Source organism: Mesorhizobium caraganae (assembly GCF_016836705.1).
Taxonomy (GTDB): domain Bacteria; phylum Pseudomonadota; class Alphaproteobacteria; order Rhizobiales; family Rhizobiaceae; genus Mesorhizobium; species Mesorhizobium caraganae.
This window is the reverse complement of record NZ_JAFCGY010000007.1, coordinates 1-201702: the sequence shown is the minus strand read 5'-3', so window position 1 is coordinate 201702 and position 201702 is coordinate 1. Positions and strand designations below refer to the sequence as shown.

Here is a 201702-nt window from a genome sequence, read left to right as displayed (position 1 = left end):
TGTGGACGTCTGCGACAGACGCTGGCACACCCCGAAACACAAATCCCCATAGCTCACCGCGCACGGACCGCGGGTTCCTGCATGAGAGGCTTTCGTACGCCTGACGGCACCCGAAACCCTTCAGCATCTCGGCCGTTGAGGTCGGCTTCGCAGCTTCCTGAAAGCGGACCTTGCCGGCGATTAGGCTGGAGGTCGCGGTTGCGCCAAAAACGGCCGATCAGCCGTCCTGCTGAAGCAGCCATTGCCTATGCCTACGGATCGCCGACTTGGCTTGAGATCGAGCAGGTGCTTTGCCACAGGCGCCCCATCGCTGGCCCACGCGACGAGTTGGGATCAGTGACCCCCTGATATGACGCGGGATCGCTTGTACGGCGCCCTACGGCGATTTGTGGAGGGCCGACGCCACCCATGGTGCGGTCTTTGCGATCTCGGTGCGTTCCCAACTCGCGATCGGTATGCGCCAACCTGACAGCGCTATTCCGGCAGCCCCGCCTTTCGCAAACCTTCTGCAAGCAGAGCCATATCGGCCGCACGCCTGATTGAAACGACGTCGGCGAGATTGGAAATTCGTTGGCCAGGATCGAGGGCGAGAATTCGGCTCACCACCTTTTGCGCATCCTCGGTTCGGCCAGCGTGAGCATAGCTTGCAGCCGCAAAGCGCAACGACGCCAAAAAGTCCGGCTTTTCCCGCAACGACCTTTCCGCCCAGGATGATGCCTCCTCAAATCGACCAGCTAAGAGATGAGCCACTGCAACCGCATTAAGCATATCGAACATGAACGGGTCGACCGGGCTCATGCGTATCGCAGTGGCCAGGTGCTGGAGGGCGGTTTCCGTATCGCCGAGGTCGGCTCTTACCCAGCCGCTGAATAGCCACGCAGTAGCCAGGTTCGGATTGAGCCCAAGCGCGCGATCAATGAACGCTGCCCCGCTATTGTAGTTGCCCACGACAAACGCGAGCGCTTCCCCGCCGAGTGAGAGCGCAACCGCGTCATCCCTGCCCAAATCCACGGCCTTCAGAGCCAGGCGTTCTGTCTCGACGGTTTCCTGCTCACGATCGGCCATCCAGCCGTTCGCCTTGCGCATGACGGCACACAACGCGGCCATGCCGTATGCCGAGGCGAATTCAGGGTCGAGTTCGATGGCTTTGTAAAACAACTGAAGGGCGTCTGCGTTGGATTCCCTGGTCAACAGGTGGAGGCTTGCTATCCCGCGCAGGTAGTAGTCGTAAGCCTCAAGGTGCTCGGTCGGCTTGCGCTTGGCCCGCTCGATCTCTGCCTGTTCCAGCTTCGGAGCGATCGCTCCGACGACGCTGCGGGTCACTTCCTCCTGCAGCTCAAAAACGTCCTCCAGCCCGCCGTCGAAACGCTCGGCCCATAGATGTGCACCCGTTGTCGCATCGATAAGCTGCCCGGTGATGCGCACCCTGCTCGCCGCCTTGCGCACGCTCCCTTCAAGCACGTAGCGCACACCAAGCTCGCGTCCAACCTGCTTAATGTCCACTGCCCGGCCCTTGTAGGTAAAGCTCGAGTTTCGCGCGATGACGAACAGCCAGCGCGTCCGGGACAGCGCGGTGATGATCTCCTCCACCATGCCGTCAGCGAAGTAGCCCTGCTCGGGGTCGCCACTTAGGTTGTCGAATGGCAAGACCGCGATGGACGGTTTTTCGGGAAGCGCCAGCGTATCCCTTGTCGAGAATGCCGAAGTGGATTTTGCTCGACTGACCTGATAGGCGCGCACCGCGTCCACGATGTTGTGGACCTGCTGGCTACCGAGGTCGGTGTAGGCATAATCCAGTTTGCCTTTGACCTGCTCGTAAACGTTGCTCGCGACGCAGACGCCGCCAGGTTCTGCAAGCTTCTCGAGCCGCGCGGCGATGTTCACGTCTGCCACGACGTGAACGGCAGCTTTGCGCCGGTGGGTTCAATAGGTCGCCGCAACACTCCTAATCTGAGAGGGTGAGGAGGTGTTGCATGGTGACGTCACGGATCTGGTTTACGTCAGCGCAGAAGGCCGAGCTTTGGGAGCGATGGAAGCAAGGTCAGAGCATTTCGTCGATCTCGCGGGCACTGGACCGCCGGAATAGCGGACATTACCGGCGGTCAGGCCGGAGGTCGCGGTTGCGACTGGCGCAAAGATCAGTCGAGGCTGATCCGCGTTCCCTTGGCGCCGTTGAGCAGCCGCTTGAGATGGAAGCTGGCAAGCTGGTCGTCCGGACATTTGCCGATCTGCGTGGCGAAAGCCGTAAGCGCGTTTGCATCGCCGGCCTCCAATCTGCCGAAGGCTTCGAGATAGCTCGCCGTCGAAGGATCGTCATACTGCTTTGACGACAAAGGCTCGAACGCGCGCAGCGCCTCGGCCCTGCCGCGCAGCATCAGATCGCCGACCGGCCGTCCGCGGAAGCCGTCGACCCTTGCAGCCGCGCTCCCGCTGACGCAGATCCGCGTGCCCAACTGCTTGTTGGCGCTTTCCAGCCGCGCCGCGATATTGATGGTGTCGCCATAGGCCGTGTAGTCGAAGAAGCGGCCTCCGCCGAAATTTCCGACCAGCGCCGGACCTGCATGGACGCCGATGCGGGTCGTACCGACCGCGACGCCCTTGTCGCGCCAGCAATCGCGGAACGATTGCGACAGCGCGTCGAGCTCGAACGCGCAGGCAACCGCGCGCGCCGCATGGTCCTGCTGCTCGCCAGGAGCGCCGAACAGCACATGCAGCGCATCGCCGACGATCTTGGCGACGGTGCCTTCGTGCGCGAACACGACGTCGGTCATGCCAGCCAAATAGTCGTTGAGGAGCGCGCCAAGCGTGGCAGGGTCGATCGTTTCCACTAGCGTGGTGAAGCTGGTAATGTCGGTGAACAGCGAGGCGACCTCGCGCCACTGCCCGGCTAGCGCCGACCCGTCTGCGTCGCCGGCCAGCCGTTCGGCCAGATTGGGCGAGAAGTAGCGCGACAGCGATGCATGCGCGCGCTCCGCGACCGCTTGCCGCCGATGCGCCTCGTGCAGCACCTCTCGATGCTTCAAGGTCTTGGCGATCGTGGTCTCCAGGTCGGCAAAGTCGATCGGTTTAGTGATGAAGTCGAAGGCGCCGCGGTTCATCGCAGTGCGGATGTTGGCCATGTCACCGTAAGCGGAGACGATGACCGTCGAAAGCTGCTGCCCCTCGGCCTGCTGCAGCTTCTCCAGCAGCGACAGGCCGTCCATACGGGGCATGTTGATGTCGCACAGCACCATGTCAATGTCGCTGTTGCCGTCGATGACGGACAGGGCGTCCACACCATCGCTGGCAAACAGGAAAATGACCGCGCCGTCGCGGATCTGACGCCGGAACTTCTGGACGATCAAGACCTCAAGATCGGGCTCGTCGTCGACCACAAGGATGCGCGCCGTCACGCCACCATTCCCAGCCGGGTTTCGATCTGTTGTCTGAGCGCCGAAAAGTCGATCGGCTTGGTCAGCAGCGCTTCGGCACCGTTCTCCAACGCCTTGCTCTTGGTTTCGGCGTCGCCATAGGCGGTGATCATGATGACCGGGACGTCCGGCCGCTGCACCTTGATCTTCGGCAGGAGCTCGAGCCCGCTCATGCCGGGCATGTTGATGTCGGACAGCACCAGGATCAGTGTCACCCCTTCGGCGTCGTCTATCTGCTGCAACGCATCCACCGCCGATTGCGCGAACTCCATTGTGAAGCGGCTGGCTCGGATGTCGCGGCGGAACTGCTGGCGAAACAGCGGCTCGACGTCGGGCTCGTCGTCGACGACCAGGATGAGGAGGCTCATTCTTCACCTCCCGATTTTGCGAGCGAGGCCGCAGCGCGCGGCAGCACAATCCGAAACTCGGTGAACTCGCCTGGCTGGCTGATGACGTCGATCGTGCCAGCATGCTGTTTGACGACGATGTCGTGGCTGAGCGACAGGCCGAGCCCGGTACCCTCGCCGGCTGGCTTGGTCGTGAAGAATGGATTGAACATCTTCTCCTTCACCTCCGGCGGAATGCCGGTGCCGTTGTCGCGGATCCTGATTTCGACACGGTCGCCGAGACTCATGGTGGTGGCGGAGAGCGTCGGCTCATAGTCCGCGCCATTCGCCGCGGTGCTGCGCTTGGCTGTTGCATAAAAGCCGTTGGAGATGAGGTTGAGAAGCACCCGCGTGATCTCCTGCGGGTAGAGATCGACATCCCCCGCCTGCGGGTCGAAATTCCGCGTCAGCGTGACGTTGAATCCCGGCTTTTCGGCGCGCGCCCCGTGATAGGCAAGGTTCAGGCTCTCCTCCACGATGGCATTGATGTCAATCGGACGATGCTCTCCTGAACCAGCGCGCGAATGCAGCAGCATGTTCCTGACAATGGAATCGGCCCGCTTGCCGTGCTGGACCACCTTGTCGAGATTGCTCTTGAGAAGGGCTATCAGCTCGCCGACCTCTTCGCGCACGGATGCCTCCAAAGGCGCTCCGGCCAGCACACTGTTCAAATCATCGATGAGTTCGCCGGAGAGCGCTGAGAAGTTGTTGACGAAGTTGAGCGGGTTCTTGATCTCGTGGGCGATACCGGCGGTCAACTGGCCGAGTGAGGCGAGCTTCTCCGTTTGCACGAGACGGTCCTGCGCGGTCCTCAGATCTTCGAGCGAGCGTGACAATTCGCGGGTACGCTCCTGCACCTCGTCGAACAGCCGGACGTTTTCGATCGCTATGCCGGACTGGTCGGCAAACGTCTCGACGAGCTCGATCTGCCTCGGCGTGAAGTCCCGCACCTGTGACCGCGTCAGCGCGAACACGCCGACCGGCGCGCCTTCGCGCAAGATCGGAACGCATAGAATGGTACGGTAGCCGCCGAGCTTCTGAAGCTGCGTAGCCCCGTAGTCCGGGTCGGCGAGCACGTCCGAAACGTGGACGGCGCGGGCTTCGAGGGCCACCCGTCCGGTGACGCTGTCGCGACTGGCGGAGAAGGGATTGGCTTTGGCGAAAACCGCGGCTTCAGGCAAATTGCCGTACTCGGCCGACCACCGGTAGAGATCGCCGTCGCGCTTGAAGATGACGCTCGTGTCCGCGTCGCACAGCTTGGCCGCTGATTCCACCAGCGTGTCGAGAACCGGCTGCAGGTCGAACGTGGAGCGGCTGATGGCCTTCAGCACATCGGCCGTCGCCGTCTGCTGCTGCAGCGACTCGCTCAATTCCGCCGTGCGGGCCTGTACCTCATCGAACAAGCGGACATTTTCGATGGCGATCACCGCTTGGTCGGCGAAAGTCTCGACCAGCTCGATCTGCTTTGGCGAGAACGGCCCGGGCGCCTTGCGCATGACCAGAAGCAACCCCATCAGTTCCGTGCCGCGCAGGAGCGGAACGCCGAGGATGCAGCGAACGCCGCGCTGCCGCGCCACGTCGGTGAAGGTGAACTCGGGATCGGCTTCGAAATCCGGTACGTGAACGGTTTTCTGTTCCAGCAGAACGCGCCCCGACACCGATCCGCGCCCCGGCTGGCGCATGATCTTGGTATGGGCAGGGGCCGCTTCCGGATCTCGGCTGAAGGTTGTGGTCCACTGAAATCCGTCGTCGACCAGACGATAGAAATCGGCAATGTCCGCGTCGCAGAGGTGCGCGGCGGACTCTGCCAGGGTGTCAAGGACGTTCTGCAGGTCGAAGGCCGACCGGCTGATGACCTTGAGCACGTCTGCTGTCGCTGTCTGCTGCTGAAGCGAGTCGCTTAGCTCCGCGGTCCGCGCCTTAACCTCATCAAACAGGCGGACATTTTCGATGGCGATCACCGCCTGGTCGGCGAAGGTCTTCAGAAGTTCGACTTGCTTAGCGGCAAGAAAGCCCGTCTCAGCACGCCCGACTGCTATGCAACCGATGGGCAGGCCGTCACGCAGCATCGGCACGGCGACAGCACTGCGCAGGCCCGAAAAAGCCGCCGCGGCGCGATGCGTGAATTCACTATCCAAGGTGAGGTCCGGGATCTGCGCCACGTCAAGATATAGAATTGCCCTTTCGGCAGCGCTGCCGCGAGTAGGTGCCACGGGAAAGGTGTTGCGCACGATCTCAACGCTTTCTTCGGTGATGCCGTGATGCGCGACGAAATGAAGAAGCTCGCCGTCAAATCTGTAGACAAAGCAGAACTGTGCTTCGCATAGACGGGCGGCGCTTTGCGCGATCATATCAAACACTGGCTGCCCATCGGTGGGCGAGCGGCTGATAACGCTAAGCACATCGCTGGTCGCCGTCTGGTACTCCAACGCCTCTGTGGCCTCCCGTGTCCGCTGCTGCACCTCCTCGAAAAGGCGGACGTTCTCGATCGCAATTACGGCCTGGTCGGCAAAGGTCTGGACAAGTTCGATCTGGCTATCGGTGAAGGCCCCGGGTTCAGGTCGCGTCATTGCGAAGACGCCAATTACCGATCCTTCGCGCATGAGCGGTACACAGAGCACAGCCGAATAACCTCCGAGTCGTGGAGCTTCGGGAAGGCCATGTTCGGTGTCCTTGGTAACATCCGGAATATGGACGACTGCCTTGTCGAGTGCTGTTCGGCCGACCCAGGATTGTCGGCTGATCGGACTCGGATTCGCCTCTTCATACGCGCGATACTCCGGGGTTTGGCCGTAGCCTGCCGCAAGCCGGAAGACATCGCCGTCCCGCATAAAGATGCCAGACGTTTTCGCACAGCAGAGCCTCACAGCAGAATCGATAAGTGTCTGCAGGACGCTCTGCAGGTCGAATGCGGAGCGGCTTATGACCTTGAGCACATCCGCGGTCGCAGTCTGCTGCTGTAATGCTTCGCCAAGCTCGGCGGTGCGCGCCTGCACCTCTTCGAAGAGCCGCACATTGCCGATTGCGATGACGGCCTGGTTGGCGAAAGTTTTGAGGAGGTCGATTTGATTGTTGCTAAAGGGCCGCGCCTCGATGCGCCGGATCATAAGCGCTCCGATTGCTTTTCCTTCCTGCAACAGCGGAGTGGCGAGAATCGCGCGAAAACCAAGCCGTTGAGCCATCATTCGGCCAGTTGCGAACTCCTCTCCAGCGATGGTCAAGTCATGAACGTGGACCGGCACCCGATCCAATACGGCGCGGCCGGTAACGATGTCGCGCGCGACCGGCAAGCCAGTGCCGTCAATCGGAATCGGTCCGTGATGTGCTCCCACAGCCAGCCTGTCGGAGCGCAGCAGATAGATCGTTGCGTCATAGGCGTCGCAGAGCCGAGCGGCACTTTCAGCGACTGCGTCCAGCACAGGCTGAATGTCCGTAGGAGACCCGGCGATCACTTGCAGTATCGCGCCGGTCGCCGTCTGCTTCTCTAGCGCGTCGGTCAGGTCACGGCCACGCGACTCGACCTCTTCGAACAGCCGCACGTTCTCGATCGCGATGACCGCCTGATCCGAAAATGTCTGCACCAGTTCGATTTCGCGCGTACTGAACGGAGAGACCGACGAGCGGGCGAGGACGAAGACGCCGGTCACGGCGCCGTCCCGCATCAGCGGAACGCCCAGCAGGGTACGGAAGCCGCCGAGCCGCTGGCCTTCGATGTTGGTATACTCCGGATCGTCGAGAACGTCGGCAATCTGCTCTACGGACCCGCTCTGGGCAACGCGGGCGGCGATGCTGCCCCGGCCCGGCGTGACCGGGAGCTTGTTCATGTGGTCCTGGAATTCTTGGCTCCATCCGATCTGTACCGTCGGCTGCAACACGTCGCCCTGGCGCAGATAGATGTAGCCCATCCCGGAATGACAGAGGTCGGACGCGGACTTCACAAGCGTATGCAGCACGGAATCGAGATCGAACACCGAACTGCTGATCGTCTTCAACACTTCGGCCGTCGCCGTCTGCTGATCCAGCGACTCGGCCAGTTCACGATTGTGCCCCTCGACTTTCTCGATCAGCCGGGCATTCTCGATCGCGATCACGGCCTGGTCGGCGAAGCTCTCGACCAGTTCGACTTGACGCGGTGAAAATAGCCCGATCGTCCGCCGCGCCAAGCCGAATACGCCTATGGTCTCCTGACCCCGCTTCAGCGGAACAGAAAGTACTCCGCGGAAAGTGCCCATGACTGCCACTTCCGGCCTTTCGTATTCCGGGTCTTCAAGCGCGTCCGCCACGTGGATCGTCAATCCCTCCAGCGCGGCGCGGCCCTGGAACGTCCCTCGTCCCACGACATGTGGGTTGGCTCGTTCGTATGCATGCAGCTCGGCAGCTTGCCCGCCGCCTGCCATGAACCGCAACGTGTCGCCAACGCGCAACGTGATTGCGCCCATGTCCGCCCCGGCCAAGCGTATTGCCGAGTCGACCAGCGTCTGCAGTACCGGTTGAAGATCGAAGGCCGACCGGCTGATTGCCTTGAGCACATCAGCGGTCGCGGTCTGCTGCTCCAGCGCCTCGGCGAGATCGCGCGTGCGCGCCTGCACCTCGTCGAACAGGCGGACATTTTCGATGGCGATTACGGCCTGGTCGGCGAAGGTCTTGAGTAGCTCGACTTGTTTTTCGCTGAACGGTCTGACCTCCGTTCGGCGAATGACGAGTGCTCCAATGGCCTCGTCCTCACGCAGCAAAGGGGTGGCGAGAATTGTCCGGTGTCCAAGCCGTAGCGCCATCGATCGGCCTGCAGGGAACTCGCCCGCCAGCGCCAGCAGATCATGCACATGCATCGGCCTGCGATCGATCACGGCGCGGCCGGTGACCCACTCCCGCGTGATGGGAAAAGTGGCGAAGTCGATGGGGATCGGCCCGTGGTGTGCGCCAATGGCCAGCGATTCGCCTTGCCGCAGAAAGATCGCCGCGTCATAGGCCTCGCAGAGTTGTGCGGCGCTTTCGGCGACCGCATTCAGGACCGGTTGGATATCGGTCGGCGATGCGGCGATCACCCTGAGGATCGCACTCGTCGCAGTCTGCTGTTCAAGGAGATTGGCAATCTCCGCGGTGCGTACCTGATTTTCTTCGCGCGCCGCTGTCAACTCGGTTCGGAGCGAGCTGATAGTCATCTCAGAGTCGGGCCCTCCCACTGAGGTGCTCCTGTCTTTCTCTGCTCAGTGTCGGCTTTGGCCAGCCTAGCGTCAAGTTTGGTGACCTGCAACGTCCGTTTGTGACGCAGCGCGGCCGCTTTGGTGATGCACCTGAGCGTCGGATTTCGGAGCTATTGCAGACAGGGAATACGTCCGAGATGGGATCGTAGGCCGAGTGCCCGCTTCTTCGCACCTTGACCTAAAACCAGTCGGTCAGCTTCCGGCCCAAACACGACCTTCGTAGTATGGGGTCGTGCGCTTGGAACCGGATGGGCAGGGGCTTTGATGCGGGGCAAGCCATTGTAGGCTGACGTCCTGGCAAACCCAGTCCGTTTTGTCTCTGGGCCACTGATGCCGCCATTGCCTCCCTCCTTCATTTCACAGAGGGCACCAACGACCTCTCGAACGGGCTGATCTGGCCGAAGGACGGCTGAAGCCTCGACCGCCTATGCCGCAATGGCGCGGCGCGCGTTTCTTCCCCTGGGCAAAGCCCATTCCTCGCGAAAACAAGAAACGCGCGCCTGCGCCATCCTCCGCTTTGCTGCGGTCGCAAGCGATGCGGCGGCGGTCGCCTCCGGCCCCACGATCGCCATCGAGGTCGCATGGCGCGGGCTCGGAAACGAAGAAACGGAGACTGAAAATGGCTACCATCGGCACTTTCAAGAAGACCAATGCGAACGAGTTCACCGGCGAGATCGTCACCCTCAGCGTCCAGGCCAAGGGCGTGCGCATCGTCCCCGATACAAGGGCCAGCGGCGAGAACGCTCCAAGCCACCGCGTGGTGGTCGGCAAGGCCGAAATCGGCGCCGCCTGGTCGAAGCGCTCCACCGAGGGTCGCGATTATCTCGGCCTTAAGCTGGACGATCCGAGCTTTACCGCTCCGATCTACGCCAACCTCTTCGCCGACGAGGAAGGCGAGGGCCACAGCCTCATCTGGTCCCGCCCCAGCCGCCGCAACGGCGAGTGAACTGGCAAGCGCCTCGCCCGGTACCGGGCGAGGCGTCCTCTCCCGCTGATCGCGGAAGCTTTCCGCGCCGCCGGGCGCCATGACCGGGCTTCCTTTCATCATGCGCTGCTTGATGCGCGATGGCGTGAAGATGGTCGAGCGCGGCTATCACAATTGCTGCGCGCCGGCGCCACTGCCTGAAGGCCTCTTGGCGGTGCGAAATAGTGGCCCTCAATTGCGCACCTGATCACCGTCCTCACGCTCCTCCATCCTGGCCATCGATCGCCGTTCAATCGCGACGGCCGCAAGGAGACATCCCATGAATGCCGACGCCGCGCCATTGCCGCCGCGCTACCTGCGCACTTCGGAAGCTGCGCATTTCCTCAGTCTTTCGGCGCGAACGCTGGAAAAACACCGCACATACGGCACCGGGCCTGCCTATCGCAAACTCGGCGGCCGCGTCGTCTACGCCGTCGACGACCTCCAGGCCTGGGTCCAGCGCGGCGCCATGACGTCGACATCCGATCCGCATGGGTCGGTGCTGCCCGCCAAGCCTCAAGCCGCCCGCCTGATCGCCTATGCCGGGCGCGAAAGGCGCTGACCCGGCTGATCTCCCCTATGTCTGGACGCACACAGCAACCGTCGGAACGCGGACAGCTTGATCTGTTCCACGCGCTGCCCGGTGTTGTCGCGCCACGCGATGCGCAGGATCTCATGGCCTATCCCTTCTTCTCCCTCGCCAAATCCAGGCGCATCGCGCCGATCGACTTTCGCGCCGGCGATGTGGCGATCCGTGTCGAAGCGATGCCCGACCACGGCATGGCGACGATCTGGGATGCCGATATCCTGATCTGGGCCGCGAGCCAGATCGTCAGCGCGCGGGATGCCGGATTGCGCACGTCGCGCCTGATGGCCGCGACGCCATACGAAATGCTTACCTTCGTCGGCCGCGGTGTCTCGAAGCGAGACTATTTGCGCCTCAAGGCGGGGCTCGACCGCCTGCAGTCGACAAGCGTCGTCACCTCCATTCGCCAGCCCGCCGAAGGCCGGCGCCATCGCTTCTCGTGGATCAACGAATGGCAGGAGCGCTTCGATCGAAACGGCCGCCCCCTCGGCGTCGAATTGATTTTGCCGGATTGGTTCTATCGCGCCGTTATGGTCGATGCGATGGGCCAGGTTCAAGCGACCGCGCCAGCGATCGCGGATTATAAGCCGACTGATCCTCAGATAGCGTGGCATCTCGCCCGCTTTGTCGAACAGGTGCGCTCCATCCCCGCCGATCCGATCATCCTGCGCCAGGACTGGCTGCGCGCCTATGATTGGACCACCGACCAGGGCGCTGCGGCGCTCAACGACTATGCCCGCGCCAACGACCCTTTCTCCAGGGTCGGCAAGCAGCAGGTCGCGGTGGATATTTCTTCGGTCATCAGGGCTTCACCCGGCTCCTTTCGTGTCGCCTGGATCGAGCACCACTACGAAAACGGCCAGCTTTCCGGCACCGAGCGCTGGACCGCGATCCTGACGATCGTGACACAGATGCCAAACGACGCCGAACGTCTTCGCGCCAATCCGCTCGGCATCTACGTCAACGCCATCAACTGGTCCCGGGAGATGAGCCAATGAACCTGCCATTGTGTGTCATCGCCACTCCGGCTTTGACAAGGTCGGCGTTTGCCTTGGTGTTGCTATCGGGCTCGATACTTGCCGGTTGCGCCACACCGCAGAAACCACCTCAGATCTCTTATGATGCCTACGTGCCGCCTTTGCCCGCCGCTCCGGTAGCCGCGCTCGATGAAAGGCCAAAGCCGCCGCACGTTCCACCAGGGTGGGTCCCGGCCCGCGGCGGTGTCGCCGGCAGCACGCCGGTGGCACGCGTCGAGAACGCCAACGCGGCGGCGCGAGTCCAGCCGCGTCGTGAGGGCTATTACAACGCCATTCAGATTTATCCTTGGAGTGAAGGAGCCCTTTATCAGGTCTATGCGGCTCCCGGACAGATAACGGACATCGCGCTTGAGCCTGGGGAAAGCCTGACTGGCGACGGTCCGATCGCGGCGGGCGATACCGCGCGCTGGATCATCGGCAACACCGAAAGCGGAGCGGGCCTCACCCGGCGTGTCCATGTGCTGGTAAAACCTTCGCGCGCGGACATCACCACCAATCTCGTCATCACCACCGACCGGCGCAGCTACATGATCGAGTTGCAATCGGGCGAGAAGCCGTACATGCCCGCCGTGGCATGGGCCTATCCCGCGCCGCCGGCCGGACAAGCGCGAACGATCCCCGCGACGCCGATCATACCAGACGTCACCGCACGCAACTACCGTTACGGTCTGACCGGCGACACGCCACCCTGGCGACCGATTGCCGTCTATGACGACGGCCGGCGAGTCTACGTCGAGTTTCCACGTGGGATCGTGCAAGGTGAGATGCCGCCTGTTTTCATCATCGGCCCGGACGGCGAGGCCGAGATCGCTAACAGCCGCGTTTACCAGAACACCCTGATCGTCGACCGTCTCTTCGGCGCTGCCGAATTGCGCCTTGGCAGTGGCAAGCGGCAACAGGCCGTCAGGATCGTTCGCGCCGATGCCACGAGGAGAGGTCCGTCGATGTCAGGCACCAACGCGGCGCCGAATGCAAGGAACGCGTTTCGTCAAAGGGGAGGGGAGCAATCATGAACGAGAACGAAATCCCGGCTGCCCCCATGCAGCTTCGCGCCGATCCGCCGCGCGTCACGCGCCTGTCCCGCAAGGTGCTCGCCGGCATTGGCTTAGGTGCATCGCTTGGCGTCGGCGGTGCGCTGATCTACGCGCTTCAAACGAATGAAACCGGCCGGCATGGCGACGAGCTGTTCTCGACGTCCAACAGGCAGCCCGCCGACGGACTGGCCAGCCTGCCACGCGACTACACCGGTCCCGTTCTTGGGCCGCCGCTGCCTGGCGATCTTGGCCGACCGATGCTTGACGCACAGCACAAGGGGCAGCCCGTCGTGCCGCCAACGATCGCGACACCCATGGTCAATGAGGCCGAACAACGCCGGCGGGCCGAAGAGGAGGCGGCCCGAATCTCGCGTGTCTTCTTCCAGACAGGGCACTCAACTGGGGTGATGGCCGAAACCCAGCCCGGAGGAACCTCCCCGCCGAACCTTGGCGGCCCCGACCTTGCCGGTCAGATCGGCCAGTCCACCACACTAGACCGTCAACTCGACTTTCTGAATGCGGCCGCTGATCGGCGCACCGTGGCGCCGGATCGCGTCATGCCGCCAGTATCGCCCTATGTGCTTCAGGCAGGGGCCGTCATTCCGGCGGCTCTCACCACCGGTATTCGTTCCGATCTGCCCGGTCAGATCACCGCCCAGGTGACCGAGAATGTCTATGACAGTCCGACGGGTCGCTCCCTGCTGATCCCGCAAGGCACGCGTGTCATTGGCCAATACGACAACGGCGTCGGCTTCGGCCAGCGGCGCGTGCTGCTTGTCTGGGGCAGGCTGGTCTTTCCCAACGGACGCTCCATTGTTCTTGAACGCCAGCCTGGCACTGACGTCCAAGGCTATGCCGGCCTTGAGGACGGCGTCGACTACCATTGGGCCGAGCTGTTCAAGGCAGCCGCACTCACCACCATCCTTAGCGTTGGCGCGGAGGCCGGCTCGTCCGGCCAGGAAAGTGACATCGTGCGCGCCTTGCGCGGCGGCGCCTCCGACAGCCTCAGCCAGGTGGGCCAGCAGATCGTCCAGCGCCAACTCAACATCGCACCGACGCTGACGATACGGCCGGGCGTCAATGTGCGTGTGGTCGTTACGCGCGATCTCGTGCTAGAACCCTACGGAGGCTGAAAATGGCCAAGCTGAAGCTCGGTCCGATTGCAGACGACAAGCCGGTCAAGGTCACAGTGGAACTGCCGGCGCCGCTGCATCGTGATCTGTCCAGATATGCTGAGATCCTTGGGCGAGAATCGGGTCAGCCATCCACTGATCCTCTTCGCCTTATTGTGCCCATGCTCGAGCGATTTATCGCGACGGATCGCGGCTTTGCCAGAGCCAAGCAGGAGCGGAAAGGTTGAGGAATCACCTCGCCGCAAGGCAAAATGAGCAATGCCAAAGGGCGCGATCGCGTAGATAAATAAGATATAAGCGATGCCTATAATGCCGACGCGTCAGCTGGCAGCCAGCGGTCCTGGCACCCAGGCATGTGATTTGGATCGAGCCAGCCGCTGCCGAGACTCCAGGTCGGCCCAGCCGTTCAAAAATGTCGTGCCAACTTGGCGACGGTCATCTTCAAGGTGCAGGTGGGGCAAGGCATCTTTCGCCGATGAGAGCTATGCCAGAGGACAGTCGCCTTCTGTCGTGTGGATGCCGCTTGGTGGCACAGACAGCATCAATTCTATCCGAGACGTCTGGCTGGGATCGAATCCAAAGCGTGCTGTCCTGCGTCTTATGACCGGTCTCGGCTAATCGCAGGCCGACCAACTCGGCGAGCTCCGGAATTTGCTCCACGCTAAGATCGCTTGTCGCCCTTCAATCACTTCCCCATACACCTATCAACATCTTGAGAAATCGCTCAGCCGCCGGCGACAAGGTGCCGCCGCGGCTGCGAACCACGCCGACGGTGCGCGATATCTCGGGATTGCGGATGGGGCGGGTGATCAGAAAACGGATGGTCTTCTCGAGGGGTTGCCATTCGTGGCGGCACCGAAATCCCGAGGCCTGCATCCACCAGCCCAAGCGAGGTGGAAAGATGCGTTACCTCGTAGAACCAGCGAATGGTCCATTAACCAGAAATCTCCAATCCCCATGATTTCCGGGCTTTGATGGCACGCGGGATTTTCCTGTTCGCCCCACGCACGAAGATCTGGTAACCGCTTTTGCTGCCGCCCTCTCATCCAGCCGTCGGACGCAACACACGGTTTGAATATCGGAGTACGCAGAGCGCAATTCTGCACCTCAAGGGGTAATCTAGGCTTGGCCTCGCGTGCGCAGCCATAAGCCCCCGCCTATCCTAGAACCGCCCTGCGATGAAGCTTTGCGCCTTAGGGCCGACACAATGAGGTAGAGCGCCTGTTGGACTTGGGTTAGGCGGCGGGCGCAGCGCCGATACGGTCGGGAGCTCGCAATAGCCCGCTAGGATGGGGCAGCCTCCTTCCATTGACGCCAGGCCCTTTCGCTGCAAGGATTACTTTAAGGTTTTGTTTACCACACCGTAGCCACGGCGTGAACAGGAGGTGTGATTGGAACCGTATCTGGGTGCGAACCGTCTTAATTGGGATGATCGAGCCGAAATCCATTCGACCGATTCTACCGGCAGCTATCAGATCGAAAATGTCCTGGCTGGCGGGTCCAACCTCTACGAACTGGAAACGGGCGAGGTTGGTGATATTGTCGGCAAGGACATTATCCATTTGCAGTGTCATATCGGGCTGGACACAATCAGCCTGAAGCATCTTGGTGCGGGCAGCGTTACCGGTCTCGACTTTTCGCCGACAGCGATCGCGGCTGCGCGGGATTTCGCTGCGAAGGCGGGCACGGATGTACGATTCGTGGAAGCGCCACTATACGAGGCTGTCGAAGCGCTAGGCAAGACATTTGATATCGCGTACGTTACCTGGGGCTCGGTAAATTGGCTGGACGACGTGTTCCGCTGGGCGCGGATTGTTAGTGCTCTTCTGCGACCGGGCGGACGGCTCTACATGGCCGAGGGCCATCCACTAATGTTCCAGTGTGATCGCAAGGCTGCAGCGCTGGAGTTGAAACACGACTGGCGAACGCCGATAGCTAGGCCGCTCGCCTGGAATGAGGATCTAACCTATACCGGCGACGACCGCATTCTGAAACATTCGCGCTATTATGAGTGGATCCACCCGATTAGTGACGTAGTGAATGCGCTAATTTCAGCTGGGCTGACGCTCGACTTTCTAAATGAACACGACAGAGTATCGTGGCAGCACTTTTCGTTCGCGGTGAGGGCAGGCGCCAATATGTACCGCTTGCCAGAGGACACTCCCAAGATCCCAATGGCCTACTCCATTGGCGCGACCAAGAGGAGCATCGGTATGGCTCTAGTTGCTCCGACGGTCTCCGAGGCCCACTAGCAAACCGGCGTAGGCGGCGGACTCACTGTGTAGAGAATATCCTTGATGCGGCCTTGCCGCCGCTTTCAAGGGACATCGTCGCACTCCACACATGCGGCAAGGCGCTCGGCGCGTCCGGCGCACTCGTCATCGGGCCGGGACTGCTGTGCGACTATCTCGTCAACCGCTGCCGGCCTTTCAGTGAGGTGAGAGCGCGGCAAGGGCGAGCGACACTGACCCTTAATAAGGCGTTCATCAGCGCGACTTCGCGCCGCGACTTCCGGCGCCCCGTCTTTGGCCTTGGCGTATGCGTTCGGGCTGGTGTCTGGGGTATAGATCAGGCCGACTTTGTTGCCCTCGCACTTCTTGCAGAGAAGCTTCGGCCGGATGTCCCACTCCATGGCCGGCGCATCCGAGCCTAAGCGGTCGCGGCGCTTCGCAAGGTCGAGTTCCTGGTTATGATGACAGGCCGGGTTGTGGCAGTGAGCCGTAACCTTCATCTTGTCATCGATCAGCGATTGGAACGTCCAGCCTTTGCTCATCCGGCGGATATAGCGCGGTCATGGCCATGCCGCCGTCGCGGTGGATGATCGCGTCCAGGATAGTTTCATAGACACTGCCGGTGTCTTCCTCGACACTGCCTATGCCGATCGCTTCGGAAAGCCCAGCTTCGGTGAGCACGACTATTTCACCGTGGATGATGGCGCTCTCGACACCGAGCCGTTTCGCCGCGCTGGCCAAGTCGCGATATTTCGCCGTCCAGTCATAACCGTTGCGCGGATGAAATGGCCAACCCTAAGCCGAAAACTAGCAGCGATCCGACATCTGACCTTTGCCCCTACGACCTTGCCTTCTTTATGGAAAAGCACGGGCTGTCGAAAGATGCGGCGGGAGTGATCCTGCACACCAACGGCCCGTCGCGACAACGATGCGACTATGCGGCGGAGGCGTTCCTGCGTTTCAAGCTTATGCGCGAGACGCGAGCGAAGCCGCCGGCTCCAAGCATCAAATGAAAACCCCGCCGACCGGAGTCAGCGGGGATTTCGAATGCTGATCGTAGACCGCAGATCGCGGCAACGAGGTCAAACTGGAACACCTACCCGAAGCCAATTGAGGCCCCCAACGATGATAAGCAGCATGGTGACAATGTTCAGCGCGTGCTTCTCCTGAAATTGAATGACGCAACCGAACGCCGCCTATCGGACAATGTCCCCTTGCACTTTTTGTAGGATTTCCGATCAATCTCGGCGTCGGCAAATCGGGCGCCATAAGATCGGGGGTTTCGGTCCTGACAGGTCCGGCTACTTCATGCGAACCTGTGCGACGCTGTCTTTGTAGTCCTCTTTCGGGTCGCCCATCCCGAGGAAAAGCTTTAGCCCGGCGACAATGCTGGATGCATCTTTCCAGATTTCGGCGTCCGCAGGATCGAACCTGAGTAAGCACAACTTCGGGTCTTCCTTGCCCTCCTCGAACCAGGCGGCGACGAAGCGGTTCCACAAGCGGTCGATGACTGCCCTATCATTGTCGATCCTTAGCGTGCCTTGAACGGTTGCGAAGAGGTCGTGTCCCTTGGCGGCATAGACCAGTGTCGCTTCCTTCCCAGCTGCAACGGCCTCGGCTAGGTCGGTATCCTTCGCTGTGAAGAAAAAGATGACGTTGCGATCACCGTCGAACTGCGCTGTCATCGGTCGAGGGTGGGCGCCTCCGACGCCAATCATCGCCGTCATGTCGGACCGGATAGAGTCCCAAAACTTGCTTCTGAATTCCTCATTGTTGTCAGTCACGGCATCTCTCTCCTGTGAGAAAGCCCAACGCCGGGTACGTGCCTTGGTTCCTCAGGCGAAGCTCGCTATTAAGGCGAACTTGCGTCTTCATATCGAGTTGGCCTTTCTCAACGGAGGAAAGTGCCATGCCAAAAAAACCCGTTTTGATAAAGACCCGCGGGCGCCACTTGTATTTCGTAAGCATCGGCGAGATAGTCCGAGCGGCTCGACACCATTGAGTCTGCAGGTTTCGATCAGCGACGCGATGACTGCCCAGTGTTCGGCACCGCCGTCGGAGCAGCCAAGAGCGCGTTATTGCGGCTGAGTGCGATGGGTCGGCTGGACCGCTCGACCGCGTTGCTGTCGATCTCGATCCGGCCGTCGTCGAGCAAGCGCGAGAGGCCTTCCCAGCGCGAATGCATAACGGATCGCCTCGGCGAGCTTCGCCTTCTGACTGATCAGGTCGAGCTTTTCGCGCAGCAGGGTTCGAGATCGGCGACAACTCAAGCGCTCTTTTCCTAGCGCATGGCGAGCCGTTCGTCAGCCGATCGGCCGCGGATGGCGTCCTCGATCTTGTATAGCTCGGCGATCCGGCTCAGCCTCGCTGGCAATCGGCGCGGGACCAGCGCCGGCGCACGTGCGCCCTGCGTCTGGAGAGGCTTAGGCTTGGCATGCGATAGTGTCGATGTCTATTATCCGCAAGCCGAGAGCATCAGGGTGGTACCGGACAATCTGGCGACCGACACGCCTACGCGAGCACCAGAACAGCTAGCTGGTTCCTAGGCTGAATGAGCCTTGCATTCTTGCATTGCAAGCGCTGTTCTCAAGGGCCACGGACTTGATTTCGGGCGCACAGATGTAGGCCCAGGGCAGCAGGTCGTCGATCTGGCTGTTTGGGTGGCAGTTGACGATCGTGGTGAGGACGGCCAACCAGAGAGGTAGAAACTGCAAAGTTTTGCAGATCAATGAAGGTCAAAATTAATTAATGAAAGCTAATGTTCGGCCGTCGGGTCCATCCAAGCACCTGAATTCCAGGGGAGTTTCACCCTATTGGCTCTTTTCGGTTTTCGGTTCGGCGATGTAAAGCGGGCCGTTTTTTCGTCGGCAAATATTCCGGCCGCAATGGCAATTTTGGTTATCGCCATCGGTGCGGCATATGCAGACCATCAGAACACGACGGTATCGGATCAAGCCGACCGTGCCGATGTCCTGGTTAAGGTCAATCTTGTCCGCGCCAAACTTGAAAGGAATATTAGCGGAAACCTTCAACTCGTGCGCGGGTTGGTCGCTGCGGTCGTAACTGAGCCGTATATGGGACAGCAACGCTTCGCTTCACTCGCCAGCAACCTGTTTGGCGAGGGATCGCAATTGCGTAACATTGCCGGCGCGCCCGATCTGGTCATTTCCCTGATGTACCCGATGAAGGGAAACGAAAGGGCGATGGGCCTCGATTACCGGCACGATGAACGGCAGCGCGAGGCGGCGCTACGGGCACGTGACGAACGCAAGCTGGTTCTTGCTGGCCCCGTTGACCTGAAGCAAGGAGGCAAAGCCTTAATCGGCCGATTTCCAGTTTTTGTGCCGAGTGCAGGTAATACTGAACGATTCTGGGGCATCATTTCCGCAGTTGTCGATCTACAGCGCCTTTACGAGGCGAGCGGACTATTTGACGATGATCTCGGGATTGACGTGGCCCTAACTGGTAAGGACGCTCTTGGTCCAAATGGAGTTCAGTTCTTCGGCGATCCTGACATACCTAAGGGGAATCCAGTGATAGCTGAGGTTCTCCTTCCGTCCGGTTCGTGGCAGATCGCGGCTATCCCTAAGAAGGGTTGGAGATCGACTCCAAGTAACGCCTGGTTCTTGCGAGCTGTCATGGCAGCAGCCGGAGCCCTGATTGTGAGTCCTTTTTGGGCAACAGGCCGTCTGCTTGTCGAAAGAGAACGCAATTATGCGGAATTACGGCGGCTGTCGCGGCGCCTCGAACTCGCACTGGAGGCATCGGCCATCGGGGTTTGGGAGCATGATCTCGCAACCAACGATCTCTCGTGGGACGCCCGGGTCAATGAAATATACGGCAAACCCTGCGATGGAGGGAGCCGCGGCTACACTGATTGGGCGGGCGCGATTCACCCTGTGGATTTGGCAGGCGCCCACGCGGACTTCGACAGTGCCGTCGCCAGCGGTGGAACCTATTCGTCGGAGTACCGAATTGTTCGTCCGGATGGCGAGATTCGTCATGTCCGATCCAAGGCGGTCATATACCAGGCCCCAAACGAGACACCCAAAATGATTGGTGCTGAATGGGACGTAACAGCAGACGTTCTGCTGAACAGCGATCTGGTTCGCGCAAAACAGCTGTCCGAGTCGAAAAACGCGGAACTCGAGACGGTCACGGCGCGCATAGAGCATATCGCGCTTCACGATTCGCTGACTGGTTTGCCCAACCGCCGTTACCTCGACCAGAGATTGGAGGAGTACGCGGCAAACGCAAGGCGCGATGGCGGCTCTGCGGCCCTGCTTCACATCGATCTTGATCGGTTCAAGCACATTAACGATACGCTTGGCCACGCCGCAGGTGACGCAATGTTGGTTCACGCCTCTGCCATTCTGCGATCCAAGGTCGATAATCGGGGGTTCGTCGCGCGGATCGGAGGTGACGAATTCGTTGTCCTGTGCTCGATAGGTAACGATATCAAACAACTGGCGCAGTTGGCAGAGGGGATAATTAGCCAGATGCGCGAACCCGTCTTCTACCAAGGCCATAGGTGTCGTTTTGGTGTTAGCGTAGGAATAGCAGTCGACAGCGCGAAACACATCGAAGCCAAGCAACTGTTGGTGAACGCGGATATCGCGCTTTACCGCGCAAAGAGGCGTGGGCGCAATCGATACGAATTCTTCACGGAGGCGATGCAAAGCGAAATTGTCGACACAAAGCGGATTGCCGACGAAGTTCTCGGCAGCCTCGAGCGCAACGAGTTCATAGCCTTCTACCAGCCTCAATTTGACGCAAAGACGCTCGAAATTGTAGGTGTCGAGGCGCTTGCGCGATGGAGGCACCCAAATAAGGGTATTCTAGCGCCGGATGTCTTCCTCAGGATTGCCGAGGAACTAAATGTCGTCTCGACGATCGATCGATCCATACTGAACCAAGCGCTTTCAGATTTTGAAGAATGGTCTGCTGCTGATCTTCAGATACCACGTGTATCGGTCAACGTTTCCGCACGGCGCCTCCAAGATGAAGGACTTATAGAGAGCTTAGAAGAACTCAAGATAAAGAACGGTACAGTTTCATTTGAGCTAATAGAATCCATTTTCCTTGATGGAGACGATGATCTGGTGAGTTGGAATGTCGATCGGATCAAGGAGCTTGGCATTGATATAGAAATAGATGATTTTGGCACCGGCTATGCCTCCATAGTCAGCCTGCTCAAACTGCAGCCTCGCCGGTTGAAGATAGATCGACAACTGGTCATCCCAATAGTGGCATCGCCGAAACGAAGGCAGGTCGTCTCGTCGATCATCGAAATCGGCAGGTCGTTGGGCATTGAGATCGTAGCGGAAGGCGTCGAGACGATGGACCACGCACGTGTACTCAAGGGCTTGGGCTGCGATAGACTGCAAGGCTATGCCTTCGCGCAGGCGATGGATTCCAACGATCTAAAGGCCTTTGTTCAATCTCGACGGCTACGCGCGGCCAGCCAACAACTAGGGGGCGCCATATCGAGCAACCTAGCCAGACGGATCAGATCATGATCCTGGAAGGTGGCTACTCCCCGATATGATGAGATACGGGCTCTGTTACGCCCACGTCTTGCAGATGAACTCGTAGGGCATGAGACCCTGAGGGTCTTGAGCCTGCGGGCGAAGTTGTAGGCGGCGACGAAGTCGGCGAGATGAGTGCGGAGTTGATCGTGGCTCTCGTAGTAGAAGCGCTTGACGGTGGCGTCCTCGATGCACGATTCGGGTCGAGCTTGGAATGGCGGCGGCCACCGCTGGCCTTTGGGCATCAGGCTCTCGGTCTTTTGATAGTTCCTCATCAGGATCACCACGAATGAAAGTGCCAACGGGCCCACCATTGCGGTTCTGAAGCTCCGTCGCTGCCATATCCTCCTCCACAACATCATCGCGTAAGCTCAACCCCTGAGGCGCAGCATAGCACCAACGGGTGGGCCTGTGATAAACACCTCGATCCGACCTGGGCACCCCTAGTCGCTGGCGACGCTGCCATCACACCCAGTTCGCCGGCTGCGCTCATTCCACGAATATCGGCCTTAGGGGGATGTCATCGATATCATGGCAAGCGCACTCCCCTGGACAGAGCCGAGGGCCCAAAGACGCGGTGCCGAAATGCAGACGATTGGCAGTTCCGATAGGCAGGCTTTCTGGACCCAGCCCGCCCCGGTTATCCAGAGCTCATCCATTCACAACCCTAACGTGCTGCTATCTCAAGCCCGCGCCTTCGCCATTCGGTGGGCGTCATCGACGTCTGCGCTACGAAAACCCGCCCGAAATGTGAGCTATCGTTAAAGCCGCAGGAAAAGGCGATCTCAGTCACCGACCGGTGTGCGGCATCCGGAGCGCCAAGCAACTTTGCGGCGCGGGCGATCCGCTCCGAAAAGACTCGCTTCATTACCGTCTCGGCACGTTCGGCGAATATCCGTTGCAGAAGCCGGCTGGAGATGCCGAGCTCGCGGGCCAATGGCACCGGAGCAAGATGGGGATTACTGCAACGAAGTTTAATCAGGCGGCACGCGCGGACAAAAATTGCCTCGCGCCAGGCCTCGGACGGCGTTGGCTGCTCGGCCCATGCTTCCTTCAATGCCTGGGCGAGAAGCTCAGTCGCATGGTCCTCGAAAAGCACGGCGGCCTCGGGCGAGATCTCATCCGCAACATCCAAGCCATTCAACAGGTAACTAGTCAGGAGACGTGCAAGCGGCCGATGGCGCTGGAGTAGGGAGCAGTGAACAAGGTCCGGGCGGGCCACACGCGCCGACAGAGCCTCCCTCGGAAGGCGCACGACCAGCGAGCACTTACCCGCATCGAGGGACGTGTCGAACGCCATCTTGAACTCGCGTAGGGGATCGCCCACGAAGCCCTCGCCGACCAAAAGTGTAGACTGCTGTTCGGCGCGCTCTAGCTGGCAATTTCCCCGGAGCTGAAGCTGCACGAAGAAGTAGGGCCCCTGCGATCTCGAGATTTCCGCGCGGGTGCGTGAATAGCTGGTCGCCACGGCACCATCATATTTCATGAGACCGATACCGCCGATCGCCGCTAGTCGGATTTCTCCATACGGCGCATGCTCAACTGGCTCCATGCGAAACTCAAGCGCGGTGTGGGCGATGCGGTCGCGCCAAAAGTCAAACCGCTCACCTGCCGGTACGCCCTGGGTCGTGATCACAACCATTGCGTTCCCTCTCAGTCGAAACGCCGGTCACTGCCAGTCGAGCCTTCGGGACATGGTTTGCGTAGGCTCTTCCAGCATTATGACGGAAGCGGCAGCCTTTTGCTAGCAAGTCTGCCTCCTGGTGATCCTCAGGAAGGAGGGAAGACATGAGCAGGGATTACGACGCCATTGTCGTTGGCGCTCGCTGTGCGGGTGCCTCGACGGCTATGCTGCTCGCGCGGGCAGGTCTCAGAGTTTTGCTGGTTGATAGATCCGCTTTTCCCAGTGAGATTGCGCACGGCCATTTCATCCACCGGCATGGTCCGGGTCGACTGAAGAAGTGGGGATTGCTCGACCGCCTCCTCGCCACCGGCTGCCCGCCGAGCACCACTTTTGCGCTCGACACAGGTGAAGTGCGGCTGGTTGGCAAGGATCTGGTTCATGATGGCGTCGCCTTCGGCTATGGCCCGCGCCGAAGCGCCCTCGACTGGACACTCGTCAAAGCGGCGATCGACGCAGGTGCCGACTTTCGGCCGAGTTTCGCCGTAACGGAGTATGTCTTTGACGATGATCGTGTAGTCGGTTTGCGGGGGACGGATCGCTCGGGGGGCAGGCTTCACAGCGAGCGGGCTTCGATCACGATTGGTGCGGATGGTCGGGGATCGCAATTGGCGCGCACTGTGCGTGCTGCCGAGTATGATGTGGTTCCCACTCTCACATGCTGGTTCTTTTCCTACTGGTCTGACGTGCCGGCCACCGGGCTCGAAGTTTATTCCCGACATGAAAGGGTGATCTTTGCGTTTCCAACGAACGATGGGTTGATTGCAATATTCGTCGCGTGGCCTATCTGTGAGCAATCTGCCGTCCAATCAGATATAGAGCGTCATTTCATGGCTGCGATTGACCTTGCTCCGGAACTTGCCGCGCGGGTGCGGGCGGGACGTCGCGCCGAGCGGTTTCGGGGCGCAGCACACCTGCCGAACTTCCTGCGCACCCCTGGTGGCCCTGGGTGGGCACTGGTCGGTGACGCGGGCTGTCACAAGGATCCGTATCTTGCTCTGGGCGTCTGCGACGCCTTTCGTGATGCAGAGCTGCTGGCTATTGCTGTCGAGGATGGCTTGTCAGGCAAACGGCCGCTTGCCTCGGGGCTTTTGGAATATGAGCGCCGCCGCAACGAGGCGACGAGCCCGGAGTATCAGCTCAACCTCCGCCGCGCGCGGTTCGAACCGCCGACAGAGGATGAGTTGAGCGCACAGCGGGGCCTCGTCGGTAATCAGGACGCCACCAACAGGTTCTTCATGGCTAGCGAAGGGATGATCCAACAGGAAGCTCCGATTCCTCTGCACGGCTGCCGCGAACATAATGCACCATCAAGTCTTCGATCAATTCGCGACCAATGGCGGCGCAGTTGGTCACTCGAGCTATGACCAACTGCGCGATTTCGTGGTGAACAGCGTCTGGGCGCCGCCCCGGCGGAGCGCGTTGCTCGGTCGGTTGAAGCAAAATCCACAGGTACCACAGCAGACCACTGGCGATCAGGCCTGCAGAATTGCCAGTTCGCTCGGAGCGCCGAGCAACCACGGTTGCGGGAGATCGCGCTCGTGGATATCTCCATTCGGCGCGGGCCGCCGCAGAACACATCTCTGCGTCGATACCATTGGTGCGTGTCTCTCGCGCCTTGAGCCCACCGGGTCGTCGAACTCGCCAAACGGATCTAAGATGTCTTGCGCTCCGAAATCGACTGGACGGATATTGGCCCCTGCATGCGCTGCCAGCATCGCATAGTCCGAGCCGGCTTACACAGTCGCCGCGGCCGATTCCTGGCTGCAGCCAATCGGGGGCAGATGTTTGAAGCAGTTCCAAAGGGAAGGCTTCAACGACAGATGCGGCTCTTGAAAATCGAAGACCTAAGGTTGTGCCGATGCGCCGCTGTGAGCTTGATAAAATAGCATCGTGGTACGATATATGTTCGAGTGATCATCTTGGTGAGGCCGCCAATGTCATACGAAGCATGGTTTTCAAAGCCGGTCTCGGTCGCGACCGGTCTGAGCGGGGACATCCGCACGCTTATAAGCGCTCAGCAAGCTATACAACTCCTGACGACCAACTGGCGCGACACCGGGAGCGAGAAACACATCGCTGCCCTACGGGTCTGCCGACAGGCCGTGCGGGGCGGAATTTCGCCCGACGTGGCGAGAACGACCTTTGTGGAGGCGGCTCGGGCGGCACATATGCTAGTTGAATAGCGCGCCAAGCTGCGGATTTTGTGTGCAACGGTGTCGTTCCCCGATTGTGGCTCCTCCTAAGGCTTGTTGAGATTCGGGATTCCCCCTGAGCCTGGATTGTGATTCAAGCTTTGGATGGAACGATTTGTGCTGACGGACGCCCAATGGGCGAAGATGGAACCGCATTGCCTGGGTAAACCGTAAGACCGTATGTCCGCCTCTGCCGGTGAGGTGGCTCGCCCTACACTGCGCGTCCGAGGGTTGCTCGGGCGGTCCGAGCCGATCCTCATCACAGGAGGACGAGCCGTGGCAGATTATAGGGAAGCATTTGTCGGAATTGATGTCGCGAAGCTGAGGAACGCCATCGCGATTGCGGACGCTGGCCGGGAGGGAGAGGTTCGCTTCTTCGGCGAGGTCGACGCATCGGATACGAGCATGCGCCGAGTTATCCAGCGGATCGCCACCAAGTTCGACCGGGTGTATTTCTGTTACGAGGCCGGCCCGACCGGATATGGTCTCTATCGGCTGATCCGTTCGCTCGGCTATGAATGCATGGTGGTCGCCCCGTCGCTGATCCCGAGGAAGCCTGGCGATCGGGTGAAGACGAACCGCCGGGATGCCCTTGGGTTGGCTCGACTGCTGCGCGCCGGCGAACTGACGGCAGTGTGGGTCCCAGATGAAGGTCACGAAGCCATGCGGGATCTCGTCCGCGCCCGGGCGGCCGCAGTCGAGACGCTTCGCGTCCACCGGCAGCATGTGAGCGCCTTCATGCTCAAGCACGGACGGATCTATCCTCGCAGGAAAGGCTGGTCGATGCGCTATCTGCGCTGGCTGCAGGAGCAACCGTTCGATCACCCGGCGCATCAGATCGCGCTTCAGGAAATGGTCGAAGCAGTCCGCGTCTCGAAAGAGCGAGTCGAGCGACTTGAAGGTGTGTCGAGGAGTTCGTTCCGACCTGGTCACTGGCGCCGATCGTGCGGGCGCTGCAGACCCTGAGGGGCGTAGACCTGATCGTTGCCGTGACATTCGCCACCGAGGTTGGTTACGTACAGCGGTTCGAGAGCCCGCGCCAGCTCATGGGTTATCTTGGCCTCGTTCCTGGCGAACGATCGACCGGCGAGACAGTCAGGCGGGGCGGCATCACCAAGGCAGGGAACGGTCGCGTTCGCCATATGCTGGTCGAGAGCGCATGGACCTATAGGCATCCGCCGAGGGTCGGCAAGGCGAAGCTGTACCGGCTGGAGCAAGCGCCACCCAGGCTGCGCGAGATCGCCTGGAAGGCGCAGACCCGGCTGACGACCCGATATCGGATGTTGAGCGGACGGGGCAAAAGGACAACGGTAGTCTGCACCGCGATCGCCCGCGAACTGGCCGGCTTCATGTGGGCCGTTGCCCGGGAGGCGCAAGCAACCTGATCTGGTCGCCGCAGCGACATACATCATTCGCGCATGGGCGGAGGCGGGGCCACGGCAGGGGAATGCCCGTCAGACGCTTTGTGGCCGGCAATGGTCGACGCCCGCAGTAAGATAGGAACAGCTCCGGACGCACAATCGGGAATGCGGTAGCCAACCCGCGCATCAGAGCTTGATCACCGACGTCCTTCAGTTCCGCCTCCACCCATGCGCGATCATCAGAATGAGCAGCCGTTCCTCGGATCGGGCGACCCCCTGTGTTCCAGACCTTGACAGCGGACATCAGAGCGGTGTTTCGGGACCACCTTTCGGGAGTGGTCGCGATCTGGGAGGTTGCCGGTTCTGCATTGGGATCGGAGATCGACTTGTGTCTGGTCTTGACTTTACGCTTGACCCGGAGCGGCAACCTCGACGTTTCGAGGTGATCAACGGTGCCGGCGGCCGGCGTCAGTGGTCGGTGGATGACAAAGCACGGATCATCGCAGAGACGCTGGAGCCGAACGCAATCATTTCCGAGGTCGCCCGCCGCTATGGCCTCAGGCCGCAGCAGGTCTTCGCCTGGCGCCGGGAAGCGCGCAAACAGGCTGCTTCGGTGCAGCAAGATTCTCCTGCCTTCGTGCCGGCGGTTGTGGCGGCGCCGGAACCTGTAGCTAGGCGTCCATCGAAGCAGCGGAAACGGAAAGCCACCCGAGACGCCGGCGTGATCGAGCTTGAGATCGACGGCATCGCCATGCGCGTTGGCCGGGGTGCGGATGCGAAGACCGTGACCGCGGTGATCCGCGCGCTGAAGGCGACGACGTGATTGGGCCGACGGGTGCGGTCAAGGTCATGGTGGCGACGAAGCCGGTGGACTTCCGCAAGGGCGCGGAGGGGCTGGCTGCGCTGGTGCGCGAGACGATGGGGGCCGATCCGTTCAGCGGGGCCGTCTACGTCTTCCGGGCGAAGCGGGCGGACCGGATCAAGCTGATCTTCTGGGACGGCACCGGAGTCTGCCTTTATGCCAAGCGTCTGGAGGACGGCGAGTTCCGCTGGCCGAAAGTGCATGACGGCATGAAGCGGCTGACGGCCGCGCAGTTGTCGGCGCTGCTCGAAGGTCTCGACTGGCGGCGGGTCCACGAGGCGCGCCGGACCCGCGTTCCGGTTCAGGCGGGCTGACCCGCGACGAAGTGAATCAGCCCGGATTCCGCTGTCGCGGGCTGTCGGCGAATATGGTCTGATCCGGTCATGGCGATGACGGCTGACCAGCTTCCCGACGATCCGGACGCGCTGAAGGCGATGGTCCTGGCGCGCGACGTCGAGAACGCCCGCCTGATCCAGATCATCAAGGAATTGCAGCGTCACCGCTTCGGCCGAAGAGCTGAGACGCTTCCCGAGGATCAGTTGCTGCTGGGGCTCGAAGAGGCCGAGCAGATCGAGGCCGCCGACGAGGAAGAGAACGAACAAGCATCTCCCGCAGAGCGTCTGGAGCGCGCCAGGAAGCGCCGGACGAACCGCGGCGCGTTGCCACCCCATCTACCGCGGGTGGAAATGGTCGTCGACATCGAAGATCATGCCTGTCCGGGCTGCCGCAATGGCCTGCATCGGATCGGTGAGGACGTGAGCGAGCGGCTCGACATCGTTCCGGCGCAGCTGCGTGTGGTCGTCGTGCACCGGCCCAAATATGCCTGTCGCGCCTGTGAGGAGCTCATTCAAGACGACCGGCACACCTTGTGTCGATGGGACCCGGCCATGAAGTATTCGTGCGCGCGAAGATATTCTCCTCTTCGGCTCCGGCGCGTCATCTCGCCTGGGCTGAGGTTGTCCCTTAGCGACGCCCAGGTTCTTCAACGAAATTGTCTCAGACTGACCGGACGGACTCGTTAGCCGCGACTGGCCCGCTTCTAGACCTTCCGACCTGACGGCATCAACAGGCCGAACAGGAGACTGCACCCGACCAATGTGCCAAAACGCCAAATTACCTCTTGCAATGCGGAGCCATCCACAGAGAACTCATAATCGGGCAACACGACGGAAATCCGGCCTGGCCAAAACCTGATCATCGTGACCGATACGGCCACCTTACCCATTTGTTGGCCGAACTACACGTTACTCGAAATCTGTTGTTGCTCATGGTGCTCATCAAGTAGTCGTCTGAGCATAGGCTCGATGCGCGAGAGCTCATCGAGATGCGCCGCCGACAGCTCGGCAAGACGATCTTCGGCGTGCTCGGTCAATCGCAAAAACACGCGGCGCTGGTCATCTTTGTCCTGATCTCTCGAGACCAATCCCGCCTCTCCAAGGCGATTGACCAGCTCGACGGCGCTGTGGTGGCGGATGCGCAGGCGTTCGGCCAGTTCGCCAATCGTGACCGGCCCGCCACCTGGAAAGCCTTTGATGGCAAGCAGCGCCTGATGTTGACGCGGGGTCAGGCCGGCTTCGTTGGCCTGGGTCTGGCTGAATTCGAGGAAGCGCCGGATCAGGTAACGGAATTCGGACAGGCGCTGGTAATCGGCCTGGGAGATGGCGGGGCGTTGCTTTTGCGGAACGGTCATTTCCGATCTCTATCGCCCTTTCCCGAAAAAGCTCAACGGCCAGCGCTACCGTCGTCCAAAATGACGCGGCGGAGTGGCGGATATCAGTCTTGAATAATTATATCGTATTACGATACACAGCGCCCGACAACAGGATGGCGCGCGGCGCCTCCAGAAAGCTGGGCTCGCCACATGAAATCCTCGGAAAATCACAACCTTCGCGACTTCACCACCGATACGCGCGTGCTGCTCATCGCGACGATCGCCGTAGCGGTTGCGACGGCCGGGCTGTTTGCCGGGATTGCACTGCTGAAGCTGATCCGGCTTGCCACCAACATTGCCTATTTCGGCCAGTTCTCGCTTGCCGAGCTGAAACTGCAGGACACGCCGCTTGGGGTTGCCGCGGTCATCGTTCCGGTGATCGGCGCTGATTATCGGCTTGATGGCCAGATACGGCAGTGAGAAGATCCGTGGCCACGGCATTCCCGAAGCCATCGAGGCCATCCTGCTCGGTCGCTCGCGGCTCGGCGCCAAGGTGGCGATCCTGAAGCCGCTGTCGTCGGCGATCTCGATCGGCAGCGGCGGTCCGTTCGGCGCCGAGGGCCCGATCATCATGACCGGCGGGGCCATCGGTTCGCTGATCGCGCAGATGCTGCCGGTCAGCGACAATGAGCGCAAGACGCTGCTGGTGGCGGGCGCAGCGGCAGGCATGACCACCGTCTTCGGAACGCCGATCGCCGCGATTATGCTGGCCGTGGAACTGCTGCTCTTCGAATGGACGCCGCGCAGTTTCATTCCGGTCGCCGTCGCGGCCATCATTGCCGAGGTCGAGCGCACCATGCTGCATTTGCCGGGGCCGATCTTCCCGTTCCAGGGCAGCATGGTGTCGTCGTTCACCGGCCTGGGCGGCTGGGTGCTGATCGGGATATGCGCCGGGATGCTGTCCGGTTTGCTGACGCAGATGGTTTATGCCTGTGAGGACGCTTTCCAGAAGCTGCCGATAGACTGGATGTGGTGGCCGATGATCGGCGGCCTTGTGGTCGGCATTGGCGGACTGATCGAGCCGCAGGCACTGGGCGTCGGTTATGACAACATCGCGGGCATGCTCGACGGCCGCCTGATCGCCACTGCCGCTCTTGTCCTGCTGGTGGTGAAGGCGATCCTCTGGTCGGTGGCGCTGGGCTCAGGAACATCGGGTGGCGTGCTGGCGCCGCTGTTGATCATGGGCGGCGCCATGGGCGCGGTTCTCGCCGGCATCCTGCCCGAGGCGACACCCGGCTTCTGGCCATTGCTGGCGATGGCGGCGACCATGGGCGGCACCATGCGCGCGCCGCTGACGGCGACTTTCTTTGCGGTCGAGCTGACCGGCAATACCCATGTGTTGGTGCCCTTGATCACCGCTTGCGCGGCCGCGCATGCCGTCACCGTGCTGTTGATGAAGCGATCGATCCTGACCGAAAAGATCGCCAGGCGAGGGCATCATCTGGTTCGCGAATATCGCGTCGATCCGTTTGCACTGACCAGGGTGCGCGAGGTCATGACCACGCAAGTGGAGAGCGTGCCGGCGACGATGACGCTGCATGGCGCGGCCGCCTTCCTGACCGCGCCGGAGACGCTGCATCCGAGCTTTCCCGTCGTCAATGAATACGGCCATGTGCTTGGCGTCATCGATCCACCGGCGATCCTGCGCTGGCGGCGCGCGGGCATGCACCGCACCATGACGCTCGGCGAATTGCTGGCCGGCGGCAAGCTCACGCTTGCCTATCCGGACGAGTATCTTGAGGGTCTTTCCGACAAACTGCTAATGGCCAACGTCTCGCATTTGCCTGTCGTCGCGCGTGAGGACGCGCGGCTGATCGGCTATGTCGGCTGGAAGGATCTGATGCGGGTCCGGTCGAAGAAGCAGGCCGAGGAACGCGATCGCTCGGCCCTCGTAGGCTTCGCGGCAAGAGGCAAATTTTAAGCCTTTTTCAAGAAATCGGGTTCGGCCTGAAAAGAATGTCGCCAATATGTTGGGATGAACCACGGAACGATACGGGAAGAATTCTGATTTCGGCCCACGAAAAACTCAATAAAATCAACGATTTCAATAACGCCTTCCGGGCGCGCCATTGTCGTTAATTATCAATGCTTTGTAGGGTGGTTCGCCACGAGGTTCGCCAATAGGTTCGCCAAGCATCGGCTTGCGCGTGACGAGACCCACAGGGCCGATGGCGTGATGAGGCTGCGCTGTGATCCGAGACTATACGGATAGCGATGACGTAGATTCCAACTTGCTGGAATGGATCAGACGGACTGGCACTATCTAGCTGCTGCGGCTGCCGTTCAAAGGATCTTGGCCGGCATTTGATATATAAGCGGAACCTTATATTTGCGGCTGGTTTCAGATGCAGCAGCCCCCGCTGCTGGCCGAGGGCCCTAACCCTTGGCCGGGCCCGCATCGCTCCAGCGGACGGTCCCACTCCAAAGTTACAGTGGTCTTCGCCTTGGTCTGCAGGGCCGTTTTGCCGCGATGCGAGCCGTTTCATGCCCGCGGCGCGAGCCAGCAGGTCGGCCTTTCTCTTGCCGCTTATGTCACTCGCCCGATGAGCTTCCTGCCTTCCCCTCCGCGAGCCGGAATGCGTAGTTGTTCCGGATGTGGTTGTTGAAATAGCTGCCCTTGGCAAACGCAGATTGAAACGCGGCAAAGGCCTCAACCGGTACGTCCAAGAACTCGTAGTGCTTCCCACTGGCTACAAACCAGACCGAGAGCACCCGCGTGTTTGGGTTATAGTCGAACTTGCTGATCGAGGTCGACGGCATGGTTGAGGGTCTTCGGCAACCGCCGCGCTCCTAGTGGCGTCGGAGGCCTTGAAACCCCCGACCTTTAGCTCCCATTTGCAACGGACGCTTCCACGGCCGCTAACGGGGCTTCCAAGCTCCAGATGACCCCACGCGGCCCGTACTCGAGATTTCCCTGCCCTCCAACCGCCGCGGGCGCCACCCGCTTCAGGACCACGGTTCCAAAGCCGACCTGTCCGATATTCTGGACTTCCGGCCCATCGGTTTCGGCCCAGGTGAGGTGAAACAGCTTCGAAGCATCGGAACCATTGATGCCCCACGTGACCGAAATCCGCCCCTCGTCGCCCGAGAGCACTCCGTATTTGGTCGAGTTGGTCGCCAGTTCATGGAAGGCGATCCCGAGATACTGCACCGCATTGGGACTAAGGACCAAGGATGGGCCTGACATCTCGATAACGTCACCCCGAGGAAAGGACTCGGCTTGCGCCGCCAACAGGTCACGGATTGTGGCGCCCTTCCACTCGGCCGACACCAGCAGGTCGTGGGATCGCGACAGTGCCATGATGCGCTCGCGCACCTGGGATTCAAACTGCTTGGGCGTCTCCGATCGCTTGTTGGTCTCCCGGATCATCGACAGGATGACCGAATACTGGTTTTTCACCCGGTGGTTGACCTCGCGCATCAGCATGCGGATGCGGTGCTCGTTTTCCCTCGCCGACGTGATGTCCCGCGCAATCTTCGAAGCGCCGACGATCTGCCCAGTTGCGTTACGCACGGGCGATATCGTCAGCGAAACCGGAACCAGGCTGCCATCCTTGCGCTGGCGGGTCGTTTCGAACGGTTCGACACGTTCGCCACGGCGAATGCGTTGGAGAATTCGGGGTTCTTCGTCCTGGTGGTTATCTGGAATCAGCATGGTCACCGACTGACCGATCGCTTCGTCGGCGGTGTAGCCGAACAGTCGTTCAGCGCCATGGTTCCAGCTCTTGATGATGGTGTTGAGATCCTTGCTGACGATCGCGTCGAACGAGGACTCCACGATCGCCGACAAGTGCTGCCTGGCTTCTTCCGCACGCTGGCGGTCCGTCAGGTCGAGCAGCATGTTGACCGCACCAATGAGGTTGCCTTGCTCGTCTTGCAAAGGTGTGGGGTAGGGTAGGAACGGAAAGAAGGATCCGTCCGGACGCTGCGCTACCGCCTCCTGATTGCGAACCGGCCGGTTTTCCTTGAGCGCGATAGCCATCGGACACTCGTCGTGCGGCAGTTCCTGGCCGTCGGCAGTGAACAGTTTGAACGTCACACACCATTTGTCTTTGCCCACGGTGGGCTCCCTGCCTGCCAGATCGGCAGCGGCGCGATTGTAGTAGGTAATGGTGCCGTCCTGGTCAGTCGTGTAGATCGCCACGGGGAGGCTTTCGAGAATCTGGCGGTAGGTACTGTCGTGCTGCCTGAGCTGCGTCCGTGTCCGCTCAAGGTCGGTTACATCGACCGTAAAGCATCTCGTGTTGACCAGCTTGCCGTCCCGGTAATGGCCGCTCGACGTGATTTCGACATGCTTGATCGATCCGTCGCGGGCTCTCAAACGCGCCGGATATCTCGCGATCCGCTCGCCCCTGCAGAGGCGATCCAGAATGTCCTCTATTACGTGGCGGTCGGGATAGAAGTCCGCGATGTGGCGGCCGAGATAGTCCTCTGCCGGATAGCCAAGCAGATCGAGCTCAGCCTTGTTGGCTTGCAGAATAATGCCGTCAGGGCCCACTAAGTGAAGCGCGACGGCGCCATTCTCGAAAAAATCCTGATAATCGAAATTCAGGCTGTCGTGACCGGAAATTTCCGGGTTCTTGAAGGCGACAACATTCGCCTGCCGCAGTTCGTCCATCCCGGTCCCCAATCTAGCTTAACCGCCAACAACGCGGCTCGTATAAACTTTGTTCCACGATCGGTACTTTTTTTGAGCCTTGCGCGGGCCATATTGCCATCCGGCCGCGATCGCAGTTAACTTTGATGGCCAAGTTCGGACGGCAACGACTCGTCCCATTATGCTAAATTTATGAACGTGCTGAGCATGGAAAGTCCTTTGGTCTTGGTCGCTGACGACGAAGCCTTGATCGCTTTGGACCTGGAGTGCGCGCTTTCCGAGGCAGGTTTCACGGTGGCGGTTGTTCCGAGGCAAATCTGTTTCTGAAGGAACACGCGCCTGCCGCCGCCGTTCTTGACGTCAGTCTGTCGGATGGCGAGTGCCATGAGGCGGCTAAGACGCTGGCAGACTTGGGCGTACCCTTTGTAGTCTACACTGGCCTTAGCGTTGAGGCCAGCCATGGAGCATTCTCACACGGAATTACAGTGTTGAAGCCCACCGAGTCGGCAGAAGTGGTCCGGCTTCTCAAAGGGATGACCGCCGCGCGGCAGCAAAAGATGACCGGATAGCTGTGCTCAGCCGGCCGTGTAGCTGGCTAACGCAGGCGTTGCCGGAGCAGCAGCCGCGCCTCACGTGTGGCCGGGAATGAAACACTGGCGGAGTCCATTGCCAGGGAGACCGGCTCACCGAGGATCAGGCGCGCGAGCTTATTCGCCTGATCGGCAACGACCGCAATTCCCTGCTCCGCTTACCGTTGTCCTTGTCGTCGCCCATGGTGAATCCGATTGAAGACAATGTCGGCGGCCTGACCGACTTCATGGCCGAGGCGGTAGAACTAAGCCGCAGAGAAAAATAGCGAATCCGGCTGGCGCGAGTGACGACCCGGTCGACGACGTGCGCGCGGCGGCCGCACGCCGAAGCAGATCGAAGGAGCCTGCCAAGCTTTTCTCGCCGCGAACAGGCTGGATTGGTCGTTCTGCCGAGCCCACGGTGGCGACCCGCTGCTTAGCTAGTATCCTGAAAAGCGCAACATTGTACCACAACCTTTGCCTGCCTGCTCAGACGCACATAATGAGGTTGACTGTGCTGTCGAGGAACAACTTAGAGGTTGGTCTCGCCTTGAAATTGGTCCGATATTCGAAGCCGTATGCAGGGGTTGCTCCAGGAACTCGACGTCCAAGAACGCGGGTTGACATTGCGGGCCGTCAAAGGATTAGCGGAACTTAATCTGCTGCGGCAACTTTATCTGGCATGAACGAACCGCCGAACCGTAAGACACTTGTACCCGACCCTCAGCCAAGGCGGGAGGTGAGCAAGGGGATATTGGTAGCGGCCGCGGCGCTGCTTCTAGTCTCTTTCGTTCTGTTCGCTTTTTGGTTCCTTCAATGAGCAAGCGCGGAATCGACTTCTTAGAAAAATGGATGGCGGAGCATCTGCCTTCGCCGACGATCCGACTGCAACTTGCCGATCAGGCTATTAAGGCGGCGGAAAAGAGGGCATCAGCCTGGAAGAGATGAGCGAAGAGGTCAGCAGCGTGTTCGACGTCGTCTTCGATGCGATGCAGAACCGCTTCAGATGATTTCGAAAGAACTCGCGGCCAATGTCGAGAGTGTAGCCAATATGAGCATCGCCAAAGGTGTGAAAGTTTCTGCAAGAAGGCTCACCTAGACGCGGATCCAAGGCTTGTCGGATCAACGATCCTTCATGCGCAGGGAGCCACGACTTTGTCACGCCGGCAAGCGCTGGCTCTCCACGATGCGCATCGGCAGTAGTCTTTGGGCAGCATTCAGCCTTTCGTCTTACGCTAATAAGACCGTGGTCCCATAAGGGAACCCAACGGACTTGGGCACGTTTGCTGAGGGTTGGAACGCCAACAATACTCCCGCAGGAAGCGCTGTGTTCTTGAGGTTAAATTCCCCATTATCCAGGAGATGGATCATGAACAGCATTATATGGTTGGTCGGAGCGGTTGTAATCGTGATCGCTATACTTAGTTTCTTTGGCCTACGATGAAAGGTCTATTTATCGAACGCTGGCCGAAATCGGAGGAGTGCACAATGAAAAATGCTGTAATCATATTGATGATGCTGGTTCCGCTGGCAGCCTGTTCGCGCACGGAACAAGGCGCGGCAGTTGGTGGCTTGGGGGGTGCTGCTATTGGTGCCGCGGTAGCTGGCGATCCGGTCAAAGGCGCCGTGGTGGGCGGAGCGGCCGGGGTCTTGGCCGGTGCCGTAATCGGTCATGCCAGCGAAGCTGGCCAATGCAGGTATCGCGATCGTCACGGCCGGGTCTACATTGCACAATGCCCAGAGGGATATTGATCGCAAAAGCGCCTGATTCGAAACGCTGGCCGATCGGGGTCCGCCGACAAGCTAGGCGCTAAACGATCATGAGACCAGAATGTCGAACGATTGTCGGAGGGACTTCCCGCGCAGGTGGGTCGGAGGCAGTGTCTTCGATAGCTCTTGATGCCCGGTTGCTGAAAGCCGACACGACATCAAGGGCATGGGGCACGAGGTCCTCCTAGCGATGCAAGGTCGCCCGATAGAGGAGCGCAATTCGTCGCCCTCCGGACACTTGGGGGCGACGAGCGCGGTTCCAGCGCTACGACCGACTGGAGCAGCCAGTTCGGGTAATACAGTCGCATATTGCCGGCGATGCCTCGTCCCGTCGTGCGGCCTATGCGGGCACTGATTTCCTGCACGACAGACATTAGGGGATAACTGAATAGCATCGTCCAGGAAAGGCCGAAGCCGAATTGGGCGCCCGCCTGGGAGTAGGTGGCAATGCCACTGGGATCGTCATCGGATGCGCCTGTAATGAGACCAGGCCCGAGCACCTGAATTAGCCTTGGCTTTGACGGCCCGACAACGGGATTCGCTGTTTTCGCGCTCAACTGATGGCCTCGAAACCGCCCTGAAATCAGATCGTTAACGCGGCGGCTGGACAAAAGCTCCAGAGCTAAAGCTTTTTATAGTAGCACTCGCACTATTCTCCGGGCCTGTCGGCTGGGCGCGGTATCGGGAGATGGTGAAAATGGCAGCAATGCCGCCCAGAGCCGTCTGACGTCCCACCGCTAGACGCTCCCACCTCGACGCCGGATCCCGATCTTCTTTCCGAAGAGCTGCCCGACCCCAGCCCGAGGGTGCGGGAAGTTGGGTGTGTTTCGGCAGGAACCGCGAACGGGAAGGCAAGCTCTTCCACCGATCCGTTCTCAAACAGGCGTAGCGATGCAACGACCTGCAGAAGGAATGTTCCATCAGCAGCGGAACCCCTTGGCGAGCGTCAAGAATCTTAGCAAGGCAATCATCAAGGAGCCGGAAAGCCCCGGCGCCGAGATCAAGCGCAAAGATTCGACCGACAAGGATGCCGGGCAAGCTCCCGTTGCACCCAGGACGTCTGGTGGGGTTATCGATCAATAAGACAGGAGGGATCGAAATGCCCGACGACGACAACCATCGCGAAACCGGAGCGACCAAATATCCGGCCAGGACTGGTCCGGATCCTTCCGAGGCGTTCTCCCAGGACGCAGCTGGCAACGAGAAGCCGAAGGGTGGGATGGGACTGACGCGTCCTGTAGACGACGTCAATGACAAGACCCACCAGTCGGACGGTCAGAATCCACCTCGCTCCACGACGAGACAGGAAAAGAAGACGCGGCCATGAGTGTCGTCAATCGTAGCCTGGACGCTTGAAGATGGCAGCGATTACCAATGCTTGTGAACCAGCCAAAGGCCTGATTTCCACGCTGTTTTCGATGATGCCGGTTTCGCCATCCGAAATATCCGGGCGCTGGTTGAGTAGTGAGCTGAACCCCAGGACGCCATCGGCAGCCTCGCCATCACCGATCGAGGCGACGCCTGCCACCTCCAACGCCCGATTTGCGAAGAGCTTGTCGAGAGTGGGGAGACCCTCCCCGTTTCGAAATCCCGGACCGTTCCTTCGCTGACATTCGACTTCGCACCCAGCCGGGTTCGTGGCCAGTCTCGCAGTCCCCTTGCTGGACGGCATTGCTCCCGCGCCAGTCTGATCACAGATAATACCTCGCTCGCTTTCAGCCCGCGCCGGTATGCGTTTTGGCGTGACGCGATTCTTGGCTGTCGAAAGCCCTTTCTGCCGAGGCTCTTCTTCAGCAACGCAGCCGCTGCCTTATGCTTTTCTCTGCCGTCGGCGCCACATTCTATTGTCGGTGGCGAGACCGCTGTCACTCTCAGGGTGGGCTAGCGATGGAGTGCCTTCGACAGTGAAGACAATTCCAGCGTCCTCAAACGCCTGGCGCATGGCCGCGATATTATTGGGACGCGGTTTCCTAACGCCATTCTCAAAATCGCTGATCGTCATTTCGCTAAGATTGGCCTTTGCGCCAAGTCGCACTCGCGACCAGTTCAGCAGGGATCGTGCTGCTCGTAATTGATCCGCTGAGAGTAGGTTTCGCCTGTCCATAAGCATTCAAACATTTAAGATGGCTAATATGTTCCTTGACCTTTGCGACGATCTGAGGCGTCCGCGCTGAGCAGGCACTGACAGTGGATCAGGCGAACCAAGCTCTCGGAGCAGCGTGCTACGACAGCAGGTCCAGGCCGGAACATTAGCGCCCTCTAAGGGTTAATTCGGCTGTGGTCTGAATAATTATTGGCTGTGGGCCGATGGCGGTACTGGCGTTCGATTTCGTCTATTTTTCTGGCCTAACCGCAGACGACGTTCTAGGCAGCGTCGTTTCGCTGCTGGCGACTGCTCTTCAAAGCTTTGGCTACGGACCACCCCAGCCGATAGGTCGGTTTCATGTTCTCGCGCCATCGACAGAATGGCGCCTCGACGCACTTCTAAGAGATTGCGATCGCGTGTGCAAAGCTAGTATGCCCCGGTCAGCCAGATCGCATCACGCCCGGCTCCTCGATAGGCGCATCGCTAATCCCATCTGAAGCGGCGTCCGGATTGACGGGCAAGAGATCGGAAAAATTGACCGTGGCAACCAGATACCCCGCTTCATCATAGACCCTGGTAATTGATCCCGATTGCTCGCTCCCAGGGTCCTCCACGATTGCTGCGCGTGCCTTTTCGATAGCTCTCGGACTGGCCATGTCCGCGCTGGCGAGTTCTTCCTCGAAAGCTGTGGTCTGGCCAGACGCGGTCGTCTCAAAACGAAATTTTGGCATAGGAACCTCCTGTTCCTAGGCAATGCCCATGCGCGGGTTGCGTTCCAAGGGAAACAGAATTGGTGGGGAATGCAGCTAAGATCGCCGCGATCGCAATAATCTTGTCGCCACGATGGTCAGCAAGCCAGTGATCACAATCCAGGCCTGTATCTCGCGTTGGGTAATTGTTCCGACATCTGATACCTGCTTCGGCAAAGCTTTCTGCGCAACTATCGGTCGAAGGTCGGACCGACTGCCGAGACGCACCGAATAGGCTCGCGTGAATTCGGCGCCGAGCAAGAAGATCTCCGACGAATAGTAAACCCAGAGCAGTACGACCAGTAGGGCGCCGGCCGCCCCGTAGGAGGATGCGGTTGCACTGGTTCCGATGTACCAGCCGATAAGGGACTTGCCGACGGTGAAGAGCAAAGCGGTCACCACCGCACCAATTCCGACATCGCGCCACTCGAGAGACCGGTCCGGCAGAATTTTGAAGATCGCGGCAAACAGAGCGGAAATCAGGACGAATGAAACAATGCCGTTTATCAAGGCGAGGATGAATGTGCCGAACGGCAGATGGTCATTGATAACAGCGCCAAGCGCGGAAATCGCAGTGCTCGCCGCCAATGAGACAAGCAGTAAAAACCCCAACGCTGCAACCAAGCCAAGGCTGGCGGCCCGCGCCCGGACCAGTCGCGACAACGACATGGCGGGAGGATCAATCTTCCAGATCTTGTTAAGCGAAAGCTGCATTTCGCCAAAAACACCTGAGGCTGTGACAAAGAGAGTGACGATGCCTACCAGCGTGGCAAGAGTGCCCGATGTTCTATGAGAAGCGCTTTCAATGGTGGTGCGCAGAAGATCTCCGGTTTGCGTACCCATCACGCCTGCAATTTCGGCTGACAAGGCGACTTGAGCTGCGTCATGCCCGAAGACAAGTCCGGCAATCGCAACAACGATCAACAAAATGGGGGCCAAGGATGTAACGGCATAGAACGCCATCGCCGCGCCGTGGCTAAGTGCATTATCGTTGATGAACCCGAGGATGCTATCCTTGCCAAGAGACCAGGCTTCGCGTGCCACTCGCATTGGGAACCCCCTTTTGCCTGAGAGGAACCTAGTGCTGTGGGTGGCGAAAACGAGCCCGCTGCCACGTGCTGGTAGTGCTTGACTCCAGCAGCGGAGTTGAACGGCTTCCCATCCACTGTAGATCGGACGCCAGGGATGATTCGTCGACGAAGCGCGAGGTGATGCTGGCTAACGAAAATCAGGGGCGCCGAAGCGCCCCTGCGAGAGTCTACCAACCTTGCCTCGAATACCAGTCGTCAACGTCTCGCCGGACCCGGTCCTTCTCGATGCCATATCTCTCCTGGATCTTGCCTTCGAGCTGATCGCGCTTGCCTGCAATGCGATCGAGATCGTCGTCGGTGAGTTTGCCCCGCAGGCGGAGCGAGCAACGCGGCCGGGTTTGCAACTCTACCAGCAGTTCGGCGGGCGGTCGCCACAGACATTTCTTTCGCAGCGCCACCTCACCGTGTTTGGCGCCGGCATGACTGGGCGTGTCTACGGCTGCTGTGTCGAAGACCAGCCATTGGTGGGTCGGGTCCATGGATCGCAACGAACCTCATTTTGGCGCTCCCAAATATCAGCGCCTTAAAATTCGTTGCGCCGAATGTTCCCAACTCTGTCGATAAAAGGGCGAGAGGACGACTGGCCACTACATAATTTCAAGACGCCGAGCGCCAGCGAAGGCTGGGCTGGAGGTGGCTCAGGCCGCATGGGCGCGCGCCCAAAAACGAAAATCGCAATGTCTGAGTGATCGGCGGGGCTACGGCCGCCGTCCGGTCTCTAGCGGTCACAAAGCGTCGTGTTTCCCGGAGCGAACCAGGTGCGACTTGAAATCTCCTTCCTTACGGAACTCGGCGCATTTTTCGAAGTTTCGGAATCGCTCATTGTGGGCGTTTTTGAACAAGGAGACTGCACATGGCCACGCCAAAAAAAGCCAATGGCAACAATAAGGACCTGGAGGACCTTCTCCTGGACGGACTAAAAGACATCTATTACGCCGAGAAGAAGATTCTGAAAGCTCTGCCAAAGATGGCCAAAGGAGCATATGACGAGCAAGTCTCAGCCGCCTTCCAGAAACATCTTGCAGAGACGGAGGGACAGGTTGAGCGCCTGGAGGAAGTCTTCGAACTTCTCGGCGTTCCCGCACGCGGCAAAACCTGCCCCGCCATTGATGGCATCCTTGAGGAAGGGTCCGAAATCCTTGAGGAATATAAGGGTTCGCCCTCGTTGGATGCTGGCCTGGTCGGGGCCGCGCAGGCGGTAGAGCACTACGAAATCGCCAGGTATGGAACTCTGATCGCTTGGGCGGCCGCCTTAGGTAAGGAGGATGTGATCGAGCTGCTCGATGCGACCCTCGAAGAGGAAAAGGCTACTGACGACGCCCTCACGGCGCTCGGCGAGGCGGGAGTGAACGAACGCGCAGCCAGCCAGGGGGCGGCTTGACCATTCTCCACTGGCCTGGGCAGTAGCTTCGAGGCCTTGCGCATTGTAGGGAGATTGCCATGCGTATCTACAAACAACTGCAAAGTCTTTTTCTTGAATTTTCTGCCGCTTTGGCTAGGCGGCGCGCCCTAGGTGACGCCTATCGAAATAGCGTGATGCAACCTGTTTTATCTCAAAAGCCGAAGTAGCCCCGCAGGGGAAACGTTCCGGTATATTCATGTCGAGGAAATGGGTGGCGATTTTCGGATCGCCACCCGCTTTTTTAGGTGCCTCCATAACCGTTCAGGGTCGTGTACGTGCTCGCGAGACGTTGAAATTTCCAACCGACGAGAGCGGTCCGCGAAAGCGATCTCAAGCGTTGGATATTCGTCTGTAGCCGGTTTGAGCTTGCCCAGCCGGCGGCAAGACTGCGACTCTGCCGGGTCGCGGATGGTTGTTTCGCCGCGACCATTAGGCCGCGCCTTGCAGATTGTGACGCCTGGCGCGGCAGCGAACCAGCTAATTTCTAGCTCGGCAACTCGGCGTCTTCCTGCGGGTCTTTTAACACCGGGGGAAGGACACGTGACCGCGGGAGCATTGCCACCCGGACTTTACTCAGGACCCTCTTACCGGAGCCGTCTGCCCAAAAGTCGCTTCGAATGCCCAACTGTCGTCTTGGTTCCTCGCGATCGCTGAGCTCCAGTAACGTCAGCCTGATCTGTGACTGAACTAACTCGGGATTGGGAACCTTTGCTGATCTAATGGGCGAGGCTCAACGTCCCAAGGTATGGCAGCCCCGGCGGGTTTGTCACGAGTAAGACAAGCACTTCATTGCGCAATCGACTCGGGCTCCGTTGGGGCAAGCGCAGCATTATGCGGGGTGCTTGCCGAGGGTAGTCGGGCCACGCACCGGTCAAAGCTGCGACCTCAGCCAACTGGCAAACCAGTCTGTAACCTTTTCGCTGAGGGGCCTAGCCTGCCATTCTTCTAGGCTGATCTGCCTGCACCGCTCAAGATCTTGATTGAACAAATCGATTTGCGTCCGAGCAAAATCCTTGCCGTAAACGTTCAGCGTGGCTTCGTCGTTAAGACGCAAGGAACGCTCGTCCAAATTGGCTGAACCAAAGCTCGCCCAGACGTCGTCAACGATCAAGAGTTTGGGATGGTACATCGTGGGCTGGAACTCGAAGATGTGAACACCTGCTCTAAGCAATGTGCCCCAGAAATACCGCGAACTCTTTCGGGTCAGTGGCACGTCGGTAATGGAACTGGGCACGATAACATCAACCGATACGCCTCGTTTCCTAGCGTCCAGGATCTGCTCGAGGGCGATGTCGTCCGGTACGAAATAGGCCATCCCGATACGCAAGTGATCTTCAGCAGCGGCGATCGCTGCCAACATCATCAGTTCCATGTCCGCCGAGCCATTCGGCTGCGAGGACAGGATCAGCTGGGCGCCCAGTGTTCCCGCTGGTTGGAGCGGAGGATAGAACTTCTCACCCTGCAACGTCTCCCCGGTTGTCTCCATCCAGTTTTCCGCGAACGCCGTCTGAAAAGCTGATACGGCCGGTCCTTCAATTCGGTAGTGGGTATCGCGCCACTCATCGGGGTTGCGAGCATTTCCTCTCCAATTGTCAGCGATGCCTACGCCACCGGTGAATGCGACCCGTCCGTCCACGATCAGCAACTTGCGGTGGGTGCGATTGTTTACGCGATCAAGCGTATACCAATGGATGGGCCGATAGCGCTCGAACTTTACGCCGGCACTTGCCATGATGCGGATGAGGTCTTCATCGAACGGAAGACTCCCGACCCAGTCGACCAGAACGCGGACCTCAACGCCCTCTTTTGCTTTCGTGGCAAGAGACGTCGCGAACTCATAGCCGACAGCCCCAGACCAGTAGATATAGGTCTCCATATCGACCGTCGAATGAGCGGCTCGGACTGCTTGGAGCATAGAAGGAAAAATCTCGTCCCCGTTGACGAGGGTCTGGACAGCGTTCGAACTGAAGATGTGCCCTTGCGAGAAGCTGCTCATCGTCTTGGCGAATTGTGGATCCGATGCGTAAAAACGGTGGGGCACGGGCGATTGCACAACGCGCTGGTCTGGAATTACATTTATGGTGACCACCGTCAGCAAGCTTGCGACCACAGCAACGGCGACGTACAGGAGCCCCTTCCGCAAACGTCCGGATTTGCCCGCTTTGACGTTTGTGGGTGAAGCCATGCGACCGAAAGGCGGCAGCTCAGTTGCCATCTCTCAAGAACTTACAAAGGGGCGCAGCTTGCCCGCGTTGCTTGAGAGCACTCCCCGACAAAGATAGCGTTCGCGTAGAACTCTTAGACAATCGTCTAGCCTTTGTTGAAGCGCGTACAAGCGCTGATTGACGAGACTGACAGACGAGTGTTTTCGCTGAGTTCCTTCAGTCTCATACGGAGATCCTCGTCCATTTTTGCGTTCTCCCCTGTTTAGCTTTTGGAGCAACGCGCATTATGACAACCCGTTCCACCGCAGCGAGACTGGACAATGGGGGACCAAGACCACATTTGGGTTTTTCGCCTGCTCTTCGCTTCTGCTGCAACGAGGAAGCGCTCGATTTCGTCCTGCGAAAGCTGCTTGGAAGGTTTGGTTCTGGCCGTTGGCGATCTCCCAAGAGCATCGTCGGTCCCCTCCTGGCGTACCACAGCGAGCACTACCAAGCGCTTCGTGAGGTCCACGGACCGCTGTTGAAGTCCATCGAGACCATCACCGGTAAGAGGGCGCCGTTCATCCAGCCGAACATGACAGGGCCGCAGCGTCCTAAGGCTGAGTAGGGCCGAAATGCTTAGTTGCGCAATCTAATATCTAATACGTTGTTCAGCGCGGGGAGGAGATCTAATGCGGCCTGCACCCCCCAACAACAGCCCTGGGCCGCACCGGTCGGCTATTCCCAATTGTTGGGGTAGCGGTCGCTTCGCGCGTCCGGTCTCTTTGTTTTTCTAGAAACCGCTGGGCTTGTTCGCCCCACTCGGAAGCCGCGATGTCGTGTTCCTGAGCGAACTTACGGAAAGCCTTGCGTAGAGCGTCAAGGTCAAGAGCCCAAAGATGTTCGTCTCTATCGTTGTTCAACGTCGCCACCAACTCCAATGAATTGATGTTTGACCCCCAAATGAAGTCTTCAGGATCCAATCTGTAGCGCAACGGAGGTCAGCGCTTATAGCCGGGTGATCTTATCTAGCCCCAAGCGAATCCGCTGGCCTTCCGCAAAGGCTAGTGCGAACGATTCAAGCTCGAATGATCGGGTAAGTTCTTGGTGTTCCTCGACCACTCGGACGAACCATTCCCCACAGGCTTCGGCCACTTCAACGCTAGGTCGGACGTTGTCATTCAGGTATACGCTGTCCATTGCAATTCTCCTCCAACAGCAATGGGAAATGTCCATTTTTATAAGTCCGCCGAAATCGGGAATTCAATAAAAAAAGATGGTACGAAACCGTTACGTCTCCTCGCGAAAATCCTGCAGCGAGGCGTTGCGCAATCTTCTTCGCCGTGCAAGCGGCGGCCACTACAATCTCATCGACCATATCACCACCAGCGCTACCACGATGCCGACGAGACAGTATGCGACCCAGACGCTGGTATTGCAGGGCATGGCTTTAATCAGCCAAGGCGGCGTTGTGATGCTCAATCGCATCGAGGATAGTTTCATAGACGCTTCCGGTTTCTTCCTCGATCTCGACACTACTTATGCCGATCGCTTTCGCTTCAGCAAAAAGCTTGTCGGCCAATTCGCTTACCGAAATGATATCGGGGCCGATGGTCTCGGGGACGTTGGCCGAAATCCACGTGTGGAGGAAGTTGGTGCCGCGGGCGCTCAATCAAAGCCCTCGGCTCGAGGCATAAAGCGCCTGAGAGGACATCGTTGTCCGGGAAGCCGATATGCCGGTCCGCCGACGCGGATTGTAGCGCGCTTTCAATATCAGCCCAAGCATTGGGCTGGGTCACCATCTTCAATAAAGATGGGTGCAAGCCAGGCCAATGATCACAAGACTGCTGCGGCAGTGATCGAGGATTTGCCCCGCCGCCAAATCCCGCTCGCAGCCTTCATCTTCTGGATCAATGAGTCTTGACCTAGCTGGGAAGGCGGCCACGGTCATGGCAGCCGCCTCGATTTTTAGACGTGGTGCGTCCTCAGCTTCCTGGCAGGCGCAGGCTCAATGCCGTCCTCCATGAGAATGTCCTTCTTGCGAGCGAACGCTATGAAGACGCCTCGTGCAGTCTCCGGGTCGACATCGCCAATCAGCGCGGCTTTGCAAGCGCGAATAGCAGCTTTCTGCTCCGGGCTGTTGCCACACCATTCCGCTGCGAATTGATAAGCGTCTGCGACCGTGTTGAGTTGGCGTGGAAAGCCTAATCCTACCCACACCCGGACTGGCTTTTCGAAAGGTTTCGATAGCATCATGACCTCCTATCAGGCCGTCACTCCTCCGCCTTGGCGACCCTTGCCTGTCATCCACGGCATTGTCATGGACACTTCCTCAAGGATTTTGGCTGCTTTGGCAAAACCGCTGAACGCGTCTCTGGCTGCGGACAGCGGATAGTCGCTATCGAAAGCCCGCTGGCAGGCGCGCAATGCAGTCTGGTGAATGGGGCCGCGCCTGTCCTTCGGCCATTCATAGAGAAATTCCAGAGCGTCCTCGAGACACGCGATTTCCTGAACAAGGTCCTTACCGCTTTTGACGAAGACGGCGTTTTGAAACATCCGATCGTTCATCTGTTCCTCCAAGTCGAACGAACATTGAGCTTTGTGTTAACGCGAGCCGACACCAGCTCCGCGCGAGGTCGATATGGGTTTCAGGATTTTTGCCTTCAAGAGGGCGCCGCCTATGGTCAACAAGCCGCTGATTTCAACTGCCGGCTCGACGATATCGCCGATTGCGTTAGGAGTTTGAAAATCCCTTCACCGCTCATTCACATGCGCTGGCTCGTTCCAGCTACTCCAGACCGATTGCTCGCTGCCCCATGACGGTGGCGGGCTTTTTCGTTGTGTTAGCGGAACAGCATATAAGGCCATCGGTTGATTACGCAGCAGCACTGCTGCTGGCCAGGGTCCGCAAGACTTGGCCGGGCCCGCGTCCTGCCTTTGGTCGCGGGCCCGCAAGGCTGCACACACAGGTGGCGCAAGCCGCCGCAAAGAAAGTATGACTTGCCCACGCGTGGGCAACCAACCCTTATCGGCTGAATTTCCTCAAGCACAGGCGAGTGCAGTCCAAATGCCCATTCTCTGACGAAATGCGTGACCTGTATTAAGTTCGAGTGTCCTTATTGCTTTATTCCAGTCGTCATAAGACTCCTGGCTTAAAGTGATCGCCGGTTTCGCTGGATGCGGCGAGTTCGGATCGGCTATTCAGACAAGCTCGTTTTCTTGAAAAGCAACGGCAGAGGCAAAAAGAAATCGCACGAGTAAGCCTACGCCCATCGTTGAAAGCACGTGTCGTAAACCGTTGATTCAACCATTGCTGGTATTTTGGATGGGTGTGGGAGCGGCTCCGACAGTGCGGCTTGGGTTGGGGCTGTCGGAGCCGCCTGCGCAGCCGGGTAGGATTTGACCGCGCCGTCCTATTTTGGGACAGCGCGGTCAATGATTCGTTAAAATGTTCCGGAACTAATTAAGCGCGTGCTAATTGAATCCGCCGGGCGTGGGTCAGTTCATGCGTTTGAAGTTTGTCGATCCATTGGATGCCGACCCTCGTGGAGAAACCACCAAAGGGGAGCGACTGGATTCACGAGGTCAAGTTCGACGGCTACCGATCGCAGATGGTGATCGACGAGGACGGCACGCGCATCTTTCCCGCCGAGGGCTGGACTGGACTTCGAAATATCGAGACCTTGCCGCCGCCAGCGCAGAGCTTGGCGCCGAAAGCGCGATCATCGACGGCGAGATCATCGTACTCAACGACAAAGGCCTGTCAGACTTTGCAACTTTGCGGAAGGTCATCACCCGCCGGCAGCACGACCTCTATTTCGTCGCCTTCGATCTCCTCCACCTCAATGGCCACGATCTGCGTGACATGGCCCTGGACGAACGGCGAGAGATCCTTGAAAGCATGATCCCCGCCGACATTCGAATCCAGTTCCGATATTCGAAGCCCTTATGCAGGGGTTGCGCTAGCAACTCGGTGGCAGGAACGGCAGCTAATAAATGTCTCGGCAGCCTAGCTGCTGATTTTGAAAATCCCGCCGGATGGGTCTTGTAAAAATCGACGTTTCCCGTTGCTTTCTAAAGAGCTTGCGATGGACGACGTCCAAGTCAACAAGCAGCGCCATGTTGAATTGATCGAAGCCGGCGGCGAATAGTTTGTCAGCGTGATCGACGGCGACGAAGAACTCACCCGTACTTTCGAGATTGAGTCTTTCGCTTGGGTACCCAAGACGGCTCGGCCTTGATCGCATCATCCGGATTTGACCGGCGCTCGGATATCGCGGGCATCTTCGATCCCGCCATCAGCCGTCCGGAAGTGGATTCGAATGGCAAGCTCGTTCATCAATTTTCCCGTAGAGACAAGGCCGAGTCTGCTTTTGAGAGTCAGGCATCGCGCAAGCCTTGTGAAATCGGACGAAATCAGCATTTCAAGGCTCGCCGCCCCCGGCCGCGAGTCTCATGGATGTCGGATTGGATTCGGGATCTCGTTGCTGGCCGTCCTGCAGGAACGAAGCAATGAGGTCATCGCCGTCAATCCGGCCGCTTATGTCCCCCATGATCGATGCAACTTTTTTGAAGGCCTTCATATCCGTCTCTGTTATGCGGTCGCGCATTGTCGCTTTGAGATCAGCCACGCGGGTTTGAGGGCTGGCGAAATCTCGACGTCATTCAACATTTCCATTGTCCTAGGTCGCGTGGTGAATTCGCAGCCCGCCGCCACAACTGGCGGCGGGCTACAGCAATTCGATCAGTCGTAGACCTTGATAATTTTGCGGGTGCCTGGGTCGACCAGAACCGTGCGATTGTCGACCACGACGTAGCGGTATTTGACGTCGGGAACCTCATGAAGTTCCACCGTGTCAGGAAGAGCGGTGCCAACATTCAGCTCCACGCCCGGAAGCTTAACCGACGCGAGCGGCTGCTTCTTCACGTATTCGCGAACGACCGTGTCCTGTTCCGGTGTGATGACGACATCCTGTGCTGCCACGGCGCCTACGCCGGCCAACAGCAAGAGCGCCGCAGCGGCGCTTGTGAAATGCATTCGCATCTATTTCTCCTCTGGTAACCTGGCGACGGCACCACGCCTGTTCGCCTGCCAAACGAACTCGAACTCAGATCGAATGTTCCTGCACCAGACTTCAGTCTGATGCCGGATCGGACCAAGTGCCGTCGCTGAAACTCGATGGTCGTACTCGGGGACTAGACGGATCGGCTTAAGCCTAGGGGCGTTGTTTCCCCAAATTCGGAGAAGACAGATGGATAAAAGCGTTGGCCAAGCACGCTGGTTGCTCTTTCCAATTTTCGCGACCGCCGTCACGTTTCTGGTGATGGCCATGACGCTTGGATGAAAGCCTAGCCAACATCAAAACCGCGGCCTACTACCAGTCCAGATATCGGCCGCTTGATGCGACATAGATGCGACATGTCGCCAAAAAGCTAAACGAAATCAATCGCCAGCAGCGGACTGAAAAGCCGCGGTGGTTCGAATCCGCCTCTGGGCACCATATTTTTCCGAAGCAAAAACAATAGCTTGGCAGGGGGAAAAGGTCGCGACTTGATCGATTTCATGTTGCGTTATGTTGCTACTGGCTACCATTGATTACAAACAATTCCCGCCTGCTATCGGCAAGGCCGTGCGACATGGTTGCGACATGCCGGCAAGAGAAATTCCACCATAGCCTTAGTCATCGACCAGACGCCAGCTATAGGTTCCTGCACCATTGATTTGCAGCTGTTCGCCAGCCACGCCATCGCGAACATAGCAACCCCAGGCAAATCCGTATGGCCACTTCTTGATCACCACGCGCTCAACCCGCATGAAGTGGGTGGGCGATTGGAGCCATGACTCCTTGAGCGCCTTAAACGGTACTGTACGCCCCTTGAATTCCCAAAGCTGAAAGATGTTGCGCGAACCGACCATTTCGGTGAGCGGAGGGCCAGGTTCAGGTTCTGCGTCGGCGCCTTCGCGGAGCTTTACCAGGCGCCGTCTAGAATCCTCAAGAACACTGTGGCAGAGCCGGCACAATGTCACCAAGGCGCTCTCAGGAACAAGCAATGGATTGCCGGTTTCGCTGTAGCCCCAATTGGTCACCCCTTCAGCATCCGTCGCCGAGGGTCTCCAATGATGGATGTTGAGCAGGTCAACCGACAAGCCATTCCGACACTTGCGGCCGTCGCGCTCAAGACCCTCTCCCGCAGCGCGAGCCAGTCCGGGTCGTGGTAGTCGAGAGGCCGTCGCGGCGTATCGCTTGTCATTGTCAACTTCTCGCAAGAATGACCTAAATCATCACGCTACTCTCAAGTCGACAAGCCTGATCGGCCGCTGAAGGAGCATGAAAAAGCCCGCCAGCGCGAGGCATCTGTGAATTTTGTCACAGACGCCATCGACGTATCGGCGTAGGCTACGTGCAGTTTCCTGCAGCGGTGAAGGGAGTGCTCCAATGCTTGTGAACCTTCCTATGCTTGTGAATCTTCCTCTTGTCGCAGTTGGTCCCCTTGCCTATTGGCTCCGTCATCGAGCCGAGCAGAAGGCGCTGTTGAAGGCAACGGACGAGTTGAGAGAGTCACCAGACGACATGCTCAGCGACATCGGGATTTCCCGTGACGACATCACGACGTTTGCGTTCCGCAGCTCGGCGTCGAGACGTAGGGGCTGAGCAATGAGAAGGCCCGCAACCGTGAGGCTGCGGGCGTTAGTTCGGGAGGAGTCTCAGGGGCGGCTCCCCTTCTTTGCCCCACTGACGACGGTACGCCTCACTTAGCTGGAAAAAAAAGCTCGCAGCGGTTGAAGCTCTGCATATTCGAGCTGCGTGACTTTTCTGCCACATAAGAAAAGCCCGCCACCGATGAGACAGCGAGCAGTCGGATATCGCGGAGGAAAAAGGCCCGGAAGCTGAAGCCGCCGGGCCCAAACACCAGGATGTCTCTCAATGAAGACAGCCGAGCATATCATTTAAGACGGTGCTAATAAACCCGGTCATGGCGGCAATTAGTCAAGGCGGCGCAGTGATCGCCGTCACGATTGCCCGGCAGATCGAAGTCTTGCGACTTTCACCGCCGAAGCTGTGCCTGGACGCCATGAACTTGTGCCGGAATTCGTCAGCAGTGCGAAGCCTATCCTTAAGGGTCGGCAATTCGCGACGCGTCTCGGCGATCTTGGCGAAGAGTTGGGCGACATCGCTTTGAAATCTGCTTAGGCTACTCATAGCGACACCAGCACTTCCTGCGACTGGTCAGTTTCCCAAGTGACGGGTTCGCAGTCGCATTGATCTGGCTCAGCGTCGTGGCCGTCCTCGTCGTCGCAGTTATCTAGCTCTAGATCATCGAGGCAGCCGAGTGATGGCTCGTCGTCGGCTGTGTCTTCCAGATCGCAATCCGCCTCCATGAGATCGAGTGCCGTTATCAGGCTCATGGCGCGGTCTAGGAGATCGTTGAGGCGCTTCTCGACAGACTGGCGCCAGACGCGCGGGTTCATGCCTTGGCGACGTCGCCCATGACGATAATGGGTCGGCGGGAGAATCTCCCGATGATATGGCCTCCCTCGGCAGCGGGCATAGCTTCGCCGGCCGCCGGAACTGGTGTGTTCGGCATGGTTTCGTCCTTTCAACGAAAAACGTTTACAGTTCTTGTAAACCGTTAAACAATCGCCGTGTCAACGGATTTCGTTTATGGTAGACGAATTTCGCGGAACGGGAGAGGTAGCAGTAATGTCGATGACGCCGTCCCAGTCGCGCGCAGCACGAGGCTTGCTTGACTGGTCGCAACAGAAGTTGGCGGACCAATCCAACCTTAGTGAAAGCTCGGTTCGCGACTTTGAGAAGGGGCGCCGGGTACCATCGGTCAACAACTTGGCCGCTATACGCTCTGCCCTCGAATCGGCCGGCGTCGAGTTCATCGCTGAGAATGGCGGCGGCCCCGGCGTGAGGCTGAGGAAGCCAGGGGCGTAGCGGAGTGTATCATTTTAATACAATCCACAATTGGTAGACTCCTACGATGCATCGGCAGCTAGTGTCTCCGTCAGCCAAAAAAGGGAGGGAGGCGCCTTGAACTGGGAGGAACGATGTTGTCTGTTCAAAATGAAGACTATCGAACGAATAGAGCCGATTATCAGATTGCCGCGATGAAAGGCCGAGCGACCGCGGATGACGATCACGATGAGATACTGGCAAGAAAAAAGAAGTCCATGTGGCTAAGAGATCGGCGATCCGCCAGATTGGCCGCAAATCAGTATGAAAGCCTGCCAGGACCGAGAGCCAGACCGCGCGGCTAGTAAGCGCGTCCGGAGTTCGCCACTTCCATCTGCTGAAATCGTCAAGCGCGCCCTTGCGGTGGCAAAGCTGCGCGCTTCCTTTGCACCATTCTTTGAGGGAAGGGAACAATGGACGAAACGGTCGACCAGTATGAAAAGCGAGTGGCAGAGGCGAGGCTGACGTTCAGCCGACGCGAAGAAGCAGCCCGAATGCACACTTCCCAAATTCAGACATTTGCTTCGGATGCAATGAAGGCGCCGGCCTTGGTTGCCGCCGGCGGCGTTGCTGCCGCACTTGGTTTTACAGCGCCAACTACGCTCGGCTCTCAAGCTTCGTTGGGCCGCTGTCCTGCTCATCGCGGGTTCGATCGGATGCTTAATGCGAAGCGGTTTTCTTTTTCTCAGCATCTTGCGTTGAAGTATCCAAGGAAGGGGGATTCACAGATTCGCGGTTTCGATCTACATTGCACCTTTCCGCTGCCCTCAGAGAAGCCCGCCAGGACGTTTGGCACCCTGTCCGCGCCTCTCCCTCGATCTGGTCGGCAAGCTCGCTCTCTAGGGATCGCTACAGGCCTAGGCGTTGGAATTGGAATGGCGATCGCGGGTTAGCTGTCCTTCGCTTTGCCATAACCGGTCGGACTGGTGTCGGGCGTATAGATCAGGCCGACGTCGATCCCGTTACATTTCTTGCAGCGAAGCTTCGGCCGTATGTCCCATTCCATGGCCGGCGCATCCGGGCCGAATCGGTCGCGGAGCTTCGTAAGGTTGAGTTCCTGTTTATGGTGACAAGCCGGTTTGTGGCAGTACGCCGTCACCGTCATCTTGTCATCGATCAGCGATTGGAACGTCCAGCCTTTTCCTATCTGGCCCATATCTCGCGGTGACGATCAGTCTGCCAAGCTGCCGTCGCGGTGTTGCATCGCGTCGAGGATGACCTCGAACACGCTGCTCACTTCCTCAGTGATCTCACCGACGCCGATGCCCGCACTGTCGGCGGCTCTCATAACTTCGTCGGCCAGATCGCTGATGGCGACAGGATCGTCGCTTATGGCGTCGGGCAGATGATCTGCCATCCATTTGTCGAGGAACTTGATGCCGCGGGTGCTCATCGAGTCATAAGCTCGACCCTGGTCTTAGGTTCCGTCATCGACAATGCCCTTTACCGATGCATGCCGCAGTTTTGCCTCGCCCCGCAGATGCTTGACCCTCGCCTTGATACCGGGCTTCAGCCACTCGACACCGGTCATCGCCTTCGGAACACCATCCAGTGCCTCTCGCGCGGCCTGCACCCTTTCCAAAGCCGTTCGCGGACATCGTTCGGCAACGTGATGAACGCCGACCCTGCATACTTGCCGCCTTGCCCCATCAAGGCCATGGCGGGCTTGCCCGGCTCACGCTTGACGCCAAGCAGGTCGAGTTCGCTGAATTCGTAACATTTGATTTTCAGCCAGGCGTCGGACTCGCCGCTCCTGTAGGGCGCACCGCGGCGCTTCGACACCATGCCTTCGAGGCGCAGCTTCTCAATGCCTTGGAAGAATGCAGCGCCGCCGCCGTCAACATGCTCGCTGAATTGGATGATACCGTCTGCCGGCTTGACCAGATCCCAAAGCATCGCCCGCCGCTCAACGATCGGCAGCGCCCTAGTCTTTACCGTCGAGGTGCAGGAGGTCAAAGGCTACGAATGCCAACCGTTCGGCATTCCAGGCCATCGCCGAGCGCAACGCATAGAAATCCGGGGCGCCGTTTGGTGTCGGTGCAATGACCTCGCCATCAATGATTGCCGACCGTGCACCGAGCGCCTCGGCGGCTGTCACGATCGGCCAATAGCGCAACGTCCAGCCAATCCCGGTCTTCGTGTATGCCCGCGCGCCGTCCCAGTCGATGATGACCTGCGTCCGGTACCCGTCGTACTTGATTTCGTGGATCCAATCATCGCTTTCGGGCGGCGTCTCGACCAGGCGCGGCAGTTGCGGCGGGACGAATTTCAGCCTTCCAGGGCTGGGACTTCTACGCATGCACACACACTCCAGCGACGGGATCCAATTAGCATGCGCTTAAATAGTTCCGGAACATTTGAGACGAGTTGCATGTTTCAATGGCTATGAAGATCGAAGCCGACGATTGCCGGGCAGCGCTGACGCTCATCCGGCGCACAATCGAGGATCACTGCCCGCCTGGCGTGCTGCCGAGCGAGGAAGCGGTGAATGGTCTCTATGGGCCGGGTCTGATGGACGAGGCCGAGGCATTGGCAGCTGCCATCGTCGCAACGATCGACCAAATGCAATTGCGCGTGATGATGAAACCGCCGACCAAATAGACCGACACAGGGAAGCCCGCCAGCGCGCGTTAGCCTTGCCCGCTGTCCTACACCGCCAATCTCGCGCGGCTAGATTGCGTCCTTCGTTTGTATGTTTCGCCCATGCCCGCTTTGGCGCGTTATAGATTCCAAGCCGGTTTTGAGGTCTATGCCCCGGCTAGGCCCGGCGCGTACTTGGCTCTCCTCGGCCAAAGGTGCCGGGCCGCACCGGATAAAGGTGTGCGTTCCGAAGGTCTGCAGCAAGGAAAATTGGAAGGCGATCCTTGCACGTTCGCCTCCAAAACCTAGCGCCTCTTCCCCTTCGGCGTGATCTCCTCAACCCGCACATTGTCGCCAATCTCCTTGGCCATATCGAACGCCTTCTGCTTGTCCTTGGTGGTAAGCACGGTTCGCTAGTGCGGCTTGTCAAAAACGCTGACAACGTAGGTCGTGGCCTCCGGTTTTTCGGCCATCTGGATCAGCCAGCCAAGCCGGCGGTGTGATGCACGATCGCGTCCAGGATAGTTTCATAGACACTGCCGGCGTCTTCCTCGATCTCGACGCTCTTGATCCCGAGCGCCTTAGCATCGGCGAACAGCTTGTGCGTCAGCTCGGCGACTGAGATAATGTCGGCGCTGACCGTTTCGGGGACGTTCCCGGAAATCCATTTGTGAAGGAAGTTTGTGCCGCGTGTGCTCATGAGTGAATAAAGCGCCTCCTTTTATTAAGTTCCACTCATATACATTCCGCTAGGGAAGAACGCTTGCCGGTAAGCGAAAGAGTGGCCCGCGCCGCTTATCGAAAGGGAAGCGCGGGCCGACCAAGATCCGCACCTTGGCCAGCGGCTTTAAGCCCGGGAGGCGCAGACGCTGCATCCACAACCACCCGTATATCGCAAAGTTCCGACACGCACGAAAAAGCCCGCCACTTAAGGCAGCGGGCTCCGATCGTCCATGGAGGTCCGATCTCCAGGGGACGAGAAAGCCGTTCAGTCCAGTGCATGAAGCCAACTAGACTTTGTGCCGCTCATCTTGACGCTGGCGTTGCCATGCCTAGCCCACCAAGTTAGCCGCGAAGGCGTACTCGAAAATGTGGCCGCGCTTCTCGTCGGTCACTCTGATCCACACCGCCTCGTTTGTGCGCAATGTGACGCTGCTTTCCGTTGCTTCCTGGGCTGCCCTTAGAGGCGTTGTCGCGTTGACAACGTGGGTAGCCGTGACGGCATCGCCGTTCATTTCCTCGACATGATACTTCGGCAACTCGGCCGCTCCTTAATTATCCAGCTCAAGCGGCTCATGATCGGGCTGCTCGTGCCACAACACTTGCCGAATGTCGCGCCGGTCGACGCGCTGACCGCATATTGGGCATTCGTGAAAATGGTCGTGGCCGTTGCCGGGCCTCTGAGGTTTGCCGGGGAAAGGTGGCGGTCCGAGATCTGCAATTCGTGTCATGACCGACCGAACCCGGCTGCGGCGTAAAGGTTCCCAAGTGGGAACCATTTCAGCACCTGCTAATTGAATGGGCGGGTGTGGGTGTGTTTATGAGTTCGTCGAGCCTTTGCTGCCGACCCTTATGGAGAAGCCTCCTGAAGGCGACGAATGGATTCACGAAGTCAAGTTCGAGGGCTATCGTTCCCAGATCATCATCGACGATGAGGGCGTCCGCATCTTCACCCGGCGCGTGCTGGACTGGACGTCGAAGTATCGTGGCCTCGCCAAGGCGGCCGGCGACCTAGAGGTAGAGAGCGCGATCATCGCCGGCGAGAAACCTGAATGAGGCCGGACTGTCCGACTTCGGTGAGTTGCGCAAGGCGATAACCCGCCGGGAGCATGATCTGTATTTCGTGGCGTTCGATCTTCTCCACCTAAACGGCCACGATCTGCGGGACAGGAACGTCGACCAACTGGTTGAAGGCGAAATGCCACGCGATCGGCGAGTTCGATCTGCTGGGCGTCGAGCGTGAACCAGGCAAGCATCCTTCGCGCTGCTGGCCGAGCGCGGCACTGGGCGCTATGTTGGCTCGGCTTTCATCACTCTGAACCGCGAGATGCGAGAAACGTCGGTGGAAGCGCGTTCAGGAGCATGCAGGACCGGCGCCAGCGGGCATGAAGCGACCGGCGACGCAATGGGTCAAGCCAGGGCTGATCGGCCGTGTGAAGCACTTGCGCGGCGAGGAGGACTTAGGCCACGCTTCCCTGCAAGATTTTCGGGAGGAGGAGGACTAGCTGTTTGATCCCGCACTTTGATGGTGCACCATTGTCGCACGAATCAAGGGAAGCGCTATGGGCCAGGTTCTGCACGGGAGCGCCACGACGACTGAGGCGATCCGTCGAGCGATACAACATAGTCAAGAGAGCCTGAGAGCTCTGGCCAGGCGCTACGGCATCAACCAGAAGACGGTGGCGAAGTGGAAGAACCGGACCTCGGTCACCGATGTGCCGACTGGCCCGAAAGAACCAAGGTCGACGGTGCTGTCGATCGAGGAGGAGGCGATCATCGTCGCGTTCCGCAAACACACGCTCCTGCCTCTGGATGATTGCTTCTACGCCTTGCAGCCGACCATTCCGCACCTGACACGCTCTTCATTGCATCGCTGCCTGCAGCGTCACGGGATTGGACGGTTGCCCGATGTCGAAGGCGACAAGTCGGCCAAGAAGAAGTTCAAGAGCGACCCGATCGGCTACTTCCACATTGATATCGCCGAGGTGCAGACCGCCGAAGGCAAGCTCTACCTCTGTGTCGCTGTCGATCGCACGAGCAAATTCACGTTCGTGCAGGTCGTCAGGAAGACGGGCCGGACCTCGGCAGCGGCCTTCCTCACGGCCCTGATTGAGGCGGTTCCCTACAAGATCCACACCGTGCTCACCGACAATGGCATCCAGTTCACCTTCCCGCAGCGATACCCCGATGGGCCGACGGCGCGTTATGTGACGCACATGTTCGACATGCGCTGCCAGGAGAACGGAATCGAGCACCGGCTTACCAAAGTGAAGCACCTTTGGACGAACGGGCAGGTCGAGAGGATGAACCGCACGATCAAGGAAGCCACGCTCCAGCGATATCACTACGACAGACACCGGCAGCTCGAAGCCCATCTCGCCGACTTTGTCAGTGCTTACAACTTCGGACGAAGGCTCAAGACCCTCAAAGGCCTCACACCATACGAGTTCATCTGCAAAATCTGGACAAAAGAGCCTGAGCGATTCAAGCTCGATCCGAGCCATCAAATGCCGGGACTGAACAACTAGATGCCGATCAGACGAAAAGCCGTGGATGCCGGCATTTTTGATCCTGACGAATTGGCCTTTCTGGGAGAGTTTTCGCGCAGATGAAAACCCATGACCAATCAGCCGGTTCTCAGAGCAGACTGGCCGCTCGGATAATAGCCAATTTTATGGCCGGCGTCGTTGACGAAGCGGAGCTGATTACTCTTTCAAGGCACCTCTGGGCCGCTAGAGCGGGGATCCCAGGCGCAGTCGCTCACTTTCTGCGAAATCCTTTGGCATCTTGTTCGAGTTCGAATTCACGCTTTTTGAGTCGACCTTGCTCAACGATTTGGACGATCCACTGACTGCCGAAAAAAATGACCGAAACGCGGGCAGGCCCATTACAGAGCTTGGCCATTGTTAGGACTACCCCTTATCGACAAGCGGCGTTTTCGTCTACGGTGACCGGGACGATCTCTTCGACAGGCTAGCGGTTCAAGGGTCAATAGAAAATCGGCGCCACATGGCTTTCGATCAGGCGCACGTGTTCGGCGTCGACAGTCACCAATGGCCGGAGGCTGACGGTCACCTTGTCGCCGTCGATGCGCGTGACCGGCCCGATTAATTCCATATGCTGGCCAATCACAGCCTTCGAAGTCGAATCGACAACAGAATGCGGGAAGTCGTAGGAGGGGATCGTCACGCTTTTCGAGATCTTGCGACCACGCGTTAGGGCTGAGCGCCGCGCTTTAGTTTACCCGTCGAACTTAGCGCTTAACGTCTCCCGATGATGAAGTGCCTGCCTGGGCTCCGGCTCACTGTCCTCGTCTTCGTCGGCGTCCTCTCCATCATAGGCAGGAGGCGCCTCGAGCAGATCGATTCGTTGCTGACCCCAACGCTCTGCCGGGCCGCTTGGAGTGTCACCGGCAGACGGGTTCATGCGTTGCCTTTTTTGTTCGAAAAGTGCGACCTTGGCCGGATAGCCAAGCCTGATCTTCGCGCCGCATTGGTCGCAGTTGAACTTCGATATCACCTTGAACCACGAGCCTTTCTTGACCATCACATGTGAACAGCTGGGGCACACAAATTCCAGGTACTCGTCATTCAACTCATTCGAAATTAAGCTCCTCCCCAATACAACGACGTGAACGACACTGCCAACGTGGCGCCTCCGCAAATGTTCCGCGATCCGACCTCAGCAAATCGCCCTCAGACCTAGGTCCTAAACTCAGACAAAAAAGTCCGAGAAATGGGACGGTAGGGAACACTTGTGCAACAGCTGAATTGAATGGCGACCGCCGATCACCGTCTCTTCATCGCCGGTCTTTGGTTCCGCCGCCTTCCTTCCCGAGGGCGGCGGATCATTTTTGCAATAGTTCCGCTTCGCGCCCAGGGAGGATTGAAAATGATGAATGACGTCGAAATTTCGCCAGCCCTCGATACTCGATTGGCCTCGCTCAGGGCTAGGATGCGCGATGCGTGCATCACAGAGGCAGACATCAAGACCTTTCAGAAGGTCGCAACCATCATGGGTGGAGAGAGCGGCCGCATTGACGGCGATGACCTAATTGCAGCTTCTTTCGTCCTCGACGACAAGGCCGATCACCCGTAAATTCTCCCATGCATCGACAGTGCGCGTGGGTGGACTCGCGGGGTTTAAGGTGAAGGTTTTCGATAGACTTGAAGCGCTACTCGATGCGGGCGAACCGCAGGCAGCGTTAGCAGAGGCACGCACCGTAGTGCTTGAAATCGAGCGCCGGTCAAACGTGGTCGCGGGCGCAGTCGACGATTTCTTGATCGACCTGATGACCTTGGCGTTCGTAGCCGAAGCGTATGGCAATCACCTTGCCGAGGCCGCTCACAAACTCGCTCGGCGAAGGCTCTCAAAAGTCAGGCTGCTGACTAAGACCTGATGGGCGGGCTTAATGTCTCATGGTTCGGCTCCGTAGCCCGACGACAGTATGCGGCCCGTGCGTCTCCTGGCGGCTCGGTGTGGCCTGCAGACAGCGTTTCTCAACCCGCTCCCGAAACAGATCGAGGTTGCGCTGCTTCTGGCGCTCTCGCTCGAGCCGATAGCGCTCCGGCAATGGTTGCCAGTCCTTAGGCGCGGCATGGCTATCGCCGGCTAGATCGCGTCCTTCGTTTGTATGTTTCGCCCATACCCGCTCGGGCGCGTTATAGATGCCAAGCCGGTTTTTGAGGTCCATGCCCCCCGGCCAGGCCGGCGCGTACTTGGCTTCCTCGGCTAAGGTGCCGGGCCGCCCTGGAGTCGGGCTTGGCGTCGGCATTGCCATGGCGATTGTTGCCGACCGTAGCGACCGCGTTGGTCATCGACAAAGCCAATCCTTGTTCAGCGCCTTTTCCCTGCTTAAGACGCGGCCGTTCCAGTTCCTCGACGACGTCTCCTACTCGCTGTATCTCTGGCACTGGCCGATAGCAGTGTTTTTCACACATTGGAGGCCGTTTCGAAACTCGCTCCGGAGAGCAAGGTGGTGGGGGTCTTCCAAGCCGGACTTCCCCAATCCGTCGACAAACAGGCGAAGCGATCGGCCTGTGGAGTGGCCTGGCTATTCTTGCCGCAAGTGTTGGTCTGGCTGCTGTTTCGAAGATTCATGTTGAGGATCGTTTCGGTTTCCGGCAAACGTCGACACCGTCACGTTTCAAGTTCGTCGGGTTGGCCGCTGTTATTGCTCCCGTCCCGCTAGGGCCACTGGTCGCCTTCTGCGCGGTCTCTATGGAGATTGCGCGACAGCAAGCACTGATCTCCAGCAATCCAGACGATTATCCAGGCGCCAGAAGCATTGTTCGCCAACGCACCCGTGCCGAAAGTGAAGGCCTATGCTCCGTCGTTGCCAACGATTAAGAGGGACCTGCCAACAAGGGAAGGCTGCCGACCGCCGTCCGACGGAGTGGAGCCTCTCGGTTGCCAGTTTGGCGACCCAACCGGGGGACTCAAGGTCTTTCTGGTTGGGGATTCGCATGCTGAACAGTGGGTGCCAGCCTTTGTCAGGACAGCATCGGATCGTGGCTGGAATGCGAAAAGCTTTGCCAAGCCTGGCTGCCGCTATTCCCGACCATGATCCTGTACGGGATACTGATCGTCCGTTTCCGGATTGCCTGAGTTGGGGGCAATACTTGATGCGAACTATTCAACAGCAAAAGCCTGACATCGTCATTCTGGGGCAGAGAGATAATCTTCGTGCCTATTCCGACGACGGCAAGCAGGTCCCTGTCAGCGGTACGCTGGTACAACTGTGGCGCAAAATCGAGGCGCTGGGCTCCAAGGTGGTCGTCATCGCCGACACCCCATATTGGGGAGTGAAGCCCGAGCTATGCCTCGGGACCGGCATTGCACCATTCCGTATAGGCCCGTCGCAGGGTCGGACCCTGTCGTCCTCGCGCAGCGCTCTATCCACATGTGGTACTCGTCGATTTCAATGACATCGTGTGCCCCAGCGGCGATTGTCCCGCGGTTATCGGCAATGTCTTTGTCTGGCGTGACACCGATCACCTAACCGCAACCTATTCACGCTCTATGGCCGACATTTTTGGCAGGCGCATCGAGGCAATAGCAGTGAATTAGCTCGGACGCAGAAGCCCAATGATGTTCATGAGCTTTGACCTTGGGCGATTGGCGGTAGATTGTTTACGCGGCAGCACCAATGCTGGCCAAGGTTCCACAAGACCGCCCCGAAATTGCTAAAGCCAGACTCCCACACCGGTGGTCGCAGTGTCCTCCGTCAAGGCACACACTGCCGTCGTTACAGCATGTTTGCCTTCAATGGGTTGACAATCACGCCGCAAGCTCCATGCTGCAGTGCAACATGGCTAGCTACGAAACCAGCATCATCAGGTCGTCGCGCATCGAATGCCTGGACGGGCTTCGTGCGCTTGCGGCGATCTGGGTGCTTGTCGGGCACTGCCTGCTTTTGACCGGCTGGCAAATTCCGGTCCTCGGCGAGCCGGATCTTGGCGTCGACCTGTTCATCATGCTGTCCGGCTTCCTGATGGTGTTCCACTATCAGCTGCGCCAGGACAAGGAACCCTGGCAAAGACCGCAAACCTGGCTGAAATTCTGGACGCGCCGCTATTTCCGCATCGCGCCGCTGTTCTACGTCATGCTTTTCGCGGCGCTGGCGCTTGGCCCCTATCTTTACGATTGCCGGATCATCATCGACGATTTCCTGTCGCGATCGCACCAGGCGCCCGAACGCTACCTCGACGGCGGCCTGAAGAACATCGTTGCCCATCTCACCTTCCTGTTTGGGCTGGTGCCGAACCTCGCCTATCGCACGCCGCTGCCCGACTGGAGCCTGGGGCTGGAGATGCAGTTTTACGCGGTGTTCCCGGCCGTCATGCTGCTGGTGCGCAGGCTGGACTGGATCAGGAGCGCCATCCTGGTCGCGGCCGTCGGCTGCGCCATTGTGTTTGCGATGCGGCTGCTGTCGATCCATTTTCCGATGCCGTCCTTCCTGCCGCTGAAGATGCAGATCTTCCTGTGCGGGATGCTGCTGGCCGGCATAGTGCATCAGAGCCAGCCGCGGCCGATCCTCTACCTGGCACTGGCGCTGCTGTTGGCGGCGCTGCCCTTTGGCGGCGACTACGGGCTGGGCAAGCTTCTGGTGCGCGAAGCGCTGGTGGCGGGCTTCTTTGCGCTGGTTCTCTACCGCATGCTGCCGGGAAAGGCGGGAACGCTGGCGCGGGCGATCGCCGTGACGCTCAGCAACCGGTTCTTCCATCTGATGGGCGAGCTTTCCTTCAGCATCTACCTGATCCATCTGCTTGTGCTGCAGCCCGTCGCGGCGTTTTTCATCAGCCAATACGGAAACGAACTGGCGGCGCCGTTGCGCTTCGCGATCGTCGTTGCCGTGGTGCTGCCGACGGTGACGCTGCTGTCCTGGATCACCTACAATCTGATCGAGGTCCCCGGCCAGAAGGCTGGCCGCTTCGTCGTCCAGCGCTTTGGCCGCAAGGGCAGCGCGGCGGCGCTGGAGAGGACGCCGGCGGAGTAGGGCGCGAAGTCAGCCGGGGTCTCCTCGAACTGAATTCACCCTAGAACTGGGTCACGCCCTCGCGTGCGCGGCGAAGTGAAAGCCAATACCGCAGCAGGGCCCGGATATTCTTGTCGTAGACATAATGCGCGAATGCCGAGACCGCGATGATCAGGGTGGATGTCGCCAGGATGAACGGCAGGCCGTGCTCGTTCCATGAGATATCGGTCACAGCTTCGACCGCGGCGTTCGAAAGGCGGATGAGCGGCGTGTGAAGGACATAGATGGCGTAGGAGATGTTGCCGGAGAAGAGCGCAATCCAGCGCCAGAAACCGGAAAGCCGCAAGCGCGAGGCCACGAGAACGAGCCAGGGCCAGATCAGGACAATAACCACCAGACTGTACAACTGGACATGTTCGGCCGGATCGAAGCACATCAGCGCTCCGCACAGCACCAGCAGGACCAGCATATAGAGATTGCCGTCCCGGCTGTCCGCGGTCGCATACCGGTTGAGAAAGACCCCGAGAAAGAACGAGAAGGTGATCCGGGCGGGAGCCGCGATCGTGTTGTCCCAGTAGGCGCCGCCGCCAAGCACGACACCATGCCAGGCCATCAGCACCAGGGCCAGCAAGCCGACGCCGATAATGACAGCCAGCGAACGCGCAACCAGCCTTGTGGCCAACGCGGCAAAAAAGGCATTGGCGACGAGTTCATAAAACAGCGACCATGCCGGACCATCAAGCGGGAAAAGCAGGTCGGGAGCCGTCGAGAGCGCCGGCGGCGTCGGTAGGAAAAGAACGGAAAACCCAAGGGTTGCAAGCAAATCCAGCCGCGAATACGCACCGATCCCTTGTGTCGCGATGATTGCACCGACGCCGATCATTGCTAGGCCGAGTGCGGCGAAGTAGAGCGGGTAGAGCCTGAGAAGACGGGTCTCCGCGAAGCCCCAGAATGACATGCCTTTTCGGAACTTGTCGTCGTAGGCGTGGGCGATCACGAAGCCGCTCAGCAGAAAAAACAGGTCCACGGCGAGGAACCCTGAAGGCGCCAGATCATATCGCCGGCCCGTGTACTCGCTGAAGTGGCCGAGCATTACCAAGACGGCAGCAATGCCCCTAAGTCCATGCAGCGCGTCGAAGTGGGCCGTCCTTGAATCCCGCGTCTCGGTCATCCCGTTTCCGTCAGTTTTACTTTGCCTATCTACGCACCGATTGCTGCGATGCACAAGAAAGTTTTGCGGCGCACACTCAACCGACTGGCCGCGGGGCTAGAAAGCCTGATCGTCCCGCAGTCGGGAAAATGGCATGCGCTGACCATCGCCAGGCCAGGAGGGCGAAATGATGCGGGCCGATCTCGCAACAACCGTCGGCTACTACCGCCGCCCGTCCTATGGGATGGCAGGGACAAGAACGCCCGACGGCTTCGCGCCGCACAGTGCCTTTAAGCAGTTGCGAGGGCCGAGGTGGTGCAGTGTATGATGGGATTTCTGACGCTCGCCGAGACGCAACTGGCGCTGCCGGAAGCGGCGCGGGCGGAGGAGTAGCTCTTTCCTTCTCCTCTTGTGGGAGAAGGTGGATCGGAGTGCGGCACCGAGACGGATGAGGGGTGTACCGGCAGAGTGGGGTCCCTCATTCGTCGCCCTCGCTAACACCTTCTCTCACGAGGAGAGAAGGTGTTAGCGAAGGCACTTCGCTCAATAATCGCCGTTGTAATACCGGTCGTCGCAGGGCGCGGTGTAAATCCGGCCGTAGCGATCCTGGTAGCGGCAGAGCTGTTCGCCGCGGCGCTGCGGCGTGGTGGCCTGGCCGATGACGGCGCCAAGCAGGGCGCCGCCGGCGGCGCCGATCACCGTGCTTTTGGTGTTGCCGCCCAGCGCCTGGCCGGCAAGCGCGCCGGCGCCGCCGCCGATCAGCGCGCCGGTGGTTGCCCTCTGCTGCTGTTCGGTCTGTGTCGCGCAGCCTGCCAGAGCGGCAGTCATGAGCACAGCGGCAATGGCTTGTCTGATGATCATCTTGGAACTCCTTTGAAGCCCCAAACGCGGACCGGGGCGAATGGTTGCCAGTTGCTGGCGCATTGCGGCTAAACGGCGGCGTGCCGGCACACGAAGTGTGTCACGGTTTCCCGGGCGTTGATGAAGTTGGTTTCCAAACGGAGAAGGGTAGCATTCGACACAAACTGGACGGGAGTTATCAACCAAAGGACAGGTCACCTCTTGTTAGCATGTAATCTCGGCAGGACAGCACAAGCGATGGACGAGGTTGCAGCGGCCCTAAAAGCCCCCTCAGGCAGGCGCATGATGCGTGCGGCCCAGTATCTGCGCATGTCGACAGACCACCAGACCTATTCGATCGACAACCAGCGAGATGCCATACGAGACTACGCCGAGATCATGGGCTACGACATTGTCGCAACCTACGAGGACGCCGGTCGTAGCGGTCTCAACCTCGGAGGCCGTCCCGGCCTTCAGCGGTTGCTGGCCGATGTCGAAGGTGGAAGAGCCGATTTCGAATCGGTGGTGGTGTACGATGTCAGCCGCTGGGGACGGTTCCAGAACATCGATGAGAGCGCCGTCTATGAGTATCGGTGCCAGATGGCCGGCGTCCGGATCGAATTTTGCGCCGAGCAATTCGCAAACGACGGCAGCATCGGCTCGGATGTACTCAAAGCAATCAAACGCAGCATGGCTGCCGAGCAGAGCAGAATGCTCTCGCAAAAAGTCTTCATCGGCCAGGCGAGGTTGGTCCGGCTGGGCTTCCGGCAAGGCGCGAAGGCCGGCTTTGGCCTGCGGCGCTTGCTTGTCAGTCAACACGGCCGCTCAAAGGGAATCCTTTCATCGTACGAATACAAGAGCCAGCAAACGGATCGAATAGTTCTGGTGCTCGGACCGCCTGACGAGATTGCGGCAGTGAGGTGGATCTTCAGTCACTTTGTCAGAACACGCAAGACAGAGCTGGAGATGGCAAGACTGCTCAACAAGCGCGGCGTGCTCAGCGATTTGGGGCGACCATGGACGCGAGAATCCGTGCACTCGGTGCTGACCAACGAAAATTACATTGGCAACAGCGTCTGGAACAAGCATTCGGCCCGGCTGAGAAGCCATCAAGTCCACAATCCCCCGGAACAGTGGGTGCGGGTGGAAAACGTCCTGGAGCCTATCGTCGACCGCAAACTGTTCGACAGGGCGCAGATCGTGCTCAAGACCATCTATCGTCACATGACCAATGACGAGATGCTGGCCGCCCTTAGGGCACTTTTGGCTCGCCGTGGCGCCTTGTCGTTAGCCATGATCGACGCCGATTCCGAATGCCCCCCGTCCCAACGCTACCAGTGGCGTTTTGGAACCATTGTCAAAGCCTATGAACTGATCGGATACGAGCCATCCAAAAACTACCGCTACATCGGCGTGAATCGGCGCCTGGAAACAATGAGGCTGCGGGTTATCGGGGATCTCGTGGGCGCGATGGAAAGGCAGGGTGGGGTCGCTGCCCATGACATGGCGACAGACCGCCTGCGGATAAACGAGGAGATCACCGTGGCAATCACGATTGGACGATGCAGGGTTTCCAGTTTCGGCTATCCACGCTGGTTTTCGAAGGCCGATCAACGGCCGCTACCGGATATTTTCGTCCTGATCCGTATGAATCCCGGCGACCTGACCATTCGGGACTATTTGATTGCTCCTGCGCATGCGAGCGCGGGCAAATCGGAACTGCACGCCATCAATGGGGCACTGCTGGACACCTATATTTTTCCCACGCTCAACCCAATTATCAGGCTGGCAGAGCGAGAGCCTGTCGGGGGGGGCGACTTGGTAGTCAAACGCTTAGCCAAGGACGCCGCCTACCGTGAGCTGGAAAATGGCGGCGACAGACATGCGAGGAATATTGCAGCTGGCGCAATAGGGTCCAAAAAGAGGCTTCGTTCGCACGAATTTTTGGCGACCTACAATACGGAATGCAAACGCATGCGCGATTTCGTCACCGAAGCGGCAAAGTCTGAACAGAGCCTGGACCGGATCGTCGCGGCGCTCCACCTGATGATGCGCGACAAGGAATTTTGTACCATGTTGGTGTCTGAGGGCTTCGGGACAATGCCAAGGCTACTGGCACATAGGTTGCGTGGCGCGACCCGCGAGCCGCAAATGTTCTGCCCTCCCGGGAAACCCGCTTCCGAGAACGGCGAGAACCGGAAACCCGTTAACGGAATTTGCCCTGATGTCATCGACCTGCTTCGGGACGCGCCGGTGAAAACAAAAATCTTCGGGTTTCTCCAGAAGGTGCTGCCAGTCAGGCAATTGGAGATTGCCCGGCTGATGGTGGCGATGAACCGGGTCAGGATCACCTACGCGAGGCTACTCGTCGCTCTGACACCACAAGCCCTGCTGGCCAAAGATTTTAATCTCTCAACGATCACCACACAGGCTGAAGACCAGCGCGGCGCGATGGTGTTCGAGGTCGGCACGCTGAGTCATGCGGTTCTAAGCGCCGTAGAAAATCATGGCCAAGTGGGCCTGGAGCTTGTCGCAGCCAACCGTTTTTTCGACCGGATGATGGATAATTCCAGAGTGGTGCGATATCTCGCCAGGAACTTTCCGGGTCATTTTGAAGAGTTCCACCGCTTGTCAATGCCATGCCTCGAACAAAGGGGCTAGACATGCCCCGCCCGGGTTTCGACCCTTCATGCCGTGTCGCCACTAGCCTTGTTGGGGCTGCTTCTATTCCATGTCCGGCACATCGCCGCTGACAAAGAGCGTGGTCGGCGGCCCATAATCTCCAAGAGCAGGATCTGCGTCGCGGCTCCAGGCCAAGACGCCGACATGGCTGGTTGAGAGGCCCTTGGCGGTGCGGATCGCCCGGTCTTCGCTCTGCTGGTCGGTCGGGCCATAGGCTGTGAAAAGCTCGCCGTCGTCGCCTCGATCAAACGCGACGACTACAATCAACTTCGGCTTGGCCTGAGTGGGCAGCACGTTGTCCGACATTCACATCTCCTACAGAAACCGTTCGCCTTCAGCGCGGTGCTCGAAACAGAACCAATGGGGTGTCTGCTTAGGCTTCGCGAAACCCCAGCCAGCATCCCTGCCGCATCCGTAGTGCTCGCAGAAATGATGTTGAATTCCCGGCGAGGTCACGTGCTCCTGCCTGGGCAGTCTGATTTCGTCGCTCATAGCAGTTTGATCGGTTCGATGAGCCCGGCGTAGTCGTTGGGCTGTTTGTTGATGGCCGCCGCATTGACCTCTCGGCCGACCCGATAGAACTGCAGGCTTCCATCAATGTCGTGACGCAAGATGTCCTTTAGGTCACCGGCCGGCGTCTGGGGATCCAGCCAGGCGTCGTAGTAGGCTGGATCGAGGATGAGCGGCTGGCGGTCATGGATCTGATTGACGGGCGCGGCGGACGGCTCAGTGATGATCGTGCAGCTGGTGACTTCAAGGTTTGAGTTGTATGCCCACAGGCCGGCGAAGGAGAACGGTGCGTGGCCGGGCTGGAAGATCAACCAAGGGTCTTTCTTGCCGTCCGCAGGCGATATCGTCCATTCGAAATAGCCATCAGCTGGGATGAGACAACGCTTTGACTTGAAGGCGTCGCGAAACGCCGCCGTCGTGTCGACGCCTTCGATCCGAGCGTTGAACATCGCGGCCTTCGGCATTTCCTTCGCCCAGAAGGGCACCAGCCACCAGCGGCCGGTCCGAAGCTTGTGATTGCCCTCATCGCCGGCGGTGATGAACGGTACCTCATCGGTAGGCGCTATGTTGTAGCGTGGAGCGTCATTGCGGCCGACCTCAGCCGGCGCCGTCAGCCGGTAGAGGCGGTGGATTTCCGACCACGATAGATATCGGGTGTAGCGACCGCACATGGCGTTGTCCTAATTTAACAGCCCGGCGCTAATTCACAGCCCCGCGCGCCAGGTTGGCATAGGCTGTCTTGAATTCGCGCTCGATCTGGCCTTGCACGATCCGGGACAATTCCTTTGCCTCTCCCTCATTGGGCATGAGGCTGACGATCAGATCGGTCATAATCCAGGCGGTCGCAAAGATGGCGCCGTCCGGCGAGAGCTTGTTCAAGATTTCGCAGGCCTTCTTGGCCGCCTTCTCGATTTCCGAACGGTCGCGCATGATAGTGGAAGTCAGTTCATCCTGCCGTCCTTCAGCGGTGTAAAGCACCTCAATCACAACGATTTCTCCCATTCACTGTGGCAAGCCAGCCATCGCTTCTTTGATGCCTCGGCCCGCCTCCTGTGGCTATCCTGGCAACAGTGAACAAAATAAGAACAAAATAGTCAACCCCGGCTTGACGAGATGCGAAAATGCTCCCATTTCCAGGCATGCCGGAGCAACCAGAAAAGTGGCCGAAGGGCGTCCCTTGGACGTTGTTGCATGCCCACGACGCCGGGCAGGTAGCACGCATCCGGTGCGGGCATTGCAACATCAAGCGGTTCTACAAACCGAAAGAGTTGTGCGAGGTGCTCGGCAACGTTTCGATTGATCAGGTGCGAGCAAAGGTTCGTTGCGAAAAATGCGGCCACAAGGAATCAATGAGCGCGGAACTGTTCCACCCGGTGGGGCAAGAGCATGTGACGATCAGGTACCGACGCCTGGTTGAGATTCGATGGCAGCGGCGGGTAATCTGGAAAGATGAATGAATCAACAGAAAGGGCGCCCATCGGGCGCCCTTTGAGATTACAGGTCCTTGAATAGAGATCCCGATCTACCAACCTTGCATCGAGTACCAGTCATCGATGTCTCTCCGGACCCGGTCCTTCTCGATGCCGTATCTCTCCTGAATCTTTCCTTCAAGCTGATCGCGCTTGCCGGCAATACGGTCCAAATCGTCGTCAGTCAGCTTGCCCCACTGTTCCTTGACCTTGCCCTTGACCTGCTTCCAGTTACCTTCAACGCGGTTCCAATCCATGGCCGTGGCCTCCTTGGTTGCACAGCAGTTGAAACGCCGGCAGCCCGGCTAGGTTCCGGTGGGAGACCGTGGCTTGACGGAACATTAGCCGCCGCAGATGGTTGAGGCCTGCGGAGGGTGGTGCCCTCCATCGCTCGCCGAAGATCGGGCCTCCGATCGGCCCGCGCCGTTCCCGAAGAGGCGCGGGCTTTCCAACTCGCCAAGGAGCCCGAATGACCGACAACACGACAGCATCAGGCCTTTACCGATGTCCAGGTAATTGCATGGCCGGAACGTCCCGTCACCAAGACTGTTGTGACTCACCTGGTACGTGCTCCCTCAGCGTTTGCCGGTGACCAAGATGAATCTATCATGGTCGGCCCGCGCCGCCTTGACCGAACGCGCGGGCCACTTGACCCTGAAAGTCCCCGTTCGAGCAAGGCAACGCCGAAGATCGAGGGCTAACAGGGGTGATTATGAAAAAGCGTGTTTATGAAAAGCCTGGACAAGAAGAGCAGGCTGACATCGGTGACGGCGTCACCGCAGGCTGCTCCGGCGGTGGCAGAGCCGACGCCCACCTAAGAGCTTAGGCTATTCCACTCAGAGCCCGCAGGCTCCTGCTGGCGGACCTTTCGATAGAGCCAGCAGGCGTCCTACGGGGGTGACGCTTCCTAGCTCCGCTTACCAAAAGAAAGACCCGCCGTCCAAAGTCAGCGGCCATCTCCCTCATACTGCGCTCCGATTCCAAGGATCGGCCCCGCCACAACCCCGGAGCCCGAGCGCTGACAAACAGCATAGGAGGTGCCGGGCGGCTGAGGGATCGCCGGCCTTCACCGCTTTGTAGATCGCGCGGTGCTGGGCCAGCAGCGCCTCGCGCGCGCCGGGCGAAGGCGGCGTGGGAGGCACCGCTGAGCGGACGTTCACCCTCGACCGAAGCTGCCTGCTACGGCTTGTCGGACTTTGCGAATGAAATCGATTTATACTCGAGGCCGTTCTTTGATCGGAGGGCCGTTGGAGAAAGCGGCCATTGTCCGGGTTGGTCAATGCTGCTGTACCGGGCAAAGTCATTCCTCCGCCACGTGGCTAGCCGGTGCCGGCAGCGTTCCAAGCACACTCAAACGCCGGCACCGAATGCGAAAATCCCTTCAGCCGCCGCCGTTTGGTTGGCACAAAAATACCGGGGCTGCTGTGCTCGTGGTGTATGTTCTCCGAAACCAGAATCTGGTCGGTAGAAGCTGCAGAGCATAGTCGAGCAGCAAGTTGGACGGTAGAGCCGAAGAGATCGTTGCTGTCCTCGACCGGCTCACCGCAATCCAACCCTATTCGGATATGGATCGGCTCTGCATTTCCGCGGTTGTATCGATCGAAACCCTGCTGAATTGCGATCGCGCAATCGACCGCCTCCGCAGTGGAGGCAAATGATGCCATAATGCCGTCGCCGGTGTGCTTCACCTCACGGCCGCGTGATACGTTCAAGCACCTGCGCACAATGGAATCATGCGCTCGAACCATTTCCGTTGCCACCCGGTCACCGAGACGCTCGGTCATTTTGGTCGAACCGACGATGTCGGTAAACATGATTGCTCGATGTCCTGAGTCTAAATCAGCGGACGAATGGCCGGAGGGCGGCTCCGGATCCTGAATCCGTCCGAGAAAGGCCTCCACTGCGGAAAGCGCCACCTCGACAACCTCACCGGCAACGTGACCATGGGCCTCGCGGTGCACGCACTGGGCGGTGTCTTTGTCAGGCGCATCGACGAGACAGAAAGTAGTCCCCCGGTTTTCGTCGAACCAGTAGGTCAGGAATTTTACGCCATACTGATCCTGGATTTCGAGGTCCTTGCGATGCGCCTCGGCTATTTCTGCAGCCGTCGTTCCTTTGAGATCGTGCCGGTCCATAAAGATCGCCATGGTCCATTCTCCTAAATGTTTCCCCTGATGTCGATCTCTAGTATTTTATCGACATCGTAAGTCAGCGCCTACGGACCCGACACGAAGACGCAGGGAAACAGGAAAGCTCGCTGTCCCCATCAGAGTGCACTATCCTGCACTCGCTAGAATTCTATACCGTACCCCGAAGTCAGGGCACCCTCCGAACCCTCGGGAGGTTGCTGGGTTGTGTGATGTCCGTTTCAGAGTTTTGAGACAGATGGCGGGCTGATTTAGTGGAGGCTCTGGCTCATCAGGGTTGTCATTTTAGGGGGCGGCTTTGCGATGATGCAAGCGCCGCAGTTCGATGGTCTTTCGCTTGATCCCTTCTCGTTGCAACAGGATGGTCTGGCCGCGTCCGAAGTAAACATCGGCCGGATTGAGATTGTCCGCCCGGCTGACCCGACAATGCCCAAAGACAGTGTGAAAGACAATCCTCAGCCGCGACGTCGACGGCCAGTTGCAGTTCAATCGGGTTGGCCGCGAGGTCAGGCGACAGTCATCAACGAGGTGCCCAACGACCATCCCGCGTTGGTCGGGCCGGTCAACTCGTTATGAGCGATGTGGTGACGAAGCGCGGGCCGATCGGAGGGAGCACCCGATCTCAAGCAGGCGATCGAAGTGTCATAACCTGCCGCAGCATCAACCTTTAGCTAGTGCGGTGGGCAAGCTCGCAACACATCTTCTCGCAATCGCCAGTCCGCCTTCGATGGTGTTGGCCGGGTTTCCTTGGCCAAGACGCGGGCGGCCTATTGTGCGGAACCGGAACGTCGTGTGAGAGCAGCCGGCAAGGGCTATCTTTGATTAGGCTGGGCACGCCTCGAGGATGGAAATAGGTCCCCGGGTCTGAATCACTCGTTCAAGGCGCAGCCCAGCGGCGTCGAACAAGCTTGCATATTGGGCCTGCGTCCTCTCCTGGCCGCCGGTGACGGCGAGCATGACCACGTCGATGTGCTTGATCTGGTTCGGTTCGTCACCTGACGGCACGAGGGTTTCGGCAACAAGCACCCTGCCGTTCGGCAGCATTGTCTTGCGGCAATTTCGCAGGATCTCCGCGGCACGCCGATCGTCCCAATCGTGAACGACCTTCTTGATGAGGTAGGCATCGCCGGCGGGAACGCTTTCAAAAAAATCGCCGACGACAAATTCGGTACGCGGCAGGTCGCCCCCGGCACCCTGGCGCGCGGCCGCGACGCCTGAAGACAGATCGAAAAGCACGCCGCTCAAATGAGGGTTGCGGGCCAGGATCGCCGAGAGAAGCTGACCATGCCCGCCGCCGACATCGACGATGCGCGTGAATGGCTTGAAATCGTAAGCTTCGGCAATGGCCTCGTTACTGCCTTGGCTCAAGGCGACCATGGCGCGCTGAAACAAGGCAGCTTGCTCCGGGTGTTCCGACAGCCAGTCAAACCTTGGGCTCCCGAACACCTTGTCGAAGGCCGGCTTTCCGGTGCGGACAGAGTGCAAGAGTTGCTCAAAGGCGAGATAGGCCTCGCTGTTGATCATACGGACGAAGTCACGAGGACCCGGTCTATCGGAGCGCAGCACCGCACCAACCTCCGTCAACTCAAAATGACGGGGCAGAACTTCCTTAAACACCCCTTCCGGCGCGAGAAGTCGCATTACACGATAAAGCGCGTCAGCATCTGACTGAGTGGCAGCCGCCAGTTCATCCACCGATTGCTCGTTGACAGCAAGGAGATCGGGGATGCCGAGTTCGACAATGACGCGCAGCGCCTGCGACACGGCGAATCCAAAGCCTAGCCTCATGATCTGTTGTGATGGATTGAGCATGACATCCCTCCGATACGCGCGGAAGTTTAGCAGGCTCTGAATGATGAGTCCTGCATGCCCTGCTTGGATACCGGGTAGCCCCTAAGGTCGCCCTGGGCGGACCCTTATCTGGCAACGGCGCAATTGAAACAAAATCCCTGACCCCGTTATTTCGGTGCCAGGATTTCTGGTACCGTCATCGTGGCAGATCCGCCGATAGCAACCTTTACTTTGCAGGCGGTGCCCGTCTGGTACCTGCAGTTCGCATCGCGTCGGGATAATCCAAAATCATTTTTTGAGACGAATTGTGCCGCAAAGCCGCGCGAGATTGTGCTTCGCACTGCGGAAGATTGGTGAGCCGACGCGGGAACATGGCGAATAGTTAATGGTGCGCATCGAGATCATCGCGAGCCCCCACGACGCCGAGCGTATACAACCCAAACTACGCAGCCGGGCCGCCCGTCTTTAAAACTAACCCACCAGGCGACCGGGGGAGACCGCACCCTTTGCCCGATACCGGGTGCGGGCCTCTCTAGGAACGCCTGCGGGGGGCTGGCGGCGCCTACCTGGCACTGCTTGAACTGCATCCTCTCGACCGAGCGGCGTCAAACGCGCATTCTTGTGAATGTTCATCCGGTTCCGTGGACATTGAAGCTTCCCAACTCATCATACTCGGTCCGAACAGTTGACGCGGCGTCCTGGATAATCGAGCAACCGCTTGTTTGGATCGAGCTGTGCAACAAAAATCCAAGTCGCGCAACCAAATCGACATGTGCTGTTCTCGCTGCGGAGCGCGCGACCATAATTATGAGCACTGCCCGCATCTGAACAATGGCAGCCTGTCCGAAGCGCCTACGCCTTCGAACAAGGCCGATGACCGGCGCAAGCAACAGCTTGCGGTTCGCAATCCAAACCAGGTTGTTAAACCGCACGGATTTGTTGAAACTGACTAAAGTCGTCTGCCTACAGCGCAAGCCAGACTGCGGCGCTGAGCACATTCTGCCAGGTCCCAATAATCGGGCGGTCAAAAGGGCCGGAAGCCCGTCGCTCGCTGTCTCCCGGCCGGCGGGCGTTTTTCGTCCCAAAAACCGCCGGAACAGGAAGGCCCTTGCGAGTCTATTAAGTTTGTTCTCGGGTGCATTTAAGGCGCACTAGCGACGCGCAACTGCATGGCCGCGCTTTCCCGGAGCCGCTCCTCGTTAATCCGCCTGGCACCGCGCCATTTGAGATCGGATGGGAACGAATGTGGCAGCGCCAGTTTGGATAGCGACGGGATACCATGGAGAATTGCAATGACACGCCGACCAAAGATTTTGGCCAGCACCGCACTCGGGTTGCTCGTCGCCTCGGCGCCGTTCGGGTCCCCGCTCAGCAGCGCAGCATTCGGCGCGGCACGGTTCATCACATCCGCATCGCCAATTTTTGTCAGGTTAAAGTGTATGGAGGGCGAATCCGAAGAAGTCTGCGCGCTGAGGCAGCAGGCACCGTCCGAAAACGCTGCTCCACTTCCAGCGACCGAACTACAGCCAACTCCAAAACCTCAGGAGCAGCCAAAAGAGGCAGCTCCCGTTCCAGAACCCACTCCACCGGCTGACCCGTCCGCGAAGCAACAGCCTGCTCCACCGGCCGAGGCCGCGCCGGCGTCGGAGGCTGTGCCAGCGCCCACCGACCAGCCGGCCCCCGACAAAGCTCCAGTCAAGCAGATCAGGCGCCTTTGCCCATCCCGGCTCCCCAGGCGCCTGCGACCACCGCTGAGCCTGCATTTGCCCAGGGCGAACAGCCGGCTGAACCTACGAGCAAGCCAGAAAAGAAACCAGCCGCCGAGGAGCCTGCCGCCGAGGCGCCTGCACCAAAGCAGTCGGTGACTGGAGAACAACCTTCAACCGATCAGCAACCTGCAACCTCCCAAAAGCCAGCCAATGGTGAGCCGGCGGCGCCCGCCCAAAGCGAAAAGCCAGTCCAGGGCGAGTCGCCAGCCGATCCGAACGCTGCACCAATCCTCGATAGCCAAAAGGATGTAAAACGTCCCGGCAAGGACGGCAAACCGCCTGCTCAGCAGAGCGATGACGGTCAGGCCACTGCACCTAAAGCTGCCCCTGCAGACGCTGGACCACCCCCTGCGGACGACAAGGCAGCGCAGCAGGAGATCAAGCCGGAGAAGATCGTTCCGGTGACGGAGGAAAAGGGTACCCGCCGTGACAAGGCGCCAGATAGCCAGGCTCTGGAGCGTCCAAAAGGCGCCGATGTCCTCACGGAAATTGGCGGCCGGGTCATCATCCAGTTCAACAGCCAGACGATAGTCGAGAGCAACGAAGCGCCGCGAATGAACCGTGGTGCCAAGGATGTGTACTACGAGGATTTGCCGGGCGGCCGCACCCGCGAGACGATCGTTCGCGACAACGGCAACCAAATCGTCACCATCCGCAACCGCTATGGCGACGTCATCCAGCGCTCCCGCATAACGCCCGACGGCCGCGAGTATGTGCTGAGCTATGTCGACGAGCGGTTTTACCAGGACGTGCAGGATTGGCGCGATCCTGGAGATGACTTGCCACCGATGCGGCTCAACATCCCGCGCAAGCAATACATCCTGGAGTCGGAATTGATAGAGGATCCCGGCGACTACTACACCTTCCTCGAGCAACCGCCGGTGGAAAAGGTCCAGCGCCTCTACTCGGTCGACGAGGTTAAACGCTCGGCGCGTGTGCGCGACATCGCCCGGCGGGTTGACCTCGACACGTTGAATTTCGGGTCCGGTTCAGCGATGATCTCGGACAGCGAAGTCAAAAAGCTGCAAGGCGTTGCGGACGCAATGGAGCGGCTGCTGAGGAAGAACCCGGCGGAAACCTTCTTGATCGAGGGCCATACCGATGCGGTCGGTAGCGACAATGCAAACCTGGCCTTGTCCGACCAGCGAGCCGAGGCAGTTGCCGAGGCCCTCACCAACGCCTTTGGCATCGCGCCAGAGAACCTGACGACCCAAGGCTACGGCGAGCGCTATCTTAAGGTGAACACGACAGGGCCCGAAAGACAGAACCGCCGCGTCGCTATTCGCCGCATCACCCCGCTTGTGGCGCCCGTCGCCAGCGCCAACTGACCAAGACAATCTCGCGATTCGGTAACGCTCGCCGAATCGCGAGACCCTTGAAGGCCAAGGAACCAATGGCCCGGCCACTCCGATGACCGAAGATGCTCGTCTTTCAAGCCCCGACGGGCTTTTAAATACTTTATTTACCGTGCGGTTTTAGCATCCCGCCTGCGGCTAAGTTCCAGTCCCGCATTTCAGGCAACACCGCCCGTCGCTCTCAGTCACCTAAGAGCGACGGGTACCTTCTCAGGCAACAAAGCCCGGCCCGCCGCTTATTAAAAAGGCCTGGACAAGGCTAGCTGCCCGCTTATCTGGGCCCCCCGTCTGGTTGCGTGCGGAGCTCGGATGTCCAGCGAATTCAACTACAAGCAGAAGAAGGTTCGCGGCGACCGGCAACACCCCGACCGTGAGCCCCTTCCCCTTCGCCACTGCGCCTTGGCCACACCGCTTGGCGAAACGGGCGGCGATGGGGGCGAGGGGGCCGCCTCCCGCATTAGCCTGATGTTGTCTGTTACCGTAGGGCGGAGCGCCTGCCGTCTTAGGAAAGGGCGGCGGTGACAGCAACGACATTGTCTCTACTCCGCGGATTCTGAGGTGATGGATTTGATTGTGAAACTGTACTGAAGGCGCCATGCAGGGCAAATGAGCGAACTCATCGCTGCGGGAAACGGCCGGGGAGCTTCGACGGATCGGCTGCCGCAAATAGGACATACAACGCACAAACAGCCTGACCCGACGGCCACCGTGCCGGACTACCGCGATGAGCGCGGTGCGCGCCGGGACGGAGCGCGGGCTGTCGTTGACGACAAGACGCCTCAAATGATCTGGGCCTGGACGACCGCCGTCCGGCCAGGATCGAAGTTAGCCAATCAAGTTCGGTAAGCAGGCATTCACTTCAAAGCGTCCCACCCCCCTCTAGTTGGGCGGATCGCCCCGGTATGTGGGCATCCATTCGAAGAAGCCGTTAGGCGCCTTTTTCAGCTGGCGGTCTGCTCGATCACGCACTCGGGTTGCTCTCTTTCATGATGATGAGGTCTTTGCTGTCGAGTTTGCATCTCGGTGCCGACGCTTCCCGAACAGGAAGCGGTTGCGGCCTTGAGTCGAGCGGCTGAAGCTAGCCAGAGTCATTGCGCGCCGGGGCCGACGGCGAGTTCATCGAGATCTTTGGCTCACAGTTCGCACCTCGTCTCGAGCCCGCGCTAGAGGCATTCGAAACGTGAACCGTGTCTCGACATTGGACGACTCTGCCGTCAACGTTCCGCCATGGGCTTTCGCGATTTCAGAGGCGATGTGCAGGCCTAGACCAAGTCCCTGACCGCTGGCGCCACCACGGACGAAGGGCTGAAACAGGCGTTTCATGGCAATTTGGGGAATGGGCTTTCCCTTGTTCCCGACCCAGAGCACGAATTCGTCCTGCTCTGTGATAGCCTGGAGCCTGATCGCCTGATTTCGATCACCATGCGTAAGCGCGTTGCCGAGAAGATTGGACGCCAACTGACCAACCCGGACATGATCGCATGGGACCGGCTTCGAGATCGCAAAATCTGCCTCGATGTTCGCGTCGGGGGAGGCTGCGCGCAGTTCACCGACAACCTGCTCCAGGACCGGCTGCAGCGGTTCGCTCTTGATATTCAGGCCGATGCCACCGCCAAGGCGTCCTCTCGCGAAATCGAGGACATTGTCGATAAGACCCGCCATTCGCAGGATGCTGCCCTGAAGCAGGTCGAGCAATCGCTCCCCCTGCGGGGTCAGGCGCTCCCTGCGCAACATGCGGAGTGCACCGCCGAACGAAGCAAGGGGATTGCGGAGATCGTGTCCAAGTATAGCGATGAACTGTTCCCTTAGTTCCGACATCTCGCGCTCGCGCATCAGGCTTTCCTCCATGCGGAAGCGTTCCTCGACAGCATGTTGGATTCGGGTTTCAAGGCTGGCGTTGAGGGCCTGGAGCTCGCGCTTGGCCGCCTCGGCCGCGGCCCGAGCGTCCACGAGCTCGCGTTCATAACGGCGGCGATCGGCCGCCTTGGAGATAGTAATCCGCGTAAACAGCAGACCCCCCTCATCGTCGCGACGCTCCATGGCGTTGGCCAAGACAGGAATTTTCGAGCCGTCATTCGTGACGAAATCGAGCGCGACCTCGTTGAAAAAACCTTGCATGCGCAGCAAGGGCGCAAAATGAGTTTCAAAAAAAATGCGGCCGGCGACGTTCAAAAGATCGTGCAACCGCTTCTCGCAGAGTTCATGCTGAGAGAAACCGATCCAAGCCGAGAATGTCGCGTTCGCCTTGACGATCCTTCCATCGGGCGCCAACGACAAGTAGCCGCACGGCGCATTCTCATAAAGATCCTCGAGATTCTCCACGGGTGTCATGGCCATCGCCAACTACACAAAACCGTCGATAGCCGAGATAACCTCCTTGGGTGCGCTAAGGTTCGGGCAATGCCCGGTTGCATTGAGGATGGTCATCTGGCTTTGTGGGAGACGATCGTGCACATAGCGACCCACCTGTTCCGATGCGATGACGTCATCGCGGCATTGGAGAATGAGCGACCGCGCCCCCACCTTCGGCAGGTCAGCGCGATTGTCGGACGTGAACGTGACACGCGCGAATTCCTTGGCGATGTCCGGGTCAGTCCGGCAAAAGCTGTTTGTCAGTTCTTCTGCCAACTCTGGCCGGTCAGGATTGCCCATGATCGCCGGCGCCATGGCAGCCGACCAGCCCATGTAGTTGTCCGCTAGCGAATCGAGCAATTCCTCGATCTCCGTCTCTGTAAACCCGCCGACGTAGTCCCCGTCATTGATATAGCAAGGGGAAGGGCCTACGAGGACCATGCTTTCGAATACATCCGGCGCTCGTATTGAGGCTAGGACGCCGATCATCGCGCTCACTGAATGCCCGACGAAGATTACGTCCCGCAGTTCCAACTCTCTGGCAATCTCGATTAGGTCCTCAGCATACCCCGATAGGGAGGCGTATTTGTCGGACCGGTAAGCCGTCAGATCCGAGCGACCAGCGCCCACGTGGTCGAAAAGCACAACCTTAAAGCGCGGCTCGAAGGCCGGATGAACAAGGCGCCACATGTTCTGATCGCAGCCAAAGCCATGGGCAAAGATGACTGGACGGTCGCCGGAGCCGGTTATGCGGACGTTGTTTCGATGAAGTACGGACAAGGTTCGGGCTCCTGGAAATTGGCTCGCTGCAAACGGCTGCAGAGGCAGACGCGCACAGCCTGACGGGATGGCGGCCTTTCCCACGCATATTGATAGGCTTTTGCAGCGCTTACAATCACTCGAGAAAATTACCACAGGACAGGAACGAAGCACCGACCTCAGCATTGTAGCAAGTTAAGGCGGAGTCAGGGATATTGCACCGGGGGGTAGGGTCCGATGTCGAACATTGAAGAGTGTCCCAAGCCCAGTCGACCGCAAGGCGAGTTGGATAGCCTGGTCGCTGCGGCTCCAGGTACGCTGGATGCCATACCTGGTGCTGTTTATGTTTGCGATCGCGATGGTTGGCTTGTACAACGCCGAAGCCGCAGAATTGTGGGGACAAGCGCCGGTGCTCGGACCGCACGGGGACCGCATCTGCGGCTCGCATCGTCTCTTTCGGACTGACGGCGCGCCACTGGCCCTGGACGATTGTCCAATGGCCATCGCGTTGGAAACCGGTGCCCCGACCCGCAATGGCGAGGTGATGGTCGAGCGGCCGGATGGCTCGCGGTTCGTTGCCCTCGTTAACACCCGCCCACTGAGAGACGACCGTGGAACGATCCAGGGGGCGATAAACTGCTTCCAGGATATTTCCGCACATCACGCGATAGCCGACGATGTCCGCCGCAAGAGTACCGAACTCGAGGATTTCTTCGACAACAGCGCCGTAGGTCTTCACATTGTCAGCGGCGAGGGCATCATTGTGCGAGCCAACAAGGCCGAGCTTTCACTCCTTGGATACACCGCGGAGGATTATGTTGGCCGCCACATTGCGGAGTTTCATCTGGATGCACCAGTTATCGGCGACATCCTTCACAAGCTCTCCTGCGGTGAAAGACTGGAAGCCTATCCGGCCCGGCTTCGCGCAAAGGATGGTTCAATCCGGCATGTTGCGATCACGTCCAACGGGCGGTTCGAGGATGGCAAGCTCGTCAACACCCGGTGCTTTACGATCGACATGACCGGCCTGCATGACGCCGAGGCGGCACGGCGCGAGAGCGAAGAGCGGCTTTCGGCAACCTATGAGGCGGCCACGGTTGGTCGCCGAAGCCGATGCCGAAGGCCGCCTGCTCCGGGTGAACGATGCCATCTGCAGCATGCTGGGGCGGTCCCGCGAGCAGCTTCTGAACCTCACCTTTTATGACTATACCCATGCGGACGACGTCGCGGAGGACGCATGCCTTTACGGGCGCCAGGTAAGGGGCGAACTCGATAAGTATGTGCTGCGCAAGAAAGCCTACAAGGGCGACGGCACGCTGGTCTACCTCGATATCCATAGCTCGACCGTTCGGGACTCGTCAGGCGCGTTCCGTTATGGGGTGCGTGTGATTCAGGATGTCACCGCCGCAAAGCATATGGAGGACCGGATTCGCGAGAGCGAGCAGCGCATGCGGGACCTTCTGGAAGCATTGCCGGCGGCCGTTGACACCACTGATTCAACCGGGTGCATCAAGTTCTATAATCGCGCTGCCGAGGAGATGGCGGGCCGGACGCCCGAAGTGGGGGACATGTGGTGCGTCACTTGGCGGCTCTTCAATCCCGATGGCAGCCCGCTTCCCCACGACGAATGCCCGATGGCGGTTGCCCTCAGGGAAGATCGGGCCGTGCGCGGCGCCGAGGCAATCGCCGAGCGACCCGATGGGACCCGGGTGCCGTTCATCCCTTATCCCACGCCTCTGGATGATGCGGAAGGAAAGCTGATAGGGGCGATCAATATGCTGGTGGACATCAGCGACCGCAAGCAGGCCGAGAACCGCCAGATGATCCTCATCGACGAGCTCAATCACAGGGTCAAGAACACTCTGGCCACCGTTCAGTCGCTGGCCAGTCAGACCGCGCGCCATGCCAAAAACGCGGATGACTTCTACACGCGCTTTGAATCAAGATTGCTGGCGCTGTCGCGTGCGCATGATCTGCTGACACGGCGGCATTGGGAAGATGCGCCGTTGGATGGACTGGCACGGGAAGTTCTCGAACCTGTGCTTGGCATGGTTGCCGACCACCGCATTTAGATTGTTGGTCCAGGCGTCAAGGTCGACACAAGGGTAGCGCTCAATCTCACGATGACGCTCAATGAATTGGCGATCAACGCTCTGAAACATGGATCACTGTCGTCGGAGACCGGCACTCTATCCTTCACCTGGGACGTTCAGAACCGACCGGATGGCACGTTCCTCGTCCTCGACTGGCGCAAGAGGGGCGGGCTGACGGTGAAGCCTCCGACCCGCCGTGGCGTCGGCACCCGGCTTATGGAGCGGTGCATCGAACGCGACTTGGGGGCGACTTCGACCTTGTCTTCAATCCCGAAGGCGTTTCGTGCCCAATTTCCTGCCAGATAGCAGCGAACAGGACATGAAGCAGTTTTCGGCGATCAGTCCTCATAGTCGAGGATGAAGGTTTCGTCGCTTTAATGATCGAAGACATGCTGGGTGAGCTCGGTGGTGAGGTCGTGGAGTCGGTGGCGGAACTTGCCGCGGCATGCGAGGCTGCATCAAGGTTGGACATTGATGTTGCCATGCTCGACGTCAACCTAGCCGGACAACTCGTTTTTCCAGCGGCCGCAATTCTTCAACGACGTCAAATTCCGGTAATATTCAGCACGGGATACGCGCCGACCAGCCTCCCTGCCGAATTTAGTGGCAATCAGGTACTGAACAAGCCTTTCGCACTAGCGGACCTTCAGAAGAAGCTGGCGTTGGCTCTCGGTCGGTGACAGCTGCAATCGTGAGGTCGGGATAGCTGTTCCAGTGGCGGCTGGAGCAGCATCCACAGCCAATTGGAACCGGATGGCAGACTCGTTAGTCTCCGCAGCGATAAGCCTAACGCCATCTCCCATGCCAATGCGGACTGTTGTGACGGAGCCTAACCTTTGCGCTCTTACCTTGTCGCCAGCCGTGGAGCTTTCTTGCCTTTCCAACTAATCTTGCTGGTAGTAAGGTCAGGTGTCTGCTGGCATTCAGAGGCGGAGATACCCGAGCGGCCGCAGCGCCCGGATAGGAGTTAGATCCGGAGGTAGCCATGCCGTCACTTGGCAAAATAGTTCCAGAAGACGTCCCACTCCAACTTTCGGAACTGGTAGACAACGACGCTCTGATCGATAGCCTGCCCGCTGGCGTGTACGTGTGTAACCTGAACGGGCAGATTATCCGGTTCAATCGCGCGGCTGCCGAACTCTGGGGCCGCGAGCCCCGGTTGGGAAATCCGGAAGAGCGACACTGTGGCTCTTGCCGACTTCTTGGCCTCGACGACCGACCGATCTCTCACGCAGAGAGCCCTATGGCAGTGGCGCTTGCCACTGGGCATGGATGCCGCGACGAGCGCGTCCGGATGGAGCGACCCGATGGAAGTCGAATCACGGCCCTTGTTAGCGTTGAACCGCTGAAGGACCACGGTGGACGCAGGGTTGGAGCGGTAGGTGTCCTGCGGGACATTTCGCCACCAGTGCACGCAGCGGAAACGCGAGGTGGCAGGGTCAAATGGCTCGAGCAGATCCTGCGCTCCTTGCCGGCCGCAATCTATACGACAGATGCCGCGGGCAGGATTACGTTCTACAACGATCCCGCGACCGAGATGTGGGGCGTGCGACCTGAAATTGGCCGGAACGAGTTTTGCGGCTCCTGGAAGCTCTATTGGCCCGATGGGAGACCTCTGCCACATAATGAATGCCCCATGGCGATCGCTCTGAAAGAGCGAAGGGCAATCCACGGTCAGGAGGCGGTGGCAGAGCGGCCCGACGGCACACGCGTTTCCTTTCTCGCCTATCCCACGCCCTTGTTTGACGAGGCAGGATACCTGGTTGGCGCCGTCAATATGCTGGCTGACATTAGGGGGCGCAAATTGGCCGAACTCACCAGTCAGCGACTGGCTGCGATCGTTGCGTCTTCCGATGATGCGATCCTCTCCAAGGACATTAACGGCGTCATCACAACCTGGAACCGTGGCGCCGAGCGTCTCTACGGCTATTCAGAAGACGAGGTCATCGGAAAGCCGGTCACCATCCTTATCCCGAGCGACCGGCAGGACGAGGAGCCGGAGCTTCTCGGCCGAATTCGGCGCGGCGAACAGATCGATCATTACGAAACCGTCCGGCGGAAAAAGGATGGCAGTTTCGTCGATGTCTCGCTTTCTGTCTCACCAATCGTGGATTCGACTGGTCAGATCGTCGGAGCTTCGAAAATCGCACGCGACATTTCCGATCGACGGCGCGCCGAAGCGCAGAAGGATCTGTTGCTCGGCGAGATGAATCACCGGGTCAAGAACCTGTTCGCTTTAGCCGGCGGTCTGCTCAATCTGAGCGCCCGGGACGCGGCCTCGGTTCCCGATCTGGTTTCGAATCTCCAGGGGAAGTTCCTGGCCCTCGCCCGGGCGCACGCGTTGACTCTGTCGACAGCCGTGGAACCTGACTCCCATGGCATTGCGACGTTGCATGCGCTCGCCCTGGAAGTAACGAGGCCCTATCTTGCCGGCGAGGGCGTAGATTGTCGGATCGTTGTAGCGGGACCCGACATTCCGCTGGGCCGGACAGCGGTCACGAACGTCGCTTTGCTCTTTCATGAGTTTGCGACGAACGCGCTCAAGTATGGCGCTCTGTCGAATCCCACTGGTCAGGTACGCGTTGAGTGCTCCCTCAGGGCTGACGATGTTAACATTACATGGCATGAAGCTGGGGGAACTCCGGGCCCGGAGGAACCGGAGCGTGAGGGGTTTGGCAGCCGCTTGACGCGAGCAACCGTCAGCGCCCTTGGTGGGAGCTTCTCGCGGCACTTTACGAGCACTGGGCTTGAGATTCGAATGACCTTGTCACAGGCAAAACTATGCGAGTGACCAACGGCAGGGATCGCAGCGGTGAGGGGTTGGCCCAGCGAGGCTCTCGGAGCTTCCATAGGCTTTGTCGATGGAGCCTCTCCTGGGCGACGCTCAGCTAAAAGCATCGCTGCCGATCATGCTATGCAGGTATTCAATTCGATAGACTCCCTGTTTGTTGATTGCCACTGAGAACTGACCCGGCAACACAAGATATTTCCACCGATGTGATTTTTCATGGAATGAGGACCCTGTTTGAGGGGTGATTTTCATCCAAACGGGACCCCTTAACGATGGGGTCATCAAGATGCCTCCAGTTGATCGGAGGCATTTGTGTTTTGGATGTTGGTTGTGGAGACGATTGCAAAGATACGCCGGCTGTCGCTGGTGCAGGGAAAGTCGATCAAGGCGATCTGCCGGGAGCTGAAGATCTCCTGGAAGGTGGTGCGCAGGGTTTTGCGTTCCGAGGCAACAGAGGTCCGCTACGAGCGCAAGCACAGCCTTATCCCCGGATGGGCGATGGCGTGACGAGTTGGATCGGCTGCTATCGGCGAATTCGGCCAAGTCTCTGCGGGAGCGGCTGACACTGATCCGCATCTTCGAGGAGCTTCGCGGCCTCGGCTATGACGGCAGCTACAGTTCGGTGTGGCGGCATGCTCAAGGTTGGGAGGCGGATCGCGGCAGCGCCGCGGCCGAAGCCTACATTCCGTTGAGCTTTGCGCCGGGCGAGGCCTACCAGTTCGACTGGAGCCACGAGATCGTTCTGCTCGACGGCGTGACGGTAACGGTGAAGGTGGCGCACATGCGGCTTTGCCACAGCCGTATGTCTTCGTCCGGGCCTATCCGCGCGAAACGCAGGAGATGGTGTTCGACGCCCACGACCGGGCGTTCGGCTTCTTCCGCGGCGCCTGCACGCGCGGCATCTACGACAACATGGAGACGGCGGTGGACGCGATCTCCATCGGCAGGGATCGCCGCTACAACCGCCGCTTTGCGCAGATGCGGGCATTGCCTTGTCGAGCCGGAGGCCTGCACACCAGCGGCCGGCTGGGAGAAGGGGCAAGTCGAGAACCGGGTCGGGCTGGTGCGCGAGCGCTTCTTCACACCGAGGCTGCGCTTCAAGACGCTGGAGGATCTCAACGGCTGGCTGGCTGGCTGACAAATGCGTTGCCTATGCCAAGGCACATCGGCATCCTGAACAGGGCGAGCGCACGGTCTGGGACGCCGGTCAACGAGAGCCTGATCCGCGCCCTCGCCGCCGGTGCCTTCGTCGCCGATCAGCGCAATGTCGTCCTGGTCGGCGGGACAGGCACCGGCAAGTCGCATCTGGCGATCGCCATTGCCCGTTCTCTCATCCGCAACGGCGCACACAGGCGCTTCTTCAACGTCGTCGACCTCGTCAACAGGCTCGAGACCGAGACCCGTGCCGGCCGGCAGGGCCGCATCGCCGATCATCTTACCCGGTTCGACTTCGTCGTCTTCGATGAACTCGGCTATCTTCCCTTCGCCCAGGCCAGCGGGCAGTTGCTCTTCCATCTGGTCTCGAAGCTTTACGAACGCACCAGCGTCATCATCACCACCAATCTCACCTTCGGGGAATGGCCGAGCGTCTTCGGCGACGCCAAGATGACAACCGCTCTGCTCGACCGCCTCACCCATCACTGCGAGATCGCCGAAACTGGCAACAAATCCTGGCGCTTCAAGAGCCGCTCTCAAAGCTGAAGTCCGAAAGCAAATCAGTCGCGCCCGATCAGGCTGTGCAACCCCGACTAGCTTCGCTTGATCGGGCGCTTACCGGCGTGCCCTCAACACCCCCAATACCGGGGTCCCTTTTGCGCGAAAAGCCAGGGTCCCGATTCCACGATCATTGACACTCGGGTCATCTGTTCGTCTTCCGCAGCAAGAATGCCTCGCTCCTGAAGATCCTTTTTTAGGACGAAACGGGTCTGTGCTGTTCACCAAGATTAGGGCCACGGGCAGTTCATGTCCGCGCCTGGCCTTGCTCCGCTAAACAATCAACGGATGGGAACCGATCCTTCCCGCCCATGTTGTCGGATCGAAGGGACATTGCCTTGTCATCAGGAGATGAAGGATGAAACGGCTTCTTATTGGTACTGCCATGATGGTTCTTTGCACCGGTCTCGCTCTCGCTGGGACGACGGGGACATCGTCGAGTGGCTCCTCCACCACGAGTGGCACCTCCACCACAACCACAACCATGCCGACGACAGATAACAGCATGGATTCGACCACAACGAAGTCGACCAACTCCAACTCAGCAAAGGATTGTGCGCCGGGCCAACAGAGTGGAAGTGCAAAGCAGGCGGCTCCTGGCCAGCAGGACACCAGCGCCAAGTCCGCAGCCCCAGGTCAGATCAAAACCACCACGGAAGGCTGTTAGCTGGAGGGGTGGCGGTCTACGATCAGCATTCGAAATCCCCGCTGACTCCGGTCGGCGGGGTTTTCATTTGATGCTTGGAGCCGGCGGCTTCGCTCGCGTCTCGCGCATAAGCTTGAAACGCAGGAACGCCTCCGCCGCATAGTCGCATCGTTGTCGCGACGGGCCGTTGGTGTGCAGGATCACTCCCGCCGCATCTTTCGACAGCCCGTGCTTTTCCATAAAGAAGGCAAGGTCGTAGGGGCAAAGGTCAGATGTCGGATCGCTGCTAGTTTTCGGCTTAGGGTTGGCCATTTCATCGATCCAATTCAAGGGGTTCGTGATCCGGTTGCGCGTGCCACAACACTTGCCGAATGTCGCGTTGGTCGACCTCTTGGCCGCAAACAGAGCAAACGTAGAAACGATCGTCACCGTTCGACTTTGGCCCATGGTGATTAGAGGGTCCAACGTCAAAGATTTTCGTCAAGATCTTCTCCTGGTAATTTAGCGCCAGTTCCAGCAACTCTTCACCGTTCTCATCGCGCAAGATGAGCTTAGCTAGTGAGATCCGCCAGCCGTTAAAATCTCTTTCATCAATTCCGCAAGGTCGACGACAGCTTCATCTTTTGCCGTTTCGAAATCCGGCGCATCGGTACCCTCATCGTCAGCGATCAGGTTTCCGTCTTCCCAGAAATCGAAAAAATAATGCGGCATGGGCGACGAACTTGGACGCGGACGAAAGGTTCCCGTCACTAGTCTGGCTAATCTTTCCGCGTCGGAATTCGATGACCTTTCCTTCGGGCTCGGGCTCAAGCGGCTCGTGCCCAGGGCCTTCATGATAACACCTGGCGAGCATCGCGCTGGTCGACCAACTGGGCCGCAGTGTGGGCAGTTGTAGAAAAAGCCGCCCTCATCGACTGGCGTAGTGCTTGCCAGGGCTTGGCGGGCTTAGATCTGACAGCTCCGTCACGTCTGTAAGTCTCCGCTAACGTCATCCAGCATTTTGAGTGCAGCACTCTTGGCAGCGGGCAGCAATAGACGCTGGTCGATAGCGGCGGCCTTGAACGCCGCGAAAGCGATAGCTGGGTTGCAACTGCCGTCTTTGGCAGCGGCGATTAGCCGGCACGCGTCCTTGTAAGGCGCCGCCGCCTTGTTTCGCCATTGACCTTGAAGTGCAACCTCGGCCGCGCAGATTGACGACACACTTATGGCTTTTCCGTCCACCAGCTTGATGGACAGCGGTAGAAAGTTGCCCACGGCCTGACCTCCCGATCGTTGTGAGCCCACAACGTCGCAAGGTAATTTTGGTTTCCAGACGGGAACCATTTTAGCTTAATCTATTGAATCGTCGGGTGTGGGCGTGTTCATGCGTCTTTGTCGAGACCCTTGTCGAGAAGCCCCCTGAAGGCGACGAATGGATTCACGAGGTCAAGTTCAACGGCTATCGCTCCCAGATCATTATCGATCACGACGTCCGCATTTTCACGCGCAACGGTCATGACTGGACGGCGAAATATCGCGACTTGGCCAGCGCGGCGAAACGGCTCGGTTTCGAGAGCGCCGCCAAGGCAATCTTTCATTTGATTGACGAAGCCGGCATCGAGGGCATGGTTTCGAAGCGGCGCGACAGCAAGTACCGGAGCGCGCCATCATCGACGTGAAATAGTCGTGCTCAACGAAGCTGGACTTTCCGACTATCAGGCGTTGCGCAAGGCGATCACCCGCCGCCAGCACGACCTCTATTGCGTCGCCTTCGATTTGCTCCACCTCAACGCTCTTGATCTGCGGGCTATGGACCTCGAAGACCGGCGCGAGATCCTGGAGGGTATTATCCTCTCTGATGACCGGATCCGGTTCAACCAGCCGCTGTCCGGAGACGGATAAATGTCATCCAGCTCGCACACTTGAACGATTTGATGCCCTTAAACCATGAACGAGTTTTCGATGGATGCTTCGCAAGTCGGGCATCTATAGGTCATTTTGGCAGACAAGAAACTGCGCGACGTGGCATATGTCCCTCCGAAAACGGTGAGAGCTTTAGGCTCGGTGCAACAACAATGCTTGACCGGTAAGGCGTCCAACCTCTGGAGCTGCCGGGGCACAGGTGAGCGGAAGTCATCGTAAGATTGGCGACGCGGTTTCGCCGCTCTCGGTATGCGTGGCGGAACCGCTGCTGCCGATTTCAATGCCTGTAGAAGGTGCGTGACCAGTTGCAACATCGATAAGCGCACGGAGTTCTTCGGCTGTGAACTCAAGCTCGTATTTATAGGGGGAGCCGTCGGGGTAAATGCCGCCTGTATCAATCGACAAGACGACACAAGCCTCCGCTTTCCCGGGCTTAACGTCTTCGGCAAATAGCGATCGATGGAAAATTGTGCGAGATGAGCCTTCTCGTTTCGCCGGCCTAACTCGGATTTGCATGCTAACCTCCCAGCTGACATCATTATTCAAAAAACATCCGATTTATTCAAAAAACATCCGATTTGCATTCTCGTTCCCCCGCATTGCCGTTTCGTCCGATTCCGTACTATGGATGACGCCGACCGGCAAAGTCGCACCCTGCATTTGAGTGACCGAAGCTGCGGTTCGTCCGCGTGGTTGAGGAACACCAGGGAATTAGCCGCTCATTTGACCGAGAATGGTATGCCCTTGTCTTTGCGGAAAGCCAGCGCATTCGCCTGCATCTCGATAAAGGTTGTGCGGCTTTAGGACTTCTTGAGTATACGCGCTTCGCGCAGAAGCGAGGGCCAATTGTGCGGCCCAAGGAAGCTGACAAGCTCGGCCGCCTGCGCTTCGGTGATACCGGTTTCTTTCGCCAAACGTCGGACGGCCAGGACGACCAGGTCCGACGACTTGCCGATTTCCTCAACCATTTTAGAAATCCCCTCCGAATGACCCAACGATAGCCGACAGGAAATGGTTCCGGAGGCGCTGCCCACGAGGCGCCAAAATGAAAAGCCCGTCGCAGCAGCTAATGAGCGTAAGCGCCGAGCCTCTTATTTCTGGCGGCTACACTCTCGAAGAGATCGCGGCGTCCGATCCGGGGGGCGTCTTATCAAGGGCAAACTTGGTCGGCCCGCGTCTTGTTGGAGCGCGGGCCAGATCCAAGCTCATTTCACCCGGATCGCTTGGCCGCCTTTGTGGCGAGAGACTTGGTCTTTGATAGCGGATTAGCTCCCTCATGTGCCAAGCGTGCTTCTCGCAACTTTGCTGTCTTCGCCTCCCGGGCGGTGCGTTCAACGTTGATCACCTCTTGAGCAACTCTTTTGGCGCGAGCGTCCCGGTCAGTGTCGATCCTGCGCGTCAACTCAACTGTCCGCCTTGAAATTTTTTGCTTCCTTTTTGCCCTTTGCCCTGCCGTGTTTCTCAACGAGGACCTTGGCTTGCCGTATTGAAACATCGGTGGTTTCCGCCAGATGCATCGCTTGCCTCTCCGAGAGGCGGTTGTCCTTCTTCCCTTGTTTGGTCGCCATGGTTGTATCTCCTGGTTGCTCGACCTTAACGGGCGCGGCGAGCGTCCTTGGAAAGCAACGCGGAGACGGACATTGCATGGGAACAGGAGGTGCCCCATGCCCAAATTCCGCTTCGAGACCACCGCGTTCGATCAAACCACGACAGTAGAGGAGGTGTTGGCCAGCAGCGACCTTGCCAGCTCAAAGGCAGCCGAACTAGCAAATGCCGCCCTCAAGGCGGCTGCGCCCACAGGTGGTGATGCATTCGGGTCAGTCACCAAGGTCTATGACTGGGTAATCTGTTAGCCACGGCAAGTTCCGCTGATGTCATTCGAAACAGTGCGCAGCTTGCCTCGCAGGACGCAGACGCCTCAATGGACGAGCCTGGTGTAATGCTGTCAGGCTAGACCAGCGCAAGGGCGCTCCGCCTCGGTCGGGCAAAGCGCGAAGGCGGCGCCGGACTTCGGCGTGAATACCACCGCGCTCAAAGCGGAAAAGAAAGCCTTCTTCACAGTTCCGGGGAACAAGTAGCCGCTCCGCAGGTTGCTGAGCAGCTTATTTCCAGAGCAAGCCCAAAGGAGAGCCGCATGGCGCGCAAGGCAGCCGATCCCAACGTCGCTACGATTCACGACCAGTCCCTTGTCCGGGGGGAGGGCGGAGAACTGCACCAGGTTGCGAACAGCAAAACCGACATTCTGACCACTGCCCAGGGCGGCCCAATCGCTGACGACCAGAATACCCTCAAGATCGGCGCGCGGGGCCCGACGCTCATTGAGGACTTCCACTTCCGCGAAAAGATTTTCCACTTCGACCACGAGCGCATTCCCGAGCGTGTCGTCCATGCACGCGGTTACGGCGCCCATGGCTTTTTCGAGACGTATGAATCGCTGTCGAAATATACGCGCGCCGACATCTTCCAACGCGCAGGTGAAAAGACGCCAGCCTTCGTGCGCTTCTCGACAGTTGCCGGCAGCAAGGGCTCATTCGATCTCGCGCGCGACGTGCGCGGGTTCGCGGTCAAGCTCTACACCCAGGAAGGCAACTGGGACATCGTGGGCAACAATATCCCGGTGTTCTTCATCCAGGATGCAATCAAATTTCCCGATGTCGTTCACTCCGTCAAACCTGAGCCCGATCGCGATTTTCCCCAGGCCCAGTCTGCGCACGATACGTTCTGGGATTTCATCAGCCTGACGCCCGAATCCATGCACATGATCATGTGGGTGATGTCGGACCGCGCGATCCCCCGTTCGTTCCGATTCATGCAGGGGTTCGGCGTGCACACCTTCCGGATGCTGAACGCCGCTGATGAATCTACATTCGTCAAGTTCATTTGGAAGCCGAAACTTGGCATGCAGTCGGTGGTCTGGAACGAGGCCGTTAAAATCAACGGAGCCGATCCGGACTTTCACCGCCGGGACCTCTGGAACGCAATCCAGTCGGGCGCTTTCCCGGAATGGGAGCTATGCCTGCAACTCTTCGACCAGGAGTTTGCCGACAGCTTCGATTTCGATGTGCTCGATCCGACCAAGCTGATCCCGGAAGAGCTTCTACCGCCCATCCCCGTCGGCCGGCTCGTCCTCGACCGTATGCCCGACAACTTCTTTGCCGAGACCGAACAGGTGGCGTTCATGACGCAAAATGTGCCGCCGGGCATCGACTTCAGCAACGATCCGCTTCTGCAGGGCCGGAATTTTTCATATCTCGACACTCAGCTGAAGCGCTTGGGCAGTCCCAATTTCAGCCATCTGCCTATCAATTCTCCGAAATGCCCATTCCATCATTTCCAGCAGGACGGGCATATGGCGATGCGCAGCCCAGCTGGTCGTGCCAACTATCAGCCGAATTCGTTCGGCGAGGGCCCACGGGAATCGCCGGATCGCGGCTTCCGTACGTTTGCCGACGCCGAGGGAGGTCAAAAAGTCAGGCTGCGCCCCGAGAGCTTCGCCGATCACTACAGTCAGGCAAGCCAGTTCTTTAACAGCCAGACGCCGACCGAGCAGCGCCATATTGCGATGGCATTGACCTTCGAGCTGAGCAAGGTTGAAACGCCGGTCATTCGCGAGCGAATGATTGCCCATCTCCTCAACATCGACGAAGGCTTGGCATCGACCGTGGCCGATAAACTCGGCATTGCCGATCTGCCAAAAGCAGCGGATGCAGCGATTGCGCCGCGAAAGGATCTGGAGCCGTCACCGGCGTTAAGCATCGTCGAAAATTGCCCCGACAGTTTCGAGGGCCGCAAGGTGGGCGTGTTGGTGAGCAACGGTATCGAGGCCGCCCTGTTCAAAGCGTTGCAGGCTACGATCGAAAAGGAAGGGGCCACGATGGAAGTCATTGCCCTGAAGGTTGGCGGGGTGCAGTGCGACGATGGCACCATGATTATCGCCAAGCATATGATCGACGGCGGCCCGTCCGTGCTGTTCGACGCGGTGGCGCTATTGCTCACCGAAGAAGGTGCCGAATTGCTAACCAGAGAATCGGCAGCCCGGGATTTCGTGGCGGATGCTTTCGCCCATTGCAAATTCATCGGGTTTTCAACCGGAGCGGTGCCACTCCTGGCGAAGGCAGGGGTCGAGCCAGCTGTAGATGAAGGACTCATTCCTTTGGCTGATGGGGATGCAGTGGAAATCTACATCGAGGCGTGCCGCAAACTGCGACTGTGGGCGCGGGAAGCGAGCGTCAAGCTTTAATGGGCAGCTTCCTCCCCATCCGGCAGCAAGCAGCCGGAGGGGGTTGTCTCAAGCTGAAGGAAGCAGTCGTGACTGACGAAGAAATCCCGACGCCAGGCATCAAACGCGAAGGCCAACGGCGCGCTCGCGTGCGAATGCGGTGTAACGGAGGAGCAGATACGACAGATAGTCTCCGTGGTCAGAATGGATCGCGGATCGATCCTGCGGGAGGCCCGGCTTCTTCTTAAACGCGGGGCGTAGCCAAGCTGCTTTTGCTTATGTCGCTTCAAGCACGTGTCGAAATCGCAGCGGAGGATGAAAAGTGGCCGAAGAGAAAGATGCACCCAGCAAGCAGGTGGAAAAGGACGCCCAAGGGCAATATTCGCGAGGCGACCATGGCCGGAAAAACGATGGCATGGCGAGCGCCAAACCGCGGGCGTTGCCGAACGAGCCATCGCACAACGCCGAGGCGGAAAGACACTGACGCCCGACGTCGGCGCGATTGACGCTCAAAAGGCCTTGATTCCCGTTGGTGCCGTTGCGTCCTATCGAACAGGGACCCCCGGCGAAAGATGGCGGCGCCCAAATCACAGTATTTGTGCCGTACTTCAGATCGGCTGTCCCGCCGAATGCCTGCGGGGCGACGCGTCTAAGCACGACACTGCCGAAGCCGTTTTTGCCGATCGTTTCGATCTCAGGTCCATCCTGCTCTGCCCACCTCAATCTAAGTGTTTTATGGCTGCTCCCTGACTATCTCCCATGAGACTGCGATGTTGCTTTCATGGCCGAACAACACCCATACTTGGCGGAGTCGTGCAAAGTTCGTGGAATGCAACGCCGATTTGTTGGACAGCATTAGGACTGAGAAGGACGGGGAGACCTGCCATTGCAATTGCGTCTTCCCGGCAGAAGGGGGACGGCCTGGGCCAGGAGCAGTTCGGAAATAGTGGCACCCTTCCAGTCAGTAGAGACCAACAAATCGTGCGATCTCGACAGTGCCATGATCCGCTCGCGCACCTGCTTCTCAAACATGCCGGGTTTGTCCCGACCGATTGCTGGTCTCCTACAACCTGATGGACCACAACACCACCAGTGCCACCAAGATGCCGACCAAAAAATATGCGACCAGACGCTGGTCATGGGTCTAGTGCAATGTTGGGCGCGCCAGGTTGCGTCGGACCATGATATCGACGAGACCTTGACGAATATCATCCCAGCTTTCGACTATTTCGCTTTCACTGATCCCAGCCGCCTTTGAGTCAAGGAACAGGCGCGTCGCGAGATCAAGGAGCGACACGTCGTCAACGGAACGTGCGTTGAGAACATCGTTTCTTTCCACCCACCGATGCAGGAATCGAACAGCTCGCTCACTCATTCGGACACTCCCGGGTCAAAGTGAACTATCGCGTCCACCAACGTTCGATAGAGGCTGGAAACTTCCTCATCGATCTCTTCGCGCTTGATCCCGAGCGCCTTCGCATCGGCGAAAAGCTTGTGGGTGAGTTCGCTCACGGAAACGGCGTCGGCCGTTGCCGTCTCTGGGATGTTGCTGGCGATCCAGCGATCCAGGAAGTTGATGCCGCGTGTGCTCATTTGACCCTTACGCGACGGGGTCAAATCCGTTCCCGCGATTTTCATTTATTGAAATAACTCGCAATCCTGTGTCCGGCTTGCAAGGCCGCGCTGACTGGCGATGTCGATGCCGAAACCGCTCAGGGTGTCCTTATGGACTTTGCTCGTAAGAAGGACCCCCTCGTTGAGGATACAATTCGGCCTTTCGAACATCGCCTTCGTACGTCAACCACGTCAAGTGGAGGTTCGGAAGAGGGGGCGAACGGCGGGCCCACACTCCCCGGTAGATGCGATTAAATGGTGCGATGGCGCATTTGTCCCCGGCCCTTGTTTACCTATTTGGCTCGACGAACGGCGATGCGCTCCAGCCGGTCGTCAAGATGAGCGACGCTTCAAACATCTGGGCTCCGTTGTCACTTCTGACCTTAACCGTGATTTTTACCAGGTCACGGTCAGGCATTTCATCGCGCGCAACATCGTGCAGGATGCGCAAGGCCTCTCCTCGAGCGCGATCGCGCGACTCGAAAAATTGGCCGTCTTCGTCGAGAACCAGACCGTCGCTGTTATAGACGTCGAAGAAATATCGGTTCATTGAGAAATCCCGGCACGTCATGTTCTAAATCTCCTCGATGAATCGTGGTTCCGTCGCTGCTGGCGTTTTGGTATAAATTACGTCAGATATGCTGGCCTCCCTGAGAAATGGCGGACTTGCAGCTCTTCTCGCTTGATCCGCCAAGGCGGTTGGCGCCTCATCTCCTATGCCTCGAGGCGCTGATGCTTGAATCTCTTTTTTGCGGCTTGAACAGCACGATGTTGTCTCAGATGCCGAACGGGCTTTATTAACCCAGACGATCTCAATCGGACGTGATTTCGCCATCGGCCAGGATCTGGTATCTGCGGGATCCGACCTATAGTACCCTGCTGGTCGAGGGACTGGCAGCGCGCTACAAAGTGCTGGAGGATGGCGGCCGACAATTCATGCGCTTCAGGTGCCGGGCGACTTTGTCGATCTCCACGCTCTCCTGCTCAAAACCATGGACCACGGGATTATCGCCCTGTCGACCTGTCGTGTGGTTTTTGCAGATCATAGTCTGCTGCGAAAGGTCACGGAGACGGCGCCACATCTCACGCGACTCTCTGGTTGGACACGCTGGTCGACGGAGCAATCCACCGGGAATGGATCGTCGCTATGGGGCGACGGTCGAAGATTTCCCATCTGGCCCATCTGATTTGCGAACTCTACGTTCGGTTGAAGGTGGTGATTCGGACAACCGGCGTATTTCCGTTTGCGGCTGACGCAGGCCGAACTCGCAGACGTGTTACGATTGTCGGTCGTTCATATGAACCGCATCGTGGGCGACCTTCGCAAGCTCGGCGCGATCACCTGGGCTGATCAGTCGTTGACGATCGTCGACTGGGCGCGCCTCCAGGCGATCGCCCAATTCGATCCGACCTTCCTGAGTATGGAACGAGGTCCGCGCTAGCTGGCGGCCGTTCCCCACGACCGAGGGCTTGGCGTCGTCGAGAGGTTATGACGCCGCTAGAACGATACCGGCTTGCGCCGAACGGCGTGTTTCAGCCCTAACGCGCCAGCGCCGTGGCATGTTCGGCGGAGCGATCGGCAAGCCGGTACTGGTTGTCGCGATCTGCCGCAACCAGTTCATGGTCGCCGGCAAGGCCGTCGATCACCAGGTCGAGGAATGCATTGCAGGCGGCAACCCAATCCATATCATCAGGTACTTCGAGTGAAAAAGTCGTGCCCTCGCCATAGCTAGCAAACAAGACAGGGCGAGAACCGCGTCCGTTCCAGCCCACGCTTAGCTCGGCCCACGAGTCTGCCAACCCTGCCCGCAGCGGCGCCGCTTTCGCTGGAAGTCTGCGGCGGCTACAACACTCTCCAAGGATCGACAGCTGCAGGTCAAATCCTCGCAGCTGGATCATGGGCGATCTCCCCAACCCTTTTCGCGGCGCACGCCACCAGCCGCTCTGTGCAAGCACGGGATGGCCGAACGATTGCGTGTCCACCAGAGCTGAAATGGCGTTGGCTAGAATTGTTCTGCGCGGAGAATCCGCTCTGATGTCAAACACGCCGCATTCATAGTATCCATCCTCGCGCATCATCATGGAATTCCAATCCACAGCACCGAACAGTGACCAGGCCGTGACGGCGCGCACGTCGATACCCTCAGCGGCGCATTCGCAGGCAGCCTGCCATCCCTCCATGAACCATCGCAGCTGTTCCTCACGGGTGCTGGCATTGTGCGCTTCTCCGATTACCATCGGCAGCGCGTAGCGGCGCCACACCTCGCGCAGGCGCGGGCCAAATCCAACTTCGGGGGCCGGTAGGCCGGCACGGAAAGCAGCAATATCGACATACGATTCGATGCCGTTGCCCCCTACAGCTTCCCGAAGATGTCGTTCGACGCGATGATCGAGGAACCGGTCGCTGGTGAGGTAGTAATCGAGGCCGATTAGGTCCGGAGGGCAGGGCCCGGCCTCCAGCTCTGCCAGATGGGCGGGATCGATATCAGCGCTAATAAGCCGTTCGTGGAACGGATGGCGCGGACCGACACGCCCACAAAGCAGATCCAGCGATAGCCATCGCCGGCCGTTCTCATAATCGGCCTGGTATGCAAGCTCCGGCGTCGCAAATATCTTTCCGAAATCCTCCGTCTGCATAAGGCGGGCTTCGGGGACAATCTTGCGGATGGCCGACATTGCCTTTGCGATCGCTCGGCATTGGGCGACCAGAAGCCGGAAACAACTTGGCTCGTCCGCGCGGTGCGGTTGCCAAAATCCATAAAGACCGCTGAGGCGAGCTGTCGTCATCGGTTCGTTAATCGGCGTGAAAGTCCTTATCCACGGGTACCGACGTGCGAGCCGACCTGCAAACGCCGCGAGACGATCGGCAAAATCGGGCGCGAGAATGGAGGTCCAGGTTGGCCCGCTTCCATGGTGGATAAGGGCCGCAATTGGACTGATGCCGAGTTGGCGCATCCGTTCGAACCGCTCCTCCAGCCATCCCCAGTCATCCTTGCCCTCAACAGCCTCGACGTGCTCCCACAACGCAGGGTATCGAAGCGTTTTGATGCCGAGGGAAGCGACCAGATTCAAATCCTCGATGCGTTTTGAGTGCCCGGTTTCGGCGAGCTGATCGCGCAGCGTATTGCCGACACGAACCACGCTGCATTCAACGCCGCCCCAGACCTCCACCATGACTACCCCGCCGCACCTCTGGCGAGGGACAGCCCCGGCGTACCCGTCTTCTGGATGCGATTGAAAGCGGTCAGCGCCTGACCAATCACTTGGTCCATATTGTAGTATCGATAGGTTGCCAGCCGACCAACAAAGACCGCGTCGGTTTGCTGAGCAGCGAGTGCCTCATATCGCTTATAAAGCACTTCATTCTCCGGCCGGGGCACCGGATAATAGGGATCGCCGTCATCCGTCGGATATTCGTACGTCAGACTGGTTTGTGGATGCCGCTGCCCCGTAATATGCTTGTACTCCGTGACCCTGGTGAAGGCCTCGGTCTGCGGGTAGTTGACGACCGCGACCGGTTGGAACCGTCGCCTGTCGAGCGTGACGTGCTCGAAGCGCAAAGACCGGTACGGCAATTTTCCCAGCCTGAAGTCAAAGAATTCATCGATTGGACCGGTATAGATGAGGCGCCGATACGGGATGACCTCTCGGACCTCGCGGTAGTCCGTTTGCAGCATCACCTTGATATTGCGATGGGACAGCATCCGTTGAAACATGCGTGTATAGCCACCGGCCGGCATGCTCTGGAACGCGTCGGCGAAATACCTGTCATCGCGATTGGTTCGAGTCGGCACGCGCGCCGTCACTGACTTGCTCAGCTGCGAGGGGTCGATCCCCCACTGTTTTCGCGTATAGCCTTGGAAGAACTTTTCGTAGAGTTCGCGTCCCACAGTTCCCACGACCACGTCCTCGGCGGTGCGGATTTCCTCCACGCTTTCCCTGCGTTCGGCCAGAAACTGCTCCATTTGCTCGGAGGTGAGGTCAAGGCCGTAGAGACGATTGATTGTGTTGAGGTTGATGGGGATTGGCACAAGCTGACCGTCTACCTTGGCAAGAACGCGGTGCTCATAAGGGCGCCATGCCGTGAATTGGGAGAGGTAGGCGACAATGGCTTCAGCATTGGTGTGAAAGATATGCGGCCCATAGCGATGCACCAGAATGCCGGCTTCATCGTACCAATCGAAAGCGTTGCCGCCGATGTGACTGCGACGGTCGACGACCAGCACGGTCTCTCCGCGCTGACTGGCAAGGCGCTCTGCCAAAACGCTTCCGGCGAAGCCCGCGCCGACGACAAGCCAATCAAACATGGTCGACCATCCGGCTAAATTTGGGAAGGCGCAAAACCTTCGCGGACTTGAGCAAATCCTGCATGGCGCTCCAGGTCGAGTCCCAGGACATTTCCGAGAGGAACGCGTCGACCCTGGCCGTTTCACTACAACCTTTGCATAGAGCGGTGCTGAGGGCGGCTGGCATTGAGCCTGTATCAGCAATCTCGACGAGTCCGCGACGACCGTAGGTTTGCACCACATCGACGATGGCAGTCGAGACGACGGGCAGTCCGCCGGCTAGGAACTCAGGCGTCTTCGTCGGACTGATATACCGAGTGGCATCGTTCAAGGCGAAAGGCATCCAGCCTACGTCCCAGCCGGCCATGTATCTGGGCAATTCGGCATACCGCTTAGCGCCCAACCAATGAATGTTTGGGCCGGCGGGTAGCGTGGCCGGGTCGATCTTGACCACTGGACCGATCGTGACGAACTGGACCGTAGGCATCGCTGCAACGGTTCGAGCCATCAGGTCGATGTCGAACCGCTCGTCGATGACTCCGAAGAAGCCTACGCGGGGATGGGCAATGGTCTGCTGGTCTGCGGGGTCTGCCTGAGGGCGGCGCGCTTGATGGAAGTGTGCCGTGTCAATGCTGCTTGGAAATGCATAGACGGAGTGATGCCGTGTGCGCTTGGACTCGTAAAGGCTCATGCCGCCCGTGAACACGACGTCGGCCTTGCTGAAGAGTTGCTCCTCCAGTCGCGTAAGTTCGGGAGGTGCGTTTTTGAAGGCAGAAAGTTCGTCCATGCAGTCGTAGACGCAGACATCCTCGTGCAGCGCCGTCGTGAACTTCAGGGCCATGGGCGTGTAGTACCATGTCACCAAGTGGTCGTGCTCGATGCCCGCCACGAGATTCTCAAGCAGAATGGCGATGGCTCTATCGACCTCAATTCCGGACACAAGGTGCGGGAGTATCGGCGTCGTAACTTCCAGGCCTGGCGCAACCGTCTTGCGACGGAGGAGAGGGCTCGGGACGGTCTCGAAGACGGGTTCTTCGAAGAACACCACGGTGTAGTCTGCCGCGGCGCGCGTCATCAAATGCTGCGGGCGTTGAAAAACAAAGTCCCACCGCAAATGGGAAAAACATATCAGAAGGGGGTTATCCAAAGGCACGAGCAGTGGGTTGGATACAGTATGATCCATTGCAACGATCCGCATTAGGGTTAGCTTATGGTGGATCAAGCTCCGTCCGCAGTTCGGGTTCCACGGCGACGCGGAATTTTGTCTTTCTTAACCAGACTTTTGAGGCACCACGATTTCTCGTTATGGCTGGAACGGGCACCGCCTCCGTAAGTTGTCGGCGAGGAGGCGCCAATGATTGTCGATGCACACCTTCATACGTCGGGCCGAGAAACGGCGGCAGATGTGCTGCAGACGCTTGACGATGCTGGCGTAGACATCGCCTTCCTGCTGGCACCGTTCCTGACACCGCCCTATTCGCTTGATGACCGGGAGTCGTTGCGCGCTGGCAACCGCTACCTTTCCGACCTTGTCAAAGGCCACTCGGATCGGCTCGTAGGGTTCGCGGTTGTCAATCCGCTCCATCCGCAATCAGCCGACGATCTTGAGGAGGCCGCCGCGCTTCCCGGTATTTGCGCGTTGAAGATGGTTCCGACCGGTTGGTATCCGTATGATGAGTGCGCTCATCGCGTGTACGCAGTCGCGGCAAAGCTCGATTTCCCCATCTTGTTCCACAGTGGAATCTTCGTTGATGGCCGCTCGGGACGGTTTTGCCGTCCCTCCTTCTACGAGGCGGTTCGTGATCATCCCGGCCTTCGCGTCACCTTGGCTCACCTTGGCTGGCCATGGTGTGACGAAGCCAACGCAGTCGGCGTTATCGATCGGATAAATGGCGTCGACCCGGCCGCGAGCCAGTTCCGCTTCGACCTGTCATTTGGGCCACCTCCCATCTACCGCGAGGAGGTCTTTCGCAAGGCAATTGACGTGATCGGCCCACGCTCGCTGCAATTCGGCAGCGACCGCTTTTTGCCGTGCAGTGGTGCTCATATTCGCGCGGCAATAGAAGAGGTTATGGCAATTCTCGATCAGCTCGACGTGGCAATCGAGGACCGAAATGCGATCATGTCAGAAACTGCAATGGACTGGCTGAAGCCAGGCCTGTCCCAAGGAGGAAAGTGATGACCCGGACACCGCGGGTACTGCCAGGCGGCCAGACTGATGAGCGCACGCATGTCCTAGAGGTCTTGGGAAACGCCATAGTCGGCGGCATGGAAAACTATGTGCGCAACCTGGCTGCAAACCTACCATCGAACGAGTTCAAAGTCTCTCTCCTGTGTCCATTCGAGAGCCCTTATACCGTGTTGCTACGGTCCGAAGGGCGAGACGTCTATATTGCGCCCCTCCGTGACGATCCGCCTTGGCGGACGGTCGAACTGATTTGCACACTGGTCCGCGAAACTGGCGTCGACTTGCTCCACGCTCACCTGATGAATGCGCATACCGTTGCGGCAATGGCCGGGCGCCTTTGCGGGACCCCGACCGTAGCCACGTTGCACGGCATGAGCCTTCATCCGCAGGAAATCAGTGTTGCGCGCACAACCGGGAGCCACACCATTGTGGTGTGCCGTGAAGCCTGGTCACAGGCACTTGCTGTCGGGTTGGCGCCTGAACGCGTAAGCCTTGTTCCCAACGGCGTCGACCTCGCAATGTATCATCCCATGTCCGCTGACCCCGCGGAGTTCCGCCGAACGATCGACGTAGGTCCCGCCGATTTGCTGATTGGTTTCGTTGGCAGGCTTGCCTGGGAAAAAGGCCCCGACAAATTCCTCAAGGCAGCCGAGTACATTCTGCAAAGGCGGCCCGAAGTACATTTCACAATGGTTGGGACCGGGTTAATGGAGAAGGATCTCGTCGCTACCGCACGACGCGCGGGGCTGGAGTCGCGCATTCATATGATTGGGCTTGCGCGCGAACCACATCGGATTTATCCGGCACTTGATTTGCTTATGCATACTTCGCGCGCAGATGCGATGCCGCTCACCATCCTGGAGGCCATGGCGTCGGGTGTGCCGGTGGTGGCGATCGGCGTCGGCGGCGTACCGGAAATTGTCGCCACAGGCGAGACCGGAATTCTTGTGGGCACCACCGAATGGCCCGGTATCGTTTCGGAATATCCTGGTGACTGGGAGGGCGTGGCCTTGGCGGCGCTCGCCTTGTTATCCAACCCGGCTAGGCTGAAGTCGATGGCTAGTGCCAGCGTGAGGCGAGCGCAAGCCTGCTTCGACATCCGCCAGTCGGCGATCATGACCAGCCAGATTTTCCGGCAGTTGCTAGGATCTCGTACCGACAAGGCCCGCCTCCACTCCGTTCCCTGACTTCAAGTAGTCAGAATTTGGTTGCCCTGATCCCGGTAATGACAGGGTACAGGGGATCCACAACGTCGAGGCTTGCGCGATCGATTTCCTCGAAAGCGAGGCCCTGCAGAAAGGCGGTAGCGGCCAGAACATTGCCAAATTGCTGTACCTCTACTCCGGCTGAGCCAAACCTTTCCTCAAACAGCCGTCGTGCAGCACTCTGGGTCATGGCCCAGAACCACTTTTCTGGTCCGTCATGGGCGTCAATGGAAGTGATGCCCGGTACCGTGGCCAACACCACCCCTGCAGGTGCCAAGGCGCGATGAACCGTAGCAAGTGCACCTCGCACGTCGTAGATCATGTGCAGCGTCTGGGTCACGATGATGCAGTCAAGGCGCCCGCCCTCCACGGCATTCACGTCCTGAAGATCGATACGCATTGTGGCGTGAGGATTTGCACTCTCTGGCGAGTCGATAATGTCGGAAGTCACAACCCGCTCCAGGCCAAAACGGAGCGTGTAGACATTGTCGCCGATTTCCGCGACACGGCCACGGATATCCTGTGCATGGCGCTGCAGGAAACTCTCGATGTAGTAACGGTCAAGCGGCATGCCGCGATCGCCGCCAAATTTCCGGCTCAGGGGCTCGACCCCCCCGAGGTCTCCGAAGGCCACCGTACCGGGCACGGGGACGGCTCGCATGGGATTCAAACCTTGTGGCCGCGGGGACGCGAGATTCTCGTTGAGATACCCTCGTCAGCCATCGGCTTTCTTCCTCGCTGCCTCCGGATTTTGCCCGGTCGGAGCTTTACTTTTTGCGTCCTTCGAGTGAGCTGCCGAGGCAGGGCCGGCGCCAGTCGCCTTACGCATGTCGCCGCTGCGCTTTTCCGGTTGTTGTTTTTTCCCAAGGAGCCCCGAAAAATATCTGCCGAAGAATCCCATCATTTCCTCCTCGCTTGAGTAATTCAGCTACGTCTAATACGAATTTGCATGGAGGTAATTTGTTCCATCCGCATGCGAAGCTCTGCAGGATTTCCGCCGAGGGCGGTCGCAGCCAGAGAAGCGGGCAGGGACATAGGGGTTGGGCCCCGGGGGCTTGGCAGCGCATCGCGACCTTTGAGATTCGTTGTCGGCTCCGCGACTCTATGCGTTCGAAATCGACAGGACGGCCGGTCAACATCGCCATACCGACGTGTCCTCACTTTAAGGCTCCATCGCCAGTGTCGATCTCGCCAGGATCCACGGGCTCGGCTATCGATCAGAGAGCCGTTTGTAACGACCGATCGCACTTGGGTAACGGCTTAAGTGCGCGTTCGCCTGCCGTCCCTGCGTCGGCTTTGCCTGCCTCAGAGAGATATCATTGCCAAGCGATCGAGAAAGTCGATGCCGCGTGAGTTTGGCCTACGACCTCAACTGGCGCCATGGATTCCGCTCTGGTCACGATCTTTGCCCAGGCGCAAATCCCTCAATCGCGCGGTCTTCGCATCCCGTGCTTGACGCTCGGCATAGAGAACCTTTTTTGCTTCGCGGTCGGCCCGTTCGAACTTTTCTTTGTCCACACTTCGCTTTTTCAAAACAGCCTCCTTTGTTTCCGACGCAAAGAGTGCTGTGGTGGAAAATGCGCGAGAACAGGGCCGATTTCCACCTCATTTGTTAACCATGAGACGGTGTGATCGATTGTCGTGTTGGACACGAACTGCATCAAGCCGACGCCGAAGTCTCATCTTGACGTTCGCCCAATGCGCGCGGGTTTCATGGGCGCCGACCCGCTCTCTGATGGTCGAGGAAGGGGCAATGCAGGGCAGAAGGTCACAGGAGCGGTCGGGGCAATACCCTGCAGGCGAATTCGCATGGAGGCCGGTTTGTCCGAGAAGTCGGCCAAGGTCATTCTAAACCTGTAGGACCGTCCAAACCGGCATGCGACGCTGCCGCAATGGCTCTCAAAAAAGCGCTTGCACAGCGCAAGGCTAGCCGGTTGATGAACCTCCTATTATCGACTAGGCCGAGCTGTGGACCTGTCCGCCCTGGTTGCAGGAACTGTTCAACTCAACTCGTGACGTTCAGACGGCGCCTTTTTTTGAGGCTTGTGAACAAGGGCCAGATTGCAAAGGTCAACGAGCCTCAGACGCTCCACCAGGTCTGAAAGAAGCAGGGCGGCTTTAACCACCCTGAGAGTTCCGATCAAAGATCGCGTCCACGTTTATCCCGCTGCATGTCTTCACCGGTGTAAACGTCGGCGTTGGGGTCGAAACCGGTCCAACCGCCAGCTTCATATTCGTTGCGTCTGCCGGCGACGTCGACCGAATTATATTGCTTGAGGATTTGTTCGGCATTCGGAACGAGGTCGTCCTCGACTCTAGCCGTGACCATCGTCCCGCCGCGACGAACGCCCTCCGCATAAACATGGGCGTCGCTTTCCGGCACGCCAGCGTTCGTCATCGCGCCGACGATGCCGCCAGCAGCACCGCCAACCACGGCGCCGCCCAACGCGCCCACGGCGGTGGCGGCCAGCCACCCTGCTGCAACGACTGGTCCGACCCCGGGGATGGCCATCAAGCCAAGGCCGGTTGCCAGACCGCCTGCGCCGCCAATAACGGCGCCTACGCCAGCCCCAGTAGCTGCGTCCTCGCCGGCTTCGCTTTCGTCGCCCTTGTGCCATCCGGTTGCGTTGTTGGCCACTATGCTGATGTCATCGCGCGGCACACCTGTGACCACGAGCTCGCTAACGGCATCATTGGCGTCGGCGTATGTGTCAAACAGTCCTGTTACGGTTTTCATCTGATCTATCCTCGTGTCTGATTAATTCGTGCCGGCAACAACGTTGCCCTGGTAGTCGAGCGCGATCGGCGCAGACTTGCCGTCTTTGTTCGCCGTCCCGCGCCAGATGCCCTGATCGTCTTTCTTCAGGGCAGAAACGTCGGTGTAGCCGGCCTTTTCGATCGCGCTCTTAGCCTGGGCTTCCGTAAAGCTGTTGGCGCCGGGTACAGGCGCTGCCGGATTAGTGGCGCCGCTGGTGACCGCCGGTGTAGTGCCATCAGAAGCAGGCGGCGTCCTTGCGACCTTCTCAATCATCTCTTGGTGCATCTTGAGTGTCGGCAACGTCTCGGACGCAAAAGATTTCAGGGCGGCGTTGTCGCCGTCCTTGGCATAGGCTTGGAATAGGCTGACCGCATCGGCGTGGGCCGCCTTTTGCATGTCGGCGTAAGGTGCGTCCATTGGGGCAGCGCCTGACTGGAGCTTGTCGATATCGCTCTTGTGAGCAGCGTCGAGGTCCGCAGGCACCTGCAACTTCTGTTCGCCGGCGATGCTCTCAAGCTTGGCATTTGCGGCGCCATGATCGGAGATCATCTTCTGGGCGAATTCTTTGAGGCTTTGGTCCTGCAATTTGTCCTGGGCAACCTTGCTCGATTGGACTTCGAACATCCCACCTATCGCGGCTTTCGTGACGAAGTCCTGGGCGGTATCCGCGGCGAGCGCGGGCAATGCGATTACCATTGACGCTGCCAACGATAGCGACGCCAGGCGGAGGGGGTTTCTCATAACGGTGTTCCTTAGTTAGGGATCGATTAAATCCAAACCTGCTTGCGGCGGGTTTGTTCCAGGCAACACAACAAAGCGCGCTGTCCGCGTTCAGACGCATTGGCGCAGTCAAAAGGACTTTTGGCCCGGGTGTTCAAGGCAAGAGTGTGGTGGCTGGCAAATCCATGGCGAGGAGATACGTAAGTTTTCCGGTGCCGATCTTTGGAGCGGCCACCGATACCGGATGCGCCACGGAGAACGAACGGCGGGATATCAAGCGCTAAGCCGAACCTATCAGCATAAAGATGCTGCCTCGCCACCGCTACAAGGCGGCACTTCAAGCATGCACCGGTCGGCTCACCAATCCGGAGCAGATCGAAGCCGCTCGCCAAGCTTTTCTCGCCGCCGCGGAAGAGGCCGGTTTGGTCGTTCTGGATACTGAGCCCGCAGTGAAGGCGACACGCCGCCCAGCAGGAAATGGAAAGCGCAAAAACCGGGCGCGGATGGAGGAAGAGGAAGACTTTTTGATCCGCTTCCTGGCGCGCGAAACGGGAATCACCGAAACGCAGGCCCTCGACCTCATCAAAATCGACCGGTCATCATTGCTGAGTGAGGCCAGGATTCTGAAAGCGCAACATTGAGCCGCAACCTTTGCCTGACTGGTCAAACGCACACGATGATGTTGGCCGGGCTATCAAGAACCAGTCTTAGAGTCAGAGGTTGTGGCCGTACATGAGTAGGATGCTTACCATGGGCAACGACAAAGACGACCGTAAGCGTGTGGCCACGAATGAAACACTCGCGCAGTCCATTGCCAGGGAACCGGCATTACCGAGGATCAGGCGCGCGAGCTTATTCGCCTGATCGGCACCGACCGCAATTCCCTGCTGCGTGAGGCGCGGCTCCTCCGGCAACGCCTGCGTTAGCCAGCTACACGGCCGGCTGAGCACGGCTATCCGGTCATCTTTTGTTGTCGCCCGGCGGTCATTCCTTTGAGAAGCCGAACCACTTCCGCCGGCTCAGTGGGCTTCAACACGGTAAGTCCATGGGCGAATGCTCCATCGCTACTCTCGACGCCCAGCCCGGTATAGATCACAAAGGGCACGCCTAAGTCAGCCAGCGTTTTCGCCGCCTCAAGGCACTCGCCGTCCGACAGCCTGACGTCCAGGACCGCAGCGGCAGGCGTGTGATCGGTGAGGAACAGATTCGCCTCGGAACAGGACCTCGCCACCGCCACCGTGAAGCCTGCCTCGCAAAGCGCGCACTCCAGGTCCAAAGCGATTAGGGCTTCGTCGTCAGTGACCAGGACCAAAGGGCATTCCATGCTGGGCATATTCTCATGTTTAGGGATAAAAAACGAGTCGCAGCCGCCTGAGCTTGGGCATCAAATCATCTGGTCGAGGTGGAGATGCCAAGGCCAGCGCACACGCCGAGAACCAGCGACCTTGGAACGAACTGGTACGAGCTGCGTTACGGTTGGTTAAGCTGATCGGGGACAGGGATGGACGGACTACCGCAGGCGAACGTTATCGCCTTCAAGAACCCGGAGGTGTCCGGCTACGCCAGCCTGAATTTCGATTATCAGGATTTTTTCGAGAATGGCGCCGTCGCGCTCCACCTGGTGAGCGCAGATGGGAACATCTTGCACGCCAACAAGGCTGAGCTCGACCTCCTGGGTTATTCCGCAGAAGACTATGTCGGCCGACACATCGCCGAGTTCTACCCCGACCGTGACACGATCGACGAAATTTTAGATCGACTCACCCGCGGCGAGAGGATCGCGAGATATCCGGCGCGGTTGAAGGCCCATGACGGTTCGATCAAGCATGTCGAAATCACCTCGAGCGCTCATTTCCCGGGACGGCAAGTTGGTCAACGCCAGATGCTTCACTGTCGATGTAACCGCTCTGGAACAGACGCGCTCCGAGCTCAGGCAACAGGACCGGACCTGGCCTTCCCGTTGCCATTTATACGACTGATCAGGATGGGACTATCACATACTACAACCGCGCCGCGGCCGATCTGGCGGGACGGGAGCCCGCTATCGGCAAGGACAAATGGTGCGTGACCTTCAAGCTGTTCACCCCCGACGGCAAGGATTGCCGCATGACGAGTGCCCGATGGCGATTGCGCTTAAGGAAAACCGGCCGGTCCGCAATCAGGAGGCCGTAGCGCAGCGTCCGGACGGGTCCTTCTTTCCGTTCCTGCCGTACCCCACGCCGCTGCAGGATGAGCACGGCAACCTCATTGGTGCGGTCAACATGCTGCTTGACCTGACGGACCGCCAGCGTGCCGAGGAGGACAGGCTGCATCTGTCAGCTATTGTGGAATCCTCGTTCGACGCCATCGTCAGCAAGGCTCTCAACACCATCATCAAGAGCTGGAACCATGGCGCCGAACGACTGTTCGGCTACACCGCCGACGAAGCGATCGGTCAGTCGGTGACCATGCTGATTCCAGATAACCACCAGGACGAAGAATCCCGAATTCTCCAACGCATTCGCCGTGGCGAACGTGTCGAACCGTTCGAAACGACCCGCCAGCGCAAGGATGGCAGCCTGGTTCCGGTTTCGCTGACGATATCGCCCGTGCGTAACGCAACTGGGCAGATCGTCGGCGCTTCGAAGATTGCGCGGGACATTACGTCGGCGAGGGAAAACGAGCACCGCATCCGCATGCTGATGCGCGAGGTCAACCACCGGGTGAAAAACCAGTATTCGGTCATCCTGTCGATGATCCGGGAGACCAACAAGCGATCGGAGACGCCCAAGCAGTTTGAATCCCAGGTGCGCGAGCGCATCATGGCACTGTCGCGATCCCACGACCTGCTGGTGTCGGCCGAGTGGAAGGGCGCCACAATCCGTGACCTGTTGGCGGCGCAAGCCGAGTCCTTTCCTCGGGGTGACGTTATCGAGATGTCAGGCCCATCCTTGGTCCTTAGTCCCAATGCGGTGCAGTATCTCGGGATCGCCTTCCATGAACTGGCGACCAACTCGACCAAATACGGAGTGCTCTCGGGCGACGAGGGGCGGATTTCGGTCACGTGGGGCATCAATGGTTCCGATGCTTCGAAGCTGTTTCACCTCACCTGGGCCGAAACCGATGGGCCGGAAGTCCAGAATATCGGACAGGGCGGCTTTGGAACCGTGGTCCTGAAGCGGGTGGCGCCCGCGGCGGTTGGAGGGCAGGGAAATCTCGAGTACGGGCCGCATGGGGGTCACCTGGAGCTTGGAAGCGCCGTTGGCCGCCGTGGAGGCGTCCGTTGCCAATGGGGGCTAAAGATCAGCGGTTTAGCCCTGGTCGGGCGGTCATCAGTCAATTCGCTTGATGCGACCTCCATCGAGGCGAATACTCCGGTGTTGCCGCCCTGCGTTTCAAAGCCCGGTCAGCAGGTCGTCCATGTGCCGAGGAAACACGCGACGACTTCGTGGCGGACGGCTTCTCATTGCAAGTTCATTGGCTTCACGCCCGACGTGCTGCTATGAGGCCAGGTCTTCCGGGCCGTTCGCCGCACCATTCACCTTAAAAGTGATCGTGTACGATCGGGCTGCATGCAGGTCCGCTGGGGCGGGCCGCTTTTCGGCGCGGGCATCCACGGTTGTTGAAAGCGCTCCCCGTCGAGAGTTCCGCACTCGACGACAACTTTCGCGCCGCGACCACTTGCGCTCCGCAGACCGTTGAATTTGCCGCCGGATGCAACAGAGTCTTGCGTACAAGCAGCCGACCAGCAAAAGCAATGGCCACGACGATATTCCCGTGGCCATTCTTTCGGTGGGGACTGGGAGATCAAGCCGCTTTTTGCTGCTCAGCCGCCCTGTCATTCACACCGGCCTCGCCGAGGGACGTTAGGGCCTCGTCAGTGGCCTTCTCCTCTTCAAGCGTGGCGGTGAGGAGTTGGACGATCTCATCCTTGCCGAGTGATGTCGCCCAGGCGATCAGGGTGCCGTAACGTGCAATCTCATAGTGCTCGACCGCTTGCGCGGCGGCGACAAGACCCGCGTCGATTGAGGCCGAACCCTTGTATTCATCCAGGATATCGGATCCTTCCTCGATGATTCCGTCGATGGCGGGGCAAGTCTTGCCGCGCGGGGCAACGCCAAGGATATCGAACACCTGCTCAAGACGCTCGACCTGGCCCTCGGTCTCGGTAAGGTGTTTCTCGAAGGCGGCGGAAACCTGCGAGTCGTCCGCGCCCTTGGCCATCTTCGGCAGGGCTTTGAGAATTTTCTTTTCGGCGTAGTAAATGTCCTTGAGGCCGTCGAGGAATAGGTCATCGAGGCCCTTGGTGCTGGCATTTGCTTTCTTGGTGGCTGCCATATGACAATCTCCTTTGGTTGAAATCACCCCTTCGGGTGCTAATCCAACTCTAATCGTCACGGCGGGTTCCTCCGAAAGTCAGGTGTGATGGGTTTTTCTTTTCGGCGTTGGTCATTTCTTCCGATCCCGAGAAATAGCACCCGGACCTTGTGCGAGCTGGCTAGCGTTGGCGATAAGGAGTCTGCCTTTCCCCTGCCGGAGTTACATCACGGCCGCCCAACCCTCTGACCCGTGAGGAAGGGACCGTGGCCATTATCGATCCCGACCTTCACATCGACCAGATCAAGGTGAAGACACAGGATTTCGAATAGGGGCGTAGAAGGAATGAGCGCTCAAAACGGAAGTTAGCATCTTGTTATGCATCTGCCGGATCGGCACCGGTATGCGGTCGAAGGTCCAAGGGTTGGTCCTCCAGCAAGCGTCGCATTGCCATAGCATTCTTTGGCGCAAAGCCGTCATAGTCGTTATTGAAATAAACCCAGGCTCTCTTGGCGCCGCTGACTCGAATTTTGTCGGCCCATTTTGTTAGTTCATCTGCGGTGTAATCATGCCGATACCAACGCTCTGGACCGTGGAGCCGCACGTAGACTTCATCGGCGGTCCGTACCAGGACATTCGGAAGACGAGGGCCGCTGCATGAGCAAAAGATTGTACCCGTCGCTCGAAAGGCCGAGTAGACAGTTTCGTTCCACCAGCTGCCGTGACGAAACTCCACAACATTGCGCCGGGCGGGGTCGAGTTGGACGAGAATGCTGTTCAACCTCGCCTTTGTAAAATGGTAGCTGGGCGGGAGCTGGAACAGAAAGCAGCCCATTCGCTCATCCAGGATATCGGCAATCATCCCAAAATCCGCCACGAGGGTTTTGGTGCCCTTGAACCTCTTGATGTGGGTGATCAGCTCGCAGACCTTTACCGTATAGACGAACCTGCGGTCTCCCGCTTGCCGAACCCAGCTTTTGACATTTGTGACGGTTGGCCACGCATAAAACGATGCATTGATTTCGACAGTGTCGAACTGGTTCGCGTAGTGATCGAACCACTCGCTTGTGGGCAAGTCCGTCGGGTAAAACTGTCCCTGCCATTTCCAGTAAAACCACCCCGAGCAGCCCACATAGATGGATGCCTCCAAGTCCGACACGGTATGCCCCCCGCGCTCTGCGCTTTCCCCGGCCACGCGGGCAATATGCATTTTTTCGGCACGCTCTATGTTTTCGATTCGCTGCTTCTCCCTGCGCAGCCGACGCCTTTCGCGGCGCTCATCAGGCACAAGTTCTTTCCGCTTGATGGCTTCCACATCCATGAAAAAGTCCTTCCGGCCGTAACGCGGCTGCAGCCGGATGGCTCCGTCCCGCCATGCTGATCGCCATGCAGGTGACACATGCCTTGACCGTGCCAGGTGGCCTTAGTCTCAGAGGGATGGCCAAAAAATCGGGCGTCGGTCTTCATAGACGGTGCGACCAACGCCATATGGCCACCCAGCCTCCAAAACGACACAAGCTCGCCCCCCGAGACCGCACTGCGGCCGTCAACCGGCAGCTATGATCCAGGAACCGGAAAACCACCTTGCCTAAAATATCAGACTAACTTCGAGTGCCGTCCCCCCTCATTCGCAAGGTGGCAGGAGTTGCCGCCTTGAGTGATTGCTGATGTTGACGCCGGAGCAGATGCGCCGGATCGAGCCCTATTTTCCTTTGTCGCATGGTATGCCGCGTGTAGATGTTTGCCGGGTGCTGAGCGGCATCGCGTTAGTAATCCGCAATGGCCTTCGCTGGCGAGATTCTCCTTCCGACTACGGTCCGGACAAGACCATCGACAACCGCTTCATCCGCTGGAGTCGGCTGGGTGTGTTCAACCGCATCCTGGCGGAACTGGCCGCGCAGGGCGGCGAAACGGACAATCTGATGATCGATGCCACCCATCTCAAAGTGCATCGCACTGCCGCCCGCCTCCTTAAAAAGGGGCTCTATCCCGATGTATTGGACGCAGCCGAGGCGGACTGACCACCAAGCTGCAAGTGGTCTGTGACGGCAAGGGACGTCCGCGGCTGCTGCATCTGAGCGAAGGGCAGGCCAATGATTACAAGACTGCTGCGGCAGCGATCGAGGATTTGCCCGCCGCCAAATCCCTGCTCGCCGATCGGGCCTACAGTTCAGCGGCCTTCCGCCAGGCGCTCGTCGAGCGCGGTATCACGCCATGCATCCCACCCCATGCCAAGCATCGTGTTCAGCACAGCTACGATTCTGTCCTGTACCGACAACGCCACAGGATCGAGAACATGTTCGCACGCCTCAAAGAAGCACGCATCCACACCAGTTACGACCAGTGTGCTCACACCTTCCTGTAGGCGATCGCCTTCGCTGCAGCCTTCATCTTCTGGATCTATGAGTGCTGATCCTAGGCGTATACAGTGCCGCTTCCCGGTGAGTGAAGACCGGTCAATGCCTGGCGGTTACCGCTTTTGCGCTGGGCCAACTTGCCGGATCGCACTACTCGATCACCGCCAAAAGCATTGTGACCGCCGTCGACCCTCGTCGAGGCCGTTCGGGTCTACCGTTGGCTCAGCGACGCGCCGCCCTGGGTTACGTTTGGGTGGATTGAGTCGTCCGCGCGCTGGCTGCGCGCGTCACCCCGTGGGCTACCACATGCCCCGCAGGCAATCATGAAAACGTAACCCCGCAGCGATGCCGTCGCAGCGCTCAAGAAGGCCTACAAGATCTCAACGCTGCCGCCAGTGTGCGACTCGCCGGTCGTTTCGCCATGATCGATGAAGGGCTGGGTTCCAGCTCTTACCTTGGTCGCCATCTCTGCCTAGCGACAGCGGGGAAAACATGTTTCCGACCCGGCCTGCGCAGGGGGCGGAGTCGATTGGACCTTTGGAAAGGAGCGGGCATTTGGGTTATGATCCTGACGACTATCGTGCCAATTTACACCCGGTAGCGGACATTCCAAATCCGCGGTCAAACGGCCGCTTTGCGCCGGTGGGTTCAATAGGTCATTGCAACATTCTTAATCTGAGAGGATGAGGAGGTGTTGCATGGTGACGTAATGGATCTGGTTTACGTCAGCGCAGAAGGCCGAGCTTTGGGAGCGATGGAAGCAAGGTCAGAGCATTTCGTCGATCTCGCCGCACTGGACCGCCGGAACAAGACCGGCGTTCAGCGGATCGTATCCTTACAGGGCGGCATTGCTCCCGTCAGCAAGGCGTAGAGCGGCCTCGGCGCTCGGGCTGGCGGAGCGCGAAGAGATCTCTCGCGGGATCGCGGCGGGTCTCGCAATCCGCGCTATTGCACGAAGTCTCGGGCGATCCCCATCGACAATATGTCGCGAGATCTCGCGCAATGGCGGTGCACAAACGTATCGTGCAACCCGGGCTGACAAGCATGCTTGGGAGCGAGCGCTGCGCCCGGAGCAGTGTCGCCTGGCATGCTCTGGACGGCTACGATGGCGGGTAGCGCAAAAGCTGGCGCTGCAATGGTCGCCGGAGCAGATAGCGGGCTGGTTGAGGCGAGAGTACCCGGACGATCCAAGCATCCGGATATCTCAGGAAGCGATCTATCGCAGTCTATTCGTCGCGCGGGGTGCTCAAGAAGGAACTGACAGCGCATCTGCGTACCAAACGACAGATGCGCCTCGCCAAAGGCGCACAGAGCCGGACGGGGCAAGAACAAATACTCGATCTGATCTCCATCCGCGAGGTTGTGTGCGTCAAGTTCTGCAAAAAGGGGCGCCCATGGTAGAGGTCATGCGGCTTGGCGCAGAGCGAGCTTCTTGTGCTCGCGCAGATCATCCATGTTGATGTAGCGGTTGGCCTCCATCCAGTTTTCGTTGGTCTCGACAGCCAGCGCCCTGACCAGGCGCAGGCAGCTTTGGGCGTTGGGAAAGATGCGCACGACATAGGTGCGCCTGCGGATTTCCTCGTTGAGGCGCTCCAGCATGTTGGTGGACTTCAGGTGCTTGTGGTGCTGGCGCGGCAGGCAAAAGAAGGTCAGCGTGCGTTCGATGGTCTCCTCCACCCATGTCAGTCAGCCGCGGATAGCGGCCCGACCATTTGGCAAGCCATGCGGCGAGATCGGCCTTGGCCTCGGCGAGATCGCGTCGATCGTACAGCCAGCGCAGCTCCTGCAGGCAGTCGTCGCCATGCTTGCGCGGCAGATGATCGAGCGCGTTCCTGAGGAAGTGCACGTAGCAGCGCTGCCAGGCCGCTTCCGGCATCACTTCGCCGATCGCCGCGACCAGGCCGGCATGATCGTCGGAGACGACCAGCTCGACGCCCTTGAGGCCGCGCGCCTTCAGCGCCACGAGGAAGTCCTTCCAGGCCGAGCGGCTCTCGCGATTGGCCATCTCCACGGCCAGAATCTGGCGCCGGCCGTCCCAGTCGATGCCGACCGCGATCAGCACCGCCTGGCTGGTGACGATGCCGGCCTCGCGCACCTTCTCGTAGCGGGCATCGAGGATGAGGTAGGGGAAGGGCTCGTGAAGCGGGCGCTCGGCAAACGCCTTCAGGCTCTCGTCCAGGCGTTTGTTGATGGCCGAGATCGAAGAGGCCGAGAAGGCATGGCCACAAAGCTCTTCGGTGATCGCCCTGACCTTCCGGGTCGACACCCCTTGCACATACATCTCCGCAAGCGTGGCAACCAAGGCCCGCTCGGAGCGCTGGTAGCGCTCGAACAGTTCGGTGGAAAAGCGGCCGCCCCGGTCCTGCGGAACCCGCAGCTCAAGCTTGCCGACCCGCGTGACAAGCGTGCGGCCGTAATAGCCCGAGCGATAGCCCAGCCGCTCCGGCGTTCGCTCGCCCTTCGAAGCGCCTAGCGCCTCATCCATCTCCGCCTCGAGAACTTCCTGCATCACCGCACGGATCACTTCGTGCAGCCCATCCGGGTCCGAAAGCAAAATGTCTTTGACGGCAGCGCCGGCGGTCTTACTTTCGGTCTTGGTCATGGTGGCGTTCCTTCCAGGGAATCGGTGACGTTGAGCATCACCAGCCTGCCATGACCGCCCCCTCTCAGCGAATTTGCAGAACTCTCAGCACACTACCCATCCGCGATCCAGCAGTGCGGACGCTAAGGCGCTTCCCGCAGTGGCCGGTGTGGTCCGTTGCCGCCACGGTGGACCCCACTGCACCGGCCTTCCTCTACGGCACCCGCCGGCCTCGCGTCAGACGGCTGTCGATAGAAGGAATCGGCGATATGCGGGAACCGAGTTCAGAGGCCGACGTTTTTCCTCCAGGTCGCTTTGCGCGTGTTGAACGGAGGAAATTGAGATGAACATCAAAATGTTCACGACGGGCGCGATAGCTCGCAATGATGACGGGATAAGCGCTGACTGGTAACACGTCGGCGCTTGATGATCCGGCAGATTTCAAGATCGCATGGATGGGCGGTGCTGAAAGACTGCGGAGACACCACGCTCAACAAGTCGCACGCGGATTTCTGCACCATGGCGAAGAAGATGGGCGCCTGAAATAACCTCCCGTGGCGCGGAAACGACAAGCTCTAAAGGCGTAGTTCCCGTATTTGAGCCCGTCCCTAACGGGCCCTTTTTTCGCGAGGGTGTTCGAGGTGATCGCCGACGCCCTGCAGCATCGCGCAGGCGGTAGCGGAATTGGCTGACATGCGGAAGTCGAAACGATTCTGGATTGCAGCAGAAATCCTGGCAACTCTTGTTATCGTTGCTCTGGTGATGTTCCTGTCTGTTGCCGCGCTGGCGCTGCATTGAGCCTGAACTCCCGACTGAGACTGCGCCGCCGGGAAGTCACTTTCCACTAATTAAACGGCGCACGCTGACCGGTGATTTTTTCGATCGACTTCAACAGTGGCTCGTGGATGTTTGGAAGGTTTGTTCTTGCCATGGTAGCGAACTCCACTTGAGGGGATCGCCGCAACGAGGACTAAAACCCTACGTGCCTTCGCAGCACTCGCTCCGGAACCGGACGGGCGCAGTCTGTAACACGCCAAGGTTTATAGGCTGCAATGGCCGACGCCAGTGGTTGGGAACCGCGGGTTGGCAGGCGCCGGCCACACGCTGCCGGAGCGGCGGCGGAATAACCGCCAGCCGCGACACGACAGGTTGTCCGCGCCTTGGGCTTATTATAATAGTATAACTCGAACTGGTCAGGGGCGGAACAGACATGCGCTGCGATTTTCGAGGCAAGGTAGCGCTGGTCACGGGAGCCGCGGGGGCGATCGGCAGTTCCATCGCCAAACGCCTGTCGGACAATGGCGCCGCGGTCGTCGTCGCCGATATCAACAGCGACGGTGCGAGCCAGGTCGCGGCCGGTTTAAGCGATGCGATCGCTTGCACCGTCGACATCCGCGATGCCGCCTCCGTCGGCCGCGCCATCGCCGCCATCAAGGACCGCTTTGGCCGCCTCGACATCCTCATCAACAATGCCGGCGTCAACACGCTGGCGCATCGCGTCACATTGAATGAATTTCCCCCTGAGGAATGGGACCGCATCACCGGCATCGATCTCGACGGTCTCTACATCATGAGCCGCGCGGCATTGGCGCCGATGCTCGCCGCCGGCAAGGGCGGGCGCATCGTCAACATCGCCTCGGTCGTCGGCCTCGCCGCCATGCGGCTGCAGAGCCCGTTCGTCGCCGCCAAGGCCGGCATCATCCATCTGACACGGTCGATGGCCATCGAACTCGGAGCCAAGGGCATCCTGACCAATGCGATTGCGCCGGGCTCGGTGATGACGGCGCTGACGGCAAAACTGTTTTATGGCGACGATGGAAAGTTTGCCGGCCGCACCCAGGAATTTCTCGCCCATGTCCCACTCGCGCGACCGGCCCGGCCCGAGGAGATCGCCGAGACCGTGCTGTTCTTGGCTTCGCCGGCCGCCAGCTACATCAACGGCCAGGTGCTGGCCGTCGATGGCGGCTGGACGGCGGGGTACATGATGTGAGTGAGGCCATGGAAATCGATCTCGCTGGCGCTGCGATCGCGCTCGATGGCGACAGCAACCTGATCGCCGAGGCAACACTTGTTGCGTTGCTGGCCAATGGCGGCCGGCTTGTCGAAGGCTTTCATGCGCGTGAGGCCGACATCCTGCTGATGTCCTATCCGTTGCGGCCTGGAACGGTGGCGGGCGATCCGCGATCGCTTTACGCCGATGCGCGCAAGGCCGCGGTGACCATGACCGAGCGCGGCAGCGGTCGCATCGTGTTCCTGCTGTCGGTGACCGCCGGCATGCCGATGCGCCGTCACCCGCACTTCTCCATGGAGAACGCCTCGATCCTTGCCGGCATGCGCACGCTGGCCATGGAGTTCGGCCCCAAGGTGCTGGTCAATGCCGTCGGCGTCGGGGCGGTCGAGGATGAAACCATGGTTTCCGGCGACAAGGCGATGCTCAGCCACACCCCTGTCGGCCGCGCCGGCACCATCGAGGAAGCGGTTGCAGCCGTTCTGTTCTTCTGCGATCCCCTGAACACCTATACGACAGGCCAGATGCTTTGTGTCGATGGTGGATGGATGGCAGGCTATGGGCGCAATTTCTGAACCGTTGATGCTGAAAGCCGAAACCGGCCGGCCAATCACGTACCGACACCGTTCCCAATAAACACAGGGTCAACAGGGGATAAGTGTGGATGAGGAGCGAACTCAGCCTTCCGTGATCACACCATAACCGGATCCTGACCAATCGGGCATGTGTACAGCGCGGCGGACCTGTTCCGCTTGTGGCCGGCGCCAACCATGGCGCCGGCCATTCTCAACCTGCGGCCGGTCACTCATTCCTCCAGATTGGAACGCGGTTGATCTAGATCGCGACCAAGCGGCGGATACGAAGGCACACTACCTCTCGACCGGTCGGTGAGAACGCTTGTCCCTGCCGTTTTCGCAGTTCATTCGATGCGCCAGGGAATCTACGTCGACATCGCCGAAAATTTGGATCAGGTCATCGGGAAAGTAGTTGTACAGCCGCTTGCAGTAGCGGCACTGGCCGCCTTCCATCGTAAAGATTGGACACGGATAGTCTCGTCGTTTCGGCGCATAAGTTTCGGGCATCCCCTGAAATGAGGAACATATTCCTCGGCAGTCAATAGCACCTTGACTCAATCGTTCTCATTTTGTTCACTTTTGGCAAAGACCCAGCCATGAAACCGATAACCGCCACCGAATCCGAACAGCCCGAGATTTACGCACGGTAAGGCGCGAGTTGTCCGCCATACACCGGTCAGTCAACAAGATGGGTAAGCAGATGCGTGGCCTATCCGATGTCAGTCAAAAGGCGGCCATTGCCGAACTGACGGCCATATGGTGCTTGGCGAATCCGGAAGACCTCGATCTGGCTTTGTCGCTTTCTGAGGCCATACGCCATCAGACCGACATCTATAGCCGGGAAAGCAAAAAACGCCCGCGGCGCGCGCCACTGATGGTCCAGCGGAGCCGGAGGATCCTACCGCGCCGAATAACCACGCAATATCCGCCAAACTATTTTGCGGGCGCGACCGGCAGCGGCAGGCCAGACGATTGATCCCTGGTACCATCCGTCCCGCTAATGTCGGACGTACCCTTTACATCATTGGACGTATTCACGCTTGGCGCTTGGTAAGCGCTGTCGGACGGAAGATTAGCGTTGGGATCAGTGACCCCGGTCCCCGCCGACGCAGTTGTCGAGATCAGCCCCACGGTCAGTGCAATAGCAGCAAACAGCTTCATGCGTTCCCCCCTAGTCCTGTGGCTTCATAGCGTGGTGCTTCCGCTGCGTCACTCAGGCCGCCTCTGCGTTACGGGCGATCAGAGGCCCTGCGCAAGAGCATCGTCGGTTCCGCTTTTAGATTACCACAGCGAGCACTACCGCGCGCTTCGTGAGGTCCATGAGCCGCTGTTTAAAGCGATTGTGACCATCACCGGTCCAGTGGAATGGGACAGGGCCGGCAAGGCCTCCTGGCTGGGTAGCGCCTATCGGCTCTTAACCTTGCCTGTCGTTTGAGACCCGGTCTTTGACGAGCTGGCCTCTTTGAGAAGTCTTAAAGCTTCATCTCGGGTAAGGCCGCACCTGCGGGCATAGAAATCGGCCTCGGCCACACGTTCGCGGTCGATTGGCTCCTCTCGGATCTTCTTTGCCTTCTTAACCACGGTCCATATCATAGAGCATTTGAGGAGCCTAAAAGGTTAATTCCGCCGAGCCGCCGTGCGGTAATGCCGCTGTCTAGCCGGATAGGCGCCCATCGCATCCGGTCCCCTAAAACTTCACTTCATCGACCACCTCACCACCAGCACCATCACGATGCCGACGAGACAGAAAGCGACCCAGACGCTGGTCATGGATTGCAGGGCATGGCTTTAATCTGCCATGCCGGCGTTGTGATGCACGATCGCGTCGAGGATCGCTTCATAGACGCTGCCCGAGTCTTCCTCGATTTCGACGCAGTTGATCCCGAACGCCTTAGCATCGGCGAACAGCTTTTGCGTCAGCTCGGCGACTGAGATAATGTCGGCGCCGACCGTCTCGGGAACGTTGCCGGAAAGCCACTCGTGAAGGAAGTTAGTGCCACGTGTGCTCATCTCTTAACGCTCGTCGGCTCGAAACGGCATTAAACGTCTGGGCGGAGCATCGTTTTCAGGAAAGCCGATATGCCGGTCTGCCGGCGCGGATTGTAGCGCACGTTCAATATCAGCCCAGGCCTTGGGCTGGCTCATCATCTTCAATAAAGCGGGGTGCAGCCCATCCCCGCGCGCTGCTGCAATTTCATGCATTGATCTAAAGAGCAACATGGGGACGCATCCGTTATCCAGTGAGACCTGGAAAAGCAACGACGCGTGCGAACCGATGTTCCAGTAGGAAACAAAAAAGCCCGCCCCGCCGACGCCACAGGACGCAAAAATCCCAGAAGGAAAGGGCGGGCTAGAACGGATGGGAGTACCATAAATTCAGTCGTCTGATTATGAAACGTGTTAAAAGTCAGCGATGTCCAGCTTGACAACGCCGCTAATGCGAAAGCTCGAAAGCCTAGGTCGACTTTCATCAGATGAACGCGAGAGCGTCGAAGCTATGAAGCTTGTCGGTAAAGAGTTGAGTCCCGGTCAGCAAGTTGCGCTAGAATGGAACGAGCCAAGCCGCTGCTGCTTGGTGGTTGAGGGGCTCCTGCGGCGGTACAGCAATTTGAGCAACGGCACTGTGCAAACACTGTCAATTCACGTCCCGGGCGATATACCTGATCTGCAGGGCCTGCATCTTAGAACCATGGATCACACACTCGCGTCGATCGGTGGAAGCAAGGTTGCCCTCCTTGCACACCGCGAAATCCTCGACGTTCTCCGTAAATCACCTCGCCTTGTAGCTCTATTTTGGCGGGAAAGTTTAGTTGATGCAGCCGTCGCGCGCGCGTGGGTAAAGGTGTTAGGCGGCCATGACGCGTTAGGGAGGTTCGCCCACCTCGCCTGTGAGCTTTACGTGCGCATGAGAGTGATGGGCCTGGTAAGCGACAATTCTTATCCCTTACCAATAACCCAGGTTCACCTCGGGGAGACTATCGGGGCGAGCGTCGTTCACGTAAATCGCATTTTGAAGAAGCTGCGCGATGACCGCCTTTTAGTTCACAAACGAGGGCGGCTGGTCATTCTGAATTGGGACCGCTTAAGCGAGGTCGCAGACTTCGATCCCGCGTACCTAAACCTCCGAGAGCCGCTCTATTTGGATCTAACGCCAGCGGGCGGTTAGTCGTCTCCGTCCGTAGATTGTGTCGCAAATCTCCCTTCGCAGTGACCGCAACAAACCGCTGGGAACTGCGGTCTTTGAGTTTCCGGCGACCGGCCCGGTGCGGCGATAGTCAGCCACAGGTGACGCGACGTTCTTAGCTCCCGTCGCTAGTCGCTGCTTCGGCCTCCAGGATGGCCAATTTAGCTTTGATCTCTTCCGGGTCTGCATGTTCGAGCCCAACGACATCGTTCCTAGTTTCGTTAAGCGCCACTATGATCTCGTCCAGCTTCGCATGGATGGCGGCTGTGTCGCGATAGCCTTGGATCAGCACCACCCCAGTGATGATGATGGCTGCAACCGACAGGGCATATGTGACAACGTTTGTGAGACCGAATGGAACCAGCGCCGTGCAGATCACCATAGCTACAATCATCAGGTAAAAGCCGGGGGGTCGAGAAAGAAAGTCCGCTGCAAGGAAGAGGAGACGGTTCATTCCTGGCCTCGCTTCAATATTCGCGCTTCTCGCACCACGGACGCATAATCGTAGCCTACCATCGAAGCTATTGATCGGATCTTGTCCTCAGGGAGACCCGTTTCGCAAGCGACTCTGCGCACAAACTCGGCCTTGGGATCGAGCTGTTTCTCTTCGTTAGGGTCCATGCGGTTCACCATTCGGTAGCGCATACTCAGCGTCCGAAGTGAACAAATGTTCCAACGGCTGCAAGGAATTAGGAGTGCGAGACCAGTTTCTTGTCCACCCCGACAGTGTCCGGCGTGCCGGCAGGCTTGTTGATATAAGTCCTTAAGGAACACCGGATCGCTATGCAAAGCGCTATGCACGACAAATGCACGCCTTGCTCGATCAGCCTTTTTGCCGCTACGACGGATCCGCCGTCGGTGAGGCGCGGATGTCCAGAACAGCTGCATCAGCGAGATAATCGGCGAGGTAGGTCTCAGCTTCTTTGCAAGCTCGCAGCAGTGGAGAAACCAGCCTCGACCAACGATACCTCGAGGTCGAGTCTGATCAAAACCTTGTCTTCAAGCACCAAAACGACGGGTGCGGGTATAGGCCAGGAGGCCTCTTCGCCCTCAGGCCGATACGACCGATTGGAGGAACTCAACAGCCTATTCGTCTTCGCGAAAATCCTGAAGCGAGGCATGCCTCAGGTCTTCCTCGCCGCGTAGATGCTTCACACGGCCGATCAGGCCCGGCTTCACCCATTGCGTAGCCGGCCGCTTCATGCCCTTTGGCGCCGGTCCAGAGTGCTCCTGAACGCGCTTCCATAAGCGGTCTCGGATTGCACCGCGTGAGTTGATGAAGGCGGAGCCGACATACTGCCCGGTCTTCCGATCGGCCATCAGCGCGAAGGCTGGCTTGCCCGGCTCTCGCTCTACGCCGAGGAGGTCGTATTCCTCCACCATGTAGCTCTTGATCTTCAGCCAACTGGTCGACCGGCCGCTCCGGTACTTGCTGTCGCGCCGCTTCGAAACCATGCCCTCGATGCCGGCTTCATCGATTAGATGGAATATTGCCTTGGCGTCTCCGGGCAGCGCCTGGCTGAACTGGATCCGGTCATCAGGGAGGATAATACCCTCCAGGATCTCGCGCCGGTCTTCGAGGTCCATATCCCGCAGATCATGACCGTTGAGGTGGAGCAAATCGAAGGCGACGAAATAGAGGTCGTGCTGGCGGCGGGTGATCGCCTTGCGCAACTCATGATAGTCGGAAAGCCCAGCTTCGTTGAGCACGACTGCTTCACCATCGATGATGGCGCTCTCGACGCCGAGCCGTTTCGCCGCGCCGGCCAAGTCGCGATATTTCGCCGTCCAGTCATGACCGTTGCGCGTGAAAATGCGGACGTCGTGATCGATAATGATCTGGGAGCGATAGCCGTCGAACTTGACCTCGTGAATCCATTCGTCGCCTTCGGGGGGCTTCTCCACAAGGGTCGGCAACAAAGGCTCGACGAACTTCAAACGCATGAACTGACTCGTAAATCCAGGATTCAATTAGCTTTCGCTGAAATAGTTCCCGGAACGTGACGCCAGCTTGAAACAAAGTGCGGCGAGCGACGTTGGGGGTCGTCACCTGTCAACCGAGGAGCACTGACATGACCGACGACAAGAACAAGCTTGGCTATCAGGACCGCGCTCGCGTCAGCGGCGATGAGGAGTATGAAGTTGGCTATCTCGCCAGCAAGTTCGGTCTTGCACCCGACCAAGTGCGGGAACTTATCAAGAAGCATGGCAACAGCCGCGAAACACTGGAGCAGGAAGCCAAGACGCTAGGAAACCGCTAACTGACTGCGTACCTTCGAAAAAGGAGCCTGTTAAATGCTCGCAGGGGATATTGCGGAACGGCGACTGAAAATGCTAGTGGAGCAGTACGTCGAAGTACGGAAAAAGAACCATGACTTCGTGTCTACGGAGCTTGCCTCCAAGGCGATCCGGCAGCTTATTTCGCCGCCGATTGGGGCTGAGGCCCTTGATAACATGATTGCGAAATACGCCATCCGGCATGGGCTAACCGTTCGCTTTGACGGTAAGGAAAATCGCCCGACATGATCAGATCGCAAAAAAAGCCCGCCGGCCGAGCCAGCGGGCGAATTCACAAGGTGCAGCCTTGCACCATCGACATTGGCCGACGTAACACCCGGTGGCAAGGGGTGACGAACCATTCTCCGCAGGCTTCGACCACTTCGATGCAAGGCAAGGCCTTGCGGAAGGGAACTACGTTATCCATCACAGCCTCCCTACGAAAAGCAATGGCAACGTCGAATTTCATAAGACCGGCTAGCGGCGGTTTTCAATATCGAAAGTTCGGCTCCCGAGCCGCTCCCTGCCATCCGAGTCCCTAGCGCAACCCCTGCATGATGGCTTCGAAGATCAGGCCAATTTCTTCATCGATCCTGCCCCGGAATGCCTTGGGTTTCCGCCTCCCATCGCGTCCACTGCCAATATCGATAACCAGCAAGACCGGATCGACAATCGGATTGTCAGGCAAACGGTCTGATATTCTGTGATAGAGAAAATCACTCCCGCGCTTGCTCATTCTTCCCTGAAGTCTTGCAGCGAAGCATGCCGCAGGTCTTCCTCGCCCGGCAGGTGCTTTACACGGCCGACCAGGCTCGGCTTGACCCAACCCGTCGCCGGCCGCTTCATGCCCTTCCAGGCGGCTTGGGGTGGCCTACAGACGGCGTTTCTGCACTTGCTCCCGGTCTAGAGTTCGCGCTGCTTCTCTGCCTCACTGGCCAGCCTGTAGACCTCGGGCAGCGGTTGCCAGGCAGCCGACTTAACCTTCATTGTCGATTGCGGCTGCCGAAAGCCTCAGTGTTCGATCCCGACGACTTTCGAACCCGTGGAAACACGTCGAGATGTTGAGCTTAGGGAGGTGCACCACGCGCGCCGGCCACTGTCGCCCGACCCCTTGCCACGGCGCCCAGCCTTTCCCAGGACGCTCAATAAGCTCGTGGTCTTGCAAGGAGCACCTCACCGCTGAAGGTCCGGCAGATCTCACATAAGTCGCGGCTTATCGGCCTCAGATCGCCGCAGAAAGGTCAAGGGAACATATTAGCCAAGCGAAGTTGAAAATGTTGGAGCACCACCAAACACTAGATAGCTATGAAGGTGATCGGCCATGCCTCCGACGAAGTGGCGGTCGGCTCCTGGACCCATTAACAAACAGAGCTGAGCCCGCTGTGCAGTTCGTCGGATGCACCGGGCGCCTCCTCCCCTGCTATGCGCCTTACAGCCTAAGGGGCGCCTATCACTCCAAAGGCCAGGAATGGCTGCTCGCAACAGGAAGGCCAGGGGATTAATTTGTCCTGTTAATCAACGTAACCGCAAGGTTCGTCAGCTTGTTGTTGGTGGCTTTTTCCTGGTCGAGGATCTCGCTGAGCAACTTGTGCGCCTCATCATGCCCAAGATCCTTTGCCCATTCCCGCAGCGAGCCATACCGGGATATCTCATAGTGTTCGATTGCCTGACAAGCCGCATGCCCCATGCATTTGTCATCGGGCGACGCATTTTGAGCCCCAGTTGCATTGGAGTTCACTAGCAATGCACCAACGCTTCCGATGTTCCGGGTGGGAGCTACATCCCTCAAAATCTGAGAGCTGGGACAGCCTATGGTGATTGCGGCGTCGACATAAGCGCTGCAAGAGGGCTGTGAAAAGGCGTGTGATCCCAAGGATCACACGCTTAAATCAGGAATAGAACGCGCAAGACCGATTGGCGTTAGCGTCTAATCATTCGGGCCACGGCAATCAAAATACATGCCCCGATGAAGCCGGCGACAAGATAGCCAAGCCAGCCGGCCAACGATACGCCCAGCAACCCGAGAAGGACGTTGGCGACGATGGCGCCGACGATCCCCAGAATGATGTTCATGAGCACGCCCATATTGCTTTTCATGAACATCTCGGCTAGCCAGCCGGCGATACCGCCGATGACAATAGCAGCTATCCAACCGACACCTGAATTTTCCATATTTTCCCCTTTACTTGAACCGAAATTGGTTCGGCGGGAAAACGTGTCATACGCCAATAAAGTTCCTCCGGCCAGCTGCCAGCTTCCGCCTAGCTCTTGAGGTGACGACGAAGCAGTCGGATGTTGCGGTTGTTGGCTTTAAAATAGATATCGAAGATTGAACCGAGAACAGGAACGCTTCCCCCTACCGTATCAAGCAGCACGTTCCCTAGCATGCGGGCGACCAAGCCATTTCCAGCACCGCAGTTTCGGGCTCGCACCACGATATATGCCGAGACTAGGCTCGTCGTCACATCTCCGAGTACGGGCACCAGACCCACCAGGGCGTCCAGTCCAAAACGAATTGATGTTCCTGGAATGCGCCAGCGGGAATCAAGCAACGCGGCCAATAAGTCCAACTCGACCATTGCTCTTGCCACCTCAGAATTGCGATGGTCCTGCCGGCTCGTCTCAGCCGCCGGGCGTGTGCGGTTTATCAAATCGCCCCGGTCTAAAGCTGTGGCTCTAGACATTGCCCTGGCCGGTTGAATTCTTAGCTTGTGGCCTACGCGTGGGCACGTCATCAAGCAGGGTCGTCTCATCAGGGGGCAACTGACCATTTGGCGTCATCTTATTGACCGCCTCGGGTAAATCCCGGGTGATCCTGCTGATGAGTTCCTCACGCGAAAGGCCGGTCTGCATTGAGAGGGACGTCAGCGTGTCTTCGTCTATTGCCGCTTCCACGTCGCTTGGCTGGATAGGCTGGTTTGGCCCGGTGCCAACCCAAGAGTCGACCTTCGATTCTGCACCTGCCCCCCTGAATCGGTCCAGGATGTCACCGAGCGCTGTCCCCGAGACGCCTTTCGATATCTGATCCAGAATCCCGCCTTGCGGGTCGTTTGTAGTGCGATCTCCCGCCCCACGGATCATGTCGCCGATCTTGTCGCGATTCTGGTATGCCAGGACGCCAAGCATCGCGATCGCCAATCTTCCCAGATTTGCCATTTTTGTCTCCTCCACGGTTCAAATGGGGGAAGGGCTCAGCTTCACAAAAGTTCCGTGAGCGACGATCTAAATGTTGGGTATCGTTGCCGCGCTATCCGGGAGTCGTCCGACTGATATTAGGGCCGCTACGAGGTTACGCTTGCGCTAAAGCCTTGAATTCCAATGCCTTGGGCCGAGTTCACGGAACCAAAAAAGCCGTGCGGCGTCATATAGGCAGGTCCCATCCGGGGTGAACTCGATGATCAGGCTCGTTGTTGTCGCGGCGGCGTTCCTCCTCGCTTGCGGCGCAGCCGAAGCGGCGAGGCCGGATCTGGCTGTCGTCAACCAGGCGCAATTGTCATCCGACACTGCAAAGTGTTTCAGTCCAGCCGTTCTGAAGGCACAAATTCTCTTGGACCGCGCGCGCTTCTCGCCAGGCCTGATCGACGGCCACCTTGGTAAGAGCTTCACCAAGGCGATCAGCGCCTTCCAGACGGCGAACGGATTCCCGTCCGATGGCAAGCTCACCCAGGAAACCTGGGACAAGCTGCTGGCCACCTCCGCGAGCCCGGTCCTGATCACCTTTGGGCTGACGCGCAAGGATGTGCGCGGACCTTTTACAAAGCGAATTCCGGCTCGCCTGGAGCGCATGGCCCGGCTGTCGAGGCTCGGCTATCACAATGCGGCCGAGAAGTTGGCGGAGCGCTTTCACAGCAGCGAGCCCCTGTTGCAAAGGTTCAATCCTGGCATCGGCTTGAGAAAGGATCGGCACGAAGTTGCTGGTCCCTGATATTGGTCGGGGCGATCCTCCCGCCATTCCCGAGGTTGAGATCGACAAGGAGGCTTGCGTGCTACGCGCGCTTGATCCTCCCGTAAAGCGCTCGCTGTCTACCCCGCCTCGATCGGGAGCGACGAAAAGCCCGCGCCGAGTGATCAGGCTGAGGTCAAACGCGTGGTGCACAATCCGACCTATCACTACGATCCCCACTTCGCTTTCAAGGGCGTCAAGACCAGCGCCCCTTCACCATTGCTGCCGGCCCTAACAATCCGGTGGGGTCTATATGGATCGATCTATCGATCGAAAGCTACGGCATTCACGGCCCGAGCCCGGCAAAATCGGGAAGACCTTCTCTGCATCAGGCTGACGAACTGGGATGTCGAAGACCTCGCCTCGAGGGTACAAAAGGGCACGAAAGTTACCTTCAAGGGCGCAATGGCCCACGCAATCGACAAACCCAAGTAGGCATACCCACCAATCGGTCATTTTGACCTGATTCAGAAAGCGGGACGTCACCTACCAGGCCTCGTCAACGTTGTCGACGTGGCACGCAAGGACGGATTCTGCTGGCGCTTCGTCCTGCTGTCGGGAATGGGAGCTGATCGCCCCTGGCTGGCAGGCAATCCTCAACCCCTCTCAAGGGAACCTGGAGAAAGTATGGTGGATCGCGGGCTGCCGCAAAGGGCTATTGGCTTCATCGATTTGACGCCAGCATCCGCTTCAATGTCCCATCCCGAAGCCAAAACTGATGGAAGAGAGCAGCCAAGGCCTGGACCGAAATCAGAGGCGCGTGATCTTAGAGGACCACGCGCCTTCCAAATCAGTAGCCGTCCGGGCACCGAGCCACGTAAACTCTTCCATACCTATCGCGGTATCTGCACTGGCCGGCTTCGCTGGCGTGCCCAATGACCGCCCCGGCTATCGCGCCGACTGCGCCGCCAACAACCGCGCCTTTGACGGGGTCGCCTGCCACGGCGGCGCCTACTGCTGCGCCGCCCAATCCGCCGACGGCAGCGCCCTGTTCGGTGCGCGAACATGCTGCGAGCGGGATAAGTAGACTCAAAATAAGAAGCGTCTTTTTCATTGATTCCTCCTTAGGCCATTATTAGCCATAACTTAAATGCGCGATCGGGTTTTTTGATCCACCGACACCCGCTGCCAGCAAGCGAAAATCAGATCAGGCATGTCGCATTTGCAGTCATCGGGCCTGATTTTCATTCGGCGTGCGACGTCCACCAACGCGGCACCGTCTCCTTCAATACTATCGACGAGTTCGCGAGCTTGATCGGGGTCGATGCCGGTTTCCCTTGACAGGAGGAAGACACGGAACGACTTCTCTTCAGATGGAACAGGCGCAACATACCCGCCCCCATCTTCAGCCAGACGCTTGGCGCGCTTCCGCGGTGTGCGCTTCCTCTGATCAGATGCCGTGAGCGGGTCGACGGACATGGCCACGTCGTCTGCTGGGCGAGAAACGCTCACTATCGCTGTCTTCGATCTGCCGCTTCTTCTTCGAGCACGATAAGCTTTTCCCGAATCTCCTCCGGCTCGGCGTGCTCCAATCCGACGACATCGTTTGTGGTTTCATCCGGTGAAACGATGATCTCATCGAGGCGTGGATGGCGGCGGTGTCTCGGTAGCCCTGAATGAGCACGATCCCCGTGATCACGGTAGCCGCTACTGAAAGCGCATAGGTAACGCATTTGTCATGCCAAAGGGCACCAGAGCGGTGCACGCCACCATGGCTATCATCAAGGCGTAGAAACCCGGTGGCCGCGATAGGAAATCGGCCGCCACGAAAAGGATGCTCCTTGCCGCGGTCAACAAGGCAATCAGGGCAGCGAGGGCGACGCAAATTGGCACTGCCCCAAGTAAGCCTGCCTCCAGGAACCGGACTTCTTTGTCGCGAAACATTAGTTCACCCCACGCTCACCAGTCAGGACAGAGGGTTCGATCGCCATTTTCCGCTGCAGTAGAACTCACAGCGCAGCAATGGGCCAAGCAGATGTTGGGATCGTCAGCCAAGGGATATTCCAATCATTCCTCCTGCAATCTGCATCTAACAACGAACGCAGGCAGTGGCTGTTCCGGACAGCACAATCCGCAAGACCATTGCGTCTTGTTCCTGGCCCGCAACTGCCAGGTCAAAGCGGCGTGTTTTCATTGGCCTGCCGGGCGGCTTGAGCCTCGGCAACGTCGATCGCGCAAAGCTCATTGCCGGCCTGGTCGCGCACGCGTAATAGCCATCCGGTCAGATCGTCAGCGCCGGGCTCCAGATCGACCAGCATGTCGATTGCGCAACGGATCGCTTCGGCACGAGCGGCCTCAAAACTTGGCATTTCGGCAGGGGGAACCTGGCGAGCCTGGTCCCCATCGCGATATTCGAACGTGTAAATACTGCTCTCCCCCGAGTGGATATCGTCGCGTTCCGCAGAACCATCCGACACGTCGTTCCCGTTGACGGGCATCTCGAACGTTGCGGTCTGGACAAGCAGGGCTTTTGCACGGTCAATTGCGCCGAGCGCGCCGTCGGCGTGTTCGCCTCGCGCCATTTCGACGGCGACAGATTCCCCGCCCTCACCTTCAAACACCACTCGAACCAGAGGCAGGCCGGAGGGCGCGGCCGCAGGTCCAATGTTGATTCCAACAATCTGCATGGGAATTCCTTCAATTGTTCAGTGATGAACAGCCTTACGCCACTGCCGATCAGCGATTTGGCTGATCGTCGTCTTCATCCGCGCGGCCGAGATAGTCGCTGGCTGCCGTCAATACGGACAGGAATGTAGCGGCGTATCTGGCAAATCCGAAGGTCTGTGCGGCGGCCAATTTCGCACCGCGCGCATATTCAGCGATAAACTTGTCCGCGGCATTCTGAACTTCAGCTCCAGCCTTGCCGAACAGGGCGCGCTCTTTTGCTGTGGGCTCGAACGCCTTGCCGATAATGTGGCCAAGCAACAGGCCTCCTGCAGATCCAGCAAGTACCTTCGCACGCATTGAGTTTGTGATCGCCTTGGGCGTATGGGCTTCGTGTCGAATTGACGCTGCGTCCGAATGCGTGGTGCCGGCAACCAGATCGACAGCGTCACGAGCGGCGCTTGCTGGGCCGCGGGCACTTCGCCTGCCGGCGTCAAACACCGCAACTGCGCCCAACGCGACTGCTGCGGCGGCGCCGCCATTATCCTTCACCGCGTCGGACACGCCGCCAAGCGCCTTCGCAAAATTCCGCTTGGCGTATCGGGTCGACGCATCGACCAGATTCCGGGGCTGCAGCCGCCGGCTTATTTCGCTGACAGGCTCAAACAAGGCCTGCCGTTCTGCGCGGCTTTGCAGCATGATCTCTCGCATCTCTTCACTGGGTTGAGCCAAAACGCATCCCCTGTTTTAGTGCTGCGATATCGGTGCGCACCTGGTTGACGGTCTCGACCGGTGTGATGGTCAATCCCGCCAGCGCTCGCTTGGCAAGATAGAGCAACAGCACTCCTCCGACCCCCAGCAAAACACCGACCGCCAGACAAGCGACCATCGGATTTACGCCGACATGGATCATCGCGAGGATCAGGAATTGGACCATCGCGAGCGCTGCCAGGAGAAAGAGTGCTAATGCGGCGATGCCGCATGCACCCGACGAGACGATCGTCGACGTCTTGACCTTCATCTCCGCCTGGAGAAGACGAAGATCGAGGCGCATCAGCGAAGCGAACTGGCTCAGCCCTTCGCTGAACACGCTCCCTAAGGGTCGGCGATCGGAACCATCATCCATTTGGAGTGCTCTCCTCTCAGGAGCGATCGGAGCTTCGCATGATGCGGGTGAGAACCACACCGGCCAGGATGCCGACGCCGAAAAAGGCGGCCGGTTGTCGCTGCGCGAATTTCGTCACTGAGTCCAGCAATTCGCCCACGTTGCGATCCCTGATATCCGACGAAATCCGTTCCACGCCTTCGGCCGCGCTGCGGACCATGCCAGCAACCTGTGGGGATTGCTTCTCGATGCCGTCGGCTGCTTCTTTGACGGAATGGGCGATATTAGCGATCGCGTCGGCGCCCGCGGTCTTGTTCGTCTCCACCGCTTCCTTGAATGCTCCAGCAGCATCCGATGCCACCGAGCCGGCATAATTTTTCGCGTCAGTCGAAACTGACGCGGCGGCGGTTTTGAGGTGCGTTGCGGTTTCAGCCGCGCTTGACTTCAATTTGCCGAGTGCTTCCTTGCTGGTGCCGGCTTTCTCGGCATCGGTGGTGTGAAGCCATTCCAGGTCGCTTGAAGCTCCGCTGAGGTCGATTGGTGTGTTCACGATTTTTCACTCCTGTTGTCGTGAATTGAACTCGGCCAACAGCAACCAGTTCCTACCGCAAACGAATATTCCTGCCGCCAAATTTGCCGCCCGGACCGGGGCGTCGCAAGTGGCCTCAGGTACCCCTGACTTCGTATCGCCGATGGACAACCCCGTCGGCGGGCCAATCCAGTCCGGACCAAGGGCAGCAACCTGCCGACGTTCAAATGACGAGCTGGCAGCAAAGGAGGAGCGATGGGCAAAGCCAACGACCAGCACCGAACCGGATACGGACACCTGCCCCTACGAGCTGAATTTTTTTTGCCTACAAGCACGTCCTGTCCCGGGAGACGCCGGAGGTCATTTTGCGCAACGACGGGCCATCCCGGCCGCGGTGCGATTGCGCGGCTGCAGCCAATCTTCGCTTCAAGCGTTTGAGGGACATGAGAGCCAAGCCGCCGGCGACGAGCAACAAATCCTAGAGTGCCATGACGGGAAGCGCTGGTCTGCGACTGACTTCAGATCGAAAGCAACACGCAATACCAAAAAATACGATTTGCCTCTGGTACGACAAGGACGCGGAGGCTGCGGCTCGGTTTTACGTCGAGACCTTCCCGATAGCGAAGTGGGTGCCCGTCCATCGCGCACCAAGTGACGTTCTGTCCGGAAAGAAGGGCGACGTCTTGACGGTCGAATTTACCGTCGCTGGCGTTCCCTGTATCGGCCTCAATGGCGGCCCAGCGTTCAAACAGAGCGAAGCCTTCTCATTCCAGATCGCCACCGACGATCAGAAAGAGACGGACCGCCACCGGAATGCAATCATCGGCAATGGCGGCCAAGAAAGCGCCTGCGGTTGGTGTAAAGACAAGTGGGGCGTGTCCTGGCAAATTACACCGCGCACACTGACCGAGGCGATTGCGGCCGGCGGCGACGAAGCCAAGCGCGCGTTTGATGCGATGATGGACATGAAGAAAGTCGATGTCGCAGTGATTGAGGCGCGTCGCGGCTGAGGTTCGATCGCGCCGAGGGGCCATCTGCGAACGTCAGGGAACCAATGATTCTGCTGCGAATTGTTAGCGGGCGCTAACAGTTTCGTGGGAGGGATATAATGGGTCGTCGAGATTGCTTTGGCGTGCTGGGATTCCGATTCTGATGATCATTCTCGTCATGCTGTTCGCGCGCTAGGTGCCACTTGGCTGACCAAAGGCGCCCTAGAGTGCTCGTTGTTGAGGACGAAGTGCTTGTCGCCATGCTCATCGAAGACATGTTGGCGGACTTGGGATTTGAGGTTCTCGGCCCCGCAATGCGCCTTGACACTGCACTAAAGATGGCGAGGGAAGAAACGTTTGATCTCGCGGTTCTGGACGTCAATTTGGCGAATGAACAATCCTTTCCCGTAGCCCATCTGCTCCAGGAGCGAGGTATCCCTTTCTTTTTCGCCACAGGCTACGGTCTGCGTGGACTGGACGAGCGCTTCAAAGAAGTCATGACACTTCAAAAGCCCTTCGAACCGCACCAACTCGCAGATGCAATTTCCTCGGCCTTACCAAGGCGGGATAAATAGATTCATTTTCTAGATCACACTTGATTAGTCTCAGCATGGTGATTGGCGCGCCGAACAATGTGGGGATGAAATTGCCTCGTCTCTCAGCTCGATTGTATCTCCTGGGTCTGATAACAGCCGCGGTTGTACCGGTTTGGCTCTTTGCTGCTTACCTCCTCGCGCAATACGCGTTGAACGAGCGGTCGCGTTTCGAGAGTGAGGCGCTGCAGGTCGCGCACCAGATGTCACTCGTGGTCGAAGGCGAGATTACCAACCTCGCCACGGTGGTAGACGGTCTGTCTAAATCCTCCGCTATGTCTCGAGGCGACCTGATGACGCTGCACAAGGAAGCGGCCCGCTTGGTGCTGGGTACAGATCGCATCATCTTTTTGCGTGACGTAGGCCGCAACCAGTTGCTCAGCACTCAGGCGCCCTTCGGCACCGCCTTGCCGCCAGTCTCTGCGTTGTCAACATCGGAGATAGCCAAGCTAAGGTCCAATCTGCCGATCGTCAGTGGCGTCTATGCGGTTTCGGGCATATATCGAATTGCAGTCTCTATTCCTGTGCGTGGCCCGAACGGCGAAGACTGGCTCCTCGCCATTTCGGTCCGCACCGACCACATTCGCGACATCATGATGCCGGCTGTGCCGGAGGGTTGGACTATTGGAGTTGGTGACCGGGAGGGCGCCTATGTGGCAAGGTCCTCGCTTCACGAGGAAATGACCGGTAAGCCGGGCTTGCCCGAGTATCTGGAGAAAGTAGCCGGCCGCTCGGGGACGTTCACCTCCCGCAACTTTCAGGGCATGACGCTGCTGGCCGGCTACTACCGCTCCGGCGCCTCCAACTGGTTCTACACCGCAAACGTGCCGCTCTCGATCGTTCAGGCACCTCTTTGGCGATCCCTGTCAGCGATCGCCGCCCTTGCCCTTGTGGCAATGTTGATCTCTTCCGCACTCACCTACGTGGTCGGCAAGGGGTTCGCCAAGGCGGCCCGCGATCTGGCTAGCCGCGCTAATGCCTTGGGACAAGGCCGACCGGTCAAGGCCATGTCCACCGCGATCTCAGAGTTTGCAGTGATCGCTGACGCGCTTGTCGCCGCCGAACGCGCGCTTGCTGAACGCGAATTCGAACTGGAAGCTGTGCTGGAAACGGCGCCTGCGGCGGTCTGGTTCACCTACGATCCCCAAGCACGCCGGGTGATACGCAATCGCTTCGCCGCGGAACTCATGGGTTTGCCGACCGACACTCGGAAGTCCTTCGGCACGACCGATTTGGTCATCGACACGATCGCCCTGCAGGATGGCCATACTGTGAGCCGCGAAGATCGGCCGCTCAGCAAGGCGATGCGCGGCGAGCAGACAGACAATCAGGAATTTGCTTACATCCTTCCGAATGGCGTTCAGCGCACACTTCTGTCGAGTGCCCGCCCGATCCGCGGCACTTCTGGCAAGGTCATCGGCGCCGTGCAGGTCAGCCTCGACATAACCGCACGCAAGCAGGGCGAAGAACAGCGCAGGCTCCTTGTTAACGAGCTCAATCACCGTGTGAAAAACACCTTGGCGGTTGTTCAGTCCATCGCGAGCCAAACCCTGCGCAATGCCACCAGTTTGCCCGAGGCGGGACGCTCGCTCACAAGCAGGCTCGTCTCCCTCGCCAAGGCACACGATATCCTGACGCAAGAGAATTGGAGCGGTGCCGATCTGAAGGAAGTCGTCACGGCGGCACTTTCACCGCATGCCAATAGGGAGCGCTTGCAAATCTCAGGGGATGCGGTCTGGCTTTCCCCTGCCCTGGCACTGTCCCTGTCATTGGGTTTCCATGAGCTGGCCACCAATGCAATCAAATACGGAGCACTCTCGTGCAAGGAAGGAACCGTCTCCATCTCCTGGGCGGTGAGCCGGCGAGGGGAGAGCAAGCACGTTCGAATTGAATGGCGCGAGCTGGACGGCCCCCCTGTGGTAGCCGTCGAGCGCAAAGGATTCGGTACGCGGATGCTTGAAGGGCTTCTCGGGCCACAATCGGTAGGGAACGTTACCATTACGTTCGAGCCGACCGGGCTCGTTTGCGTTTTTGAGATTGAGCTGGGAGAATCCGCGGGACCCGATAACGCGTCCTGAGCTCAGCGCGAGGTGTGCCTTTCGCCCGATCTCTCGTTCCACCTTGCACAGCCCGCGCACAGGACTCGACAGACTTCCCATCACGGGACGAGCTGAGCGCGCTATTAAGGTCTGCGCATAACCATACTGTAACGCGAGACCCTCCCATCGGGAACGAAGCGCGAAGCCGTCAGTCCGATGCACCGCCGGCAAAGAACGTCATCCGGTATTTTGCGGAGAGGATCGTTCAATGACGCGATGTCTTTCAACGCGACGATGTCAAGGTCCTCGCGGCATTGATCAAAGTGGATGCCGATGACCGTCTGCCTAAGGAAGGTGCCAGGCGATCTGAGTGCCGCGGAAAAGTGCGGTTCAGCCGCCCGGCACCGTGGCACGAAAAAGGCTCCCCGAAGGAAGCCTTGGCGGTGTGGCCGAGAACCTCTACCAAACAAATTATCCCACATTTTGTGCGTGCAGCTCAAGCTCGTCTCATGGCGAAGGCGCGGCTTGACGGTCTCGGCGAACAGAGCGGCGCGCAAGCCGGACTCAGCGCCGATGTAAAGTCGTTGGCGCCATCTAACTCAGATGTGTGAGATCTATAAGTACCAGTCGTCTCTTACTGTATGAAGGGACTATTCGGACCAAATGCTCACCGGCGCTGCATCACCTCAAGGATGACGTCGACCACGCTGCCAACTTTACGAGGTTCCTCCGTTTGAACCTCCTCGTCAGGCGCGCTGTACATCGTCTGGCCGTCATTGCATCCAAGTAGATCCGGGTCGTGGGGCTGGCTAAAGCTGAGATTCAATCGGAAGGTAACGGACCAAGCCCGCCAGGATACGGCGATAGAACCCGGCTTCTGGTTCATCCGTGAAGTCCTGCATTTTGCCTCCGTCACAGCCGTGCCAGTGCAGAACATTGTGCTTCAGTTCGAGACGGTAACTCGCTTCCGGAGATACCTCTGATTGGAATCGATCCCGCAGCTCAGCAACCAATTTCGCATCCTCAAAGAGGACGCCCATTTCCGAATTCAAAGACACCGACCGCGGATCGAAATTAAAGGAGCCGACGAAGCCGGTCCTGTCGTCAACGGTGAATGCTTTCGTGTGCAGACTGGCGCCCTTTGAACCAAACACCGAGATTGACGGCTGACGGCTGAAGGGTTGAAGCTCGAAAAGTTTGACGCCCTTCCTCAGCAGCCGCTTGCGGTAGTTTGCGTAAGCGCCATGGACCGCGGCGACGTCTGTGGCGGCCAGGGAATTGGTCAGAACCGAGACGTCAACACCGGCACCGACAAGGTCCAGCAACATCGCGGAGCCTCTTTTGCCAGGGATGAAATAGGGAGACACAATTTCCAGACACTTGCGTGTCGATTGAATGATGGGGCGCAGCTCTTTCATAAGCCAGCTGCGACGTCTCCAACCACGAACCTTCTCAGGTGGATCGGAAATAACCCGCACACCCTCCACCCAGTGAACATCGTTGCTGGCCGCGATAAACTCTACGACAGAGCCTCGGTCCCCAATGCCGTTCAAGAATTTTGACTCGGTTTCGGACTCGTTCACTTCGAACCGTTTGACCTGCTCATGCTCCGTCGCTGAACCAAGTGTCTTGATTGGCTTGGATTCTTCGCATGCCCAGAAGGCATCAAATATTGCCGCCGTTTGCTGTACTGCAGGCCCCATGAGCAGCATGTCGAGGTCCTGGAAATTGGTCTCTGCCGCATCGAAATAGGCATCGCCAACATTGCGCCCGCCGACAATGGCAAACCTGTCATCGGCGATCCAAGCCTTGTTGTGCATCCGTCTTGTCAGTGCAAAGAGCCGCAACAGCACTTCCACGCCACGCATGATCCGGCCGCTCCTGATGCCGCTCGGATTGAACAACTTCAATTCGATGTTTGGATGATTGTTCAGCGCCCAATAGGCAGCGTCGTTTTTGCGCGGATTGACGTCGTCAAGGAGCATGCGCACCCGCACGCCGCGCTCAGCGGCTCGAAAAACCTCCTGCAGTAACAAACGGCCAGTGTGGTCATCGTGCCAAAGGTAGTACATGAGGTCGAGCGTGCGCACTGCGCTCCGTGCCGCCAGCACGCGCACGGCGAAGGCGTCATAGTTGTCCGAAACAAGCAGCAAGCCGCTCTTGCCGGCCTTGATGTTGTCGTCTGCGGTTTGAGAAACCGATACGTCCATGAAAATTGGCCACCTTCGGACGGCGGTCGCAGCCGGCCCTGCTCAAAATCATAGCAAGAACCCGTCACTGCCATTCTGGTTGCATGTCCAGCCGTTTAATAGCCTGGAGCTGCCCGTCAAATGATCCGTCAAAATGACGGCGAACCAGCGGTGGACCACCTAAATCCTACGGCCGGTTCAGGTTGATCTCGCTGATGACAATGTTCTTCCCGGTGGATGGGTCTTTGTCGGTTGTCGTCAGACGCATCCCGTTGTCGCCAACCTTCTCCAGTTTCAACTGCGCAGCCCGGTCACCATTGACTTCTTTCGCCCAACGAATGCCCAGCACCAAGGCGTCGCCTGAACGATTGCCATTGAGTCCAGCCGGGCCGGTGCTCGATCCGGTATAGGTGCCCGTATATGTCTCGCCATTTGTCTTGACGTCGGCGCCGATGGCTCGCGAAAACACGACGTAGCCTGTACATTTGCCATCAAGTGTCAGCGAGCTCACTGTAGCGCTGGACGGAAATTTGCAATTGATCTTGATGGGCTTGGAATCGGCGTCGGTTTTCACCGTGCCCTTGCCAACCCAACTCCCGGCGAATGATTTCAGAAACGCGCCATCGTCGGCATGTGTGGGCCCTGCGATGCAGAGCATTATTGCCGCGAACCCGCCTAGGGATTTCTTCATGATAAGTATCCTTCAATTCAACAAAGTGGATGATAGGGGAATGGCAAATGCCATCCGCCTAGGCGGCGGCAACTGCCTTCTCTATCTCCTGAGCCGAATGGCCCGTGAGATCCTTGGCGATTTCGCCGATGAGCACGGCTGACAGTTTCTGATGGTAGTGTTTGCGCAGTTCGCCAAGCGTTCGGGGCGCGGCGATGATGATCAGATTGTCGATCTGCCCGCCAAGAACCTGGCGGTTGAGCAGGTCGGCAGTTCCGGCTGCGAAGCTATCTTCCTCGATCCGGCTGTTGTCCGGGTTGGCGGAGCTGCTCTGATGCCGGGCGCCGGATCCCTTGTTCTCGTTTGTCACGTCCTCAACTGCCGAGGCAGTCAGGCTGGGATTGGCCTGGTCTCCCGAATTGCGAAACAAATTGAGCTTCTCGCCATCAGCTACGGCTACGGTCGCTCCCTTGGGGATATCCATTTTTATTGATCTCCGAGATTGCGCCAGCCGGTGGCGAATCCGGTTGATTGCCCGCTGACGTCAGTCTCAACGTTTCAACGCGTTATTGGATGCCTTTCGTGAAGTTGGGTCGAAACCGGATGTCCCCGCTTTTCGAAAGGCCGGCAGTGGGCAGCACTCGGCCTAGCGAGGCGAGCGCCAGCCCGAACAAGTTGAAACCCTCAGACTCAAGCGAAGGAGCGATCCGCTGGTCGTGCAATGCGGCCATTTGAACTGGCAAACCTAGTCATCAGGATCGTTGGTGCTAGGGGCAGGCTGCGCATTCATCAGCGTAGATAGGGCGGTGATGATCTGGGGCAGGAAGAATGGCTTGGTGATCATAACGCTTTCAGGGACGCCCTCGGCGCCCCAATGGATAGCACTGTCGCCGCTCACGTAGACGACGGGGATGCTCGAGTTGGCCTGGCGCAAATGCCTCGCTATTTCCCAGCCGGATTTACCAATTCCCAGGCGGATGTCCGTAACGAGGCCCTTGAACTTGGTTGGATCCGCGTCGAACGCCGCCAAAGCCTTTTCGGCGTCATTAACGGCTATAACTTCGAAACCCGCTTCCTGCAGCGCCGTCTCGACGTCAAGCAGGATGAGCGGCTCATCCTCAACGACCAAAACCGCACCGATACTCATTTGTGAATGTCCCCCATTGCGCACCACTACGGTTCAAACTGGGGTTTGGTTCCAAAAGCACACGAATAGCCCGATCTTGCCACCGTCGCCGGAGGGCACATCCCCAACCAGCGAAGCGGCCTCACCAAACGGAACAAGCTATGGAGGATGCGAGACCACCGGAGCTATATCGGCGCTGTGGTCGATGCGTCGATGGCTCTGACGGCCGGCCGAGTTGTCACGCTACGCTCGGGAAGTCTGATTGGAATTGCAAGCGTTGCGATACGGTCACGGGTCGCTCGGCTGCTCGCTGAGCGCAGCCTCATCGAATTCCGACTCAAGCTCATCACTTACAGGCTTGGGCTTCACCGCACCCGCGCCAAACTCTCCATCAAAGCCCTGCAACCATGCATCGGCGTAATCATGCCAATAGTCAGGCACGGCTCTGTCCTTGCCGTCCTTGCGTGCTTGCGCGCCATACATCCACGCATAGCCGGCGCGCTCCTGGTCCTTTTTCGCCACGGCCATTCAGGTCTCTCGGTCAATCGTCTGGGTTGGTGGAACGTCTGTCCAATATTCCGAAATCTGCGGAACGGGACCCGCTTTCAGCTTCCAGAAATCCTTCCGCAGCCAAGCCACGCCTGAGCAATTCCCGGACCGCAGCAGCCCTGCTAGGCATGCGTTTCTGAAAGCGCCAGGTATCGAGCGCCGTGAATTCCTTAGCGTTGAGCATGACCTGAAGACGTTCTGGTCGCTCAAGATTATCCGCCACAGCTGCCTCCAATTGGTCGTTGAGTGAAATGAGTAACTTACCCGTGTGCCTCATAAGACCTAAAAGGGCGCGTAGGTTCCAAAGGCGTCAAATACATTTGATGCATGCCCTACTCACCATCATCAAATTCATCCAAAGGCGTAACCTACTAACTTATTGATTTAGCTATATATTATTTTGGAATTTACTTGCTTTCAGATTATTTCGGCTGCATGTTCACATCCGAGGGAAAACCCAGTCCTTGGGACAGGAGTTGACCATGCAATATTCCACAAGCCTGCGAGATGATCTCAACCAGATGGTTGTGGACGAGATTCGAAAGTACGGGATCGTGAACGTACCGGTAATGGCGGAGCGCATTCGAGCCCAGCAACCGGATGAAGGTTTCACCGCCCTTGATGCAGAGCGCTTAGTGTTAGGTTTCGCAGCCCTGTATTGCGCACCCATTGAGTTTGACAGCACGGGGTGTGCCTGGCGCAAGCGAAGGCCGGTGTCGGCGGTTAACGATGGTCTGCTGTTAGAGTTTGTCGAAGACGGCGATATGGCAGCGCTTGCCGGCCAGCCCGCGGCTGGGATCAAGGCAGCCTAGTGCTGTCGCAGGCACGGAGCCCGTCAAACCTTGCCTGTACATCCTGCAGCAAAGGGGATGCCGAAATTAGCCTTCGCCTCGCATGAAGGCCCGCATCGGACTGTTTCGCCCTATCAACTCTGCATGGAGTGCAAAGAGCCTGCGTGTGCTCTTCAAGGTCGAGTTCGCCACGCGCCTCAATTTTCAATAGGTACTCCCTTGACTCGACGCTCGCCCGAGCCGGTCGCGGGATGGGCACATATGGCCATAGCGCTTGCTCTTCTATTCGGTCTGTAATCTCGCGGTCGTTCCAGGTGCTGCCCGCGCTATGAACAACCTGATGGAGCACCTCGTAGGCGTCCTCATGGGCGTCGATGAGCGCCTGCAACTCCGGTGCGGTGGCCTCAACGCGCCAAAGATGGTTCAACGACAGACGCGACGGCGGCGAACGCAAGAAGTGTGCGGGGGGTGACTCCGGGCATGCGACATCCCCTTTTCTGTCTGACAGTTTCCCGGTACATTATAGCATCAGCGCAACAGCTCGCGGAGGTGCTCCGCGGAGCGAGCGCATTGTCTGCTGACAAGATGGCAGAAGCGGCTGAGCTGGCCATGCGGGATATTTGAAGCGGGAGGCTTCACCGCCGAAGGGCGATATCCAAGCCCTTTTCCAAGTCATCAAAGGGCTTGGCCAAGCGGGTGGCACTCGTCTGTGTGTCGGATGGAAGTTCGGTATAGCCCGTGGCTAGAATGGCAGGAAGATGGGGGCGCTCGGCCCTAGCCAGTTCTATGAGCTCGGCCCCTGTCATGCCTGGCATTGCGTGATCCGTGATCAGCAAATCCAGCTTCGCTTCACCCTTCAAGATCTCCAGCGCCCGCGTGCCTAAGCTTGCCTCCAAAACCGCATGGCCCAGATCCTCCAGCATTGCGACCGTGTTCATCAGGACAAGCGGGTCATCGTCGACAGCCAAGATTGATATCGCACGCCGGTTTGACGTGTTTGGTGGTGGCGTCAGGGCCGTTTCGACCTGAGGCTGAGCCAGAGCTGCGGGAAGCCAAATCTCTACTGTCGTCCCGGCGCCGAGTTGACTGTGAACGATGAGGCGGCCTCCTGACTGCTCGGCAAACCCCTGCGCCATTGCGAGACCCAAACCCGTCCCTTTGCCGATGCCTTTGGTCGTAAAGAAGGGCTCAGTCGCCCGTGCCAGCGTTTCGGCGTCCATTCCCTGGCCAACGTCTTTCACCGAGAAACGGACATAGCGGCCTGCTTTGAGCCTGTGAAGATTGAAAGCGTCCAACTCCTCCGCCTGAGCGCTAATGACGAGTGGCCCACCAGAAGGCATTGCATCTCGCGCATTGACTGCAAGATTCAAAAGTACTGACTCCAGCTGGTTGGGGTCAGTCACAACACTGGGCAGCGACAGGGGAAATTGGGTCAAAACAGGGATAGACGGACCGAGAGCCCGTCCAAGCATATCCGTCATGCCACGCACGAGTTCAGGAACAGAGACCGTTTGTTGGTCAAGGTCTTGGCGGCGTGCAAACGCCAAACATTCGCTGGGTTAGCGAAGAGCCCCTCTCCGCAGCCTGCAAAGCGTTGTCCAGGAGAGACACCAGTTTTCGGATCATTGGACAGGCGCTTCCGTATCATCGAGAGGCTGCTCAGGATCACCATCAAAAGATGTTGAAGTCGTGCGCGACCCCACCGGTGAGCTGACCTATCGCTTCCAGTTTTTGGATTTGGAAGAGTTGTTCGCGGGTTTGCTCGAGCTCTTTCTGAGCCTTGCTGCGTTCGGTCACATCGCGGGTGATTTTGGCAAAGCCAATCAGCTCCCCGCTGTCATTTCGGATTGCATCGATGATCACATGGGCGAGAAACGTCGTTCCGTCCTTGCGTAAACGCCAAGCTTCCCGCTCGAAACGTCCTTCCTTTGCGGCGATCGTAAGGCTCTCTTCCGGAAGCCCAGCTTTTCGGTCAGCCTCGAGATAGAAGCGCGAAAAATGTTCGCCTAGAATCTCGTCGGCCTGGTAGCCTTTAATCCGCTCCGCCCCCAGGTTCCAGCTGGTTACAAATCGCTTCGGATCCAACATGTAAATGGCGTAATCGGCTACGCTCTGAACCAAAATTCGAAACTGTTCTTCGCTGCTTTTCAGTGCCTGTTGAGCGCTTTGTCTTTCAGTCAGGTCCCGGGTGATTTTGGCAAATCCGACCACTGAGCCGTCGGCGCCACGCACGGGATCGATAACCACGTGCGTCCAGTACTCCGTGCCGTCCTTGCCGCGCCACCCTTCGCCCTCGAACCGTCCCTCAACCGCGGCCGTTTTCAGCGCACGCTCGGGCAACCCTGAGGTCCTATCCCCCTGCCTGTACCGATGATCTCGACTGCGCTGTACCCCATGGATTTTTGCGCGCCCGGACTACAGCTGCTTACGATTCGTTTGCATCCAGAAGGTACACCGCATAATCGGTGATAGAATCGATGAGTAGGCGATAGCGGTCCTCAACAGGAAGCGATGAGGTAGGCTGCTCGATTGACAGTTTTTGCAAGTTCCTGCTCCCGTAACAGCTAGAAACGCTAGCGCTAACCCTTGGTTCCGTTCTGACAACGGTGGCCTATCTTCTGAAGGTGTGGCTGCCATCGGAAGGTTCGCCATAGATCTCGGCAATATTCCAAGCGATGGCGCTCCGAGCGCACCCAACAAGACGCCCAGAACAGGCCGCCCAATGCGCCCAGCGAGCTTTGTTTTCTGGAGTGTCGTTCGTCATAAACGCACCCTGGGAGGGGCGCGGGCCGGCCAAGATTTGAGGGAAATCCTGATCGGTGGCAGGGGCCGATGAAGGCCTCCCGCTTGTGCCTCCACAGAAATGAGGACGTTCCGGTCAAATACAAAAAAGGGCCGTCGGCGTTCGCGAGAGGTATCAGCTTTGCCGGGGAACGAGATCCTAAGGCGGCGGTTAACCGGAATCGCGGATACGGGAGTAAAAAATGGGATTCTTTGGCAAATACTTTTTCGGCCTCGGCCGCAAAAAGTCTGACGACAAGCAGCCGACCGGCGACATGCGTAAGGCTACGGGCGCCGGCCCAGCTATTGCAGCCCATTCAAAGGACGCCAAAAGCTCGGCGGCCACAGGACAGAACTCGTCGGCGGCGAAGAAGAAATCGGACAACTGAGCGTGGGGTGCGTTAGGACATGGGACAGGTCTCCCGATCGAGGTCGCACTTGGCTACGCCGTAGCGCCAACGATGGTTCGTCGCGGCGCGCCGGCACTGATAAAACAACAGAAGCTGGCGCCCCTCGGTGGCGAACGCAATTTCTGGACCTGAGGTAGTGGGTCAGTTTGCGGGGCCCCAGAACCTTACCATGCGGATGCATATGCGCCGCTTCACGCGCCTAACCAATGGCTTTTCCAAAAAGGTGGAGGCTCATGCCAATGCGGGTTGCCCTGCACTTCATGTATTACAATTTGTCCGCATTCATGCTTCGCTGCGCGTGACGCCGGCAATGGCTGCCGGCGTCACTTACAAGCTTTGGGAGATCGCCGACATCGTTGCGCTGATCGAGGCGGGGGAAGCCCACAAGCCGTTGGTTCGGTCCCTATAAGAGCGCACTTAGCTGGCGACAATCAGCTTCTGGACTTCGGCCCGATCCTCCTGCGACCATTGCTTGGGGTCTTCGCCGTGGGCAACCTCGCCGTGAAGCTCCACATGCTTCATGACCTCCGAAGCAGTCTCCGCTGTGAAGCTCGCCGGACAGCTCTCATTCCCCGGATAATCCCTGCATCGATACGTGTACGGCATCGCTGCCTCCGTATATTAGAGAACGCTTTAGGAGAGCGAGCGAACGCGAGTTTTGTCAACGGAATTTCAAACTGACCCACTACCGGACCTGATGATTGATGGTCAAAGGGGCGAGTTTGGGCTATGTGAGCCGGTCCGGGCAATCAGTACTAGATCGCTCTCTCATACGATCGCTGGTCTCCCGTTACGGAGGCCTCAGCCTGTCGCAAGGCATCGTTAATGTCGTCGATAGAGACCAGGGCTTTAAGCATAAGCTCGAAACGCGACAGCCATCAACAGGCCTTCAAGCTGAAGATTGGCGACATTTATGGCCGGGTCTTCTCTTCGTCGCTCGGCGACGCCTGACTTGGATTTTGGCCATCTGACTGGTGTGTCTTGTCATCGACGTCGTTTACAGGACGCGTCAGCCCAATCCCGTCTTTCGGCTTCTTGTTGCCAGCCGCGTCTTGCGAGAACGCGTCCGAAGGGTCCGGGCCGGTCCGGGTCGGATATTTCGTCGCTCCGGTTTCGCGATGGTTTTCGTTGTCGGGCATTTTGATCCTCCTGGCTGATGGATCGATAACCACGCCAGACGTCAAGGAGTTCCGCGCCTCATGGAACATTCCTCCCAGCAGGTCGTTGGCCAGCAAAGGAGATCGTTAGAATGGGCAGCATCAAAGACCTCAACAAGGCTATTATCAAGGAACCTGAAAGCGCCGGCGCCAAAATCGAACGCAAGAATCCGAGCGACAAGGATCCCGGCGGAGCCACAAAACTGCGGGAGCCGCGAACGGGAAGGCAGCCTTCTACCGATCCGTTCTCAAACCGGCGGAGCGATGCACGGCCGGTAAGCGGCAAGACAACGCGCCCAACCGAGAAGCCGGAGAATAGTCATGCCGCCCGGACCAGAGCGGACTGACGACCCGCCGGTAGACGCACCAACCTGGGCGCCGGACGTACGTGAACCTGATCCCGATCTTCTTCCAGATGAGCTACCCGTCCCCAATCCCGACGAAAACCGTGACCCGCCAAAGCGAGCTCTGACAGAGCAGCGGCGACGTAGTCAAAGCTCGCTTCGCGTCGGCCTCTGTCACTGCCAGGATTGTCGGCGCGTGAGCGGCAGCGCGTTCAACTTCTTTGGCGTTTGGTCGCGATCGTTTATGAAGGAACGGGAACCCTCACGACATTTGAAGGCCGAAGTTTCTGCTCCGTTTGCGGTTCCCGTGTCGCATCGCTACGCGATGACGAGGCGGAGGCCATGCTCAGTGCTCTCGACCTTGCTCCCAGCGATATCATCCCGGGCTACGAACTCTGGCTCGCGCCGGGAACCGTGGCTGATGAATCTGCCATGGCCGAACAGTATCAACACGATCGCGAGCCGCGCACCATCGATGCTCCGCCGATCGAATCTGACATTCCAGCGCCGGCGCAACAGCCTGAGACTTAGTGTCGTCCCTAGGCAGTTGTGGCGGTTTCCTGAGCTGGGACCCGTTTTCGAGGGGCGACCCGGAGAGCCGTCATGTTTTCAATATCTGGTCGAACGTGCACTGCTTTGGGCTCTTGTCAGGGCGCCATCGCATAAGTTTTGTGCCATGCCGAAATCGATCGCCAGTGATGTGATCGAAGCGGACTTCCACTACGAGTTCTGGACGAACGGGCTCCCACTGTCCGCTCCTTTCCGTGCTCCACCGGCTCGGGCCGCCGGGGGCTTTGCCAGTAAATCCTGGGGGCGATCGCAGCGCTTCAAGTTCCCGCGTCAGCGTTGAACGATCTTGCCGGGCGATCGTCGATGTAAATCCCACGTGGTCGAGTTTGCCTTGGTCGTTGTAGAGGCCAACTAGCAAGGAGCCGACCTCGCGGGAGTTCGCCAGGTACCGAAATCCCCCGACCACGCAATCGGCCGTACGCAGGCGCTTGACCTTGACCATGGCGCGCTCGCCGGGCCGATATTCGCCATTGAGAAGCTTGGCGACAACGCCATCCGTTGAACCCTGACCGGATTCGCTTAGCCACTTCGTTGCAGTCCCCAAATTCTTCGTACAGCGCGACAGCTCAAGTCCGCTGGCCGGCTCTGCCCTCACCAAGGCTTCCAGCGCCGCGCGTCGTGCCGACAGCGGTTGATCCATCAAGCTGGCATCGGCACTGGCCAGCATGTCGAAGAGGATCAATTTGGCTGGGGTCTCGGCCGACAGTTTCCGAATCCTGCTTTCCGCTGGGTGCAGCCGCATCTGCAGCGCGTCAAACGAAAGGGAGCCTTCAACTTCAATGACGATCTCACCATCGACCACAAACTCCTGCGCATTCAGGTCGCGCAACATCGCAACTACCTCGGGAAAGTATCGGCCAAGTGGCTTGCCGGATTTCGCCCTTAATTCCACCTCGTCGCCGGCTTTGAACGCCAGGCAGCGAAACCCGTCCCATTTGGGTTCGTACTGCCATTGGCTGCTGTCATCAGGCAGCGCGTCCGCCGACTTTGCCTCCATGGGTTCAGTGTCCAACGGAAGGCCAAAGGACGGTTTCACAAGGTTCGATGTCATGCGGCCAGCTTTGCTGAACCCAGCCGCTTGATGGCGGTGGCGATCGACCGTTCGCCATCGTCATAGTCGGCCCAGGCGACGGTCCTTTTCAGGAGGCCCGGTACGGTTCGGACCGTGTATTTCTTCGGATCGAGATCCGCCTTGACCTGCCCCCATGTCAGCGGCATGGAGACGGTCGCGCCTTCCCTTGCCCGCGGTGACAGCGGAGCAACGGCAGTCGCCATGCGGTCGTTTCTGAGGTAGTCGAGAAATATGCGTGACGTCCGCAGCTTCTTGGCCATGTTGACGAGGTAGAGATCCGGGCGCTCAGCCGCCATCTGCATACAGACAGCTTTCGCGAAGGCCTTGGCGTCGGGCCATGTCGTCTTGCTGCGCTGGCTGGCCAGTGGCGTGACGACATGCAACCCTTTGCCACCCGTCGTCTTGCAAAAACTCACCAGGCCCAGATCTTCGAGGCGATCGCGCATTTCCTTGGCGGCTGCGACCACCTGCGCAAAGGAGACTTCCGGACCAGGATCCAGATCGAAGACGAGCCGGCCGGGCACTTCCGGATGACCGGGCTGGCAATTCCAGGGATGCAACTCAAGGCCGCCTATCTGGGCGATCGCTGCCAGACCCTCAACGCGGTCGATCTGCAGATATGGCTTGTGGTCGCCGAAGACTTTCACCAGTTCCAGCAGATTGGACGTGCCTGGCATCGCGTGGCGCTGGAAAAACTGCTCGCCTGCGTAGCCGTCCGGGGCCCGCACAAGCGAACAGGGGCGGCCTTTGAGATGTTTGATCATCCAAGGCCCCACGGCCGCAAAGTATTCTGCAAGATCGAGTTTGGTGACAGCGGTGCTATCGCCGGCGTTCGGCCAGAGCGGCTTGTCCGGCTTGGAAATGATGACGCCCATAACGACCGGGCTTTTTCCCGTCCTGCCAGTCACCTTGCCGGGGTCGGCAATCTGAGTCTCCTGGGGGTCGGCTGGGCGCTCGGCCTCGACTTCTTTCGCTGGCTTGTCTTCGCGAAGGCCCTTGAAGGCTGCCTGCCTGATATTGCCGCCGCCGGTCCAGCCGGCGAACTCGATTTCCGCAACCAGTTCCGGCTTGACCCAGAACACGGTCGCATCTTTTTTCGGTGCGCCATCGCCAGTAAACGGTGACTTTGCAGCCTTCATCTCCTTTAGCCTTGGCAGCAGCTGCTTCACCTTCGCCTCGCTGTAGCCGGTCCCGACACGGCCGATATAGGCGAAATGCTCGCCGCGGTTGACGCCGACCAGCAAGGACCGGAACTTGCCATTGGTGGTCGACCAGCCACCGATGACCACCTCATGCCCGGCGCGGCATTTCGATTTTGCCCAGGTGTCGGTCCTTCCCGAGACATAGGTTGCATCAGCCTTTTTGGAGATGATGCCTTCAAGCGCGAGTCGACAGGCGGACTGCAGCACCGCGTCGCCGCCATTGGTGAAGTGCTCGACATAGCGGATGAGATTTTCAGTCCCGCGATCGACGTCGCCGAGCATCTCGCTCAGCCGTTCCTTGCGCTCAGTGAGAGGCAGCTTTCGCAGATCGACACCATTTGCGAACAGCAAATCAAAGGCGAAGAAAATCAGATCCTTTGTCCGGCGCTCCGACAGCGCGGCTTGCATAGCGGCAAAATCGGGCGCCCCGTTTTCGCCGACCGCCACGATCTCACCGTCGATGATGGCATCGGGAAGGCTGGCGGCCTCTTTCGCGATAGCGCCGAATTTCTCTGTCCAGTCCAGGCCCTTCCGAGTCCTCAGCGTGGCGGCGCCATCTTCGACACGCATCTGGACGCGATAGCCATCGAACTTGATTTCGTGGACCCAGTTCGAACTGGCCGGCGGCCGGGAAAGCGTCGCGCAGAGTTGTGGAGGGATGAATTCGGGCATCGTCACCGCGGATGCCCTAACGGCTCGCTTTGGCCGTTGAGACGGCTTTGACGCTTTGGCGGCGCGCTCGTCTGCAGCGTGGCCGCGATTGCTGTCCCACACGGCATCAGCATCGGCCACCGAGGAGCCTTGCATCATGAAGGGCTTGGGTCCGGCGCCTTTGCCCGCGGCAATCTTATTCATGCTGCGTCCGGAGGCGACAGATCGGTCCTGCGCCAGCACCGCATCGCCATTGCCATCTGTCGCGTATTTGTCGCGGTGTTTGATCAGCAACCAATTGGTCCGCTTGCCGCCATTGCGGTCATGGTTCATCCGCACCAGGACGAAGCTGCCGTGCAGGCGCTTGCCGTCGAGCGTGAACTTCAGATCGCCCTTTTTCAGAGCCTGTTCGGGCGACGTCGAGCCTTCCGGCTCCCAATAGCCGCGATCCCAAAGCTGCACGGTGCCGCCACCATACTGGCCCTTGGGGATCGTGCCTTCGAAGTCCCCATAGTCTAACGGATGGTCTTCGACCTCGACCGCTAGGCGCTTGTCCTGAGGATTCAGTGACGGCCCTTTGGTGACGGCCCACGACTTGAAGACACCGCCGAGTTCCAGCCGCAGGTCGTAATGCAGACGCGTGGCATCGTGTTTTTGGATCACAAACCGAAGCCGGTTTGATTCCGCGATCGACGTCTCGCCGCTAGGCTCTTTTGTCTTCGAAAAATCCCGCTTGGCCCGATAGGTGGAAAGCTCGCCCGTTTTCATGGAAGTGCCCCGACTAATGACGCAATGCCAGGACTCAACGCGGTGAGGGAGTTTTGGTTCGTCTTTGCTGTGACGGTAATTCCACGCGCCGTGGGACTGGCGCGTTGTCGCACGCTTGCCAGCCAGCCGGCGGCATGTCGTGCGCACCGGGGCGAACGTGTGGGCAGGTCAGCTAATGACGGGCCCAGTGGTATCTGCAGAACTGCTCGTGGAGCTGAAAGCTGGACCGCGACGACGAGGCGGCGCCAATGCGGCAATCGCCATTGGCGACAAGCTCGGCGGCAAGGGCACGGTGGCGCTGACAAGTCGACGCTGGTCAAGATCCTCAACGGCGTGCACCCGGCCGGCTGCTACACCGGCACCATCAAGCTCGACGGCCGGCCCGTCAGTTTTGCCTCGCCCGCCGATGAGCGGTCGAACGGTGTCGGCTACACGTGCCGCAGCCCGACAGTCCGGCCACCGAGCCGACGGACAGGTCGAACTCGCCGGCGACCAGCAGGATGGTCTGGCCGATGGCAATGATGCACGCACTCCTCAACCTCATTAAGATTATAATTTTATAACTTGTCACGATGAAAATTCGCATCTCGGGGACAGCTTGGCGCATCGCTGGAAAGCGCCCCTTGCAACCGCTATGAATGGCTGATGTCGCGTGATCCGCAGGTCAGCGCTGGATCGCGCCTTCTTGGAGCATGGTGATGACCGATAGACCGCCGGCGGGCGAGAAGAAGCCGCAGCGCCTTGGCGTCCGCGAGATCGCCAAGCGCGTCGGCGTCGCGCCGATGACAGTATCGCGCGCGCTCTCCAATCCCGACATGGTCTCGCCGGAGACGCGCGCCAAGGTGCTCGAGGCTATCGAGCAGGCCGGCTTCGTGCCCAATCGGTTGGCGTCGAGCATGCGCGGCAATGGCCGCATGATCGGCACCGTGGTGCCGCCGCTGATCAATTCGGGCATCGCCGAACAGGTGCAAGGCATGTCGGACGAGTGCCATAAGAGCGGCTATTCGATGCTCCTGGTGCAGGGCGAATTCACGCAGGAAGCCGAGGAGAAATCGATCCGCAATCTGCTCGGCTGGCGTCCGGTCGGCATGATCCTGCAGAGCTTCGTGCAAAGCGAGGTCGCCCGCGCGCTTCTCAAGAGCAGCGGCGCGCCGGTGGTCGAGATATCCGAGATCAAGGGCCGCAAGCCGATCGACATGGTGGTCGGCGTCTCCAATTTCGAGACCGCCTATGCCATGACCATGCATCTGGCGGCCAAGGGCTACAAGCGCATCGGCTTCGTCTCGACGCCGATTCATGGCAATGACCGTCTGCAGCAGCGCCGCACCGGCTATCACGCCGCACTCACCGAACTCGGCATCAAGAACCATGACGACATGGAGGTCGAGGTGCCGATCACCGCCCAGGGCGGCGCCGAGGCTCTGGTGACGTTGACCTCTCGCCACAAGGACATCGACGCCATCTTCTTTTCCAGCGATACGCTGGCCGTCGGCGCCGTGCAGGAATGCCACCGCCGGCGCTGGGCGGTGCCGGGCAGGATTGCCATTGCCGGCTATGGCGACATGGATCTGGCAGCACAGCTTTATCCGCCTTTGACCACGGTGAAGGTCAACCGCTACGAAATGGGCCGTCGCGCGGTGCGGCAATTGCTGGCAAGGCTCGGCGGCAACACCAAGGTGCCGACCATCACCAGTCTCGGCTTCGAGATCGTCGACCGCGAGAGCGCGTGATCAGGTCTGCGGCTTGTTTGCCGGCTCTTCATGCCGCCCGAGCCGCTTTTCCCAGCCTTCGGCATGGACGTTGAGATAGGCGTGGGGATCGTAGGGGTGATCCTTGATGGCATTGATGTTGAGATCGATGCCTAGGCCCGGCGCGTCCGGCAGTGACAGCTGGCCGTTGCCCGGGTTGACGGTCGGATACCAGGTCACGAGGTCGCGCGTCCACGGCTCGTTGAAGGCGTCGAAATGCTCCTGGATGAGGAAGTTCGGCACCGCTGCCGCCAGTTGCAAACACACCGCTGTCGCCACCGGCCCGCCGCTCTGGTGCGGCGCGATATGGCTGCCATGCGCCAACGCCAGATTGGCCACCTGCATCGACGGCGCAATTCCGCCGAGCGACATCGGCTCCGGTTGGAAGATGTTGACGCCGCCGCCCGCGGCCAGCACGTAGAACTGGCCGACCGTGTCATACATCTCGCCGGTCGCCACCGGGATCGGCGAGCGATGCGCCACTTCGTGCACCGTCTCCTGCCTGTCGCGTGAGGTCGGCTCCTCCCACCAGTAGATATCCAGATCGGCGAATTTTTGCGCTGCTTGCAGGGCGGCGATCTCGGTGAAGCGCGCATGCACGTCGATCAGGATCAGCGTGTCCTTCGGCAGCTTGTCGCGCAGCGTCCGGCAGATGGCGTAGGACAGGTCCAGCTCCTCGCGCGAGATAAAACCTTGCGCGGTGCCGAACGGGTCGAGTTTGAACGCCTTGAAGCCTTTGGCCAGCACCGCCCTGGCTGCTTCGAGAAAGGCCTCCGGCGTGCGCTCCGTGCGGTACCAGCCATTGGCATAGCCGAGCACGCTGTCGCGCACCCGGCCGCCGAGCAACTGGTGGATCGGCACGCCGAGGCTCTTGCCCAGAATGTCCCAGCAGGCGACCTCGACCGCCGCGATTACCGTGCGGTGGATATGGCCGCCGTCGAGCGAAACGCTGTCCAGCATGCGCTTGGCCAGCGCATTGATGCGGCGCGGATCCTGGCCGATGGCGAGGTGCTTGAGCTCATGCACACCGGCTTCGGTGGTCTTGATGAAGCCGTTCAGCGTGCCTTCGCCGATGCCGTGAATGTCCTTGTCGGTATGGACTCTGACGAACAGCCAGTTCTTCCAGCCGGCGCCGACGGCAAAGGTCTCGATCTCGGTGATCTTCATGCGGAACCCTAACTCAACGCAGTGATCGTCGCGATGACGGCCTCGGTGGTCAGGCCGTATTTCGCCTGCAAGGTCGGCACCGCGCCGCATTCGATATAGCGGTCGGGCAGGCCGATGCGCGTCACTGTCTTCGCAATGCCGGCATCGAACAAGGTCTCGACGACAAGGCTCGCCAGTCCCCCGACCACGACATGGTTTTCTGCCGTGACAATACGGCCAACTGAGCCGGCAAACTCGGCCACCGCTTCGGCATCGAACGGCTTTATGGTCGGAACATGCAACACGCCGACGGAGATCCCCTGTTTGCGAAAGGCGTCCGCCGCGTCCAGCGCCCGCTCGGTCATGAAGCCGGTCGAGATGATGCCGACATCCGAGCCTTCGCGAAGCCGACGCGCCTTGCCGATCTCGAAGATATGGCCGGGTTCGAACACGACAGGCACGCTGCCGCGCAGCAGCCGCATATAGACCGGACCCCGATGTTCGGCGATCGCCTCGGTCGCAGCCTCGATCTCGGTTGCGTCGCAGGGATCGATGATGGTCAGTCCCGGGATCATGCGCATCAGCGCCAGGTCCTCGATCGCCTGATGCGTTCCGCCATAGCCGGTCGTCAGGCCGGGCAGGCCGGCGACGATCTTGACGTTGAGGTTGGAGTGGGCAAGCGCGATGGCGATGAAATCATAGGCGCGCCGCGTCGCGAACACGCCGTAGGTGGTGGCGAACGGCACCTTGCCGGTGCGCGCCAGCCCGGCGGCGACGGCGACCAGATTCTGTTCGGCCATGCCGACATTGAAGAAGCGGTCCGGGAAGGCGTCGCGAAACGGCAGGATGTCGGTGTATTTGCCGAGGTCGGCGGTCAGCCCGACGATATCGGGGCGGCTCTCGCCCAGCCTGGCCAGCGCCCGGCCGAACGGCGCTTCGACGCTCCGACGACCGCCGCCAAGCGCTTCGTCCTGGCCCAGGGCCAGCGCGCGTCCGGCCTCCATCGCAGCGCCTCTCATTGGGCTGCTCCCACGCCTTTTTCGAATTCGGCGATGATGCCGTCCCACTGCGCCACGTCGATGCGGAAGAAGTGCGATTTCTCGCTGCTCTCGATGCGCGGCACGCCCTTGCCCGGCAGCGTGCGCAGCACGATCGCCTTCGGCTTGCCGTTGCGTTGCCGTGCACCAGCCAGCGCGCCGACCACCGCCGTCATGTCGTTGCCGTCGATCTCGAATGTTTGCCAACCGAAGGCGCGCCATTTGTCGGCCACAGGTTCCATGTCGAGCACGACCGGTCCGTCGGCCTGGATGCCGTTGCAGTCGATCAGCGCCACCAGCCCGTCGAGCCTGAAATGGCTGGCCGACATCGCCGCTTCCCAGGTCGAGCCCTCCTGCATCTCGCCATCGGACAGCTCGACGAAGACGCGCGCGTCGGAACGGTCGACGCGCAAGCCCAGCGCCTGGCCGACACCTTGCCCCAGACCGTGGCCGAGCGAGCCGCCGATCATCTCCACGCCGGGCGTGGTGTCGAGCGTCGACATCTCAAGCCGGCTGTTGTCGGCGCCGTAGGTGGTGAGTTCCTCGACCGGTATGATGCCGGCCTCGGCCAGTGCGGCCCACAGCGCGATGGAATAGTGCCCGGTCGACATCAGGAAGCGGTCGCGATCGGGCCAGGTCAGATTGTGCGGGTCATAGCGCAATTCGTGGAAATAGAGCGCCGCCAGCGTATCGGCGATGCCGAGACCCTGGCCGATATAGCCTTGGCCCTGGCCGCGCGCCATGGTCAGCAGGTGGCGGCGCAGCCGCCTTGCCTTGTGTTCGAGCGCGCCGATGTCGGCGCTGCCGGGAGGGGAGTTTCGCAGCATCTGATCAGTCCTTGTCGAGCCCGCCCGACATGTTGAGCCGCTCGGCGGTCATGTATTTCGGCGCGTCGAGGCAGAGCCAGACGACCGCTTCGGCCACTTCGGAAATCTCGGCGCGGCGGCCGAGCGGGATGCGGCGAGTGCGCTCGTCGAGAAAGGCCTGCAGATCGTTGCGGCCGTTGGCGCGGGCGAGATCGGCCTCCGTCGAGCGCTGCATCTCGGTGTCCATCATGCCCGGCGCCAGGCTGTTGACCAGCACGCCATAAGGCGCCAGCGCCACCGCGGCGGCTCGGGTGATGGAATCGACGCCGGCCTTGCTCGCGGTGTAAGCGGTGTAGTCCGGCAGCGCCATGCGCGAGCCCGGCGAGGTGATGTTGACGATGCGCCCCGAACGCTGCTCGCGCATCACCCGGCCCGCCGCCTTGCAGGCCATGGCTAGCGCCGTGACATTGAGCGCCAGCGTGCGCGTCCACGCCTTGAACGTGGCGTCGAGGAACGGTTCGATCACGCCATAGCCGGCATTGTTGACCAGGATGTCGATGCCGCCCCAGCGCGCCACCACTTTTCCCACCGCCGCTTCCGGCGCATCTTCCCTCGTGAAATCGCCTGTTATGGTCTCGGTCTCCGCGCCGATTTCCCTGATTTGCCGGGCGGTTTCGGCCAGTCCTTCGCCATTGATGTCGGCAATTGCGACGGCACAGCCGCGCCGGGCCAACTGGATCGCCACCTCGCGGCCGAGGCCGCCGGCGGCACCGGTGACCAATGCTCGTTTTGGCGTGATATCCTGAATTTCGGCAGGCAAGCGAACACCCTCCCGGTGGCCATCTTGACGGGATTGATACCGGTACCATAAATGGCTGTCAACGGCGATGTGCTATTGTCCGTTGGCCGTGCGGTCTGGTCGGTATGTATGGGGAGGAAAAGATGAAAGTCGTCGCGCTCGAAACGCTGCAGCTGGCGGAATTTCCGTTCCTGTTCTGGCTGCGCGTCCACACCGATGCCGGCCTCATCGGCACCGGCGAGACCTTCTGGGCGCCGGGGCCGGTCGCCTCCTACATCCACGACAATGTCGCCGCCTATCTCCTGGGCAAGGACCCGCGCGACATCGAGTTGCATGACCGCACGCTGGGCAGCGTCTATGTCGGCGCGCGCGATTCCGGCGCCGAGGTGCGTGGCAATTCCGCCGTCAACATCGCGCTGTGGGATATCTATGGCCAGGCGCTCGGCGAGCCGGTCTGGCGGCTGCTTGGTGGTCGTACCCACAAGACCGTGCCGATCTACAACACTTGCGCCGGCTACAAGCATGTCCGCGCCACCAAAAAGAATGCCCTGTTCGAACGTGGCGAAGACTGGTCGCTCAAGGCTGGCGATTCGAATGAGGGACCGTATGAGGATCTCCTCGCCTGGCGCTACAACGCCGGCGATCTCGCCAGGAGCCTGAAATCGGAGGGCATCGGCGCCATGAAGATATGGCCGTTCGACATCGCCGCCGAGGCGTCGAAGGGCACCCGCATTTCGCTTGCCGATCTCGACAAGGCGCTGGAGCCGTTCCAGAAGATTCGCGACGCCGTCGGCCGCGACATGGAAATCATGGTTGAACTGCACGGCCTCTGGACTTTGCCGCCGGTGCTGCGCATCGCTGAGGCGCTGAAGCCCTACGACGTCACCTGGCTGGAGGAGCCGATCCGCTACAATGAGCTCGACGCCATGGCCGAGCTTGCCCGCCACACCTCGATACCCGTCGCCGCCAGCGAAAGGCTGGCTTCTCGGCAGATGTTCAAGCAGCTGATCGACAAGCGCGCGGCTAGCGTGATCATGATCGACCTTGCCTGGTGCGGCGGGCTCTCGGAAGCGCGCAAGATCGCCAACATGGCCGAGGCCAGCGAACTGCCGGTGACCTTGCACGACTGCACCGGGCCGATCGTCTATGCCGCCAGTTGCGCACTCTCGGCGACCTTGCCGAACGTCAACTACCAGGAAGCGGTGCGCGCCTACTTCACCGGCTGGTACACCGAGATTGTCGCCGACATTCCACCGGTCATCGATGGCCATGTCGCGCCGCTCGAAGGGCCGGGGCTTGGTCTCAGCCTGCGGCTGGAGCTGTTCCAGCGATCCGACGCGACGGTGCGCATTACGAAAATCTAGCCGTCATCAGGCTCTCTTCGGAGCCAGTAGACATTATGCTATTATAATCTATGATGGGCCGAAGCGGGCGATCTACAAGCTCGTTGCCGGCGCTTTGCCGCCCGGCACCAGACGGATTCAGGGAGGCTTTGGTGGCAATTTCTGCGGCGCGCGCACGCGAGTATTCCAGGGGTGCGCCAAACCTCCCCGACCGGAAGATCCTGCTCGACCTGTTCGAACGCATGGTGCTGTTGCGCCGCTTCGAAAGCATTGCCCAGATCGCTTGCCGCAAGGGCGAGACTCCCGGCTTCCTGCATCTCTATATCGGCGAGGAGGCGACGGGCGTCGGCGTCTGCGCGCATCTGCGCCCGACCGACTGGGTCACCTCGACCCACCGCGGCCATGGCCATGCGCTGGCCAAGGGCGGCAATCCCGGCCGGGTGATGGCCGAATTGTTCGGCAAGGCCGACGGCATCTGCGGCGGCCGCGGCGGCACCATGCATCTCTACGATCGCTCGGTTGGCCTGTTCGGCACCAACGGCATCGTCGCCGCCGGCATCGGCCATGCCGTCGGCATCGGCCTGAGCGCGCGCCAGCAAGGACGCGACGACGTCGGCGTCGCCTTCTTCGGCGACGGCGCCGCCAACCATGGCGGCTTCCACGAAGCACTCAACTTCGCCGCCGTGCAGCGGGCACCGGCGGTCTTCGTCTGCGAGAACAACCTCTACGCCACGGCGACGCCTCTCAACTCCGTCACGCTCAATCCCGAGATCGCCACCAAGGCCGCCTCCTACGGCATGCCCGGCGTGGCGGTGGACGGCAACGACGTCTTCGCCGTCTGGCTGGCGATGAAGGAAGCCACCGAACGCGCCCGCGCCGGCAAGGGCCCGACGCTGATCGAGGCCAAGACCTACCGCACCGTCGGCCACCATGAAGGCGATCCGGTCATCGGCACCTACCGGACGCAGGAAGAACTCGACGCCTGGATCAAGCGCGATCCGATCGACATGTTCCGCAAGAAGCTGATCGAGGAGTATGGCGTCGCCGATGCGGAAGCACTGGCGGCGATCGAAAGCCGGATCGAGAAGGTCGTCGAGGAGGCGCTGGCCTTCGCCCGCAACTCGCCCGAGCCCGATCCGGCGACCGTGCGGCTGCATGTCTTTGCCGATCCGATCAACCCGCCGGCTGCCTTGGCTTGGCGCGCCGTCGGCGAGACACGCACGCAGGGCTGGCTCGAAGCGGTGCGCGACGGCATTGCCGAGGAGATGCGCGCCAATCCGGCGATCCTCTATTTCGGCGAGGGCACGGGCGAGCGCGGCGGCAGTTTTGCTCACACCAAGAACCTCTGGCAGGAGTTCGGCGCCGAGCGGATGGTCGACACGCCGATTTCCGAACAGGGCTTTACCGCTGCCGCCGTCGGCGCCTCGGCCACCGGCGCCCGCACCGTCTCGGACCTGATGTTCGCCGACTTCGCCTTCGAGACCGCCGGGCAGATCTTCCTGCAGGCGGCCAAGCTGCGCTACATGACCAGCGGCCTGATGAGCGCGCCGATGGTGGTGCGCGTCGGCGCCGGCGCGCTGCGCAGCTCCGGCCCGCATCACAGCGGCATCTATCACCCGGTCTTCGCCCATGTGCCGGGGCTCATCGTTTGTGTGCCCTCGACCCCGGCAGACGCCAAGGGGTTGATGAAGACGGCGCTCAGGGCCGGTGATCCCGTCATCATGCTTGAACCCAAGGCACTGTTTGCCTCCAAGGGCGAAGTGCCGGTTGGCGAACATTATGTGCCGTTCGGCGTCGCGCGCATCGCACGGGCCGGCACCGACATCACCATCGTCGCCGCCGGCCAGATGGTGCAGCGCGCGCTGGAGGCGGCGCAAGCGCTGGCCACCGAAGGCATCGAGTCCGAAGTGATCGATCCGCGCACCATCATGCCGCTCGACATCGAGACAATCGTCGCCAGCGTGCGCAAGACTCATCGGCTGCTCATCGTCGACGAAGCCTGGGCAATGTGCGGCCTTGGCGGCGAGATCGCGCAAGCCATCAACGAGCTCGCCTTCGACGAACTCGACGCGCCGCCGGGAAGGCTGCACACCGCGCCGACCTCGCACCCCTTCGCGCCGGTGCTGGAGCGCGCCATGCTGGTCGACACGGACCGCATCGTCCAGGGTGTGCGCGACGTCATCGCGGGCAAACCGCCGGTGCCGGATCACTGGTACACGGTTGGCCTGAAAAGTGCTGCGCCGGTTAAGCCTGCGCCTGTCCCGGCCAAGGTGGCGCAGGCTCCGCCGCCAGCCCAGGCGCCCGCCAGCGACGACGAGCCGATAACGATGCCGTTCGGCGATCTCACCGTCAGCGAAGGCACCGTCGTCAAATGGCTGAAGGCGGTCGGCGATGCGGTCAAGGAGGGCGAGCTGATCGCCGAGATCGAGACCGACAAGGCCGTCGTCGAGATCGAAGCGCCGATCAGCGGTAAGCTCAGCGCGATCGACCAGCCGGTCGGCGCCGTCGTGCCGATGGGCGGCCGTATCGGTGGCATCAAGAAGTAGTCACCATCCAGCATGAAATCCGAAGGGCTAGCATGAAGATCCTGTGCGCCAACTGGCAAGCCGTCGACGAAGCCGAACTCGAGCGTGAGCACTATCCCGACATCGAGCTCATCCTCGCCCGCTCGACCAACGACAAGGCCGCCAGTCTCGATCCGGCTGTCTGCGAGACGGTCGATGCCGTCATCAACTATTCGCCGACCCACAATCTCGCGGCCGCTCCGTCGGCCTTTCCCAAGGCGAGGATCGCGGTGCGTTCCGGCGTCGGTTTCGACAACATCGACACGGCGGGCTGGGGCGCACGCGGGATTCCCGCCTGCAACGTACCGGACTACGGAACAACGGAAGTCGCCGACCACGCCATAGGCCTGATGCTGGCGCTGACGCGCGGCACTTCAGCCTATGGCGCGGAGCTTTCCGGCAATGGGGCAGAAGGCTGGCATTTCTCCAAGGCGCCGCTGGTGCGCCGGCACAAGGGCGCTACCTTCGGCATTGTCGGGCTTGGCCGCATCGGGCTGGCCACCGCCCGCCGCGCCGCCGCCTTCGACATGAAGGTTGTGTTCTACGATCCGCACCTTCTGTCCGGCGTCGACCTGTCGACCGGCTATGAGCGGGTCCATTCGCTGGCCGAGCTGATGGGGCGGGCGGATGTGGTCAGCATCCACGCGCCGTTGGGCGAGGAGACCCGCAAGCTGCTTGGCGAGGCCGCCTTCGCCGCCGCCAAGCCCGGGCTTGTCCTCATCAACACCGCGCGCGGCCCGATCGTCGATCTCGATGCACTGGAAGCCACCATGCGCGAGGGTACAGTCGCGGGGGCGGGGCTCGATGTGCTGCCGAACGAACCCGGCGATCTTGACCATCCGCTGCTGGCGGCGTGGCGCCGCCGTGAGCCGTGGATCGCCAACCGGCTGATCGTCACCCCGCACGCGGCCTTCTACAGTCCGGCCTCGATGCGCGACCTCAGGCTGAAATCGATCGAGGTGGTGCACGCCTATCTCGCCGAGGGCCGGCTCACCAACTGCGTCAATTCAGAGTATCTCAAATGAACATGGCGGTGGCGCAGTCCCAGCGGCTGGCTGTTTCGCCCTATGCACGCCGCCTGGCGCGCGAGCGCGCGCTCCCGCTTGAAACCCTTCGCGGCAGCGGTCCCGGCGGGCGCATCCTGGCAGCCGACGTGCTGGGTTTCGTTCCGGCCGCCGCGCCGGTGAACCTGCCCGACATCGTCGCCCCTTCTGTTGCTGCTCCCCGCATTGCCGCCTTTACGGCGTCGGTCGCGTTGACCGCGCTGCGAGACCTGCTGGCCGCGCTGGAGAGCACGGGGAGAGCGTTCGACCTCGACGATGTGCTACTGCGCGCGGCGGGTCGTGCATTTGGCGAGATCCCGGATGTCGCCAAGGTCGGCGACACTTCGGTGGCGCTGGAACTGGCAGGCCGGCAGGCGGTCTTTGCGACCATTCCTGAGATGTCCCTGACGCTGCTGCACGCAACGCGGCTTGCTGCCCTGGCTGACAATCGCGACTACGCCGAAATGCCGGCGCTGCTTTCCATCCTCGTGCTGCCGGCGAGTGACATCCGGCCGGTGATGCTGCCGCTGCTGCCGGGCCGCGGCATGCGTCTGGCTGTCTCGGTCAGCACGGCAGGCGACCATGCCGAATGCTTGCTGACGGCAGATACGGCAAGCGTTGACGAGGCGGTCGCCGCGGCGTGGTTCGCCGCCCTGAAATCGGCGATCGAACACCCGCTCCGGCTCTTCGTCTAGGACGGTTGATGGTCATCAGCCTTGTCTAGCCTCGAGGGGACGAAGCTATTATAAAAGCTTCGACACAGGCGCGACGAGGCTCATGGACAACTCCGTTCCCACCATCGACAGTCTTCCCCGGCGCACGCTCGGCCGCTCGAACGGGCCGCTCTATCGCCAGCTCGCCGACATATTGCGCGAGCCGATCGGCAACGGCACCTTTCCCGTCGGCGGCGAGCTGCCGAAGGAGGCGACCATCGCCGAGCATTTCGGCGTCAGCCTGATCACCGTGCGGCAAGCGTTGCGAGACCTCGAGGCCGATGGGCTGATTCGGAAGCGGTCGGCGAAACCGGCGGTGGTCACGGCGCGCAATCCGTCGGTCAATCTGAGCTGGAAATTCAAGAATTTTGCTGACATGGCGGCCTTCACCAAGGACGCGCAGCTGACGGTGAAATCCTATCGCAAGGAGGTTTCCCCCGTGCTCCAGCGCCATTTCGGCATGGCCAAGGACGAGGCGGGTTACTGCTTGCGCGGCATCCTGTCGGTGGGCGAGCAGAAGAAGGCGCAGATCACCAGCTATTTCCCGCCTGCTGTCGGAGCGAAGCTGAAGCGGGACGATTTTTCCGACGTGCTGATCTTTCGTTCGGTGCAAAGGCATCTCGGCCTGAGGCTGGACGTCGCGCATGTCACGGTCCGCGCCGAAATCGCCGACGAGGCCATCGCCGAAGACCTCGGCGTCGCTCTCGGCAGTGCGGTCCTGAGCGTGGAGATGCTTTATCAGTCAGCCGACCAGCAGAGCATCGAGTTCACCATTGCCCGGCATCCGGCCGATCTCTTCAGCATCAGCTACGACGCGCCGAACGATTTGGCGTGAGCCCCGATCGGCGGGCCTGATCGGCAGGACTGTCGCGTGCCGATTTCCCCGGCTCGCCCATGGACAGCTTTATAAAATTATAATAGCATCATAGCTAGGATGACGGCTGCGCGGAGGACCACGATCGAACGTGGATGCGTCGCCACTTCCCACGCTTGGCATTTGCCCGGTGCATGTCACCAAAATGCACAGCGGTTCCGGGGTAACGGCATGCACAAAAACAAAGTCTGTCCATAAGGGGGGTGCCTGCAAGGCACATGATAGGCGGCGGCGTTCGCGCGGCCGACAATAAACACGGGAGGAGGAAGTCATGAAAGCGGGCGTATTTTTCGCCGGCCTTGCGGTCATCGCGACGATTTTGCTTTCGATCGGTGCCGTGCCGGCCAATGCACAGGACAAGAAGCCCTACACCATCTATCTCTCAAACAATTTCGTCGGCAATGACTGGCGCCAGCAGATGCTGCGCAGCGCCGACATCGCGGTGAAAAAACCGCCGCTGGCCGGTCGTGTCGATCTGAAGGTCGAAGTGGTCGAGACCACGGTCCAGGCGCAGATCAATTCCCTCAACAACATCATTCGCAACAAGCCCGACGCCATCGTCATCGATGCCGGCTCCGGCGAAGCGCTCAACCCGACGATCCAGAAGGCTTGCGATGCCGGCATTCTGATCATCGCCTTCGATCAGATCGTCAGCGCGCCCTGCGCCTACACGATGGAGTCCGACTGGGGCCGGGCGCCGCGCGTCGAGGCCGAATGGCTGGTCAAGAAACTCGGCGGCAAGGGCAAAATCCTCGTCGACCGCGGGCTTGCCGGCGCGCCGATCTCCGCCCAGCTGCAGGGTGGTTTCGAGGAGGTCATCAAGAAATATCCCGGCATTGAAGTGGTCGGCTATTTCAACGGCGACTATGCGCTGGGACCGGAACAGGCCGGTGTCGCCAGCCTGCTGGCGGCCCACCCGCAAATCGACGCCATCTTCGTCCAGGGCTACGGCGCCGGAGCGCTCAAGGCGTTGCAGGACGCCGGCCGTCCGATCGTTCCGATCACCGGCAGTCCGTTCAACCTGACGACGACGACCTGTGCCCAGACGGAAGGCGCCCAGTGCATTCTGGCGCCCAACCCTGCCTATCTGTCGGCCGAGGCCCTGAAGCTGGCGGTCGAGATCCTCGACGGCAAGAAGCCGACGCAGAAGAAGATCCTGCTGCGCAATGCCTTCCTCACCACCGATCCGATCGCGTCGGAATTGTTCCCCGATGCCGCCATGCAGAAGATCGAGGTTGGCAAGAACGCCTTTCCGGATATGGCTCCCGGTCTGTTTCTTCCGGTCAGCCCGGACTGGGTTGAAATCACCCCTGCCGAGGCCGCCGGCGCGAAATGAGCGACGCCTGCAAATCGGCGGCGAAAATGGTCGCCTCGAAGCGCCTCCAATGCGCCTTGGCTTAAATTGACAAGGCGTATTGGTACCGGTATCAATTTATGTGCAGCACCCATCAAGATGGCGAAGTCCGTCGCTGGCTGATGCAGGAAACACGAAGGAGGAGAGACCATGAAACTGAGGACAGTTTGCTTAGGATTGGCAGCTGTTGCCATGTCTGCAATCGCCATCAGCACGGCGCCTGGCCGTGCCGAGGACAAGAAGCCCTACACCATCTACCTCTCGAACAATTTCGTTGGCAATGACTGGCGCCAGCAGATGGAGCGTGTCGCCACCGTTTCGGTCAACAAGGGGCCGCTGAAAGGCCGCGTCGACCTCAAGATCGAGAATGTCGAGAACACCGTTCAGGCGCAGATCAATTCGCTGAACAACATCATCCGCCAGAAGCCGGACGCCATCCTCGTCGATGCCGGTTCGGATTCGGCCTTGAACCCGACCATCAAGAAGGCCTGCGACGCCGGCATCGTCGTCATCAGCTTCGATCAGGTGGTGACCGAGCCCTGCGCCTATGCCGTCGCTTCCGACTGGGACCGCATCCCCTCCGTCATGGCCGAATGGATGGCCACGCAGCTTGGCGGCAAGGGCAACATCATCCTCGACCGTGGCCTTGCCGGCGCGCCGATCTCGGCACAATTGCAGCAGGGCTATGAGAAGGTGCTGGCCAAATATCCCGACATCAAGGTGGTCGGCTACTACAACGGCAACTACGCGCTCGGGCCGGAGCAGTCGGGGGTAGCGGCACTGCTTGCCGCCAATCCCCAGATCGACGGCATCATGACGCAAGGCTACGGCTCGGGCGCCATCCAGGCGCTGAAGGATGCAGGCCGGCCGATCGTCCCGGTCGTCGGCTTCTCCTACAACGTCGCCGCCCTGACCTGCGCGCAGACTAAAGGCGCCAAGTGCATCCTCGGCTCGAATCCGGCCTATCTTTCTTCGGAAGCGATCAAGCTTGCCGTCGACATTCTCGACACCGGCAAGAAGCCGGCCGAGCGCTCCGTCTCGGTCAAGGGTGATTTCGTCACCACCGATCCGTTCGAGTCGAAGCTCTATCCGGGCACCAAGATGATCAAGATCGCGGTCGGCGAGAATGCCTTCCCCGACCAGGCGCCCGGCCTGACGCTGCCGATCACGCCCGATTGGGTCGAGATCACCGCTGCGGAAGCTGCCGGCAGCAAGTAACATCATGTGACCACGACCCTGTCTCCCGACATCGCAGGATGTCGGGAGAGCTTTTCGAAGGCGCATTCATGGACCTCGTCACCGTCAAAGGCCTGTCCAAACGCTATGGCGGCATCGTCGCGCTGAGCGAAGCGACATTCAGTGCCCGCGCCGGCGAAGTGCACGCGCTGCTCGGCGAGAACGGCGCCGGAAAGAGCACCTTCATCCAGATCCTGTCCGGCGCGGTGCAGCATGATGGCGGCTCGATCCTGGTCGACGGTCAGGATTATCGTCCCGCCAACCCGGATGCTGCCCAGGCGCGCGGCATCGCCGCCGTCTTCCAGGAACTGTCGCTGATCCCCGACCTCAGCGTCGAGCAGAACATCTGGTTTCGCCACGAACCAAGGACGTTTCTGCGCACCATCAACCGCGCGGAGATGCGCCGCATGACGCTGGCGCTGCTCGACAAATACAAGTTCCCGACGCTGCGCCCCGAGCAGGAGTTGCGGCGGCTGACACTGGCCGAACGCCAGATCGTCGAGATCGCCAAGGGCCTGGCCAAGGATCCGCGCATCCTGATCCTCGATGAGGCGACCTCGGCGCTGCCGGCGCGAGAGGCGGAGTGGCTGCTCAAGCTCACCCGGCAACTGGCCGCCGAGGGCAGGCTGGTCATCTTCATCTCGCATCGCATGGCCGAGGTGCGCGCCATCGCCGACCGGCTGACCATCTTCCGCAATGGCAGCACCATTGCCGTGCATGAGGCCAATGCGGTGTCCGACAACGAGATCGTCACCCAGATGATCGGCAGGCATCTCGACCGACTCTACCCCGAACGGATTGCCACCGCGACCGATCGCATCGCGCTCAGCGTCAAGGGTTTTTCCAGCGGCAGCCGGCTCTCCGGCGTCGACTTCGCGCTGCGCGAAGGCGAGGTGCTCGGCGTTGGCGGCCTGCAGGGTCACGGCCAGCGTGAACTGTTCCAGTCGCTGTTCGGCGCCAGCAAGGCCAGTGGCAGCATCGAACTCTGGGGCAAGCCGGTTTCGATCGGCAATCCGCGCCAGGCGCTGATCGGCAAGGACGGCATTGCGCTGGTGCCGGAGGACCGGCGCGGGCAGGGCCTGCTTCTAACCAAGAGTGTGCGCGAGAACCTGACCCTGTCGGTCATCAGGCGTTTCACCGAAAACGGCTTGCTGAGCCGGCAAAAGGAAGCCGCCCTTGTCAAGGAGATGGTTGATTTCCTGCGCATCAAGGCCGGCACGCCGGAGCAGCTTGCCGGCACGCTTTCAGGCGGCAACCAGCAGAAGGTGATCTTCGGCAAGATGCTGCTCACGCAAGCGCGCGTGCTGTTGCTGTACGACCCGACGCGCGGCGTCGATGTCGGCACCAAGGGGGAGATCTTCCAGCTGATGCGGAATCTCGCGGCCAAGGGCTATGCGATCCTGTTCCATTCCAGCGACATGCCGGAACTCGTCCATGTCGCCGACCGCGTGCTGGTGATGCGCAACGGCGGCATCGCAGCCACTCTGGGGGGTGAGCGTATATCGGAAGCAAGCATTTTGCGCGCCGCCATGCTTGAAAGCGAGGCGGCCTGAGGCATGGTGATGTCAGTCGCAGAGAGACCTGTTGAGATGGCGCAAAGGCCGGCCGAAATGAAATCCGCCAGGCTAGGCATCGACTGGCGTGGCCGCGCGCTCGACCGCGCGCCGTTCCTGGTCGCATGCCTGATGCTGGCCCTGATCGTTGCCATCTATGGCAGCCTGCAATCCGGCGTCTTCTCGCTGGACGAGATCAACCTCGACACGGCGGCGGCGATGACGCTGATGCTGGCGGCAACCGGCCAGACCATCGTGCTGGTGCGCGGCGGCATCGATTTGTCGATCGGCGGCATGATCAGCCTCGGCACGGTGATCGCGGCGACACGCTTTACCGATGACCCCTCGACCGTCGCCTTGTGGGCGCTCGTCATTCTGGCGATCGGCTTCCTGATCGGCGCGTTCAACGGCCTGCTGATCTCGCTGCTCAAGCTGCAGCCCTTCCTGGTCACGCTCGCCACCTGGTCTATCCTCAACGGCGTTGCCATGATCATCCTGCCGACCGATGGCGGCAGCGTTCCCGGCTGGTGGGTCAGCTTCGGCTATGCCCAGCTCTTCGGCCTGACCAGCCCGGTCTGGATGCTGCTGGCGCTTTTGCTGTTCTGGTGGTGGTTCCGGGCGACGCGCGTCGGCGTCACCATCCAGGCGACAGGCTCCAACGAAAAATCGGCCTTCCTGTCGGGCGTCTCGATCACCCGCGTCAATGTCATCACCTACGGTCTTTCCGGCCTGTTCGCCGCGGGAGCGGCACTCTATCTGACGACACAGACCGGCGCCGGCTCGCCGACCATCGGCAAGGACTACATCCTGCCTTCGGTGGCGGCGGCAGTCATCGGCGGTGTCAGCCTGTTCGGCGGCCGCGGACATCTGGCCGGCACGCTGATCGGCGCTTTCGTGCTGACCCTCATTGGCAATCTGGTCTTCGTCCTGCATGTGTCGAGCTACTGGCAGCCGGTTGCTTCCGGCGTCATCCTTCTGCTCTCGGTGCTGGCGAGTTCCGTCGCCGAAAAGGCCGCAAGGAACCGTGTCCAATGAGCGCCTTCCTCGCCCGCAACCGGCTCATCGTGCTTGCCTATGCCGGCATGGTGGTGCTGCTCCTGGTCACCGCTTTGTTCTCGCCGGGCTTCCTGTCGGTCTCCAATATGCGCTCTACCGTCGTGCTGGCGGCCTTTGTCGGCATCGTCGCGCTCGGCCAGACCTTCGTCATCATCGGCGGCGGCATCGATCTGTCGGTGCCCTGGGTGCTCAATTCGGCGGCCATCGTCATGGCGCTGCTGTGCGGCGGCCAGGATCTGCCGCTGGTCTGGGTCATGCCGCTGCTGCTGGCCGGCGGCGCGTTCATCGGGCTGGTCAACGGCGTTGGCGTTGCCCAATTCGGCGTACCGCCAATCATCATGACGCTGGCCACCAACGTCATCCTGCAAGGGCTGATCCTGGTGCTGACCGGCGGTTCGCCGACCCCATCGGCGCCGGCTTTGATCCAGTACCTCTCGGTCGGGCGCATTGGCGGCTTCCCGGTCATCGCGCTGATCTGGCTTGCCCTGACCCTGGTGGCGACGCTGCTGCTTTCCAAGGCGGCGTTCGGCCGCCATCTCTATGCGCTCGGCACCAGCGCCACGGTCGCCGAATTCTCCGGCGTGCCGACAGCGCGCACCACCATCCTGACCTATGTCATCTCGGGCCTCACCGCCGCCTTTGCCGGCATGTTGCTCACCGGTTATTCCGGCCAGGCCTATCTCGGCATGGGCGACGCCTATCTGTTCACCTCGATCGCCGCGGTCGCCATCGGCGGTGCCTCGATCCTTGGCGGCAGCGGCCATTATCTCGGCACCGTCGCCGGCGCCATGGTGCTGACAATCCTCACCGGACTGCTGCCGGCACTGAACCTGTCCAGCGGCGCACTGCTCATCGTCTACGGCGCGGTGATCCTGCTCACCGTGTCGATCGGCAGCGAGACCTTTTCCGGGCTTGGCGGCAGGCTACGCGGAAAAGAGGGCTGACCATGGTCGAGATCACCTGTGTCGTCGATGCCAGGGCCGAACTCGGCGAAGGCACGCTTTGGGATGCCAAGGCCGGCGTACTCTGGTGGATCGACATCTGGAAGAAGCTGATCCACCGCTACGACCCCTCGACCGGCAAGGACGATGTCTTCGAGACGCCGGAATATCTCGGCTGCCTCGGCCTGCGCGAGAAGGGCGGCCTGGTGCTGACGATGACCGACGGCTTCCATTTCTTCGATCCGGCGACCGGCACATTCGAAGCGATCGTCGACCCGGAAGCGCATATGCCGAAAACCCGCTTCAACGACGGCAAGCCAGACCGCCAGGGGCGTTTCTGGTCGGGCACCATGTTCGAGGTGCCGGGCCAGCCGATCGAATTCATCGGCGCGCTCTACCGGCTCGATCCAGATCTTTCCGTGCACAAGATGATCGACGGCATCGGGTGCTCGAACGGGCTGGCCTGGAGCCCGGATTCGAAGATCATGTATTTCTCCGACAGCCATGCCGGGGCGGTCTGGGCCTATGATTTCGATCCCGCCACCGGCGACATCGAGAACCGCCGCACCTTCATCGACATGACGGTGACCGGCGGCCTCGCCGACGGCGCCACCGTCGATGCCGAGGGTTGCTATTGGGTGACCATACCGGTGACCAGCAAGGTCTGCCGCTACGATCCTGACGGCGAATTGATGCAGACGGTGATTCTGCCGACCGACCTGCCGACCTGCTGCGAATTCGGCGGCAAGGATCTCGACATCCTCTATGTCACCTCGGCGGTGCTCCGGCGTCCGGCCAGCCACTTTGTCGGCCAGAAGAATCCGGGCGGATTGTTCGCGCTCGACGTCGGCGTCAAGGGCCTGACCTTGCCGGCCTTCAAGGGCTGACTAGACGGCCGACATCATCAACGGCGTCTCTACCTTGCGTATCGTTCCGGTGGCGAAACGACGTTCGAGATGGCCGGCATAGAGCGAAGCCAGCACAAAGCGAAGTAGATCAGCGACACCGTGCCGAACACCATCACCGGCTGGAAGGTCACCGTGTTGACCTGCGTGGCGGCGCGGGCGAGCTCGGTCAGTCCGATCAGCGAGGCGATCGACGTCGTCTTGACGATCTGCACCATGAAGCCGACGGTCGGCGGCAGCATAAGCCGCACCGCCTGCGGGATGATCACCAGCCGCAGCGTCCTGATAAAGCGGAAGCCGAGCGCCGTGGCCGCTTCCCACTGCCCCTTCGGGATCGCCTCGATGGCGCCGCGAAAAATCTCGCCGAAGAAGGCGCCGCCATTGAGCGAAAAGGTCACGGCCGCCGCCACCCACGGGTCCGGCCGGTAGCCGAGGAAGGACGAGCCGTAATAGGCCATGAACAGCTGGATCAGGATCGGCGTGCCCATGAAGAACTGGATGTAGCCGGCGGCCAGCCAGCGCAGCGGCCGCGCCGGCGCCACGCGGATCGCCGCCACCACGAGGCCGATCAGGCCGCCGCCGGCAAAGGCAATCAGCGCCAGCAGGATCGTCCAGCGCGTCGCCAGCAGCAGGAACATCAATTCGTTGGGGCCGAAATCGCGCAGGCTCATTGCTTCCACCTGAACATGAGCTTGCCGATACCGGCAAAGAGCAGGCTGGCGGCCTGCACCAGCACGAAATAGATGACCGCGATGATGATGTAGACCTCGAAGCTGCGGAAGGTCTGCATGACGAGGTTGTTGGCGACCGCGGTCAGCTCCTCGGCCGCAATGGCGCCGACGATCGAGGTGCCCATGATCTGCAGGATGAACTGCGCCGACAGCGACGGGTAGACGGCGCGCGCCGCCGGCACCAGGATGACATGGCGGATGATGCGGTAGCGGCCGAGGCCGAGCGACTTGGCCGCCTCGATCTGCCCTTCGGGAATGGATTCGATACCGGCGCGCAGAATCTCGGTGGCGTAAGCGCCGAGATGGATCGACAGTGCTACGACGGCCGCCGTGTTGCTCGACAGCTTAAAGCCGAACAACGGCAGCGAGAAGAACACGAAATAGAGCTGGATCAGCAGCGGCGTGTTGCGGATCAGCTCGACATAACAGGCGATCGGCCACGACAGGAAGCGCGGGCCGAAGCTGCGGCCGATGGCGCCGAGGATGCCGATGGCGGTGCCAAACAGGATCGACAGCGCAGCCAGTTGGATGCTCTTCGCCAGGCCGCGCAGCAGCAGGTCGAGATGGATGAGGATCGGGCCGAATTGCAGGGCGGTTTGCATGGGCATCCCGTCACGAGGTCAGGCAAGCGGGGCCGATGCTACGGCGGCCCCGCCACGGAACAAAGCGATCAGAAAACCGGCAGCACCGGCAGCGGCTGGTTGCGATACTTCATCGACAGCGCGTCCAGTGTGCCGTCGGTCTTCATGGTGAACAGCCAAGTGTTGATCCACTGACGCAGATTGTCATTGCCCTTGGGGACGCCGATGCCGAAGTAGAAGGTTTTCAGCACGTATTTCTGCTCGAAGGCGTCGCCGTTCTCAGCCTTCTTAAGGTAGATCTCGCCATAGTCGCCGCCGCCCATGGCGTCGATCTGGCCGGAGATCATGGCCTGCATCAGCGCCGGCTGGTCGTCGAAACGCAGGATCTCGATACCCGGATTGGCCGCTGCCGCAGCAGTCAGCAGCCCGTCCGGCGCAGTGCCGCGCGTCAGCCCCACCTTCTTGCCGACCAGATCGGCATTGCCTTTGATCGCCATGCTCTTCGGCGCGATGACTACGGCCGACTGGCCAGCATAAGGAATCGAAAAGTCGATCTGGATGGCGCGTTCCGGGGTGATCGAGAAGATCGAGATCACAGCGTCGACCTGCTTGGTTAGCAATGCCGGGATGCGGCCGGGCGAGGTGACGGTGACGAACTCGACCGGAACGCCGAGCGCCTCGCCCATCTTGTTGGCGACGTCGATGTCGAATCCGGCTGGCTTCAGATTGGCGTCCAGAAAAGCATAGGGCGGCGTCGTTGTGTCGATGGCAACGACCAGTTTGCCGCGCGTGATGATCTCGTCGACCGACGCCGCCCAACCGGTGGATGGCAGCAGCAGCGATGACAGCGTCAGAACCAGGCTGACCAGCAAGGCGCCAACCCCTCTCAGGACATTCCGCATGTTTTCCTCCCCAGGCATATTTTTCGCCACGCCCCTCCCATCAGCTTCGTCGGTGAGGCGCAAACTGCCGACGATGCACGGCAAGACTTCATGTCCCGCCTGTTGGGTTTCTCCCAATAAAATTATAATATTATAATCTTTATAGCTTGTCTACGCGCTGCAAATTCGGAGAAGGCGGCTAAGCACCAATGCCCACCGGCTCTGTCGGTTGATGACGGAGCGGGGCCATCAGAGGCCCCGCCACTTGCTGGAAGAATTGATCAGAAAACCGGCAGCACCGGCAGCGGCTGGTTGCGATACTTCATCGACAGCGCGTCCAGCGTGCCGTCGGTCTTCATCGTGAACAGCCAGGTGTTGATCCACTGGCGCAGATTGTCGTTGCCCTCGGCAACGCCGATGCCGAAATAGAAGGTTTTCAGCACGTATTTCTGCTCGAAGGCGTCGCCATTCTGCGCTTTCTTCAAATAGATCTCGCCATAGTCGCCGCCGCCCATGGCATCGATCTGGCCCGACACCATCGCCTGCAGCAGCGAGGAATAATCGTCGAAACGCAGGATCTCGATGCCTGGATTGGTTTCCGCGGCCTTGGTCAGCAATCCGTCCTCGCCGGTGCCGCGCGTCAGCCCGACCTTCTTGCCGACGAGATCGGCGACACCCTTGATGCTGGTGCTCTTGGGCGCGATGACCACCGCCGACTGGCCGGCATAGGGGATCGAATAGTCGATCTGGATAGCGCGCGCCGGCGTGATCGAGAAGATCGAAATCACCGCGTCGACCTGCTTGGTCAGCAGCGCAGGGATGCGGCCGGGCGAAGTGACAGTGACGAATTCGACAGGAACGCCGAGCGCTTCGCCCATCTTGTTGGCGACCTCGATGTCGAAGCCGGTCGGCTTCAGATTGGCGTCGAGAAAGCCGTAGGGCGGCGTCGTTGTGTCGATGGCGACGACCAACTTGCCGCGCGCGATGATATCCTCGACCGACTGCGCCGAAGCGATCGACGGCTTGAGCGCCGACAGCGCCAGCACGATGCCGGCCAGCAAGGCGCCGACCCTTCCCAGGAAAGTCCGCATGTTTTCCTCCCATGCATTTTTTGGGCGCCTCGCGTCGATATCGCTCGTGCGGGGCGCAGGCCGCGCGACGACGTAAAACAGGATCGGTATTTCGCTGGCTTCCCCTTGCAAAACCGGAGCGCAGCATCCCTCTGCGACTTATAATGGTATGCTATTATAATATTTTAAGCTTGTCCAGGAACGTTGCCACGTCGCGCCGGCGGCGTCGTGCCAAGACCGACAAGATCGATGGCGAGGCGTTGGTGCGCTGCTCGCCTACAAACGAGGCGAGCCGCGCGTGTGCGCGATGGTTAGGGCACCGAGCGTCAAGGAGGAGGACTATCGGAGCATCGGCCGTGAACGCAAGGTTCTGGTTGGTGAGCGGACCTGCCATTTCAACCGGATCAAGGGCCTGCTGTTTGCTCAGGGCATCACCGGCTACGACCCGCTGCGACGTGACCGGCGACATCGGCTTGAGGAATTGAGGACCTGGGACGGCCGCGCGCTGCCAGAACATCTGAAGGGCCAAATCCGTCGCGAGCTCGACCGACTCGAACTGGTGATAGCTCAGATCAAAGAGGTGCAGGCGGAGCGCGCCGTTCTGCTGGCAATCGAAGTCTCCGAAACTCCAGCAACGACATTGCTCGATCTCAAGGGTATCGGCCCCGAGTGTGCCGCCATCCTCTACGCGGAAGGGCTGTTCCGGCACTTCGATAATCGCCGGCAGGTCGCTGCCTATACCGGGCTCGCGCCGACGCTTTGGCAGAGCGGATCGGTCCGAGCAAGGGGTCTCGAAGGCCGGCAACCCCCGGCTGCGAACGACGATGATCGAGTTGTCCTGGCTGTGGCTGCGCAATCAACCGAGTTCGGCGCTTACCCGCTGGTTCCGAGAACCCCTGATACGCAATCCGGGGCGTCTCAAAGACAACCATCGTCGCGCTTGCAAGGAAGCTGCTCGTAGCGCTGTGGAAATACGTGACCGCGGGCGTCGTCATCGAAGGTGCTGTCATGAAGGCTGTCTGACGAGATCACACCGATACACTCATACCTCGAGGCCTGATCAGCCTCGGCGGATCCTGGAGGCGAACCGAGATCCCAGCTGGCTGACGCCGTATAGGCGTTCACCCGACCGCGCACAACTGCATGACGGCGAGTTGATCCTTACCTTGATATTGCCCCGCGCCATGTCGATGATCAATGACCGGTCAACATGAATTCGACCCCGAAACGCTATAGATGGGTGCTGGCAGTGTTGGGTTGCCTTGTGGGGCTAATGTCATGGCGGCCACTACGGGTGAGTTTGGTCCCCGCGCGGAGGTCCCTACTGGCATATTAGCAATCGCGCAATTAATCCGTATGGACTAGCCCCCGTTGGTGGCCTTACCGGTCCTGTCCCGTTCCGCTGGATAACGGCGCCCTCTTGTCGGTGATCGTTCTCGATCGACTTCAGGAGCGGCTCATTACTCTTGCTGCCAGAGCTTCCCCGGCACCCTGTGCGATCTCAGAACATGGCTGCCAGTCTTGCCGCGATCTCGCGAATTGGCGCTATGGAGCCAGCTTTTACTCCACGATCTTCCAATACGAATCTTTGCGGATCACCTTGCCGTTGCGGAACGTGTAAAAGTCGCAACCACGTACCTCCTTTTTCACGCCCTCGCGGGTAGTGCCGGTGAGGATCCATTTGGACATGCCGGTATCGGCAGCCGCATCGACGAAATGCTCGCCGTCGCCGTAGTGGACATCGGGTAGGCCTTCGAAGCGTGTTGCCAGGGCGTCACGTACGCTGGGCTTACCCTCGAAGCGAGAGCCCCAGGGGCTGCTTCCCCTCGGCATCTCCAGGACGCAGTCGTCGGCAAAGAATGCCATGATGCGATCGAGGTCGTGCGCGTTGAAGGCTTCGCATAGCTCCGTCAGTGTCGATCGAATGTCCATCCGCCTGTCTCCTGGATAACCGATTGCGTGCGCGTTCGAAGTACGTCACTGGCGACGGGGCCGGTCAAGACCTCCGACGCTCCGCCCGCTAGCAGGAAGCGAACCTACCGCTTGGGTGCCTCATAACCCCCGAATCATCCCCGCCACCTTGCGCGATCTCTCCTACATCGCCGCCTCTGATACGGGTGGTGGATGAAAAGACGATAGATCACGCTCTCGACCTCCTGACGCAGTATCGAAGTATCGTCGGAATTCCAAAACGGTCCACCGCATACCTTGTTGATTTCTTTCGCAATGGTCGCGCGTTTCGCGGCTGGTTCGTCGGCGAGGATTGGCTCCTCGGGATCCCGATCCCAATCATTATCATCCTGGGGCTCTTGGGATATTTGCATTAGCCCACCGCTCGCAACGACCGAAGCCCCGCTTCGGTCGGGCTTCCTATTTGCTGAAATTCTGTTGACCTGTCGCCAAGCTCCGGGCCGCTTCGTCGATCGCCTCGCGGTCATTGCCCAACATATCGATTAGGTCTTAGGCTTGGTCGCCAGTAGGCCGGTACGCATCGCCAAAGCTTCTACCGTCATGACGTCGGAACTGGCGGTCTCATCGCGGCGCGGCTTTCTCGACTTGGCCGATAGTACCGTCGCTCCAACGGCGCTTGGTTCTATAAATGCCTGCTCAGCCTCCAGTTGCTCCTCGCGCTCGATTTCTGCCTCAGCCCGGTGCCAGTGTTCCTCCGGGTCGCCATGCCCGCCGCCTTCGCGCTCCCAAATTTCGTATGCCCGTTGCCGAATTCTTTGGTGCTTCCTTGTTGGATTTCCACCAACGCGGTGAGCGTCGAAACGATCCAGCACGGAACGATGATTTGGGGGTGAAGTGTGACGGCGAATTAGGATTCCGAGACCCGACATCTTGTTGAGGGACAAACAAATGCTCCGCCGTGACTAGACTCAACCTATCGTACTAGCGAAGGTTCCCATGTTGCCGGGGTCGCCTCGCGTGGGTTTTTGTTGTCGGCAGCGTGTTTGAGGTCATTTTTGAGGCGATGTAAAACCGTGCCGGCAGCTTGGCGGACTAAATTTTATTCCATGTCGGGAACGTCACCAGCGGTGAAGAGCAGTCGCCAAGGGCAGGGTCTCCTTCGCGGCGCCAGGCGATAACTCCAACGTGGCCGGAAACCAGACCCTTGGCTGTCCGGATGGCGCGGTCTTCGCTCTGTTGATCGCTGGGACCATAGGCTGTGAACAATTCGCTGCGGCCATTCCGCGGTTGGGAAGGGGATCGTCTGGCCAAGGGCCGATATCTTTTAGAGATCGAGGCGCGCGGCGCACTCGACCTCGCAGAGCATATGCAGGCTTTTCTCCGATCGACGATGCGGAAGGGATGATACGACCGGCGCGGGCGATCAGCTGGAATGACTGGTATGCGCTCATCCAGCCACTCGCGAGCGCCTGCGGACTCCCCGAAACCAGCCATTCGTTCATCCGAGCCAGCGCAACGATGCCTAGCCAGATGGAACTGCCTGCGCAGTGGCACCAGAGGTACAGCGAGGCGCTGGGTTTCGCAGTTGAGTGCAAGAAACACCTCCTAACCTCGCGGGATGACTCTATCGCATGCTCAACCCAAGCGACCGTGATGGCCAGTGCGCAAAGCGCTTCCCGTTGCATTGCCTTTCGGCACGCATTTGTGACGGCGGTGATGATCAGGTTCACCGCCTGAATTGATTGCCAGTGTCATTGTGCGACGCCCAGAGCGGGCAACGTTCGCAACGTGGAACAATCCGACAGCCGGCGAGTTTCAAAGATGAAGGGCGATCTGTTTCGGAGGAAGACCAGGATGAAACGCGTCCTTGCCCAAAATGCGGTGCGATTGATGCTGGGCGGCGTAGCCGCCTGTCTGTTCACAGTCGTCGAGATTCCCAACCCGATTATGCCATTGTCGCTTGTGTCCGAGGCGGGGGCTGCCACCCAGGTTTCGATTAGCACATTCTATGAAGACCTGTCTCCCCATGGTGATTGGGTTTCGTACCACGGCGCGTCCGTTTTCGTGCCGGTTGATGTACCTGACGATTGGCGTCCGTATACCGTTGGACACTGGGCCTATACCGAGCAGTATGGTTGGCTGTGGGTATCTGACGAGCCATTCGGCTGGGCGACGTACCATTACGGCCGGTGGGGCTATGCCGACGATATCGGCTGGTACTGGGTACCGGGCACTCGTTGGGCGCCAGCATGGGTGAGTTGGCGTCGTGACAGGGAGCACATGATTTGGGCTCCGCTGCCGCCGCGCCGCGATCCGGATTTGATTTCAATCGAGGTGACTTTCGACACGACGCCTGATTATTACTGGGTTGTGGTCCCCACCCGCGAATTCCTGGCTGCCGACATTTCTACCGTCATTATCCGTGATGAGCCGGAGTTTGTGCGCATCGTCGAGGCGGCCGAGCCGGCCGGGGACGTGACGATCCAGAACAACGTGGTGATCAACAAAATCATTGATGTCGACGTGATCGAAAAAGCGACGAATCAGAAGGTGACTACCGTCAAGGTTAGCAAGACCAACGCGCTCGAGCAGTCCGGCAAACTGGAAAACAATACGGTCGCTGTCTTTGAGGGGGAGGTGAAAGCCGACCCCAAGGCCAAACCTGCCAAGCTCAAAGACATCGACGAGGTGAAGCAGGTTCAGTCTGGCCGGAAATCAAAGCCGACCGAAGGCGCTGCAACGACCGAGCAGGCCAAGCCCGAAGAAACCACCAAGCCTGAGAAGCCGAAGGTCGGCGAGCAGCCCGCCGCCGAGCAGCAGCGGGCGGAGCCCGAAAAGGCGGCCAAGTCTGAGAAGCCGAAGGGCAAGAAGCAGCCCGCCGCCGAGCAGCAGCAGGCCGAGCCGGAGCAGGCGGCCAAGCCTGAGAAGCCGGAGGGCAAGAAGCAGCCCGCCGCCGAGCAGCAGCAGGCCGAGCCGGAGCAGGCGGCCAAGCCTCAGAAGCCGAAGGGCAAGAAGCAGCCCGCCGCGGAGCCGCAGCAGGCCGAGCCCGAGCAGGCGGCCAAACCTCAGAAGCCGAAGGGCAAGAAGCAGCCCGCCGCCGAGCAGCAGGCCGAGCCCGAGCAGGCGGCCAAACCTCAGAAGCCGAAGGGCAAGGAGCAGCCCGCCGCCGAGCAGCAGCAAGCCGAGCCCGAGCAGGCGGCCAAGCCCAAGCCACAGAAGCAAAAAAACAAGGCGTGCGATCCGCAGACTGACGCGAACTGCTAGCTGTGCGCTGAACGGCAATGCGTGAAAAGCTGCGAACCCTCGCCACTTTCCTTCGCTGCCGACTGGAAGCGCGTAACGCCGGTCAGCGAACACAGGATAGGCATGCAACCCGAAGAGGGTGAGCCGTTACCTCGCGCCCCGAGGCTATTTCGAAAGGCCTGACATTGTCCGTTACCCATCCTAGGTTTGTCTCGGCAGAGGTCGTTATCTAGAAAAGCGATGAGCACCCGAGGTGCCGACTTTCTGTACAAATGGATTTCCGAACATATGCCGGAAGGGCCAACCGACGACCCGGGCCGGCTTGTGACCGATATGGCAGACCAGGCCCTGCGGGCGGCCGCCGTCGAAGGCATCCCAATTCAGGAGATCGATGAGGAGATCGGTAGCGTTTATGAAGCGATCATTCATGCCGTTGAACATCGCGACGGCGGTCGCGCGGATTGAAGATTTTGTGGCTGCCTCAGGCGGTTCGCGGTCACGACGAGAAGTTTACCGGCACCGAGCCAAAACCAAAACTCCACTACGGCTGAGCTGACCGACGATAAAGCTTCTCCCGTCTACTGCTCGGGAGCAACTCGGTTGCTGGCATCGAGGCACCTTTGCGGTCTGAGCACATGCGGCCATTTGCGATAAGTTGCTGAGCTTTTACGAAATTGCTGAATTCGGGTGGATTGACCATCCGAAAAATAGTGTCTCGATTGAGGAGCTAGACGGCCAATGGGATGTGCAGGTCATGGAAGAAGGCGCGGTCACCCAGCATCTTTTCGGGACCGAAGACTTCGCGAGAAATTTGCGGCTCGTCAGTGAATAAGGTTTAATCCCAAACCGGCTCTGTCGAAGAGCTGGCGAAAGCCAAAAGTGTAATCTCGGTCAGCCGTTGTTGCTTGCCGCCACGGCGGAACAGGTTGTCAGCAGGCACGTTCCTCCAAGGCCTAACCTTGGAGAACACAAATGGACGACGACCTCCGCAGGAGACTTAAGGACCTCAGCTTCACTTTGCAAAATCGTGCGACAGAGCTCTCGTTAACCGGTGCTAGCGGCGACATAGCCATCCTCATGTCAGGAGTCGCGATCACACTTGAGGCTTTGCTCGTCGTAGCCGAAGAGGCCAGAACCCCACGCTCCGGCCCATCCGTCGCGCCTGACGCCGGATAAACATCTCCTAGGCCTGGAGAGGTTCAACCGATGGCAATTACCGAGTACTGAAGGCCGCCAGCCTCGGGTTAGCAGCCGGCTCGCAGGAGCCAGGAGCAACGGGAACCGCCTGCCTACTCTCCTGCCTCCTTCAGCGTGTCACTGTGCGCCTGCTGTTCGCGCTCCCATCTTTGGCTCTCGTTGGCTTCCTCTTTGTCCAGCTCCTCTCGTCGCCGTCTGATGGAGTTCGTCGTGCTCTCATGGCGGCTACGAGCGCGCGCGAACGCGGCATTAGCCTTGGCGATCATCCGCTCGCGTTGCTTCTTCGCACGCTCGCTCCTGGCCTCCGCCTTTGCGCGATCCAGGGCCTCACGTTTTCTTTCCCTTTCGAGAGCGGCCGCCGCGTTCCGTTTCGCTTTCTCGTCGGATTTCATGTCGACGTGCTTGCTGGTGTCCGCGCGCTGCCCACGACCCTGCGGAGCCCGCTGGACCCCCTCCGGTGCTTTCGGAAGCACAGCCTTTTCAGTGAATTTCCCATGCGATCCGACCGGCCGCCGCAACACCACGCCTGGCGCGGCCATGGTTGCTTCCACCACTTTGGGGTCTTCTGTCGGTTTCGCGAATCCGCGTTTAAAGATGTCGGGATCGGCACCCCAGGCCTCTGCGGCAGCTTTCATCGATGGTGCTGCGACGGCAAGGTCAAAGAAGCCAATCGAGGTTTGATAGACTTTTAGTTTCTTCGCCATCCGATGGAGACCTTACAAGTGTCCTTGCGCTTTCAAGCGACCTTGCTCACTGGATCGTATGTTTCGGGGGCAAGAAAGGGAATGATCGAATTTTTCGGATCGGATGGAAATCAAGCGGAAAGTCCCGTGCTCTAACAAAATAGCTGCATGATAACAGTCTGTTGGCGCTCTCATTCGGGGGGTGTCATTTTTATGGCCGGCCTCTTGAAACTGAAAAAAGGGAAAACTAGGTCACGGTGGCGTCAACACTGATGTGTCTCTCCGCGCAGCGGGTATCGGCGGCCTCCGAGGCATTTGGTGGCGGACCGGGAACACTTTCGACGATCCATTGCTATGTGATGAAAACAAATTGTTTTGGAGGTGGAGACATGATCACTGGCCGGTTGTGAAAGGCCGCGCTTTCTGCTGCTCGGTCCGCTCCAAATCCTGCACCGTCGAGAGTAAGCGCAAGCGATGACTAACAGGCGGTTTGACACGCCGGTAACCTGCTAGTCGGAATGGGTTTCCGACTAGATCGAGAGCGTGGTGGGAGCGTATGCCCTGCTTCAGGATTAGCCGGCCTGCAGCCGCAAAGCCGGCGTCGCAGGCGAGAGCGCGCCGGAACCGTCCGCGCAACCCTGATTGCCTTCGTCCGCCGCCATGGTTCGTCGGCGCCCGCGGGTTTGGCTGGCGGCGCGTCCAGGACAAGCAACACCGTCTGAACGATTGACATCCGACACGACCTCGTGCGGAGACCAAGCTGCAAACAACAGGAAACGTGAGATGACGATAGACACGAAGGTGAAAGAAACCAGAGCGTTCGAGGCGGATGTTTCGAGGCTGCTGCACATGATGGTGCACTCTGTCTATTCGGATAAGGACGTCTTCCTGCGCGAACTGATTTCCAACGCCGCCGACGCCTGCGAAAAGCTGCGCTTCGAAGCGGTCAGTTGGCCCGAATTGCTAGCTGACGACCCGAAGTTGCGGATCACCGTTTCCGCCGATGCCGATAACAAGCAGATCACCGTCGAAGACAACGGGATAGGCATGAGCCGTGACGATATGGCCGAAGCATTGGGCACGATCGCGCGCTCGGGCACGCGCGCCTTCGTCGAACGCGTCGGCGTAGGCGGCACGGCCGACGATACGCAGTTCATCGGCCAATTCGGCGTCGGCTTTTATTCCGCCTTCATGGTGGCCGAACGCGTCGATGTCACCAGTCGCCTAGCGGGAAGTGACGAGGCCTGGCGCTGGTCGTCCGACGGCAAAGGCTCTTACGAGATCGCGCCGGCCCCGCTTGAAGCAGCCCCCATGCGCGGCACTCGCGTCGTTCTACACCTCATGGACGACGCCATCTCCTATACCGGATCCTACCGGCTTGAGCAGCTGGCCAAGTCGCAGTCGGGCCATGTGCCGGTGCCGATAACGCTCATCGAGAAACCCGGCGCCGACGCGCGCGACATTGCCGACGGCACGGCACTCTGGGTTAGGCCGAAGAGCGAGATCAAGCCCGAGGAATACACCGACTTCTACCGCAGTGTTGCGGGCCAGTATGACGAGCCGGCCGCCACCATTCATTTCCGCGCCGAAGGAAGGCAGGAATACAGCGTGCTAGCCTTCGTGCCCGGTTCGCGTCCCTTCGACCTGTTCGACCAGGACCGTAAGGGCCGTCTGAAGCTCTATGTGCGCCGCGTCTTCATCACTGATGATGCCGACCTTCTGCCACGCTACCTGCGCTTCGTCCGCGGTCTGGTCGATTCCGCCGACCTGCCGCTCAACGTCTCGCGCGAGATGATCCAGGAAAGCCCGCTGCTAGCCTCGATCCGCAAGGGCCTGACAAATCGCGTGATTGGCGATCTTGGCAAGCTGTCGGAAAACGAAGCTGAGGCCTATTCCAAGATCTGGGAGAATTTCGGCATTGTCCTCAAGGAAGGACTCTATGAGGACTATGAGCGGCGCGAGCAATTGCTGAAACTCGCCCGCTTCCGCTCGACCGCTTCGAGCGAAGGCTGGCGCAGCCTCGCCGACTATGTCGCCGCGATGAAGGAAGGCCAGAAAGCGATATTCTTCATGGCCGGCGACGACCGCGCCCGGCTCGAAGCCTCGCCTCAGCTCGAAGGGTTCAAGGCGCGCGGCATCGAGGTGCTGCTGCTCACCGATCCTGTCGACAGCTTCTGGGTGACGATGGCGCCGGACTTCGAGGGCAGGCCCTTCAAGTCGGTGACGCAAGGCGTGGCGGAGCTATCGGACATTCCGCTGCTCGACGACGGGAAAAAGCTGAACACGGCGGCAACGCCGGAGGTCGATGCCTTCTTGGCGTTCGTGAAGTCGGCTCTCGGCGACGCCGTCTCGGACGTCAAGGCCTCCGACCGCCTGACCGAAAGCGCGGTCTGCCTTGTCGCGCCCGAGCACGGTCCGGACCGCCAGTTCGAGCGGCTGATGAACGCCGCCGGTCGCCTCGACAGGGCGGCCAAGCCCATCCTGGAAATTAATCCACGGCATGAGCGCGTGCTGGCGCTCGCCAGCCTTGGCGAAGACGAGCAGGCCTTTAAGGACGATGCAGCCCACCTTCTCTACGACGAGGCCCGCGTGCTCGACGGCGACAAACCAGCGGACGCCAGTGCGTTTTCGCAGCGTCTGGCGCGGCTGATCGCGCGCGGGCTGACCAAGTGATAGTCGCTCACTCCATAACTGATCCTTCCTGATTGGTGCGGCAATCGACCCGATTTGGGTTACCGCATCCAGTCCAATGGCTCGAACCGAGGCGGAGACGGTTTGGAACGCGGCACTCAGCGTCGCTATGATTTGATGCTCTCGGGCCGCCCAAATCATGCCAGCTTTTTCACGCTGAGCAACCTACTTCGCTGGGCGTTCAGGAAGGACGCTTACCAAGACAGTTGCGCTGGCACATTGGCGCAATCTTGAAGAGCATCGCTCGATAATGGCCAGGGGGCGTGACGGCATAACTGCCCGATTATGATATGCGGCCTCTAATGTCTCCATTGTTCGGCTAGCGCTATCCAGCGTCAGGTCCACTTCACGACATGGCCTTGCGCGTCATAGGGTCGCCAACAAGTGCTCCGACGGGATTTCTTGCGTGACAACTTCGAAGCCGGCAAGTCTCGATGACCCGAAACTGGTTGAGAGGGCAACATCAGTCGCGTCGCAACCCGTCGCCATCAGGATCCTACCGATTCGAGGGCGGTTATGCCGAGCATCAAATGTGAACCAGTGACCGCTAAGATATGCTTCGAACCACGCGCTGAAATCCATGGGATCCGGCACTGGAGGCACGCCGATGTCGCCGAGATAGCCGGTGCAATAGCGCGCCGGTATATTCATGCAGCGGCATAGCGAGATGGCCAGGTGCGCAAAGTCGCGACAGACGCCGGCTCGATCTTCGAAGGCGCCATAGGCGGTCCGCAGCGGATTGGCGGCTTGGTAATCGAAAGCGATGTGATCGTGCACGAAATTGCAGATCGCCTGAACCCGGGTCCATCCAGGCGTGGTGTTGCCAAAGTTCGCCCAAGCGAGGTCGCCAAGCCGATCGGTATCGCAATAGCGGCTTCCAAGCAGAAACCTAAGCACCTCGTCCGGGAGTTCCTTAATATCGTGTTGAACGGCGTTCGGCAGGACAACGTCGGACTTGCCGGTGTCGTATATCTCGAAGCTCGTCGATATCGTGGTCAGCCCTGCTGGCGCTTCTATTCTCGTGCATGCGTTGCCGAAAGCATCAATGTAGCCGCGGGCCTCGATCGGGCGATCAAAACCTATGACCTGTTCCGTGAGCAGATCGACGCGGCGTGAGGGATGGATCTCAAGGACCAGCAGCATCGGTGTCGGCTGCGAGCATTCGTAGGTAAGGCTGAAACCTGCGCGGATCCGCATCGATGCTCCAATGTTCTAATCCAGGAACTGGGCAAACTCCGTGTTTGCCAAACAGTTCCTGAGAACATCGGACAGCGCTAATTTTTTGTTGGCGTGGTTTCCTTCGCCACCTTCACCTCCACGCTCATGCCCAGAAAACTTGACGCGCTTCCGTAGTAGCTTCCAGAAAGTGGGGCGGCTTGTCGGGGATGGCGAGCCACAGCCACCCTGATCAAATCCCGGTTGCCGACAATGCCGTTGGTTGGATCAAACTCGATCCAACCGGCCCCGGGCAAGTAGACTTGGCACCAGGCATGCGTTGAGCCTCCGCCGCGGACAGCATCACTGTCGCGGCTCGGCACATACACATAACCGGTCACGAAACGAGCAGCAAAGCCAAGAGAGCGAACGGCTTCCATCATGAAAAGCGCAAAGTCCCGGCATGTGCCCTTGCGCAGATGCAAGGTCATGAGCGGTGGTTGCGTTCCAGTTTCGAACCGACGGGAATAGACGAAGCTCTCGTGGATGGCGTAGCAGAGGGTCATCAACAGTTTTCCGGTCTCGGTGTGCCCTCCGGCCCTGACAAACTGTCGTGCCCATTTGCCGATCTCGTCACCATCATCGGCGTGATGGCGCTCCATTGTTTGCGCGAGGTCGGCTACCTCGTCGGGGTCGTAGGAGAATGGATAGTTCAACGCGGCCTCATCGATACGGAAATCGGGCGCATGCTGAGGTGTGTGATCGAGCCGATGTCTGTCGCAAAATGAAGTTCATTGGCCGAGCCGTGGAAATCGATCACGGCTACGCAGTTTCCGAAAACGTCATGGATCCATCGAACCTCCCTCGGCTCGGGTCTTACGGATAAGGCGTGATCCAGGAGTCGTTGATCGAAACTGTCGCGCGGCCTGAACATGAGCCTGTGCTCGCCAAACTTCACAGGCTGGTTATAGCGATAGACAGTGGTGTGCTTGACAGAAAAGATCGGCATCGGCGTCCGTCAAATGATCCCTGGCATGTTTACATCAACCTAGTGCCTAATCGGACCTTGAACGAACTATTTCCGCTTCTAGCGATCCTCCCGGCAGTTGTCGTGAAAACTCAGCCGCTGGCCGCCTTGTCAGATGGATCCTCGCACTCCAGTCGGAAGTTGACAGCCAGTGATGGACGCCACCGAGGGTTCTTGGAGATCGTTCCTCAGGTTGGATGTCGCGTCTAGCTGCACGCGTTCACATGACGCAAATCGCGGGCGCGTCTACAACCGGGCATGCAAACGACTGCGACTTACGATTCGGGGACTGGCACTTTCACAATCGTGAAAGACAAATGGCGCGGGACCTTCCCGATTGCCGATCTTCCAAAGTGGCTCGACTTTTACCGCCACCAACGCGAGCGATACCCTGCTCACGCCGCCTCCTATGACAGTGACGTTAAGGCGCTGGAAGCACTCGTCGCTGATCTGGAGAAAAAGTAAGCCCGCTGCCTGGCCGGGGGGCTTGGGGTTAGGCGCGGGCTTTAGGCGGAGGGCGGGCTTTCAAGTGCGATCCTGCGGCGCATGATCGACACGCTTGGAATGCAGGAAGGAAGGTCGGGGCCAAACGAGCGCTGAAACCGAGACAGGTATGGGCGATCCGCCGATTGTCAGCGGCGGCGAAGTAGTACCGTTTGGCGATGTGCCGTTTGGTCCGATGCGGCTCTCGTTACGCGGAAGCTTTTCGATTTCGAAACATCGGCACAACGCCATAGCGCTCGGCAAATGATCCGCCGCTAGGAAAAACTGCTCGGCCGGATTCAGACGCGAGCGTGCCAGGCCAATCAAATCAGCAATACCTGAAGCGATCCATGGTGTAATCCGGGTAGGCGTCCATCGTGTCGAACAAGTCGATCAGGTCAGCGGTGTCCGCCAATATTCCAGACTGAACCAGCACCGTGGACACGCCGGCAGCAAGTCCGCCGGCGATGTCGTGTTCGACGCTGTCGCCGACGCAGACCACGGTGCTGCGGTGCGGATTGCCTACCAGCGCTAGCGCGGTGTGGAATATCGCGGGGTAAGGCTTGCCGATACGCGTGACGCTACCACCGAGGTTCTCGTAGAGATCCGCCAGCTGGCCGGCACCGAAGCGCGGCCCCACCGTCGTCAGCATGATCTTGTCCGGGTTGGTGCAGAAGCATGCCACCTGCCGCGCTGCAGCCGGTGCAAGAAGCCTGCGGTAGTGGTCAAGATCGTAGCGGTCGCCCTCGCTGGCCGAAATCAGCACCAGCCCGGCATCGTCACCGTCCTCGGTCAATGCAAAGGGCAGACCTTCGATCGCCGAGCGGTCATCGTCGCGGCTTATCAGCAGGCATTTCGTGTTTGGCAGCAGCCTTCCGGATGCCGCCATGTCGTGAAAGAGCTCCCATGCTACCTCGCCGGAAGAGACAAAATGGTCCCAGCTTCCTGGTTCGAAGCCGAGGTTTAGCAGCCGGCTCTCATTAGGCCCTGCCCGCTTGCCCGAGTTCGAGATCAGCACAATGGTCTTGCCGGCGCGCTTCAGGGCCGACAGTGCTTCCACCGCGCCTGGATAGGGGCTGGTGCCATCATGCAGCACGCCGAACTGATCGAGCAGGAAAACGTCATAGCGCTCGGCCAGCGGCCTGATGCCGTTGAGGTGTTCGACTGGTTTGGCGCTCATAGAAGCCCCGCCATGCTTGCGCCCATTAGCGCCAACCGCGCCGTGCCGGCAGCGGCTTCGTCCGAAAGCGGCGGCAGAAAATCAACGCCCAGTCTACGCTGCCGGATCGCAGTCCAGGTGGCATTTGCCGCACCGCCACCGACGCTTCTGACCGACCTCAGCCGCGGCGCGCCGAGCTCTGCGAGCCTGTCATAGCCGAGCGCCTCGATCGCCGCGATACCCTCCAATATCGCTTTCAGAAAGTCGGCGTCCTCCACCGGTCGCGGCACAAGCCGCGGCGGCAGTTCCGGATCGGCGATCGGAAAGCGTTCGCCTGCAGCCGCAAGAGGATAATAGTCGAGGCCGGTTTCGGTCATCGGGTCGATCGCCGTGCTTAGCTCGATGATGCGCGCCAGAGGGAAATGCTGTTTCAGCACCTTGCCGCCGGAGTTCGATGCGCCGCCGGCCAGCCAGACATCTCCAAGCCGATGGCTGTAGATGCCGAAGCGTGGCGCCGAGATAGGCCGATCGGACAGGATCTTGACCGTCAACGACGACCCCAGCGCGGTGACGCCGTCACCGATGGCCGCGGCACCTGTCGCCAGGAACGAGGCACAGCCATCAGTCGTGCCGGCGACGACGGCCATCTCGCGCGGTAAGCCGAACATATCCGCGGCATCCGCGGTGAGCTTGCCGACGACATCGCCCGGCCTGGCGACACCGGGCAGCAACTCCATGCGCATTCCGGTCGCCGCAATCCAGTCCGGCCAGGAGCGGGCCGCGGCATCGTAACCCGTTTTCAAGGCATTGTTCTCGTCGCTGACATCGAGGCGACCGGAGAATTGTCCAGCGATCCAGTCCGCCTGATGCAGCACCGCGGCAACGCCGGGCGTGCGCTGGAACCAGAGCGCCTTGGCGAGACCGGACGTCGCCCCAAGTGCGGCACTGGTCGCTGGGGCTTCGCGAGCGATAGCGGCCAGAATGGCGTTGTCGGCGACCCTATCGTGGTACATCAGCGGCCCGGCCAGCGGCCGCCCGGCGCCGTCGATCGGCAGCAACGTGCCTGAAGTGCCGTCAACAGCGATCGATCGGACCGCTGTTCGATCGATGCGCGAAAGCAACTCCGCCAGCGCTGCGCCGACCGCGGACCACCACACTGCTGGGTCGCGGGCATTCTGGCCAAACGACTCGAGCGGAACGGCGGACCGGGCGGCAATGGAAAAATCCGGACGCATGGCGACGGCCCGCGCACCGGACGTGCCGATGTCGATGCCTATGGCAAGCGGCGTGTCAGCGGCTGGCGGCATTGAGTTTCTGACGATACTTCTCGGCGTCCCAGTTGATTAGCTCATCATTCTCGGCGGCGGTGAGGTAGTTCAGCCGCGCCGCAATGTCGATCCGTGCCGTCACGTCGGCAAGGCAGCGTTGCATGGCGTCGGCGCCGGCACTGGCGTCGCCGCGCATCAGCACGCCCAGCCCGGGAAACAGGATCGCCGCGGGCTTGGCACCGCACCGCTCTGTGACGCGCGGCACATCCTCACCGGGCTTCGCCAGCGCCGATCCCCGGCCCAGAAAGATGACATGATCGGGATAGAGGCTGCCCCCGGACGCCATGCGGCGGCTTTCGGGATCGATGGCGACCGCATGCGCCTCGATTTCCGCCGGCAACCTGTAACCGGTGTTCCCAGCCAGTGCCGTCAATGCCGCAACATCCGGTTCCACCACCTGGCGTGCCGGCCGCGCCAGAAGCAGCGTGACGCGGCGCAGCAGCACTTCGACCTCGGCGACGGTATCGGCCGCGACCACCAGCCCGTGATTGGCAAGGATTAGCACGTCGACCCCCGGCTGAAGCCGCGCGGCAATACCCTGCGCAAGCGGCAGGCCCGGCCGGAAATAAGGAACATACGCCCATTTGAGACCATTGAGGCGTTTGGCGGCTTCCACCTCGCAATCGGCCTGTACCGCCAGCGAAATGGTTTCGACGCAATGGACATGCAGGACGACGCGCTGCGGCATCAGCGCGTGAACGGTGGTTTCAATCGAAGGGCGCAGGCGGCGGACGTTGAGCGTCTCGATGGCGAAGATCTGCGGCTGGTCGGCGGCGCTGTCATGCTGTTCGACAGCCCTGAGCAGTGGCGTCATCGCCACCGGTACCATGATGTCTTCGGAGAGCGCATCCTTGAGCCAGGTGCCGGAAGCCTTGATCCACAGCGTGTCGCCGGCTTTCAGCGAGGTGTTGCCGCCGGCGGCCTGGGTCAGATTTGGGCTGCGCCCGATGCTGGCTGAAAGCGATCGCAAAGCAGCCATTTCCTGCGCATCCGCATAGGTCGCCATGGCCCATTTCCTCTATCAGCTCCGCCAGCCTCGCAGCTTCGGATACACCGTCGCGGGGCGAATGTTGATGTTTGTATCGCAGACGCGAGCGACTTACGTCAACAGTGATCTAATATCATCAAACGTTCTTGCAATCAGAGAGCATTTGAGTAAGTTACATCAAAGGCCGTGGCAAAACGGCTTCCGGGAGGAAAAACGATTGAGCGACTCCGGCCGCCAGCGTCAGATCGTCGAGTTGCTGCGGGATCGCCCCTTCGCATCGGTGCGGGAGCTGCAGGAGCGGCTTGGCGTGTCGGCGGCGACGGTGCGGCGCGACATCGACAAGATCGACGAGGCCGGCGAAGCAAGGAAGGTCTATGGCGGCATCTCGGCGCTCGATGGTTCTTCGCACGCGGGTGTCGCCTATGCTAGGCCCTATGACGAGAACCGCGACCTTGCGGTCGAGGCCAAGCGGCAGATCGCCGCGCTCGCAGCGACTATGGTGCGTGACGGCGACGCCGTCATCGTGCATGGCGGTTCGACCTGCTTTCATCTCGGCGTCAAGCTCGCCGATCGCAACATCCGGCTCTACACCAACTCGATGCCGCTGGCGGCCTATCTCAGCGACCACGGCCATTGCAGTCTGACCGTCGCCGGCGGCGACCTTTACCGCGAGCCGGGCATCATCCATTCGCTGACCCAGGCGGTGCCGTTCTACGCCTCGAAATTCTTTATCGGCGCGCAAGGCATCGGCCAGGACGGCTTGCTGGAATCGCACCCGCTGCTGGTCCGCTCGATCGTCGAGCTCAGCCTCTGCGCCGACCAGATCGTGGTGCTGGCCGACAGCCGCAAACTGTCGATCCACGCGCGCAACGTGGCGCTGCCGCTATCGCGCATCGGCACGCTGGTCACCGATGACGGCCTGTCCGATACCGATGCGCGCATGCTCGAAGACGCCGGCGTCATGGTGCGGATCGCCTCTTCTTCGGGAGGCGGTCAGTGAACATAGCCGTCCTCGATTTCGGTAAGACCAATTCGAAGCTGTTCGTTTTCGCCCCGGACGGGCGCATCCTCGACGAGCGCCGCACCCAGCCGAGCTGGATCCGCAAAGGCGGCTTCAGCGTGCTCGACGAGGCAGCACTTCACAATTGGGCGGTTGGCGCCATCGATGACGCGGTCGGTATCCACAATATCGATGGGCTGATGGTATCGGGCCATGGCTGCACCTTTGCCCTCGTCGATGAGGCGGATCTTACGCATCCGATACTCGATTACGAGCAGGAGCCGCCGGCTGATATTGCCGCGCAAATCGATCGCCGCGTTCCAGATTTCGCCGAGACCTTCTCGCCACGGTTGCCACTCGGCTTCAACTACGGTCGCCACATGCTGTGGCTACAGGCGGTGCAACCCGGTGCATTCACTGCCGCGAAATCGATCCTCGGCTATCCGCAATACTGGAGCTGGCGGTTTGGCGGCCGGCCGGTATCGGAAGTGTCCTATCTCGGCTGCCACTCGCATCTATGGGCGCCGCGCAATCGCGATTTCTCCTCGCTGGTCGACGCCGAAGGCTGGCGCGGCCAGATGCCCGGCTTCGAGCGCGCCGGCGCGGTGATCGGCGAGCAGCGCTTCGGCCAGGCCCCGAAGCCGGTCGCCATCCACAACGGCGTCCATGACTCGAATGCCGCGCTCCATGCCTATCGCGGCCAGCAGCTTGGGCCGGTGACCGTGGTCTCAACCGGCACCTGGGTCATCGTGCTCAATCCGGACTGCCCGATCGACGCGCTCGACGGCGAGCGCGACATGCTGGTCAATGTCGATGTCGACGGCGGCCCGGTGCCGACCATCCGCTTCATGGGCGGCCGCGAATTCGCCACGATCAGCCCCGGCTGGCATGGCCCGATTGCTCCGGCGGCAGTGCAGCGGGTGATCGATGCCGGCATCATGGCGCTGCCGAGCTTCGCGCCGGGCGGGCCGATGCCTCACCGCCGCGGCGAACTGGTCGGGCGTACATCCAGTGCCGAGGAACGCGCAGCCGTGGCGCTGCTCTATGTCGCGCTGATGGTCGATCGGTGCCTCGAGCTGATCCATTCCGACAACACCGTGATCGTCGATGGCGGCCTGAACACTGGCGGGATGCTTGCCTCGCTGCTGGCGCAATTGCGACCGGGGCAGGCTTTCCTGCAGGGAGCAACGCTCGAGGGCAGCGCCACCGGTGCCGCCGCACTTGCCTTCGAAAGCACCGGACGCGCGTTTGCCACCGAGGCGCCGGAGGCGGTGCGCCCCGCAAGCTTCGGCGGCCTTGCCGGCTACCGCAACGACTGGCGCGGCCTCGCCGCTGACCGGCGTGCAGCCGGAGCAGCCTCTGGAGGCGCACGATGAGCGCCGCCGCCCGGATCGATACGGCCCGCCAGCCGGTGCTGGAAATGCGCCACATCTCCAAGACGTTCGGCCCGATCCGCGCCTTGCAGGATGTATCGCTGATTGTCCATGCCGGCGAACTGCATGCATTGATGGGTGAGAACGGTGCCGGCAAGTCGACCCTGATGAAGGTGCTTTCCGGCGCCTATAGGCCCGATCCCGGCGGCGAGATCCTGATCGACGGCGTGCCGGCCGCCACCGGCGACCCGATCAAGGCACGCGCCCAGGGCATAGCCGTCATCTACCAGGAGCTGTCGCTGGCGCCCAATCTGTCGGTAGCGCAGAACATTTTTCTCGGCAACGAGCCGCGACGGTTCGGCATCGTCGACCGCGAGCAGTGCAATCGGCGCGCCGGCGAGATCATCGCGCGGCTCGGCGTGACCTTCTCGGTCCGCACCCCGGTCGCAAGCCTATCGCTAGGCGAACGCCAGCTGGTGGAAATCGCCCGGGCGCTGTCGACCAATGCGCGCATCATCGTCATGGACGAGCCGACCACGTCGCTCACCTCGCGTGAGACCGACCGGCTGTTCGAGGTGATCGCGACGCTGAAGTCGCAAGGCATCGCCATCATCTACATCAGCCACCGCATGGAAGAGGTCTACCAGCTCGCCGACCGCGTCAGCGTGCTGCGCGACAGCGGCTATGTCGGCACGCTCGACCGCTCCGATCTGAACGCCTCGCGCCTGGTATCGATGATGGTCGGGCGCGATCTGTCGACCTTCTACAAGAAGGATCACCGCCCGCCGGACGAGAAGCGCGCCGTCGCGCTGTCGGTGCGCGGCATGTCGGACGGCAATCTCGTAAAGAATTGTTCTTTCGACCTTCACAAAGGCGAGGTGCTGGCACTGGCCGGCTTGGTCGGCTCTGGCCGCACCGAACTGGCACGGCTGATCTTCGGTGCCGACCGGCGCACATCTGGAACGCTTGAGCTCGGCGGCAAGCCGATATCCATTGATTCGCCGCGCGAGGCGCTCGACGCCGGCATCGCCTACCTCACCGAGGACCGCAAGCAGCTTGGCCTGTTCCTCGACATGTCGATCTCCGACAACATCAGCATGGGCGTGCTGGCCATGGATGCGAAGGCCGGTGGTTTGCGAGATTTCAATGCCGCCGAAAGGCGCGCCGCCAAGGCGGTCTCCGACCTCTCCATCCGCACCCGCTCGGTGCAGGCCAATGCCGGCTCGCTGTCGGGCGGCAACCAGCAGAAGGTGCTGCTCGCCCGGCTGCTGGAAACAGAGCCGCAGGTCGTCATCCTCGACGAGCCGACCCGCGGCGTCGATGTCGGTGCGAAGTCGGAAATCTACCGGTTGATCGACAATCTCGCCAAGAAAAGCATCGCCATCCTGATGATCTCCAGCGAATTGCCGGAGGTGATCGGCATCGCCGACCGCGTGCTGGTGATGCGCGACGGCGCCATCGCCGGCGAGGTGACGGCGTCGGAGGGCGGGCCGTTGCGCCAGGAAGCGATCATGGAACTTGCAACGGGAGCGGCTCAGCGATGACCGACAAGGTGGCCGACACGACAAAAGCGGACGACCGGGCGGTCGGCAGGAGCAGAAGGTGGCGCACCACCTTCGCCGCACTCGGCATGCTGCCGATCCTGATCCTGCTGGCGGTCGGCTTCCAGTTGATGAACCCGCGCTTCTTCACCCAGACCAATTTGCTGATCGTCATGCAGCAATCGTCGATCAACATCGTGCTGGCGGCCGGCATGACCTTCGTCATCCTGACCGGCGGCATCGATCTCTCCGTCGGCTCGATCCTTGCCGCCTCGGCGATGGTGGCGGTGATGGTGTCGCTGGTGCCCGATTGGGGACTGCTGGGCGTGCCGGCGGCCATCCTTGTCGGCCTCGGCTTCGGCGTCATCAACGGGTTGCTGATCGCCTATATCAGGCTGCCGCCCTTCATCGTCACGCTGGGGTCGCTGACGGCCGTGCGCGGCGTTGCCCGCCTGCTCGGCCAGGATACCACGGTGTTCAACTCGGACCTGCCGTTCGACTTCATCGGCAACGGTTCGCTGTTCGGCGTTCCCTGGCTGGTCATTATCGCGCTGGCGGTCGTCGTTCTGTCCTGGCTTGTGCTCAAGCGCACCGTGCTCGGCACCTGGATCTACGCCGTCGGCGGCAACGCCGAGGCGGCACGGCTGACCGGCATCAAGGTGCCGCTGGTGCTGCTCTTCGTCTATGGCGCTTCCGGCCTTCTGGCCGGTCTTGGCGGCGCCATGTCGGCGGCCCGGCTCTACGCCGCCAACGGGCTGCAGCTCGGACAGTCCTACGAGTTGGATGCCATCGCCGCGGTCATTCTCGGCGGTACCAGCTTCGTCGGCGGCGTCGGCTCGATCTGGGGCACGCTGATCGGCGGCCTGATCATCGCGGTGCTCTCCAACGGGCTCATCTTGGCCGGTGTCTCGGACATCTGGCAGTACATCATCAAGGGATTGGTCATCATCGTGGCAGTCGCCCTCGACCGCTACAGGCTCCAGGCAGGAGCAAGAACGTGATGGCCCTTAGTCGCCGGCAAGGGAGCCGGTTTCATGTGTAACGCACCGTGAGAGGCGCGGGGCAATTGGAGGAAAGCAATGAAGACCATCGCTAAACTGCTCTGCGGCGTCGCCCTTGCGGCCGTCGTGACCGCGCCGGCATCGGCCAAGGACCTGAACAAGGTTGGCATCTCGGTCGGCCTGCTCGGCAACCCGTTCTTCGTCGCCACGATTAAGGGCATCGAGGACGCAGCCAAGAAGATCAACCCGAACGTCCAGGTGACGTCGGTATCGGCCGACTACGACCTCAACAAGCAGGTCTCGCAGGTCGATTCCTTCATCGCCGCCGGCGTCGACGTCATCATGCTCAACGCCGTCGATGCCAAGGCGATCGCGCCGGCGGTGAAGAAGGCGCAGGCGGCCGGCGTCATCGTCGCCGCATTCGACGTTTCGGCGCCGGGCGCTGACGTCACCGTGATGACCAACAACGTCAAGGCCGGCGAAGAGGCCTGCCAGTACCTGGTCGACCAAACCGGCGGCAAGGGCGACTACGTCATCCTCAACGGCCCGGCATCATCGTCGATCCTGGAGCGGGTCAAGGGCTGCAAGGACGTCCTTGCAAAACACCCCGACATCAAGATCCTCTCCGACGACCAGAATGCCGAAGGCTCACGCGACGGCGGCCTGAAGGTCTTCCAGTCGCTGCTAACCCGCTTCGACAAGATCGACGCGGTGTTCGCCATCAACGATCCGACGGCAATCGGCGCCCAGCTTGCGGCCAAGCAGCTCAACCGCTCGGAGTTCATCTTCACCGCGGTCGACGGCGCGCCGGATATCGAAAAGGAACTCGCTTCCGGCACGTCGATGATCAAAGCCTCGGCTTCGCAGGATCCCTATGTGATGGCCGGGCAGTCGCTGACAATGGCGGCTGATCTGCTTGCAGGCAAGAAGCCGGCCGAGGCCACCGTGCTCCTCGACCCGAAGCTGATCACGGCCGAAAACCTGAAGGACTACAAGGGTTGGACCGCGGCCCGCTAAACGTCCTTCAGAAGCGTGCGGCCGGGGTCACCGGCCGCACGTCTTGTCAGGCATCGGCTCCGCGTCTGGATCCGATGCGCAGAAGCCGGAGACGATGATGTCGCGTATTGGAATCCATTCTTTCGTTTGGTCGGCGAGCTCGGCACAGGCCAACCTCGAACGCACGCTGGCCAACACCAAAGAGGCCGGCTTCGACCTCATCGAATTTTCTTATCTCGACCCGGCCGATGTCGACATCAGAGGGCTGGCCAGACGCATCGCCGATCTCGGCCTCGGCGTCGCGATCAGCATCGGATTGCCTGGTGATGGCGACATTTCGAGCGCCGACAAAGCGATTGCCGCGCGTGGCGTCGAGATCCTCAAGGACACCATCGCGCTGACGCGCGATCTGGGCGGCCAGAAGATTGGCGGCATTCTCAGCACCAGCCACGGACTGCAGACGCTTGCGCCCACGCGTGATCAGTGGCAGCGCAGCGCCGGCACGCTGGCCAAGGTCGCGGAGACGGCGAAGGCGGCCGGCGTCACGCTCAATCTCGAGATTGTCAACCGCTTCGAAAGCAATTTGCTCAACACCGCCGCGCAAGGGCTGGCCTTCATCGAAGACACCGGGTCGGACAATATCTTCCTGCATCTCGATACTTTCCACATGAACATCGAGGAAGCCGATGTGGGGCTGGCTATCCGCCATGCCGCAAGCAAGATCGGCTATGTCCATATCGGCGAGAGCCATCGCGGCTTCCTTGGCACCGGCAATATCGACTTCGCCGCGATCTTCGATGCGCTGACAGCTATCGGCTACAACGACGACCTCAGCTTCGAATCCTTCTCGTCGGAAATCGTCGATGAGAACCTGTCGAAGAAGACCGCCATCTGGCGCAATCTGTGGACAGACAATCTGGCACTCGCCAAGCACGCGCGCGCCTTCATCGGTCTTGGGCTGGAGACGGCACGGCGCAAGGCAGAGCTTGTTGCATCGAGACACCGTCCTTAGCGGGGCGCTGCCAAAGCATTGCAATTTTGCCATATGGGTAGGCGAGACGTAGATTGCGCACCAACGCTAACGTCAGAACGAGTGGGCATGATGCGCGCGAAGCATGGGCGCGCCGCAAGAATTGGACGACCGGAGCACTTGGGGACTTTCCGGCCGTCGACCGCTGCTTGGTAGGCCTCCTTGAAACCCGCCTGAAGGGGGCCAGCAGGTGAACCACGCTCCTTCGTCCGATAGCGCCAGCGAACTTTGTGCGGTTTCACTCGGCCTTCAGCACTGGGTGTCTGGTCAGCCAGTCACGAATGATCAATCGGACGGCTTCGGGACGCGAAACGTCATGCTCGGCAACAAATTGATCGACGCCCGCCAGTATGTCGGGTTGGAGACGGGCCATGATTGGCGCGCCGGTCGAAGCGCGATCAGCCCGCAGATATGGAAAGAAGCTTACGAAGATCGTGCCTTCGCTCAGCTCTGAAATTGTTTGACACGCTCGCGCACTTCGGCGAGCCGTTCATCTCTGTTGTGGAGATCCTGCAAAGCACGCTCCAAGTGATCATAAAGAGGAAGCAATGCCTCGCCTTGCTTGCCACGCGCGACTATGATCTCTGCAACGCGGTCGAGCGCTCGCTCGATGCGCTCTGGGGTAACTGGACGAGGAGAGGTTGAGTACCGCCTCACAACATTGCCCCCTGTCAAAATCATGAAGTCAGCTTCTCTGAATCTGAACAGGCGCTTCGTCAAACGCCTGAAGGTCAAAACATGCTCGATTGGTATCGATAGTTGATGAAGCCGCAAAAAAATTGTTGCGACGATTTTTTCCTTTAACATCAAAACCATAATTTTTTTGACGGTCTTGGTGTCGGCATTTAAATGTAATTCAATTAGTTATAGGGTGTTTGAACAATCGAGTGGGAGTGAGGGTCGCCAGCGATCCAATATCCACGCCGTCGCGGAGGTCCGGCCGCTCCTCTAGGTGTGGAGCCTCAACAGGTTGTCCTCGGTTAGAGCGAGGCGACTGATAGGCGTTTTGGACTTTAGGCTGGCATGTGGCCAGTGCCAATTGTACCGATGCAGCCAATTGGGCAAGTCTTGGGCGCGGCATCGGGATGTCGGATAGGCGAATGGCGTAGGCCCATTCCCTGAGCGCGGTCTGAATGAAGCGCTCGGCCTTGCCGTTGGTCTTGGGCGTGTATGGTTTGGTGCGGACGTGCTTGAGGCCGAGATCGCGGCAGGCCTTGGCGAAAGCTTCCGATCTGTAGCAAGATCCGTTGTCGGTCATGACCCGGGCGACGGTGATACCGAGGCTTTTCGTAGTAAGCGACCGCCGCCTTGAGACAGGCGGCGGCCCAGCGCATGGAGAGGCAACTTATGTGACCGATGTTTTTTTCATTCTTAATTATACCCTTAACTATACATTCTATGCTGCGGTTTAGGCTCAGAACTGGGGCCGGTCCAATAGGCGAGTGAGGGCAACATGAAGGGTATGGTATTCACCGAGCTGCTGGGCTTCGTGGAACAGACCTATGGGGCTGATGCGGTGGATGACCTCATAGAGGCTTCCGATCTGTCGAGCGGTGGCGCCTACACCGCGGTGGGTACTTATGACCACAAGGAGATGCAAACTCTCGTCACCACATTGGCCGTGCAAAGCCACACGCCCCCAGACGATTTGCTGGGTTTATTCGGCCAGCATTTGATCGGGCGTTTCAAGGCTTCGTTTCCCGACTTCTTCAGGACGGCAGCCACCCTCTTTGATTTCCTCGAAAGCATCGATAGGCACATCCATGTGGAGGTGCGCAAGCTCTACCCCGATGCCGAGCTGCCCGAATTTCGGGCCGAGCGCGTCGGTCATGGGGCAATGAACCTTGATTATCGCAGCAGCCGTCCCTTCGAGGCGCTTGCCTCCGGCCTCATTCTTGGCGCGGCTCAGATCTACGGTGAGACTGTGCGAATAGAGCGAAGCTCCCACGAAAACGGCGGCGAGAAATTCGTTCGTTTTTCGATCCAGAAGACAGGTGCGATAGCTTAAATGCTCTCGGAAGCCGGCCATTTCGAGGACCGCGTTGCGCGTCTCGAACGGCGTCTCCAACGCGAACGGCGAGCACGTGAAGCGGCCGAATGGCTGCTCGAGGCGAAGTCGCTTGAGCTCTACAACGCCAACAGCCACCTGACTGTGCTGGCCAACGATCTCGAAATGCGCGTCCTCGATCGCACTCACGAGTTGGAGGTCTCCCGTCAGCAGGCCCTGTTCCTTGCGGAGCGCGATCCTCTGACCACGCTCGCCAATCGGGTCAGTTTCGCTCGCGATCTGGACGCGGCCATCAATGCGGCCCATGTTCAAGGTGGCTGTGTACAACTTCTGTTTGTAGATCTCGACCGGTTCAAGGAAATCAACGACAATTACGGTCATGCCGTAGGAGACGCGGTGCTGCTGGCGGTTGCCGACCGGTTGCGGGCAATCTGCAAGGAGCAGGAGGTGGCGGGCCGGCTGGGTGGTGATGAGTTCGGTGTTATCTGCGTGACGCCAATTCACAGCGAACGTGCCCGCGAGATCGCGGCGAAGGTCATGGAGGCCATGAGCAGGCCTATCGATTGTGGCCGCCTGCAGTTGATCGTCAGTTGCTCGGTCGGTTTTGCAAGCTTCCCCGGCAATGCCACGGATTCGCCAACGCTGCAGCGCTTCGCCGATATAGCTCTGTACCGCTCCAAGTCGGCGGGGCGCTCGACATGGACGGAATTTGACGAAACGATGGCGGCAGAGCTTGAGCACCGCCAGGGCTTGGAAGCAGAATTGCGCAGCGCCGTGGCGGCGCGAGAGATCGAGCCGTGGTATCAGCCGATTATCTCCACCCAGAGCAACAGGATCGTCGGGGTGGAGGCGCTTGCACGATGGCAGCATGCCGAGCGCGGGCTCATTCTTCCCGGGCTGTTCATCCCGCTGGCCGAGGAAAGTTCGTTGATCGTCGAACTCGGCAAGGCGATGATCGACCGCTGCTGCCAGGAGATGTATCCGCTCATCCGCGAAGGTCGGCTCGACTATGTGTCGATCAATCTATCGACGCGCCACTTGCGTTCGCCCTCGGTGGTCGAGCAGATCGCCGCGACGTTGGCTCGTCATCGCTTTCCGCCCTCGGCGCTTCAGCTTGAAATCACGGAAAGCCTGCTGCTCATTGATTTCGAGCAGGCCGAGGAGCGGCTTTCACACTTTCGCGCGCTCGGCATCCGAATTGCCCTCGACGATTTCGGAGCGGGCTATTCAAGCCTTTCATACATCAGGCGATTGCCGTTGGACGTTATCAAGATCGATCGCTCCTTTGCCAGGGACATCAGCTCCGACGGGCAGGCCGAAGCGGTGGTCAAAGCGATCGTTCAACTCGCACAGGCCCTGGACCTGCATATCATCGCTGAAGGCATTGAAACCGAAAGCCAGGCGCTCCGGCTGACCAGCTGCGGCTGTTTCGTCCAACAGGGATATTTGTTTGGCAGGCCGATGCCCTTGAGGGGAATCACGCAATATCTTGAGGCAGGTGCGAATCCGATGCATGCCACCCAAAGATAGGATGACGTTTTTCTAGCGTCCCCCAGGCGTTGCCCCAACCGGTTTGCCACGACCGACATTGGCCAAAGGGTTTGAACTACACTGGATGCAAAGGTCAGCTTTCAACCCTCATCATCCCGAAAGCTGACAATGCGGTTTCGTGAAGAGTTTCGGGCGCCGGCAGGCGCACGAAAGTCCCCGAAGAACGAACCCGCGGGCCATGGCCGGGAAAAGGCTCGCTGGGCACCTCCATGGGCGCAGAAGCCGGCTGGACACCAAGCATTTCGATTTCGGCTGGGCACCGGCCCGGGCGCTGGGGCCATGGATCGCGGCCGTCGCGGTTCAGGTCGCGACACCGGCCTACTGGCCGCTCGCCATGATGCTGAGGCTGCTTGCGGCGAACTTCTTCGCCGGAGGCCTCATTGCCCGCGCCGTCGGACGCTACGAACATGCGGTCCTGCCAATGGTCGACCTTCTGTCGGGCGACACAGATGTGGTTCTCGATGCAGGATGCGGCGCCGGGCTAACCACGATCGCGCTCGGCCGTGCATTTCGAAGAGAAAGGATCGTCGCGCTCGACCGCTTCGATCCGGACTATATCGAAGGCGGCGGCCGGGCGTTGCTCGAACAGAACCTGCGGCTCGCCGGGCTGACCGGGCGCGTCGACATCGAACTTGGCGACCTGACTGCATTACCTTTCCCGGAAGGCCGTTTCGACGCCGCCGTGAGCGCCCATCGATCGGCTCGGCCCGCAAAAGGAACAGGACTGCGTGAGATATTCCGGGTCTTAAACCCAGGCGGGCGATTTCTCCTCATCGTCTGGGTGCCCGGATGGACCATGTTCGCGATAGTCAGCGTACTCGCGCTGCTTTTCTCGGGCAAACGCGCCTGGCGGCGGATGGCAACGAGCGCCGGCTTCGAGTCCTGTGGCGAAGGTATGCTCAACGGCAACTGATTTGTCGTACTCAAGAAACCGGGAGCGTGATCGGGTCTGGAGCCGGTCCGTCGCCGAGACCATGTGCGACAGGAGGGACGAGCGTTCGGAACGGCGCGCACGCCTATTCGAACTGATGGACCGTGTTGCACGGATCAAAGTATGGACGACAACCATCCGGGGCGCGTGTTCGCTTGCGCATCACCGCGTATCAAATTAATGGAAACCCGGAGAGGACTTGGTGCCTCTGCAGGTGAAAAGTGCTGACCTTCCCAGGGTTCTATCTTGCGTCGTGCCTGCTCGCGCTTGTTGCGCTCGTAGCTGTGCTCGAACTCGGCCTGCTTCCGGCACTGCTTTCGGGCCTTCTCGTGTTTAACCTCGTTCATTTCGCCGCACCGATGCTCCATCGAATCGGGGTCTCCAGCAGCCTGACGAAAAGCCTTGCGCTGACCTTGGTGGCATTGATTTTCACGCTCCTGATAGCCGCCGCTATCTTTAGCGGCGTGTCGCAATTGACTGGCGGTTCGGAGAACGTCGTGACGCTCCTCAAGAAGATGGCCGAGATCATCGATACTGCGCGCGTCCATCTCCCAACCTGGGCGATGGACTATTTTCCGTCGAATATCGAGGAACTGGAAGTCTTCGCTGCCCGGTGGCTCCGCGAACATGCTGGCCAGCTTCAACTCGTCGGGCGGGATGTCGGCGTCCTGGTGGTCCACATTATCGTCGGCATGGTGATCGGCGGCTTGATCGCGGTGAGCTCGGCGGCGCCATCGGGCGAGCCCGGCCCACTGGCGGACGCGCTGGCGGATCGTGTCAACATTCTGAGCAAGGCCTTTCGCAACATCGTGTTCTCGCAAATCCGGATTTCGGCGTTGAATACGTTTCTGACTTCGATCTATCTCGTCGCTGTTCTACCGTCCTTCGGCATCGATCTGCCATTCATCAGGACCATGATAGCGCTGACTTTCGTCGCCGGCCTTCTGCCGGTCATCGGCAATCTGATCTCCAACACGGTGATCGTGGTTGTCAGCCTCAGCATCTCCTTCCTTGCAGCGCTAGGCTCGCTTGCCTTTCTCATCGTCATTCACAAGCTCGAATACTTCGTAAACGCCAAGATTATCGGTTCGCGGATCAATGCGCGTGCCTGGGAGCTTCTTCTGGCGATGGTTTTCATGGAGGCCTGGTTCGGTATGCCGGGTCTTGTCGCTGCGCCGATCTATTATGCCTATCTGAAGGCTGAACTGACGATGCGCGGGCTGATCTAGGGTTAGAGCAGCTGGCGATTTGACGACGGAAGCAAGTGGGAAACCGCGCACCCTTGACTAGCGTGACATACGAAAAAGTGCCCTTGTTGGAGCGATGACGGTACTTTTCGAGACTGCTTGGGCGCGTGGCCCAACGTCCCAAGTGAAAGAAATTGCCCGATTGGTCCTGATAGTTGGTGAAACCTCAAAATATTTTTTGCGGCGATTTTCCCTTTAGAATCAGAAGCGTAACTTTTTGACGGTCTTGATGTCGGCATTTACGCGGCGCTGAAAAATATTTGCCAGTGATTTCAATTGGTTATATCCTATTTGAACAATCGAGTGGGAGTAGGGGTTAGCGTAGTCTGGAGTGCTCCGGCGTAGTTTTTCGCAGAAAAAGCAACGATTTGCGGTTCATTTTATTTACAATCGGACCTACATCGTCAGCTGAAGCCATCAGCTACTTACGTCACTGATTCTTTTGACATCAAACCAGGACCACGTTGGACGTGAAGACTAGCAGATTTATTTGACGGTACTTTTGACCGTACTTTTCATACGCGGCTCAACGTCCGAGAGAAGTATCGTCACGGATTTTTCGGACCTGACGGTACTTTTTTCAAGTCAACATTTTGAAATATATAAAGAAATCGCCCGCGGATAACGTTTCCGCGCTGACGGTACTTTAGCATGTCCGGCATCGACCAAGGCCATTTGTGGACGCGGGCCGAGCTCGTGACACGGTAGTTGAGCTAATTGTGGCCTCTGCCGGTCGAGCCGTCATTCTTGGAACGTCATTATCCAGTTTTGGGGCTGGATTTTGATATTGTGCCGCATGTCGGCCGTTGCGATCAGCTTGCCGTTGCGCGGAAGCTGACCGTGGGCGACTAGGTCTTCAGCCCAAGAACCTGCCATTTTGGTCGAGCCGAGCGCCGATATCATGGGCGCGGCTCCTTCAACTATTAACTGTCTTGCAAACTGCTCGTTGACGCGTCCGCCCTGCTAGAGTTAATAATATGCTAATATAAGGGGCGCCTAAATCCGTGGCCAGCAACCACGAGTTGTAGGATGCAGTTGGGGTAGGGCGACGCAGCGCAGCGACCGGTGTCGTTGAGCGCACAAGAATCGAGTTAACATCCGTCCGTGAATGGCCAGCTTGAGGCGTGCCGTTCCGAGCGCGGCTGTGTGCCTGGATAACGGCGACAACCATGCCTCCCCGGACTCGCGCGACTATTCTTCGGCTGGAAGCAGCCGGTCTAACAGTACTGTCAATGAAACAGATGATTGGGCATCTGTTCTTAACTACTAGGGGGGTTGAAATGGCTACTCAGGTCACCGGTGCCGGCGGCACCACGACGTCGTTCTCCAACACGCCGCAGGCGAAGGACGATCTTCTTGCCTTTTCGGAAGATGCCACTGGCGTCTTGATCCTGAATGTATTGGCGAACGATCTGGGAGGAACGGCCAAACAGCTGTATTCCATCGACAACGCAGACAGTCTTACGACAGCAACGAAGATATACGCGCCGGCAGATCTACTGGCGCGCGACATCACGTTCTCCAGTGATAGTGCAGCGCTCGCCGCGCTCCCCGCGACTGCCAATACGAGCCTTCTAGGCGCTCGCATCTGGATAAGCGCCGATGGTACGATCCACTACAACAAGGCTGATATCGACGCCCAGGTGCAGGCACTTGGGCAGGGGCAGGTTCTCACCGACAAAGTGACCTACGCCATTCAGCTCGGCAATGGCACGCTAAGCTGGGCCACGGCTACCATCCAGTTCACCGGCGCCAATGACGCGGCGGTGATCACTGTCAATGGTGCCGAAGACACCTCGGTGACGGAAAAGAGCGGTGTCGCCAACGGCACGCCAGGCGACGCCTCAGCCTTCGGCGATCTCAATGCGACCGATGTCGACAATGCGGCGACCTTTAACGTGCAGGCCGCCGTCGCCAAGACCTATGGCACCTTCTCGATCGATGCGAGCGGTGCATGGAGCTATACGCTCGACGACAACAACGCGGTCGT

General features: G+C 59.7%; 197 protein-coding genes and 23 pseudogenes. 104 read left to right on the top strand and 116 right to left on the bottom strand.

Going from position 1 to position 201702, the window contains the following annotated elements:
• Positions 1-474: 474 nt before the first annotated feature.
• From JQK88_RS16600 to JQK88_RS36180, 4 genes are all read right to left on the bottom strand, one after another.
• Positions 475-1884, bottom strand: coding sequence for a tetratricopeptide repeat protein (locus JQK88_RS16600; protein ID WP_312037285.1), 1410 nt, complete (start codon positions 1882-1884; stop codon positions 475-477).
• 254 nt (positions 1885-2138) lie between these two features.
• On the bottom strand, positions 2139-3392 hold the full coding sequence (locus tag JQK88_RS16595; protein ID WP_192250531.1) for an adenylate/guanylate cyclase domain-containing protein: 1254 nt from the start codon (positions 3390-3392) through the stop codon (positions 2139-2141).
• Positions 3389-3778 (bottom strand): response regulator, encoded by a 390-nt coding sequence (locus tag JQK88_RS16590; RefSeq protein ID WP_203278855.1) that lies wholly within the window; start codon positions 3776-3778, stop codon positions 3389-3391. The genes JQK88_RS16595 and JQK88_RS16590 overlap by 4 nt, the downstream gene beginning before the upstream one ends.
• Positions 3775-8958, bottom strand: a complete 5184-nt coding sequence (locus JQK88_RS36180; RefSeq protein ID WP_246749857.1) for a GAF domain-containing protein — start codon at positions 8956-8958, stop codon at positions 3775-3777. Before JQK88_RS36180 ends, JQK88_RS16590 begins: the two co-directional genes overlap by 4 nt.
• Before the next feature lie 661 nt (positions 8959-9619).
• Between JQK88_RS36180 and JQK88_RS16570 the strand changes: the two genes are divergently transcribed.
• The 7 genes from JQK88_RS16570 (at position 9620) to JQK88_RS16535 (ending at position 13981) form a co-directional block, all read left to right on the top strand.
• Positions 9620-9946, top strand: a complete 327-nt coding sequence (locus JQK88_RS16570; RefSeq protein WP_181183450.1) for a DUF736 domain-containing protein — start codon at positions 9620-9622, stop codon at positions 9944-9946.
• Between the two features lie 79 nt (positions 9947-10025).
• Positions 10026-10172, top strand: a complete 147-nt coding sequence (locus JQK88_RS16565) for a hypothetical protein (RefSeq protein ID WP_203278854.1) — start codon at positions 10026-10028, stop codon at positions 10170-10172.
• A 72-nt stretch (positions 10173-10244) separates the two neighbouring features.
• Entirely contained in the window at positions 10245-10526 is a 282-nt protein-coding gene (locus JQK88_RS16560) for a helix-turn-helix transcriptional regulator (RefSeq protein WP_027042654.1), read from the top strand.
• Between the two features lie 17 nt (positions 10527-10543).
• Positions 10544-11548 (top strand): conjugal transfer protein TrbF, encoded by a 1005-nt coding sequence (trbF, locus tag JQK88_RS36175; protein WP_246749856.1) that lies wholly within the window; start codon positions 10544-10546, stop codon positions 11546-11548.
• Complete coding sequence (trbG, locus tag JQK88_RS16545; RefSeq protein ID WP_203278853.1) at positions 11545-12600, top strand: P-type conjugative transfer protein TrbG; 1056 nt, start codon at positions 11545-11547, stop codon at positions 12598-12600. The genes trbF and trbG overlap by 4 nt, the downstream gene beginning before the upstream one ends.
• Complete coding sequence (locus JQK88_RS16540) at positions 12597-13754, top strand: TraB/TrbI/VirB10 family type IV secretion system protein (protein WP_203278852.1); 1158 nt, start codon at positions 12597-12599, stop codon at positions 13752-13754. The genes trbG and JQK88_RS16540 overlap by 4 nt, the downstream gene beginning before the upstream one ends.
• A 2-nt stretch (positions 13755-13756) precedes the next feature.
• Complete coding sequence (locus JQK88_RS16535) at positions 13757-13981, top strand: DUF2274 domain-containing protein (RefSeq protein ID WP_192250613.1); 225 nt, start codon at positions 13757-13759, stop codon at positions 13979-13981.
• 454 nt (positions 13982-14435) lie between these two features.
• Here JQK88_RS16535 and JQK88_RS36170 read toward each other — a convergent pair.
• Positions 14436-14682 (bottom strand): annotated as a pseudogene (locus JQK88_RS36170) (LysR substrate-binding domain-containing protein); the annotation flags it as partial.
• Between the two features lie 463 nt (positions 14683-15145).
• Between JQK88_RS36170 and JQK88_RS16530 the strand changes: the two are divergent.
• Complete coding sequence (locus JQK88_RS16530; RefSeq protein ID WP_192250616.1) at positions 15146-16006, top strand: class I SAM-dependent methyltransferase; 861 nt, start codon at positions 15146-15148, stop codon at positions 16004-16006.
• 65 nt (positions 16007-16071) lie between these two features.
• Here the strand turns inward: JQK88_RS16530 and JQK88_RS16525 are convergent, their stop codons facing one another.
• Both JQK88_RS16525 and JQK88_RS16520 read right to left on the bottom strand, forming a co-directional pair.
• Positions 16072-16527: a hypothetical protein gene (locus tag JQK88_RS16525; protein ID WP_203278851.1), complete on the bottom strand. Its 456-nt coding sequence runs from the start codon at positions 16525-16527 to the stop codon at positions 16072-16074.
• Complete coding sequence (locus tag JQK88_RS16520; protein ID WP_203278850.1) at positions 16490-16726, bottom strand: hypothetical protein; 237 nt, start codon at positions 16724-16726, stop codon at positions 16490-16492. The genes JQK88_RS16525 and JQK88_RS16520 overlap by 38 nt, the downstream gene beginning before the upstream one ends.
• A gap of 44 nt (positions 16727-16770) precedes the next feature.
• Between JQK88_RS16520 and JQK88_RS16515 the strand changes: the two genes are divergently transcribed.
• Positions 16771-16998, top strand: coding sequence for a hypothetical protein (locus tag JQK88_RS16515; RefSeq protein ID WP_192255701.1), 228 nt, complete (start codon positions 16771-16773; stop codon positions 16996-16998).
• 47 nt (positions 16999-17045) lie between these two features.
• Here JQK88_RS16515 and JQK88_RS37435 read toward each other — a convergent pair.
• The 3 genes and pseudogenes from JQK88_RS37435 to JQK88_RS16505 form a co-directional block, all read right to left on the bottom strand.
• Positions 17046-17124, bottom strand: a pseudogene (locus tag JQK88_RS37435) (DUF378 domain-containing protein); the annotation flags it as partial.
• Between the two features lie 162 nt (positions 17125-17286).
• On the bottom strand, positions 17287-17769 hold the full coding sequence (locus JQK88_RS16510) for a pyridoxamine 5'-phosphate oxidase family protein (protein WP_312037284.1): 483 nt from the start codon (positions 17767-17769) through the stop codon (positions 17287-17289).
• Between the two features lie 87 nt (positions 17770-17856).
• Positions 17857-18381: pseudogene (locus JQK88_RS16505) on the bottom strand (IS66 family transposase); the annotation flags it as partial.
• A gap of 489 nt (positions 18382-18870) precedes the next feature.
• On the opposite strand from JQK88_RS16505, the gene JQK88_RS16500 reads away from it, so the two are divergent.
• Complete coding sequence (locus JQK88_RS16500; RefSeq protein ID WP_203278863.1) at positions 18871-21504, top strand: bifunctional diguanylate cyclase/phosphodiesterase; 2634 nt, start codon at positions 18871-18873, stop codon at positions 21502-21504.
• 45 nt (positions 21505-21549) lie between these two features.
• Here JQK88_RS16500 and JQK88_RS16495 read toward each other — a convergent pair.
• Together JQK88_RS16495 and JQK88_RS16490 are read right to left on the bottom strand one after the other, a co-directional pair.
• A pseudogene (locus JQK88_RS16495) lies at positions 21550-21704 on the bottom strand (IS481 family transposase); the annotation flags it as partial.
• A 476-nt stretch (positions 21705-22180) separates the two neighbouring features.
• Positions 22181-23155: a helix-turn-helix domain-containing protein gene (locus JQK88_RS16490; RefSeq protein ID WP_192250618.1), complete on the bottom strand. Its 975-nt coding sequence runs from the start codon at positions 23153-23155 to the stop codon at positions 22181-22183.
• 146 nt (positions 23156-23301) lie between these two features.
• On the opposite strand from JQK88_RS16490, the gene JQK88_RS16485 reads away from it, so the two are divergent.
• The 6 genes and pseudogenes from JQK88_RS16485 to JQK88_RS16460 all read left to right on the top strand — a co-directional run.
• On the top strand, positions 23302-24561 hold the full coding sequence (locus tag JQK88_RS16485) for an NAD(P)/FAD-dependent oxidoreductase (RefSeq protein ID WP_203278849.1): 1260 nt from the start codon (positions 23302-23304) through the stop codon (positions 24559-24561).
• Between the two features lie 570 nt (positions 24562-25131).
• Complete coding sequence (locus JQK88_RS16480) at positions 25132-25380, top strand: DUF982 domain-containing protein (RefSeq protein WP_192250624.1); 249 nt, start codon at positions 25132-25134, stop codon at positions 25378-25380.
• Positions 25381-25665: 285 nt separating this feature from the next.
• A pseudogene (locus JQK88_RS16475) lies at positions 25666-26774 on the top strand (IS110 family RNA-guided transposase).
• Between the two features lie 364 nt (positions 26775-27138).
• Positions 27139-27573, top strand: coding sequence for an IS66-like element accessory protein TnpA (gene tnpA / locus JQK88_RS16470; protein ID WP_192250627.1), 435 nt, complete (start codon positions 27139-27141; stop codon positions 27571-27573).
• A complete protein-coding gene (gene tnpB / locus JQK88_RS16465) occupies positions 27570-27926 on the top strand; it encodes an IS66 family insertion sequence element accessory protein TnpB (protein ID WP_203278848.1) in 357 nt (118 codons plus the stop codon). The genes tnpA and tnpB overlap by 4 nt, the downstream gene beginning before the upstream one ends.
• A gap of 69 nt (positions 27927-27995) precedes the next feature.
• A pseudogene (locus tag JQK88_RS16460) lies at positions 27996-28460 on the top strand (IS66 family transposase zinc-finger binding domain-containing protein); the annotation flags it as partial.
• 389 nt (positions 28461-28849) lie between these two features.
• Here the strand turns inward: JQK88_RS16460 and JQK88_RS16455 are convergent.
• Entirely contained in the window at positions 28850-29302 is a 453-nt protein-coding gene (locus tag JQK88_RS16455; protein WP_192250633.1) for a MarR family winged helix-turn-helix transcriptional regulator, read from the bottom strand.
• 171 nt (positions 29303-29473) lie between these two features.
• Here JQK88_RS16455 and JQK88_RS16450 point away from each other — a divergent pair.
• Positions 29474-31244, top strand: a pseudogene (locus JQK88_RS16450) (chloride channel protein).
• A gap of 611 nt (positions 31245-31855) precedes the next feature.
• On the opposite strand, the gene JQK88_RS16445 reads toward JQK88_RS16450, so the two are convergent.
• Together JQK88_RS16445 and JQK88_RS16440 are read right to left on the bottom strand one after the other, a co-directional pair.
• Positions 31856-32083 (bottom strand): KTSC domain-containing protein, encoded by a 228-nt coding sequence (locus JQK88_RS16445; RefSeq protein ID WP_192250638.1) that lies wholly within the window; start codon positions 32081-32083, stop codon positions 31856-31858.
• A 64-nt stretch (positions 32084-32147) separates the two neighbouring features.
• Positions 32148-33941 carry a PAS domain S-box protein gene (locus tag JQK88_RS16440; RefSeq protein WP_203278847.1) on the bottom strand — a complete coding sequence of 598 codons (1794 nt, stop codon included), beginning with the start codon at positions 33939-33941 and terminating at the stop codon, positions 32148-32150.
• Between the two features lie 1364 nt (positions 33942-35305).
• Here JQK88_RS16440 and JQK88_RS36950 point away from each other — a divergent pair.
• Positions 35306-35437 carry a hypothetical protein gene (locus JQK88_RS36950; protein ID WP_281434866.1) on the top strand — a complete coding sequence of 44 codons (132 nt, stop codon included), beginning with the start codon at positions 35306-35308 and terminating at the stop codon, positions 35435-35437.
• Positions 35438-35977: 540 nt separating this feature from the next.
• Positions 35978-36241 carry a YMGG-like glycine zipper-containing protein gene (locus tag JQK88_RS16430; protein ID WP_203278846.1) on the top strand — a complete coding sequence of 88 codons (264 nt, stop codon included), beginning with the start codon at positions 35978-35980 and terminating at the stop codon, positions 36239-36241.
• Between the two features lie 278 nt (positions 36242-36519).
• Here the strand turns inward: JQK88_RS16430 and JQK88_RS16425 are convergent.
• A pseudogene (locus tag JQK88_RS16425) lies at positions 36520-36816 on the bottom strand (divalent metal cation transporter); the annotation flags it as partial.
• Positions 36817-37150: 334 nt separating this feature from the next.
• Between JQK88_RS16425 and JQK88_RS16420 the strand changes: the two are divergent.
• Together JQK88_RS16420 and JQK88_RS16415 are read left to right on the top strand one after the other, a co-directional pair.
• Complete coding sequence (locus JQK88_RS16420) at positions 37151-37342, top strand: hypothetical protein (RefSeq protein ID WP_203278845.1); 192 nt, start codon at positions 37151-37153, stop codon at positions 37340-37342.
• A 16-nt stretch (positions 37343-37358) separates the two neighbouring features.
• Complete coding sequence (locus tag JQK88_RS16415) at positions 37359-37586, top strand: hypothetical protein (RefSeq protein ID WP_203278844.1); 228 nt, start codon at positions 37359-37361, stop codon at positions 37584-37586.
• A 6-nt stretch (positions 37587-37592) separates the two neighbouring features.
• On the opposite strand, the gene JQK88_RS16410 is transcribed toward JQK88_RS16415, so the two are convergent.
• The 5 genes and pseudogenes from JQK88_RS16410 to JQK88_RS16390 form a co-directional block, all read right to left on the bottom strand.
• Complete coding sequence (locus JQK88_RS16410) at positions 37593-37787, bottom strand: hypothetical protein (RefSeq protein WP_203278843.1); 195 nt, start codon at positions 37785-37787, stop codon at positions 37593-37595.
• A 282-nt stretch (positions 37788-38069) separates the two neighbouring features.
• Positions 38070-38363: a helix-turn-helix domain-containing protein gene (locus JQK88_RS16405; protein WP_192255741.1), complete on the bottom strand. Its 294-nt coding sequence runs from the start codon at positions 38361-38363 to the stop codon at positions 38070-38072.
• A 422-nt stretch (positions 38364-38785) separates the two neighbouring features.
• Positions 38786-39076, bottom strand: coding sequence for a hypothetical protein (locus JQK88_RS16400; RefSeq protein ID WP_203278842.1), 291 nt, complete (start codon positions 39074-39076; stop codon positions 38786-38788).
• A gap of 75 nt (positions 39077-39151) precedes the next feature.
• Positions 39152-40144 (bottom strand): YihY/virulence factor BrkB family protein, encoded by a 993-nt coding sequence (locus JQK88_RS16395; protein ID WP_203278841.1) that lies wholly within the window; start codon positions 40142-40144, stop codon positions 39152-39154.
• Positions 40145-40352: 208 nt separating this feature from the next.
• Positions 40353-40493: pseudogene (locus JQK88_RS16390) on the bottom strand (CsbD family protein); the annotation flags it as partial.
• A gap of 545 nt (positions 40494-41038) precedes the next feature.
• Here JQK88_RS16390 and JQK88_RS16385 point away from each other — a divergent pair.
• Together JQK88_RS16385 and JQK88_RS36945 are read left to right on the top strand one after the other, a co-directional pair.
• On the top strand, positions 41039-41566 hold the full coding sequence (locus tag JQK88_RS16385; protein ID WP_192255645.1) for a YciE/YciF ferroxidase family protein: 528 nt from the start codon (positions 41039-41041) through the stop codon (positions 41564-41566).
• A gap of 59 nt (positions 41567-41625) precedes the next feature.
• Complete coding sequence (locus JQK88_RS36945) at positions 41626-41754, top strand: hypothetical protein (protein ID WP_281401918.1); 129 nt, start codon at positions 41626-41628, stop codon at positions 41752-41754.
• Between the two features lie 704 nt (positions 41755-42458).
• Here JQK88_RS36945 and JQK88_RS16380 read toward each other — a convergent pair.
• The gene (locus JQK88_RS16380) at positions 42459-43802 is read right to left on the bottom strand and encodes a phospholipase D-like domain-containing protein (RefSeq protein ID WP_192255647.1); all 1344 of its coding nucleotides are present in this window, start codon (positions 43800-43802) and stop codon (positions 42459-42461) included.
• Between the two features lie 1253 nt (positions 43803-45055).
• On the opposite strand from JQK88_RS16380, the gene JQK88_RS37800 reads away from it, so the two are divergent.
• The gene (locus JQK88_RS37800; RefSeq protein WP_446669878.1) at positions 45056-45655 is read left to right on the top strand and encodes a hypothetical protein; all 600 of its coding nucleotides are present in this window, start codon (positions 45056-45058) and stop codon (positions 45653-45655) included.
• A gap of 44 nt (positions 45656-45699) precedes the next feature.
• On the opposite strand, the gene JQK88_RS16365 is transcribed toward JQK88_RS37800, so the two are convergent.
• A complete protein-coding gene (locus tag JQK88_RS16365; RefSeq protein WP_192255654.1) occupies positions 45700-45984 on the bottom strand; it encodes a DUF982 domain-containing protein in 285 nt (94 codons plus the stop codon).
• A gap of 12 nt (positions 45985-45996) precedes the next feature.
• Positions 45997-46299 carry a DUF982 domain-containing protein gene (locus JQK88_RS16360; protein ID WP_192255656.1) on the bottom strand — a complete coding sequence of 101 codons (303 nt, stop codon included), beginning with the start codon at positions 46297-46299 and terminating at the stop codon, positions 45997-45999.
• Positions 46300-47236: 937 nt separating this feature from the next.
• Between JQK88_RS16360 and JQK88_RS16355 the strand changes: the two genes are divergently transcribed.
• Both JQK88_RS16355 and JQK88_RS16350 read left to right on the top strand, forming a co-directional pair.
• A complete protein-coding gene (locus tag JQK88_RS16355) occupies positions 47237-47782 on the top strand; it encodes an ATP-dependent DNA ligase (protein ID WP_246501707.1) in 546 nt (181 codons plus the stop codon).
• 271 nt (positions 47783-48053) lie between these two features.
• Positions 48054-48485, top strand: a complete 432-nt coding sequence (locus JQK88_RS16350) for a hypothetical protein (protein WP_203278840.1) — start codon at positions 48054-48056, stop codon at positions 48483-48485.
• Here the strand turns inward: JQK88_RS16350 and JQK88_RS16345 are convergent.
• The 3 genes from JQK88_RS16345 to JQK88_RS16335 all read right to left on the bottom strand — a co-directional run bounded on the left by JQK88_RS16345 (position 48476) and on the right by JQK88_RS16335 (position 51202).
• A complete protein-coding gene (locus tag JQK88_RS16345) occupies positions 48476-48775 on the bottom strand; it encodes a DUF1236 domain-containing protein (protein ID WP_192255660.1) in 300 nt (99 codons plus the stop codon). The two genes, JQK88_RS16350 and JQK88_RS16345, sit on opposite strands and share 10 nt — an antisense overlap.
• Positions 48776-49408: 633 nt before the next feature.
• Positions 49409-49879 (bottom strand): hypothetical protein, encoded by a 471-nt coding sequence (locus JQK88_RS36160; protein WP_246501708.1) that lies wholly within the window; start codon positions 49877-49879, stop codon positions 49409-49411.
• Between the two features lie 1050 nt (positions 49880-50929).
• Positions 50930-51202: a hypothetical protein gene (locus JQK88_RS16335; protein WP_192255662.1), complete on the bottom strand. Its 273-nt coding sequence runs from the start codon at positions 51200-51202 to the stop codon at positions 50930-50932.
• Positions 51203-51395: 193 nt separating this feature from the next.
• On the opposite strand from JQK88_RS16335, the gene JQK88_RS16330 reads away from it, so the two are divergent.
• Both JQK88_RS16330 and JQK88_RS16325 read left to right on the top strand, forming a co-directional pair.
• Positions 51396-51674, top strand: a complete 279-nt coding sequence (locus tag JQK88_RS16330; protein WP_312037283.1) for a helix-turn-helix domain-containing protein — start codon at positions 51396-51398, stop codon at positions 51672-51674.
• 431 nt (positions 51675-52105) lie between these two features.
• The gene (locus JQK88_RS16325; RefSeq protein ID WP_203278839.1) at positions 52106-52585 is read left to right on the top strand and encodes a hypothetical protein; all 480 of its coding nucleotides are present in this window, start codon (positions 52106-52108) and stop codon (positions 52583-52585) included.
• Here JQK88_RS16325 and JQK88_RS16320 read toward each other — a convergent pair.
• The 4 genes from JQK88_RS16320 to JQK88_RS36150 all read right to left on the bottom strand — a co-directional run bounded on the left by JQK88_RS16320 (position 52582) and on the right by JQK88_RS36150 (position 53991).
• Positions 52582-52848 carry a hypothetical protein gene (locus tag JQK88_RS16320; RefSeq protein ID WP_210388319.1) on the bottom strand — a complete coding sequence of 89 codons (267 nt, stop codon included), beginning with the start codon at positions 52846-52848 and terminating at the stop codon, positions 52582-52584. The two genes, JQK88_RS16325 and JQK88_RS16320, sit on opposite strands and share 4 nt — an antisense overlap.
• Before the next feature lie 15 nt (positions 52849-52863).
• Entirely contained in the window at positions 52864-53085 is a 222-nt protein-coding gene (locus tag JQK88_RS16315; protein ID WP_192255668.1) for a DUF768 domain-containing protein, read from the bottom strand.
• A 134-nt stretch (positions 53086-53219) separates the two neighbouring features.
• Positions 53220-53588 (bottom strand): DNA ligase-like domain-containing protein, encoded by a 369-nt coding sequence (locus tag JQK88_RS36155; protein ID WP_246749853.1) that lies wholly within the window; start codon positions 53586-53588, stop codon positions 53220-53222.
• 28 nt (positions 53589-53616) lie between these two features.
• Positions 53617-53991, bottom strand: coding sequence for an ATP-dependent DNA ligase (locus tag JQK88_RS36150; protein ID WP_246749852.1), 375 nt, complete (start codon positions 53989-53991; stop codon positions 53617-53619).
• Positions 53992-54071: 80 nt separating this feature from the next.
• Here JQK88_RS36150 and JQK88_RS16305 point away from each other — a divergent pair, with 80 nt between their 5' ends.
• Complete coding sequence (locus JQK88_RS16305; RefSeq protein ID WP_246501710.1) at positions 54072-54293, top strand: hypothetical protein; 222 nt, start codon at positions 54072-54074, stop codon at positions 54291-54293.
• 457 nt (positions 54294-54750) lie between these two features.
• Here JQK88_RS16305 and JQK88_RS16300 read toward each other — a convergent pair whose 3' ends face one another.
• Both JQK88_RS16300 and JQK88_RS16295 read right to left on the bottom strand, forming a co-directional pair.
• On the bottom strand, positions 54751-54972 hold the full coding sequence (locus tag JQK88_RS16300; protein WP_203278838.1) for a DUF768 domain-containing protein: 222 nt from the start codon (positions 54970-54972) through the stop codon (positions 54751-54753).
• A gap of 352 nt (positions 54973-55324) precedes the next feature.
• Complete coding sequence (locus JQK88_RS16295; protein ID WP_192255672.1) at positions 55325-55531, bottom strand: ATP-binding protein; 207 nt, start codon at positions 55529-55531, stop codon at positions 55325-55327.
• A 298-nt stretch (positions 55532-55829) separates the two neighbouring features.
• Here JQK88_RS16295 and JQK88_RS37795 point away from each other — a divergent pair, with 298 nt between their 5' ends.
• Both JQK88_RS37795 and JQK88_RS16285 read left to right on the top strand, forming a co-directional pair.
• A complete protein-coding gene (locus JQK88_RS37795; RefSeq protein ID WP_446669877.1) occupies positions 55830-56048 on the top strand; it encodes an ATP-dependent DNA ligase in 219 nt (72 codons plus the stop codon).
• 506 nt (positions 56049-56554) lie between these two features.
• Positions 56555-57520, top strand: a complete 966-nt coding sequence (locus JQK88_RS16285) for an IS481 family transposase (RefSeq protein WP_203278837.1) — start codon at positions 56555-56557, stop codon at positions 57518-57520.
• A 460-nt stretch (positions 57521-57980) separates the two neighbouring features.
• On the opposite strand, the gene JQK88_RS16280 is transcribed toward JQK88_RS16285, so the two are convergent.
• Both JQK88_RS16280 and JQK88_RS16275 read right to left on the bottom strand, forming a co-directional pair.
• Positions 57981-58181, bottom strand: coding sequence for a hypothetical protein (locus tag JQK88_RS16280; protein WP_203278868.1), 201 nt, complete (start codon positions 58179-58181; stop codon positions 57981-57983).
• 51 nt (positions 58182-58232) lie between these two features.
• The gene (locus JQK88_RS16275; RefSeq protein ID WP_203278836.1) at positions 58233-58541 is read right to left on the bottom strand and encodes a hypothetical protein; all 309 of its coding nucleotides are present in this window, start codon (positions 58539-58541) and stop codon (positions 58233-58235) included.
• 225 nt (positions 58542-58766) lie between these two features.
• Between JQK88_RS16275 and JQK88_RS37195 the strand changes: the two genes are divergently transcribed.
• From JQK88_RS37195 to JQK88_RS16255, 6 genes are all read left to right on the top strand, one after another.
• On the top strand, positions 58767-59090 hold the full coding sequence (locus JQK88_RS37195; RefSeq protein ID WP_312037282.1) for a hypothetical protein: 324 nt from the start codon (positions 58767-58769) through the stop codon (positions 59088-59090).
• 49 nt (positions 59091-59139) lie between these two features.
• Positions 59140-59391 (top strand): hypothetical protein, encoded by a 252-nt coding sequence (locus JQK88_RS16265; RefSeq protein WP_203278835.1) that lies wholly within the window; start codon positions 59140-59142, stop codon positions 59389-59391.
• Positions 59392-60297: 906 nt separating this feature from the next.
• The gene (locus JQK88_RS37430; RefSeq protein WP_376740423.1) at positions 60298-60558 is read left to right on the top strand and encodes an SGNH hydrolase domain-containing protein; all 261 of its coding nucleotides are present in this window, start codon (positions 60298-60300) and stop codon (positions 60556-60558) included.
• The gene (locus JQK88_RS16260) at positions 60458-60919 is read left to right on the top strand and encodes a hypothetical protein (RefSeq protein ID WP_203278834.1); all 462 of its coding nucleotides are present in this window, start codon (positions 60458-60460) and stop codon (positions 60917-60919) included. The genes JQK88_RS37430 and JQK88_RS16260 overlap by 101 nt, the downstream gene beginning before the upstream one ends.
• Complete coding sequence (locus JQK88_RS37425) at positions 60897-61061, top strand: SGNH hydrolase domain-containing protein (protein ID WP_376740421.1); 165 nt, start codon at positions 60897-60899, stop codon at positions 61059-61061. The genes JQK88_RS16260 and JQK88_RS37425 overlap by 23 nt, the downstream gene beginning before the upstream one ends.
• Before the next feature lie 241 nt (positions 61062-61302).
• On the top strand, positions 61303-62490 hold the full coding sequence (locus JQK88_RS16255) for an acyltransferase family protein (protein ID WP_203278833.1): 1188 nt from the start codon (positions 61303-61305) through the stop codon (positions 62488-62490).
• A gap of 40 nt (positions 62491-62530) precedes the next feature.
• On the opposite strand, the gene JQK88_RS16250 is transcribed toward JQK88_RS16255, so the two are convergent.
• Entirely contained in the window at positions 62531-63640 is a 1110-nt protein-coding gene (locus tag JQK88_RS16250; protein ID WP_203278832.1) for an acyltransferase family protein, read from the bottom strand.
• Between the two features lie 522 nt (positions 63641-64162).
• Positions 64163-64480 (bottom strand): YMGG-like glycine zipper-containing protein, encoded by a 318-nt coding sequence (locus JQK88_RS16245; protein ID WP_192255683.1) that lies wholly within the window; start codon positions 64478-64480, stop codon positions 64163-64165.
• A 237-nt stretch (positions 64481-64717) separates the two neighbouring features.
• Between JQK88_RS16245 and JQK88_RS36140 the strand changes: the two genes are divergently transcribed.
• Positions 64718-67120, top strand: coding sequence for a plasmid partitioning protein RepB C-terminal domain-containing protein (locus JQK88_RS36140; protein ID WP_246749851.1), 2403 nt, complete (start codon positions 64718-64720; stop codon positions 67118-67120).
• Positions 67121-67183: 63 nt separating this feature from the next.
• On the opposite strand, the gene JQK88_RS16230 is transcribed toward JQK88_RS36140, so the two are convergent.
• The 3 genes from JQK88_RS16230 to JQK88_RS16220 form a co-directional block, all read right to left on the bottom strand.
• Positions 67184-67447, bottom strand: coding sequence for a hypothetical protein (locus tag JQK88_RS16230; RefSeq protein ID WP_192255687.1), 264 nt, complete (start codon positions 67445-67447; stop codon positions 67184-67186).
• Positions 67448-67629: 182 nt separating this feature from the next.
• A complete protein-coding gene (locus JQK88_RS16225; RefSeq protein ID WP_192255689.1) occupies positions 67630-68322 on the bottom strand; it encodes an SOS response-associated peptidase in 693 nt (230 codons plus the stop codon).
• A 28-nt stretch (positions 68323-68350) separates the two neighbouring features.
• Positions 68351-68638 (bottom strand): carbohydrate kinase family protein, encoded by a 288-nt coding sequence (locus tag JQK88_RS16220; protein WP_192255691.1) that lies wholly within the window; start codon positions 68636-68638, stop codon positions 68351-68353.
• Positions 68639-68772: 134 nt separating this feature from the next.
• Between JQK88_RS16220 and JQK88_RS16215 the strand changes: the two genes are divergently transcribed.
• Entirely contained in the window at positions 68773-69108 is a 336-nt protein-coding gene (locus JQK88_RS16215) for a hypothetical protein (protein ID WP_192255693.1), read from the top strand.
• Positions 69109-69173: 65 nt separating this feature from the next.
• Here JQK88_RS16215 and JQK88_RS16210 read toward each other — a convergent pair whose 3' ends face one another.
• From JQK88_RS16210 to JQK88_RS16200, 3 genes and pseudogenes are all read right to left on the bottom strand, one after another.
• Positions 69174-69377 carry a CsbD family protein gene (locus JQK88_RS16210; RefSeq protein ID WP_025583583.1) on the bottom strand — a complete coding sequence of 68 codons (204 nt, stop codon included), beginning with the start codon at positions 69375-69377 and terminating at the stop codon, positions 69174-69176.
• Between the two features lie 783 nt (positions 69378-70160).
• Positions 70161-70424, bottom strand: a pseudogene (locus JQK88_RS16205) (hypothetical protein); the annotation flags it as partial.
• Positions 70425-70439: 15 nt separating this feature from the next.
• The gene (locus tag JQK88_RS16200; protein ID WP_192255697.1) at positions 70440-71267 is read right to left on the bottom strand and encodes a nickel-binding protein; all 828 of its coding nucleotides are present in this window, start codon (positions 71265-71267) and stop codon (positions 70440-70442) included.
• A gap of 303 nt (positions 71268-71570) precedes the next feature.
• On the opposite strand from JQK88_RS16200, the gene JQK88_RS16195 reads away from it, so the two are divergent.
• Complete coding sequence (locus tag JQK88_RS16195) at positions 71571-71843, top strand: hypothetical protein (RefSeq protein ID WP_203278831.1); 273 nt, start codon at positions 71571-71573, stop codon at positions 71841-71843.
• Between the two features lie 246 nt (positions 71844-72089).
• On the opposite strand, the gene JQK88_RS16190 is transcribed toward JQK88_RS16195, so the two are convergent.
• The 3 genes and pseudogenes from JQK88_RS16190 to JQK88_RS16185 all read right to left on the bottom strand — a co-directional run bounded on the left by JQK88_RS16190 (position 72090) and on the right by JQK88_RS16185 (position 74460).
• The gene (locus tag JQK88_RS16190) at positions 72090-73079 is read right to left on the bottom strand and encodes a methyltransferase (protein WP_203278830.1); all 990 of its coding nucleotides are present in this window, start codon (positions 73077-73079) and stop codon (positions 72090-72092) included.
• 480 nt (positions 73080-73559) lie between these two features.
• A pseudogene (locus tag JQK88_RS37790) lies at positions 73560-73691 on the bottom strand (IS481 family transposase); the annotation flags it as partial.
• Between the two features lie 508 nt (positions 73692-74199).
• Positions 74200-74460, bottom strand: a complete 261-nt coding sequence (locus JQK88_RS16185; protein WP_203278867.1) for a hypothetical protein — start codon at positions 74458-74460, stop codon at positions 74200-74202.
• Positions 74461-74772: 312 nt separating this feature from the next.
• Between JQK88_RS16185 and JQK88_RS16180 the strand changes: the two genes are divergently transcribed.
• Positions 74773-76155, top strand: coding sequence for an OmpA family protein (locus tag JQK88_RS16180; protein ID WP_246749850.1), 1383 nt, complete (start codon positions 74773-74775; stop codon positions 76153-76155).
• Between the two features lie 1143 nt (positions 76156-77298).
• Here the strand turns inward: JQK88_RS16180 and JQK88_RS16175 are convergent.
• Both JQK88_RS16175 and JQK88_RS16170 read right to left on the bottom strand, forming a co-directional pair.
• The gene (locus JQK88_RS16175) at positions 77299-78513 is read right to left on the bottom strand and encodes a PAS domain-containing sensor histidine kinase (protein ID WP_376740420.1); all 1215 of its coding nucleotides are present in this window, start codon (positions 78511-78513) and stop codon (positions 77299-77301) included.
• Between the two features lie 12 nt (positions 78514-78525).
• Positions 78526-79314: an alpha/beta fold hydrolase gene (locus JQK88_RS16170; RefSeq protein ID WP_246749849.1), complete on the bottom strand. Its 789-nt coding sequence runs from the start codon at positions 79312-79314 to the stop codon at positions 78526-78528.
• Positions 79315-79530: 216 nt separating this feature from the next.
• On the opposite strand from JQK88_RS16170, the pseudogene JQK88_RS16165 reads away from it, so the two are divergent.
• The 5 genes and pseudogenes from JQK88_RS16165 to istB all read left to right on the top strand — a co-directional run.
• A pseudogene (locus tag JQK88_RS16165) lies at positions 79531-81709 on the top strand (PAS domain-containing sensor histidine kinase).
• 54 nt (positions 81710-81763) lie between these two features.
• Positions 81764-82066 (top strand): response regulator, encoded by a 303-nt coding sequence (locus JQK88_RS16160; protein ID WP_203278828.1) that lies wholly within the window; start codon positions 81764-81766, stop codon positions 82064-82066.
• Between the two features lie 305 nt (positions 82067-82371).
• Positions 82372-84177 carry a PAS domain S-box protein gene (locus JQK88_RS16155; RefSeq protein ID WP_203278827.1) on the top strand — a complete coding sequence of 602 codons (1806 nt, stop codon included), beginning with the start codon at positions 82372-82374 and terminating at the stop codon, positions 84175-84177.
• Positions 84178-84498: 321 nt separating this feature from the next.
• Positions 84499-85394 (top strand): annotated as a pseudogene (istA, locus tag JQK88_RS16150) (IS21 family transposase); the annotation flags it as partial.
• Positions 85366-85878, top strand: a pseudogene (gene istB / locus JQK88_RS16145) (IS21-like element helper ATPase IstB); the annotation flags it as partial. The pseudogenes istA and istB, both read left to right, overlap by 29 nt.
• A gap of 742 nt (positions 85879-86620) precedes the next feature.
• Here istB and JQK88_RS16140 read toward each other — a convergent pair.
• The 3 genes from JQK88_RS16140 to JQK88_RS16130 all read right to left on the bottom strand — a co-directional run bounded on the left by JQK88_RS16140 (position 86621) and on the right by JQK88_RS16130 (position 87790).
• The gene (locus JQK88_RS16140; protein ID WP_246749848.1) at positions 86621-86965 is read right to left on the bottom strand and encodes a hypothetical protein; all 345 of its coding nucleotides are present in this window, start codon (positions 86963-86965) and stop codon (positions 86621-86623) included.
• A 126-nt stretch (positions 86966-87091) separates the two neighbouring features.
• Positions 87092-87370 (bottom strand): DUF6894 family protein, encoded by a 279-nt coding sequence (locus tag JQK88_RS16135; protein ID WP_203278826.1) that lies wholly within the window; start codon positions 87368-87370, stop codon positions 87092-87094.
• A 129-nt stretch (positions 87371-87499) separates the two neighbouring features.
• Complete coding sequence (locus JQK88_RS16130; protein WP_192255703.1) at positions 87500-87790, bottom strand: DUF982 domain-containing protein; 291 nt, start codon at positions 87788-87790, stop codon at positions 87500-87502.
• Positions 87791-87885: 95 nt separating this feature from the next.
• Between JQK88_RS16130 and JQK88_RS16125 the strand changes: the two genes are divergently transcribed.
• Positions 87886-88194, top strand: a complete 309-nt coding sequence (locus JQK88_RS16125; protein ID WP_192255705.1) for an ATP-dependent DNA ligase — start codon at positions 87886-87888, stop codon at positions 88192-88194.
• 7 nt (positions 88195-88201) lie between these two features.
• Complete coding sequence (locus tag JQK88_RS16120) at positions 88202-88417, top strand: DNA ligase-like domain-containing protein (RefSeq protein WP_246501713.1); 216 nt, start codon at positions 88202-88204, stop codon at positions 88415-88417.
• 231 nt (positions 88418-88648) lie between these two features.
• On the opposite strand, the gene JQK88_RS16115 is transcribed toward JQK88_RS16120, so the two are convergent.
• From JQK88_RS16115 to JQK88_RS16105, 3 genes are all read right to left on the bottom strand, one after another.
• On the bottom strand, positions 88649-88843 hold the full coding sequence (locus tag JQK88_RS16115) for a hypothetical protein (RefSeq protein ID WP_203278825.1): 195 nt from the start codon (positions 88841-88843) through the stop codon (positions 88649-88651).
• A 395-nt stretch (positions 88844-89238) separates the two neighbouring features.
• Positions 89239-89406: a hypothetical protein gene (locus JQK88_RS16110; RefSeq protein WP_192255709.1), complete on the bottom strand. Its 168-nt coding sequence runs from the start codon at positions 89404-89406 to the stop codon at positions 89239-89241.
• Positions 89407-89841: 435 nt separating this feature from the next.
• Positions 89842-90006: a hypothetical protein gene (locus tag JQK88_RS16105; protein WP_192255711.1), complete on the bottom strand. Its 165-nt coding sequence runs from the start codon at positions 90004-90006 to the stop codon at positions 89842-89844.
• Between the two features lie 96 nt (positions 90007-90102).
• On the opposite strand from JQK88_RS16105, the gene JQK88_RS16100 reads away from it, so the two are divergent.
• From JQK88_RS16100 to JQK88_RS36130, 3 genes are all read left to right on the top strand, one after another.
• A complete protein-coding gene (locus JQK88_RS16100; protein WP_203278824.1) occupies positions 90103-90291 on the top strand; it encodes a hypothetical protein in 189 nt (62 codons plus the stop codon).
• A 281-nt stretch (positions 90292-90572) separates the two neighbouring features.
• On the top strand, positions 90573-92678 hold the full coding sequence (gene katE, locus JQK88_RS16095; RefSeq protein ID WP_203278823.1) for a catalase: 2106 nt from the start codon (positions 90573-90575) through the stop codon (positions 92676-92678).
• Between the two features lie 301 nt (positions 92679-92979).
• A complete protein-coding gene (locus tag JQK88_RS36130; RefSeq protein WP_246749847.1) occupies positions 92980-93141 on the top strand; it encodes a hypothetical protein in 162 nt (53 codons plus the stop codon).
• A 371-nt stretch (positions 93142-93512) separates the two neighbouring features.
• Here JQK88_RS36130 and JQK88_RS36125 read toward each other — a convergent pair whose 3' ends face one another.
• The 4 genes from JQK88_RS36125 to JQK88_RS16075 all read right to left on the bottom strand — a co-directional run bounded on the left by JQK88_RS36125 (position 93513) and on the right by JQK88_RS16075 (position 94821).
• Positions 93513-93689, bottom strand: a complete 177-nt coding sequence (locus JQK88_RS36125; protein WP_281401919.1) for an HWE histidine kinase domain-containing protein — start codon at positions 93687-93689, stop codon at positions 93513-93515.
• A 112-nt stretch (positions 93690-93801) separates the two neighbouring features.
• The gene (locus tag JQK88_RS16085) at positions 93802-94032 is read right to left on the bottom strand and encodes a DUF768 domain-containing protein (protein ID WP_192255716.1); all 231 of its coding nucleotides are present in this window, start codon (positions 94030-94032) and stop codon (positions 93802-93804) included.
• Entirely contained in the window at positions 94029-94250 is a 222-nt protein-coding gene (locus tag JQK88_RS16080; protein ID WP_192255718.1) for a DUF768 domain-containing protein, read from the bottom strand. Before JQK88_RS16080 ends, JQK88_RS16085 begins: the two co-directional genes overlap by 4 nt.
• Before the next feature lie 310 nt (positions 94251-94560).
• On the bottom strand, positions 94561-94821 hold the full coding sequence (locus tag JQK88_RS16075) for a DUF6894 family protein (protein ID WP_192255720.1): 261 nt from the start codon (positions 94819-94821) through the stop codon (positions 94561-94563).
• A 182-nt stretch (positions 94822-95003) separates the two neighbouring features.
• Here JQK88_RS16075 and JQK88_RS16070 point away from each other — a divergent pair.
• A pseudogene (locus tag JQK88_RS16070) lies at positions 95004-95713 on the top strand (Crp/Fnr family transcriptional regulator).
• A 97-nt stretch (positions 95714-95810) separates the two neighbouring features.
• On the opposite strand, the gene JQK88_RS16065 reads toward JQK88_RS16070, so the two are convergent.
• Genes JQK88_RS16065 through JQK88_RS16055 form a run of 3 tightly spaced genes read right to left on the bottom strand, consistent with a single transcriptional unit; the run spans position 95811 to position 99740 of the window.
• Entirely contained in the window at positions 95811-97445 is a 1635-nt protein-coding gene (locus JQK88_RS16065; protein WP_203278822.1) for a glycoside hydrolase family 1 protein, read from the bottom strand.
• A 2-nt stretch (positions 97446-97447) separates the two neighbouring features.
• A complete protein-coding gene (gene glf, locus JQK88_RS16060; RefSeq protein ID WP_192255724.1) occupies positions 97448-98578 on the bottom strand; it encodes a UDP-galactopyranose mutase in 1131 nt (376 codons plus the stop codon).
• Complete coding sequence (locus JQK88_RS16055; protein ID WP_246749846.1) at positions 98571-99740, bottom strand: glycosyltransferase family protein; 1170 nt, start codon at positions 99738-99740, stop codon at positions 98571-98573. The genes glf and JQK88_RS16055 overlap by 8 nt, the downstream gene beginning before the upstream one ends.
• A 171-nt stretch (positions 99741-99911) precedes the next feature.
• Between JQK88_RS16055 and JQK88_RS16050 the strand changes: the two genes are divergently transcribed.
• Positions 99912-100736 carry an amidohydrolase family protein gene (locus JQK88_RS16050; protein ID WP_203278821.1) on the top strand — a complete coding sequence of 275 codons (825 nt, stop codon included), beginning with the start codon at positions 99912-99914 and terminating at the stop codon, positions 100734-100736.
• Positions 100736-101932 (top strand): glycosyltransferase family 4 protein, encoded by a 1197-nt coding sequence (locus JQK88_RS16045; protein WP_192255730.1) that lies wholly within the window; start codon positions 100736-100738, stop codon positions 101930-101932. The genes JQK88_RS16050 and JQK88_RS16045 overlap by 1 nt, the downstream gene beginning before the upstream one ends.
• Before the next feature lie 10 nt (positions 101933-101942).
• On the opposite strand, the gene JQK88_RS16040 is transcribed toward JQK88_RS16045, so the two are convergent.
• The 5 genes from JQK88_RS16040 to JQK88_RS16020 all read right to left on the bottom strand — a co-directional run bounded on the left by JQK88_RS16040 (position 101943) and on the right by JQK88_RS16020 (position 105449).
• Positions 101943-102521, bottom strand: coding sequence for a methyltransferase domain-containing protein (locus tag JQK88_RS16040; protein ID WP_192255732.1), 579 nt, complete (start codon positions 102519-102521; stop codon positions 101943-101945).
• A 144-nt stretch (positions 102522-102665) separates the two neighbouring features.
• On the bottom strand, positions 102666-102854 hold the full coding sequence (locus JQK88_RS16035; RefSeq protein ID WP_246749845.1) for a hypothetical protein: 189 nt from the start codon (positions 102852-102854) through the stop codon (positions 102666-102668).
• A 464-nt stretch (positions 102855-103318) separates the two neighbouring features.
• The gene (locus JQK88_RS16030) at positions 103319-103483 is read right to left on the bottom strand and encodes a hypothetical protein (protein ID WP_192255734.1); all 165 of its coding nucleotides are present in this window, start codon (positions 103481-103483) and stop codon (positions 103319-103321) included.
• 607 nt (positions 103484-104090) lie between these two features.
• Positions 104091-104687, bottom strand: coding sequence for a general stress protein (locus JQK88_RS16025; protein ID WP_192255735.1), 597 nt, complete (start codon positions 104685-104687; stop codon positions 104091-104093).
• 21 nt (positions 104688-104708) lie between these two features.
• Positions 104709-105449 (bottom strand): DUF4142 domain-containing protein, encoded by a 741-nt coding sequence (locus JQK88_RS16020; protein WP_192255736.1) that lies wholly within the window; start codon positions 105447-105449, stop codon positions 104709-104711.
• Positions 105450-105733: 284 nt separating this feature from the next.
• Between JQK88_RS16020 and JQK88_RS16015 the strand changes: the two genes are divergently transcribed.
• Positions 105734-106069, top strand: a complete 336-nt coding sequence (locus tag JQK88_RS16015) for a DUF982 domain-containing protein (protein ID WP_203278820.1) — start codon at positions 105734-105736, stop codon at positions 106067-106069.
• Between the two features lie 311 nt (positions 106070-106380).
• Here the strand turns inward: JQK88_RS16015 and JQK88_RS16010 are convergent, their stop codons facing one another.
• A complete protein-coding gene (locus JQK88_RS16010; protein WP_203278819.1) occupies positions 106381-106740 on the bottom strand; it encodes a response regulator in 360 nt (119 codons plus the stop codon).
• 189 nt (positions 106741-106929) lie between these two features.
• Between JQK88_RS16010 and JQK88_RS37785 the strand changes: the two genes are divergently transcribed.
• From JQK88_RS37785 to JQK88_RS37775, 3 genes are read left to right on the top strand one after another with little or no spacing between them, the layout of a single operon-like run.
• A complete protein-coding gene (locus JQK88_RS37785) occupies positions 106930-107496 on the top strand; it encodes a PAS domain S-box protein (protein WP_312037281.1) in 567 nt (188 codons plus the stop codon).
• Entirely contained in the window at positions 107421-107600 is a 180-nt protein-coding gene (locus JQK88_RS37780) for a hypothetical protein (protein WP_312037286.1), read from the top strand. Before JQK88_RS37785 ends, JQK88_RS37780 begins: the two co-directional genes overlap by 76 nt.
• Complete coding sequence (locus JQK88_RS37775; protein WP_312037280.1) at positions 107549-108913, top strand: sensor histidine kinase; 1365 nt, start codon at positions 107549-107551, stop codon at positions 108911-108913. Before JQK88_RS37780 ends, JQK88_RS37775 begins: the two co-directional genes overlap by 52 nt.
• Before the next feature lie 301 nt (positions 108914-109214).
• On the opposite strand, the gene JQK88_RS16000 is transcribed toward JQK88_RS37775, so the two are convergent.
• Positions 109215-109745: a YciE/YciF ferroxidase family protein gene (locus JQK88_RS16000; RefSeq protein WP_203278818.1), complete on the bottom strand. Its 531-nt coding sequence runs from the start codon at positions 109743-109745 to the stop codon at positions 109215-109217.
• Between the two features lie 355 nt (positions 109746-110100).
• The gene (locus JQK88_RS15995; RefSeq protein ID WP_192252135.1) at positions 110101-111045 is read right to left on the bottom strand and encodes a DUF72 domain-containing protein; all 945 of its coding nucleotides are present in this window, start codon (positions 111043-111045) and stop codon (positions 110101-110103) included.
• A gap of 346 nt (positions 111046-111391) precedes the next feature.
• On the opposite strand from JQK88_RS15995, the gene JQK88_RS15990 reads away from it, so the two are divergent.
• Positions 111392-112089, top strand: a protein-coding gene (locus tag JQK88_RS15990) for an IS5 family transposase (protein ID WP_246749844.1) whose coding sequence is annotated in 2 segments (ribosomal slippage) — positions 111392-111716 and positions 111716-112089 — 699 coding nt in all. Because the reading frame shifts where the segments join, the coding sequence is not laid out codon by codon here.
• A gap of 705 nt (positions 112090-112794) precedes the next feature.
• Positions 112795-113440, top strand: a pseudogene (locus JQK88_RS37410) (transposase); the annotation flags it as partial.
• A 45-nt stretch (positions 113441-113485) separates the two neighbouring features.
• Here JQK88_RS37410 and JQK88_RS15975 read toward each other — a convergent pair.
• Positions 113486-114683 (bottom strand): annotated as a pseudogene (locus tag JQK88_RS15975) (IS256 family transposase).
• A gap of 1189 nt (positions 114684-115872) precedes the next feature.
• Here JQK88_RS15975 and JQK88_RS15970 point away from each other — a divergent pair.
• The 3 genes from JQK88_RS15970 (at position 115873) to JQK88_RS15960 (ending at position 118221) form a co-directional block, all read left to right on the top strand.
• On the top strand, positions 115873-116652 hold the full coding sequence (locus JQK88_RS15970; protein WP_192252132.1) for an SDR family NAD(P)-dependent oxidoreductase: 780 nt from the start codon (positions 115873-115875) through the stop codon (positions 116650-116652).
• A gap of 8 nt (positions 116653-116660) precedes the next feature.
• Positions 116661-117245, top strand: coding sequence for an SDR family NAD(P)-dependent oxidoreductase (locus tag JQK88_RS15965; protein WP_203278815.1), 585 nt, complete (start codon positions 116661-116663; stop codon positions 117243-117245).
• A gap of 688 nt (positions 117246-117933) precedes the next feature.
• Positions 117934-118221 carry a hypothetical protein gene (locus JQK88_RS15960; RefSeq protein ID WP_203278814.1) on the top strand — a complete coding sequence of 96 codons (288 nt, stop codon included), beginning with the start codon at positions 117934-117936 and terminating at the stop codon, positions 118219-118221.
• An 812-nt stretch (positions 118222-119033) separates the two neighbouring features.
• On the opposite strand, the gene JQK88_RS15955 is transcribed toward JQK88_RS15960, so the two are convergent.
• Positions 119034-119255 carry a DUF768 domain-containing protein gene (locus tag JQK88_RS15955; RefSeq protein ID WP_203278813.1) on the bottom strand — a complete coding sequence of 74 codons (222 nt, stop codon included), beginning with the start codon at positions 119253-119255 and terminating at the stop codon, positions 119034-119036.
• Positions 119256-119658: 403 nt separating this feature from the next.
• Here JQK88_RS15955 and JQK88_RS37405 point away from each other — a divergent pair, with 403 nt between their 5' ends.
• Positions 119659-120411: a Crp/Fnr family transcriptional regulator gene (locus tag JQK88_RS37405; RefSeq protein ID WP_376740419.1), complete on the top strand. Its 753-nt coding sequence runs from the start codon at positions 119659-119661 to the stop codon at positions 120409-120411.
• Positions 120412-120544: 133 nt separating this feature from the next.
• Here JQK88_RS37405 and JQK88_RS15945 read toward each other — a convergent pair whose 3' ends face one another.
• Together JQK88_RS15945 and JQK88_RS15940 are read right to left on the bottom strand one after the other, a co-directional pair.
• Positions 120545-120883 (bottom strand): low affinity iron permease family protein, encoded by a 339-nt coding sequence (locus JQK88_RS15945; protein WP_192252120.1) that lies wholly within the window; start codon positions 120881-120883, stop codon positions 120545-120547.
• 632 nt (positions 120884-121515) lie between these two features.
• Positions 121516-122373: an ATP-dependent DNA ligase gene (locus JQK88_RS15940; protein WP_203278811.1), complete on the bottom strand. Its 858-nt coding sequence runs from the start codon at positions 122371-122373 to the stop codon at positions 121516-121518.
• Positions 122374-122501: 128 nt separating this feature from the next.
• Here JQK88_RS15940 and JQK88_RS15935 point away from each other — a divergent pair, with 128 nt between their 5' ends.
• Together JQK88_RS15935 and JQK88_RS15930 are read left to right on the top strand one after the other, a co-directional pair.
• Entirely contained in the window at positions 122502-122690 is a 189-nt protein-coding gene (locus JQK88_RS15935) for a DUF3606 domain-containing protein (protein WP_192252115.1), read from the top strand.
• Positions 122691-122724: 34 nt separating this feature from the next.
• Positions 122725-122955, top strand: coding sequence for a hypothetical protein (locus JQK88_RS15930; protein ID WP_192252113.1), 231 nt, complete (start codon positions 122725-122727; stop codon positions 122953-122955).
• A 43-nt stretch (positions 122956-122998) separates the two neighbouring features.
• Here JQK88_RS15930 and JQK88_RS36940 read toward each other — a convergent pair whose 3' ends face one another.
• The 6 genes from JQK88_RS36940 to JQK88_RS15905 form a co-directional block, all read right to left on the bottom strand.
• The gene (locus JQK88_RS36940; protein WP_281434865.1) at positions 122999-123133 is read right to left on the bottom strand and encodes a hypothetical protein; all 135 of its coding nucleotides are present in this window, start codon (positions 123131-123133) and stop codon (positions 122999-123001) included.
• Between the two features lie 111 nt (positions 123134-123244).
• On the bottom strand, positions 123245-123442 hold the full coding sequence (locus tag JQK88_RS15925) for a DUF768 domain-containing protein (protein WP_203278810.1): 198 nt from the start codon (positions 123440-123442) through the stop codon (positions 123245-123247).
• A gap of 762 nt (positions 123443-124204) precedes the next feature.
• Positions 124205-124444 carry a YciE/YciF ferroxidase family protein gene (locus tag JQK88_RS15920; protein WP_312037279.1) on the bottom strand — a complete coding sequence of 80 codons (240 nt, stop codon included), beginning with the start codon at positions 124442-124444 and terminating at the stop codon, positions 124205-124207.
• Positions 124445-124626: 182 nt separating this feature from the next.
• Entirely contained in the window at positions 124627-124878 is a 252-nt protein-coding gene (locus tag JQK88_RS15915; protein WP_203278858.1) for a GlsB/YeaQ/YmgE family stress response membrane protein, read from the bottom strand.
• 89 nt (positions 124879-124967) lie between these two features.
• On the bottom strand, positions 124968-125285 hold the full coding sequence (locus JQK88_RS15910) for a DUF4112 domain-containing protein (RefSeq protein WP_246749843.1): 318 nt from the start codon (positions 125283-125285) through the stop codon (positions 124968-124970).
• Positions 125286-125382: 97 nt separating this feature from the next.
• Entirely contained in the window at positions 125383-125862 is a 480-nt protein-coding gene (locus tag JQK88_RS15905; RefSeq protein WP_203278808.1) for a YidB family protein, read from the bottom strand.
• Between the two features lie 238 nt (positions 125863-126100).
• Between JQK88_RS15905 and JQK88_RS36110 the strand changes: the two genes are divergently transcribed.
• Entirely contained in the window at positions 126101-126631 is a 531-nt protein-coding gene (locus JQK88_RS36110; RefSeq protein WP_246749859.1) for a peptidoglycan-binding domain-containing protein, read from the top strand.
• A gap of 808 nt (positions 126632-127439) precedes the next feature.
• Here the strand turns inward: JQK88_RS36110 and JQK88_RS15895 are convergent.
• The 7 genes and pseudogenes from JQK88_RS15895 to JQK88_RS15870 form a co-directional block, all read right to left on the bottom strand.
• Positions 127440-127703 carry a YMGG-like glycine zipper-containing protein gene (locus JQK88_RS15895; protein ID WP_112564442.1) on the bottom strand — a complete coding sequence of 88 codons (264 nt, stop codon included), beginning with the start codon at positions 127701-127703 and terminating at the stop codon, positions 127440-127442.
• A 32-nt stretch (positions 127704-127735) separates the two neighbouring features.
• Entirely contained in the window at positions 127736-128068 is a 333-nt protein-coding gene (locus JQK88_RS15890) for a hypothetical protein (RefSeq protein ID WP_192252103.1), read from the bottom strand.
• A gap of 32 nt (positions 128069-128100) precedes the next feature.
• Positions 128101-128371, bottom strand: a pseudogene (locus JQK88_RS36105) (low affinity iron permease family protein).
• A gap of 392 nt (positions 128372-128763) precedes the next feature.
• On the bottom strand, positions 128764-129276 hold the full coding sequence (locus JQK88_RS15885; protein ID WP_203278807.1) for a DUF6894 family protein: 513 nt from the start codon (positions 129274-129276) through the stop codon (positions 128764-128766).
• Between the two features lie 49 nt (positions 129277-129325).
• Entirely contained in the window at positions 129326-129952 is a 627-nt protein-coding gene (locus JQK88_RS15880) for a hypothetical protein (protein WP_246749842.1), read from the bottom strand.
• 16 nt (positions 129953-129968) lie between these two features.
• Positions 129969-130379: a phage holin family protein gene (locus JQK88_RS15875; protein WP_192252095.1), complete on the bottom strand. Its 411-nt coding sequence runs from the start codon at positions 130377-130379 to the stop codon at positions 129969-129971.
• A gap of 16 nt (positions 130380-130395) precedes the next feature.
• Positions 130396-130908, bottom strand: a complete 513-nt coding sequence (locus JQK88_RS15870; protein WP_312037278.1) for a hypothetical protein — start codon at positions 130906-130908, stop codon at positions 130396-130398.
• Between the two features lie 518 nt (positions 130909-131426).
• On the opposite strand from JQK88_RS15870, the gene JQK88_RS15865 reads away from it, so the two are divergent.
• From JQK88_RS15865 to JQK88_RS15855, 3 genes are all read left to right on the top strand, one after another.
• Positions 131427-131897 carry a VOC family protein gene (locus JQK88_RS15865; protein ID WP_203278857.1) on the top strand — a complete coding sequence of 157 codons (471 nt, stop codon included), beginning with the start codon at positions 131427-131429 and terminating at the stop codon, positions 131895-131897.
• A gap of 206 nt (positions 131898-132103) precedes the next feature.
• Positions 132104-132451 carry a response regulator gene (locus JQK88_RS15860; protein ID WP_312037277.1) on the top strand — a complete coding sequence of 116 codons (348 nt, stop codon included), beginning with the start codon at positions 132104-132106 and terminating at the stop codon, positions 132449-132451.
• A 35-nt stretch (positions 132452-132486) separates the two neighbouring features.
• Positions 132487-134547: a sensor histidine kinase gene (locus JQK88_RS15855; protein WP_246749841.1), complete on the top strand. Its 2061-nt coding sequence runs from the start codon at positions 132487-132489 to the stop codon at positions 134545-134547.
• A gap of 770 nt (positions 134548-135317) precedes the next feature.
• Here JQK88_RS15855 and JQK88_RS15850 read toward each other — a convergent pair.
• From JQK88_RS15850 to JQK88_RS15825, 6 genes are all read right to left on the bottom strand, one after another.
• The gene (locus JQK88_RS15850) at positions 135318-136718 is read right to left on the bottom strand and encodes a phospholipase D family protein (RefSeq protein WP_192252089.1); all 1401 of its coding nucleotides are present in this window, start codon (positions 136716-136718) and stop codon (positions 135318-135320) included.
• A 166-nt stretch (positions 136719-136884) separates the two neighbouring features.
• Positions 136885-137388 carry a hypothetical protein gene (locus JQK88_RS15845; RefSeq protein WP_203278805.1) on the bottom strand — a complete coding sequence of 168 codons (504 nt, stop codon included), beginning with the start codon at positions 137386-137388 and terminating at the stop codon, positions 136885-136887.
• A gap of 58 nt (positions 137389-137446) precedes the next feature.
• Positions 137447-137851: a host attachment family protein gene (locus JQK88_RS15840; protein WP_203278804.1), complete on the bottom strand. Its 405-nt coding sequence runs from the start codon at positions 137849-137851 to the stop codon at positions 137447-137449.
• A 261-nt stretch (positions 137852-138112) separates the two neighbouring features.
• Complete coding sequence (locus JQK88_RS15835; RefSeq protein ID WP_203278803.1) at positions 138113-138514, bottom strand: response regulator; 402 nt, start codon at positions 138512-138514, stop codon at positions 138113-138115.
• A 267-nt stretch (positions 138515-138781) separates the two neighbouring features.
• Positions 138782-139021, bottom strand: a complete 240-nt coding sequence (locus JQK88_RS15830) for a hypothetical protein (RefSeq protein ID WP_192252064.1) — start codon at positions 139019-139021, stop codon at positions 138782-138784.
• A 13-nt stretch (positions 139022-139034) separates the two neighbouring features.
• Complete coding sequence (locus JQK88_RS15825) at positions 139035-139226, bottom strand: hypothetical protein (RefSeq protein ID WP_210328143.1); 192 nt, start codon at positions 139224-139226, stop codon at positions 139035-139037.
• Between the two features lie 298 nt (positions 139227-139524).
• Between JQK88_RS15825 and JQK88_RS15820 the strand changes: the two genes are divergently transcribed.
• On the top strand, positions 139525-139854 hold the full coding sequence (locus JQK88_RS15820; RefSeq protein ID WP_192252058.1) for a hypothetical protein: 330 nt from the start codon (positions 139525-139527) through the stop codon (positions 139852-139854).
• Between the two features lie 614 nt (positions 139855-140468).
• On the opposite strand, the pseudogene JQK88_RS37395 reads toward JQK88_RS15820, so the two are convergent.
• Positions 140469-142378: pseudogene (locus tag JQK88_RS37395) on the bottom strand (hybrid sensor histidine kinase/response regulator).
• Between the two features lie 439 nt (positions 142379-142817).
• On the opposite strand from JQK88_RS37395, the gene JQK88_RS15810 reads away from it, so the two are divergent.
• Both JQK88_RS15810 and JQK88_RS15805 read left to right on the top strand, forming a co-directional pair.
• A complete protein-coding gene (locus JQK88_RS15810) occupies positions 142818-143003 on the top strand; it encodes a hypothetical protein (protein ID WP_203278802.1) in 186 nt (61 codons plus the stop codon).
• Between the two features lie 178 nt (positions 143004-143181).
• Positions 143182-143394, top strand: a pseudogene (locus tag JQK88_RS15805) (IS1 family transposase); the annotation flags it as partial.
• A gap of 47 nt (positions 143395-143441) precedes the next feature.
• Here JQK88_RS15805 and JQK88_RS15800 read toward each other — a convergent pair.
• A complete protein-coding gene (locus JQK88_RS15800) occupies positions 143442-143630 on the bottom strand; it encodes a DUF1059 domain-containing protein (RefSeq protein ID WP_192252055.1) in 189 nt (62 codons plus the stop codon).
• 305 nt (positions 143631-143935) lie between these two features.
• Positions 143936-144163 carry a hypothetical protein gene (locus JQK88_RS15795; RefSeq protein WP_112564407.1) on the bottom strand — a complete coding sequence of 76 codons (228 nt, stop codon included), beginning with the start codon at positions 144161-144163 and terminating at the stop codon, positions 143936-143938.
• A 110-nt stretch (positions 144164-144273) separates the two neighbouring features.
• On the opposite strand from JQK88_RS15795, the gene JQK88_RS15790 reads away from it, so the two are divergent.
• Both JQK88_RS15790 and JQK88_RS15785 read left to right on the top strand, forming a co-directional pair.
• The gene (locus tag JQK88_RS15790; RefSeq protein ID WP_203278801.1) at positions 144274-144528 is read left to right on the top strand and encodes a hypothetical protein; all 255 of its coding nucleotides are present in this window, start codon (positions 144274-144276) and stop codon (positions 144526-144528) included.
• A gap of 339 nt (positions 144529-144867) precedes the next feature.
• Positions 144868-145056 (top strand): hypothetical protein, encoded by a 189-nt coding sequence (locus JQK88_RS15785; protein WP_192252052.1) that lies wholly within the window; start codon positions 144868-144870, stop codon positions 145054-145056.
• 70 nt (positions 145057-145126) lie between these two features.
• Here JQK88_RS15785 and JQK88_RS15780 read toward each other — a convergent pair whose 3' ends face one another.
• Positions 145127-146146 carry an ATP-dependent DNA ligase gene (locus JQK88_RS15780; RefSeq protein ID WP_203278800.1) on the bottom strand — a complete coding sequence of 340 codons (1020 nt, stop codon included), beginning with the start codon at positions 146144-146146 and terminating at the stop codon, positions 145127-145129.
• Positions 146143-148788 (bottom strand): DNA ligase D, encoded by a 2646-nt coding sequence (gene ligD / locus JQK88_RS15775; protein ID WP_203278799.1) that lies wholly within the window; start codon positions 148786-148788, stop codon positions 146143-146145. The genes JQK88_RS15780 and ligD overlap by 4 nt, the downstream gene beginning before the upstream one ends.
• A gap of 698 nt (positions 148789-149486) precedes the next feature.
• On the opposite strand from ligD, the gene JQK88_RS15770 reads away from it, so the two are divergent.
• A complete protein-coding gene (locus JQK88_RS15770; RefSeq protein WP_246501566.1) occupies positions 149487-150518 on the top strand; it encodes a substrate-binding domain-containing protein in 1032 nt (343 codons plus the stop codon).
• Here JQK88_RS15770 and JQK88_RS15765 read toward each other — a convergent pair whose 3' ends face one another.
• From JQK88_RS15765 to JQK88_RS15750, 4 genes are read right to left on the bottom strand one after another with little or no spacing between them, the layout of a single operon-like run.
• Positions 150519-151703: a mandelate racemase/muconate lactonizing enzyme family protein gene (locus tag JQK88_RS15765; RefSeq protein WP_192252042.1), complete on the bottom strand. Its 1185-nt coding sequence runs from the start codon at positions 151701-151703 to the stop codon at positions 150519-150521. It abuts the gene before it with no gap.
• An 8-nt stretch (positions 151704-151711) separates the two neighbouring features.
• The gene (locus tag JQK88_RS15760; protein WP_192252040.1) at positions 151712-152701 is read right to left on the bottom strand and encodes a transketolase family protein; all 990 of its coding nucleotides are present in this window, start codon (positions 152699-152701) and stop codon (positions 151712-151714) included.
• The gene (locus tag JQK88_RS15755; RefSeq protein ID WP_192252038.1) at positions 152698-153546 is read right to left on the bottom strand and encodes a transketolase; all 849 of its coding nucleotides are present in this window, start codon (positions 153544-153546) and stop codon (positions 152698-152700) included. The genes JQK88_RS15760 and JQK88_RS15755 overlap by 4 nt, the downstream gene beginning before the upstream one ends.
• A 4-nt stretch (positions 153547-153550) precedes the next feature.
• Positions 153551-154345 (bottom strand): SDR family NAD(P)-dependent oxidoreductase, encoded by a 795-nt coding sequence (locus JQK88_RS15750; RefSeq protein ID WP_203278798.1) that lies wholly within the window; start codon positions 154343-154345, stop codon positions 153551-153553.
• A 122-nt stretch (positions 154346-154467) separates the two neighbouring features.
• Between JQK88_RS15750 and JQK88_RS15745 the strand changes: the two genes are divergently transcribed.
• The 11 genes from JQK88_RS15745 to JQK88_RS15695 all read left to right on the top strand — a co-directional run bounded on the left by JQK88_RS15745 (position 154468) and on the right by JQK88_RS15695 (position 167888).
• Positions 154468-155688, top strand: coding sequence for a mandelate racemase/muconate lactonizing enzyme family protein (locus JQK88_RS15745; RefSeq protein WP_192252032.1), 1221 nt, complete (start codon positions 154468-154470; stop codon positions 155686-155688).
• Positions 155689-155819: 131 nt separating this feature from the next.
• On the top strand, positions 155820-158213 hold the full coding sequence (locus JQK88_RS15740; RefSeq protein WP_203278797.1) for a thiamine pyrophosphate-dependent enzyme: 2394 nt from the start codon (positions 155820-155822) through the stop codon (positions 158211-158213).
• 32 nt (positions 158214-158245) lie between these two features.
• The gene (locus JQK88_RS15735; RefSeq protein WP_192252028.1) at positions 158246-159256 is read left to right on the top strand and encodes a C-terminal binding protein; all 1011 of its coding nucleotides are present in this window, start codon (positions 158246-158248) and stop codon (positions 159254-159256) included.
• The gene (locus tag JQK88_RS15730; RefSeq protein ID WP_192252026.1) at positions 159253-159969 is read left to right on the top strand and encodes an E3 binding domain-containing protein; all 717 of its coding nucleotides are present in this window, start codon (positions 159253-159255) and stop codon (positions 159967-159969) included. The genes JQK88_RS15735 and JQK88_RS15730 overlap by 4 nt, the downstream gene beginning before the upstream one ends.
• A gap of 82 nt (positions 159970-160051) precedes the next feature.
• Complete coding sequence (locus tag JQK88_RS15725; protein WP_126067234.1) at positions 160052-160822, top strand: GntR family transcriptional regulator; 771 nt, start codon at positions 160052-160054, stop codon at positions 160820-160822.
• Between the two features lie 310 nt (positions 160823-161132).
• The gene (locus JQK88_RS15720) at positions 161133-162197 is read left to right on the top strand and encodes a sugar ABC transporter substrate-binding protein (RefSeq protein ID WP_203278796.1); all 1065 of its coding nucleotides are present in this window, start codon (positions 161133-161135) and stop codon (positions 162195-162197) included.
• A gap of 210 nt (positions 162198-162407) precedes the next feature.
• On the top strand, positions 162408-163433 hold the full coding sequence (locus JQK88_RS15715) for a substrate-binding domain-containing protein (RefSeq protein WP_246749840.1): 1026 nt from the start codon (positions 162408-162410) through the stop codon (positions 163431-163433).
• 68 nt (positions 163434-163501) lie between these two features.
• Positions 163502-165004 (top strand): sugar ABC transporter ATP-binding protein, encoded by a 1503-nt coding sequence (locus tag JQK88_RS15710; RefSeq protein WP_246749839.1) that lies wholly within the window; start codon positions 163502-163504, stop codon positions 165002-165004.
• A gap of 57 nt (positions 165005-165061) precedes the next feature.
• Positions 165062-166039, top strand: coding sequence for an ABC transporter permease (locus JQK88_RS15705; protein WP_246501563.1), 978 nt, complete (start codon positions 165062-165064; stop codon positions 166037-166039).
• Entirely contained in the window at positions 166036-167004 is a 969-nt protein-coding gene (locus JQK88_RS15700) for an ABC transporter permease (protein WP_203278793.1), read from the top strand. The genes JQK88_RS15705 and JQK88_RS15700 overlap by 4 nt, the downstream gene beginning before the upstream one ends.
• 2 nt (positions 167005-167006) lie before the next feature.
• On the top strand, positions 167007-167888 hold the full coding sequence (locus JQK88_RS15695) for an SMP-30/gluconolactonase/LRE family protein (protein ID WP_203278792.1): 882 nt from the start codon (positions 167007-167009) through the stop codon (positions 167886-167888).
• A gap of 29 nt (positions 167889-167917) precedes the next feature.
• Here the strand turns inward: JQK88_RS15695 and JQK88_RS15690 are convergent, their stop codons facing one another.
• From JQK88_RS15690 to JQK88_RS15675, 4 genes are all read right to left on the bottom strand, one after another.
• Positions 167918-168577 (bottom strand): amino acid ABC transporter permease, encoded by a 660-nt coding sequence (locus JQK88_RS15690; protein WP_376740418.1) that lies wholly within the window; start codon positions 168575-168577, stop codon positions 167918-167920.
• Positions 168574-169239: an amino acid ABC transporter permease gene (locus JQK88_RS15685; RefSeq protein WP_192252004.1), complete on the bottom strand. Its 666-nt coding sequence runs from the start codon at positions 169237-169239 to the stop codon at positions 168574-168576. Before JQK88_RS15685 ends, JQK88_RS15690 begins: the two co-directional genes overlap by 4 nt.
• A 68-nt stretch (positions 169240-169307) precedes the next feature.
• Positions 169308-170120, bottom strand: coding sequence for a transporter substrate-binding domain-containing protein (locus JQK88_RS15680; protein ID WP_203278791.1), 813 nt, complete (start codon positions 170118-170120; stop codon positions 169308-169310).
• A 260-nt stretch (positions 170121-170380) separates the two neighbouring features.
• Complete coding sequence (locus JQK88_RS15675; protein ID WP_203278790.1) at positions 170381-171190, bottom strand: transporter substrate-binding domain-containing protein; 810 nt, start codon at positions 171188-171190, stop codon at positions 170381-170383.
• Between the two features lie 179 nt (positions 171191-171369).
• On the opposite strand from JQK88_RS15675, the pseudogene JQK88_RS15670 reads away from it, so the two are divergent.
• Positions 171370-172192 (top strand): annotated as a pseudogene (locus JQK88_RS15670) (IS110 family RNA-guided transposase); the annotation flags it as partial.
• A gap of 537 nt (positions 172193-172729) precedes the next feature.
• Here the strand turns inward: JQK88_RS15670 and JQK88_RS15665 are convergent.
• Together JQK88_RS15665 and JQK88_RS15660 are read right to left on the bottom strand one after the other, a co-directional pair.
• Entirely contained in the window at positions 172730-173101 is a 372-nt protein-coding gene (locus JQK88_RS15665; protein WP_203278789.1) for a nuclear transport factor 2 family protein, read from the bottom strand.
• 521 nt (positions 173102-173622) lie between these two features.
• Complete coding sequence (locus JQK88_RS15660; RefSeq protein WP_246749838.1) at positions 173623-174024, bottom strand: DUF2934 domain-containing protein; 402 nt, start codon at positions 174022-174024, stop codon at positions 173623-173625.
• Between the two features lie 910 nt (positions 174025-174934).
• Between JQK88_RS15660 and JQK88_RS15655 the strand changes: the two genes are divergently transcribed.
• From JQK88_RS15655 to JQK88_RS15645, 3 genes are all read left to right on the top strand, one after another.
• Positions 174935-176344, top strand: coding sequence for a DUF6600 domain-containing protein (locus JQK88_RS15655; protein WP_203278788.1), 1410 nt, complete (start codon positions 174935-174937; stop codon positions 176342-176344).
• 219 nt (positions 176345-176563) lie between these two features.
• Positions 176564-176788, top strand: coding sequence for a DUF768 domain-containing protein (locus JQK88_RS15650; protein ID WP_192251991.1), 225 nt, complete (start codon positions 176564-176566; stop codon positions 176786-176788).
• Positions 176789-177295: 507 nt separating this feature from the next.
• The gene (locus tag JQK88_RS15645; protein ID WP_192251989.1) at positions 177296-177499 is read left to right on the top strand and encodes a hypothetical protein; all 204 of its coding nucleotides are present in this window, start codon (positions 177296-177298) and stop codon (positions 177497-177499) included.
• A 113-nt stretch (positions 177500-177612) separates the two neighbouring features.
• Here the strand turns inward: JQK88_RS15645 and JQK88_RS15640 are convergent, their stop codons facing one another.
• Entirely contained in the window at positions 177613-178224 is a 612-nt protein-coding gene (locus tag JQK88_RS15640) for a cell envelope biogenesis protein TolA (protein ID WP_203278787.1), read from the bottom strand.
• Between the two features lie 762 nt (positions 178225-178986).
• Here JQK88_RS15640 and htpG point away from each other — a divergent pair.
• Positions 178987-180876, top strand: coding sequence for a molecular chaperone HtpG (htpG, locus tag JQK88_RS15635; protein WP_203278786.1), 1890 nt, complete (start codon positions 178987-178989; stop codon positions 180874-180876).
• 384 nt (positions 180877-181260) lie between these two features.
• Here the strand turns inward: htpG and JQK88_RS15630 are convergent, their stop codons facing one another.
• From JQK88_RS15630 to JQK88_RS15610, 5 genes and pseudogenes are all read right to left on the bottom strand, one after another.
• Positions 181261-182091: a transglutaminase-like domain-containing protein gene (locus JQK88_RS15630; RefSeq protein ID WP_192254663.1), complete on the bottom strand. Its 831-nt coding sequence runs from the start codon at positions 182089-182091 to the stop codon at positions 181261-181263.
• A 77-nt stretch (positions 182092-182168) separates the two neighbouring features.
• A pseudogene (locus JQK88_RS15625) lies at positions 182169-183058 on the bottom strand (transglutaminase family protein).
• Between the two features lie 829 nt (positions 183059-183887).
• Positions 183888-184739 (bottom strand): TIGR01459 family HAD-type hydrolase, encoded by an 852-nt coding sequence (locus JQK88_RS15620; protein WP_203278785.1) that lies wholly within the window; start codon positions 184737-184739, stop codon positions 183888-183890.
• Complete coding sequence (locus JQK88_RS15615; RefSeq protein ID WP_203278784.1) at positions 184736-186025, bottom strand: FGGY-family carbohydrate kinase; 1290 nt, start codon at positions 186023-186025, stop codon at positions 184736-184738. The genes JQK88_RS15620 and JQK88_RS15615 overlap by 4 nt, the downstream gene beginning before the upstream one ends.
• On the bottom strand, positions 186009-187052 hold the full coding sequence (locus JQK88_RS15610) for a class II aldolase/adducin family protein (protein ID WP_203278783.1): 1044 nt from the start codon (positions 187050-187052) through the stop codon (positions 186009-186011). Before JQK88_RS15610 ends, JQK88_RS15615 begins: the two co-directional genes overlap by 17 nt.
• A gap of 199 nt (positions 187053-187251) precedes the next feature.
• On the opposite strand from JQK88_RS15610, the gene JQK88_RS15605 reads away from it, so the two are divergent.
• The 7 genes from JQK88_RS15605 (at position 187252) to JQK88_RS36100 (ending at position 194429) form a co-directional block, all read left to right on the top strand.
• Positions 187252-188034: a DeoR/GlpR family DNA-binding transcription regulator gene (locus JQK88_RS15605; RefSeq protein ID WP_203278782.1), complete on the top strand. Its 783-nt coding sequence runs from the start codon at positions 187252-187254 to the stop codon at positions 188032-188034.
• Positions 188031-189410 (top strand): FGGY-family carbohydrate kinase, encoded by a 1380-nt coding sequence (locus JQK88_RS15600; protein ID WP_192254651.1) that lies wholly within the window; start codon positions 188031-188033, stop codon positions 189408-189410. The genes JQK88_RS15605 and JQK88_RS15600 overlap by 4 nt, the downstream gene beginning before the upstream one ends.
• Positions 189407-190951, top strand: coding sequence for a sugar ABC transporter ATP-binding protein (locus JQK88_RS15595; RefSeq protein WP_192254649.1), 1545 nt, complete (start codon positions 189407-189409; stop codon positions 190949-190951). Before JQK88_RS15600 ends, JQK88_RS15595 begins: the two co-directional genes overlap by 4 nt.
• Positions 190948-191949, top strand: coding sequence for an ABC transporter permease subunit (locus JQK88_RS15590; protein ID WP_192254647.1), 1002 nt, complete (start codon positions 190948-190950; stop codon positions 191947-191949). The genes JQK88_RS15595 and JQK88_RS15590 overlap by 4 nt, the downstream gene beginning before the upstream one ends.
• 78 nt (positions 191950-192027) lie before the next feature.
• Positions 192028-192966 carry an ABC transporter substrate-binding protein gene (locus JQK88_RS15585; protein WP_192254645.1) on the top strand — a complete coding sequence of 313 codons (939 nt, stop codon included), beginning with the start codon at positions 192028-192030 and terminating at the stop codon, positions 192964-192966.
• 97 nt (positions 192967-193063) lie between these two features.
• Positions 193064-193957, top strand: a complete 894-nt coding sequence (locus JQK88_RS15580) for a sugar phosphate isomerase/epimerase family protein (protein WP_192254643.1) — start codon at positions 193064-193066, stop codon at positions 193955-193957.
• Between the two features lie 208 nt (positions 193958-194165).
• On the top strand, positions 194166-194429 hold the full coding sequence (locus tag JQK88_RS36100) for a hypothetical protein (RefSeq protein ID WP_246501671.1): 264 nt from the start codon (positions 194166-194168) through the stop codon (positions 194427-194429).
• Here JQK88_RS36100 and JQK88_RS15570 read toward each other — a convergent pair.
• Together JQK88_RS15570 and JQK88_RS15565 are read right to left on the bottom strand one after the other, a co-directional pair.
• Positions 194420-194791, bottom strand: coding sequence for a hypothetical protein (locus JQK88_RS15570; RefSeq protein ID WP_203278781.1), 372 nt, complete (start codon positions 194789-194791; stop codon positions 194420-194422). The two genes, JQK88_RS36100 and JQK88_RS15570, sit on opposite strands and share 10 nt — an antisense overlap.
• Before the next feature lie 132 nt (positions 194792-194923).
• Positions 194924-195300 (bottom strand): annotated as a pseudogene (locus tag JQK88_RS15565) (integrase core domain-containing protein); the annotation flags it as partial.
• Between the two features lie 128 nt (positions 195301-195428).
• Here JQK88_RS15565 and JQK88_RS15560 point away from each other — a divergent pair.
• The 4 genes from JQK88_RS15560 (at position 195429) to JQK88_RS15545 (ending at position 199694) form a co-directional block, all read left to right on the top strand.
• Entirely contained in the window at positions 195429-195983 is a 555-nt protein-coding gene (locus tag JQK88_RS15560) for a heme NO-binding domain-containing protein (RefSeq protein WP_192254637.1), read from the top strand.
• Positions 195984-197513, top strand: coding sequence for a putative bifunctional diguanylate cyclase/phosphodiesterase (locus JQK88_RS15555; RefSeq protein WP_192254635.1), 1530 nt, complete (start codon positions 195984-195986; stop codon positions 197511-197513).
• Between the two features lie 199 nt (positions 197514-197712).
• A complete protein-coding gene (locus JQK88_RS15550) occupies positions 197713-198447 on the top strand; it encodes a class I SAM-dependent methyltransferase (protein WP_203278780.1) in 735 nt (244 codons plus the stop codon).
• A 239-nt stretch (positions 198448-198686) separates the two neighbouring features.
• Positions 198687-199694, top strand: coding sequence for an AI-2E family transporter (locus JQK88_RS15545; protein ID WP_192254631.1), 1008 nt, complete (start codon positions 198687-198689; stop codon positions 199692-199694).
• A gap of 759 nt (positions 199695-200453) precedes the next feature.
• Here JQK88_RS15545 and JQK88_RS15540 read toward each other — a convergent pair.
• A complete protein-coding gene (locus JQK88_RS15540) occupies positions 200454-200615 on the bottom strand; it encodes a hypothetical protein (RefSeq protein WP_203278779.1) in 162 nt (53 codons plus the stop codon).
• Positions 200616-200992: 377 nt separating this feature from the next.
• Between JQK88_RS15540 and JQK88_RS15535 the strand changes: the two genes are divergently transcribed.
• Positions 200993-201702 (top strand): VCBS domain-containing protein (locus JQK88_RS15535; RefSeq protein ID WP_203278778.1); only part of this gene is annotated, 710 nt, incomplete at its 3' end.

Excerpts from the sequence above, each read along its gene's own strand:
- JQK88_RS15965 (WP_203278815.1), top strand. The coding sequence starts at position 116,661 with ATGGAAATCGATCTCGCTGGCGCTGCGATCGCGCTCGATGGCGACAGC.
- JQK88_RS15640 (WP_203278787.1), bottom strand. The coding sequence starts at position 178,224 with ATGGCGAAGAAACTAAAAGTCTATCAAACCTCGATTGGCTTCTTTGAC.
- JQK88_RS16305 (WP_246501710.1), top strand. The coding sequence starts at position 54,072 with ATGGCTATGAAGATCGAAGCCGACGATTGCCGGGCAGCGCTGACGCTC.
- JQK88_RS15785 (WP_192252052.1), top strand. The coding sequence starts at position 144,868 with ATGCTCAGTGCTCTCGACCTTGCTCCCAGCGATATCATCCCGGGCTAC.
- JQK88_RS36155 (WP_246749853.1), bottom strand. The coding sequence starts at position 53,588 with ATGCTTTGGGATCTGGTCAAGCCGGCAGACGGTATCATCCAATTCAGC.
- JQK88_RS16190 (WP_203278830.1), bottom strand. The coding sequence starts at position 73,079 with ATGCTCAATCCATCACAACAGATCATGAGGCTAGGCTTTGGATTCGCC.
- JQK88_RS16515 (WP_192255701.1), top strand. The coding sequence starts at position 16,771 with ATGGCCAACCCTAAGCCGAAAACTAGCAGCGATCCGACATCTGACCTT.
- JQK88_RS16015 (WP_203278820.1), top strand. The coding sequence starts at position 105,734 with ATGCTGCCTCGCCACCGCTACAAGGCGGCACTTCAAGCATGCACCGGT.
- JQK88_RS15585 (WP_192254645.1), top strand. The coding sequence starts at position 192,028 with ATGAAGACCATCGCTAAACTGCTCTGCGGCGTCGCCCTTGCGGCCGTC.
- JQK88_RS15710 (WP_246749839.1), top strand. The coding sequence starts at position 163,502 with ATGGACCTCGTCACCGTCAAAGGCCTGTCCAAACGCTATGGCGGCATC.
- JQK88_RS15620 (WP_203278785.1), bottom strand. The coding sequence starts at position 184,739 with ATGAGCGCCAAACCAGTCGAACACCTCAACGGCATCAGGCCGCTGGCC.
- JQK88_RS16445 (WP_192250638.1), bottom strand. The coding sequence starts at position 32,083 with ATGCCGTCGACCTCGATCAGCAAGTTCGACTATAACCCAAACACGCGG.
- JQK88_RS16135 (WP_203278826.1), bottom strand. The coding sequence starts at position 87,370 with ATGAAGGCCCTGGGCACGAGCCGCTTGAGCCCGAGCCCGAAGGAAAGG.
- JQK88_RS16570 (WP_181183450.1), top strand. The coding sequence starts at position 9,620 with ATGGCTACCATCGGCACTTTCAAGAAGACCAATGCGAACGAGTTCACC.
- JQK88_RS16380 (WP_192255647.1), bottom strand. The coding sequence starts at position 43,802 with ATGGCAACTGAGCTGCCGCCTTTCGGTCGCATGGCTTCACCCACAAAC.
- JQK88_RS16065 (WP_203278822.1), bottom strand. The coding sequence starts at position 97,445 with ATGGTGGAGGTCTGGGGCGGCGTTGAATGCAGCGTGGTTCGTGTCGGC.
- JQK88_RS37405 (WP_376740419.1), top strand. The coding sequence starts at position 119,659 with ATGTCCAGCTTGACAACGCCGCTAATGCGAAAGCTCGAAAGCCTAGGT.
- JQK88_RS37785 (WP_312037281.1), top strand. The coding sequence starts at position 106,930 with ATGGACGGACTACCGCAGGCGAACGTTATCGCCTTCAAGAACCCGGAG.
- JQK88_RS16365 (WP_192255654.1), bottom strand. The coding sequence starts at position 45,984 with ATGCTATCGAAACCTTTCGAAAAGCCAGTCCGGGTGTGGGTAGGATTA.
- JQK88_RS16050 (WP_203278821.1), top strand. The coding sequence starts at position 99,912 with ATGATTGTCGATGCACACCTTCATACGTCGGGCCGAGAAACGGCGGCA.
- trbF (WP_246749856.1), top strand. The coding sequence starts at position 10,544 with ATGTCTGGACGCACACAGCAACCGTCGGAACGCGGACAGCTTGATCTG.
- JQK88_RS15570 (WP_203278781.1), bottom strand. The coding sequence starts at position 194,791 with ATGGTTTTGATGTTAAAGGAAAAAATCGTCGCAACAATTTTTTTGCGG.
- JQK88_RS16300 (WP_203278838.1), bottom strand. The coding sequence starts at position 54,972 with ATGAGCACACGCGGCACAAACTTCCTTCACAAATGGATTTCCGGGAAC.
- JQK88_RS16500 (WP_203278863.1), top strand. The coding sequence starts at position 18,871 with ATGGCAATTTTGGTTATCGCCATCGGTGCGGCATATGCAGACCATCAG.
- JQK88_RS15665 (WP_203278789.1), bottom strand. The coding sequence starts at position 173,101 with ATGGACATTCGATCGACACTGACGGAGCTATGCGAAGCCTTCAACGCG.
- JQK88_RS16230 (WP_192255687.1), bottom strand. The coding sequence starts at position 67,447 with ATGTCGGACAACGTGCTGCCCACTCAGGCCAAGCCGAAGTTGATTGTA.
- JQK88_RS36140 (WP_246749851.1), top strand. The coding sequence starts at position 64,718 with ATGGACGAGGTTGCAGCGGCCCTAAAAGCCCCCTCAGGCAGGCGCATG.
- JQK88_RS15840 (WP_203278804.1), bottom strand. The coding sequence starts at position 137,851 with ATGGATATCCCCAAGGGAGCGACCGTAGCCGTAGCTGATGGCGAGAAG.
- JQK88_RS16055 (WP_246749846.1), bottom strand. The coding sequence starts at position 99,740 with ATGGATCATACTGTATCCAACCCACTGCTCGTGCCTTTGGATAACCCC.
- JQK88_RS15745 (WP_192252032.1), top strand. The coding sequence starts at position 154,468 with ATGAAAGTCGTCGCGCTCGAAACGCTGCAGCTGGCGGAATTTCCGTTC.
- JQK88_RS15995 (WP_192252135.1), bottom strand. The coding sequence starts at position 111,045 with ATGGATGTGGAAGCCATCAAGCGGAAAGAACTTGTGCCTGATGAGCGC.
- JQK88_RS15595 (WP_192254649.1), top strand. The coding sequence starts at position 189,407 with ATGAGCGCCGCCGCCCGGATCGATACGGCCCGCCAGCCGGTGCTGGAA.
- JQK88_RS15880 (WP_246749842.1), bottom strand. The coding sequence starts at position 129,952 with ATGCTGCAAAGCCGCGCAGAACGGCAGGCCTTGTTTGAGCCTGTCAGC.
- JQK88_RS36940 (WP_281434865.1), bottom strand. The coding sequence starts at position 123,133 with ATGGATAACGTAGTTCCCTTCCGCAAGGCCTTGCCTTGCATCGAAGTG.
- JQK88_RS16020 (WP_192255736.1), bottom strand. The coding sequence starts at position 105,449 with ATGAGAAACCCCCTCCGCCTGGCGTCGCTATCGTTGGCAGCGTCAATG.
- JQK88_RS16565 (WP_203278854.1), top strand. The coding sequence starts at position 10,026 with ATGACCGGGCTTCCTTTCATCATGCGCTGCTTGATGCGCGATGGCGTG.
- JQK88_RS16210 (WP_025583583.1), bottom strand. The coding sequence starts at position 69,377 with ATGGATTGGAACCGCGTTGAAGGTAACTGGAAGCAGGTCAAGGGCAAG.
- JQK88_RS16100 (WP_203278824.1), top strand. The coding sequence starts at position 90,103 with ATGCCCAAATTCCGCTTCGAGACCACCGCGTTCGATCAAACCACGACA.
- ligD (WP_203278799.1), bottom strand. The coding sequence starts at position 148,788 with ATGAAAACGGGCGAGCTTTCCACCTATCGGGCCAAGCGGGATTTTTCG.
- JQK88_RS15715 (WP_246749840.1), top strand. The coding sequence starts at position 162,408 with ATGTCTGCAATCGCCATCAGCACGGCGCCTGGCCGTGCCGAGGACAAG.
- JQK88_RS16385 (WP_192255645.1), top strand. The coding sequence starts at position 41,039 with ATGGCCACGCCAAAAAAAGCCAATGGCAACAATAAGGACCTGGAGGAC.
- JQK88_RS15685 (WP_192252004.1), bottom strand. The coding sequence starts at position 169,239 with ATGCAAACCGCCCTGCAATTCGGCCCGATCCTCATCCATCTCGACCTG.
- JQK88_RS16415 (WP_203278844.1), top strand. The coding sequence starts at position 37,359 with ATGCCCGACGACGACAACCATCGCGAAACCGGAGCGACCAAATATCCG.
- JQK88_RS16455 (WP_192250633.1), bottom strand. The coding sequence starts at position 29,302 with ATGACCGTTCCGCAAAAGCAACGCCCCGCCATCTCCCAGGCCGATTAC.
- JQK88_RS15830 (WP_192252064.1), bottom strand. The coding sequence starts at position 139,021 with ATGGCCGTGGCGAAAAAGGACCAGGAGCGCGCCGGCTATGCGTGGATG.
- JQK88_RS15910 (WP_246749843.1), bottom strand. The coding sequence starts at position 125,285 with ATGGTCGAGTTGGACTTATTGGCCGCGTTGCTTGATTCCCGCTGGCGC.
- JQK88_RS15610 (WP_203278783.1), bottom strand. The coding sequence starts at position 187,052 with ATGGCGACCTATGCGGATGCGCAGGAAATGGCTGCTTTGCGATCGCTT.
- JQK88_RS15940 (WP_203278811.1), bottom strand. The coding sequence starts at position 122,373 with ATGCGTTTGAAGTTCGTCGAGCCTTTGTTGCCGACCCTTGTGGAGAAG.
- JQK88_RS15760 (WP_192252040.1), bottom strand. The coding sequence starts at position 152,701 with ATGAGAGGCGCTGCGATGGAGGCCGGACGCGCGCTGGCCCTGGGCCAG.
- JQK88_RS16320 (WP_210388319.1), bottom strand. The coding sequence starts at position 52,848 with ATGGGCCAGATAGGAAAAGGCTGGACGTTCCAATCGCTGATCGATGAC.
- JQK88_RS16255 (WP_203278833.1), top strand. The coding sequence starts at position 61,303 with ATGGCTAGCTACGAAACCAGCATCATCAGGTCGTCGCGCATCGAATGC.
- JQK88_RS15790 (WP_203278801.1), top strand. The coding sequence starts at position 144,274 with ATGGGCAGCATCAAAGACCTCAACAAGGCTATTATCAAGGAACCTGAA.
- JQK88_RS15705 (WP_246501563.1), top strand. The coding sequence starts at position 165,062 with ATGAAATCCGCCAGGCTAGGCATCGACTGGCGTGGCCGCGCGCTCGAC.
- JQK88_RS16105 (WP_192255711.1), bottom strand. The coding sequence starts at position 90,006 with ATGGCGACCAAACAAGGGAAGAAGGACAACCGCCTCTCGGAGAGGCAA.
- JQK88_RS15580 (WP_192254643.1), top strand. The coding sequence starts at position 193,064 with ATGTCGCGTATTGGAATCCATTCTTTCGTTTGGTCGGCGAGCTCGGCA.
- JQK88_RS15850 (WP_192252089.1), bottom strand. The coding sequence starts at position 136,718 with ATGGACGTATCGGTTTCTCAAACCGCAGACGACAACATCAAGGCCGGC.
- JQK88_RS15930 (WP_192252113.1), top strand. The coding sequence starts at position 122,725 with ATGCTCGCAGGGGATATTGCGGAACGGCGACTGAAAATGCTAGTGGAG.
- JQK88_RS15925 (WP_203278810.1), bottom strand. The coding sequence starts at position 123,442 with ATGAGCAAGCGCGGGAGTGATTTTCTCTATCACAGAATATCAGACCGT.
- JQK88_RS16040 (WP_192255732.1), bottom strand. The coding sequence starts at position 102,521 with ATGCCGCTTGACCGTTACTACATCGAGAGTTTCCTGCAGCGCCATGCA.
- JQK88_RS15560 (WP_192254637.1), top strand. The coding sequence starts at position 195,429 with ATGAAGGGTATGGTATTCACCGAGCTGCTGGGCTTCGTGGAACAGACC.
- JQK88_RS15755 (WP_192252038.1), bottom strand. The coding sequence starts at position 153,546 with ATGCTGCGAAACTCCCCTCCCGGCAGCGCCGACATCGGCGCGCTCGAA.
- JQK88_RS16540 (WP_203278852.1), top strand. The coding sequence starts at position 12,597 with ATGAACGAGAACGAAATCCCGGCTGCCCCCATGCAGCTTCGCGCCGAT.
- JQK88_RS15700 (WP_203278793.1), top strand. The coding sequence starts at position 166,036 with ATGAGCGCCTTCCTCGCCCGCAACCGGCTCATCGTGCTTGCCTATGCC.
- JQK88_RS16185 (WP_203278867.1), bottom strand. The coding sequence starts at position 74,460 with ATGAACCGTGCCGCGCCGAATGCTGCGCTGCTGAGCGGGGACCCGAAC.
- JQK88_RS37195 (WP_312037282.1), top strand. The coding sequence starts at position 58,767 with ATGGCGACCGCCGATCACCGTCTCTTCATCGCCGGTCTTTGGTTCCGC.
- JQK88_RS16155 (WP_203278827.1), top strand. The coding sequence starts at position 82,372 with ATGCCGTCACTTGGCAAAATAGTTCCAGAAGACGTCCCACTCCAACTT.
- JQK88_RS15645 (WP_192251989.1), top strand. The coding sequence starts at position 177,296 with ATGGACGACGACCTCCGCAGGAGACTTAAGGACCTCAGCTTCACTTTG.
- JQK88_RS15835 (WP_203278803.1), bottom strand. The coding sequence starts at position 138,514 with ATGAGTATCGGTGCGGTTTTGGTCGTTGAGGATGAGCCGCTCATCCTG.
- JQK88_RS15615 (WP_203278784.1), bottom strand. The coding sequence starts at position 186,025 with ATGCCGCCAGCCGCTGACACGCCGCTTGCCATAGGCATCGACATCGGC.
- JQK88_RS16480 (WP_192250624.1), top strand. The coding sequence starts at position 25,132 with ATGTCATACGAAGCATGGTTTTCAAAGCCGGTCTCGGTCGCGACCGGT.
- JQK88_RS36110 (WP_246749859.1), top strand. The coding sequence starts at position 126,101 with ATGATCAGGCTCGTTGTTGTCGCGGCGGCGTTCCTCCTCGCTTGCGGC.
- JQK88_RS16195 (WP_203278831.1), top strand. The coding sequence starts at position 71,571 with ATGATGCAAGCGCCGCAGTTCGATGGTCTTTCGCTTGATCCCTTCTCG.
- JQK88_RS15890 (WP_192252103.1), bottom strand. The coding sequence starts at position 128,068 with ATGTCCGTCGACCCGCTCACGGCATCTGATCAGAGGAAGCGCACACCG.
- JQK88_RS16350 (WP_203278840.1), top strand. The coding sequence starts at position 48,054 with ATGGCAAGCTCGTTCATCAATTTTCCCGTAGAGACAAGGCCGAGTCTG.
- JQK88_RS15780 (WP_203278800.1), bottom strand. The coding sequence starts at position 146,146 with ATGACATCGAACCTTGTGAAACCGTCCTTTGGCCTTCCGTTGGACACT.
- JQK88_RS15875 (WP_192252095.1), bottom strand. The coding sequence starts at position 130,379 with ATGGATGATGGTTCCGATCGCCGACCCTTAGGGAGCGTGTTCAGCGAA.
- JQK88_RS16175 (WP_376740420.1), bottom strand. The coding sequence starts at position 78,513 with ATGACACCCGTGGAGAATCTCGAGGATCTTTATGAGAATGCGCCGTGC.
- JQK88_RS16250 (WP_203278832.1), bottom strand. The coding sequence starts at position 63,640 with ATGACCGAGACGCGGGATTCAAGGACGGCCCACTTCGACGCGCTGCAT.
- JQK88_RS15845 (WP_203278805.1), bottom strand. The coding sequence starts at position 137,388 with ATGAAGAAATCCCTAGGCGGGTTCGCGGCAATAATGCTCTGCATCGCA.
- JQK88_RS15800 (WP_192252055.1), bottom strand. The coding sequence starts at position 143,630 with ATGCCGTACACGTATCGATGCAGGGATTATCCGGGGAATGAGAGCTGT.
- JQK88_RS16355 (WP_246501707.1), top strand. The coding sequence starts at position 47,237 with ATGCGTTTGAAGTTTGTCGATCCATTGGATGCCGACCCTCGTGGAGAA.
- JQK88_RS36950 (WP_281434866.1), top strand. The coding sequence starts at position 35,306 with ATGAGCAAGCGCGGAATCGACTTCTTAGAAAAATGGATGGCGGAGCAT.
- JQK88_RS15555 (WP_192254635.1), top strand. The coding sequence starts at position 195,984 with ATGCTCTCGGAAGCCGGCCATTTCGAGGACCGCGTTGCGCGTCTCGAA.
- JQK88_RS37775 (WP_312037280.1), top strand. The coding sequence starts at position 107,549 with ATGGCGATTGCGCTTAAGGAAAACCGGCCGGTCCGCAATCAGGAGGCC.
- JQK88_RS16330 (WP_312037283.1), top strand. The coding sequence starts at position 51,396 with ATGGTAGACGAATTTCGCGGAACGGGAGAGGTAGCAGTAATGTCGATG.
- JQK88_RS15725 (WP_126067234.1), top strand. The coding sequence starts at position 160,052 with ATGGACAACTCCGTTCCCACCATCGACAGTCTTCCCCGGCGCACGCTC.
- JQK88_RS16045 (WP_192255730.1), top strand. The coding sequence starts at position 100,736 with ATGACCCGGACACCGCGGGTACTGCCAGGCGGCCAGACTGATGAGCGC.
- JQK88_RS15630 (WP_192254663.1), bottom strand. The coding sequence starts at position 182,091 with ATGCGGATCCGCGCAGGTTTCAGCCTTACCTACGAATGCTCGCAGCCG.
- JQK88_RS16245 (WP_192255683.1), bottom strand. The coding sequence starts at position 64,480 with ATGATCATCAGACAAGCCATTGCCGCTGTGCTCATGACTGCCGCTCTG.
- JQK88_RS16260 (WP_203278834.1), top strand. The coding sequence starts at position 60,458 with ATGCTGAACAGTGGGTGCCAGCCTTTGTCAGGACAGCATCGGATCGTG.
- JQK88_RS16285 (WP_203278837.1), top strand. The coding sequence starts at position 56,555 with ATGGGCCAGGTTCTGCACGGGAGCGCCACGACGACTGAGGCGATCCGT.
- JQK88_RS15550 (WP_203278780.1), top strand. The coding sequence starts at position 197,713 with ATGGCCGGGAAAAGGCTCGCTGGGCACCTCCATGGGCGCAGAAGCCGG.
- JQK88_RS16400 (WP_203278842.1), bottom strand. The coding sequence starts at position 39,076 with ATGCCAAAATTTCGTTTTGAGACGACCGCGTCTGGCCAGACCACAGCT.
- JQK88_RS15720 (WP_203278796.1), top strand. The coding sequence starts at position 161,133 with ATGAAAGCGGGCGTATTTTTCGCCGGCCTTGCGGTCATCGCGACGATT.
- JQK88_RS15590 (WP_192254647.1), top strand. The coding sequence starts at position 190,948 with ATGACCGACAAGGTGGCCGACACGACAAAAGCGGACGACCGGGCGGTC.
- JQK88_RS16035 (WP_246749845.1), bottom strand. The coding sequence starts at position 102,854 with ATGATGGGATTCTTCGGCAGATATTTTTCGGGGCTCCTTGGGAAAAAA.
- JQK88_RS16345 (WP_192255660.1), bottom strand. The coding sequence starts at position 48,775 with ATGCGAATGCATTTCACAAGCGCCGCTGCGGCGCTCTTGCTGTTGGCC.
- JQK88_RS15770 (WP_246501566.1), top strand. The coding sequence starts at position 149,487 with ATGACCGATAGACCGCCGGCGGGCGAGAAGAAGCCGCAGCGCCTTGGC.
- JQK88_RS36945 (WP_281401918.1), top strand. The coding sequence starts at position 41,626 with ATGCGTATCTACAAACAACTGCAAAGTCTTTTTCTTGAATTTTCTGCC.
- JQK88_RS15765 (WP_192252042.1), bottom strand. The coding sequence starts at position 151,703 with ATGAAGATCACCGAGATCGAGACCTTTGCCGTCGGCGCCGGCTGGAAG.
- JQK88_RS15820 (WP_192252058.1), top strand. The coding sequence starts at position 139,525 with ATGCAATATTCCACAAGCCTGCGAGATGATCTCAACCAGATGGTTGTG.
- JQK88_RS16215 (WP_192255693.1), top strand. The coding sequence starts at position 68,773 with ATGCTCCCATTTCCAGGCATGCCGGAGCAACCAGAAAAGTGGCCGAAG.
- JQK88_RS15955 (WP_203278813.1), bottom strand. The coding sequence starts at position 119,255 with ATGAGCACACGTGGCACTAACTTCCTTCACGAGTGGCTTTCCGGCAAC.
- JQK88_RS36125 (WP_281401919.1), bottom strand. The coding sequence starts at position 93,689 with ATGTTTGAGAAGCAGGTGCGCGAGCGGATCATGGCACTGTCGAGATCG.
- JQK88_RS16025 (WP_192255735.1), bottom strand. The coding sequence starts at position 104,687 with ATGAAAACCGTAACAGGACTGTTTGACACATACGCCGACGCCAATGAT.
- JQK88_RS16325 (WP_203278839.1), top strand. The coding sequence starts at position 52,106 with ATGGACGAAACGGTCGACCAGTATGAAAAGCGAGTGGCAGAGGCGAGG.
- htpG (WP_203278786.1), top strand. The coding sequence starts at position 178,987 with ATGACGATAGACACGAAGGTGAAAGAAACCAGAGCGTTCGAGGCGGAT.
- JQK88_RS15735 (WP_192252028.1), top strand. The coding sequence starts at position 158,246 with ATGAAGATCCTGTGCGCCAACTGGCAAGCCGTCGACGAAGCCGAACTC.
- trbG (WP_203278853.1), top strand. The coding sequence starts at position 11,545 with ATGAACCTGCCATTGTGTGTCATCGCCACTCCGGCTTTGACAAGGTCG.
- glf (WP_192255724.1), bottom strand. The coding sequence starts at position 98,578 with ATGTTTGATTGGCTTGTCGTCGGCGCGGGCTTCGCCGGAAGCGTTTTG.
- JQK88_RS16490 (WP_192250618.1), bottom strand. The coding sequence starts at position 23,155 with ATGGTTGTGATCACGACCCAGGGCGTACCGGCAGGTGAGCGGTTTGAC.
- JQK88_RS15675 (WP_203278790.1), bottom strand. The coding sequence starts at position 171,190 with ATGCGGACTTTCCTGGGAAGGGTCGGCGCCTTGCTGGCCGGCATCGTG.
- JQK88_RS16200 (WP_192255697.1), bottom strand. The coding sequence starts at position 71,267 with ATGGCGATCTTTATGGACCGGCACGATCTCAAAGGAACGACGGCTGCA.
- JQK88_RS15885 (WP_203278807.1), bottom strand. The coding sequence starts at position 129,276 with ATGCAGATTGTTGGAATCAACATTGGACCTGCGGCCGCGCCCTCCGGC.
- JQK88_RS15855 (WP_246749841.1), top strand. The coding sequence starts at position 132,487 with ATGGTGATTGGCGCGCCGAACAATGTGGGGATGAAATTGCCTCGTCTC.
- JQK88_RS15895 (WP_112564442.1), bottom strand. The coding sequence starts at position 127,703 with ATGAAAAAGACGCTTCTTATTTTGAGTCTACTTATCCCGCTCGCAGCA.
- JQK88_RS15680 (WP_203278791.1), bottom strand. The coding sequence starts at position 170,120 with ATGCGGAATGTCCTGAGAGGGGTTGGCGCCTTGCTGGTCAGCCTGGTT.
- JQK88_RS16405 (WP_192255741.1), bottom strand. The coding sequence starts at position 38,363 with ATGGACAGGCGAAACCTACTCTCAGCGGATCAATTACGAGCAGCACGA.
- JQK88_RS16000 (WP_203278818.1), bottom strand. The coding sequence starts at position 109,745 with ATGGCAGCCACCAAGAAAGCAAATGCCAGCACCAAGGGCCTCGATGAC.
- JQK88_RS15540 (WP_203278779.1), bottom strand. The coding sequence starts at position 200,615 with ATGATATCGGCGCTCGGCTCGACCAAAATGGCAGGTTCTTGGGCTGAA.
- JQK88_RS15970 (WP_192252132.1), top strand. The coding sequence starts at position 115,873 with ATGCGCTGCGATTTTCGAGGCAAGGTAGCGCTGGTCACGGGAGCCGCG.
- JQK88_RS15825 (WP_210328143.1), bottom strand. The coding sequence starts at position 139,226 with ATGCTCAACGCTAAGGAATTCACGGCGCTCGATACCTGGCGCTTTCAG.
- JQK88_RS16360 (WP_192255656.1), bottom strand. The coding sequence starts at position 46,299 with ATGAACGATCGGATGTTTCAAAACGCCGTCTTCGTCAAAAGCGGTAAG.
- JQK88_RS15655 (WP_203278788.1), top strand. The coding sequence starts at position 174,935 with ATGAAACGCGTCCTTGCCCAAAATGCGGTGCGATTGATGCTGGGCGGC.
- JQK88_RS15650 (WP_192251991.1), top strand. The coding sequence starts at position 176,564 with ATGAGCACCCGAGGTGCCGACTTTCTGTACAAATGGATTTCCGAACAT.
- JQK88_RS16590 (WP_203278855.1), bottom strand. The coding sequence starts at position 3,778 with ATGAGCCTCCTCATCCTGGTCGTCGACGACGAGCCCGACGTCGAGCCG.
- JQK88_RS16420 (WP_203278845.1), top strand. The coding sequence starts at position 37,151 with ATGCAACGACCTGCAGAAGGAATGTTCCATCAGCAGCGGAACCCCTTG.
- katE (WP_203278823.1), top strand. The coding sequence starts at position 90,573 with ATGGCGCGCAAGGCAGCCGATCCCAACGTCGCTACGATTCACGACCAG.
- JQK88_RS15795 (WP_112564407.1), bottom strand. The coding sequence starts at position 144,163 with ATGCCCGACAACGAAAACCATCGCGAAACCGGAGCGACGAAATATCCG.
- JQK88_RS16430 (WP_203278846.1), top strand. The coding sequence starts at position 35,978 with ATGAAAAATGCTGTAATCATATTGATGATGCTGGTTCCGCTGGCAGCC.
- JQK88_RS36150 (WP_246749852.1), bottom strand. The coding sequence starts at position 53,991 with ATGCGTAGAAGTCCCAGCCCTGGAAGGCTGAAATTCGTCCCGCCGCAA.
- JQK88_RS15690 (WP_376740418.1), bottom strand. The coding sequence starts at position 168,577 with ATGAGCCTGCGCGATTTCGGCCCCAACGAATTGATGTTCCTGCTGCTG.
- JQK88_RS16085 (WP_192255716.1), bottom strand. The coding sequence starts at position 94,032 with ATGAGTGAGCGAGCTGTTCGATTCCTGCATCGGTGGGTGGAAAGAAAC.
- JQK88_RS16110 (WP_192255709.1), bottom strand. The coding sequence starts at position 89,406 with ATGGTTGAGGAAATCGGCAAGTCGTCGGACCTGGTCGTCCTGGCCGTC.
- JQK88_RS16075 (WP_192255720.1), bottom strand. The coding sequence starts at position 94,821 with ATGAACCGATATTTCTTCGACGTCTATAACAGCGACGGTCTGGTTCTC.
- JQK88_RS15695 (WP_203278792.1), top strand. The coding sequence starts at position 167,007 with ATGGTCGAGATCACCTGTGTCGTCGATGCCAGGGCCGAACTCGGCGAA.
- JQK88_RS15915 (WP_203278858.1), bottom strand. The coding sequence starts at position 124,878 with ATGGAAAATTCAGGTGTCGGTTGGATAGCTGCTATTGTCATCGGCGGT.
- JQK88_RS15905 (WP_203278808.1), bottom strand. The coding sequence starts at position 125,862 with ATGGCAAATCTGGGAAGATTGGCGATCGCGATGCTTGGCGTCCTGGCA.
- JQK88_RS16315 (WP_192255668.1), bottom strand. The coding sequence starts at position 53,085 with ATGAGCACCCGCGGCATCAAGTTCCTCGACAAATGGATGGCAGATCAT.
- JQK88_RS16080 (WP_192255718.1), bottom strand. The coding sequence starts at position 94,250 with ATGAGCACACGCGGCATCAACTTCCTGGATCGCTGGATCGCCAGCAAC.
- JQK88_RS16395 (WP_203278841.1), bottom strand. The coding sequence starts at position 40,144 with ATGCGAGTGGCACGCGAAGCCTGGTCTCTTGGCAAGGATAGCATCCTC.
- JQK88_RS15730 (WP_192252026.1), top strand. The coding sequence starts at position 159,253 with ATGAACATGGCGGTGGCGCAGTCCCAGCGGCTGGCTGTTTCGCCCTAT.
- JQK88_RS16440 (WP_203278847.1), bottom strand. The coding sequence starts at position 33,941 with ATGGACGAACTGCGGCAGGCGAATGTTGTCGCCTTCAAGAACCCGGAA.
- JQK88_RS36180 (WP_246749857.1), bottom strand. The coding sequence starts at position 8,958 with ATGACTATCAGCTCGCTCCGAACCGAGTTGACAGCGGCGCGCGAAGAA.
- JQK88_RS16560 (WP_027042654.1), top strand. The coding sequence starts at position 10,245 with ATGAATGCCGACGCCGCGCCATTGCCGCCGCGCTACCTGCGCACTTCG.
- JQK88_RS15810 (WP_203278802.1), top strand. The coding sequence starts at position 142,818 with ATGGGATTCTTTGGCAAATACTTTTTCGGCCTCGGCCGCAAAAAGTCT.
- JQK88_RS16335 (WP_192255662.1), bottom strand. The coding sequence starts at position 51,202 with ATGAACCCGCGCGTCTGGCGCCAGTCTGTCGAGAAGCGCCTCAACGAT.
- JQK88_RS16485 (WP_203278849.1), top strand. The coding sequence starts at position 23,302 with ATGAGCAGGGATTACGACGCCATTGTCGTTGGCGCTCGCTGTGCGGGT.
- JQK88_RS16535 (WP_192250613.1), top strand. The coding sequence starts at position 13,757 with ATGGCCAAGCTGAAGCTCGGTCCGATTGCAGACGACAAGCCGGTCAAG.
- JQK88_RS15945 (WP_192252120.1), bottom strand. The coding sequence starts at position 120,883 with ATGAACCGTCTCCTCTTCCTTGCAGCGGACTTTCTTTCTCGACCCCCC.
- JQK88_RS16160 (WP_203278828.1), top strand. The coding sequence starts at position 81,764 with ATGATCGAAGACATGCTGGGTGAGCTCGGTGGTGAGGTCGTGGAGTCG.
- JQK88_RS16225 (WP_192255689.1), bottom strand. The coding sequence starts at position 68,322 with ATGTGCGGTCGCTACACCCGATATCTATCGTGGTCGGAAATCCACCGC.
- JQK88_RS16525 (WP_203278851.1), bottom strand. The coding sequence starts at position 16,527 with ATGAGCAAAGGCTGGACGTTCCAATCGCTGATCGATGACAAGATGAAG.
- JQK88_RS15935 (WP_192252115.1), top strand. The coding sequence starts at position 122,502 with ATGACCGACGACAAGAACAAGCTTGGCTATCAGGACCGCGCTCGCGTC.
- JQK88_RS15960 (WP_203278814.1), top strand. The coding sequence starts at position 117,934 with ATGGGTAAGCAGATGCGTGGCCTATCCGATGTCAGTCAAAAGGCGGCC.